Source organism: Chryseobacterium panacisoli (genome assembly GCF_008274625.1).
Lineage (GTDB): Bacteria > Bacteroidota > Bacteroidia > Flavobacteriales > Weeksellaceae > Chryseobacterium > Chryseobacterium panacisoli.
Window position 1 is genome coordinate 57,672 of record NZ_VTRU01000004.1, and the last position, 230,686, is coordinate 288,357.

Sequence of the window (230,686 nt, forward strand, 5' to 3'; positions counted from 1 at the left end):
GAGCAAGTCTTAAAAACAGCTGCGGAAATTGATTTTTGGTATCTGTCATTGCATTGGCTTTTAATAACATGACAAATTTCCGATTTCTGATCCGTAAAAATCTTAAACTGGTTTAAGATCGTAACTTTGCCCTGATTTCACTTAAATATTCCGGGGTAAAACCTAAAAAGGAAGCAATGAGATATTGTGGAATTCTCTGTATAAACCAAGGGTACAACGTACTGAAATGCACATAATATTCTTCTTTCGTCATCTCATAAATATAACGGATTCTTTTTTCGGCAGCGGCATAAGCCGTTTGGTAAACCATTCTGAAATAACGTTCCATAACGGGATGCTTTTCCAGTAAAAGTTCCTGAGACTGAAAATCAATGGCTAAAATCCTGGAGTTTTCTACAGCCTGAATATTAAAATCTGATTTCATCTGTTTTTCAAAAGCAAAAGTATCAGACATCCACCAGTTTTCTATGGCAAATTCTGTGGTTTGCTCCACTCCTTTTTCGTTCACAAAAAACTTTCTCAGACATCCCTCTAATACGAAATATTTAAATTTACAGACATCACCTTCAAGCATCAGATTTTCTTTCTTTTTCACTTTTAAAACCTGAAAAAAAGAAATGACAGAAGCAAATTCTTCTTCGTTTATTGTAATGAATTTATCTAAATGCGCCTTGAAAGTTTCCATTGTAATATTTAGTAATCAAACTTAACTTTATTTTTTTAGTTTTACAATTCCAAAAAACAATAAATCATGGACATCGTTGCAAAAATTTTGATCGCCTTAGTCGCAATAGAACATATCTACATTCTTTGGATGGAGATGTTTGCCTGGGAAACAAAAGGTAAAGAAGTATTCAAGGCTGCTTTACCCGCTGAAATGTTTAAGCCTACCAAAGGACTTGCTGCCAATCAGGGACTTTACAATGGTTTTCTGGCTGCCGGGCTGATCTGGTCGTTCCTGATCAAAGATCCGCAATGGCAGACCAATGTAGCACTATTCTTTTTAGGTTGTGTAGCCGTGGCCGGAATTTACGGGGCAATCTCTGCCACAAAAAAAATATTCTTTGTACAGGCACTTCCTGCAATATTGGCCATTATTGCTGTTTTACTGAAGTAATTTCCATCGCTCATATTCTATACCATATCCATACACTCTTATCTTTAATGACAAGGGAAAATCACCTGTATCTCTTTTCCACAAAGAAGCTTAAAACCAGCTTCTTACGTTCAAAAAAATCCATTTAATATAAAATTCGTAAATTTGCATCGTCATAAAAAATTGATATACAGGTTTTTTATGCTGATCTGCATTTTGATGAAATGTAGAAATTCAAGTTGTTCAGTACACATATCTGTAATTACCTCATCCGTAATTTAATTGTAGAATCTATGTAAAAGAGTAACCTCTTTTTACATGCTACACTCTTTTTCTAGAGTATAATCTAATTGAAATATTTAAAAATAAACATAAGGCCAAATGGTCGGTATGCTCTTATTTTTTTGTTAAAAGCTTTTATCACTATAAGCTATGCAAATTATTTTGCACTATCGTCATCAGCAGAACAACAAAGATTAAACGCATATAACAAACTGGTGTACAGTTTTTTATATCATTTATTAATTCAAAAAATTCTGAATATGGAAAAAAATGAAAACAGTAGAAAAGTAAAACTTAAAGTTGAAGATCTGACTATTATTTTTGGTAAAAACAAAGAAAAAGCACAGGAACTTTTAGACAAAGGCTTTTCCAAAAAAGAAATTCTTGAAAAAACAGGCTGTACCATAGGAATCAACAAAGCAAGTTTTGAAATCTATGAAGGTGAATTCTTTGTCATCATGGGATTGTCAGGAAGTGGAAAATCTACGCTCCTGCGCTGTCTTAACAGGCTGAATGAGCCCACTTCAGGAAAAGTATACATCAATAATGATGATATTACCGGCAAAAACAATAAAGAGCTTCTAGAAGTAAGAAGAACGGAAATGAGCATGGTTTTTCAGAAATTCGGTTTACTGCCTCATCATACTATTTTAGATAATGCAGGCTTCGGATTGGAAATCAGAGGAGAAAGCAAAGCTTCCCGTGATGAAAAAGCACAGAAAGCGCTGGATATTGTAGGATTGAATGGTTTTGAAAATCAGTATCCTTCCCAGCTTTCAGGAGGAATGCAGCAGAGAGTAGGATTAGCAAGAGCTTTGGCGAACGATCCTGAGGTATTGCTTATGGATGAAGCTTTCTCAGCGCTCGATCCTTTAATAAAATCTGAAATGCAGGATCAGATGCTTGAACTGCAGAATACACTGCAAAAAACTATTGTTTTCATTACCCATGATTTGGATGAAGCTATTAAAATCGGAGACCGTATCGTCATAATGAAAGACGGCGTCATAGAACAGATAGGGACTGCTGAAGATATTTTAACGAATCCCGCCAGCGACTATGTAAAAGCATTTGTGGAAAAAGTAGACCGTAAAACAATTATCACTGCCAGATCTCTGATGTTCGACAAAGCTACGGTAGTGCGTTTCAGAAAAGATGGTCCTGAAGGAGCTTTAAGAAAAATGAGAGCTACAGGGCTGGAAAACTTACCTGTGGTAGATGTTCAGAACAAATTTCTGGGTTTTGTAACTCTTAATGATGTAGTCCGAATTGCCAGAAAGAAAGAACCCACGGTAGAGTCAATTATCAACAGTAATGTCCCTTCGGTTTATCCTGAAGTAACTGTAGAAGAAATGCTTCCGTTGATTTCCGGAAGTAAATCAGCCATCGCGGTAATTGATGAAGACAATAAATTCTTAGGACTTGTCACCCAGTTATCTCTTGTCATAGAAGCGACCAAGTTTAACGAAGAAGAAATCATTGAATTAAAAGAAATCGCAAACAATCAATAAGATGAATAAAACTATAGATATAGGTCAATATGTAGAAACTGCAATCAATTGGCTCACAGAAAATGGAAAACCTGTATTTGATATTATAAAACATATTGGAAACTCCTCTATCATGGGGATTGAATGGATTTTAATAAACACTCCTTTTTATGTAATCATTCTCTTCTTCACACTGCTGGCGCTATGGAAAGCAGGAAAAGGTATTGCTGTGGTGACTGCAGCAGGACTGAGTTTAATATTTTTAATGGGATTATGGAAAGAAACCATGGAAACCCTCGCGCTTATATTTGTTTCCACCATTACAGCCCTTATCCTTTCTATCCCTCTGGGAATCTTGGCAGCGAAAAGCAAAATAGCAGACAAAATTATCCGTCCTTTGCTGGATTTGATGCAAACAATGCCGGCATTTGTGTATCTGATTCCTGCTGTACTGTTTTTCAGTATCGGTAAAGTGCCCGGTGCTTTTGCAACCATCATTTTTGCCATGCCGCCTGCTGTAAGACTGACAACGCTGGGAATTGAAGCTGTTCCGAAAGATATTGTAGAAGCGGCCAGAGCTTTTGGAGCAACCAATCGTCAGATTTTGTTTAAAGTAGAACTTCCTTTAGCAATGAAAACAATTTTAACGGGGATTAATCAAACCATATTGCTATCCTTATCCATGGTTGTGATTGCAGGAATGATTGCAGCAGGTGGTTTAGGAGAAAAAGTACTGGAAGGAATTAATAATCTGGATATCGGATTAGGATTTGAAAGTGGGTTATCCGTTGTGATTTTAGCCATTATCCTCGACCGTATTACCCAGGGATTTGTAAAGAAAAAGCAATAAGATGAAACAATTAAAATATCTGTTTTTTCCCGTTTTAATGCTAGTATTTGCTGCATTATATTCGTGTGAAAATATAAAAAACTCAAAATATATCACCATAGGAATGGTAGACGGCTGGGCGGAAGATGTTGCCATGACCCATGTTGCCAAAGCCATTCTGGATAAACAGGGTTATCATGTCATTATTCAAAAAGCTTCTACAGATATGATTCTGGCTTCAATGAACAATGAAGATACAGACCTTTTCATGGGAGTATGGCTTCCTTACACACATGCTAAAAAACTGGCTAAATTCCCAGGACTGACTCATCTCGGGACCAATTACAACAACGGCCGGATAGGACTGGTCGTTCCGGAATATGTCCCTGTTAATTCTATTGAAGAACTCAACCAGCACCAGGATCAATTCAACAACAGAATCATTGGAATTGAAAAAGGAGCAGGATTAACAACCGGAACTGATAAAGCAATTATTGATTATCAACTGAATTATCAGCAGATTAACTCCTCTACAATTGCCATGATCACAGAATTACAGAATGCTATACAGCGTAAGCAGTGGATTGTGGTAACGGGATGGCAGCCTCACTGGATGTTTGGTAAAATGAAGCTTAAGTTTCTTGATGATCCCAAAAAGATATTCGGTGAAGCAGAACAGATTAAGACTTACTCCAGAAAAAGCTTTGGAAAAGATCATCCTGAGCTGTCCAGATTCTTTTCCAGACTCCATTTTGATGATGAAAATATGTCTGATCTTCTGATGAAAATGGAACAGAGCAAAAATAAAGAAGCCACTGCCAAAGAATGGGTGCAAGATCACTCTGAACTGGTACAGTCATGGCTAGATAAAGATTAATAAATAATTTGGTGCTATTTAAAATCCTCAACCCTATTATGGGCTGGGGATTATTTATTGAGATCTATAGTTCAGATGTATTCATAAATTCTTAATCTTTTCTCTGTGAAGCAATATTTGTTAGTAATCACAAAGGCGCAAAGAAATGTAATAATATACTGCTTTAAGGCGCAGGAAAAACAACCATTTTCAGCAAGCTTGTTCAGTTAAGGTTCAAGAGAATTAAATTTTATCAAAGATAAAATCCTTGCGCCTTAAGACATGTTTAAAGGAAAATTATTGCGTCTTTACGTTTTCAAACATCTCATAACTACCCCATAGATTCTTTAATCTTTTCCCGATGAAGAATCCCCCAGTTCACCAATGTTTCCGTCACCGGAAAAACAGACTTTCCGTATTCGGTCACAGCATAGGTTACCGTGATAGGTTTCGTATCCTGAATCGTTCTTGTGATCAGAAGGTTCGTTTCTAGTTCCTTTAATTCCTTGCTGAGCATTTTTGCAGAGATTCCTTCAATACTGCGTTCCAGCTTTTTAAAATGAATCATCTGATCAGGTCTGTTCGTAAGATATCGTAAGATCATAAGTTTCCATTTTCCTCCCAATACATCCAGACTGTCCCGCATAGCGAACAGCTCTTCGGTGCAGCTTGCCTCTCTTTCTATGCCGTTTTCAATGATTTTTGCCATAATAGTTTCATGTAGGTAACTAGTTACCATTAGTTAACTAGTAGCAAATATAAACTATTCCTTCTTTACATTTGTGTATCAAATTTTAGAATATGAAAGCAGTTATTTTGAATAAAAACGGCAATCTGGAAGATGGTCTTAGCGAGCAGCCCCGACCTAAAGACCATGAAGTTTTGATCAGGATTAAAGCCAGTGGTTTCAATCCTATTGATTACCAAATGCTGGAAAACGAGCTGGAGCGAAAACTGATCAGTTCCCCGATATTAGGAAGAGAATTATCCGGAATCGTAGTCGATAAGGGTTCACAGGTTACAGAATTCAATATTGGCGATGAGGTGTATTGCGGAAGCGGCTCCATGGGAAGCAACGGTACTTATGCTGAATACATTTCCGTTCCGGAAGCTATTGTTTCATTGAAACCTGAAAATATTTCATTTGAACAGGCAGCTTCTATTCCTTCCGCAGGACTTACCTCTCTGCAGATCTTTAACCGTCTGAAATTAAATCCGGAGAATACAATCCTTGTCACTGGTGCTGCCGGAGGCGTTGGCTCATTTTTGATCAAACTTTTGTTAGCACGCAATATCCGACAGGTCATCGCAACCGTTGGCAGTGAAGAAAACAGGCAGATGCTTCTCAATTTAGGATTAAAAAACCATCAGATCGTTAATTACAGAGAGGAAAATCTTATTGAAACCATTTTAAAAGCCAATAATGATCATCCCTTTGAGTTTGGAATTGATCTGGTTGGAAACTACATGTCAGAAGTAACCGCAGAAGTTTTAAAAATTAATGGAACTTATGTGGATGTAACCGCCTTAGTCACTAAAGATGCTCATGAAACATTGTTCAACAAAGGAACTTTGATTATGAATATTTCCAATTATACATATGGAATGGTTAAAAAGTATGAGTATTATAAAAACAGTCTACTTACAATAAAAGAGCTCATCGAGGCCGAAACAATTCTTCCACCACAGCATAAAGTGATAGGAGACCTTTCTCTGGAAACTGTTCTGCAGGCACACTCTATGTTAAAAAACAATCAGACCCAAGGTCATAAACTTATCATGAAACATTAATTTATGAACGCAATACCAAGACGAATCGTAACAGGAATAAAAGATGGAAAATCTGTGATTATAGAAGATCAGCGGGTACAAAACGCAGTGGAACATTTTCCGGGACTGATCATTTCTGATGTATGGAATACCCAGAAAACACCGGCAAGCTTAGACATTGAAACCAGAATTCCCAATACTGGATTTCCCCAGACTCCCAAAAATGGTACGTACTTTCGATATGTAGTCGTTCCTCCTGACAAAGATTTAGGGGTTGAATGGAAAGAGAATGAACCTCATCCGCTGATGCACCAAACTCCGACACTTGATTATATCATCATCCTTTCCGGTGAGCTCTACCTCATCATGGAAGAAGGTGAAACACTTTTAAAACCTGGAGATATCGTCATTCAAAGAGGCACCAATCACGCATGGAGCAACCGGTCTGATGAACCGTGTATTCAGCTGGCGGTGTTGATAGATGCAGATGATCAGGGGTAAAATAATTGAAAAATTTAATCATTTAAAAATTTAAAAATTGGGATAATGCTCACAAATTTTAAAAGTTCAACAAGCTAAAAATTCTGTGTGATCCGTGAGAATCAAAAAGAAGGCCTTTTAAGGTTGGATAAACGCAAAGGCGCTAAGATATTTTTCTTTTAAATTGTTTTTATTTTATCTTCAATAAAATTGTATATTTCAAATACTATTTAGATTAATTTTTGCTGAAAATCTTTGATTTTCCTGCGCCTTAAAAACAGTATGATTATTATTTTTCTTTACACCTTTGCGTTTGCCCAACAAACATTTTACAAAGCAGAAATCTCCTTCAGTTTCTCCTTCATTTTTTCAGGTGTCATCTGCCCTTCCTGATAATACACCAGATTCTGATGTTTATCCAGGAACACCCATAAAGGATAAACCGGCTGATTTTTATTCTTAGACAAAGCCAGCGCCAGCTCATGAATACCGGAGTTTCCATTCTGCAGATACTCAAACTCCTGGTTCTGGAAATAAATTCTCTCTTTCGTCTTCTCTGCCTCGAAATTGACAAAATAAAAATGATCATTGATTATATTCACCAGATCTTTATCTTTACTCAAACGGTAAGATTCAATTTTGCAAACCGCACACCATTCCGTATAAAGGTGAATGACAACCGGCTTCGGATTTTCTTTCTGCTGAGCCTCAAGATCAGAAAAAGTGCCTGTCTTCATCTGAGACAGATAAAAACAGGGCACTAACATTAAAAATAAAGTTATTTTTTTCATTTTAAAGTATATTTTACTCCCAGGAAACCTCTGACGCGCTGCATTGGGGCATAACCATACGCTGTATCAAAAGTATAATGATTAGGATTGTTGATAGGATCATCAACATGTTTATCAAATGGGTCAAACGGTCTCATTAAAGGATCTTTAGGGGTAAAGTTGAATAAATTTTTAATTCCGCAATACACTTCAAACCCTGATTTGAAACTCTTGGATACCTGAATATTGGCCAAAGAATAGAATGGTGAATATTCAGGCCGGTAATCATTCTGCAGAACAGGAAGCCTCATTGGCCCGTAAAACTGTCCTGTAAAATCTATGGTCAGGTTACTTGGAAATTTATACGTCAGGTTATACGTTCCGCTCCACTTCGGGGCATGGAGCTGTTGTGTTTTTTGATTCTCATTATCAAATTTCTGGTAGACATCCAGATAGGTCACTCCAAGATTAACACTCAAGGGAAATTGAAAACTAAAATCCACATTCAAAGAAGCTCCTCTTGAAATTCCGTATCCGTGAAGATTATCATAAATAATTTTATTAGGATCTGAATCAAAATCACCTACGATTTTATTGCTGAAATAAGTGTAAAATGCAGATGCATCCAGATTCACCATTCGGTTTCCTACCGGAATTTTCCATATATAATTCAGGTTTCCGTTCACTGATCTTTCCGGCTTAAGATCAGATTTCACCACCACTTCCCTTGATCCTGTGAGTGCGGCATGATCTTCAGTAAATAAATTCACAACCCTGAAGCCCGTTCCAAAATTGAAACGCAGGGTGTGGTACGGATTGGGGGAAAACTTCCATGCTAATCGCGGAGAATGTACAGAATGATGTACTTTATCATAATCATATCGGTATCCAAGCAACAAAGTATTTTTATCATTTATCTCCCACTGATCCTGAATAAAAGCTCCCCAGATCGGTGATTTCATCGGTGCATTGGTGATTCCGTCTGATGCTAATGTTCCCGGAGTGTTGTCATCATAAAAAGTTCTTTTAAAAGTAAGCCCGGCCGTGATATCATGCTTTCCGAAGCTTCTGTCCCAATAGGTCTGCACAAAAGCTACTTTTTGTGTGGCATTGAAAGGATTTGATCCGTAAAATGAATTCTGGTCATGATAATTATAGGAAAACTGAGTCACAATATGTTCCTTCATGGGCCATTCATACAACCCAAAAACCTCCGCTCTGTTGGTATAAATACTTTCTCCATAAACCTGATCACTTCCGCGGTAAGATTTGTTCCACTGCATTTCTCCTCCGAAACGGTCTTCATAGAGATATCTCATCGCAAAGCTCGCCTGCCTGTTTTCCTTTCTCTGAAAATTCCATTTGTTGAAAACTGAAATTCTGCTTTGTAAAGTAGCATCTGTAAAATTATCTTTATTCTGGTCTATTCTTTCCTGAAAACTGAAATAATTCAAACTTAATAATGAAGCAGCCTTTTTTCCTACATTGAACTTCGTTGAAAGGTCCAGATTATTCTCACTCCAGGTACTCGTCATCATATCTACACTTAGCTTAGGAGCGGTCAAAGCATTTTTGGTGATAATATTAATGACTCCTCCCATCGCTTCAGAACCGTAAATGGATGATGCAGGACCTTTCACCACCTCTATTCTATCCACCAGACTGTTCGGAATTCCACTCAATCCATATACCGTGGAAAGTGAACTTACAATGGGCATTCCGTCTATCAGAATCATGGTATAAGGCCCTTCCAGTCCGTTGATATGGATATCTCCTGTATTACACACAGAACAATTCAGCTGAGGTTTTACTCCGTTCACCATAGCAATGGCTTCAAAAATACTGGGAGTGGGATTTTTCTGAAAAAATTTCTGACTGTAGATCTCAACTGCCACAGGACTTTTGGATCTGCTCATCGGTTTTATGGTACCGGTAACCACTACATCTTCAATGTTACTTGTCCTGATTTCCCTCTTCATAACTTTTGCAGAATCCAGATTTTTATGGGGTGCCAAACTTAAGCTGTCTGTCTCCTGCGCAAAACAGTATGATGATAAAAAAGTGATAGAAAATAATATTCGCTTCATGAAATTCTAATTGTTAGACAAATCTAACAATTATTTTTTGAATACAAAACTTTACTAAAAAAATATAGAGTAAGCCAATTCATGAAAAATGATTAAATTTGAGAAACTACATAAGAAAGTAAAATGAGATATCATCTAGCGGGAAATATCCCACCAAAAAGACATACGATCTTTAAGTCTCCGGAAGATAAATTTTACTATGAGCAGCTCTTTGGTACAGAAGGCTTCCATGGTATTTCTTCTCTGTTGTATCATATCCACCGCCCTACACAGATCAAATCTATCGGTGAGCCGAAAGATGTCACTCCAAAAATAGCTGTGGAAAAAAACATCACTCCCAGAATGTTTAAGGGGATGAATGTTACTCCTGAAGACGATTTTATGGACAGTCGAAAAATCCTTTTGATGAATAATGATCTGAAGATGGGATTGGCTAAGCCTAGAAAATCGATGGATTATTTCTACAAAAATGCGGAATGTGATGAACTTTTATACGTACATCAGGGAACCGGAATTTTAAAAACTTTTGTAGGAGATCTTGAATTCGTTACCGGAGATTATCTTATTATTCCGAGAGGAACAATCTATCAGGTAGAGCTTAAATCCGATGATACTGTATTTTTTGTATTGGAAAGCCACTCTCCCATTTATACTCCGAAAAGATACAGAAATGAATTCGGACAGCTTTTGGAACACTCTCCTTTCTGCGAGAGAGATATGATTGCTCCTGTTTTCAAGGAACCTGTTGACGAAAAAGGTGAATTCCTGATTAAAGTAAAAAAAGAAAACCAGATTACAGATTTCATCTACGCCACCCATCCGTTTGATGTAGTGGGCTGGGACGGATATTTTTATCCTTATAAATTCAATATTAAAAACTTCGAGCCGATTACAGGAAGAATTCACCAGCCGCCACCGGTACACCAGAATTTTGAAGGCCACAATTTCGTAGTGTGTTCATTCTGTGCAAGAATGTATGATTACCATCCACAGGCTATTCCTGCACCTTACAATCACTCCAATATTGATTCTGATGAGGTACTGTTCTATACAGAAGGTGATTTCATGAGCCGTAATCATATTGACCTGATGGACTTTACCCTTCACCCGGGAGGAATTGTACACGGACCTCACCCGGGAGCAATGGAAAGAAGTATCGGTAAAAAATTTACGGAAGAATATGCTGTAATGGTAGACCCTTTCCGTCCTTTAAAAATTACCGAAGAAGCTTTAAAAGTAGAAGATCCTTCTTATAAAACTTCATGGTTAGAATAAATCAAAAGCAATACTTCTTTTAATTTAAAAAAGTATTACTGAATACATACAAAAGACGCTTTAAATCCTTTATTTAAAGCGTCTTTTTTCGTAAATTTGTAAGGTATGGTTAACATATTAGCCATCATTATTTTTCATGACGCATCCTAAGTAATGGTGGTTTAAAACAAAATCAATATTACATGTTAGAAAGAATCAGATTAGAAAGTTTACACCAAAAAGTTACCACAGCAGAAAATGCTGTAAAAATTATTAAAGACGGCATGACCATTGGGTCCAGCGGCTTTACAAAAGCAGGTGACAGCAAAGCAATTTTGCCGGCACTGGCAGAAAGAGGAAAAACAGAAGATATTAAAGTCACTTTGATGACCGGAGCTTCACTCGGGCACGGTACAGACGGAAAACTGGCAGAAGCCAATGTGCTTAAGAAGAGAATGCCATTTCAGGTAGATCCTATCTTAAGAAACAAAATCAACAACGGGGAAATCCTCTTCATCGATCAGCATTTAAGCGAAAGCGCCGAGCTTCTCCACACCAAAAATCTTCAGAGCATTGACGTAGCCATTATCGAAGCTGCTTATATAGAAAGAGACGGAAGCATTGTTCCTACCACTTCTGTGGGCAATTCCGTGACTTTTGCTGCTTTGGCTAAAAAAGTGATTATCGAAATCAATACGGAAGTTCCTGAAGAAGTTTATGGAATTCATGACATCTACCAGGCTGAAGATTATCCTTACAGAAACGTTATTCCTATCGTTGCTCCATGGAACAAAATCGGGAGAAAGAGTATTCCGGTAGATCCTGAAAAAATTGAAGCCATAGTTTTTACCAACCGCAAAGACAGTCCGGCAGATATTGCAGAACCGGACGAAAAGACAACAGCGATAGCCAGACATCTTCTTGCTTTCTTTGAAAATGAAGTTCTTTTGGGACGCCTTACAGACAGATTACTTCCTCTGCAGGCAGGTATCGGTAAAGTAGCCAATGCCGTTCTTACAGGATTCAAGGACAGTAATTTTTATGACCTTACGATGTTTTCCGAAGTGCTTCAGGACAGTACATTTGATCTGATAGATTCCGGAAAGCTAAGCTTTGCTTCTGCATCATCCATTACCGTTTCTCAGGAATGCTATGAAAGGGTCCTAGGAAATCTTTCAAAATATAAAGAAAAGTTCGTTTTAAGACCTCAGAATATTTCCAATACTCCGGGATTGATCAGAAGACTAGGAGTCATAGCTATCAACACTGCTATTGAATTTGATATTTACGGAAACGTAAACTCTACCCATATCGGAGGAACAAAAATAATGAACGGAATTGGAGGTTCCGGAGATTTTGCCAGAAATGCCTACTTAAGTATTTTTGTGACTCAGGCTGCTTCAAAAGGCAATAATATTTCTCACGTTCTTCCGATGGTATCCCATACTGATCATACAGAACATGATGTAGATATTCTGGTAACAGATATGGGATTGGCTGACTTAAGAGGATTGGCACCAAGAGAAAGAGCACAGAAAATCATAGACAATTGTGTCCATCCGGATTATAAAGAAGAATTACAATCTTATTTCGACAGAGCATGTGAAAAAGGAGGACATACTCCTCACTTACTGCAGGAAGCATTCAGCTGGCATCTGCGATTTGCCGAGACAGGAAGTATGAAGCAGAAAACGGCTGTTGAAACTGCCAATTAAGATTTTATCAAAATAAAAAATAGAATAAAAGGACTGAATGCCAATGCATTTAGTCCTTTTTATTTTAAATTGCATCTGGCTCATTTATATGACAAAAGTCTGTACAATATCCTTAAAATATTTATATGAATATAAAATTATAAAGATTATCTTTGAAAGAATAGAAGTATTTTATGTAATAAAAAATGCTCTCAACACCCTTTGAAAAAAGACAAAATATGAATAATTACATCAGCGCAGAAGAAGCAATATATACGATAAAAAGCGGAAACCGAGTATTCTTTCACGGCAGTGCCTGTACTCCCAATTACCTGATTGATGAACTGGCAAGACAGTCTCACCGATTGCAAAATGTGGAAATGGTTTCCATTACCCAACAAGGCAATGTGGAAATTGCAAAACCGGAATACAAAGACAGCTTTTTCGTCAACTCTTTATTTGTTTCCACTCCTGTGCGTGATGCCGTGAATTCTGACAGAGGAGACTTTGTACCGGTATTTCTGAGTGAAATTCCTATTTTATTCAGAAAAAACATTCTGCCTCTGGATGTAGCGATCGTTACGGTTTCTCCTCCGGACAGACACGGTTTCTGTACATTGGGAACTTCAGTAGATATTGCAAGAGCAGCGGTGGATACTGCAAAAATCATTGTTGCTATTGTCAATCCAAGGATGCCAAGAACCCATGGAGACGGGATGATCCACATCAGCAGAATCCATAAGCTGGTCTGGCATGAAGAAGAACTTCCCACTGTAGATTATGGTTCAAAAGTAGGACATGAAGAAATGCTTGTCGGAAAAAATGTGGCTGAACTTATTGAAGACAGATCTACCCTTCAGATGGGTATCGGAACCATTCCTGATGCGGTTTTGAAATGCCTTACCAACCATAAAGATCTGGGAATTCATACTGAAATGCTGAGCGATGGTGTTATTGACCTCATTCAGGATGATGTCATCAACAACAAATACAAAGGGTACAACGATAATAAAACCATTACCAGTTTCTGCTTCGGAACCAGAAAACTATATGATTATGTGGACGACAATACTGTATTTGCTTTCAGAGATGTAAGTGAAGTCAATTTTCCTATCAACATCATGAGAAACAAAAAAATGGTTGCCATTAATTCTGCCATTGAAATAGATCTTACGGGACAGGTATGTGCTGATTCTATCGGAACTATGCAATATAGCGGAATCGGGGGACAAATGGACTTTATGCGTGGTGCCGCATTAAGTGACGACGGAAAACCCATCATCGCCATTACTGCAAGAACAAAAAAAGGAATTTCCAGAATCGTTCCTTTTCTTAAACAGGGAGCCGGTGTGGTAACTACAAGAGGACATATTCATTACGTAGTTACTGAATACGGAACAGCTTACCTCTATGGGAAAAACCTTCGGCAAAGAGCGCAGGAACTCATCAGCATTGCCCATCCGGACGACAGAGAAATGCTGGAGAGAGCCGCCTTTGAGAGATTTAAACACTGATAATCAAATGATAAGGATTCCAAATTATTTTTTATTTAAAATCTCAAAACATATTTTGAATCCACATCTGCAGAATCATAAAAAAGCGTTAATCTTTTGGCAGTATTTTTGATAAAACTCATTCAAAAACAAGGAAATTGAAAACTATATATAATTCGATACGAGAAGAAGTTGTAAAGCATTCTAAAGTAAGGAATTCTGTTTTGGGGAATGTGAATGAATGGAAGAGAAGCCATTATATTATTCTTTCCGAAATTATTAAAGATGAGCTCTCTGGAGCCGAAGAACTGAAAGGAGGAAAAAAGTTTGAAATCGGAAATACCATTTCACATGTTACCCTGCAGCGCTTTTTTGAAAATGACTATCAGGATAAAACTCATAATGATCTCAGGTTTCTTAAAACATTAGATAAGATCTGTATTTTCTTAGGCTACAAAGACCTTAATGACTATATTCTATCTGTAAGACATAAGAAACAAAACAATGAGGAATCTGATAATCAGTCACATCTTACACAGATGGTTTATGATTACTGTGCAGCAGCTTTTGAATTTTACAAGCTGTTTCCCACTCACAATACTGAACTGTTAAAAGATCTGGTATTCGATGATTCCCCGTTTCTGGAACGAGCGTCACAATTCAGCAAAGAGCTGTGTGATAAAGATTTTCATCTGGTTACTAAAAACAACCGGTCCAATTATGAAGTTTTTGATATTCATATCGTTACGGATGAACCGGACAAAAAAATACTGGAGTCTCAGGAATTCTGGAATCTTCTGTTCAAGGTAGGAGAAACGGGAGAAGAACACTTCGTCAACCAGCTGAGTACTCAGATCTATTTTATCCGGAAAATAAATAATACCTGGAAGATATGGGATAATTATAATCCCGATGCAGGGCTGTTAAACAGAAAGATTGAAACAATATAAAAAGAAAGCCGTAGAAAATTTCTACGGCTTCCATGTTTCGAAATATTTTTTTCACTTGTCTTTTGTATTACAAATGTAAGTAGCCGATTTCAAACGTAAGAAACTTAAATATACTTAAGTAAACTCTTCTTTAACGTTATGTTAAATATATTCAATGAATCCAAGGGAATATTTTCGCAATGTCTAAGTTTTTTGTAATTTGCATACCAATAAAATAAAAGTAAAAGAGAAAATATGTCAACACTTACATTTGCCGAGAAAATAGCTCAAGCAGAAAATTTCTTACCGATCAACGGTACAGATTATATTGAGTTTTATGTAGGAAATGCAAAACAGGCTGCCCATTATTACAAAACCGCTTTCGGTTTTCAGTCTGTAGCTTATGCGGGTCCTGAAACAGGAGTAAGAGACCGTGCATCTTATGTGCTTCAACAGGGAAAAATCAGATTGGTATTAACAACAGGATTGAAATCTGACTCTGCTATCAGTGAGCATGTAAAAAAACATGGTGACGGAGTAAAAATTTTGGCACTTTGGGTAGATGACGCTTATGCAGCTTTCGAAGAAACAATTAAAAGAGGTGGAAAGCCTTATTTAGAGCCTGTAACGTTAACTGATGAGCATGGAGAGGTAAGAATGTCCGGAATCTACACTTATGGAGAAACCGTTCACATGTTTGTAGAAAGAAAAAATTACAACGGAGCTTTCATGCCTGGATATGAAAAGTGGGAAAGTGACTATAAGCCTGAAGAAGCAGGTTTATTGTACGTAGACCACTGTGTTGGAAATGTTGACTGGAACAGAATGATCCCAACTGTAGAATGGTATGAAAAGGTAATGGGATTTGTAAACATCCTTTCTTTTGACGACAAGCAGATCAATACAGAATATTCTGCATTGATGTCTAAAGTAATGTCCAACGGAAACGGATTTGCAAAATTCCCTATCAACGAACCTGCAGAAGGAAAGAAGAAATCTCAGGTGGAAGAATATCTTGATTTCTACGAAGGAGAAGGTGTACAGCACATCGCTGTTGCTACAAAAGACATCATCCATACTGTAACTGAATTGAAAAAACGTGGAGTTGAATTCCTTTCTGCTCCGCCGGAAGCTTATTACGATATGGTTCCTGAAAGAGTAGGCCATATTGATGAAGATCTTAAAAAACTTCAGGATTTAGGTATACTTATTGATCATGATGAAGAAGGGTACTTATTACAGATCTTTACCAAGCCTGTAGAAGACCGTCCTACTCTATTCTTCGAAATTATTGAAAGACATGGTGCACAGAGTTTTGGTGCCGGAAACTTCAAAGCTTTATTCGAAGCATTAGAAAGAGAGCAGGAAAGAAGAGGTAATCTTTAATTTTACATTAAAATATAAGTTTTGTCAGAATACCGTATTCTGGCAAAACTTTTTTATAAAACACAGTATATGAGAAAACTTTTTATCGGGATTTCCCTTTTAGGAACTTTAGGGCTTAAAGCTCAATATGGTTCTTTGAATGAAATTCTTAACCGACTTGAACAAAGAAAAGGGATCAATCAGCATCTTGAAAATGTAAATATTGATAACAAAAAATTCATTTTCATCAAAGATGAAGCTGATCATACGGAACGGGACTTTATTATTATCAAAGAAAATAATGCCACTTATGTAGAGGTTTTCGATGATAAAGCGACAGGAGAAAGCAGTTCTAATGTTTTCACCGGTGATATTGTCAGGAAAAAAAATATTATTTCTTTAAGAGCAGATATGCTTGAAAATAAAAAAATCCCAATGCCTGTTACGAAAACGTTATTGTTGACCCAGCAGGATAATATTCTATATCTCATCGATGTCAATACCAGAGACAGATGGATAGATGAAGCATCTTATTCAAAAAAGGCAAAATAAATATTCTGTGGAAATACTCAGCAATATTTTAATCTAACTAAAATCTAAACTTATGAAATCATTTGTAGACTATTCCTCAAACTCGGATTTTTCTATACACAATATTCCTTTCGGAGTCGCAGTTTTTAACAAAGAATATATCGGATGCTGTACAAGAATCGGAGATCAGGTAATTGATCTTGCGACTTTGTACGATCTTGGTTATTTTGAAGATATTGAAGGATTAGACGACAATGTTTTTGAAGCTTATACCATCAACGAATTTATCGAACTGGGCAAACCGATTACCAATGCTGTTCGTACTAAAATTCAGACATTATTACAGGAAGGATCTACTTTATCAAAAGATCAGAAAACAATAGAAGAAGCTTTCTATGACCTGGACAAGGTAAAAATGATGATGCCTGTACACATTCCGAACTACACGGATTTTTACAGCAGCATCGAACATGCTACCAACGTAGGAAAAATGTTCCGTGATCCTGCAAACGCTTTATTACCTAACTGGAAACATTTACCTGTAGGTTATCACGGAAGAGCATCCTCTATCGTAGTTTCTGGTACAGATATCAACCGTCCAAAAGGTCAGATGAAGCCTGCAGAAGCAGACAAGCCTGTTTTCGGACCATGTAAACAACTGGATTTTGAATTGGAAATGGCTTTCATCATCAATAAAAATACAGAGATGGGAGAAAGTATTTCTACTAAAGAAGCAGAAGATGCCATCTTCGGAATGGTAGTTTTCAACGACTGGTCTGCAAGAGATATTCAATCTTGGGAATATGTTCCGCTAGGGCCATTCCTTGCGAAAAACTTTGGTTCTTCCATTTCTCCATGGGTTGTAACTCTGGAAGCATTAGAGCCATTCAGAACAGCTTCACCAGTACAGGATCCTGGAGTTTTAGAGTATTTAAAATTTGAAGGGGATCAAAACTATGATATCAACCTTGAAGTCTATATTCAGCCAGAAAACGGGGAACAAAACCTAATCTCTGAAAGCAACTATAAACACATGTACTGGAATATGACCCAGCAGCTGGCACACCACACCGTAAACGGATGTAACGTGGAAGTGGGAGATTTATACGCCAGCGGCACCATTTCAGGAAGCGATCCAAAATCTTTCGGATCTATGCTTGAGCTGACATGGAGAGGACAAAATCCTTTATCATTAAGCAACGGTGAAGAAAGAAAATTCATTGAAGATAATGATACCGTTACTATGAAAGCTTGGGCTGAAAAAGACGGTGTAAGAGTAGGTTTCGGTGAAGTTTCGGGTAAAATTATCCCGACAGTTTAATTTTTTTTAAATTTTAACTCTGCACAATACAACTATTAAACCTTATAGGTTTTGAAAACCTATAAGGTTTGGTGGATGATTGCTAAAAATATCCTGCTAAACAGTTAGTATTAGAAATGTCATGCTGAGCATGAACTATAAGTTTACGAAAGCAGTTCACTAAGCATCTTATTAAATATCATTTGAATACTTAAGTAAAATTAAGTGTTAAAAGCAAAAACATGAAAACAGTAATCCCCTCCGAGATAACCTCCGTACAGCTGCAGACCATTATGCAGACAGCCATTTCACCGCGCCCTATTGCATTGGCATCTACGGTAGATAAAGACGGTAATAACAACTTATCTCCATTCAGTTTTTTTAATATGTTCAGTACGGTTCCTCCTATTTTGATCTTTTCACCGTCAAGAAGAGTTCGGGACAATACCACAAAACATACGCTGGAAAATGTTCTTGAAGTACCGGAAGTAGTCATTGGAACAGTGAATTTTCCCATTGTACAGCAGATCTCATTAGCTTCTACAGAATATGAAACCGGAGTCAATGAGTTTATTAAATCCGGACTTACCATGAAAGAAGCTGATCTAGTAAAACCTAAACTTATTGAAGAATGCCCTGTCAACTTTGAATGCAAAGTTTTAGAGGTAAAATCATTAGGAGATCAGGGCGGTGCGGGGAATCTTGTGATCTGTGAAGTTCAGAAAATTCATATCAGAGAAGAATACCTGAATGAAGCCGGAAACCTGGATCAGAAAAAGCTGGATATGGTAGCCCGTTTAGGCAGTAACTGGTATTCCAGAAGTAATGAAAACAGCCTTTTTGAGGTTCCAAAACCTTTGGTAACAAAAGGAATCGGCTTTGATCTGCTGCCTGATGCTATTAAATATAGTAAAGTATTTACAGGAAATGACCTCGGAATGCTTGCCAATACGGAAATATTGCCAGCAGGTGACTTCCATGCGGATGACACTATTCACCTTAATGCCCAGAAACTGCTTTTGGAAAGTAAAATTGAAGAAGCATGGACCATTTTGACCATTAAATAAAAGAAAAAGCCTGAAAATTCAGGCTTTTTTATTTAAGGAGGAAAGTTAGAAGCCGGAGGCTGGAAGTTCATAAAGATCATGAATAATAACCTCTTGGAAAATAGTTCTATTTTGATTTCAATAGATATCGAATACCGTTAACAACTCCCAGCTTCTATCTTCCCGCTTCCTTTCTTACATGCTATTTTGCTTTCAAAGTTTCTGAAACTGTTATTTTCCCTTTTTCAGCAAAGTCTGTTACTTTTCCATTTTTATCAATGGAAATATTCAGATTATCATTTTTAGCATCGTAAAAAATACTTGTAGCATATCCCGGGCAGTCGTGCTGCTTACATCCAGTCAGTTTATAAATTCCGTTTTCTGATGTTATAGGACTTTCTACATTGAAGTTCTTTACCATCTCATCATATTGAGCTCCCGCAAGCTTCTTTAATCTTTCCGTAATGTTTTTATCTTCAAACAATTTAATATCGTGTGGATATTTACCCACATTTTTAGTGATAATATTGTCCGGAGCCGGAGCAGAAGGAGGTGGTGATGCTACAGAATCATTTTTTGTAATTACAGAATCTTTTGGCATTACTGTAGCCAAAGTATCTGTGCTTGCTGAAGATTCTGCTTTTGCTTCTTTTTTACACGAAATAACACATAATGAGAGCGCGAATGCGCCTGCAATAATTTTTTTCATAATTATACTGATATGGTGGTTGACTTATAATAACGTAGTTTTAACCGTTTTATTTCAATTTTTCTTTGATAAAATCAATACATTTTTCGGTTACAGCATTCAGATCTTCGGGTAAATCTGTCTCTGTCCAGGGCTCTTTTGCTCCGAAAGTATGATTTGCATTTTCAATCAGGAAAAGTTCAGAATTCGGGTGAAGAATATGAAGATGTTCTGCCTGCTTTACCTCTACTGCTTCATCTTCTGTCCCGTGGATAATCAACATATGAGCTTTTGCCATTTCCGTTGCCCGTTCTACATCAAAACGGTGTACATTCTGCTCATAATCTTCATAAAACTGATAATAGTGAGGCATTTCCTGTTGGGTACGTCCGTTCACAGCATAATAAACTCCGTTCTTTTTCCAGTTTTCAAAAGCTTCTCCTTTGGGAAAACGGTCTAAAGTATCCACACTGGCCAAAGTAATCAGACCGTTGATTCTTTCATCTTCAAAGGTTTTGATGATAGAAATCCCTCCTCCCCTGCTATGGCCAATCAAAATAATTTTTTCAGCATCTGCACGCGGATCTTTACTAAAGTGATCCATCACCACTCCGAGATCGGAAAGTTCTTTGGAGTAATTATTATGTCCAAAAGCTTCAAGGTCTCCAAAGTTGTGCGGGTCATCCGCTGTAGTCCCGTTATGGGAAAAATTAAACTTTACGAAGAAAAATCCTGCTTCAGCAAACTTTTCCGCCATCAGATTCCATGCTCCCCAATCTTTATAACCTTTATATCCGTGAACAAAAAGTACCAGCGGAAGTTTCCCTCCAATGTCTTTATAAAAAGCATCAGCAAGAAAACCTTTTGTTTCTTTATTTTCTAAATATATATTCTTTTCACTAATCAAATTCATAAAATAAATGAGCTTTACTTAATATTATTTATATTTATACAATCAATTCAAATTGAAATTTATGAAAAAAACTCTACTTCTTTTATTTTTAATTACTTTTTCTTTTATACTCAGTCAGACGACCAAAAGGGTATTCTTTATCGGGAACAGCTATACTTACGTTAATGATTTGCCTAACCTCATTCAAAGTATTGCTGCTTCTAACGGCGATGTACTGGAGCATCACAGCCATACACCTGGCGGATCCACGCTGCAGGATCATTCCGGCAATCCTGATGTAATTTCAACCATCAATCAGGGCAATTGGGATTATGTCGTATTACAGGAACAGAGCCAGCTTCCTTCATTTCCGGATTCTCAGGTTCAAAATCAGGTATATCCTTATGCTCTTCAACTTTCCAATCTGATTAAAACATCCAATCCCTGTGGAAATGTAATCTTCTATATGACCTGGGGCCGCAAAAACGGAGATGCTTCAAATTGTCCGGGACTTCCGGCTGTATGTACCTATCAGGGAATGGATACTCAGATTTATAACCGCTATATGGAAATGGCAACAACCAATGAAGGTATTGTTTCCCCTGTAGGTAAAGTCTGGAGAACGATCAGGGAGCAAAACCCGGCTATCGAATTGTATGATCAGGATGAATCACATCCGAGTTATATTGGATCTATGGCCGCTGCGTATACATTTTACACTATTTTATTTAAGAAAGATCCTACACAGATCCCTTTTAACGGAAATCTAAGTCCGGCACAGGCTCAGCTGATCAAGGATATTGTTAAAACAGAAGTTTACAATCAGCCTGCTCAATGGTTTGTAACGAATAATGATGTTCACAGCAAATTCACCTATCAGATTACCGGAGCGGGAACAGTTCAGTTAACCAATACAACACAGAATGCAGCCGCATATTTATGGGATTTTGGTGACGGTACGACCTCAACTCTGGAAAATCCGTCACATACCTACCCTACAGGAGGAACTTATACTGTAAAGCTGACAACGGCTGCCTGTGGAGCCACTACTACCAAAACAAAACTGGTTGTGGTAAGCACATTAAATACCACAGAAGCTGCTATTCAGAACCCGGTTCAGATTTATCCTAATCCTGCTCAACATCTTATTACCATCACTTCTAAAGAGAGAATTGAAGTACTTTCACTTACCGATGCTTCCGGAAGATTCTTTCATTATCATTTAAATAAAACAGATACAGGATATATTCTGCCACTTCAACATTTAAACAGCGGAGTTTATTTTTTACAATATAAAGCAGGTGAAAAGGAATTCACTAAAAAGATTATAAAAAAATAACCTTATTTTTGCTTCATGCAGAATTTAAGAACGGTAACCGTGATGCGTTACATTCTGCCATTGAGAGAAGGAGGGTCTCTTCCTGCTCTGGCAGAAGCTGATGATGATTTCAAATATGTATTAAAATTCCGTGGTGCAGGCCATGGAGTAAAAATGCTTATCTCTGAACTTTTGGGTGGAAAGATTACCGAAGCGTTAGGACTAAAAATTCCTGAACTTGTTTTTATCAATGTTGATGCCGATTTCGGAAGAACGGAAGCTGATGAGGAAATACAGGATCTTCTGAAGTTTTCTGAAGGTCTGAACCTTGGCCTGCATTATCTATCCGGTTCTATCACTTATGATCCGGGAGTAAGTGTTGACCCCCTTCTGGCTTCAAAAATCGTTTGGCTGGATGCTTTCATTACCAATATTGACCGTACTTTTAGGAATACCAATATGCTGATGTGGAATAAAGAGCTTTGGATCATCGATAATGGTGCTTCGTTCTATTTCCACCATTCATGGCAGAATTTTGATACAGCGGCAAAAACACCTTTCAAATATGTGAAAGACCACGTCCTTCTTCCCAAAGCAAAAATGCTTGACGAAGCGGATCAGTTTGCCCATGAAGTACTGAATGATGCACTTTTCAGGGAGATTGTCAATACAATTCCTGAAGACTGGCTACACTGGAATGATGCCGATGAAACGCCTGATGAAATACGTGAGATCTATTTTCAGTTTCTGAAAACCAGATTAGAAAATTCTCAAATCTTTATAAACGAAGCTAAAAATGCAAGAGGATAAAATATATGAATATGCGGTAATACGCTTGGTGCCTAAAGTTGAAAGAGAAGAATTTTTCAATATCGGACTGGTGATGTTTTCCAAAAGAGAAAAATTCATCAGGGTGGAATTCTATTTGTGTCCTGATAAATTCAACCTGATGCACAGTAAGCTGGACTACGAAGATATTATCCAGAATCTTGAAAGTTTTCAGAAAATTGCCAATGGTGATAAAGACGGCGGGCCTATTGCCCTGCTTGATATTCCTGAGCGTTTCCGCTGGCTGACAGCTGTAAGAAGTGCTGTAGTTCAGACTTCAAGACCTCATCCTGGAAAATCCAAAGATTTAAACAGTACTTTTGGTAAACTTTTTGAGGAGTTAGTAAAATAACACACCCTCTAAAAATTTATTATGAAATCATGCATATACAACATATCAATCTACAGGTTTTTCACAAACCTGTTTTTTGTTTTATTTCTAAATGTTTTCACTTTAGGTTTTTCACAGAACTTTTCACAAGTAAAGGTTAAGACTCCGCCTGTAAAAAGTATATTACTTCCGGAAATAGCCAATCTGTCTGAGGATATTATATATAAAACCAGTAGAAAAGGAGATCCCATCAGGCTGGATGTTTTTACGCCCAAAAATACCACTGCAGGTCAGTTGCTTCCTGTCCTGATCTACGTTCACGGAGGTGGATGGATAGAAGGTGATAAAGTGATTCATGCAGACAATTATGTTGAAACGACCATTGGAAAGCTGATGGCAAAGCAATACGCTGTAATCAGTATTAATTATACCCTTTTGAATGATGACACTCATTTTCCATTACCTTTGGAAGACACCAAAGATGCGGTAAGATGGGTAAGGAAAAATGCGGAGAAATATCGTTTTGACACCAGCAATATTGGATTATTCGGGGCTTCAGCCGGCGCTCATCTTTCTTTGATGGCAGCTTATACTCCAGACAATACTTATCAGGGCAGTCCAGAGCTTTCGTCTTATTCGGCTAAAGTAAATTATGTTATTGATCATTATGGTCCTACAGACCTTAATAAACTTTTCCACACAAGACTGGGAACAATTCCGGTGGGAATGATCGGATTAATGTCAAAAAAAATTGTCGGCTTACAGGAAAATCTTGTAAAAGGAATTTCAGGATATGATATCAGAAAAGATCAGGATACAGCTATTGATTATCTTACAACTATATCTCCCGTTAATTTTGTTTCAGAAGGCGTGCCTACTTTAATTGTTCAGGGTAATAATGACAAAGTTGTTCCTATAAGCCAGTCGAAAAAGCTTCACAGAAAATTGAACAGAGCCAGAATTCAGAATTCCTTGATTATTGTGGACGGCGGAGTCCATGGATTTGGTACAACTGATAAGAGCTATCTGAATCAACTTACTGATGAGATGGTGAATTTCATTCTTTCACAAAAGAAATAATATACATCCAACTATTTAAATACAATCCAACACACTAAAAATCAACATAATAAATACAATACTAACAATAAATTTGCTAGATTGATATACATATTAATATTTTTTAATTGAAAATTAATTACCTTGGCCATTGTTCAAATTATTTTCAACAAAACAACTAATAAATTAATCATTCACTAAAAAAAATACGCAATATGGATTCTTTGAATAATATCAATGCGCTTACACTCATATTTGCATCTGTGCTTATTTTTGCGATAGCTTACCGTTTTTATGGTATTTTTATTGCTAATAAAGTTCTCAGGCTTAACGACCAAAATATGACTCCTGCAGTAGAATTTGCAGATGGTAAAGATTATGTTGCTACGAATAAAAATGTACTTTTCGGACATCATTTTGCTGCAATTGCTGCCGCCGGACCGCTAGTTGGACCTGTTCTTGCTGCACAATTCGGATATCTTCCCGGTGCACTATGGATTCTGATTGGCTGTGTATTGGGAGGCGGAGTTCATGATATGGTTGTACTCTTTGCTTCCGTGAGACACAAAGGTCAAAGTCTCGCGACCATCGCTTCTAAAGAAATCGGGAAAGCCACCGGAACTGTAGCAGGTTTTGCGATCCTTTTTATCCTGATTCTTACGCTGGCCGGTTTATCACTGGCTTGTATCAACGCAATGCATGAGGCCTCATGGTCTCTTTTTACGGTAGTTATTACCATGCCTATTGCCATTATCATGGGACTGATTATGCGTTATAAAAAGAACAGTGTTTTGTTTGCAAGTATATTAGGCGGTATTCTTTTGATTGCCGGAATTATCGGAGGCCATACTCTGATGCAGAATCCTACCATGAATAATTTATTCTCCTGGGATATTAAAACAATTTCTATTGCGATTCCTTTATATGGTTTTATTGCTTCTGTATTACCGGTATGGCTGCTTTTGGTTCCAAGGGATTATCTTTCCACTTATTTAAAGATCGGAACTATTATTATGCTGGCTATCGGAGTAATTGTCATTCATCCTACTATACAAATGCCTGCTATCACAGCTTTTGTCAATGGTGGTGGACCTATTATCGGCGGGCCTGTACTTCCTTTTATTTTTATTGTGATTGCCTGTGGGGCAATTTCAGGTTTCCATGCTGTGATTGCTACGGGAACAACTCCGAAAATGCTTAATAAGGAAAGAGAGATTCTTTTTGTAGGCTATGGAGCAATGCTTGTAGAAGGTTTTGTGGCATTGATGGCACTTATTGCAGCTTGTACACTGATGCCTGGTGATTATTTTGCGATCAACACACCTAAGGAAGCTTATGATTCGTTTCTTGCAACACATCCTTCCCTGCATGGTGTAGACATAGATTATTATTCACAGAAAATAGGAATTGATCTTTATGGAAGAACCGGAGGTGCAGTCTCCCTGGCTGTAGGAATGGCCCATATCTTCAACAAAATCCCTTATATGGATCAGCTGACGGCATATTGGTATAACTTCGCCATTATGTTTGAAGCGGTATTTATTCTTACTGCTATTGATGCAGGAACAAGAGTGGGACGCTTCTTTTTACAGGAAATGCTGGGCTCTGTCGTTCCAAAATTCAATGATAAAAACTGGATTCCGGGAATTATCATCAGCAGCCTTCTTTTCACTTTTGCCTGGGGTTATCTGGTGTATACCGGAAATGTAAACAGTATCTGGCCGTTATTCGGAATCAGTAATCAGCTGCTGGCTGCCTGTGGACTTATCGTCTGTACTACGATGCTGATAAGGATGAACAGGGGAAAATATGCTTTATGCTCAGCTGTTCCCGGAGTTTTCATGGCCGGAATCACCTTCTGGGCCGGATATATCCAGGTGACCGCTATCTATATTCCAAAAGGACAGTACCTACTGGCTGCATTAGCGGCAACAGCAATGATTCTGATGCTTATTGTATTTATAGGGGCTTTCAGGAAATGGTATCAATTACTACAGATCAATAAAACGGAGATTGATCATTATGGAGAACCGGTAAAAGAACTGGTAGAAAGATAAAGCTAAGATTACAATAAAAAACAGTTCAGAAATTCTGAACTGTTTTTTTATAAGCATTATCGGTAATTTTTATTTAAAAATTGAAATTAAGTCTCGCGAAAACATACCTTCCATTCTGTCCGAACTGTGAAGTGGAACGTGAATAGATAAACTGGTCGTTATTTGTAGAAGCAGTAAGGTTTTTCGTTGGATAAATATCAAACAAATTATTCACTCCTAAAGTCAATCCTACATTTTTAGTGAATTGGTAAGCAGCAGATATATCGGTAATGATCTTATTTCCGATCGGCTGGTGTTCATTAAAATCTATGATTCCGTCTCCGTTCACATCAATAATATCGGCACCTGTTACTTTTCCGAAATAGGTATTTCTCAGATAGAAAGTAGCATCCTTCCATGAAAGGGTGTGCGAAAGACTGGCTTTCACTCTAGGTACCGCTTCTTCCAGATACACTCGTGATTTTTCAGAGAAGTAGACTTTTTCAAGCTGTGGTGACTGTAAAAGTCCTGCAGAATGGATATCACCTACCTGCTTGGTTTTATTAAGATTTATTGCAAAGCTATTATCTAATTTAAATCCTGAGAACCTTGTATTATGTGAAATTACCACATCCAATCCTTTTGTTTCTGTATCAATCGCGTTAGTAAAGAATTGTGCTGCATTGATTCCCAATTGATCATAAGCTTCCTGTGCCTTCTGAGGAACATTTGCTCTTAAAAACTGGTCCGTAAGAATGATACGGTTATCAATTCTTGTGAAATATCCGTCTGCTGTAAAGCTAAGTCCAACTGAAGGAATTCTGTAGGTAAATCCTACACTTGCAGATTTGGAAGTTTCCTGCTTCAGTTTTGGCATATCCAGCAGTCCTGCCAGCTGAGAATCATTACTGAAAGTTCCTACTTCCAGCAGTTGATTATTGGTGAACAATGTAGACGTTACATTGTAATAGATCTGGTGGATAGATGGTGCTCGGAATCCTGTAGAACCTGCCAGTCTCACATTGAAATTAGGTGCTACTTTGATTCTTGATGCTAATTTATAATTGAATGTAGATCCGAAATCAGAATAATTTTCATATCTCGCCGCAGCATCTACCAATAACCAGTTCGTAAAGTTAAATTCCACATCTGCATAGGCTGCCACCGACTGCCTGTTTTTATCCACCGCATTCTCAGGCTTAAATCCGTTGAATACCTGTGATCCTCCCGGAAGCGCTGCTCCAAAGAAATCAGTAGGTCTCACAGAATTTCCGTTCCATACATTTCCGGAGGCATCATAGGTTGCATAAGAAGCTTCTTCTCCCTGAGTAATTTTAAAATTCTCGTACCGGTGCTCAGCTCCAAACGCTACGTTGATTCCTTCCCATACATCATATTTTTTAGAGAAATCTAGATTGATGGTATTTTGGGAAAATCTTAATCCTCCTGCGTTAAACTCTCTTGGTGAAACAAAACGCAAAGAAGTATTTCCTGTATTCTGAATATTATAGGTAAATGAATTCTGTCCGTAAGTATTACTGAAATCAATATTCCAGCCGTCCCATTTTCCTTTGATTCCTGCAGCTAATGAGATATCCTGAATATCGGTCCCGATCTGAGGAAGATAACCGCTAGGATATAATCCTGTGAAAGTTCTGCTTTCACTCGGTCTTCTGTAAAATCCTCCGGAAGTTCCGTGTCTTAAACTATACCCTCCGAAAGTGTAGACCTTCCAATTGTCACTTACAGGAATTTCAGCATTTACAAAAAGCTGGTGATTATTAAGTTTAGACTGTCCTACCTGCATATTGAAATCCTTTCTTGTCTGCCCTCTGTACACCAGCTCCTGATCGGTGAAGTAATTAAGCTGATCTCTGGTAAAACTTGCAGATTTTAAAACATTTTGTAGTGCCGAAATGCTATTGGCCCCCTGAATTGAATTTTGCAGTTCCTGAGAGAAATAGCTTACATTTTGGGCATACTGATGTACATAATTTACAATCTGCTGTGAATTGGGTGTATTACCAATATTAGTAAAGAGAGAAGAAAGATTTACACCGTCATTTAATGCACGTTGTTCAATGGCATTATAAGCATTGTATATAGGACCGCTTTCTGTTCCTGCTCTATAAGTAGGATTTCTGAACTGTGAAGACCAGGTGATATTGAAAAAACCTCCTTTGGTTCCTATTTTATTACCATAATTCAGGTCCAGCTGAATATTCTGTCCGTCAAAATCTCCGGTATGGTCATTAGCTGTGGGTGTTAAATTTCCTCCATAGCTGATCTGTCCTGCCAGTTTTCCTGTATCTCTTTTCAGATCAAGATTGATTACTCCGGCAATGGCATCAGATCCATATTGTGCCGCGGCTCCGTCTCTTAAGACTTCTATTCTGTTTAATGCAAAAGACGGAATGGCATTTAAATCTGTTCCTACGGTTCCTCTTCCGGGTGTTCCGTTTACATTAACCAATGCTGAAGTATGTCTTCTTTTTCCATTCACCAAAACCAATACCTGGTCCGGTCCCAAACCTCTCAGCTGAGCAGGATCCAAATGGTCCGTTCCATCTGAATTGGTCTGAATGGTAGAAGTAAATGAAGGTGCCACCGCATTCAGAATTTGTCCAATATTTGTTTGCGGGAGAATGATTGAAGATTCTTTCACATTGAAAACATCTACAGGAACCGGACTGTCTGTTTTTGATCTGGCTCCGGCCCTTGACCCCAGCACTACTACTTCTTCTACATTATTGGTTTTTATACTGTCTTTATTTATTTTGATGCTGTCTTTTTCCTGTCCGTAAGTATATACTCCAAGAAAAAATAAAGCAGAGACCGAAAGAATAGTTTTTTTATTTCTCATATAGTTTAATTTGATTGAACATTTATGTTTTTACAGGGTGCAAATGTAAAATATATTTATTAGTCCACAAAATCAATAGACTTTGTTTTATAAAAAATGGTTATCGTTTCTTTCTATCCCTATTTAAAGTTATGATAAATTAAGAACATTTCAATAAAATAAGATACTAAAGAATATAAGATCAAACAAATAAAGATTGGAAACGCTATGATCGCAAAGGAATTTTGCAGCTTATTATTCTGGCGTTCGCAAAGGCACTTCGTTCAGCAAAGCACATTTCCTTCGTTGAGTAGAACGCCATTGTGATCGAAAAATAAAAAACGGATCCAAATTTTGAATCCGTTTACTTTATATTGTATTATTTTGAAACTAAATCTTAGTCAGTTTTGCATATTTAAGAATCAGGTTTTTCTCTCCTTCATGAATGAAAATAACTTTTGCTTTGATATTCTGAGGATCCGTTCCATCCAGGAAACTCACTTCTCCGATTCCGAAACGGTCGTGTCTCACTTTATCTCCCACTTCAATATCCTGTGAAGAAGCTCCGCTTGGATTGATGATTTTAGCCGTACTTACAGGTTTCAGTTTTCTTACTTCCTGAGCAGGTTTTGACGCATCACCTCTGTCGAGAGTCTTCTTTTCAACCTTTTTGAAAGATTTCATTTCAGAAGGATGTTCATCAAAAATATTGGATCTTACCCCTGAATTATTAATAAACCTTTTTTCAAGAGCCGGATTAAGGAATTCAATATATTCATCATCAATTTCACTTAAGAATCTTGAAGGTTCTGCATCCGTAATTTTTCCCCATTGAAAACGGGAAACAGCATATGAGAAAAAGACCTGTTTTTCAGCCCTTGTCAATGCTACATAAAATAGTCTTCTCTCTTCCTCCAGATCTTCTCTGGTGGCAGAACTCATAAAGCTTGGGAACAGATTTTCTTCAAGTCCTACTAAGTGAACTACCGGAAACTCAAGTCCTTTTGAAAGGTGAATGGTCATCAATGAAACCATATCATCTTCCAGGTTCTTATCCTGAGTATCTGCTGAAAGGGCAATATTTTCAAGGAAATTGGAAAGACTGGGATCTCCGTCTTCCAGCTGCATCTGTTCTTCAATAAACCCCTGCATAGAGTTCATCAGTTCCTGTACGTTTTCTACTCTGGAAATTCCCTCAGGAGTCTGGTCATCTTTTAAAAACTTAATCAACCCGCTTCGTTTTGCCACTTCCATAGCAACACTGTAAGCCGTTTCTGTTTTCAGCAATACCTGAAAAGCTTTTATCATAGACCAGAAGTCGTTCAGTTTATTCAAAACTCCGTTGTTCAGACCTAATTGTGGTGCATACATCGGAAGATTTTCCAGTACTTTTGAGACCGCAATATTGTGAGCATCTGCAAAAACGATCAGTTTATTCTGGGTAGTTTCTCCAATTCCTCTTGCAGGATAATTGATAATCCTCATCAATGCTTCTGAGTCATTTTCATTGATCAGAAGTCGAAGATAGCCAATAAGATCTTTTACTTCTTTTCTTTGGTAGAAGGAAAGTCCCCCATATACTTTATAGGGAATATTTTTACGTCTCAGTGCATCTTCAAAAGCACGCGTCTGAGAGTTTGTTCTGTATAAAATGGCAAAATCACTATATTTTCTCTGGTCACGGTTACGAAGTTCCCAGATATTTCCCGCAACGAAATTGGCTTCATCAGCATCGGAAAGAGACCTGTATATTTTGATCTTATCCCCTTCTTCATTATCACTGAATACATTTTTTTTAAACTGCTGTAAGTTTTTTGCAATAACCACGTTAGCTGCATTTACAATATTCTGTGTAGAACGGTAATTCTGTTCCAGAGATACTGTTTTAGCATCTGTATAATCTTTTTTAAAGTTTAAGATATTGTAGATGTTAGCCCCACGGAAAGAGTAAATAGATTGTGCATCATCCCCTACCACACAGATATTCTCAAATTTTGAAGCTAAAGCTTTTACGATTAGATACTGAGAATGGTTGGTATCCTGGTACTCATCCACCATGATATATCTGAACCTGTCCTGATATTTTGCAAGCACTTCAGGAAAACGGGTCAATAATTCATTGGTTTTCAACAACAGATCATCAAAATCCATGGAACCGTTTCTGAAACACTGGTCTACATATTTCTGATAAATCTGCCCGATGAATTTCATATTCGCTTTTTCATCCGCTTCCATCAGTTCCGGGTTGTTGAAGTAAGCTTTTACCGTAATCAGATTATTCTTATAGGTTGAAATTCTTGCCTGAACTTTTTTAGGTTTATAAAGATCCGCATCAATATTCATATCCTTCAGTACTTTTTTGATCACATTCAGGGCATCCTGCTGATCATAAATGGTAAAATTGGAAGGATATCCCAGATAATGAGCTTCAATTCTTAAAATTCTGGCAAAAACAGAGTGGAAAGTTCCCATCCAAAGGCTTCTTGAATTGCTGTCTCCCACTACTTTTGCAATACGGTCTTTCATTTCACGAGCTGCCTTATTGGTAAAGGTAAGTGCCAGGATATTGAAAGGGTCTATTCCATTATGTATTAAATGAGCAATACGCATGGTAAGTACACGCGTTTTTCCGGAACCCGCTCCGGCAAGTACCATCAAAGGTCCTTGTAAAGAGGTAACGGCTTCATATTGTGATTCATTAAGTCCTTTCAAATAGTCCATACAGCAAAAAAATTTTGGGAACACAAAATTAATGTATTCGGAGGAGAATTCAAACTTTCATAGAGAAGTTAGGAATTTTGAGTACTCAGGATTGAATTTTGGGGGGATTTGTCAATAGTCAATTTTGCTTTGCAAGTGAATCGTGAATGATTAACCAACGATTAGAAAATTTCTCTACAATAATTATTCATAATCTCAAATCTCGAAACCCGAATCACGTAACAAATTCACAAGCGAAGCGAACTCACCATTCATTACTCACATTTACATATATATTTCTACAAACTCTGTAACATTTAATTCACTTTTCGTACTAATTGGTAAACAATTTCTAAATTTTATGAAAAAGCGACTTCTTTCTGCTGCTGCCGTAGCTTTCTTCGGGCTAATGCTGAATGCACAGCAAATCAAATTCGAAGAGTATGACCTTCCCAATGGTCTTCACGTAATTCTTCATCAGGATAATTCGGCACCAGTTGTAACAACAGGTGTAATGTACCATGTAGGTGCAAAAGATGAAGTAAAAGGCAGAACAGGTTTTGCTCACTTCTTTGAACACCTTTTATTTGAGGGAACTCCTAATATCAAAAGAGGAGACTGGTTCAAGATCGTTTCTTCAAACGGAGGACAGAACAACGCCAACACAACTAATGACAGAACTTATTACTATGAAACATTCCCTTCCAACAACGAACAGCTTGGACTTTGGATGGAGGCTGAAAGAATGCGTCATGCTGTCATCAACCAGATTGGTGTAGATACACAGAGAGAAGTTGTAAAAGAAGAGAAAAGATTGAGAATGGATAACCAGCCTTATGGAAACCTTTTCACAACAATTCAGAAAAATTTATTTACCAACCACCCATATAACTGGCCTACAATTGGTTCTATGGAAGACCTGAACTCTGCTAAGCTGGAAGAGTTCCAGGCGTTCTACAAGAAGTTTTACGTTCCGAATAATGCTACTTTGGTTGTTGCAGGAGATATCAAACCTGAGCAAACTAAAAAATGGATTGAAACGTACTATGGAGGAATTCCAAAAGGAACATTATATCCAAAAGATTTCCCTAAAGATGCTCCTATTACTCAGGAAAAAGAAGTTACTGCTACAGACCCGAACATTCAGCTTCCGGCGTATGTTTTCGCTTACAGAACTCCGGCTAACAAAGAGAAAGATGCTTATGTTTTAGATATGCTTTCTTCTTACTTAAGCAGTGGAAAATCTTCTGTTTTATATAAAAAATTAGTAGATCAGGATAAAAAAGCGCTTCAGGTAGCTGCTTTCAACCAAGGGCTTGAAGATTACAGTATTTTCGCATTCTTTGCGATCCCGATGGGACAGACTACCAAACAGGCTTTACAGACTGACATTGATGCTGAAATCAAAAAGCTTCAGACTACGCTAATCTCTGAAGACGATTATCAGAAACTTCAAAACCAGTATGAAAACCAGTTTGTAAATGCCAACTCAAGCATTCAGGGAATTGCTGCTTCATTGGCAACCAACCACGTATTGATGGGTGACACGAATTTGATCAACAAAGAAATTGACATTTACAGATCTATCACAAGACAGGATCTTCAAAATGCGGCTAAAAAGTATCTTAATTCTAACCAAAGAATAATCATTAACTACGTACCTGAGAAAAAGTAATCATTTCAACTTTTAAGTTACCATATGATTATTAAAAATTAAATTTTTACAAATGAAAAAGCAATTAACATATATAGCTGCAGCGTTTTTCTTTACAGGAATGGTTTCAGCACAAAAAATAGATCTTAATGCAATGCCAAAGCCGGGACCTACTCCTGCGATAAACATTGCCAAGCCAAAAACATTCCAGCTAAGCAACGGCCTTACGGTAATGGTGGTTGAGAACAACAAACTGCCAAGAGTAAGTGCAAGCCTTTCTATGGACAGACCTCCTTACAACGAAGGTGCCGTAACCGGAGTAAGTGAAATTATGGCTGAACAGTTTGAAAACGGAACTACGAATATCTCTAAAGATGATTTCAATAAAAAAGTGGACTATCTTGGAGCCAATCTTAATTTCTCTTCAGGAGGCGCTTCTGCCAATTCACTTTCAAAATATTTCCCTGAAGTGCTAGGCTTAATGGCTGATGCAATCATTAATCCTAAGTTCTCTGCTGAAGAAATTCAAAATTCTAAAGAAAGAGCGATTGAAGGATTAAAATCTGAGGAAAAAAACGCTTCTTCCATTGCAGAAAGAGTTTCTAATGCTTTGATGTATGGGAAAAATACTTCAAGAGGCGAATTTGAAACCGTTGAATCTATTAACAAAATTCAGCTAGCTGATGTACAAAATACCTACAAAAAATACTACGCTCCGGACAATGCTTACTTAGTAATTGTTGGAGACGTAAAATTTGATCAGGTAAAGCCTTTGATCGAGAAAGCTTTCAATGGCTGGAAAAAAGCAAACACTCCTATTGCACAGTTAGAACCTGCTTCTAATGTTGCTAAAACAGAGATCAACGTAGTGGATGTTCCTTCTGCTGTACAGTCTGTTGTTTCCCTAAACAACCTGAACACCTTGAAAATGAAAGATGCCAGCTACTTCCCTGCAACAATTGCCAACTACATCCTTGGAGGTGGTGGTGAAGCAAGACTTTTCATGAATCTTAGAGAGAAAAACGGATTTACTTACGGTGCTTATTCAAGTATGGTAGCAAGCAAATATTCCCCACAGTTCTCTGCAAGCGCGAGTGTAAGAAATGAGGTTACAGACAAAGCGGTTAAGGAATTCATGAATGAACTTAACGCGATTTCTACGGTAAAACCAGAAGAATTAGCAAATGCAAAAGCAAAACTGAAAGGGGCTTTCATCATGTCTTTAGAGCAGCCTGCGACTATTGCAAGATTTGCATTAAACCAAAAAGTTCAGGATTTACCCGCTGACTTCTACACCAATTACCTGAAATCAATTGATAAAGTAACTGCTGCAGATGTTGCCAATGCTGTTAAAACTACCATTTTACCTAACCAAAGCAGAATTTTCATCGCAGGTAAAGCATCTGATATTTCTGAAGGACTGGAAAAACTAGGTTACCCTGTAAAATATTTTGATAAGGACGCCAACCCTGTTGCAAAACCAACGGTACAAAAAGTGGATGCAAGTGTAACGGTTGCCTCTATCGCAGATAAATACATCAATGCCATCGGAGGAAAAGCCAATCTGGCTAAAATTACTTCGTATACCACGAATGCTTCCATGTCTATGCAAGGACAAAACATCGATTTTAAAATCGTTAAAGCACAAGGCGGAAAGGAACTGACAACCGTAACAGCAATGAGACAGGTTGTTCAGAAGCAGGTATTTGACGGAAAGACCGGCTATTCTATGCAAATGGGACAAAAAATTGACATCACACCGGAAGAAATTGCTGAAAAGCAAAAGAACCCAGAGCTTTTTGAAGAATTAGGTTTTGCAAAATCTGCTGATTATAAATTAGGCGGAATTGAGAAAATCGGAGGTGAAGATTCTTATGCCATTAAAGGAGGAGATACAACCTATTACTACAGTGTTGCAACGGGATTAAAAACCGGAGAAACCAAAAAAGTAAAAGCTAAAGGCCAGGAAGTGACAATTCCAACAACATTTTCTAATTACAAAGATGTAGAAGGCGTAAAAATGCCCTACACAATCTCTGTAAGCCAGATGGGAATGGATATGACCATGAATGTAAAGTCTTATGAAATAAATAAGGCTACTGATGCTGATTTTAAATAACAACATCAATTTTTATAGAAAAAACGGCAACAATTGTTGCCGTTTTTATTTTTATCAACATTTGGCGATATCTTTTTTTGTCATTCAGTAAAAAAAGATTAAATTTGCCCATTCAAAAAGATATCAGAATTAATGGATACTATATTTACACTATTGATGGTTCTTGTTATGGTTGCCAGCGTTTTATTGGTAATTATCGTTATGGCACAAAATCCAAAAGGAGGAGGCCTTTCCAGTACATTCGGAGGTGCATCATCTGCACAGTTTGGAGTACAGAGAACCAATGATTTCATGGAAAAAGCAACATGGACTCTAGGCGGAACTATCATTGTTCTTATCCTTTTAAGCGTTGTTATTACAGGAAAGCCGTCTCAGACAGCTCCTACGCAGAAACAACCAGTGAAGAAAGAAGCTCCTGCAAAACAGTCAGCTCCTGCTGCTTCTACAACAACTCCGGTACAAGCTCCTGCAGCACCGGCAAAATAAGAAGAATACCATCTTATATAAAACAAAAGCAACTCAAATTGAGTTGCTTTTTTATTTTAATTTGATTCTTTCAATCTGATGCCGGAGTTTCAAACCAGCCTTTAAAAATGAATATTGTACAGGCTTCGATTCTTTATAGTACTTATCAATAAAGATCTGCATGGCTCCGTAAAATCTGTTAAGATATACTTCATTCTTAATCGTACTTTCTCCTTTATGATGAAGAATAGAAACTTTACCGTAATAGAAGTTTTTGTACCCGTTTCTTAAGAAGGTATAGCAAAGATCAATATCTTCCCCATACATAAAATAAGCTTCATCCAGCCCTCCTATTTTTTCGTAAACGTCTTTTTTAGCCAATAAAAATGCACCTGTCATAACTTCTACTTCAGCAACCGCATGTTCTTCAATATCATTTCTGTAATAAGACTTGGAACTATTCTTTTTAAAATTGGTAAACAGCTTTTCAAAAGAATTAAACATATCCGGAACAGAACGCTTACTTTCAGGAAGAAAATTACCTTCTGCATCATGCATCCTTACTCCCAGACATCCGAATGAAGGCTGAGCGTCTGCAAAATCCAGAAGCTCCTTCATATAAAACCCTTCAAACTCCGTATCAGGATTCAAAAGCAATATGTATTCCCCTCTTGCTGTTTGAACCGCCCGATTATTTGCTTTTGAAAAACCGCCATTGATTTCAGAAGATATAAAATGTACGTTCGGAAACTCAGGAATAAGATTTTCCCAAGAATGGTCTGTAGAAGCATTATCAATAACAATCACTTCATACTCTATCTCCTGTATATATTTCTGAAGCGACAGGAGACAGCTTCTGAGCAATTGGGTAACATTATAATTAACAATAATAACAGACAGCTTCATATTAATCCTTTTCGTTATATGGCAGCCTGTTGATAATGGATCTTCCTAATGAAATTTCATCAGCATATTCCAGTTCATCTCCTACTGAAATTCCTCTTGCAATGCTGGAGAAATTCACATTGAAACTTTTAAATTTCTTGTAAATGTAATAAGCCGTTGTATCTCCTTCCATCGTAGCACTCAATGCAAAAATAAACTCCTTCACCTTTCCCTCATTCAGCTTCTTTTCAATGCTTGGAATATTCAATTGACCGGGGCCTACTCCTTCCATTGGAGAAATTTTCCCTCCAAGGATCAGATACTTGCCCGTATATTTTCCGGTATTTTCAATAGCAATCACATCCCTCACATCTTCAACGATACAGATCAGCTCACCGTTTCTCTTTTCATTGCTGCATATTTCACAGATGTCAAAATCTGAAAAATTATGACATTCTTTACAGTATTTTATTTCGTTGACAAGGTTAATCAGGGAATTCCCAAGACTTACCGCTCTGGAATTGGGTTGCTTCAACAAATGCAGTGCTAATCTCAAAGCAGTTTTTCTTCCAATCCCAGGCAATCCTGAAATCTCGTCTACCGCCTTTGCCAATACTTTACTTGGATAATCCATAGCTACAAAAATAAGGATTAAAGTTGATAATTAAGTGTGAATGGCGAATCGTCAGTTCGCTTCGCTTGTGAATTTATATAAAGTGATTATTGACGATTGACTTTGCGCAGCAAAAATTGACAATTGACAACGAATTCAATGTCCCAAAATGATATTTTAAAATTCTCCCATACCTGAGAACTCTAAAAAAACCTCTATATTTGCGGCTTAAATTAAATATGAAAAAAATTAACTAACATGGTACTTAACAATCTAAATTATCCTCTGGATTTCAAATTCAAAATCACTACTTTAGCAAGTGACTTCAATATTACTGACAGAAATGGAAATTATGTAGCGTATGTGCGTCAGAAAATGTTCAAACTGAAAGAAGATGTTATCGTTTTCAATGATGAGAGCAAGTCTAAGGAACTTTTCAGAATCAGAGCTAATAAATGGATTGATTTCAACGCTTCGTATTCTTTGAATGACCTTATTGACAATAAAAACTTCGGTAGACTGGCAAGAAAAGGGATGCGTTCTATCTGGAAAGCAAGTTATGATGTTTTGGATGCTCAGGATCAACCTAAGTTTAAAGTTCAGGAAGACAGCGCATGGGTAAGGTTCTGGGATAGCTTTGTAGGAGAACTTCCTATCATCGGAATGTTCACAGGATATTTCCTTAATCCATCTTATACGGTAACCGGTATTGACGGGAAAGCTTATTTTAAACTGAAAAAAATGCCTTCATTCTTCGGAAGAAGATTCCAGCTGGACAGACTGATCGATATTGATGATGAGGAAGAAAGCTTAGTAATTTTATCTTTATTAATGATGACACTTCTTGAAAGAGCAAGAGGATAAAACAAGTAATAAAACCACAAACACATGAAATATTTAATCATTTTATTTTCCGCATTTTTATTGGTAGCCTGCAAAAAGGAGAAAGAAACAGTTTCTGGTTCTAATTCTGCAGATTCTTTACATATTACCAAAGACTCAGCTTCAGTAAAACCTTCGTCAGGAAATATTCTGGTGGGAACCATTCCGTTTCCTAAAGAAATCAAAGAATGCTCCTGCTATTTTGCGGTAAGCAAAGCTGATTTTGAAAATGAAAGATACATCTACGCAGATGATGCCGGAAAAACAGCTTATATGATGCTGGACGGTAAAAGACTGGCTCTGAATCTTATCTCTTCAAGTGACATGGAGGTAGATGAATTGCTTACCAAAGAAATAGAAAATGATGATTACAAAATTTCTGTAAAAGGTAAAAAAATAAAAGGCGAAGAAGCTTTACTGTTTGAAGGGACTCTGACTATAGAGAAACCAGACGGTACTACATTTACAACTCCGATCTATGGAGAGTGTGGATGCTAATAAAAGCGAAATCATACAACAAAAATGCTTCTGTATCTCACGGAAGCATTTTTTATTTTGTAAATTTGAGAAAAATAAAATTCAATGGAATTATCTAATATAGAACCGCAGATTATCTGGAAAAACTTCTCCAAATTAAATGCTGTTCCAAGACCTTCAAAAAAGGAGGAAAAAGTAATAGCTTTTATCAAAGGATTTGGCGAAAATTTAGGCCTGGAAACTACGGTGGATGAAGTAGGAAACGTTATTATTAAAAAGCCTGCTACTGCCGGCATGGAAAACCGTAAATCTATCGTGCTTCAATCGCACCTTGATATGGTTTGCCAGAAAAACAATGATGTTAACTTTGATTTTGAAACTGAAGGAATCAAAATGGAGATTGACGGTGACTGGGTAAAGGCTAAAGGAACTACTTTAGGAGCTGATAATGGTTTAGGAGTAGCAACCATTATGTCTATTCTTGAAAGCTCAGATATTCCGCATCCTGCACTGGAGGCTCTTTTCACCATTGATGAAGAGACAGGAATGACAGGTGCTTTAGGATTAAAACCGGGACAACTGACAGGACAAATTCTATTGAACCTTGACACTGAAGAAGACGATGAGATTGATATCGGCTGCGCAGGAGGTGTTGACGTAACAATCACTCAAAATTATACTGCTGAAGCTCCAAAAGGACAAATTGTAAGAATTGAAGTAAAAGGTCTTCAGGGAGGACACTCCGGAATGGATATTCATAAAGGCTTCGGAAATGCCAATATTATTTTGGGAAGACTTCTTTACAGCGGTTTAGAAAACCAGAATATTGAATTGGTTTCTATCGACAGCGGAGGTCTGAGAAATGCAATTCCAAGAGAAGGTGTTGCTCTGATTTCCGTAAGAAATGCTCAGGAATTTATAGAAAACGTAACTGTTCTTAAGAAAGATATTTTAGAAGAATTTGCGACGGTAGAGCCGGGAATTCAGATCAATATTGAAAACTCTACATCTTCTGACAAAGCAATTACAGAAGGAGATTCTAAAAAAGTAATCCTTACTCTAAAAGCTCTTCACAACGGAGTATACAGAATGAGCCCGGACGTAGCTGATCTTGTAGAAGCTTCCAATAATGTAGCAAGAGTAGAATTAAAAGGTGGAGAACTTAAGATTTTAAACCTTACAAGATCTTCTGTAGATTCTTCCAAATATTCAGTGGCAGAACAATTAAAATCTGTAGCAGAATTGGCTGGAATGAATGTTGAATTCAGCGGTTCATATCCGGGATGGAAACCAAAACCAGGCTCGGAGATTGTACAATTAATGGAGAAACTTTACACAGAGAAATTCAGTGAGAAGCCTCATGTAGTAGCTTGCCACGCAGGTCTTGAGTGTGGGATCATCGGTGCCAATTATCCGGAAATGGAAATGGTAAGCTTTGGACCAACGATCAGAGGGGCTCACTCTCCTGATGAAAAAGCGAACATTCCTTCTACTCAGAAATTCTGGAGTTTCCTGAAAGATATTTTAGCGAATATTCCTCAGAATTAGAACATTAAAATTACTATATTCAATATCCAAAGTCTTATGATTTTGGATATTTTTAATTTAAACTTCAAAGATTAAGGACTAAAAACACATAAAACAATGAAAAGCATTACAGTATTCTGCGGCTCAAGTTTTGGCACAGATAAAATTTATGAAGAACAGGCATTTCTGCTTGGGCAAACTTTAGCAAAACAAAATATACAATTGGTTTATGGAGGTTCGGAAACCGGCTTAATGGGGACAGTAGCTAATGGAGCCTTAAGTGAAAAAGGTAAGGTAGTCGGAGTGCTGCCTCAGTTTTTACAAACCAAAGAAATTGCCCACAAAAATCTGACAGAACTCATCATTGTGGAAACGATGCATGAAAGAAAGACCAAAATGAATGAACTCTGCGATGGAGTTATCGTTCTGCCAGGTGGCTATGGAACACTGGAAGAACTCTTCGAGATGATCACGTGGGCACAGCTCGGGCTTCATAAAAAACCGATCGGAATTTTGAATATAGATGGTTTTTATGATGATCTGATTAAACTGGTTCAGACTATGGTGGATAAAGGGTTCTTAAAGCAAGTCAACAGAGATATGCTTCTGATCAGTGATACCATTGATGATTTACTTGAAAAGATGAGAAATTATCAGGCTCCTACTGTTGGAAAGTGGATTTCTAAGGAGGAAGTTTAAAACGTTATATTTCTTTAAATGAATAACTACAACGTTAATAAAGAAATGCTTGGCGTTGCTACAGTATTTGTAACTATATTCGTTATTGTCCCTGCTATTTCTTCTTATTCTAAGGAAGATTGTAAGACTGCGATGGAAAGAGTCAGGAAGCAAAAATGTAAAATTAGAGTCGAAAGTATTGAAGGTGTAAGATCTCTTAAGCTAAAAGGAACTATTCCTGAAAGCATTCAACCTTGTGAATGTTCTGAAGATGGCAAATGGTGGGTTTCCTATAAAAATGAAATAGACCCTGGCGATTACTTTATAAAGAATGAAGGGGAAAGTCATTTCGAAATTATCAAAGAAGACACTCTAATCAGACATGAGTATATATGTTCTCCGAAATAAATATAAAAACAAAACCCGTCCGAAAAACTCGAGCGGGTTTTTTATTAAGATTAAAAAATATTTTCTAAGGATAAGGAGCAATTTCCACTTCGAGCCCTTCCATGGCATCGGCAATATGTAACTGGCATCCCAATCTGCTGTTATCTTTCACGTGGAAAGCTTCACCCAACATAGCGTCTTCTTCATCTCCCATTGGTTCCAGACCAGGATCATTGATTACATATACCTGGCATGAAGCACACATCGCCATTCCTCCGCATACTCCAATTGTACCTTCTTCTGCCAATTCATAGGAACGGATAATTTCCATAAGGTTCATGGACATATCCGTAGGAGCTACAACATCGTGGGTTACCCCTTCTCTGTCGGTGATTTTAATATTAACGTCTGACATAATTCTGCAAAATTAGTCAATTTTTTTCACAACTGCCTTCTCTGCTTCTTTACGGCTTCCGTCAAATCCGTCAACACCACTTACCGTTGTATATTTTAAAACGAATTTTTTCCCTGGATTCAATCTGTTGTAAACACTCTGACACATCAAAGTAGCCTCGTGGAAACCACAAAGAATTAATTTCAGTTTTCCAGGATAGGTGTTGATATCTCCGATGGCATAGATTCCGTCAATGTTTGTCTGATAATCTAAAGCATTGTTTACAACGATTGCATTCTTCTCGATATTCAATCCCCAGTTTCCGATCTCTCCAAGTTTTGGAGTCAATCCGAATAATGGAATAAAGTAATCTGTTTCAATATCATAAGCTTCCTCACCGTCAACCTGTACTGTAATCGCTTCTACTTTTCCGTCACCTTTAATCGCTGTAACTTCAGCTGGAGTAATCAATTTGATCTTTCCTTGATTCTTCAGATCCTGAACTTTTTCTACAGAATCCAAGGCGCCTCTGAACTCGTTTCTTCTGTGAATCAATGTCACTTCACTGGCAACATTTGACAGGAAAACACTCCAGTCAAGAGCAGAATCACCACCTCCGGCAATCACTACTTTTTTATTTCTGAAATGCTCAGGCTCTTTTACAAAGTATTCAAGACCTTTTTCTTCATAATCCGCAATATTATCCATCGTAGGCTTTCTTGGTTCAAAAGTACCCAAACCACCGGCAATGGCAATTGCTTTACATCTGTGAACAGTTCCTTTATTGGTAATTACTTCAAACCATTCATCATCTACTTTAGTATAAGAAACAGCGGTTTCTCCCAAAGTGAATCCAGGCTGAAACTGCTTGATCTGCTCCATCAAATTATCCACCAGTTCTCCAGCATTTACTGAAGGATAACCTGGAATATCAAAGATAGGTTTTTTAGGATACAGTTCTGCCAACTGCCCTCCTGGCTGTGGAAGCGCATCAATAATATGGCACTTCATTTTTAATAAACCAGCTTCAAAAACTGCAAAAAGTCCTGTAGGTCCCGCACCTATGATCAATATATCAGTGGTTATCATAATATTTAAGATAATTTAATTATACATGTAACTGCAAATTTACTAATTTTAATGCGAAGCATATTTAATTGATTCTAAATAAAAACCTGAGATTTGTCAAATATCTATCATTTAAGATTTTAAATTTGGCAATGTTTTTGTAAATGTCTTGTTATGAAGAAAATTTTAAACCTTTTTGCAGTATTTATATTCTTTTTAGGCTCGGCCCAGATTGATAACATCGCGGACGGCGAATCTATCACTCTCAGAATACACTACGGCTTCCTTAATGCAGGAACAGCAAACCTTACTACAAAACAGACCAATTACAAGGGAATACCCCATCTGTATGTAAAAGGAACAGGACAGACTACCGGCGCCGTAAAAGCATTCTTCAAAGTGGAAGATTTATATGAAAGTTTCATCAATACCCAAACAGGATTACCAAGTTTCTATGTGAGAAATGTACGTGAAGGAAGCTATCGCCAGCATTTTGAAACCGTTTTTAATCACGATAACAACACATTGATTTTAACAGATAAAAAGACTCCTGCCAATGGTTCTAAGGTTTTAAAATCAGTAAAAGGAGTTCAGGATATGCTTTCATGTTTTTATTATTTAAGAAGTAAGAGCCCGGATGAACTGAAGGTGGGAACCATCATCAATATGAATGTATGGATTGATGATGAGATGTTTCCGTTTCAGTTAAAAGTAACAGGAACAGAAAATTTAAAGACAAAATTTGGCACCATCAATTGTTTAAAGATTATTCCATCTGTAAAAAGCGGAAGAGTGTTTAAAGAAAAAGAAGGTGTAACCATGTGGGTTTCCAATGATGCCAATCATATCCCGATGCTGTTGAAAGCTGAACTGGCAGTAGGTTCACTGAAAGCCAGTATTGATGATTACAAAAATGTAAAATATCCTTTAAAGTTCAGCAAATAACAATTCTAAGTTTTTAAAGATACAGCCTGTAAATTTTACAGGCTTTTTTTATTGCTGATGTAATATATCCTCAACACAGATTGTCTTAATAATAGAGGCAGATCAAGAGCTGCAGCATGTCAATACTTTCAGTGAGGTACCAAACGGATCCGAACCGAAGTATAGATATAAGAAACAGACACGTGTAAATTTTTCAATAAGATCAGTTTTTAATTACGTTTTGTTTCTTAGGTCAGTAATTAAAAACAAAAAACCTCCGGAGCTCCGGAGGTTTGATTTTTTATAGTGTTTTGAACTGTTCCAGTGTTCTGATATCATTTTCAAAGAACATTCTGATGTCACTCATCTGGTAAAGAAGCATGGTGATTCTTTCAATTCCCATTCCGAATGCATATCCTGAATATTTCTCAGAATCGATATTCACATTTTTCAGTACGGCAGGGTCTACCATTCCGCATCCCATAATCTCCAGCCATCCTGTTCCTTTCGTAATTCTGTAATCTGTTTCAGAGTTTAATCCCCAGTACACATCAATTTCAGCACTTGGCTCTGTAAACGGGAAGAAAGAAGGTCTCATTCTGATCTTAGATTTTCCGAAAAGCTCAGTAGTAAAGAACTGGATTGTCTGCTTTAAATCTGCAAAACTTACATTCTCATCAATATATAATCCTTCAATCTGGTGGAAGATGCAGTGAGAACGTGAAGAGATCGCTTCATTTCTGAACACTCTTCCCGGAGATAAAATTCTGATTGGCGGCTGGTTTTCTTCCATAAAACGAGTCTGTACAGAAGATGTGTGTGTTCTCAAAAGAATATCCGGATTCTGTTCAATAAAGAACGTATCCTGCATATCTCTTGCCGGGTGGTATTCCGGAAGATTAAGTGCCGTAAAGTTATGCCAGTCATCTTCAATCTCTGGTCCGTCTGCTACGGCGAAACCAATAGATTTGAAGATTTCAATAATTCTGTTTTTCACCAGATTAATTGGGTGTCTTGACCCCAATTCCAATGGAAATGCAGGTCTTGTAAGATCTTCTTTTTCTACGACAATAGAAGATTCAGAAGAATTTTTCAAATCTTCCAATTTTACAGCAACTGCCTGCTTTAAAGTATTGATCTTCTGTCCGAATTCTTTTTTCTGGTCATTAGGAACTTCTTTAAATTTTTCAAAAAAATCATTCAGAACCCCTTTTTTACCGTTGTACTTGATTCGGAAGTTTTCGATATCTTCCTTAGAGGTAGCATTGAAGCCGTTTACTTCGACCAGTAGTTCTTCTATCTTTTCTATCATTATTTTACCCTTTCAAAATGTTTTGCAAAAATACGATTTTAAGTTGAATAATAAGTCCGTCAAAAAAAAATCTGCCTCTTTTTCGGGAGGCAGACTTCAATCACTTATTTCACTTAAATAAAAAAATTATTTCTTTTCTAAAGCTTTAACGCTGATCTGAAGAGTCACCTCATCTTTTATCACACCGTTTTCAGCAGGAGCCTGGAACTTTACTCCAAACTCTTCTCTTTTGATATCTTTTGGTTCAGTAGCTACACTTACCACTCCGTCTTTTACAGAAACATTAGCTTTAAACTGAACGGGTTTTGTAATTCCTTTAATCGTTAAATTACCATCCAAAAGAGTATTGTAATCACCTTCTGTAGCGGGAGTAACCTTTGTAATCTCATAAGAAGCTGTTGGAAATTTTTCAACTTCAAAGAAATCACCGCTCTTCAGGTGGCCGTTTAATTTCCCCATATCTTCCGGGCTGTCTTTCAAATCCACAGAAGTTAAGGAGTTCATATCAGCAACGAATTTTCCGCTTTCCAGTTTTCCGTCTTTCACTGTTACATCTCCGCTTTCAAACCTGATTGTTCCAAAATGACTTGTATTTTCAGATTTAAAAACTTTATATCCCTTCCATTCAACCTTACTGTTTAGCGTATCCAAAGTAAACTGGCTACCTTCTTTGGTAGTCGTCACCTCATTACTCTCACTGGCAAGCGGTTTATCTTTTTTACAAGAAACCATTACAGCAGCAACGAATAAAGCAGGAATCGCTATCGAAAACAGTTTTTTTCTCATTTTTGATTTATTTTTATTAGTTCCGCTAATATAATAAAAAAAATTATGTTTTCATAAAAACCTTACATTTGTAATATGCTATTAGAAATAAACAATTTATTTTTCTCTCACAACAAAGAAAATCCCCTGTTTCAGAACCTTAATCTAAGGTTTGAAGAAAACAGAATTATAGCTCTTGCCGGGGAAAGCGGATGCGGAAAATCCACTCTTCTCAACCTTATTTATGGTCTTCTTGATTGGGAAGGCGGAGAAATTATTTTTAACGGAATAAAGCTTTTGGGACCGAAAGGAAATCTTGTTCCCGGAGAGCCGGAAATGAAATTTGTAGCACAGAATTTTGATCTTATGCCTTATGCTACAGTGGCAGAAAATGTGGGAAAGTTTATTTCTAATATTAATTTAAAACAAAAAAAAGAAACCGTTACAGAACTTCTGGAAGTGGTAGGCCTTCAGGAATTTGCCCATGTACTTCCCAAATATTTAAGTGGCGGACAGCAGCAGAGAGTGGCTATTGCCAGAGCCTTGTCTGTGCTTCCAAAGCTCCTGATTCTAGACGAACCATTCAGCAATCTGGATTTTCCGAGAAAAATTGAGCTTAGAGAAAGACTTTTCAGATATGTAAAGCAGCATGGGGTTTCTTTAATCATCTCTACACACGAACTTCAGGATATTATGCCATGGCTGGATCAGATTATTATTCTTCAGGACGGAAGATTGATTCAGAATGACAGTCCGGAAGAAACCTACAGACACCCTTACAACTCTTATGTTGCAAAATTATTCGGAGAAGTGAATATTTTCAGTGAAAGCGAAGCCGAAAATTTTCAGCTTCCCAAATTCTCTTATTACCCCAAAGAAATCAAAATTACAGAAACCGGTTTTGAAGCCCAAGTTCTGGAAAGCAGATTTGCAGGAAACTATTATTGGAATAAGCTGAGAACAAAGGAAAAAGTACTTGTAGTATATACAGATGAGAGCATATCAGGATCTGTAAATATTTCATTTATTTAAAGGCAAAAAAGCAAGGCGGCTATTATAAATGGAACCTTTTTCTTTTTCTCTATGTTTTGCATAACTTCTACATTTACTTACACTTATCTATAAAAAACACAAACATAAGAATGGGTTATTCAAACTTTTTCTTACATTTGTATTTCTAAAGCTTAAGGAAATTTTTGGTTATTTCTCTTTCTGCCTTCCGGGACGGACATTAGCAATCTTGCAATTAAGTCTTATGAAAGATTACACTGTCCAATTTTTTCCTTTTCTTATTTTTAGGACATAAGAAAACAGCATTTTCTTACGCTTTCTTTACAAACTCTGATTTAAGAGCCATTGCCCCGAAACCATCAATTTTGCAGTCAATATTGTGATCACTACCCGGTCTTAAACGGATATTTTTCACTTTGGTTCCAGCTTTTACCGGTTTTGGTGCTCCTTTTACGGGAAGATCTTTTACCACGACTACAGAATCTCCATCCTGCAGTTCATTTCCGTTTGAATCCAATATTTTTCCTTCGTTAGCTGCTTCAGAAGCCGCTTCTGCAGGATCCCACTCGTAGAAACACTGGGAACACACCATCATGTTATCACTTGGGTAAGTAAACTCCGAGCTGCATTTTGGACAAAGTACCGTATCACTCATATTTTTAATTTTTGCAAAGGTAGAGCTTTTTGGAGGTTGAAGTCAAGAGGGAATCGTGGAACGGTTAATAGTCAATTTTTGCTGCGCAAAGTGAATGGTGAATCCCCAAGTTCAATCTCAAACCAAAGCCCCCAAACCCGAATCTCGAATCTCATATCCCAAACAAAAAAAATTCACAAGCAAAGCGAATTGACTATTCACCATTCACAAACCTCATTCATCAACTCTCAATTAAAAGTCGTATTTTTGCAGATTCAAACAGCGAAGCAAACTTATGGAACTTATTCACAGAAACTTGGCCATCGGAATTCACGATGCCTTACAGGAGACATTTTTTGAGAAAAACAAATATGCAGATAAAGTTATTGAAAGACTTTTGAAAGCAAACAGAAAATGGGGAAGCCAGGACAGAGCTGTTGTTTCTGAGATTTTCTACAATATCATCCGTTGGAAAAAACGTCTTGAATATTATATGGGGGAAGGTGTAAAGCCCAACAATATTTACAAGCTTATCATCGCCTATTTACTTTGGAGTAAGACCAATTATAAAAAGTTTGAAGAATTTGACGGAATCAAAATTGCCGACATTCTTACCAAACTTAAAAAGAATACAGTTCCTACAAAAGCAATAGAACATTCTATTCCTGAATGGCTTGCTGAAACTCTTGAAAAAGAACTTGGAGCTAAATGGGAAAGAGAAATGATTGCTTTGAATGAGCAGGCACCCACTGTTTTAAGAGCGAATTCTTTAAGAACAACAACCAAAGAACTTATTTCTGACCTTTCTGATGAAGGTGTTGTTTCTTTTCCTATTAAAAATTATCCTGATGCTGTTCAGCTAGAAGAGAAGAAAAACGTTTTTCTTACCACAGCTTTTAAGGAAGGATTATTTGAAGTTCAGGATGCTTCTTCTCAAAAGATCGGTTATTTCCTTGATGTACAGGAAGGACAGAGAGTGGTAGATGCATGCGCCGGTGCGGGAGGAAAAACACTTCACTTAGCAGCATTAATGAAAAACAAAGGCCAGATTGTTGCCCTGGATATTTTCGAGTGGAAACTTGCCGAATTGAAGCGTCGTGCCAAAAGAGCTGGCGCCCACAATATTGAAACCCGTATGATTGCCGATAATAAAGTAATCAAGCGTCTTCATGAAAAGGCTGACAGACTTCTGATTGATGCCCCATGTTCCGGTCTTGGAGTTCTAAAAAGAAACCCGGACAGTAAATGGAAAATTGACCAGGACTTTATTGACAGAATTAAAAAAGAACAGCAGCAAATCCTTCAGGACTATTCTAAAATGCTTAAAAAAGGAGGGAAAATGGTATATGCAACATGTTCTATCCTTCCTTCTGAGAACAATCTTCAGGTAGATGAATTCATCAAAAACAATCCTGGATTTAAAATGATTAAGGATGAAAAAGTAATGCCTAGTGAAGGTTATGACGGATTCTATATGGCTTTGATTGAGAGAATTTCTTAATCCAAACCAATAACAATATATAAAACTACTCTATTTTCTGGAGTAGTTTTTTTTATTTAAAAATCTTTCTAAAAAAAATGTAACATTTTTTGTAACATTTAAAGCCCATTGTCTACTAACTGTATAGATTAAGCCGTTTTGATGCTGTGGAAACTTTAGAATAACTTTGCATCAAACTCATTTTTTTATGCATACAAGAATTGTTTTCAATTTTCTAGCCATCTTCTTATACTGTCTGTTTTCTGCACAGACCTATGAAATTCAGTATACCAGCTCATATAACGGAAAAACGAATACTGACCATCCCTCCACTATCGTTTGGGTTAATGAGAAAGAAAATTTCATCCTCAACAGTACCATCAAAGAACAAAAAAGCAGCTTCCCTTATGAAATCACGAAGGTAGAAAAGCCATCAAACACTATTGTTTCATATGCTTTTTTAAAACCGGGATCTATTATTTCAACATCAGATGCTGAGTCTGTAGGAAAACAGGATTTTGAACTGACCAATGAAACTAAAAAGATTTTAGGGTACACATGTAAAAAAGCGGTTACTAAAGTTAATTCAAATACCATTGAAGTCTGGTACACTAATGACTTGAAGCTAAAAGGTGGGCCTTCTGTTTTAGGACAGAATTTAGGTCTGGTTCTGGAAGTGGAGAGAAATAAAAACTCCTTAATTACGGCGAGTTCGATCAAAAAAATAAAAAATACCGGAATTGAAAATATTATAAAAGGAAACATACAGACAACAGATCAGTTAGGATATAAAGATCTACTCTGGAAAAGCAGATTTACTACGCTGAATGTTTTTGAAAATGAAACCATCAATTTCTCCGATGCCTCAAAATCTGATGACCAGATAAAAAGATATGCCAACGGAACCATCATTCTTAAAAAAGTAAAATTCCCTGCGATTACAGAAGGAGAAAATATTTTTGTAGAACTGAAGCAGCAATCAAATGGAGATGCTTATGACAGAACCGGAACAGTATTTTTCATTCCTCAGGATAAAGAAAAATCTTTTTTTGATGGATTGGAAAAAGGGGCAAAAACACTTCCTGTCTACGAAAATGGCAACGGAAAGCAATATTACGGAATAACAACTACGGACAGCTATAGTCCCGTCATGGAAATGATGAGATTCTTTACCGCTTTTGGAATTCAGAAATTCAATCATATTCAGCTTAAAGGAAAAGACTGGCAGACTATCAGCCCTTACCGCCAGGATATTACAGAGCTAAAACCTGCATTATCCGGAAAAGAACTTTGGGTAGGTACATTTATTGGTAACTATGACAAAGGCGGTCATAAAGTGAGCCTTGATATCACCATTCACAAAAGTGATCAGACGGTTAATAAAAACAATACAGCGATCCCATTATTCAATACTTTAAATATTATGGAAATGGCCGGACAGGACTACTCTACCATGTTCAGTCAGGATAAAGGACTCCTTGTCAATTTCACTTTAGATAAAGATTTGAAAAACGCACAGCTAAGATATACGACTACCGGACATGGAGGCTGGGAAAACGGAGATGAATTTGTTCCTAAAGCCAATTCTATTTTTGTTGATGGAAATCCGGTATTTTCATTCGTCCCATGGAGAACAGACTGCGGTTCGTACCGCTTGTACAATCCGGCATCAGGAAATTTTCAGGACGGTCTTTCTTCATCAGACCTCAGCAGATCAAACTGGTGCCCGGGAACGGTTACCAATCCTAACTTCATTCCTCTTGGGGATCTGAAAGCTGGAAAGCATACAATTCAGATAAAAATTCCTCAGGGAGCTTCCGAAGGAACAAGTTTCAGTTCATGGAATGTTTCGGGAACGTTACTAGGGGTACAATAAAAACAAAACCTTCTTGCATGAGAATTGCAAGAAGGTAAAAACACAAATGATGAAAAAAAATTATTTCGAGCCACAAAGTAAGGGTTAAAATTCATATAATTAATTACCATAGATTAATAAATATGTCATTTTTATTTTGTATGAGAAAATCATCAATTCCGCCTCAACGAAAAAAATTAATCAAAAACACGTTAATCTCCACAAATAGTTAATATTTTAAACTTAAATAAATTAATTAATTAAAAATTTTCACTTTTAAATATTTTTTATTGTTATTTATAAACATCCCTTCTACTTTTGTTCCATAAATAATAAAAATCATGTGTGGAATTGTATGTTTATTTGATGCCCAACAGAAAACTGAAGTATTAAGACCTCAGGTTTTGGAAATGTCAAAAAAAATCCGTCACAGAGGACCGGATTGGAGCGGAGTTTTTCAGGATGAAAAAGTAATTTTCTCTCACGAAAGACTTGCTATTGTAGATCCTACTTCTGGAAAACAACCTTTATTTACAAAAGACGGAAAAGTAGTATTAGCCGTAAACGGTGAAATCTACAACCATAGAGAATTAAAAGAAGAATTTCCTGATTATGAGTTTCAGACTCAATCTGACTGCGAGGTAATCCTTGCCCTTTACAGAAAATACGGAAAAGATTTCGTTGAAAAACTGAACGGGATTTTTGCCTTCGCACTATATGACACTGAAAATGACATCTACCTTATTGCCCGTGATCATATGGGAATATGCCCTCTTTATCAAGGCTGGGACAAAAACGGAAACTATTATGTAGCTTCCGAATTGAAAGCACTGGAAGGAGTATGTAAAAAAATCGAAACATTCTTACCGGGCCATTTCGTTTACAGTCCGGACGGTGCTGAGCTTCAGCAATGGTATAGAAGAGACTGGGACAGCTTTGATCATGTGAAAGAAAACGAAACAGATATCGCAAAATTGAGAAAAGGCCTTGAAGATGCTGTTCACAGACAACTGATGAGTGATGTTCCTTATGGAGTGCTTCTTTCCGGAGGTTTGGATTCATCAGTGATTTCAGCGATCACTGCAAAATTTGCCCGCCAGAGAATCGAAAGCGGAGATACACAGGAAGCATGGTATCCAAGACTTCATAGCTTTGCTGTAGGACTTGTAGGTTCTCCGGATCTGGCGGCTGCACAAACCGCTGCAAAACACATCGGATCTGTTCACCATGAAGTTAATTTTACTGTTCAGGAAGGACTGGATGCTGTACGTGATGTCATTTACCATCTGGAAACCTATGATGTTACAACAATCAGGGCATCCACCCCGATGTATCTTCTGGCAAGAGTCATCAAGTCTATGGGAATAAAAATGGTGCTTTCAGGAGAAGGCTCAGATGAATTATTCGGTGGCTACTTATACTTCCACAAAGCTCCGAACGCAAAAGAATTCCATGATGAAACCGTAAGGAAATTGGGTAAACTTCACCTGTACGACTGCTTAAGAGCCAACAAAGCGCTAATGAGCTGGGGAATTGAAGGCAGAGTCCCTTTTCTTGATAAAGAATTTATGGATATTGCCATGACTCTTAACCCAAAAGATAAAATGATCAATACAGCGGAAGGAAAAATCGAAAAATGGGTATTGAGAAAAGCATTTGAAGACATGCTTCCTGATTCTATTGTCTGGAGACAGAAAGAACAGTTCTCGGATGGTGTAGGCTATTCGTGGATCGATACTTTAAAGGAGGTTGCTGAAAAAGAGGTAACGGATGAAATGATGGCAAACGTAAGATTCAGATTTCCACTAAACACTCCTCAAAACAAAGAAGAATACAGATACAGAACTATTTTTGAAGAACATTTCCCAAGTGAAACAGCAGCTGCTACCGTACCTTCTGTTCCATCAGTGGCATGCTCCACTCCAATCGCTTTAGAATGGGATGAAGCATTCAAAAAAATGAATGACCCAAGCGGAAGAGCGGTGAAGGTACATGAGACATCATACTAGCGTTGATTAGTGAATCGTCAATGGTCAATTCGCTGCGCTTGTTAATTATGTGGGGCGGGTTTCGAGATTCGAGATTAAGAACCATCAATACGGAAGTGTTTTCTGTTTGTGGTAAATCATTCACCATTCACTTTGCGAAGCAAAATTCACCATTGATATTTATTTTCATCGCATCAAACCCCTAACTTCCTCAGTTATAATTTATCAATCCTGTAGCAATACAGGATTTTCTTTTGAATTAACAATAACAATATAGCATAATTTAACTGACAATCCAAAATAATATCTAATAAATAATTATATTTGGAAAACGAAAATATCAATTATAAAAAAATGAGAAGAAACCTTACTGTTTTATTTGCCTTATTAGCCATAAGTTTTGCTTTTGGACAAGGAAAATATGGCAAATATCTGAATTCAAAGAAGCTTGCTTTGGCTTATAAGAGTGTGAAAGATCAAGATAAAGATGATTACTATCAACAATTCTACTGGCTTGTAAAAGCAGAGCAGCTAAAAACGTATCCTCACCTTAAAGATATAAAACCTGTTGTTTTATATGAATTTGTAAAATATGTAAACCCTCAGAATCCAACAAAAAAATTGGATGACAGAGGCAAAGAGCTTAGAGCAACTGCAGAATTATCTTTAAATCAGTATTTTAAAAATAAGAAATTTGAAAACAATTCTGTTTTGATGTACAATCTTGAAACCTATGTAGATCCTTCAAAAGGTCAGTACTACACAAAGGTTGATCCTGAGAAAATCAAGGAACTTGTACCGAAAGAATTATTTGCTTTCAACTCTTTCAACAGAAATATGGGAGAGGAAAAGACGTATTATCTTTGGATTGATAAGAAAAAAGATGATTTGAATATCGTAGATATTATTCCTAGCGAAAAAGAAGATAAAGCTTTCTACACAAGACTGAAACAATATCTTCCAAGCTATAAGTTTTCAAAATATGTTCCCAGTGTGAAAAAAGGAAACAAATCTGATAAAACAGATATCGAATATTATTATATCATGCCATTTGAGCAGAATACCGATAACATCGAATACAAAACAAAGGATTTCAAAACTTTTACTTTAAGCCAGTATAGAAAAGCCGGTGATGAATGGAAAGGAGTAGAAAAACCTAGAAAATAAATCAAAAAGTCCTGTGAAATCTCACAGGACTTTTTTAATTTTATATGGATTTCTTTATCTAAAGATCGACCTGCTTAAAGCAAGCAGATTCTTCAAATAAAATAAGTCTGGACGTTTTTTAACGGTTCAGCCTATACAAAATGACAGAAACAAGTACACCACAGACATCCATAAAGAAAATACTCCCTTTAATTCTGGCTACCGCTATTTTTATGCAGATGCTGGACTCAACCATTCTGAATACATCACTGCCTTCTATTGCAAAAGATCTGCATGAGTCCCCGCTTAATATGCAGAACGCAATTATCAGCTATGTTCTTACATTAGCTGTTTTCATGCCGGCCAGTGGATTTTTGGCAGACCGGTTCGGGACCAAAAAAGTATTTATTTTCTCGCTGGTATTGTTCAGTTTAGGTTCCTTGTTTTGTTCCCTGTCTCAGAATCTTACCCATCTCGTTATTTCAAGAGTTATTCAGGGAGTCGGAGGAAGCTTAATGACTCCCGTCGGAAAGCTGGCACTGATCAAAACTTTTGATAAAAGCGAACTGCTCAAAGCAATGAACTTTGCCATTATTCCAGCACTTATTGGCCCTGTACTCGGACCGTTAGTTGGTGGTTATATGGTAGATTATCTTTCATGGCACTGGATATTTCTGATCAATATCCCGATTGGTATTTTAGGAATTCTTTTAGGATTAAAATTCATGCCCAATTATAAGTCGGATGATGTTGATTTTGATTTAAAAGGCTTTTTAATTTTTGCAGCGGCTTCCCTCCTGCTTTCCGTTTCACTGGAACTTTTTGGGGATATGCAAAATATCACCCCTGTCCTGCTTGTATTTATTATGGGATTCCTGTTCCTGTATTATTATTACAAACATGCAAAAAGAGGAGGAAATCCTATCTTCCCGCTAAACCTTTTCCAGGTAAGAACTTTCCGGGTAGGTATTGTGGGAAACCTGGCTACCAGATTAGGAATCAGTTCTGTTCCGTTATTGCTTCCCCTGATGATTCAGATTGCGTACAAACAGTCAGCAGTAACTTCAGGCTGGATCATTGCACCCATGGCTTTAACAGCGATCTTCGGAAAATCATCTGTGATTAAAATTCTGGATAAATATGGCTATCGTCAGACTTTAATGATCAATACATTCATCATCGGAACGCTGATCTGTCTGCTTGCTATACCTGATATCCACACTTCCTTGTATTGGTTTATTCCAATTATTGCAATCTTGGGGTTTTTCAACTCTATACAGTTCACCTCTATGAACACCATTTCTATTGCTGATCTGAGGAATTTCCAGACAAGCAGCGGAAACTCTTTAATTTCTGTAAATCAGCAGCTGGCTATCGGTTTCGGAATTGCATTCGGACTGATTGTTTTAAAGCTGTTTGAAAATACAGATCTTATTAACGGTGAAATCCACAATGCCTTTCGACTTACATTTCTCACGGTAGGAATATTAACGATTTTATCAGGATTTGTTTTCAGAAGACTGCACATTTCGGATGGGAAGAACATGAAATCGAAGGAAGATTAAATACAAAAAGATGAAACTTCAAAGCATAAATATGCAGTTTCATTATTTCATTATACTTCGTCTTTTCATCCTTCTACGAACTTAACACAGATCAATGCTTTTCGCATATAAGTATGGTAATTTTGTTAACATAATCAACAATGTGATGGCAACTAAAAAAATAGAAATCGTAGTATCTCCAAGACCTGCACACTTTGTAGGCGATGGATTCAGGGTTCACAATTTTATTCCAGGAGTACCTGGATTGGATATGAAAAGGATGGACCCGTTTATTATGCTTGATTACAATTCAAAATTTCATTTCAATGGTTCAGACAGACCAAGAGGCGTGGGAGTACACCCGCACAGAGGTTTTGAAACAGTAACGATAGCGTATAGCGGAAAAGTAGAACACCATGACAGCGCTGGCGGCGGCGGTGTTATAGGAGAAGGCGACGTTCAATGGATGACCGCAGCAAAAGGAGTTCTTCATAAAGAATACCATGAAACAGCATGGGCAAAAGAAGGAGGAATCTTTCAGATGGTTCAGCTATGGGTAAATCTTCCTGCAAAAGATAAGATGAGCTGCCCGAAATACCAGGCTATTGAAAACTCCACGATGGAAAGAGCAGATTTAGGTGAAAATGGTTTTATAGAAATAATTGCCGGCGAATATAACGGTCATAAAGGTCCTGCAAGTACTTTCACACCGGTTCATATGATGAATGCCAAGCTTAAAGCAGGCGGAAAAGCTGATTTTAATTTTCCTGCCCATTTCAATACCGCAGCTTTGGTTATTGAAGGAAGCATTATCGTCAACGGTGAAGAGACAGTGAAGGCTGATCACTTTGCCTTGTTTAAAAATGAAGGTGAAACATTCACTATTGAAGCAAAAGAAGATGCTGTTGTTTTGATCATCAGCGGTGAGCCTATCAATGAACCGATCTATCCTCACGGCCCTTTTGTAATGAATTCCCGAGAGGAAATCATGCAGGCTTTTGAGGATTTCAACACCGGAAAGTTCGGATATCTTGAAGATTAAAAGAATTAAATTTATCTTAATCTTAGATAATTCCTTTTTTTATTAACTTTATATAATGGCAAACCTTATAGGTTTTGAAAACCTGTAAGGTGTAGCTATTGCAATCAATAAGCTTTGCTTTATTACAGAAAGCAGACAATCCTTAATTCAAAAATTATGAAACCGGAATTTGAAAATATACCTCTTGTAAAAGCGGAAAAAAGATTTGAAATAGAATTTAACGGGCATTATGCATTCATTGATTATCGTGAGACAACACACCAGATTGCTTTGGTACACACTGAAGCAGACCCTGAGCTGGCAGGCACAGGTGCAGCAGCGGCTGTAGTTGAGAAAACCCTCAATTATATTGAAGAAAGCGGAAAAAAGCTTCTTCCCTTCTGTCCTTATGTTTTTGCTTTTATCAAGAAACATCCTGAATGGAAACGTATCGTGGATGAGAAATTTGAAGGATATGACAAACTTTAAATTTCCTGTAAAGCCAATCAATTTATTTAAATAACATTTTAAAAGTATCACATCATCATGTCAAATATTGGACTTATCATTGAAGAAAAAGCAGCAGATATCGGAAATTTTCTGGTAGGAAGACTTCTCCCTTTCCGTGAGAAAAGAGCAGTTGGGCCTTTTGTTTTTATCGATCACATGGGACCTTCAGAATTAAAGGATTATCAGAACCTTGATGTTCCACCGCATCCCCATATCGGATTATCTACATTAACGTATTTGCTGGAAGGTTCTATTTTCCACAGAGACAGTATCGGAAGTGCTCTTGAAATAAAACCAGGAGCCGTTAACTGGATGACTGCCGGAAAAGGCGTTGTACATTCGGAAAGAACCCCTGAATATTTAAGACACACCGATAAGAGACTTCATGGATTCCAGATCTGGGTAGGACTTCCGAAGCATCTTGAACAGTCTGAGCCAACTTTTCATCATATTGAAGCTGATGAGATTCCGGTTTGGGAGGAAGATGGCATTCAGTATAAACTAATTGCCGGTGAAGCATTTGGCAGAACATCTCCGGTTCCTGTACACAGCAAGTTATTTTTTATCGAAATAAAAACAAAAGGTGCCAAGAAAATAAGCATCGGAAAAGATCTTTACGGAGAAGCAGCAATGTATGTTCTGGATGGAACCGTTACCACAGAAGGAAATTCCTATGGTTCAAAACAGCTGATGATCGCTAAAGATACTAAGCTTTGCGAGTTTGATATGAGCGAAAACGGAACAGTTTATCTTTTCGGAGGCGAGCCATTTGATGAAGAACGTTTTATCTTCTGGAATTTTGTTAACTCTGATAAAGAATTACTTGATCAGGCAAAAGTAAACTGGAACGACCAGAATCACGATGCCTTCCCTTTGGTTCCGGGAGATGAAAATGAATATGTTCCGCTTCCTAAGGCTATTTTAAACAGAAAATAATCTCAGTTCAGACAATCAAACATGAAAATATTAGCATTTGCCGGAAGTACATCTTCCACTTCCATCAACAGGGAACTGGTAAAGTTTGTTCTGAAAGATTTTCAGGACGAGGAAATCAATCTGATTGACCTCAACGATTTCACTATGCCTGTATTCTCTGTAGACCTTGAAAAGAAAGGGTTTCCGGATGAAGCTCATCATTTTTTAAAAGCTATTGAAGAATGTGATGTGATCATCTGCTCTCTTGCTGAGCACAACCGTTCTTACAGCTCGGCTTTTAAAAATGTTTTTGACTGGTCCTCAAGGATCAATGTAAAAGTATTCCAGAATAAACCGATGCTTTTGATGAGCACCTCTCCAGGAGGCTATGGCGGAGGAAATGTAATGAATACGGCAAAAACATTTTTCCCACAGTTTGCAGCAGATATCAAGGATACTTTTTCATTGCCTAAGTTTTATGAAAATTTTGATATGGAAAGCGGAGTCATCAATCCGGATATGCTGAATGATCTGAAAGGTAAAATACAGAACTTTAAAAATCAGGTCAAAGCAAATGACTAAAGGAAGACTAGAGGCGTTCAGTGATGGTGTTCTTGCTATTATTATCACCATTATGGTACTTGAACTGAAAGTACCGGAAGGAAATAGCTGGGCCAGTCTTAAACCTCTTCTTCCTAAGTTTCTGGCTTATATTTTCAGTTTTATTTATGTAGGAATCTACTGGAACAATCATCATCATTTGTTTCAGACGGTAAAAAAAGTAAATGGAAGCATTCTTTGGGCCAATCTCCACCTTCTGTTCTGGCTTTCTCTGATGCCTGTGGCTACGGAGTGGATCGGAACAACCGGTTTTGCTAAAAATCCTGTTGCTGTATATGGGATCGGGCTCATTATGGCGGCAATTGCCTATACCATTATGGAACATGTCATTATCCGGTGCGAGGGGGAAGATTCAAAGCTGAAAGAGGCCATTCATTCTAAATATAAGGAATATATCTCTATTGTATTTTATGTCCTGGGAATCGCTACTTCATTTTTTTATCCTTATATTGCCATAGGTTTTTATTATATCGTGGCTCTCATATGGCTGATTCCGGACAGAAGAATCGAAAAATCATTAAAAGAAAATTAATATGGAAACACACGAATATCCCAACGGTAACATCACCGTCATCTGGCAGCCTCAAAAGTGTATCCACTCGGCTGTATGCGTAAAATTGCTTCCAAAAGTCTACAATCCTAAAGAAAGACCTTGGATAAAAGCAGAGAATGCAAGTCCGGAAGAACTTAGAACACAGATAGACCAATGCCCTTCTGGTGCATTAAGTTATAAATTCAATACAGAAAAATAATGGCGGTAACGGTAAAAGCAAGTTTAGGAAAAACAAAATATTATACAGAAGTAACAGCCGGCGAAAATAAGATCATTACAGATGAACCTATTGATAAAGGCGGGCAGAACAAAGGTCTTAACCCAATGGAAATTCTGGCTACATCACTGGCAAGCTGTACAGCAGCTACGTTGAGAATGTATATTGAAAGAAAGGAATGGGATATAGAAAACATCAATGTAGAAGTAGAGCTTGAAAATTTCCCACTAACAAAAAGAGCAGTTTTCAAAAGAGACATCAGCTTTGAAGGTATTCTTGATGATGAGCAGCTGAAAAGACTGCACACCATTGCTGATGCATGCCCAGTTCATAAAATATTAACCAACGATATAGAAATACTAACTAAATTCTCATAATATGATCGAAGTAAAACAAAACAACGACGAGAAACACGGAAGTTTTGAAGCTTTCATAGATGGAAGTCGCGCAGGAATGATGACGTATACCTGGGCGGGAGAAGAAAGATTTATTATAGACCACACCGAGGTGGAAGAAGCCTACAACGGAAAAGGTGTAGGCAAGGAAATGCTTCTGGCTGCAGTGGATTTTGCCAGAAAAAACGGGAAAAAGATTATTCCCCTCTGCCCTTTCGCTAAGGCAAGTTTCCAGAAAAGTGAGGAACTTCAGGATGTTTTGGTGAATTAAGCACTGTTTTCCACCCCTTATCATACAAACCTTTCAGAGTATTTCTGGAAGGTTTTTTTATGCAGTTATTTTATTTTCAATACCAGATGCTCTCTTAACACAAAGTTTATTTTGAATTATATCAAATTTTAAGCAGGCAAAGATGAATCAATTTTTAATCGATTTGATGAAGCAAACTGTTATTATTAACTCAGAAAGACAGAAGAGCAAAGTTACTTTCAGTGATATACCCGTTGTCACTATAAAAAGATGAAAATATAGAGAATAATTGCTTTTATGAAGTTCATAACTTCCTACTTCCTGCGCCAAGCTTCAAACCTTTCTGAAAATACAGGTTTTATCCTGAGCTTAGATCACTTTCAAAAAAGTAATTGTATAAAAATTGTGTCTGAACTAAATTCATGATTCACGACTGATCTTTTTTATATATTTGCTAAAATTTAAAAATCAAGCATGAATTCAGGAACTATCCTTTTGCTATTTGTTTTCATCTATTTTATCGGCCTTTTGGTGATTTCTTATTTCACCAGCCGGAATTCTGATAACCAGTCATTTTTTATCGGTAACAAAAAGAGTAAATGGTGGCTCGTTGCATTCGGAATGATAGGAACCAGCTTAAGCGGGGTTACTTTTATTTCTGTTCCGGGAACTGTAGGAAAAATGACCGGCTCCGAATATATCTACGGAGGTTTTGAGTATTATATGATGGTCATCGGGTTTTTCATCGGATATTTTATCGTTGCAGCAATACTGCTCCCACTTTACTATAAGATGAACCTTACCTCTATTTATACCTATCTGGGGAAAAGATTCAATGTGGAAGCCCATAAAATAGGTTCTATCTTCTTCATTATTTCAAGGGCAATTGGTGCTACGGCAAGATTATATCTGGTGGTAAACGTTTTACAGATATTTTTGCTTGAGGGGCTGGGTGTTCCATTTTGGGTAACGTCTCTTGTTCTTTTGCTGATGGTACTTCTGTACACTTTTGAAGGAGGGGTAAAGACGATTGTCATTACAGATACGCTGCAGACTTCTTTTATGATTATCAGTCTTGTAGCGTGTATCGTTTATATTTTATCGAATCTGAATTTATCATTTGGAGAAGCCTATACTATTCTGGAACAGAAAAACTATACTCATTTCATCAATTTTGACCCTAATTCCAAAACCTTTTTCCTGAAAACAATTCTGGGCGGAATTTTTATTACGATTGCAATGACGGGACTGGATCAGGAAATGATGCAGAAAAATATCTCTGTAGACAATCTTAAGAATTCAAAGAAAAATATGCTGACCTTTGCAGGAACACTTCTTATTGTGAATCTTGCCTTCTTATTCCTGGGAGGATTGCTTTATCTTTTTGCATTACAGCACGGAGCAGAATATGGAACTCTGAATTCTGAAACAGTGACGAATATTTTCGGATTTAAGGATAATGCAGGAAACATCAAAAATATAATGGGAGACGACCTTTTCCCGGCTTTATCACTTCAAGGGTATTTTCCAATGATGATTTCCGTTATTTTCATTATCGGATTGATCTCAGCGTTATTCCCTTCTGCAGATGGTGCTTTAACGGCTGTAACAAGTTCGTATTGTGTAGATTTATTAAACCTTAATGAAGATAAAACCAGAACTGAAAAAGAGAAGAAACGTCTTCGTATGAAAGTACATTTGATCTTCACGGTAGTTTTCTTTATTTTAATCATGGTTTTCAAATCATTGAATGACAAATCTATTGTTTACCTGATCATGGAAATTGCAGGATATACTTACGGACCGCTTTTAGGGCTTTTCGCTTTTGGAATTTTCACAAAGTTTCAGATCTCCAGAAAATACTCCATCCTCGCAGTGACTATCTTAGCACCTGTTCTTACCTATTTGATCAACCTTGCTGTTACCACTTATACCGATTACAAAATTGGTGTGGAACTTATTGTTCTTAACGGACTTCTGACCTTTATTGGTCTGTGGCTGGTAAAAAACAAAAACTATTTAAAAGTCGTTTAATCTTTATAAAAAAATAAAAAGGCTGTCCTCAATTGAAGACAGCCTTTTTTATTTCAGTGAAGGGATTCTTTATTCTTTAATCCACTTGATTGTTTTCTCTATATTCTTAGATTTAACTTTAATCAGATAATCACCTGTAACCAATTGAGACAAATCAAAAGTACCTACTTTATCATGGTTCAATTTATTATTAGCCTGAGTGAATACTAATTTTCCGCTTACATCATATACTGTCATATCATACACTTCATTTGAATTGGTAAATCTAATATTCAGAAGTCCTTTACTCGGATTAGGATAGACTACGAATACATCTTTATTTGTAGCTGTTTCATTCACACCCAGTGTTTGAGTGATGGTAAAGTTAATAGGGTTAATATTATAAAATACATTCGTTTCTGCAGCCACCATAATTCTGGCCTGCGTGGTGGTTACATTAGGAATCGTAACCGTCTCGGAGCCATCATTTGCAGTAGAGCCTAAGATAAGTGTAGGATACGTAAGGCCTCCGTCTGTGGAAAGGAAAATATTTACAGTAGCACAATTCACTGGGAAAGCAGTTGTATTTGCTACATCCCATGTTATGGTCTGAGTAGAATTACCCGCCCAGTTTACCGCTGTAGTAGGTGCAGTTACATTGAACGGTCCTGAATTTCCATCAACGGTAATAATAGCATCATCATTGGTAACTCCTGCGCAACCTGCATTATTATCTCTTACAGTCAGTCTGAACTCTAAGGTTCTGGCATAGGCTGGTCTCACTTCTCCTTTGGATACGGTTCCGTTGATCACATCTGTAAGTTTCGGGAAATATCTGTAAGGAACGGTTACAGGTACGTATGATCTGAATATAGCAGCATTACCTGTTGGGGCATTCCAGTCGCCTGCCGGTCCCACATCGTTCTGTTCCCAGCTGTAAGTAAGCGGATTGTTATCTATGTCTGAAGCAGATCCTTCTAATCTGAACGGAGTACTCTTAGGGATGGTATAATCACCTCCTGCATTTACAGTAGGAGCGAAATTATTGGTCGGAAGTGTAACCTGACATGAAGTTGACTGAACTTTCGCTGTAATAGACTGGAATGATTTGGTATGGAAAGTAGGGATACTGTTAGCAGCTAAGTTATTGGTACTTCCACAAATTCCTGCATATGCCATAATGGTAATTCCACTTCCGGGTTCTACAGCATTGGCAGCACTACGGTTACCATTACAGCTGCCTGTAATTGCGTTAAAAGTATGAGGACCTCCAAACTGATGTCCTACTTCATGCGCTACATAATCAATATCGTAAGGGTCACCCACAGGGTTAGGAGAACCGGTAATCCCTCTTCCTTTATTCGTTGCATTGCATATTACTCCTAATCCGGCCAATCCGCCACCACCTGTACTGAAAGTATGGCCAATGTCATAATTAGCATTTCCTATCAGTAAATCAATCTGAGTCTGGCTTTCATTAATTAATGTCCCAGCAGCATTATTCCCGTTAAATGGATCAGTAGTAGCATTTGTAAAAACAACATTGGCTTCATTATCCACCAATACTAATCTAGAAGCCACTTCCTGCTCATAAACTCCATTTACTCTGTTTACTGATGTTACAATTGCCGAAAGGGTTTGTGCAACAGTAGGAGTAGCTGAACCAGTTGCTGCTACAGCATATTCTCCTGTGCAAGCCACTGCAAATCTGAAAACTCTAATTTGAGTTCCTACGCTTGGACTTACGGTTTTTTGAGCGTTTTTTTTTCCTAATGGAGACTCGTCCTCATCTTTTACTCCGCAGGATCTTGGATTCTTATCAATTAAGTCACTTTTTTTATAAATGATATAATTGTTAATATCCTGTTTTGCATAAGGATCAATATAAGTATCACCTGCTACTACAGATTTGATCTGCGCATGAAAACCAAGCTCAGTAAAATCAAGTTTTATAGTAGCGTATTTATCATCAATTCCCTGTCCTGTAAAAGTAATAATCTGAGGAAATTGGCTGGCTAATCCCGGAGCCATTACCGAAGATTTCCAGATTTTGAATTTTGCTTTCGTACCGTCTGGCATAGGCAACACAATAATGGGAGCATTATCTTTACGATCATTGTCTTTCAGCTCCGGAACGGAATTAAAATAACTTTTCATTCCAGCTACATCTAATGTGTAGGTTAATGACTTTTCCGGTTGTACGGTTCTGTTTTTAGGATCTGCTTTGATGGACCTCTCACTGATCACGGTAAAAAAGTCCTGTGCTTTCCCTGAGGAAATAGATATTACAAATATCCCCAGATAAAATAATTGTTTAATTTTCATATATAATGGTTTGTAATTTTTATTAATTCAAACAACAAGACCAAAAACCAACAAATAATCAGTTAAAGGTTCATAAATCAAATAATATTGAATTATAAAATTAGTTAAATTTATTCAAATTTATATATGAAAATTTAAAAAAGACACGTTTTTTTTGTACCAACAGCAACAATCAGGCTACCACAAAGCTTTCAGCTCAATACCTAAATTTTCTGTATTTAAATAACTAATTTTATAGACTTTTTCATTTTAATTATCTTTGAACCGAATGATATAAATCCATTCAAAAATTCAACAAAATAAAAAGAAACAAAAATCAAAAAAACCATGAAAAAAATTATCTCAATTCTCATGTTTACGTTAACATTCGGATACATGAGTGCTCAGGAAAATTTTGAAGTATCAACATTAAGAATCGGACCGTTTAAAGTTTTTATGCCCAAGGCTGAAGCCGAAAAAATTGCTGGAACAAAACTTACAAACTCTGATGGTGAGAAAAAAAACAGGGTAAAGTATAATGGAGAGACCATCCAGATTGATCTTTTCGACAATTATATCAACGAAGCCAATCCCAGTGTTCCTTCTATTACTTATATGACAACAACGAGTAAAAAATTTAAGACCAAAAGCGGAATTGGAGTTGGAAGCACCAGAGATGACCTGATCAATGCTTACCGAAATTACCCCAACTTCAGTGTACGTCCGGACTGGGATGACAACAGCAAGCCTATCAAAGATTCCGGTTATTTTAATATTGAAGACAGTCAGGCAGGAACACTATTAAGCTTTAAATTTATTAATAATATAGTCACTGAAATCTCTGTTTACCTCAATGAAGGCTGTTAAAAGCAGAAAAATATTCAAATCAGTTAAAATCCGGATTTTCAGATCCGGATTTTTGCATTTCCATAAGCCGGTAAAAAATTGTAAATTCGCGTGCAAATAAATCAGACATAATGAGTAAAAGTATTGAAGAGCTAAAATCTCTTACTACGCAGATCAGAAGAGACATTTTAAGAATGGTTCATGCTGTAAATTCAGGACACCCGGGCGGAAGTTTAGGTTGTACAGAGTACTTCACAGCCCTTTATGGAAAGGTAATGAACTATAAACTTCCTTTCACAATGGAAGGCAAAAATGAAGATCATTTTTATCTATCAAACGGGCACATTTCTCCGGTATTCTACTCTACTTTAGCAAGATTCGGTTTCTTTCCTGTTGAAGAACTGAGCACTTTCAGAAAATTAGATTCAAGATTACAGGGGCACCCGACTACTCATGAGGGACTTCCGGGAATCAGAATTGCTTCCGGTTCTCTTGGACAAGGACTTTCTGTAGCTCTTGGTGTAGCTCAAGGTAAAAAATTAGACGGTGATCAATCTCTTGTTTACTCTCTTCACGGGGATGGTGAGCTTCAGGAAGGTCAGGTTTGGGAAGCATTCATGTATGCTTCTGCGAAAAAAGTAGATAATATTATTTCTACGATTGATTACAACGGACGTCAGATTGACGGAGATACAGATGATGTATTAAGCTTAGGAAATCTTCATGCTAAACTTGAAGCTTTCGGATGGATTGTTCTGGAAGAAAAGAACGGTAATGATCTTGAAGCTGTAATTGCAATCCTTGAGAAAGCAAAAACAGAAACAGGAAAAGGAAAGCCGGTAGCTATCCTTCTTCATACAGAAATGGGTTATGGGGTTGATTATATGATGGGTTCTCATGCTTGGCACGGTAAAGCTCCTAATGACGAGCAGTTAGACACAGCATTCAAGCAATTATATCTAGAAGCCCCAGCTGATTACTAATATCTTAACATCTCGATTAATACAATAAAAATGAAATATACATATACAGAAAAAAAGGACACTCGTTCAGGATTCGGAGCAGGATTAGCAGAACTAGCGGACAAAAATCCTAATGTAGTAGCACTTTGCGCAGACCTTATCGGTTCTTTGAAAATGGAGAAATTCATTGAGAAGGCTCCGGAAAGATTCTTTCAGATAGGGATTGCAGAAGCTAACATGATGGGGATTGCTGCAGGTCTTAGCATTACAGGGAAAATTCCTTTTACAGGAACTTTTGCTAACTTCTCTACTTCAAGAGTATATGATCAGATTCGTCAGTCTATCGCTTATTCTAACAAAAACGTAAAAATCTGTGCCTCTCACGCAGGTCTTACTTTAGGAGAAGATGGAGCTACTCACCAGGTTCTTGAAGACATCGGTATGATGAAGATGCTTCCCGGAATGACAGTTATCAATACTTGTGACTACAACCAGACTAAAGCTGCTACCTTGGCGATTGCAGATTTTGAGGGCCCTGTATATTTAAGATTCGGAAGACCGGTAGTTCCTGTTTTCATTCCTGAAGATATGCCTTTCGAGATCGGAAAAGGAATTATGCTTCAGGAAGGTACTGATGTAACAATTGTTGCAACAGGACACCTTGTATGGGAGTCTCTTGTAGCTGCAGATGAGCTTGAGAAAGAAGGTATTTCTTGTGAGGTAATTAACATTCACACGATCAAACCTCTTGATGAAGAGATCATTCTAAAGTCTGTTGAAAAAACAGGTAAAATTGTAACGGCTGAAGAGCACAACTACCTTGGTGGTTTAGGAGAGTCTGTTGCAGGTATGCTTGCAAGAAAAAGACCTACAAAACAGGAATTTGTAGCAGTAAATGATACTTTCGGAGAATCTGCAACCCCTGCAGAATTGATGAAAAAGTATAAAATTGATGCTGCTGCAGTGAAAGAAGCTGTAAAGAGAATTTTAGCTTAAGATAAGCTGTTATATATAGACAAACTCCGGCGGTTTCTTCGAAACCGCCGGAGTTTTTTGTTATTGTGTAGAGACCACCCCGTCAAAAGTTCTTTGAATTTTCGACACCCCTCCGGAGGAGGGGAATGGCTATACAACCATTTTTCATTGTATTAGTTTTTATCCCTCTTATTATTGTTCCGGTTGATTCAAAGGGATTCCTACAGCCATCAGAACCGGGCATAATATTTCCCTGACATATTCATCTTCTCTTCTTTCTGAAGCTTTTGAACCTGAAAAATAATTACTGATCCTATAGTTTTTCACAAACTGATTTCTCTTTTTCCCGATTGAATAATAATATCCACCTCTTTCATCATTCACAAAATAGGTCATTTCATCAAAGTTCATAAGCTTTTTGGACAGTAAAAGTTTCCTGTAAATACACTTCTCTGATTTGTCAAAAATATATTTCACCGGAATCCTGAAAAACAAGTCAGACAGGAAGTAGATCATATAAATACTCCATAATCCGATTGCAATTTTAAACTGATCTCCGGACATTTTACCCATAAAATAGTATATGATCGCAGGAAGAGCAATAACACCCAAAGCCAGCCACCAGACCAAAGTACGCAGGAAATTATAATTGGGCATAAAGCTTATCTCACTTCCGTTTTCTTCAAACTTATAACGGTCTCGGATATCCATTCTCCGGATTATTAATATTCATGATATCTTCTGTTTCATTCACCATCTTCTGTATTCCTCTTTGTGTAAGAGCCTGGCCTATGGTAAGCTGCTTCTCTTTACCATTCACTTCAAAATAAACAGACAGCATCACATTGGTAGTAATAAAGCCCATGTATTTTGTTGCCAGCACATGAAAGTTTCTGAAATTCTCTATAGGATAGGTTCTGGCCGGGACAAAAATGGTATGCTTCCCTGTAATCGTCATGCGATCCATATCAATGATAAATTTCTTGGTGAAAAAATTAACCAGAATAAGTGCTACTACAGCAATGATAACGTAGCTAAGAATCCTTACGCTGTTAAAGAGTAACCCTGCTACAATCAGGAAGATAATGCAAAGTACCGTTACAAACACCGGCTGGTTTTTAAAAATATACTGGTTTCCTTCCTGTTTATAAAATTTGTAATTGTTCATAATTAATGTAATTGTTTTTTTACTTTGGTTTCTGATATGATGTTATAAGATGGCTTGCAGAGATGGTGATTTATAAGAGGCATCTGAGACAATTATTTTATCGGGCTCCATATGTATATATTTAAAGTGTTTTTTTAATTCGTCATGCTTTTAATTGCCCCAGGTAGCCATCCAGTCTATATATTCGTTTTTGTATTCATTATCATTAAGTCTGATGATAAGATTTTTCAGTTCTTCCATTTCAAACTCATAATCTGAGACCGTGAAAATCAGGAAAATATCTTTCCCCGTGATCTTTGTGAAAAAGTTCTCATTTTTAAGTTTTTCCAGCACTTCAATACAAATGGAATACAACTTAGCCTGAAAACCTTCAAACCATTGATCATCGTCATCATGTTTGTTCAGTTCTGTTCTCAGCTGAGTACAGATATCATCAAATTCTTCATCGGCCCCTTCCATTTCATAGGTCCATTCTGCCGGTTCATATTTATAATAAAGAGCATCATCTTCATCGGCCATTTCCATAGCTTTTATTGTGTTGGCAGCAGGGCATACCGTCATTGCGCCTTCATCACTGTACAGTGCAAAACTGTAAACTCCCTCTGCTCCATGCTTTTCATATACTTCTAAAAAAGCTTTCTTAGCAGCGTCTTCAATCTGCCGTTTCAAAATTTCAAAATCCATACTTCTTTTCTTTTTTAAAATGGGCGGTAAAATTACCTTTATCCTGTCAAATCAGCACATTATATTCTATAAAAGGCTGTTCAATTTCACGATTATAGCTATCTGTTTTTATTATACATGATCAATCCGGGGATCAAAATAGCCACCCCCATAAGCATAGGAGCCAATTCTCCATATTTAAAAAGCCAGGAAGTTTCTTTGGATGGTCCTATTTTAATAATCACTACCAGGCAGAAACCTATTATAATCAGAATAATTCCTGTTATTTTTTTCATAATATTAAATTTAATTATTAGTAAATCAGTCTAAAAAATGGTTATCACGGTCAAAGATATCGCGTGCTTCCCTTTTAAGATCATTAAGATCTATGTTCAGTTTCAGATTATTTTGATTCAGACTTTGCTGTACAATTCTCATTTTACCCAGAAAATCATTTACTGAATTGTTGAATGCCCGGAAATATCTTCCAGTTCATTTGTGATCTCCTGCAGTATTCTTTTGCTAAAAGACTGTGATATTACAGGACGTTTAAAGCGTGATATATTTTTAAAATCAGCATACAGATAACATCCTAAAGGAATAAATGCCAACCGAAACGTCTGCAGTTCAAACCCTTCAAAATCCTCAAGTCTATAAATAATTTCCTTTCGGTTCAAGCCTCTGTTTGTAACAATAAGAAGTTGATTTTCCGGATCAAAATTTATCTTTGGCGGAATAAAAGAAACAATGGAGAGCAATAAGGAAAAGATCAGCAAAATAATTCCTGTTTTCAGATAGCTGGTATTGGTGATGAGCAATATCGCAATACATACCCACGCAATCCCTATAATATGCTGAAGTGCCATATATTGCTTCACCTGATATCCCGGACCTTCTTTCTTTAAATGTTTAAAATCTCCCATTTCCAGATTTCAGATATTATCCGATAAAAGAAAATTTGTCTTCAAACATTTTACCAATCAAAGGCAAGGGTTTTTCAACATTATTGGCTGCATTAATAATTCCGATAATCATCAGTACCAATGGAATAAAACCGAATATTCCCAGAATCCCGATTTTAGTAACCATCAGTATAATATTGAGAATAATGGATAATGCAATAGAAAAAAGAATCAGCCCCAAAGATTGTTTCAGATGATATCTTAAAAGGCTGTCAGATTTTTCCTTTCCGATAACGAAGGAAACCAACCATCCGAGAAGAGTAATGTAAGATACAATTGATAATGTTTTGTTATCCATAACCATAAAATTTTTAATTAATATTCTTTGATTTTTTCTGATCCAAAATTGCAGCAGAAAAACATCACCGCATTATTTTTCATGACTACAAAACACCTTCAACTCAGATTACAGACGACTACAAAGTGTCTACAAAAACAAATAAACAACTAATTAACAACAACTTACAAACATTATTTGTTTGTAGTTTTTCAGGCATGAAATTGACAGATGTCTACAATTTTTGTACTTTCACCCTATGAAACTGAAGTACGCACTCTTGTATGGTATACTTTTTATCTGCACCTTATATCCTGCACAGAATACATTTATTGATGGTCTTAAAAAACAGTTGAATGAGAATCATATTTCTTCAGCAGAAAAATTCAAAATTTATAATGAGCTTACCGAATATTACAGAGTAAGTGATCAATATTCTACAGCTGAAAAATATGTTCAGCAGCAGCTTGAACTTGCTAAAAAGGAAAAGGATTATGCTGAAGAAGTAAAAGCACTTACTCAAAAAGGCATCATTAAGCTTAATCAGTCTGAGTACGATAAGATTCCACCTATTCTGGATGCATCCCATGCAATTGTTCAGAAAAGTAATAATAAAACGGCAGAACTGTATGCCAGCTATCTGAATATCTACTACAGAAATACTCTTGGTGAGCCTGAAAATACAATCAAACTGATACAGAAAGTACTCCCACTCGTTGAGAAACAGCCTTCTGAAATCATGTTAAATGCAAAGCTTAACTATCTTCTCTACGGAATCTATACAGAATGGAATGATGCTGAAAATGCCACCAAATATGCAAAAAAATCTATTGAGCTTGCGGAAAAAACAGGGAACAAAAATTTACTCAGTTCTGCCTATTCTGCTCTTGCTGTCTGTTACTCCTTTCAATATGAAAAAAGCGGAAACTTAAAAGATCTGAAACCTGTCATTGAAATGTGTAAGAGAGCTGTTGGCCTGTACCATCAATTTCCCGGTCATGTTTCAGCTCATGTACATGCAATGGCATTGCTGAATCTTATTAATTATTATTTAAATTTTCCCGTTATAACTCCGGAAATTCGTTCCGAAATACAAAATAATGCCAACGAAATTCTGACTCTTACACAGCATACCACTCTTAACCAGGGAATTCAGGCAGGTGCGCTTGGCATTTTGAGCAATCTGGCTTCACGGGATCAGAATGATGCTTTATCAGAGAAATATCTTTTAAAATCAGAACAGATTCTTCTTACACAGCAGCCGGTTTATTACCATGTGATGATTAATGTGGTAAAAGATCTTGCCCGGCTCTATGCCAAACAAAAGAAATATCAGAAAGCTTATGAATATGAATCCAAAGTAACGGAATACAGCAATCTTCTCTTCGATGAAGGACAGGCTGAAACGGCAAAAAGACTCGAAGCTCAATATCAATCTCAGAAAAAAGAATCCGAACTGAAATCCCTCACTGAAAAAACCTCCAGCCTGAAAAAAGAAAAACTTCTATATATCGGCCTGGGAATTATCGGACTGATAGGAGCCTTTTTTATGTTCCGTTCTTATCATTTCAAATTGCGGTATTCTATAGAAAGAGAAAATAAACTTGATACGGAAAAGCATGAGGCAGAAATGCAGATCAAACTTCAGAAAGAGGAACAGGCAAGGTTAAGGGCAGAACAGGAACTTCTTACACTCCAACAGCAAAAACTTCAAAGTGAGGTATTGGCCAGTCAACTGCATATTCAGCATAAAAATGAAGTTCTCCAGCAGCTTCAGACCCAGCTTTCAGATACGGATATTAATATTCATCAGGTGGTAAAGGGAGAAAACCGTGTTGATAATGATTTTGAAAAGATCAGATTCACCATTCAGGAACTGCATCCGGATTTCTTTAAAAACATCAATGAAAGGGCCAAACAAAAGCTTACTGCTCTGGATCTGAAATACTGTGCCTACATTTATCTTGGAATGGATACCAAACAAATTGCCAACCTTCTCAATGTAGAACCTAAAAGCGTAAGGATGACCAAATACCGTTTGAAAAAGAAGTTCGGACTGGATGAAAATACGGCTTTAGAATCTTTTTTTCAGAGCGTATTTTCTGAGTAATCTCAGTATATCTTGCCCTCATATTATAAGCTTTTCAGCATGGTGTTGAAAAGCTTCATTTTTATGACTCAATATTATCTATCCGAATTAATTTATCTGAAGCCAGTGCTTTTTGTGAAAAATTCACAAGGTAATCACATCGTTTTTGGGCAGAAAATCAGTACTTTTTTACTAAAAGCATCCTTTGGAACATACAAATTTCTTTCAAAATGAAAGAACTATCGTGTAATTTCTATTGTTAAATTCATTCATTTTACCCATTTGTACAATAGAATATATTACTCTACAATATCCTGTTATATTTCTAAGCTTTCTTTACATCATCAGACTTCAATTTATACTTTTCAATATTTGAAATATTTCACCAAACCCTCTGATATATGCACAATTTGCATTTGCATATATGTACACAAAATAAACAACCCACTTACACATTTTATCCCACTGTAGTGAACTGAATATTTATAGATTTGAAAACATCAACGTTGACAGAATACATTCTACATCTTGCATTGTATGTGTACAGTACATGAAAATATGTGAATTGTTCAATCCCAATGTCAGGGTTTATATGACACAAATGATTTACACAACACAACAAAAAATTATCAACATGAAAAAGTTAATCGGTATGAAGAGTAACTTCTCTTCTTTGGAAAACAAAAAAATGAAAAATCTACAATCTATCAATGGCGGCGGCGGAACTGCTATCAACTATGTTTCTACAAACAAAGGAGAAGTGTATGACAAAGAAACCTGGGTAGACCACAAGCTTTCTTCAACTTTAGAGGTCGGATAAAATTCAGCCTCTAACTATCATACATTGTAAGGGAGGAATTATTTCCTCCTTTTACAAATAAAAGCAAATTAACTGACTCTATAAAAACAGATGATATAATGAAACGAAATTTGATTTTGAAACATATGGGCCTATTGTTCATCATTAGTTTTATATTCTTTTCCTGTAAAAGCCAACACAAAAATTATATTGTATATTACAACAGAGTAAATGAAATTGACAGCATCTATAGAGTTGCCAATCAACCAGAAGAGACTATAAAACAGTACCGGAAATTATTCCGAAAATATAATCCCAAAAATCAGGATCGTATTAAAGAATATGAGACGTACATTAAACTGGCTGATCAATATCAAAAAAATTTCGGAGGAAAGAAAAGTCTTTACAAGCTTATCCCTTTAATTGCTCCTTATGAAGGGTCGGAAAAAAGTTACTTCGGTCTGTTCCAAAAATACGGTATAGACAGCAGTGAAGTGAAACAGAAAATTGCAGACTGGAAAAAAGGTTTAAATAAAAGGTTGGTAGATTCCTTCAGTATTGCTTTTACCCGTGATCAAGCAGAAGGAAGGAGAAACTTTCAGCTCATGGAAAAAAATGACAGAATAAATGCAGAACTGATAAAATGGACTTTTGAAAACTATGGTTATCCTTCCATACAGAAAATAGGACTTATTGGAAATGACGGGGTATTTATGCCGATGCATCCTTTGTTCAGTCATATGACAGAATCAAAAGAATATAATTATTTCAAAACGAAAATGCTGGAATATATAAAATCCGGAGATTGTACTCCAAAAGATTATGCCAATATGGTAGACAGACATGATCTTCAAATCAGTAAACAAGAGATGCCCTATGGTTCTTATCCAAGTTATTCATCTGTGATTGATACTTTAAAAGTAAACCGAAACAGGAAAAATATAGGATTACCACCTTTAAGACGTTCATCTAAAATCAAAAACAGGTTGTGAAATGATCCTTATTATTTCCAACAACAATGAAAGGACCACTATGATGATCATAAAATGGCTCCTTGCTATGAAAAAGAAATTTATCCGTATCCATGAGGATGAAGTTTTTGAAATAAAGACGGAAAACAAAAAGATCTTTTTAGAAAGTGACAGAAATTCTTTTTTTCTGGATGAAATTACCAGTGTATGGTACAGAAGAGGCCGATTAAAGATCAAACGTCTGCGGTATGATAATGCTTCTGTGAATGCCCATATGAACGAAGTACAGCACTGGCTGGAAGATTATGTAAGAACCAAACTGGAGTCCAGGAAACATATCAATAAAGAAAGTAACAGCGATATAAACAAGTTATTGGTATTGGAAGAGGCTATAAAAGCAGGGTTGGAAGTTCCGGAATATTTTTTGGCCGATAATACGGATCAGGTTCCATTGAATACAACCATTATAAAAACGATTGGAGGAAACCCGATATTAGATGATATTGATAAGGATTTAAATGGTATTATGTATACCTCAACCGTACACAAGCGGGAAAAAATGAAGTTCTTTACAACATTCTTTCAGCGTAAAATTGATAAAGAATTTGAAGTCAGAACATTTTACCTTAATGGGAAGTGTTACTCAATGGCTATTTTTTCTCAAAATGATGAGCAGACCAAAACAGATTTCAGAAAATATAATTTAGAAAAACCCAACAGAAATATACCTTACAAGCTTAGCACTGACATTGAGAAAAAAATTCAACTTTTGATGCAGGCATTAGATCTCAATTGCGGATCACTGGATTTTATCAAAGGAAAAGATGGAAGATTCTATTTTTTAGAAGTCAATACAATTGGACAGTTTCTTGGACTGTCTTATACCTGTAACTATTCGCTGGACAAAGAAATTGCTGATTATCTATGAAAATTAAAGTTAAAGAAAAAAACAAGCTTCCTCTTACTTTTAAACATATTGAAACCTTCAATGATCAGAAGCTTAAAAAAAACAATGATATTATATATGTTTTAGATTGCGAAAAATACCAGACCAATTTCTATATAAGAGAAAGGCCTATCAAATCACTGAACCGGTTATTATGAATTATTTTAAACTAAAAACAGAAAATCCAGGTAATAATTTCCATTTTCAGTATATAATTTATCTTTTTACTTGCCTATACCTTTGTTCCTGCAAAAATCGAAATTATATTACTTATTATAATAAAGTAAATGAAATTGATAGTATCTACAGAATGAAGAATGATACTCTTATTGCTATAAAAAAATTTAAAAGAGTATTCCGAAATTTTGAGCCACGAAATGATGAAAGGATGGAAGAATACGAAAACTACATTAAGTTTTCAGATAAATACAATAAAAATTTTGGAGGAAAGAAAAGCTTATATAAACTTATACCTTTAGTTGCTCCATATTGGAAGTTCAAACGAGAAGATACAGATTTTTTTAAACTATATAAAAAATATGGTATTGATAGTATTACAGTAGAGCGGAAGGTAGTGGAATGGAAAAATTCGTTAAACAAGCAACTTATTGATTCTTTTAAGATCGCATTTATCAGAGATCAGGCGAAGGATTCAATAACTGGTCAACAATCATTAAAGAATTTTAGGAAAAATGCTGCATTGCTAAAGTGGACATTAACAAACTATGGCTACCCATCAATGCAAAAAATAGGACTTGAAACAGATGATGGTGTTTTTATGCCAATGTTGATTTATTTAAATCATATGGCACAAATAGAAGACTATGAGTATTTCAAAACTAAACTATTGAACTATGTAAAATCCGGTGATCTACCACCAAGGGATTATGTAGAAATGGTAGAAAGACATGTTCAGGTTAATCATTTAAAACCTGTATATGGTGTAAAAAGTACTGATGAAGAAATTATAAAAGATTCTGTGAATATTAATTACAATAGAAAACTTATCGGACTACAAAGTCTCAAAGTTAGGAGAAAAATAACAAAAGAATTTTTAAAGAATAATTCAAAGAAAAAATGATATTAATAATTTCTGACACATTATATTGATTTTGATATCAGGCAAATGAATAAAGATGATCAAGAAAATATAAGAAAAAACAATAATCCTATTAAACTCAATCATAGAATTGAATATAAGTAATCTATTAATTCATGAACTATTTCAACCTATTCAGCAATATTTATATCACAAAGGGCGCCAGCAGAATTCTGATTTCGGATCTTCAAAGGAATGTTTCAGAACTGTACCCGTTAGAATTGTATGTCCTCATAGAAGATATGAAAAACCAATCTATTGAGGATATACTGAAAGATTATGATGAAGAATCCAAAGCAATTATCCATGAATATATCAGTCTCCTGTTGGAAAAAGAATATGGATTTATCACAGAGAATGACTGGGACAGGAACTTTCCTCCTCTTTCTTATGAATATGATGACCCCAGTGCTATAACAAATCTCTTTATTGAAATGGAAGATATTGAGATCGTAAAAAAAATAAAATCTTCTGTAGAAAACCTTGGTATTAAACATTTGGTTATTTACAGTTTAAAACCACTAACAATAAATGAATTTATAGAAATTGATGATGTATTTAAAACCTCCGTGTTGGCGGGAATAGAAATATTCTCTCCGTTTCATAAGGAAACCAATCTATCTTTTATACAGGCTCTTCAAAAAAATACAGTCAGAATATACAGTCTCATTTTTTACAATTGTTCGAAACCTCCTTTCAAAGCTAAAGATGAATACAGATTTTCGCTAAATTTTCTGAAAGATGACCTGAAACTCTCTGCCTGTGGAAAAGTGGAACTGAAATACTTCAATACCAACCTTCCAAAAGTACTGGAAGCAATGAACCATAATTCCTGCCTGTATAAAAAGATAGGTATTGACCGAAACGGCAGCATTAAAAACTGTCCGCTGATGATTGAAAGCTTTGGAAACATCCGTAATAACAGCCTTGAAGAAGCCATAACCCATCCTGATTTCAAAAAATACTGGAATCTTACCAAAGACAATATAGAAACCTGTAAGGACTGTGAGTTCCGCTATGTCTGCACAGACTGCAGGGCATATACCGAAAATGCAGAAAAAAGCAAAGAAGGCCTGAATGTATCAAAACCTTTAAAATGCGGCTATAATCCCTATACAGGAGACTGGGAAGACTGGACAAAAAATCCTTTGAAGCAAAAAATTTCTCATTCGTTAGAACTCAAATAGTATTTCTCATCCTCCTTATATTCAAAAACGGCTTTTAAATGAAATTTAAAAGCCGTTTGTTTTTATTGTAAAGTGATTATATTCCTATCTGAAAAACTTCCATTTCGGGATAATGGCAAGCATTCCGAATCCTGTAAACAGAAAAAGATTGGTAACATCTGTATAGAGGAATGTAGAAAGGTAATAATTGTGCATAAAGAAATGCATTACCAGTAAAGCCGGGAACATGAAGATTCCTATTTTTCTGTAGAAGAACATCAGTACCAGCCCAATCATCATCAACACATCAATTGAAAAAATAACATAGAAATACCACCTTGGGATTTCCAGATATTCATGCTGCAGATATTCATCCACATCTATTCCAAGCCCCATTATAGTAAACAACATTAAGGCTGCAAATGCCAGTACAAATCCCCATCCTTTCTTTGGATCTTCGTCAAAATAGCTGTATTCTTCCATACCTACAAAAATAAAGAACTTATGAGAGATTTCATAAGTTCTTTTATAATTATTCGTTTAAAATTTGACTTATACAGAGATAGCGTTGATCAGTCTGTTTTTGTCACTTAAGAATTCTTCCATAGAAATCATACTTTCAGTTCTCATTACGTCCTGAATGTCGTCTATCTGATAGATAATTCTTTTAGCATCATCGGTATTCTTAGCTCTTACTTTGCAGAAAATATTATATTTTCCTGAAATAACGCTAGCTTCAATGACGTTAGGTAAAGTTGACAATTCTTTTAATACTTCTTGAGTACGGTTTGATTTTGTCAAAAGGATCCCTATGAAAGCTGTAAAGTGATAATCCAGCTTACCATAATCGATATTAAGAGATGATCCCAAAATAATACCTGCATCTTCCATCTTTTTCACTCTTACGTGAATTGTTCCAGCAGAAACATCCATCTGCTTTGCAATTTCAGTAAAAGGCATTCTTGTGTTTTCTACTAAGAAATCAAGAATTTTCTTGTCTATTTCGTCCAGTTGATAGTTCATATTAGTTAAATTACAATTTCTTTAAAAAATCTATGTATTTTTTGCAAATTTACGAAAAATAATTTAACTAAAAAATATATATCAAATATTAACAATAATTAACACAGATGATAAAAATCATTAAAATATTCTAATTATTTACCATTCGATTTTATAGAATCTGTTTTTATTTCACCTTTTGCATCTGAAGTTTTTTTGTCTTTTTTCTTCTTTTTAAACAAAGAATTGAAGCTTTTACTCCACACAACTCCTCCTCCATAGGCTTGATTTGCAGAACCGTTTGTACTCACCATCCCGATGTTCGTAGGCTTGGAATATGCACGTATAACCAACGTACCGTCATTCTTTTTAGATAAATCATACTCTACAGAACCTTCTGTAGACAAATAGTTGTTCTGGGCTCCATCTGTTTTGGATAACGGAATACCCAAACCTGTTTTTATATTGACTCTTGGGGAAAGGGCTACACTCAATCCTGCATTGGCTCTGTCTCCAAAGTTGGAGTTCTGGTCTCCTTTTACATAATTAAGGTCAATCTGGAATTCATTACTCATTGTATTAAGAACAGATCCCAATTGTTTCAGAAGCATATTATATCCGGAAGACTCCGCAACATTTCCTACATTCACATCTACCCCGCCGGAGTTTGAAACGTTGAAAGTACTCAACAGCAGGACAGATCCGAACTGAAGAACCTTCTCCCCTTCCTGACTCATTTTGGCAGCAAGCGTTTCCCTTACCTGACTGGAAACATCCATAGCAGTTACGTTAAGATCAATATTAGGGTCTACCAACGACTGGGTAATATGAGCCTGCAGCAAAATACTGATAGGCTGAAGTTTCCCCATGCTAAGGTATTCTCCGGCATTAGATACCATTCTTACGTAGTTGGCATTAATGTCTAATGCAGGCTTCATGGCATCACCATCCCATCTGATACTACTGTTTCTTTCTATCTGGAAAGTCTTATTCAGAATTGCCTTAGAAACAAATGTTCCGTTATCTACTTTATAAGTACCGCTCATGGCGATATTCCCCTGTCTGTTCATATGAAACCTCAACGGATCTGCAGAACCTTTTACGGTAATATTTCCTACATCATCTCCTACCAGTACATTGACAGTAGTTCCTTTATCTACAGCCAGATTGAAATCAATATTCATATTGGCTCCTGTTTTCTTCTTTTCTTCCAGAGTAATCAGACCGTCTTTTCCTTCTTTCAGGAATCTCAGCATTTTAAATTCTTCAACATTGGATGTAGAACTGGAATTAAAAGTAAAGGTACTTCCGTTAAGCGCCTTCATATTAGGAGTAGTAATACTTAATCCTGAAACAGGTCCGTCTACATAAAGATCTCCCTGTCCGTAAACCCTTCCCCAGAAAAGGTCAAAGTCTTTTTGAGTAGTATTAAGCATCAGCAGATTGTCTGCCCTCATTACGAGAGATACCCCCATTGAAGAAAGAGTTTCAAACTGTATCGCCCCGGAAATATTCCCTTTAGAATTGGTTCTTCCATCGTGTACCTCAATATTGTTGAGGATAGCCAGCCCTTTGGTCAGCTGAATCACAGTATCATCAAACGCATAATCTACCCCGGTAAACAGAAGTTTCAGTCCGAAATCTTTTAAAGCAATATCCCCATTATAATCCAAGTTTTTGAGCTTTCCGTTAATTTTAAGATCCCCGGTTGCTTTTCCACGAAGGTTTCCGAAAACGGTCTGTACAAACTGCTGTGTAAATGAAAGATCAAAGTCACGCATTTCAGCCGTAAGATCAATAATTGGAGAAGAGGTATTATTGTTGACCGTTCCTGTTAAATTAAGACTGTTATTTCCAAGGACTCCTGCAGAGTGAACCTTCACATCAATATCATAAACGTTCAGTGAAAAACCATTGGTAGCAGAAATAGAGATATCTCCCATATCGTTGCCATTCATCTTAATATCATCAATAGTAAGATCTACCAGCGGTTGAAGGGTGCTTTTATCCATTTTGATCTTAACGCTACCGTTGGCAAGACCTTTGATATCCATTGTATTTCCTCCGGATTGCATTTCCAGGAGCTTTTCCACAGAAAAATCATTAATATCAGCATCTACATAAAAATCTTTTGCCGATTTAAACTGTGCTTCTTTAATGAACAAAGCACTTTTATCGGAATAAACCCTCAGATTTCTGATATCAAAGTCTCCGGTACTCCTTCTATAGGTAATGGAGTGATTCAGTTCCGGGCTTGTATCTATAGCCCAGGTCACTTCATTGAATTTCACTTCTGTAGGCTCAAATCTGAAGACATAATCACCAGCCGCATCCGTAGACTGATCGACATTAATAGCGTATTCTTTAAGCTTTTCATTAATTTCATCATCAGGACTTCCATGCTTAAATACGGTAGCTAAATGAAGGGTATTTCCATTCTCATTATTCCCTTTAAGTTCAAAATCTTTGATTACGTTTTTATTGTAAACTACTCTATTGATTTTTGCATACAATTGCTGGTTAAGGTCAGCCGTGTTAATTCTCACTTTAACACTATCCACCATTGCACTGTCTCTGTTTAGATTCTTTCTGTCGTGAACCTTATAATCTGGACTTGAAGATGCCAGAGCTTTATCAGCATCGGTAATTTCCTCCTCTTTTGTCATAATATATTTCAAAGAAGCGGCATCCAGATTCAGAATCAAATTGTTTGAATTTCCATCATACTCTCCTTCCACTAAAGCTCCCTGAGGCAGTTTAAGTTCCGGTAAAAAGTAATTGACCAATCCCTGCTGAACATCAAATTTCAGTGCAAAATTCTGTCCGCGGTATAATTTTCTCGGCGGTGGCCCCACCAATATTTTTCCGACTCCGTTTTCTACCATTCCCGCAAGATCTGCCAGGCTGTATCTTCCTGAGATCTTCCCTGTAGCAGCTCCCGGGGCATCTACATCAATCACACGGCCTCCTGCTTCTACAAAAGTTTTTAGTTTAGCATTCGGAATATTGTATTTTTGAGTTGCTGTAGCAAAGTACAAGTTATTGGCATTAACATCCAGCGTAAGGTCATTAATGGAAGACATGGCCATCTTTCCTTCAACCTGACCGCTTACCACCTGGCTGCCAGGTTTATTGGTAAAATAGTTCATGTTCAGGTAGGTGACATCTGCGTTGACATCCATAGCCACTCTTGAAGTACTGAAATCTATTAACCCTTTGATTGTAGCTTTTGCCTGCTCATCATTAACCGTAATGAGTCCGTTGTATTTTTTATGATCCAATAATCCGTCCAGATATAGATTATTGATCGTTTTGTCCATAATTTCAATGCTTGCAATCTGAGATTTAGTCGTCAGACGCATGGTATTTACATCAAAGCTTTGACCATTAAGATCAAATTTACCGGAAATTAAGCCTACTGTTTTATTTTTTGTAATAACAGATGTATTAAGGTCTTTCACATCAAGGTAACCGGAATATTTAGGCATGGCAGTGCTGTAACCGGACAGGGTAAGCTTGGATATTTTAGCCTGTCCTATTCCTGTCATTAAATTTCCGTTCTCTACATAGATCTGATCCGGATTTACTTTTGCTGTTCCGTTATACTTTAATTTCCCGAAATCATCAGCAAAATTCTTCATCTTTTTAGAGATAAAGGAAGGCATCATGGCTTTTAAATCCTTATAAGTAAAATCTGCGGAAAGATCTTTTGTTTCAATAGCGAAATGTCCTTTCAGCAGATTATCAACCTTCATTGTTTTGGTTGCAATATTGACATCAGGGTTTCTGATCAGGAAATTCTCCAGATGAAATTTATTTAAAGGCCCCGTCATCGTCCCTGAAAGATTGAACGGCTTTATATTATCCCAGTTCGTCACAAAATAGCTGATGTCATAACCACTTACCTGACTTCCCTGCTGAATGTTCATATCCCATCGTACCCTGTCAGCAAAATCTGACCAGGATCCGTCATGAAGATTAAATTTAATATCTCCCTGAAGTAAGGTATGATCGGTATTCAGCGTAAGATCTTTTAATGACAAAAACTGTTTCGTTAAAGACAGTTCTGTTGAAAAGGTATCCACAATATGAGATTTCCCCCATCTTGAGGTTACAAAGGACATATTATTGATTAAAGCTGAAACATTCGGTCCGTTGACTTTTACATTAGGTGCTTTTAAGTTGAATTTTGTTGCCGTAAGCCATTTCCCCTGTTCTCCGGGTGAATTATTATTAACGATAGAAACTTTGGAATCAATAATCTGAACTCTGGAATTCAGCTGAAAAGGAGGTTTTTTAGGGTCTCTTTTCTTACCGTTATCAAATAGTTCCGTAAATCTCACAAAGTTTGAGATGCTGTCTCCTTTGTAAGTAATTACTTTTATATCAGCATTGACTAGCGTCAAAGAATTAAAGCTCAGAGAATTACTATTTCCTGAAATAGCATTTACCGCGAGAGAAATCCAGTCAGAATCTGCACGGAATTCACGGGCTGTAATAAAATCAAACCCTTTATAATCTTTTACTTTTAAGCCTTTTATTGTGACATCGCCAAAGTAATTGACATCTACACTTTCTGTAGAAAACCCAGATTTAAAGTCCTGATTTACAATTTGAAGAGCCTGATCTGCCGCCCATTGTTTTGTTACCGGAAGATTGATAATCACCAATACACTTCCTACCAGAAATAAGCCAATCCAAAAGAGAATCAAAAGAAGTTTCGCCCACCAGGTATAGCTGGTAACATCCTTCACCGCCTGCTTTCCGAACTCTTCAGCCGTTTCCACAGGATGATGTATGGCATCTGAAGCCAGCTCAGATGCTTCTTTTACTGTCTCCCGAACTTTTTCTTCTACATTTTCGACAGTTTTCTGTACCTGATCCCCTAGGTTTTCAGCTACCGATTTTTTATTCTCATTCTCGTTATTATTCTCTAACTTTGCCATTATTATGAGCGACTCTATAATTTTAGGTATTGAATCGTCCTGCGACGACACCTCAGCAGCTATCATCAAGGGAAATTCTATTCTTTCAAACATTGCCGCAAACCAGGCCATCCATAAAGAATATGGTGGTGTTGTCCCTGAATTGGCTTCACGGGCCCATCAGCAAAATATTATCCCCGTTGTTGAAAAATCTTTTTCTAAAGCAAATATACAACAAAATGCTATCTCTGCTATAGGATTTACTCGCGGACCGGGACTTTTAGGATCTCTTCTTGTAGGAACATCATTTGCTAAGTCTTTGGCTATGAGCCTGAATGTACCCTTAATAGAAGTAAATCACCTTCAAGCCCACATTCTGGCCCATTTCATCGAAGATGCAAATCCTGTGCCGCCTACTTTTCCGTTCTTGTGTCTTACGGTAAGTGGCGGACATACCATGATTGTACTGGTAAAAGACTATTTCGATATGGAAATTATCGGAAAAACCATTGATGATGCCGCAGGAGAAGCTTTTGATAAAATCGGAAAGATTTTTGACCTTGACTACCCTGCCGGACCTATCATTGACAGATTAGCCAAGGAAGGGAACCCCGATGCATTTAAATTCAACAAGCCTAAGCTGGAAAATTATGATTATTCTTTCAGCGGCATTAAAACTTCGGTACTGTATTTTATTCAGAAAGAAGTCAGAAAAAATCCGGATTTCATCAAGGAAAACCTGAATGATCTTTGTGCATCTGTGCAAAAATCTATCATTGAAATCCTGATGAATAAGCTTGAAAAAGCAGCCCAGGATCTCAACGTCAATAAAGTTGCTATTGCCGGTGGCGTATCTGCCAATTCTGCACTGAGAAAAGCAATGGAAAACAACAAAGAAAAGCTGGGCTGGAGTATTTTTATTCCCAAGTTTGAATATACCACAGATAATGCTGCGATGATTGCCATGGTAGCGAAACTGAAGTTTGAGAGAGGTGAATTTACAGATTTGAGAACTTCGGCAACAGCAAAATACGATTTATGAAAATACTCTTAGAAGAAAAAGTACTGGGAACGCATTCTAAAAAGAACTCAAAATATTATTGGGTATTAGAAACGGTTACAGGAAAAAATGAAGATGCAGAAAATGCCTTAGATTACTTTCCAGCAAGTTCTGAGACAGGATATATTCAGGATATAAAAGAGGAAATTATAAAAAAAATAAACTCTGAGCATCTTTTCAGTTTTCCTTATACACCAAAAGAAGGAGATTATTTATCGATCAAAAATAATTTGAGAAAACAGGAATATTTAAATCTGATTTTCATTAACAATATCTGGATTGAAGAAATATACATGTGTTCTTACCGTGAGTGTGATACAGATATCTACACAACTATAAAAACAGGAGTTGCATTCTTAACTCAGGATATATGAAACTATTTTACGGCGAAATAACGGATCACCAGGTCATCATCAATGACGAAGAACAGCAGCATATTGTGAAAGTACTTCGTATGAGAGATGGTGAAGAGATTCATGTGACGGATGGAAAAGGAAAGCTGGCTTCAGGAAAACTGATTATAGAAGGGAAAAAAGCGGGTATTCAAGTTTCTGAAATCAAAAAAAATCTTCCGGAATTCAATCCCAGGCTTCATATTGCCATTGCTCCTACCAAAAATATCGACAGAATTGAATTCTTTGTGGAAAAGGCTGTAGAAATGGGTATTTCTGAGATCAGTATTATTATAACGGAGAAAACCGAACGTAAAAATATCAATATTGATAAAATCAGAAAACAGGCTATTGCTGCATCAAAACAGAGCCTTAGATTTCATTTTCCAACCATCAATGACGCTGTAAAACTGACGGACTTCCTGAAAAACACTGATCCGGAACAAACCTTTGTTGCCCACTGCCATGAGAATTTAGAAAGAATTGATCTTAAAAATATTCCTCCATTGGAGCAGCTTACATTTTTAATAGGTCCTGAAGGTGATTTTTCTGAAAAGGAAATTGTATTTCTGGCAGAAAATAAAGTAAGAGCCGTTTCCTTAGGAAATCAAAGGCTCAGAACAGAAACCGCAGGTGTTCTTGTCGCAGCATGGAATTATTACAATATGATATAGATCACAAAAAAGAGAAGGCTTATAAACCCTCTCTTTTTTATTTCTAATGACTTATTTCCAGTCAATATTATTTTCTCTCAGATATTTTTCAAAGATCTGTTGTCCGCTTCTTATTGAATTTACCGTCCAAAGGATTTTCATCCTTAAAAGTTTTTCTTCGTTTAATTTATAATCAATATCAGATTTGATCAGCTTCTGTTTCAATTCATACATACAGATTGAAGCTGCTACGGAAACATTGAAGCTCCTTGTAAAACCATACATCGGGATGGCCAGCGTTTCATCTGCAAAGTCTAAAATCTCCTGGGAAACTCCTTCCATTTCAGTTCCGAAGACCAAAGCAATCGGTTCTGTAATTTCATATTCAGGCAGCATTTTAGCATTATTTTCTAATGAAACCACCACAATTTTATATCCTCTGTCTTTAATACTCTGAAAAGATTCCATATTTCGGGGAAGCTTTTCTACCTCAACCCAGGTATCTGCGCCTTTTGTTACCCGAAGATTGGGTTCAAAACTATACTCTTCCTGTAAAGCGACTACTTTATGAAAGCCGCAAGCCTCTACAGAGCGTACAATGGCTGCTGCATTTCTAAACTGATAGACATCTTCTACAACCGGAAGCACAAAGTCTGAACTATCCTGCGAAAAATGTTCAATTTTTGCCAGTCTTTCTTCGGTTAAAAACTGTTTTAAATATTCATAAGTCTGCGATAAATCACTCATCTGCATTTAGTTATTTTTTTTCCAATAGCCCAATGTAACGCCTACGATTGCCATCTTATTTTTATAAAATTTTGATCTAAGCGTTTCATTCATTTTCAAATCTTTGCAAATTAACGTAATTTTGACCTATGAACCCTAATCGGTCTCCAATTCTTAATTAAAAATAGTACATGAAGCGAAAAGTCCTGCTTATCTATACCGGTGGAACCATCGGAATGGAAAAAGATTATGAAACCGGAAGTCTCCGTGCCTTTGATTTTGGTAATATATTTGAAAAGATGCCCGAAATGAGGCTCATGGAATGCGAAGTCTTCGTTCATCCTTTCGCCAAACCACTGGACTCATCGGATATGGGACCCGAAGAATGGAGAGTGATTGCTAATTATATTCACAAAAATTATAACGACTACGATGGTTTCCTGATTCTTCATGGAACAGATACTATGTCTTATACAGCATCTGCATTAAGTTTCATGCTAAAAGGGTTAAGAAAACCTGTAATTATGACCGGTTCACAGCTTCCTATTGGTGATCTGAGGACAGATGCCAAGGAAAATCTTCTGACCAGTCTTTATTATGCCAGCCTTTACGAGAACGATGAAGCGGTTATTCAGGAGGTTGCCATTTATTTTGAGTACAAATTATTAAGAGGAAACAGAACGTTGAAATATTCTGCTGAATATTTTGATGCCTATGCAAGTCCGAATTACCCTATTCTGGGACAATCCGGAGTTCACCTGAATATTATTAAAGACAATTTATTCCGTTGTGACCCGAAAGTAGAATTTCATGTGAATGAACATATTTCCGAAGATATTTTATTCTGGAGAATTTTTCCGGGAATGCACCTGAGTCATTTCAGAGAAATCCCTAAAATGAAGGTTCTTATTCTTCAGGTTTTCGGTTCAGGAACCATTTTCAGCAGTGTAAAAACTCAGGAAACGCTTCAGGAAATCAGAAATAACGGAACGGAAATCGTAGTGGTAAGCCAGTGTATTTCAGGAGGTATCTCATTCGGAAAGTATGAGAACAGCAATATTTTCTCAAGAATCGGAGCAATCAGCGGAAGAGATATGACCGCGGAAACAGCAATTACGAAAGCAATGCATCTTATTGACAACCCAAGCTACTCTGGAAGCTTTGCTGATAATTTCACCAGAAGCCTTTGTGGAGAAATTACGGATTAATTGCAGGAATAATTTGGATATTAAAGAAATTACACTATTTTTGCAATCTCAAAAAGAGAGGTGTCCGAGTGGTTGAAGGAGCTACCCTGGAAAGGTAGTATACGGGTAACTGTATCGAGGGTTCGAATCCCTTCCTCTCTGCAAGAAAATTAAAGCCTGTGCTTCATTAGCACAGGCTTATTTTTTGGTCAAAATTCTTGGTTCATATTCCATTCTCTACTCCATAAGTATTTATACCTAAGACCATAATTGGTAATTTACACTATAGAACATCTGTCTGGTTCTTCGTTACTTTGAATTACAATCTAATCAACTAAAAACCAAATCAATATGACATCAACAAGTGTAAATGCAAATTCTTCCGGCCAGGTAGTACTTGGAAACGGAGCACAGTTTTGGGTATATCTTTCCCCTCAAAACGACACTGCCAGAATGATATCTACATGGCGGGTAACATTTTCGCAAGGAAATTGGAGCGATACCATTTCCAGTGAAAATCCGACCAAGCAAATTCAGACTCCCAATCTTTCAGGGATCTTTGAGATTAAGGTAGAATTACTAAGCGGATCTACCGGTACATGGCGTCAGATTCCACCTCAAAACGGAAGCCATAATGAGATAGGCTGCAATTCCAACTGTGCTTCCATGGTAGGTATTGTTGCTGACAGCACAAATCCCCCTATCGGAGCAATCAATGCTCATTTCTGGACGACATGGGATGCCATGTGTAAGGCAGGATAGAATCATAACAGATAAGTTCCATACATTTTAAATCGCCGCAATCTTGAATATTGCGGCGATTTTTATATGGGCTATAGATTTTCTCCACAAGTTATCAACATTTTATCCACAACCAATTTTATGCAAAAAAAAATTTGAAGGTTTTATTCCCAATTCTATCCTAAATCAGGTGTTTATTTTGTCATGTTTTTAAACAGTATTAAAAGATTTTGAATAAACATTCTATGAACAAAGCTTATAATTTTGCGATCACGAAGTATTCTCTCTGCGTTTCAACGGTATTCTTTTTCATCTCATGGTTTCGCAGTCATTTAAAATTAACAGTAAAGCAGCTATCCATCATGTTGAGCACAAAGAAAATTTTTGCAGGATTATTTTTATTAGGATGTCTAGGAGCATCTGTCAAAGCACAGATCAGCCCGCCGGGATTAGGTGATGCCAATAATGCATTCTGGGGTGCCTTTGGAGTGAAACGACAGCTGGATTCTCTGGGAAAGAAACAAGCGTTGAGCTACATTGCCATCGGAAGAAAAAGCAGTCCGGATCATCATAACTTATTTTCAAAACAGGCGATCATTGTTTTAAATCATGAAGTATACCATTCTTTTGCTCCCCATCAGCAGTACAGTTATGCAATCAGCTACCGCCGCCAGCCCCAGTACGAAAGCACCGCTCCTTATGATAAAGAAAATACGGAACAGGAATTCAGAATCTACGGAAGGTATGCTTACACTTTTGACCTTGGAAGGAAATGGAAACTAAAAAATACGGTGCGGCAGGAATTCAGGAAGTTTTTTGATTCAGACTTTCATAAAGTAGAGGAAGATTTTCAGTTCAGAACCCGTATCAAGAGCCAATTAACCTATAATTTATCTTCTAAAAACAATCAAAAGCTGGCATTGAGTGCAGAAGCCTTGTTTTCCATCAGCCATTTCAATGAACCTGATGCGCAATGGGGTTCGTTCGGGTATCGTGAAATGCGGATTGCAGCATACTATATGTTTACAATCCCTAATTCGCCTTTTACAGTAGATATAGGATATATGGATGACCTGATCAGAGACAGCAGAAGCATTCATCATGGAGGGGTTCATTATCTGGCAGCGGACCTGATCTGGAATATTCCTTACAGAAAGAGACAATAAAAGAATAATTTTATAACAACACATACAAAATCCCAGTCATTGCTGACCGGGATTTTTGTTTGAAACATAAGTTTCTCTGCAATATAATTAAGTATGAATGTTTGGTGTAAAATCTAGTTGCACAACGTCAGGAACTGGCGGCTCAATTGTACATTGAATTTGGCTTCAGCTCTTGAGCGGGCATAAATAGTTTGTTTAAAAGCATGTACTGTCTTCAGTTTCTGATCTATGAATTCTGCAATCTGCACAACAGAGAAAAGAAAGTCCCTGTATACTGCCATATTAACGGTCTGACCATAATAAGGAAGGTACGCTTTTAAAAAAGGAATTGCTTTCTGATGACGGTTATAGCTGATACAATACCCTACTCCTTCCATTGAAGTAATAATGGTGTAGTTATTAATATAGTCCTGAATATTTTTACCTCCGTCCAGAGTTTGAGCATTTTTTGAACAGAACTTGTTAATCTTATCCAGAATATGCTGGGCATACTCCATCATGGAAATATTTTTAAATTCAAAAACCTGATTCATCCCATTGGCTGGTGAAGCTCCGTTTTCACAATCGATACAGAAAGAGATTCCGATTTTTTCATGATAAGGAAAAAAACAGTCTTTCACTTCAATGGAAGCATCCGGCTTTAACCTATCATCTCCAAAATTATAATAGACATACGGACCATAAAGCTCCGCAAGGGCATTCAGATAGTCTGTTTCGCTGGTATTATGATATTCTTCAAACCATTTTTCAAGGTTATCGTAATAATTACGTTCAAAGTCGTTAAAGTTTAAGTAAAATGGCAATTCCATAGCTCTGTAATTTTGATATGACAAAGCTATACCCGTAATGCGACAAAACTTGACGCAATATATTTTTTGTGAAAAAGATTTGAAAGATTATTAAGTCAATAGTCAATTTTTGCTTCGCAAAGTCAATGGTGAATCATTATTAATGCTAAGGTTCGCAAGGTTTGTTAGGTAACGTTTTATATTTTGTTCGTAAAGACACTTCGTTCAGCTAGGATAGCTGCTTTATCATTGCTGAGTGAAACGCCTTTGCGGTTGTTTTTAAACATTAAAATATCTTAGCAAACTTTGTGTTAAAATTGATTTACACGAATTAAAATTCACAAGCGCAGCGAATTGACCATTCACCATTGATATCTACTTATCATAATTCTTCATCACAAACTCAAAGTAATGAATCATTTTCAGGTAGTTTTCGATACTCAAGTATTCATTAGTGCTATGGATACTCTGCTGTTCTGCACTGTTGATCTTGATCGGCATAAATCTGTAAACGTTTTTGCTCACTATCTCATATTTTCCGGCATCTGTTCCTGCCATGGTAAGGTATGGAGTGACAATCGCTCCGGGATGAATTTCTTTTACACCCGCTTCTATCATTTTAAAAGCTTTCGTATTGGTTGGGGAAATTGCAGAGGCTTCTCTTGTATTGTCAATTTCTTCCACCTCAACATCGAAACCTTCAGTTGCTTTAGCAATATGATCCCGTACATCCTTCACTGAATTTCCGGGAAGTAATCTGAAATTCACTACAAATTCGACTTCAGGAGAAAGTACATTGGTACCGTCACTACCTTTCATCATTGTCAAGGCTGTGGTTGTTCTTACCAATGCGTTGGTTGTATTATTTTTGGTGAGCTGTGAAATCAAAACAGGTTTCAAAAGCCATTGATTGGCCAGTGCCATTCTTGTTGTAAAAGGCATTTCACCTCCTATATTATTAAAAAATTCTTTGATTAATGGGGTGATCACAGGCTTCATCTGGTCATCTTCCAAACGCTGCATAATAACAGCTGCTTTCCCGATAGCACTTTCCATTGGAGGCATAGAAGAGTGTCCACCCAATCCTTTTACCTTAATTTTTGCAGAAAGAAAGCCTTTCTCTGCACATCCAACAACCGCAACATCAGTATCTATTCCTGCGACGTTTCCTTTTCTCATAATCAATCCGCCTTCGTCATAAACGGCATCGAACTTCAATCCTTTTTTCTTAAAATAATCAGCAATCTGAATCGCTCCTTTCTGTCCGCCAACTTCTTCATCAAAACCAAAAGCAAGATAGATATCGCGTTGTGGAATCTGCTTATTTTTAATCATAGAATTCATGGATTCCATTAAGGAAAATAGCATTCCTTTCATGTCTATTGCTCCTCTTCCATAGATTCTTCCGTTGGCTACGGCTCCGGAAAAAGGGGCAAAATCCCAGTCTTCGGCTACTTTTGCAACAGGTTCTGCCGGTTTATCATCCGGACGGAATATATTTTCTTCATTATTCTTTATATCGGCATCTCCCGGCGGAACAACATCCATGTGGGAAAGAAATAAAATGGGTTCCAAGGCCGGATTGCTTCCTTTGAGTCTGAATACCAATCCATATTGGTTTACTTCAACATTTTCCGTGTTCTGATAGACTAATGGATAAGATGTTTTTAAATAAGTTTTGAACTGATCAAATGGTGCATAGTCAAATTCACCTAAACTTCCTGTAGAAACGGTCGGAACTTTAATTCCTCCTGAAAGTCTCATCACTGCAGAGTCATTTTTTACAGGTTTCCATCCCTCACCTGCTCCGATATCATTTTTCTTAAACGGATAGATGTAAGTTTTAATCAACACTACAGCGGCCAGAATGACAACGATTCCCAAAAGGATTAAAAGAACTTTTTTCATAGCAGATCAGTTTTGTGGTGTGGTTTGATCCTATAAATATAACAAAGTATTTATTGTTTAACAATTTAAAACCGGGCTTTTTCAATCGCTGACTCTCCTGAATACTGCTTTTTACAATTTTAAACTGATAAAAAGCACATGCATCTGTCCCCATTGTGAACATCAGATCGTCATAAGAACAAAAAATAAAGTATGAAGAATATTCTGCACATTATCTCCAGCGCGAGAGGAGATTTATCTTATAGCAACAGATTGAGTTCCCTCATTCTGGAAAAGCTTTTACAACAGCATACTATCAATAAAGTCGTTGTACGGAATTTGATTAAAGATGTACCACCATATGCTGATGAAGTGTCTATTCATGAGTTTTATAAACATCCTGCATTATATGATGAACAAAGCAAAAAGCTTCTTTCCTATGCCAATGCGACTGTGGATGAAGTGCGTCAAGCAGATATTATTGTCATTGGAACTCCTATGTTTAATCTGGGAGTTTCCACTCCTTTGAAGGCATGGCTGGATCAGCTGATCCGGGCGGGAGTGACTTATGTTTTTGATGAACAATGGAATCGTGTGGGACAGTTTAAAAGTAAAAAAGTGTATCTGGCTATTGCTTCCGGCGGAAGAAATACTGAGGGAGCTCCGGATTATATTTCTGATTATCTCAAAGATGTTTTCAGAAGTTATACGGGAATTACAGATGTGGAAACGTATCGTATTGAAGGGACTATGGAGAGTGGTTTTATAGCAGATTATGAAAGTATTCTGAAAGATTTTTATGCTGTAAATGATCTTTCCTAAGAGAGATTTATGGTAAACACAAAGTTTTCAACTATTTACACTGAATTTAAGGGAACAAAAAAGGAATCAACACGTTGATTGGATGAAGCTTTGGGATTTAATAATACTTATTGTTGGGTTTTAACGCAAGGGCGCTAAGTTTTTTACTAATGATGTATATTTTAAGGCGCAAGAAAATCAAAGATTTTCAGCAACGAAATTATGATAAAATCTTGCGCTTAAAAATAATTATGATCGTTCTTATTGTTGCGGTTTCTTTTAATTCAGGATTTCGTTCATTTCGGTTAAAATGATAGGTTTTCCATCGGTGATAACAATTGTATGTTCGTGCTGAGCCATATAGCCACCTTTATTTCCTACCATAGTCCATCCGTCTTTTAATTCTACTGCAAGATTGGAATCAGTGGAAATAAAAGTTTCAATAGCCACCACGGAGTTTTTCTTAAACCGTCTGGTGTCATAGCGATTTTTGTAGTTCAGCAGTTCATCAGGCTGTTCATGTAAACTTCTGCCTACTCCGTGGCCGCCGAGGTTCTTAATGACTTTAAGACCTCTTTTCTTTGCTTCTGTCTCCATTAAATACCCTATGTCTGCGATTTTTACTCCGCCTTTTATATTATCAATGGCTTTTTTCAAAATATCTTTAGATGCTTCCACCAGCTTTTGATGTCCGTTAATATCTTTACCGATCACAAAAGAGCCTCCGTTATCAGCCCAATACCCGTCCAGTTCGGCAGAAACATCAATATTAATCAGATCGCCTTCTTTCAAAATCCTCTGATCAGTCGGAATACCGTGGCAGAATTCATTATCCACGCTGATGCACGTCCAGCCTGGAAATCCATAGGTCAGATAAGGTGCTGACTTTGCCCCGAAACCTTCCAGTATTTTAGCTCCATATTCATCAAGATCTTTTGTGGTCATGCCTGGTTCAGCATACTCTATCATCTTTTTCAAAGTATAGGCAACAGCTTCACTTACTTTTTGCATTCCGATCATCTGATCTTCGTTCGTGATTGACATAGTTTTGTTTGTTATTGAGAACTACAAAGTTAGGAAATTAAATATTCTGATATGATTTGTTTTAATTCCTCAAACCCCTGTATTGGAAAATGAGATTATCAAGTACTTTAATATCCTTCTACCCCCTTGAGTAAGGGGGTACACTCTGTTATATAAGGGGCTAGAGGGTGTTCAATAACGGTCTCCAGCCACTTTGATAAGTGGGTAAAGAGACTTCATTAACGGTCTTCAGACCGTTAATGAAGTAGTTGGAGACTGTTCCGAAAGGGCTCCAACCACTTGATGAATAGGCTGGAGAGAATTACTATAGTGGTTAGAGGTACTTTCTAAGTGTCTGGAGGTTGTTTATAAAGTGGTTCACAGTATTTTAATAAGGATGTACAAGGACTTTTTTAAAACAAAACCACTGCAAAAGCAGTGGTTTTGTTTTTATTTGTTGACACGAGCGAGACGCTCGCTTCAATGGGAACCTCATAAAATATAGACCTGCAATTTAAATTATCCTTATGGAAGTGTAAAGGTTTTTATAATAAAAGAATAAAGCCACCACTATTGAACGGCGGCTTTGTTATTATTACTTCACCACACGATGCAATCGTGCGGCAACGAGGGGACAAAATTTACACTTTCGAGTCTAATATTCAAAAATTATAAATTTTAGCAAAATCTATTCGGATAAAAAATTAAAAATACATAGAAATCCCTCTTGATTAATTTCAAGAGGGATTTTATAAATTGCTTAAAACTTTAGCTGTAGATAATTTTCATTTATTGGCGTCATTCTGCAAGATGTTCAAAAACAAGAACCTCTTCTTACTCCAATGTATTATTAAATTTCAATAATCAATTCATTTTACGAAAGGTATTTTAGCATCGATACTATCATCTAATAAACGATAGCCTTTTCTCTCTAATTCATTAATATACTGCTTACAGCCTAGCAGCATACCATTTTTACCATTATGTCTCGATTCGATAATTCTAGTATATCTCCCTGTTTTAGAAAAATCATAAATAGCTCTTTCCATAAAATTTAAGCTTAAAGTCGTATCCATTTTCTGTTTAGGATTTAGTATAATCAAATCATTTCTGCAATCTATGTCTTCACGAGAACGATATCCTCTAGAAAAATTTATAGGATTTAATTTTTCATTATTTAGCATCCAATACGAATTACCAACAAAACCATATGGATCGATAACATACGTAGAATTAGAATTGTTCTTTATAGTAAACATTACTGGTTCGTCTGTTATTAATTTTACAGGTGTTTTGATAAGTATATCAATATCTTTACTTTTATTTATTTTCATCTGTGTTGAGCAAGAGATAAAAATAAAGCATGTTATTATTACTATGGATTTTTTCATTTTGGTATATTAATAATATTCAACATATAATTTCCTATCGATTTAAAATAATCATATATCACTGGATTTGGCGTTCCTGTCCATTCTTCTTCAAACTTATAAGCAGAAACTTCATTCAAGTCTTGAATCAATGGATGATTACCTTGAAGTATGCCATTCTTCCAATTACTAAAATGGTTTATTTCATGTACAATTACCGAACCTAATCCATAATTAGTTCTTTTTCCATTTAAAAGACCGGGCGCTAATATTATTTTACCAGTAAAAGGATTTGTAATACCTCTTATCTTTATATTAGGGTCTGCAGGATCTATAAAAAGACCGTCTTTATCTGTCTTGAAACTGATATACTCTTTTGACCATTCCTTCATTGTATGCTGATTTGCTACAGCGATCCAAGCATCTCGGGGAACAAGAACAGAAGCCATAACACTAAAAGAATACATGCTTGCCGGAGCACTAGGACTTATACCTAAAAGACTTAATACAGTACTTAAAGGATCGGTACCACCGCCACTTAGTCCAAAGTTTTCGTCATCATAATCATTAGAGATCATATAATGTTTATATCCACTATTAACCCCATCTGTAGAAGTTATTTTATTACCAGATAAATTACTCGTATATGATAACCCGCCAACAGCACCACCCAAGAAATTTCCTCCAGAAAATGCAGAGTTTAACCCTCCTGAGACAATACTTGGCAGTACAAATTTAATTGCTCCGGGGTTGCTTGTTATTGTTCCCAGTGTTCCTGAAATGGCCATACCTCCAATAGCACCGCCTAATACAGCACTCCATGATTTTTGCCAGTCCCATTTTCCGGGATTCCAGTTCCCGTTATTGGCAGCTACTCCATTTAAATACCCTCCTACAAATGCACCGATTATCCATTGTAAAAATTCCCCGCTTGGGTCATTGTACATAAGGGGATTATTCATCACATACCCATACTTATTATAGTTTTGGGTATTTGCAGGGTCCTGGATATTTTCATCCGCATTTAAGAACCTTCTGAGCAGTGGATCATACAATCTTCCGTTCATGTGGATGATACCCACGCCCATAAAGTGCTCATGCCCTGTGTAACCACGGTCAATAACCAACGATGTACCTGCAATAAGTAATTTATCTGTAGTAACTGGTGAAGTACCAATTTTAAGATGAGTAAGATTACCCCATGCATCATAGTGTCTCTGTTCCACTTTGTTCCCGGCCTGGTCAGATACGGCAAGGATGCTGCCTATATAATCTTTGTGCAAAAATTTATAAGAACCGCTGCTCTCTTCAAAGTTTTTCAAATATACAATATTAGATTCATACGGATTTCCACCGATGTATAAAATATGTTTCTCTTGTGCTGTATGCAGGTTCTTTACCACTTCAAAGCTTCCATCCTCACTGTAAAATTTAGTGAAAGTATCATTCCATGCAGGTTCGTTTGTGCCCTGTGTCAAGGAAGAGATATCTACTCGCTGTCTCATACTTCCTAAACCGTATTCAAAATTGATGCGGGATTTTTCCCCATTGATCTGTACGGGATCGTTATTTTCATTATAAATAACAGTCTGGATAAGGTCCCCGTTATAATTCTGTACTCCATTATTATTAAGGCTCATCCCGGTAGGCTGATAGATTTTTGATGAATTATCAAATTTTATCTCCCCTACCTGATCATTTTGCCTGATCCTCCCTTTTTCATCATAGGTATTATCTGAAAGCTGTCCTGTTGCAGGGTTAGTCCATTTAAGAAGCCTGTTATTGTTATCATAGTCGAATGATTCAATGATATTAAAGTCTCCTAAAGTTTTTCTGGATTTCAGTTCATTTCTGATAGCATTGAAGCCATACTGTATATTCAACACGGTCTGTGCGGGAGAAAGATGCTTGATTTCCGAAAGCATTCCCGTAGCAGTATTATATGTGTTGATGATATTAGCAGCACCCAATCTGCTTTCAAGAACCTGCCCCTTTGCATTGGTCTCCAGTAGCTGCCAAAGAACCTTTTCTGACTGCTTGTCTTTGATCTGATAAAGCTCTCCATTCCACTCATTATAGACATTTTCTATCTGCACCTCAGTAAGCATGCCCGAAGAAGACAGCTGTTTTATATAGGAAATCTCTCGTCCTTTATCATCATATGTAATACCCTTATTGGCGAAACTTCTTCCGTTGTGATTCTCTATAGCAGATGTTATTCTTCCCTGAGGATCATAACCGAATTCTGTACTGAATGCCTTACTGTTTGCCGTACCAGACTTTTTGGTAAGCATACCTTTAGTGTTATACGTGAAAATGATGTCCTTATTCGTGGCCGCCCCTCCGTCATTAGTAGAAAGCTCTTTCTGCGAAACCAATTGCCCCAAATTATTGTAGGTGTATTCTTTAGTTCCTTTCGGGCTGATCGTTTTCTTAGGTTGACCAAATCCGTCATACTCATATTTATACAATCCGTTGGAAGGGTCATTAAATTCAGATTTTCTACCCCACACATCATATGTTGTAGTAACCGCATTTTCGGCATACTGAGCTTTTACCTGCTCTCCGGCTGCATTGTAAGAAAGCTTTATAGTTCCTCCTTTATCGGTAGATGATATAACATTTCCTAAAGCATCAGAAGTTTTGGAGGTGGTTCTTCCATAATCTGCAGTGCCCATTTCCTTTACCGTAGTGGTCAATCCTGAAACTGAAGTAAGGGTCTGCTTCCCCATAAAGGCAGTAGCTGTGATATTAGCTGGATATACCGACTCATCGTACGATATGGTATTCCACTGGCTGGCGCTTTCTCCGTCAAAATAAGGTTCGGATTCCTTGATTTTTCTCCCCAAAACATCATATTGCGTTTCTTTGGAGACATATTGTCCGTCTCCAAAAGCCTTAGTAGTTGCCTTATACACCTGTCCCAGCTTGTTGGTGAGTGTTTTTGAGATATTACCATCCGGATCATTCCTTGTGACAGTCACATTATCATTGGTATCCCTTTCGTAGATATAACTGGTTTTTCCCTGAAGGCTATTTTCAGTAAACACGAGTTTCCCCCAGTTATCATAAGTGCTTGTAAGGATATTTCCTAGTGGGTCGGTCTGGCTAGTCACCTGCCCCCAGTTATTATACAAAAACTCCGTTTCTAATCCTAAGTGGTCTGTTTTCTTAATGATAAATCTTCCGGTAGGATCGTACTGTGACTTGGATGTACGCTCCTGTGAATCTACACTGTTAGAAAGTATTTTTCCAGTGATGTTTCCAAAACCGTCATAGCTGTAAGTTTCAAGAATATTACCCGTATTATTCCTGTTCCATTTTTTCAGGGTTTTAATCCTGTTATTCTCATAGGTAAATTCTTCCTTACCGGATTGACTATCTCCATAGGCCTGTTGGGTTTCTGTCTTAGATTTCAGGCGTCCGATATAATATCCTGCTGCAGTCCCGGAAGGGTTATGCTGATACTCAAATACAGAAGTCGTAACCCCATAGGTGTCATTAATCTTGGAAACAATTTTCAGTGGAAGATAGTACTGTTCGTAAATAATGTTGTCTTCTTTAACAGTTCCCGTCAAGAAATCTTTCACCCTGATTCTTGCCGGTAAAATGACTGTCACCACCTTTGCCTTATCCGCATCAGTAACAGAAGTTACCTGCTGTCCGTTTAAGAGCTTAATGGTCTGATAGATTGTAGATTTTAAGCTTAGAAGCTGTGTATTGTTTTCAGAGAGATCATCAGGAAAAACCTCTGTATCGCTGCTGGTATATTTTAACGACCATTCTTTTAATGGAATGCCTTCATTCTCAGTATCAATTTCTATTCCTGACCATATGACAGTACTTGCAAGCCTCGAATTATACCAGGAAGTTCTTGCCATTTTTTTAAAACCTACCATTCCTTTCCCTAAGATATTGGCTGTAAGACCCCTATACCTGAACAAACGTCTCAACTTCACCTTTTCAGGATCAGAGAGGTACTGATCGGGTCTTAATGGGGTTTGTGTCATTTCCGAAACCACATGCATTCCATAAGACTGATCAATTTCAACAAAAGGATAGTTTTCGGTTTTGAACGGCTTATACAATATCTGATCGTTTTCCAACAGTTTGTAAGTGATTTCTGTGGTTATTCCTCCCTGCTGAATCGTTTTAATTCGGGTCTCTCTCGCCAGGTCTAAATAATAGCTGGAGGCAACCTCCTGCTCATTTGCAAAGCCGTAGTTTTCTCCATTCATAGACACCATCCTAACACTCTTGAGCATTCCTCCCGTCCATTGATCGACAGAAAGTCCTACAACATCCCTGCGGTTTGGAGCCAGTTCATTGGCTGTATTATACTCGCCGTTAAGATATACCACTTCATCACAAACACAATAAGCATTCATCATAGGAGGCAGTTCCCCCGCAGTGGTAGAAAGTATATAAGCCTTCGCTGTGTAATTTCTGGTATATTTATATCCAGGTTGAGCGCCATCCTGGGTAACATAAACATAGCCTCGGCCACCTTCCAACATAACCAACTCGGTTTTTCCGTCATTGTTAACATCATACCCCACAAAAGTCCTTGGATTAGCTACAAAGATATTCTTAGTTTGAGGGTCAGTTGTAATCCTTCGAGTGGGTTCAGGACGGTAGAACACTTTGGTTTCTTCCTTAAAACCGTTACCTTTTGATGTATAGAGGTACCAAATGGCCGAAGTTGCAGTGCCCGGCATCATCAGGTCACTAAGGCCATCCCCATTATAGTCACCTACTACGGTATTTTGCCAGTACCCCTTAATCGTTTCATCATTGGCAGGATTAAAGGGAGCGATAGAAGATTCATACTGGCCAAGAGTGTTTTTCTGGAAAGTAATCAGGACAGGCTTTAAGTCCTGGCTGAGCTTCATGAGGTCAAATACCCCATCGCCGTTGAAGTCTCCTGACCAATATTGCTTTAATACATCCTGGCTTAGCTTATCGTAGTCAGGATAAAGTTCAAGCGGATAATACCACGCATTGCCTTGGATAGATTCATCTGGATCTACTACAAAATATCTCATTGTGGAAGTACAATCCGGTGGTAGCTTGAATTCAGGATCAATACTTACCGGATGACATTCTCTATCACTTAACGAGATAACCAGTTCATTCAGGCCATCGCCATTAAAATCAACACTTCTCATGGCGGTAACGGTAGTTCTTACCCCATTACTGATAGTTCCCGTTGAAAAATCATAATCGCCACCAGGAATAGTCTTCGTATAATCCAGAACAAGCTGGTTAGTTTCAGAAAGGCCATAGAACGAGAGTATAAGATCTGTTTTAGAAGTAGAACTATTAAACACCTCTTTTTTAAGTACAAATCCTTGGCGGTTACGGATAAGACTTCCCTTTCTAAGATTGACAACAGCAGCATTGGTAACGCTCGTTACCATATTGCCTACAAAAACAACTGGAGCAACATCATACTGCCACGGATTCTTTAAATAATTACTGTAAAGGTATAGTCCTATCTGTGGAATTTTATCTGAGGTTTGAGAATGATATCTTAATACATCAAGATATCCATCACCATTAAAATCTCCTGTTATATCATTCGCATTAGGTCTTATTGTATAGGTACTGCTCCATTTTCCATTTTTGAAATATGGTTCCTCGTACGTAAATGTCACTGGATTTGCTTCTTCATTATTACCATTTAAAATGGTAATCTTCTCCAGATACTTATACGGATTATCCGTAAGATACTTATAAGCAATATTGTATTTCTTGTACTGCTTACTATTGGAGGAAACTACAATAGACTGTAGAACTTTGGATTGGGAAAAAAGATTCCCTTTGATATAGGCAGTCTCGGCGTATGGCCTTGCTATAAAATTAAAATTGATTTTATTGAGGGCATTTGTCCCTGTGGTTTCATTCCCTCCCCACTCAATACTGCTGATTAATGAAACATTATCTGCTAAAGTGTAATTATAAGTGACATAATTTCCATCAGTATCTTTTGTTTTGACAATATTATAGTCAATTGGTGTTCTGGCTTGGCTGTTACCAGGGGCCGTAGCCCCGTACCATGCTATAGAGCCGTCCGGAGATGTCACTTCCCAATACTCTGGTCCCTGCCAGTTTTGCCCGGTAATATTACCAACAGATTTGATTTTTATATTAGAATACTTTTCTGTAACATACTCAGCGCCGTCTTTACCATATTCCCCGGACTTTAAAATTAACCTATGCCCGTTAAAGCTGTAATAATCAACATAATCCAGCTGTACCCCTTTGGTGATACCATCTTTTTCAAGGTTTTTGCCAACTCTGGAAATAGAAGACAGCCCCGTAATATTCCAGCCATAGCCAGCTAGGCCATTGGTGGCACCACTTACATAGACCAGACTGATCCCAGGAGCAATATTTTTAACCCCTGGAGGAAGATCAATAGGAAGTGTATACTGAAGCTGTCCTGCTCCTGTAACATCTATATTGCCCTTAGTATCATGAAATTTAGGAGTGGGGGTCTGTGCAATGCAGAATATAGATATAAAAGATAATATAAGCGACGAAATTATTTGTATTTTCTTATGATTGTACTTTTTCATAGCGATTACCTTTTAGTGATGTTTTTACTGAAAATTCTGCCGTCTTTCAGGGTAAAGCGCAGTACGTATACGCCCCAATTGTAACCTGTCATGTTAATTTTCAGCTGCCTGTTAAGCTCAGGTAAGTTCTGCTGCTGGAATTTCCAGTGGACTGTACTGTGTTGATAAAGTGAGACCGATTCAATAAGACTATCTACTTCCTCGGTCCAGTCAATAGTCAGAAAATCATTTACTGGAACAGGATAAAGTCGTATCTGCTTCCAGAATGTTTTTTCATCAATAGCAGAATTCGATGCAATAGAAGCTGTTTTAGAAATTGCATTTGACAGCAGTGAAGCTTTATCTTTAGGATCTTCTTCTGGTCCTCTGTAGCGCTGATTTCCAGCTTCGTCATATTTAAAATATACCTCGGTTTGGGAATACCCCCAAATTCCGATCAGTAGAAAGAACAAAGGAAAAAGTTTCCTTTGTAATAATATTTTCCGGGCCGACATATCCCCCGGAGTGGTACACTTAGATTGTGTAGCCAAATAAAGTTTTTTCATTGTGTTTAAATTGTAAGTAAAGGTTAGTTTTGGTGTCCCAGAAGGGTACTACCGTTAATTTTTGCGACAGGATATAGCTTATCCTGAAAAATAGAAGGCTTTCATATAGCTTAATTTTGAAAATGGTTATTAGCCTGATTTAAGAATCAGGACTTATGCAGTTAGTCTTGAACGACTCTGAAGACCCTAAAGCCCTACACAAATAAAATAAGGGAATTCCCTTATACTGTGCATACAAGAAATTAAGTTTGGGAACATAATTCTTTCCATACCTAATAATACACTATACTTACGGGATTCTGGTAATTTATCGCTCTGAATCAAGTTTCCCGTAATAAGATACTGCTGATCAATGGTTGTAGTAACCTGGCTTAGAAAATCCTGGGTAGAGGATTTGATATCTTTCTGCCATACTACTTCCTGGGCAGAGATTCCCAAGACCGTGCATAAGGTGAATGCACCAATATAGATTTTTTTCATTCCAATGTTGTTTTCTGAGTTAGTAATTAGTTTCTTAAAACTTCGCAAATTTAACACTTTTTAAGATATGAAAATCACTTTCATGTGGTATCCTATAAATCATACTATTTATTGTTAAATTATCTTTAAAACATATTAAAACTTATCTTATTCTGATGTAAAATTACCTTAGCGTTACGACAAAACTTGTCGTATTAAAAACAAAAAAGGGCCAACTCAAAAGAATTGACCTTTCCAAAAAACATTAACTGTTTATTGATAGAATTATGATGTTTTATTTCCAGCCTCCACCTAAACTTTTATAGATGTCAACCACTGTACTGAGCTGTTTTTGTTTTGCCTCAATAAGTTCCATTTTAGCATCCAGCGCATCCCTTTGGTTCAGAAGAACTTCAAGATAATCAGCTCTGGAGTTACGGAATAACTGATTGGCAATATCAATAGACTGATCCAGCGCTTTGGTTTCCTGAGATTTCAATTGATAATACTGATCTATATTTTTAACCTTCGACATCAGATTGGCAACATCCAGATAAGCGTTCAGAATGGTTTTGTCATATTCGTACAATGCCTGAACCTGTTTTGCATCTGCTGTCTGAAAATTAGCTTTTATCGCACTTTTATTAATCAGTGGTCCTGCTAATTCACCTGCCAGATTGTAAGCAATGGATTCAGGTAATTTAACAAGATAGGAAGGTTTGAAAGCCTCTAATCCTAATGTCGCAGAAATTTCCAGAGAAGGATAAAACTCTTTTCTTGCTGCTTCTACATCCAGCTTTGATGCTTTCAATTCCAGTTCTGCCTGCTTGATATCAGGACGGTTTGCCAGCAATTGTGACGGAATTCCCGTATAAACCGTTGGAGGAATCGTAGACATAAAGTTTTCTTTTGTTCTCACGATCGGCTGTGGATATCTTCCCAGCAAAGCATTGATTTGATTTTCCTTCTCAGTGATCTGCTGACGGATTGTATATTCTGCTGCTTTGGATTTCGCCAATTCCGCTTCAAATTTCTTCACTGCCAGTTCCGTTGCAGCCGCAGCTTCTTTCTGAATTTTAGAAATTTCCAACGCTCTTTGCTGAAGCTTGATGTACTGCTGTATAATATCCAACTGATTATCAAGAGCCAGCAATTCATAGTAATTATCAGCAACTTCTTCAATAAGATTAGACAGGACAAAGTTTTTGCCTTCCACCGTAGAAAGATAGTGGGCCACTGCAGATTCTTTTTCGGTTCTGAGTTTTTTCCAGATATCAATCTCCCAGCTTGCATTTAATCCCGCTTCAAAATTTCCAAGCGGATCCGGCATTTCTTTCCCAGGTTCAATTTCTGTAGTAGCATCACCTGCTCCTTCACTGGTATAACGGCCGGCTTTTTTCAGTCCGGCACCTATTCCTGCTGAAACAGTTGGGGTAAGTCTTCCTTTTTTAGCTAAAACACCACTTTTAGCAATTTCAATTTCCTGAAGAGTGATTAACAACTCCTGATTATTCTTTAAAGCTGTTTCAATCAGGGTTACCAGGTTTGGATCCGTAAAGAACTGTCTCCATGGAGTCGTTCCACTATTGTTATTCGCATCCTGCTGTTCTTCCTGATTAAAGTTCTGAGGAATATTTTCTTTTACCTCGTCTTTTATGACAGTCGCCATGGGTGCCTTACAACTTGCAAGTACAAGTGATAAGGCGATGGCTGTGATTATATTTTTAGTCTTCGAATTTTCCATCATGTTCATAAGGTTCAGTTTGTTCTGTTAAAGGATTCTCTTCTTCATATTTTGCCAGTCTGGACTTCTCTGCAATGGTTCCGAAGATGTAATATAACCCTGGAATAATCATCAATCCGAAAATAGTTCCGATTAACATTCCTCCTGCTGCTGCAGTACCAATGGTTCTGTTACCAATTGCTCCCGGACCTGTTGCAATCACCAATGGAATCAATCCGGCAACGAATGCAAATGATGTCATCAGAATCGGACGGAAACGAATTGCGGCTCCCTCAATAGCTGCTTTTGCTACAGGAATTCCCTCTTCTGCCTTTTTCTGTACAGCAAACTCTACAATCAACACGGCGTTTTTACCCAGAAGCCCGATCAACATGACCATGGCCACCTGTGCATAAATGTTATTTTCCAATCCTAAAAGTTTCAAGCATAAAAATGCTCCGAAAATACCTACCGGAAGAGATAAAATTACCGGAAGCGGAAGGATGAAACTCTCATATTGAGCAGAAAGGATTAGGTAAACAAATCCTAAACACACAAGGAAAATAAATACCGCTTCATTTCCACGGCTTACTTCATCTTTGGAAATACCCGCCCAGTCGATACCAAAACCTCTCGGAAGCGTTTTATCTGCCACTTCCTGAATAGCCTTAATCGCCTGTCCGCTACTGTATCCAGGTGCCGGAGTTCCACTCACCTCTGCAGAGTTATACATATTATGTCGTGTAATCTCAGACAGTCCGTATACTTTTTCCAATCTCATGAAGTCTGAATAGGGAACCATCTGATCTTTATCATTTTTAACATAAAGCTTCAACAGATCCGTTGGTAAAGCACGGTATTGAGGTCCTGCCTGAACAATTACCTTATAAGGTCTGTCGAAACGGATGAAACTCGTCTCATAATTGGACCCGATCAATGTAGATAAGTTATCCATCGCCTTTTCAATGGTCACCCCTTTTTGTTCTGCAAGATCATTATCAATCTTAAGCATATATTGTGGGAAACTCGCGGAATAGAATGTAAATGCCGATCCAAGTTCCGGACGCTTCTTAAGCTCCTTCACAAAGTCATTACTCACCTGCTCCATTTTATGATAATCACCACTTCCTGCTTTATCCAGCAGACGAAGTTCAAAACCTCCGGCAGCTCCATATCCCGGAACGGAAGGCGGCTGGAAGAATTCTATATTGGCACCTGGAATATTCTTCGCTTTTTCCTCAAGTTTTTCTATGATTTCAGCGGCGGATTCTTTACGTTCCTCCCAACTTTTAAGGTTGATCAGACAGGTTCCTGAGTTAGATCCGGTACCTTCGGTCAAAATCTCATATCCTGCTAAGGATGAAACAGACTGTACACCGTCAATGTCTTCAGATTCTCTTAAAAGTTCTTTAGCAATCTGATTGGTTCTTTCTAATGTAGATCCCGGAGGAGTCTGAATAATAGCATAGATCATCCCTTGATCTTCAGCCGGAATAAATCCTGAAGGTAAAGAGTTACTCAGGAAGAATGTACAGGCACAGAATGCTAATAGTAACGGCAATGTGATTGTTTTCTTCGTCACTGTTTTATTCAGCATCTTCTCATATCTTCCCGCTCCTTTTGTAAATACATTATTGAACTTATCAAGGAAAATAGTAACCGGAGTTTTCTTTTTAGGTTTTCCGTGGTTATTTCTTAAGATCAACGCACACAAAGCCGGCGTCAAAGTAAGTGCCACCACCCCTGATAAGATAATGGATGAAGCCATTGTAATAGAGAACTGACGGTAGAATACTCCAACCGGTCCGGACATAAATGCAATCGGAATAAATACAGATGCCATTACCAATGTAATTGCGATAATTGCTCCACTGATCTCATGCATTGCTTCTTCTGTCGCCTTCAATGGAGAAAGATGTTTTTCTTCCATCTTGGCGTGAACGGCTTCAATTACTACAATCGCGTCATCTACTACAACCCCGATCGCCATTACAAGAGCAAAGAGGGAAATCATATTCAGGGTAATTCCAAAGGCTGACATTACAGCAAACGTTCCTACTAATGAAACCGGAACGGCTAGTGCCGGAATCAAGGTTGAACGCCAGTCTCCAAGGAATAAGAATACTACAATAGCAACCAAAATAAAGGCTTCAAACAAGGTATGAATTACTTTTTCCATGGAGGCATCCAGGAATCTGGAAACGTCATAACTGATGTCGTAATGCATTCCTTTAGGGAAATTATTTTTTTCAAGATCCTTCATCAATGCTTTAACGTTTTTGATAACGTCGCTTGCATTAGATCCATAGGATTGTTTTACCGTAATTGCCGCGGATGGTTTTCCGTTCAATGTGGAATAAATATCATACATGGAACTTCCGAATTCTATATCAGCAACATCCTTCAGTCTTACAGATTCACCATCCGGTTTTGCTTTTAGAATAATGTTTCCATAATCTTTTTCGTTGTTGAAACGACCCGGATATTTTAATACATATTCAAATGACTGAGAGCGTTTCCCGGAACTTTCCCCGGTTTTACCCGGAGATGCTTCCAAACTCTGCTCATTCAGAGATTCCATGACTTCATCAGCTGAAATATTATAGGCCGTTAATCGATCAGGTTTAAGCCAGATACGCATTGCATATTCACGGGTTCCCAGGATATCGGCAAAACCAACACCGCTTACCCTTCTCAATTCAGACATTACATTGATATCTGCATAGTTGAAAAGGAATTTCTGGTCAGCTTTGGGATCATCACTGTACAGGTTAATATACATCAACATGTTAGGTTCCTCACGAGTGATTTTTACCCCTTCACGTACTACAAGAGGTGGCAGCTTATTCACTACTGAAGATACACGGTTCTGAACGTTTACTGCAGCTACGTTGGGATCTGTTCCAAGGTCAAATACAATCTGAATGGAAGCTTCCCCGTCATTTCCGGCATCCGAGGTCATATATTTCATACCCGGAACTCCGTTTAGCCCCCTTTCCAATGGGATAACTACAGATTTAATCAACAATTCATTGTTAGCTCCGGGATATTCTGCTGTAATATTTACTTTAGGCGGAGAAATAGATGGGAACTGTGTCACAGGAAGTTTTACCAATGACAATATTCCCATAAATACAATAATCAATGAGATTACTATAGACAGAACTGGTCTGCGAATGAATTTCTTAAACATACTACTTCATTTTAGAGACCACTACTCTGCTTTTAATTTCAATGATTGAAGAACTTTCTTAGGATCCTGGAATTTGGTTTTCACCTTTTGGTCATCCTTCACTTTCTGAACTCCTTCCAAAAGAATCTGATCTCCTTTTGAGATACCTGAACCTACTACATAAAGATCCGGAAGTTCATAAGCGATTTTGATGTTTCGGGATTTTGCCACTCCGTTTTTATCAATAACAAATACATATTTCTGGTCCTGGATCTCATAAGTAGCTTTCTGTGGAATAATTAATGCATTATGAACAGGCATTGACATCTGAATTTTTCCTGTTTCTCCATTTCTCAAAAGCTTATCAGGATTGGGGAACTTGGCACGGAAAGCAATATTACCTGTTTCATTGTCAAATTCTCCTTCAATAGTCTGGATCTCCCCTTTCTGCGAATAGGTTTCTCCGTTCGCTGTGATCAGGGATACCTGATTGCTGCCTCTGTCTGCAGCGTGAGTCTGATAACTTAAATATTCCGGCTCAGAAACATTAAAATAAGTATAGATACTTGTGTTATCTGATAATGAAGTCAACAAATCACCTTCATCTACAAGACTTCCCAGTTTTAAAGGAATTCTGTTGATAACACCAGAGAACGGCGCTTTGATATCGGTAAATGAAAGATGGATCTGAGCCAGTTTCATTTCTGCATTGGCAGCATCCAGCTTGGCTTTTGCCATGGCTTTTTCATTTTTAGAAACAATGTTGTTTCCTGCTAATGTACTTGCATTTTTCAGTTCGATAGAAGCCTGTTCTACCTCTGCTTTTGCTTTTAATAATTCTGCCTGGTACAATTTAGGCATAATTCGGAACAAGGTCTGCCCCGCCTGCACGTACTGTCCTTCATCTACAAAGATTTTTTCCAGGAAACCTTTTTCCTGAGCTCTTACTTCAATATTTTTTACGGATTGAATCTGGGCTACGTATTCTTTGTTGATTACAGTATCCATTACTACAGGGGACGTCACCGGATATACGGTAACTTCTTCTTTTTCTTCTTTTTTCTTATTGCAGCCAACTGCCAACAGAAGGGCACTCAGCGCAATTCCCGAAGCAACTCTCTTTATCATAATTCTAGAGTTTATATAAATCGTTAATGTTTTGATAGAAATAAAACGGTAATAAAAGAGGTACGATGTGATGATTACCGGCATACACAACGCAAAGTATTTCTACCCGGAATCAGGCAGAAATAGGAATAGATCGAGAAAATTTTAAATTCTAATAGAACGGATCAGAATGAATCTTTTGGCTGTAAGGCCAAAAACAAAGCCATGAATATCGGATCTAAACCGCTTATAGCTTTTTAATCCAAAAATGTAAACCAGACTGAAAACTCCGGCGAAAACAACAATAGCCTGCCATACGTCAGACAGCTGGAAATCATTTTCAGCAAGTTCTAAATTGGAATTGTCTACGGTATCGGCCATCTGCTGAACAGATAGTTTTTCAAAAGTCTGATTAAGACGGTTGACTCTTTTCGGCATATGATGAGAAACATGACCGGAATAGTCATTTCGAAGCGTTTTAACGTTGAGCCTGCTTTCCACTACAAAGAGCAGAAAAAGACCAGTTAAAAAGTATACTATAAAGTTTCTCATTTTTGAAGTTGCAAATGTACACCCAGATTATGATATTATCATAACAGATTAACAAAATTTAACTATCCTTTAAAATAGCTGAATAAAAAAATCCTGAAAAACAGCAAATATTTCCTTTATTCAACAGTTATTCAGGCAATTCTGACGTCTTATCTGTGTAAGTTTCAATTTTCAAAAATTAAGCCACTTTTTTTGAATTAAGGAAATTTTAATTTTAAAGTTGTTGCTTTTTTGAACATTTTAATGCCCTGGCCTTCTATTTTGAAAATCTCCATAATCAAACCTAAACTTTATCATAAATTAGAATTATTAACATTAACTTATTGTTACTCTCTTCTTTTTGAATTATTTTTGCCGAAAATTTACACAACAAATGAAAAATGAAAAAAAAGTACTCTATTCTATTAAAAACAAACTCGTTACAATCCCTGATTCAACAACGGTAATCCCTATTTTTCTACAATAACTATTACTGCCTGTTTCGTGAATAATGTTTCAATAAACAGTGAGTTAAATTATATGAAATCTTAACTTTCTGTTAGTTTATGAAAAATTAACACATATTTATTAAAAATATTTGTAAATTTATAAGGCATTAACATCATAATTCATGAAACACTTTAAAATCACTTATCACTATGAAAAAATTATTAACACCAATCCTTCTGGGATTGACCATTCTTTCCCTAACAGCGTGTAAACATCCCGGAAAAGAAGCTGAAACCATTACCGCTGCTGCATCCGAAAACACAGACGAAATTTTCAAAGATGTGTATGTTGACAGCTATGGAGAAAAGATAGAAGTAACGATCAACAACACCAAAAATACCGCTACAATACATTTAAACGGTAAAACTTTTGACCTTAAAAAAAGTGATGCTTTACCTGAATATACAGCCTCCAATGAAGAGTATCAATATTCTGATATTAAGGGAAATATAACTTTCCTTAAAAAGAATGTAGACATGGTACTGTTCCATCTTAAACAGGCAAAGAAAGAGTCTGGACCGGCAAAAATGGCATCGTATTAGCATAAGGAATAGCATTCATTAAAAAAATAAGCATTATGAAAAGTTTATATTATTATTTATCGGCACTTGTTATTGCAACATTTCTGGTTGTTTCATGTAAAACACAAAACGCACAAAAAGCGACTACTGATATTACTGGAAAAACATGGAAGTTGACAGAGCTTAACGGGAAACCGATTGAACTTAAAAACCCCAAAAACAATCCTCATTTCAAACTTAATATGGATGGAATGAGATATGAAGGCCACGCCGGATGTAACGGATTTGGAGGAACTTTTGAGATCAAACCTGAAATCATGAGAATAAAATTCAATCAGGGAATGTCTACCATGATGGCTTGTGAAGATCTGGATATTGAAAACCAGTTTACAAAAGCAGTCCTTGCTGCGGATAACTACTCTGTAAATGGAAATACACTTACTTTAAACAAGGCAAGAATGGCTCCTTTAGCTAAATTTGTTCTTCAGTAATTGAATTTATTACAATAAAAAATAAAAGACACCTTATAAACAAGGTGTCTTTTTATTTGTATAGCCTACTCTTTTTTATTGTACATTATATAGCAAATCAGAAGACTTATATTCACCAGAACAGCAAACGAATTTGATAAAATAATAGGCAGTTCGTCTTTTGCAAAACCATACCATACCCACAGTGACAGCCCTGAAATAAGGACCAGAAGCATGAGCAAAGAAATATCTTCTACATTCTTTTCTCTGATCACCTTTACAAGCTGCGGAATCATCGAAACAGAAGTAAGAAAACCGGCAATGATACCTAATATATTTTCATCCATATATTCTACAGTTTTGAATCTCTACACTAAGATATGCTATTGAAACCTCTTTGAAGAAACTTCTTCATGCAAAGGAATATCATTTTCAATAAAATTGAACAAGTCGCGTGAAAAATAGCATCCATTCAGAATACCACGAGCACCCATTCCATTAAAAACATACAGGTTATTCAAGGTTTCGTGTCTTCCGATAATTGGCCTTCTGTCTTTTACAGTAGGACGGAAGCCAAAATGTACTTCTTTCACTTCAAAATCATAGGGATAAAATTCAGAAAGTCCATTGATCAATTGAGTGACCGCTGAGTCATCAATATGATGATGAAGCTGATCTCTATCGTAAGTTCCACCATAAAAATAAAGTCCGTTTCCGGTTGGAAATAAGAAATGTTTCTTTTTAATGGTAATGTCTTCCGGAATCGGCTGGGAAAGTTTTACTTTTATATGATGCCCTTTGTTGGGAATCACTGCTGTTTCTGAAAAGTATGGGTTATCTTTCACTCCCATTCCTTCACAGAAAATAATATTTTTGAAAGAAAAATCTTTATAAACCGATTCAGAAGGGTTCAATTTGGTATAATCGAATCTTTCTTTTACTAAATGATCATTTTTTTCCAAATAATTGAATAAACCACTGAAAAAACCATTAACGTTGAGTCTGGCAGACTGATTCACCTTTCCCGTCTGAAAATCGTTTTTTACCCCATTTAAACGATCAAATTTTTTATCAAGAAAAGCTGATAATTCTTCATTCCCTGATTTTTTCAACCAAAGATTCTGTTCATTCTCATCATGAAAAATTCTGTGAATGGGAGCATTGATCAGATAGTTTTCTCCGGTATAAGATTCTATTTCTTTCAGACTAGTTTTAAGGAAGTCTATTTGTTCCTGTGCTTTCCAGAATGTCGTAAACTTTTTAAGAACAACCGGATTAATAATCCCGGCTGAAATCTGTGAAGCACTTTTTCTTCCTTCAGAAAAGATCACAAAGGATTTATTGTTTTTAATTAGCTGATGAGCCAGAAAAAGCCCCGCATATCCGTCTCCTACAACAATATAATCTACATTTTTCATATGAGAAATTTCATTTATTTAAAGGTTATATATATTCGTCAACATTGATTATTGATTAGTAATAAACAAAGGGTGACTTCAATAAAAAAAACCTGAGTAAAAATACTCAGGTTTTCTATAAATATCAAGTGAAATCTAGTAATTCCACATATCATTTTCCATGTCAAGAATCTGCGATTTGATTCTATCGCTTTCTTCCAGCTGTTCATCAGCATTTTTAGGAATATAGTCTTTGATGGTACCATCTCCTAAGCCGCTTGAAGACTTATAGATAATAGAAGAGAATCTTCTTGCATTGATGATATCATCAAAAGATAGGTCTGCAGAAGAATTTTTTCTATTGAAAACATAATTGTTGGCTAAAATATCACGAGCACTTGGATAATAGATCCAGAATAGGTCGATCAATTCATCAGCACCAGCCAAAGGCTGACCGTCTGGACCAATTCTTCCGACGGATGTAGGATCTGGTCCCATAGCAGCGATACCAAGAGGTCTGTATTTCATTTGACCATCTCTTTTATCGATAAACCACATACCCATCACTTTAAGAACTTTTACTTTATCAGTAGTTGTTCTGATGATATCTGTTAATCTTTTTTTCTCGTCTTCTGTAAGTGTTCTTCCAGAGTTAAGAATATCGATCGCTTCTTCGTCAAGTCTTATACTTTCCAATCTTTTCTGAATAGCTTCAGGTGAAAGTCTTGTCACAAAGTTTTCGTCGTCATAAACTTCCTTAATGTCTCCTTTAAGAGCCCCATCAAGTAATAATTGATATAAAGATCTTGTAGAGCTTGCAAGAAGACCATCCGGATTGTCATAATAGAATGGCTGGTTGATCTTATCATTCATATCAATGATTTCCCAAACAAACATACTTTTGTAAATATCTTTGTCATCAACGAAACCATATTCAAGAGGCTTTACTTTATTGCTGATAACAGTATCCCCTGCTTTTCTCATAGATTCAGATCTCATTTGTCTAAATTCTTCGGGAGAAGCAGCATTCAGAATAGTCTGGGAAAATGCGAATCCCGAAACTAAAACTAAAAGGGTGCTAATATATTTTTTCATAATATGATTTTACAAATTAACCTTATTGTACATTAATAATTACAGGTGAAATTTCCTTAAGTCTCTGGTTACCCAATCCTGTAGCCGTAGCCTGAATATCATAGATCTGAACTACATCACCAGGTCTAAGGTTTCTAAGCATTCCTTCTGCTCCTGATAGTGAACTACCTTGAATCAGAGTACCTGCTTTTCCTGGAAGCTTGATAATGAAGCTATTTACAGTGAATGAAACAGGGAAGTCAAAGTCAGGTAAAGTTGCTGATACAATCTGGTTAGGTATAGAACCTGCCGGCATGAAGTTTACAGCCTTACCTCTGATCTGACCCTGAGGTCTAGGAATATTCTTAATTCTGTACTCAAATACCTGAGAAACTGTCTTACCATATGGATCTGTTCCTGATAATGTTAACTTAACTACATTTCCTGTAGTAGGAGTTACATCCCATTTACCAGGACCTTTACCTTTCACAGTAGCTCCTGCAGCAGATAATGAAAGTTTAGAATTGTCAGCACCTAAGATTGATCCTGAAACAGGGTTCTCAAGTCCTCTATACATTACATTCATTTTATCAGCAGAAAGTAATAATCCTTTTTCAAGTTTTACTTCTCTAGGTCCTGCGATTACATTATAAGTATGCGTCCATGGGAAACTTTGTGGCTTACCTGAAGCATCTGTCAATGTAATAGTACCACCTAATTTATGCTCACCAATTCCAGAACCTGAAATCTGTGTAATACCTTTACCATTTTCTACTCTGCTTACACCAGAGATGCTGATCTTATTGCTGTTAGAATAAGTACCTAACATTACTTTTACTTCAGCCTGTTTTCCTGCCTGGATATCAACCGGACCTGAAACAATAGGCTCATAGCTTGAGAATTTAATATTCGCATCTACTTTTTCCTGAAGTAATAGTGCCAATGCATCAGACTGAACGTTTCTGGCATCATTTTGGATAATTTCCAAATTAGATATTGCAGCGATTAGCGGCTGATGATAAAATTTATTCTGGAACCAAGTCTTTTCATTTGGAGATGTACCTTTCGGGTATTCCGCAATAAGAGACTTGTTAGCTCTTGCCACTAAATCCTGTAACTGGGCATTGCTTCCAAAAGTAGAATTGATATAGTTTCTCACATCATCAATTTTAGCTTTAAGATCTAACGCATTCTTTGATGGAGTATTTTCATCTCCTTCTTTGAAGAAATATTCAGTAGTTGCTTCGTTGTTGTTAAGTGCAGCAAAGTTTTCACTTACGTCAATATCTTTTCCGTCCTTATCTTTATCGTGAAACTCAGATTGTTTTTTCAACAAATCTTTAACATCCTGAGCAGATTTCACCAACGCATCAATTTTGGTTTTCAATACTTTGTACTGAGCCCAAGGCTGTGCATAGGTATCCGGAACTTGCTGAGCCTTAGCTTCCAACGTTCTTTCAAAGATCTTCTCGTTCTTTTTTTCTGTTAAAGTTCTGGTTTCATTCAATGCTCTTGTAGAGTCATAGTATGATCTGATGATTTCTGCATCAATATTTAGGGCCATCATCGCGATGAACACCAAATACATCAGGTTGATCATCTTCTGACGAGGGGTCTGTTTTCCTTGTGCCATTCTCTTTTCTTTGTTTTTTTGATTAAGTAGTTAAATTTAGAAATGGTTAGGAATTAAGACTTCATAGCAGTTAACATACCACCATAAACTCTATTTAAGTTATTAAGATTAGAAGTTAAACCTTGTAGCTCTTGATTGAATTTCTCAGATTGCTCTGCAGATTTCTGCATATCTGCTACATATTTGTTAGCAAATTCTGATTGTTTTTTACCGCTTTCAAGTTGCATTGCATAAAGAGCATTCATGCTTTCCATATGCTGAGCAGCTTTATTTAATTGGTCATTATATTTATGAGTAGAAGCAGATACGTCAACAGTTTGGTTGATCTGATCAACAGAGTTTGAAAATTTATCAATTCCTGTTCTTAATCTTTCAAATAATTGAACATCTAATCTAGCATCCTCAAGCATTTTGTCCAATTTGGTAGAAAGAGAATTTTCTAATTCAGCAAATTGAGCTGCAGCATTGTTATTTCTAGAAGATACATTAGAATGTAATGGATTTGGGTTAGCATGCTTATCTAATAATTCAGGATAAACATTTTCCCAAGCATAAGACTCTTCAGATTTCGGAGGGTCAAATGCAAAAATGATAAAGATAATCGCCTCAGTAATAAGTCCCACGGTAAGAGCGATGTTACCGTTAATTGGTCCCAAGGTAATGTGAGTAATTTTAAGCCAAGCTCCAAGAATTACAATTGCAGCACCGAATGAATAAAAGAAATTCATCCAAGCATCTTTAGTCTTAAACATATTGAGTTAGTTTTTTTAATGTTAAATAAAATTGTTATTGAAAAATTGTCTGATTAATTTCTGTTAACTCTTCTTGGCTTAACAGCTGCTTCAGGAATATCCTGTACAGTTCTAAATCCGATATAGCTTCTTGCGGAATCTTTTCTTTCCCAATCTCTAGCACCTGTCATTAGTGCATATCCTATATCTTTCCAAGATCCACCTCTTACAGATTTCTTCGTATCCTTTTTATCTTTAGTAGAAGGATTTAATGTAGAAGTGAATCCAGCTGATGAATTGTTAAACGAAGATAATGTCCATTCAGAAACGTTTCCAGCCATATCAAATAACCCAAACCCATTTTTCTTAAATTTCTTAACTGGAGCTGTATATGTATAAGTACCTTTTTTCTCATCTTCCATGTAGTTACCTCTCTTCGGTTTGAAGTTGGCAAGGTAACAGCCTCTGTCATCCATTAAATATGGACCTCCCCAAGGGTAAGTAGCGTTTTGCATTCCACCTCTTGCAGCATATTCCCATTCTGTCTCTGTTGGAAGACGGAACACTAATGGTTTTTGTTTTTTTCTTTTTAAACTTTCGTTGTAATCAGATTTCAATTTAGATCTGAAGTTACAATAAGCCCTTGCCTGATCCCAGGTAACCCCAACAACAGGATAGTCTTTGTAAGCCTTGTGCCAGAAGTACTGTTCAAACAATGGCTCATTGTAAGCAAAGTGGAAATCTTTTACCCAAACTGTAGTATCAGGATAGATCGCGATACTTTCGCTTTTCAGGTAATTAGCTCCTCTTTCGTTATCTGCAACAGCAGCATCCATATCTCCCCAACGGTAAGTATACTTAAGCTTGCTTACATCTAAAATTCTTTCGTTTCCAATTCTGGAAGAAGAAGGCAGATACAGAGATTCTAGAACTTCTGCGTATTCTACATCCGGATATTTTGTTGTGCTCCAGTGCAAAGGGATTTTCCAATCTAATCTTTTGCTGGCATCATAACTTCCGTCTTCCCGGCCACCCTGGCCCTCCATATATTCTTGATAAGGTGTTAAATTTTCTTCTTTTTTAGCAAGATATGCGTAATCTCCTATTGCAGCTCCTTTACGTCCGCCTTCATCACCACCTTCTCCGGCAGCTTCAGCAAGTAAAGTTCTCGCAATAGAGTCTCTTACATAGTTGATAAATACTCTGTACTCCGAGTTGGTAGTTTCTGCTTCATCCATGAAGAAAGAAGAAACAGTAACTGTCTTCAATGCTGCTTTTTCAGGAGTATTTGTTGGATCCTGGTCTGCTAAACCAGCAACAAATGAACCTGCAGGAATTGCGACCATTCCGTATGGTCTTTCCGCAACAAATGATTTAGTTTTTTCTCTTGGTATCAATTCTCCTTTTGTTCCTGGCTTCCCTACAGAAGAGCTGCCACCACCTGAACAAGATACCGATGCTACCGACGCAGACAATAATAAAAGAAATATCCTTTTCATGTTAATTTTTATAATTAAGCCGTAAATATATAATTTTTTTAAGAAACTTTTAAGATTTTTTTTGAAATAACGGAAGAAATCTAAATTTATTTTATTTACAACAACTTTTTATTCCACGGTAACAGATTTTGCAAGGTTTCTCGGTTGATCTACGTTTGCCCCTCTATATACTGCAATGTAATAAGCAAGCAGTTGCAGAGGTACGGAAGCAACGATTGGTGAGAAACATTCTGAAGTTTCAGGGATTTCAATAACATAATCTGCCATTTCACTCACCTGACGGTCTCCTTTATTCACTACAGCGATAATTTTACCTTTTCTCGCTTTAATCTCCTGAACATTACTTACAATTTTATCATAGTGTCCTTTTTTAGGTGCTATAATTACAATTGGCATGTTTTCATCGATCAGGGCAATGGGACCGTGCTTCATTTCTGCAGCCGGGTATCCTTCTGCATGGATGTAAGAAATTTCTTTTAATTTTAATGCTCCCTCAAGGGCAGCCGGATAATTGTATCCTCTTCCTAAATAAAGGAAATTGGTAGCTTTCACAAAGTCTTTTGCAATATTTTGCGTCAGCTCGTGGGTCGTATTCAGCACTTCTTCAATTTTCTTAGGAATGGCATCAAGCTCAGCAATTAAGCTCATAAATTCAGCGTTTCCTAAGTTTCCGTTGTGTTTTCCTAATTTAAATGCAATTAAAGTAAGAATAGTAAGCTGCGCTGTAAATGCTTTCGTAGAAGCAACCCCAATTTCAGGACCGGCATGTGTATACGAACCGGCATCTGTAATTCTTGCAATTGAAGAATCTACAACATTACATATACCATATATAAATGCTCCTTTTTCTTTTGCCAGTTTTAAAGCAGCCATCGTATCGGCTGTCTCTCCGGACTGAGAAATTGCGATCACCACATCTTTATCAGTAATGATTGGATTTCTATATCTGAATTCTGATGCATATTCTACTTCAACAGGAATTCTTGCATATTCTTCTATCAGATATTCTCCGATAAGACCTGCATGCCATGACGTTCCACAAGCAATAATGATAATTCTGTTGGCATTTTTGAATCTCTCCACATGATCCCAGATACCAGCCATTTTGATCACTCCTTCATCTAAAAGAAGTCTTCCTCTCATGGTATCGTGTACAGATTTAGGCTGTTCAAAGATTTCTTTAAGCATGAAATGCTCATATCCACCTTTCTCAATCTGCTCCAGGCTTAATTTAAGCTCCTGAATTTCCGGCTCAATTTTAGAGTTTTCATTGATGGTTCTGATATCTACTCCATTTTCAAGAGAGATTGTTGCCATATGTCCTTCTTCAAGGTAAATAGCTTCCTTTGTAAATTCTACGAAAGGAGAAGCATCAGATGCAATAAAATATTCTTTGTCTCCGATTCCGATTGCCAGAGGAGAACCTAATCTTCCTACTACCAATACTCCCGGATAATCTTCATGAAGTACAGTGATTGCATACGCTCCATATACTTCATTCAACGCATATCTTACTGCAGTCGGGAAATCAGTCTCAGGATTAATATCCATAAAATACTGGAAAAGGTTTACCAATACTTCCGTATCAGTTTCTGATTTGAAAGTAAAGCCTTTTTCCGTAAGCATTTTTTTTATGGTATCATAGTTTTCAATAATACCATTATGTACAACTGCTATTTTTCCGTTGTTTGACAAGTGCGGATGGGAGTTTCTGTCGCTTGGAACTCCGTGGGTTGCCCAACGGGTATGCCCCATTCCAATTTTAGACTTCCCTTTTAATTCTTTCGAAATATTCACCAAATCCTCAACTTTACCTTTTGTTTTTTCTACTTCCAGTTTGTTGTCTGGACTTTCTAAAACAATTCCGGCACTGTCATACCCTCTATATTCTAATCTTCTAAGACCATTAATTACAATTTCGTAAGCGTCTTGAAAACCTGTATATCCTACTATTCCGCACATATTATATTTTGTCTAGTGTATTTTGTATTTATTGTATCTATTTTTTTGTACCATAAGTCACCATCAGCTGGATTCTCTTAGGATTGGCATTCGTTTTATCTATACCTGTCAGAATAATTCTGTTCATATCAAATGCTCTTGTTGTATTACGAACTCCTAAAAGGGTTCCTGTAGCATTTGTTGCAAATGTTCCTGCACTGATTAATAATGGTAAATTTTTGATTAAATTCCCATCACTGTCTTTTGCTTCTTCAACAAGATCCTTGATTGTTTTTGTTACTATAATATCATAGTAATCCTTATCCTTATTATAATTATATAAACCAAGTCCTGTTGATAAATCTGATGTATAAGCTAACTTTGAGAAATCAATAGTACCATTAGTATTTAAAGTATTGTTTAAAAGTGTAAACTTGCGATCTTCTGTTGAGTTGGTATTCTTCCAGCTTAAAGGATCTACATATACTCTTATCTTAGCACTTAAAATACCTGCTTTCTTTTCAACATAGATCTTCCTAAGGTCTGCAATTGTCTCATCCTTAATTTTCATTACTACAGAAGGACCACCCATTCCCTGAATATAAAGTTTTTCATCACCTTCGTTAGAGTTGCTTGCCGCTAAAGCATTAGCGACAGGAGTTCCGGCGTTGTTGTATTCATATAGTCCGATATGAGCATTAGAACCTCCTAAGTTGAAAACAAGATTTGTTTGTGGTCTTGTTGTTGTTCCGTTATCTGTTTTGTCATATTTGTAATACATGATAAGCTGCAGATCATTAGGAGAGAACTGATAAAGATATTTATCAGTTTCATCAACAGAAATTTTTATTCCTTTAAAATATCTGATAAAGTTAGAAGCATCCTGAAGTTCAGGTTTTCCTTTTTTGTCAAGGATATGAGTCTGGAAAAAGTTTGTATTGCTCAATTTCATTCTGAAACCAAGATTTCCTGTAAATACAACTGAATTATCAGATTTTTTAGTAATAGATATAGAATTAATGTTACCGTCAAACACTCCTGATCCTAACAATTCGCCAGTGCTTATTGATTTATTGGAACGTTTAAAAGTATCATCATTTGAATCTAAGAACGTAGTAACTTCATGTACATTGATCTTCATTGATTTTGAAACTCCTCCCCCAATTTTACCGTATTTACGAACAGGATAAGTTTTCTTCTCAATTGAAACGGCTGTAGCCACTCCATCTACTGGAAAATCACTTTTCTCAAATGTATTTGTTTTTAATGAATCGCTTTCAAAGAAATAGGTATTCGCTGTAGTATTCGCAGGTGGTCTTACTACAAGAACAACAGAGTCTACTTTTGGATTAGCTCCGTTAAAATCATAATTATCTACCGGCATTCTCAGCTGAGTAACGTAAGATGCTCTCTGCATTCCAAACTGACTTTCAGTAAAAGCTCCAAGAACACCAACATATGAAGCTGTACCGGATTCATTCACCCCGCTGATTAATCTGGCAGCATCACTTCTGATTGAATCGTTATTGTTGTAATTGTATGCGATAACTGGATATGAAATTTCATTACCTTGTGCTGCATCATCATTGAACAACTGCTCCCCAAGAGAATCCGGATCCGGTTCACAGTTATAAAGGATTGTACTTCCGAAAATCGCCAATAAAAGCATGGCGAAGGTCCTTTTAAGATTATGAGTCATTAAAAATGTGTTTTTAATAAAGTTGATTTATAGAATCTATGTCAAGATATTCCGACTTCTCAGTAGCGGTTTCATTGAAAGCCTTATCCAGGTCTTCATCCAGAAACTCGTCGCCTTTCACAACAGCATTTACATAGTTCATACTTTCGATAACAAAACTTTTAATTGTTGGGTTATCTAACGCTTTTAATCCCGAAATATTATCAAACTGTAGTTTTTCGTCGATCTTTTTATCCAGATCCGCATCTTTCTCATTATACAGAGAAAGTACGATTTTTGCGTCTTTGAAATAAGTATCTGATTCGTAGTAAGTTTTAAGATAAATTGGAACAAAAGAAGCCATCCATCCATTCAAATGGATTACATCCGGTACCCAATTTAACTTTTTAATGGTTTCAATCACTCCTCTGGCAAAGAAAATAGCTCTTTCGTCATTGTCTTCGAAAGGATTTCCTTCATCGTCAAAATAATATTGTTTTCTTTTGAAATATTCTTCGTTGTCAATAAAGTAAACCTGAAGTCTTTCCCCCGGAAGAGACGCTACTTTAATGATCAGAGGCTGGTCCAGGTCATTGATAATAATATTCATTCCTGAAAGACGGATCACCTCATGAAGCTGGAATTTCCTCTCACTTATTTGTCCAAATCTTGGCATAAAAACTCTTACATCATTGCCTTCTTGGTGCATCTTAAGTGCCATTTTGTTTACCACTGCAGCCATATTGGTATCTTCCTGATATGGATACATCTCTGTAGTAATGTACAGTATTTTTTGATTCGGCATAAACTTTCTATCTAATTTTTGTAAAAATGCTTTAATGTGCAAAATTACAAAAAAACATCCAACATTATTTTAATTAACATTTTTTTACGAAAATTCCCTTTTCCAAATTATTAAAAGTGCATATTATTATACGATATTTTTAGTATTTTTGAAATAGCATTAAAATAAACTATGGAAGTTATAAAAAACAGGAAAGTCCTTCAGGATTTTATTGAAAGACAGAAAGAAATGGGGAAAAGAATTGGCTTTGCACCTACTATGGGCGCTTTACATAAAGGCCATCTTTCTCTGTATGAAGAGGCAAGAAAAGAAAATGACCTTGTTATTTCTTCAATTTTTGTAAATCCAACCCAGTTCAATAATTCTGAAGATCTTGAAAAATACCCAAGGGATGTTAACAGAGACATTCTTATTCTTCAAACTTCAGGTCTTGTAGATGCCGTTTACATTCCTGAGGTAGCAGATATCTACCCTGAAAAAACTGAAAGCCAGCGCTATGATTTTGATGGATTGGAAAATGAGATGGAAGGAAAATCCAGACCGGGACATTTTGATGGTGTAGGAACTGTTGTAGAAGAGCTTTTCAGACAGATACAGCCTGACAATGCTTATTTTGGAGAAAAGGACTTCCAGCAGCTTGCTATTATTAAAAAGATGGTAGATAAAAAACATCTTCCCGTTAAAATATCAGGAGTTCCAATCTATAGAGCAGAAAACGGATTGGCATTAAGCTCAAGAAACCAGAGACTTCATGAAGACCGAAAAGAAGCTTCTAAAGTCATTTATGAGACCTTAAATAAAGTAAATGACTGGTTCAGAACCGTTACAATACCGGAAATAAAGGAAAGGGTAACAGATATTTTCGACAACCAGCAGGGGATGAAGCTGGAATACTTCCTGATTGCTGATGAAAACACTCTGCAGGAAACAGATTTCTTCTATAAGGACAGAAAATTCAGGGCCTTTATTGTAGTAGTGGTAGATGGTGTAAGACTAATTGACAATATGCACTTAGATTAATACTAAAAGAACATATATTTTTATAAAATATAGACTCTGATGGCAACGTCAGAGTTTTTATGTAATAAAAACCAATCAGTCCAATCATATGCTGTTATTGTCAGACTGAATGCAAAAATCAAAGGCCTCCTGAAGGAAGCCTTTGAAACACCAAATCACAAAATATTAATATGAAAAAAATTTACTTTTCAGTAAACTTGTGACCCGGCTGGGATTCGAACCCAGGACCCATACATTAAAAGTGTATTGCTCTACCAGCTGAGCTACCGAGTCGGCCACAATTAAAATGAAATAAATTTCAATATTAATTATAAATTTTTCTTTGCAGTGCCTGCGACTGGACTCGAACCAGCACATCCTTAGGAAACCACCCCCTCAAGATGGCGTGTCTACCAATTTCACCACGCAGGCAATAAAATTACGAAATCCAGTAATTTTTATTGCTTGTGACCCGGCTGGGATTCGAACCCAGGACCCATACATTAAAAGTGTATTGCTCTACCAGCTGAGCTACCGAGTCGGTCACTTACTTATCAAGTTTTCATTTAAGTAATGTCCCTTGTTTTAAGTGGTGCAAAGATATGACTTTTTTCTTTATCTCAAAACTTTTTCGCAAATTTGTTTAAAAAAAATTCATGGTAATTTCATTGATCGGATACATGGGGAGTGGCAAATCTCACATTTCCAAAATATTAAGCGAAAAAATCGATTTTAAATTGATTGATCTCGATAAAGAGATTTCCAGAAGAAATAAATTAACCATTCCGGAAATTTTTGAGAAGAAGGGCGAAATTTACTTTAGAAAGCTGGAAAGAGAGGCCCTGGAAGAGATATTGGCTTCGGAAGAAAATGTAGTTTTAAGTCTTGGCGGAGGAACTCCTGTTTATTACAATAATATGGAGATCATTAATCATAATTCCAAAAGTGTCTTTTTAAGAAGTTCTGTAGGAACATTGGTTGAAAGACTTTCAAAACAGAAAGAAAAAAGACCTCTGATTGCCAATATATCTGATGAAGACCTCCCGGAATTCATCGCTAAACATTTATTTGAAAGAAATCAGTTTTACAGTAAAGCACAATTCACTGTAGGTACAGATTCCAGAGAACCGGAAGACATTGTCAACGAAATAATAGAAAAGCTCTATCTCTAGAGCTTTTACTTTTATATTAATCTGCGTTTTCCTCTTCATTATCTGTCTCCCCAAAGAAATCATCCCAGTCTGTGAAGTCTGAAGCAATGTCATTACCTACATAATCGTCCATTTCCCTTCTGTCTTTCTTTGTAGGTCTTCCCTCTCCTTTGTTTCTGTAATAGTCTTGTGACATCTTGCGAAGTTTCAACAGTTCATATTGTTCTTTATCGGTCACATCCTGGATATGGAGGGGCACCAATTTAGCACCTATTCTGCTTTTAGGAATCTGAATTACCTTTATTTTATAATCAATCTGATTCTTACGGATTTTAATAGTATCCCCTTCTTTTACCTCTTTAGATGACTTTACGGCAGACGTTCCTATAGAAACTCTATTCTTTTTAATCTCCTCTGTTGCAATACTTCTCGTCTTATAAAAACGAATGCTCCATAAAAATTTATCTATTCTCATAATTTTTTATACTTTTGCCGTTATATTATTTGTAAAGTAATTAAAGTTTTTTGAAATGAAAAAAATATTTTTATATATCCTTGCAGGATCTTTGTGTTTTTCTGCTTGTAAGAAAGATGATGAAACGTCACCCTATGTAGAACCGGAAGATATTGCTACGCAAAACACGTATGATGATCAAGCCATTAAGAAGTTCATGGATGAAAACTATCTTGATACACAAGGGAATATAAAAGCATTCAGCACTACAGATACTATAGATGATAACGAAAAGAAACTATCTGAGCTATCCCCAATAACCCTTCCTTCCGGAACAATTTATATCATGAGAAGCGGAGCCCAGCCTTCACCGGCTGCTGGAAAAACCATTGAAAGTACAGATATCATCAAAATTATGGGAAGAGTTTACTCTTATCTGGCCGTTAATTCTGACGGAAATACTTCATTTCAGGCAAAAGCTGCATTTTTAAATACCATTGATGGAACGGGTATACCTGTTATTGATCCCATGTTTTATTACACAAAGAAATCAATACTAGAGTCCGGTACAACTGATGCGGCAAAAAAGGCAAGTTATTATCAAATCCCTGGTTTCAGAGAAGCTTTACAGAAGTTCAAAGCATTTGATAATCTTTCCAATGAAGCACCTTATAATTTACAGGGAGTAATTATTGTTCCTTCCAGAGCTGCTTTTGCAAGAAACCCTCATTATCCGTACTTAAATACTTCTTACAGAAATAAATCTTTTGTATTCAACTTTCAGATTTATGGAAGAGAGGACAGACCAAATGGTGAGAAACAAGATTAAGAAATAATAAAATTAATAATAAACAGCCCTCCAATAATTATTGAAGGGCTGTTTATTTATCAGTATTATGATCTTGCCTTCTGTTTTACATTTCCCAAAATATCCGGGAAATAAAGGTCGGCCAGGTGGTCAAATTCATCTCCTCTCATAAACATGGTAGCATCTACTTCTTCATAAGAACTTCTTCCAGCAGCAGCAATCAGTTCATTGCAGGTATGAAGGGTGTTTTTATGGAAATGATATACTCTTTCTGCCTTATCCGTTACATCAAGTCCTTTGATAAGCATTTTATCTTGTGTAGCAACTCCCGTAGGACAGTTGTTTGTGTTACATCTTAGTGCCTGAATACATCCCAGAGAGAACATAAATCCTCTTGCATTGTTACACATATCAGCCCCCATCGAAATAGCTCTAAGAATATCTAAACTCGTAAGAACCTTACCACTTGCTATCACTCTTAATTTGTTTCTTAAGTTATAATTATTAAGCGTTCTGTTCACAAATATCAAGGCCGGTTCTAATGGCATCCCCACTCCATCTGAGAATTCCGGTGGTGCAGCTCCTGTTCCTCCTTCAGCTCCGTCTATGGTAATAAAGTCCGGATAAATTTTCAGAACATTCATTTGAACGCAGATATCTTCAAATTCTTTGGTATCTCCTATACAAAGCTTAAATCCAATGGGTTTTCCGCCTGAAAGCTCTCTTAGTTGCTGTACAAACCTCAACAGTCCTGCTGCATCAGAGAATGATGTATGTGATGGTGGCGAAATAACGGTCATTCCCGGTGTTACGTGACGGATCGCTGCAATTTCCGGAGTATTTTTTACGCCTGGAAGGACTCCTCCATGTCCTGGTTTTGCCCCTTGTGATAATTTAATCTCTACCATTTTCACATTAGGGAGTGTAGCATATTTTTCAAAAAGCTCCGGATTGAACTTTCCTTCTTCATCACGGCATCCAAAGTATCCTGTTCCGATCTGCCAGCATAAGTCACCTCCTTCCATATGGTGAGGTGAAATTCCTCCTTCTCCTGTATTGTGATAAAAGTTTCCTTTTTTGGCCCCTCTGTTCAGGGAAATCTGAGCCCTGTCACTCAATGCTCCAAAACTCATGGCTGAGATATTAAATAACGAGGCGTGGTAAGGCTGTGTACATTGCTCTCCTCCTACCCATACTCTCGGAAGTTCTTCTGATGGTGATTTTGCATAAATAGAATGCTTGATCCCTTCATATTTTCTGTGATTAACTTCCAGCTGTGTACCGAAAGCCACGGTATCACTTAAATTTTTCGCACGTCTATATACTGCAGAACGCTGATTTCTTGGAAACGGTTTCCCGTCTGTCTCCCTCTCAATAAAGTATTGCTGCATTTCTGGTGAAATACTCTCAAAAAAATACCTGAAGTACCCCAATACAGGAAAGTTCCTCAAAATAGCATGCTTTGACTGGTAAGCATTGTATACACCTAATGCATAAATTGCGGATAACAGTGTTGGTATCCAATAATGCGCTCTGATCAGCAGTGCTATAATCCATATAGCAACTACTAATACAATTCCCCAAGATAAAAACTTATCTCTCATGAATGTAGTATTTAAAGTTTAAAAATAAATTTAGTGGAAATTTTGCAAAGAGCCTATGCTTTTGCTAAAAAATTTTGGTAGGAAGATTGCACTGAAACCGTGCCATCTGACAGGATTTTTTCTAAATTCAGAAATTCGATTTTGTTTACTGATGCGGGGTCAAAGTCTTTCTGAACCCTCACATAGTTTTCTGTAAAGCCAAACATTTTCCCGTCTTTATTTTCGTGCTCCCAAAGAACAGGAAGCGATTTTCCAAGTTGTGTCTGATAAAATGCCATTTTCTTCTTTTCAGATAAAATTCTAAGCATTTTATTACGTTTTTTTCTTTCAGCTACCGGAACAACACCTTCCATTGCAGCGGCTTCCGTATTTTCTCTTTCAGAATAGGTAAATACATGAAGATAAGTAATAGGAAGTTCATTAAGGAAATTATAGGTTTCCATAAATTTCTCCTCTGTTTCTCCCGGAAATCCTACAATAACATCTACACCAATAGCCGCATCTGGCATTACCTCGCGGATCTTGTTGACTCTGTCATTGTATAGTTTTGTCAGGTAACGGCGCTTCATCTTTTTCAGGAGATCATCGCTTCCGGACTGTAACGGGATATGAAAATGCGGAACAAAACTTTTACTTTTAGAAACCAGTTCAATGCTTTCATCTTTCAAAAGATTGGGCTCAATAGAAGATATACGGATTCTTTCAATCCCTTCTACTTTATCCAGTTCTGAAATAAGATCAAGGAAAGTATGCTCGTGTCTTTTATTTCCGAATTCTCCTTTACCATAATCACCAATATTCACCCCTGTCAGAACAATTTCTTTGATGTCTTTTGCCGCAATTTCTGTGGCATTTCTGAGAACATTTTCAATAGTATCGGAACGTGAAATTCCTCTGGCTAACGGAATCGTACAGTATGTACATTTATAGTCACAGCCATCCTGCACTTTCAGGAAAGCTCTGGTTCTGTCTCCAATGGAATAACTTCCGATAAAGAAGTCTGTTTCTTCAATTTCACATGAGTGAACGACTCCTTCACTTTCAGATTTCTCTAAATCATCAAGGTAGCTCAGAATATTGAATTTTTCTTTTGCTCCTAAAACAAGGTCTACCCCTTCAATTTGTGAAATTTCTTCAGGTTTCAACTGTGCATAGCATCCAACAATAACCACCAGTCCTTCCGGATTGGCTTTCATTGCTCTTTTAACGTGCATTTTGCACTCACGGTCAGCATTTTCTGTCACAGAACATGTATTGATAACATACACATTCGCTTTATCATCAAAACTTACCTTATCATAACCTGCATCTGTTAATTGACGGGCAATAGTAGATGTTTCTGCAAAGTTTAATTTGCAGCCAAGTGTATGAAACGCGGCAGTTCTATGAAAAGTAGACATTTGTTACTCCTGAATTTTATGGGTGCAAAGATAGTAATTTTAATAAGAATCCAAGATTGATTCAATCTATTGTTTATATTCATCCCTTACTTCAGGGCTGTTTTGAAAGCAGACGGGTGATGAATTGGCAGCCGGTTCATTGTTTAAAAACTTAGTTTTCATTTCTGCATTAAATTCCTGAGAACGGTTTCTGGCGATAGACAGTGTATTCCAATCTTCATTTTTTATCATTTTAGCGATATAAACAATCTGGCCGATATGATAAGGATAGTGAGCCAGCTGGCGGAGAACAGCATCAATGACAGGATGAGCTTCCCCTCTTATATAAGTTGTTGAATACATATTACCATCATTTATCTTTTCAAGGGCATCAAAAAAACATTCCCAGCCTTTTTCCCAAAAGTCCAGCACCTGTTCTTTAGTAGTAAATGTATTGACAAATTCTCCATCACGGTTACGCCATGATTTTTCTCCATCTTCTGTCAGAAAATTAGTCCATCTGGAAAGCATATTCCCTGCAATATGTTTCACAATGACGGCAATAGAATTGCTCTCATCATTATACTGCCAAAACATCTGCTCATCAGTAAGCTGGCCAAATGTTTTATCTCCCAGGGATTTATAATATTCAAAACGTTTTACAAACAGGTCTTTCATACTTTCTATTTTGATAACTAATTTAAAAACTTTTAAAAACAAAAACCACTTCAACGAAGTGGTTTTTTCTATGTATTATATTTTTCTGTTATTCCCTGTTTTTCACCAATACCCAACCTGTAAATTTGATTGCGGTATTATTTTTATCATTTTCATTCCATGTAATAGAATACCAATAAGTTCCGGTAGGTACTCTTCTTCCGCCCTGTGTACCATCCCATTTATAGCCATTTGATTTATCTGCCTGGAAGATTTTGTTTCCATAGCGGTCAAAAATATTCATGATCAGGTTTTGTTTGCTGCCTAATGCTGAATAATCAATCACATCATTCACACCATCAGCATTCGGGGTAATTACGTTAACCAAATTTGGGACAACCACTCCTATTTCTATCGGATCGCAATCGTAAGCATCTTTTACATATACTTTATGATCTCCTCTCAAAAGATTATTAAAAACATTGGAATCCTGCCAAGTGATATTGTCTATTGAATATTTATATGCCGGATTTCCTCCTGTTACAGATACGGTAATGGTATTATTAGAAATATCAATTCCGGAAACAACCGGCTGTTCGGAAGGAAGTACTTTTACTGTCTGCATAGCAATACATTCTCCGGTTTTAAGTTTTACCCAATATACTCCGATTCCTGCTTTGATCGTTTGGGTAGTGGCTCCTGTACTCCATTCGTAGCTTTTGAATCCTGCGCCCGCGTCCAGTGTGGCCTGATCTTCTGCACAAATGGTTACATCTTTAAGCGTAGCAGAATATACCGGCTCAATAACCACTAAGGTAATTCTGGCCACAGCATAACATCCCTGACCGTTGGAAACTCTTACATATACAAATCCATTAGGAGCAATATAATTAGTAGCATTCAGAATCTCATTAGTCTGATTGACAGCATCCGTCATTGAAGGATAGTATTTTTTTGTAGGGTTCGTCTGCCCCGTTACCGAAGCATTGACAAGATTGAAAGATGCCGTGGATGGATTGCCCTCTATGAAACATGATCTTAATGTCACTTCATTCACAACCACTACCGGATAAAACTTCAGTGTGATCTGCGCGACTGCAGTACAGCCAAATTCAGAGATGACTTTTACATAAACAACCCCTTCTGCAGATACAAATGCCATAGGAGTAGTAATCTCATTCATACCGGCATTGAGATCCGCCATCGTATGATAGTACTTTTTAGTGACATTCGGATTTCCAATAACATCTGCTGTGGTTAAATCAAATAAAGCTGTACCTGCATTATTATTGTTACATTCGGTTAATGTTACATTTTTAACTGTAATAGAACCGTCTTTGAATTTAAATGTTCCAACCTGTTTACATTTATTAAGCGGATTAGAGGCATTGGTTGGATCGGTATAATTGATACTGTAATAGTAAACAGTAGTTGTATTTACTGTGATTGGAGCAGTAATAGGGTTATTCCCTGTTAAAGCATCATTCTGACTCAGATGATAACTTACATTAAAGTTTTGATTTCCATTAAGAATTCCTGCAGATAATGTAGAAAAATCAAACAAAGCTGTACTTGAGCATATAACCACTTCTCTTGGATCGGCAGGATTGGCTGCCGGAATTCCAGGAGGATTAAACGGCTGCGTCTGGATATTAGGATCTGTAAAAGGTGAAGCCAGTGTGGCGGTTCCACCCCATGTCAAAGAAAACGGAGCGGTTGTAGAACTGGTGCTGCTTACCCAGTTGTCAATAAACAAATAATAGGTTTGCCCTGGTAAAACATCCATGTATCTGCAATAAGGAGTCAGGGAACCTCCGGCAGCACTTAAAAGAGTGCTTGTCATATTTAATCCTGTAGCCGGACCGGGCCCGATAACAGTTGCAGCATTACAACGTATTGGAGATCCCAAGCTTCCACAGTTCACATTAGGACCAAAAATGGCCCAGTCATAATCGGCATCCGGATTATTCGGAACCAGATCAAAAGTAAGGGTACCTCCGGTAGCAATCGTAATTTTATACCAAATGGAATTGTGCTCTCCGGTAAAATCTATACAGCTTCCCGAGTTGACCAATTCTTTTATATTACCATATCCTGTAGGACTGTAAGTAATATTTGAGTTTCCGCAGACGGACAATGCGGTAGCACAATCTGCCTGAGAATAATAAGTATGAGAGATGCACAGAAGTATGAAAAGTAAAAGTTTTCTCATAGATTACATGTTTTTATGGTTCATTAGTTATACATCGTACTGATATTCAACGTACACCAAATATACCCATATTTTAATTACAAACAATAAAATCCAGATAATTTTAAACTATTTTAAATTAAAGCACCAAATAATTTAAAATAGTTCATACAATTCCAAATTAAAGCATGAAATAACCAATACATAAAATAAACGAAATTTTATTTTATGCTGGTGATATTCCCACACAGATTTTCAAGATGAAATATTTTATGGAAAGGGCTCTTCACTTCCGTCAAATGTTCTTTATCCTGAATAAAGGTATATCTTGAAGCAATAGAATTCATATCTGAAACAATTACCAGCCAGCATTCATCCACTGAAGTATCGTAATAAGGAAATTTTTCATTTTTCTTTTCTATAAGTTCCAGAATTTTTTCCGAGCAGAGTTCATCAAAAAGGTTCATGTTATATTCATGGGTGATAAAGACATTTCTCCGGTGAAAAGATTTTCTTATGCTTTTTACACAACCCACGGCTTTATTTTTTTTGATGCTTTTATAGATATTAATGATATTTTCCTGCTGTGCTTCAAGATGATCAAATTTAGTTTCCGGGTGGAATTCTAAAAAATAAACACCACGATATTTCGTAGTGTCTTCCTGTTCTAATAATATTTCTGCCTGACGAAACATTTTATTCAAAGTACTTTCCACTTTTTTCATTTCCAGATGATTGATCACTTCAGTCAGTTCTATTCCAATTTTTTTGTCGTTTAACTTTGCGATAAAGTCTGGGCTCTCGCAGGTAAGGTTTTCAAATTTCACTTCGGGGAAGTGATGCATAAAAGAATTGAGAAGCAGAATCTCGGATTTCTTTCTGTATTTTTCACGGTCATGAAGCGGAGATTCGTCTATGGTACGGTGATACTTCTCTATGGGCTTTTTTTTCAAATGCCTGTTCAGATAATATAAACTCAGATTCTTTATCAGATCTTCCTCAGAAAACGTCTTTTTCATGTGTGATTTTTTTATTTAATTAAGAACACATGCAGCCATGGGCTTTCATCGTTAAAAGTTTTTGATAATCAAAATTTTACACACTTAAAGGTAAGTAAAAAAACAATTCAACACTTCGTTTTAAAATTAATTTATCTGTTAATTAATGTAAAGTTTATTTTCATAATTAATACCTTTGCTTTTTTCTAACACAAACGCACATTTATGGATTTTAGGAATTTCAGAATACCCTACAATATCAATCCTCAATATTCAAAAAGAACAGCCTATTTCTCGATGGAATTTGCTCTTGAGCAAGTACTTAAAATATATTCGGGAGGACTTGGCTTTCTGGCAGGATCTCATATGAGAAGTGCCTATAATCTTAAGCAGGACCTTATAGGAATCGGTATTCTATGGAAGTTTGGTTATTATGATCAGGCAAGAAATCATGATCAGACTTTACAGCCTGTATGGACGAGAAAAATGTACAGCTTTCTGGAAGATACGGGAATAAAATTTCAAATCGAAATCCACAGTGCTCCGGTTTGGGTAAAAGTATGGTACCTTGATCCTGAAACTTTCAATACGGCACCTATGTTTTTTCTGTCAACAGATGTTCCGGAAAATGACCATGTTTCCAAAACGATCTGTCACAAATTATATGATGCCAATGAATCTACCAAACTTGCTCAATATATTTTATTAGGAAAAGGAGGAGCAAAGCTATTGGATGAATTGAATATTGAAAGAGATGTTTACCACCTTAACGAGGCCCATGGACTTCCGGCAGCCTTTTACCTGTTGAAAAAATATAACGGAGACCTCAATAAAGTTAAGGAAAAACTGGTGTTCACCACACATACCCCTGAAGAAGCAGGAAATGAAAAACATAGTTTCAGATTATGTTATGATATGTCCTATTTCTCCGGCTACAGCATGGAAGAAGTAAAAAAGATTGAAGGTTCTGATGATGACCGTTTCAATCATTCCCTTTGTGCATTGAGGATGGCCAGAATCGCCAACGGAGTTTCCCAGCTTCATGGAGTGGTTTCCAGAGCCATGTGGAATAAATATTCTGACATCTGTGAAATTACGTCTATCACTAATGCACAGGAATTCAAATACTGGTCTGATAAACCTTTGTACAATGCCAAAGACGAAAATGATGCAACCGTTTTTGACTACCGTAAAAAGTATTTAAAGAAAAAGCTGTTCAGTATCGTTGCAGATCAAACGGGAAATTTATTTAATCCTAATATCTTTACAATTGTCTGGGCAAGAAGATTTGCAGGCTACAAAAGAGCAGAACTTCTTTTACATGATAAAGAAAGATTCTACAGGCTTCTGAACAATCCAAAATATCCGGTACAAATCATTTGGGCAGGAAAACCTTATCCCATGGACTATTCCGCCATTTCCACATTCAATACTCTGGTTGAGGAAAGTAAAAATCATAAAAGTATAGCTGTTCTTACGGGATATGAACTTTCTTTAAGCAAATCTTTAAAACAAGGTTCGGATCTATGGCTTAATAATCCCAGAGTTCCAAGGGAAGCTTCAGGTACATCTGGTATGACTGCGGCTATGAACGGCTCAGTGAATTTATCCACTGATGATGGCTGGATCCCGGAATTTGCCAGACACAGAGAAAACTCTTTCGTTGTTCCGAAAGCAGATTATCTGAATATGAGCATCTATGAGCAGGACAATTATGATTTAAACAAATTATATGAAATCCTTGAAAATGAAATTCTCCCAACCTATTATGATCGTCCTGATGAATGGAGAAAAATACAGCACAATGCAATGAATGATGTGAAAGATCACTTCAACAGCGACAGGATGGCAGATGAATATTACAGAGTGCTTTATAATGAAACGAAATAGAGAAAATACGAATTCACAGTTTTACATCTCATAAAAAAGCCCGGAAAATTTCCGGGCTTTTCTTTTATACGTTTATTTACTCTTTTTCTTAGCAGGCACTTTAAGTCCCTTTTCTTTGGCTTCCGAAATGCCAATGGCGACGGCTTGCTTTCTGCTGGTCACTTTTTTTCCGGAAGAAGATTTCAGTTTTCCCTCCTTGAACTCGTGCATTACTTTTCCTACTTTGTCCTGAGCTTTTTCTGAATATTTAGTCTTGCTCATGATCAGATTTTTTTAAGATTTTGGCAGGGATACCCCTAATTCATAAACACAGGCATGTTTCAAATACTTTGAACGCTCTCTCGATGTTACCGATTCAAAATGATCATTCTTGATCACAATGATCGGGTCTTCCGCATTTTCAATTTCAAAATTGGCAAAATATCTTTCATCAGGCGGAGATTGCTGCTCTCTTGCTTTAATTTTTTGCAGTTCATCCGCATATTTTCTGAATCCCGGATCTGAGGAATGAATAAATTTGTATTCATCGCCTGCATACACATGGTAATGAAGCTTTTTTTCTATTAAACCCGCTTCGTCAGTGATTTCGGGATTATCATTTCCGTCTCTAAACACTACTTCCACCAATATTCCTCCTTTTTTATGAGCACATTCTTCAGCGTCATTAAAACTGGAAAAACCTGTATAAACAATCTGGTCGTTTAATACATAACGGTTCAGTTTCTGGTTGTATGCATTCGTTTCCATAATTATTATTTGATTTGATTATAAGTAATGATATTCAATTTTTTTGCCAAAAAGCTTATTTGAAAAGCTTTTTTACACATTTTAATAAAATTATTATCTTTGAAATCCATTAATGTTAGAAATGAAAAAACTACTCTTAACTCTTACTGTAGCTGCAGTATTTCAAAATGTATCAGCACAGGAAATCACATTAGATAAAATATATTCAGGATATTACCGTGGAAAGGGGATTGCAGGAATCACCTCCATGAAAAACGGTGAAAATTATCTTGTCATTGAACCATCAGGAATTGCAAAATATTCTTATAAAACTTCACAGAAAGAAGGGAATCTTGTGGACGGAAAGTTTGAAAGCTATATTTTTTCCGATGATGAGTCTAAAATCCTTTTACAGACAGGAAGCCAGCCAATTTACAGACATTCTTTCCTGGGAAAATTTGAAGTAAAAGATTTAAAATCCGGAAAAGTAATCAGTCTGAATGAAGGTAAAACCGTTCAGGAGCCAACATTTTCCCCGGATGCGACAAAAGTGGCCTTTATTTCTGATAACAATTTATTTTATCAGGACCTTGCTTCAGGAAAAATCACTCAGATCACTACTGACGGTAAAAAGAATTCAATATTGAATGGCCTGGCAGATTGGGTGTATGAAGAAGAATTCGGGCATGCAAGACAGTACGAATGGACCAAAAATTCTGATGCTATCGTATTTGTAAAGTCTGACGAAAGCCAGGTTCCGGAAATCTACATTCCAATCTATGGAAAGAGTCTTTACCCCGCTGAAATGCGTTATAAATATCCAAAAGCCGGCGAAAAAAATTCTATAGTTTCCGCACAGTTATACCGTCTTGATAACGGAAAAACAATGCCGCTGAATTTAGGTTCTTTCAAGAACTATTACATCCCGAATGTATTCCAGACTGCAAAACCGGATGAAATTGTTTTAATTACTTCTGAGAGAATTCAGAATGCTTCGGATATTTTAAAAGTAAATACCAAAACAGGGGCAGTACAGAAATTATTTACTGAAACGGATGATAAATGGATCGATACAGACAGTCCTACACTGGAATTCCTTGAAGATGATTCTTTCCTTTGGGCTTCTGAAAGAGATGGAAACCGCCACCTTTACTGGTATGACAAAGATGGTAAGCTTAAAAAGCAGATCACAAAAGGAAACTGGGAGGTAACAGATTATTATGGATTCAATCCAAAGTCGAAAGAAATTTACGTTCAGACTACCGAGAAAGGAAGTATCAATAAAGTGGTTTCCAAAGTAAATATTGAAAACGGAAAATCTCAGCTGATCTCTAATGCAGAAGGAAACAATGCTGCCAATTTCAGCAAGAACTATAATTATTTCATTGAAACCTCTTCTACAGCAGCAAAACCTTACACTTATATTTTAAAAGACGGGAACGGAAAAGCAGTAAAAGAACTTCAAAACAACAATGATCAGTTACAGAAATTAAAAACGGATAATTTTGTTGAAAAAGAATTCATCACCATTCCAAATGCTGTTGGTGATCAGATGAATGCATGGATCATGAAGCCTAAGAACTTTGATCCGAATAAAAAGTATCCTTTATTTATGTTCCAGTATTCCGGACCGGGATCTCAGCAGGTTGCCAATTCATGGGATAACGGAAATGCAATGTGGTTCAACCATCTTGTACAAAAAGGATATATCGTAGCCTGTGTAGACGGACGCGGAACTGGCTACAAGGGAGCTAAATACAAGAAAGTAACCTACATGAACTTAGGAAAATATGAGATTGAAGATCAAATCACAGCAGCAAAGTGGCTTGGAAACCAGTCTTATATTGACAAAAGCAGAATCGGAATGTTCGGATGGAGCTTTGGTGGTTATATGACCAGCTTAGCAATGACCAAAGGAGCTGATGTTTTCAAAATGGGAATTGCTGTAGCTCCGGTAACCAACTGGAGATATTACGATTCTGTATACACAGAAAGATTTATGAGAACACCTCAGGAAAACCCTGATGGATATGATAAAAACTCCCCTACAGAATATGCAAACCTGTTGAAAGGTAAATTCCTTCTGATTCACGGAACTGCCGATGACAACGTTCATTTCCAGAACTCTATGGAATTCTCTGAAGCATTGATTCAAAACAAGAAACAATTTGACTTCATGGCTTACCCGGATAAAAACCATGGAATTTATGGTGGACAGACAAGACCTCAGTTATATCAGAAAATGACTGACTTCATCTTGAATAATTTATAAAATTATATCTCCAAAAATCAAAAAAGAACCCTTTCTGAATCTGAAAAGGTTCTTTTTTGATTTATACATATCCGTTCACTAAGGATATTTTATCGCTTTATCTAATTCAATAGGATTATTAAAAGATTTTATTTTTTTTCGTTCTCTGCCCTCAGCAGGTTTTAATTCTTCTTTTGAGAGAACAGTTCCGTCATCCAGCAATAGTTTTTTTCCTTCGGGTAAAGCAAGCCTTCCATTCATTATATATTTAAAAGGACTATCATATAATTCTAGTTTCAGTTTATCCAGCTTGGCCTGATTAACAGGAATTGCTCTGGAAATAGAATTTTCTAACGAAACCCGCTTATATTCCTCTGTGATTTTTTCGCTTTTTATGACCTTGAAATGATAGTTTTTCTTTGTGTCATACAACTCTACAATGAGTCCTGGTAATCCATTAAATTTATATGGTCCATAAGGAATGGGGATATCTTTAGAAAACCATGCTACCCAGCTTCTTCCGCCAAATTGTGTCGTTGCTTGTTGAACCTTATAGCCTCCAAATGTTTTTGTGCTATCTGAAATTTTCCAGTTCTGATCTGCCTTCTCATTAATTTTATAAAAATTCACATCTCCTATATATTCATAGTTCTGATATTCATTGCTGTTATTTTTTTTAATCAGAAATGAAGTCAGCTTATAGCCTTTATATCCGTATTGGTTTTTAGTTGCAAATATTGAATCATTGATATAGTATATTCTATTATAATATTTCATTTCATCTTTAGAAATATCCAAATTAAAATTTTCTTTAATAAGATTTTTTGACGTGGAATCTTTCTTAGATACAACATCATACACAAATCTGTTGCTTTGAGCAAAACAGGTGAATGCTCCCAACAATAAAAATAATAGCTTTTTCATAGTTTAATTCTGTCAATTTATAAAAAATCATTGTTCCAACCAAAATGGTTTTATATTTATTTCATTAATCATTTAAGCAAGTATTATTTATTTTATCAATTAAAATTAAAAAGCTATTTTTGGGAAATTTGAAAATTGAATATATGAAGACTAAACATCCTAAAGGCCTGCCCTTCCTCTTTTTTACAGAGATGTGGGAACGTTTCGGGTATTACCTGATTCTTGGAATCTTTGTGCTGTATGTTATTGAGCCTACGGGCATGAAAGGAGGACTTGGACTACCTGACAAAACTGCTGATGATATTTTCGGAACTTACATTGCCTTAACTTATCTGACTCCTTTCATTGGTGGATTTCTGGCAGACAGAGTTTTAGGATATATTAAATCTATTTATCTGGGAGGTTTTTTAATGGCTGCCGGATATATCGGTATGGGGGTGTTTAAAGATTTACCTCTGTTTTATGCTTCACTGGCATTAATTATTATTGGGAATGGTTTCTTTAAACCTACAATCTCAACATTACTGGGAAACCTTTATTCTGAGGAACCTTATAAAGCTAATAAAGACTCCGGATATAATATTTTCTACATGGGAATCAATATCGGAGCATTTATCTGTAACATTATTGCAGCATTTATGCGTAATAAATTTGGCTGGGGTGAGGCATTCATCACTGCCGGAGTAGGAATGCTTATTGGTATGGTGATTTTTACCATCGGAAGGAAGCATTATATCCATGCTGCACAAATGAAACCTGTACAGGAAGGAGATACCAAGCTTTCGGAAATTATGCTTAAAGTATTTGTTCCTGCCATTATTGCCGGAGCAATAGGTTGGTTTGTTCCTAACAATATTTTTGGAAGTGACAGTACAGATGCCTTTATTTTTGCGTGTGTACCTGTAATCTACTTCTACGCATCCCTTTACTTTAAAGCTAAACCAGACGAAAAAGCCTCAATCGGAGCCCTACTTTCTGTATTCCTGATCAGTATGTTCTTCTGGGCTGTTTTCAAACAGAATGGTACAGCTTTAACGAGGTGGGCGAATTATTACACGGACAGAAGTGTTCCTGCTGCTCTTGAAAAGCCATTGGAAGGTATTTATATGGTGGAAGGTAAGAGCTATGAAAACAAAGAAACTCCGGTGTATGACAATCAGTTCAGATCTCAAAAAGATGACAATGGAGAAACTAAAAAGGAAATGGGGAAAGATGTTTATTTTAAAAACATATCTCCTGAACAGCGTGCTGCCCTTGAGAAAAACCCTGAAAACAAAGTATATTTATACAATACAGAATTATTCCAGTCTATCAATCCGTTCTGGGTTATTGCTTTGACTCCAGTGATCGTTGGATTTTGGGCATTGTTGAGAAGAAAAGGAAAAGAACCATTGACTCCAACCAAGATTGTTTTAGGACTATTTATTTCCGGACTTTCCTGTCTGGTAATGGTTTTAGCAGTCATGGCCGGAGATAATGGTGCTGTAAAAGTATCTCCACTATGGCTTGTTGCCAGCTATGGAGTAATTACCATCGGGGAATTATGTTTGTCTCCAATGGGACTTTCCTTTGTATCCAAGCTCTCTCCTGCAAGAATCACCGCATTGATGATGGGAGGATTCTTCCTTGCGAACTCTGTGGGAAATAAGCTTTCCGGAATCCTGGCAAGTACATGGTATAACTACGAAAACAAAACGAATTATTTCCTTGTTAATTTTGCTTTGTTAATATTTGCTACACTTTTAGGTCTTTCTATGTTAAAAAGGCTGAATAAAATTATGACAGAAAAAGGACATTAAAATCCTTAATATTATAAAGATAAGTAAGCTGCGGAATAGTTCCGCAGCTTTTTTATTTAAAAATAAAATTAAAACCTTGCCAAAAACCCAAAATAAACTATATTTGTCAGTCTTAACAAAAATTAACAATAGAAATGGATAATATTGAAGCATTGAGTCCGAAACCGGATGAATTTGTAGAGAATAAGAATTCCAGGCATCCTAAAGGATTATGGGTTCTTTTCGGAACAGAAATGTGGGAGCGTTTCAACTTTTATGGGATGAGAGCACTTTTGACGCTCTTCATGGTAAATTCCTTATTAATAAAAGAAGCTGATGCGGCGATCATCTATGGTGGATTTCTAGCTTTATGTTATTTAACACCTCTTTTAGGAGGGTTTATTGCTGATAAGTATATTGGAAACAGATTTGCGATCATCATTGGAGGATCATTAATGGCTATTGGCCAGTTCTTATTATTTATCAGTGCTTCAACTTTCTCAGCAGACATTGGAAGTGCTAAACTGATCATGTGGCTGGCATTATTCGTTATTATTTTTGGTAACGGATTCTTCAAACCTAATATTTCCTCAATGGTAGGAAGTCTTTATCCAAAGCAGGAAAAATCTAAACTGGATTCAGCCTTCACCATTTTCTATATGGGGATCAACATCGGAGCATTCCTTGGTCAGTTTATCTGTCCATACGTAGGAGACGTAAAAGATGCTGCAACAGGAGTAAGAGATATCTTTGCTTTCAAATGGGGATTCTTAGCAGCTTCTATTGCAATGGTAATCGGAACTGTAACATTCTTTATCCTTAAAAACAAATATGTAGTAACTCCGGAAGGAAGACCTATCGGAGGATTACCAAAAAATAATACAAGTGCTGACTTTGAAGAAGGAGAAACACAAACTGCTAAATTCTCAGGTCAGGCTTTAGGAATTACAGGAGGAATATTTGTTGTTTTATTCTTCGTTTTCAGATACCTTCTTGTAGGTGAATTTGGATTCAATTCCGTTGAAATGGGACAACTGATCAAAGGAATCATCTATCCATTTATCTATTCAGCGGGTATTGCTCTTGCTTTCTTAATTATGTCTTCTGCAGAAAATAAGATAGAAAGACAAAGAATCTGGGTAATCTATATTGTATCATTCTTTATTATTTTCTTCTGGGCTGCATTTGAACAGGCAGGATCTTCATTAACATTTATTGCGGATAACCAAACAGACAGAAACATTTTCGGATGGAATATGCCTCCTTCAATGGTTCAGATCTTTAACGGAATTTTCGTAGTTCTTTTGGCTGTTCCTTTCAGTTTGTGCTGGGATAAACTAAGAGCAAAAGGAAAAGAGCCGGTATCTCCGTTCAAACAAGCAATGGGACTGGCATTGATCGCTCTTTCTTATTTCATTATTGCACACAATGTAAAAGATCTTGGAAACTCAGGATTATTAGCAATCAAATGGTTAATGTTATTATATTTCATCCAGACTTGTGGTGAGCTTTGTCTTTCTCCAATTGGTTTATCATTGGTTGGTAAGCTTGCTCCAAAAAGATTTGCTTCATTATTATATGGTGTTTTCTTCATTTCTAACGCTGCTGGTTATGCATTAGCTGGTTCATTAGGAGCACTTATCCCTGCAACAGGTGATAAATTCAAGAAAGCAGAAGAAATAGGAGTAAATCTTCAGGATGTATTAGATAAAAAAGTAACCTTAACTGCAGATCAGGTAGCTGCTTTTGATAAAGCTCAGCTTCCGTTACACAACCCTACTTTTGTAGGATTTGAAATTCACAACCTATTTGAATTCTTCATGGTATTCGTAGTACTTTGTGGTATTGCTTCTGTAATCTTAGGTTTAATTTCACCTATCTTAAAGAAAATGATGCACGGTGTAAACTAATTGTATCAACAAAATATAATAAAACCTCTGCTAAGTCAGAGGTTTTTTTTATTTTCGTATGATGGAAATTTCCGAAGATTTTTTATTCCAATCCGTAAAGGAGATCATTAAGCAGTCGCGCGAAAAAGTTTTTCGGATAGCGAATTCTACTTTACTGCTCACCTACTGGCAAATCGGAAAACTTATTGTGGAAGATGAGCAACAAGGAAAAGAACGTGCAGAATACGGAAAATATACGCTCAAAAAGCTTTCTCAAAAGCTTACTTTAGAATTTGGAAAAGGGTTTGATGAAAGTAACTTAAGAAATATGCGCTCTTTTTATCATGCATTTCCAATATGTGACGCACTGCGTCACGAATTGAGCTGGACCCACTATAGACTATTGATAAGGTTGGACAATAGTGATAAGATGAATTATTATATCAATGAATCTGTTCAAAATAACTGGAACTACAGAGATCTAAAAAGACAAATCAATTCTCTTGCCTATGAACGGGTTTTAGAACATAAAAAGTCTTCCACAGACAGCATCCACAGTGTTTTAAAAGATCCTTATATTTTTGAATTCCTGGGTTTAAAAGCTGATGAACAATTTTCTGAAAAAGAAATTGAAACAGCCATTATTGATCATATTCAAAAATTCTTACTGGAATTTGGAAAGGGATTCGCTTTTGTAGCAAGACAGCAACATATTTCAACTGATACGTCGGACTTCTATATTGATCTTGTCTTTTATAACTACATATTAAAGTGTTTTGTTATCATCGATCTAAAAACCGAAGAACTTTCCCATCAGGATATTGGACAGATTGATATGTATGTAAGAATGTATGATGATTTGAAACGTGGTGAAGGTGATAACCCCACCATCGGAATTCTACTATGCTCAGAAAAGGATGAGACCATTGTAAAATACTCCGTCCTAAATGATAAAAACAATTTATTTGCCAGCAAATACCTGCTGTACCTCCCAAAAGAAGAAGAATTAAAACAAATTATTGACCAGGACAGAATCCGTTTTGAACTGGATCAGAAAGATAAAAACCCTTAATTAGAACTTAATCATATATCATTATGAGCTTAACTTTAGATGAAATACAAAATTTCAAAGGAAAATATCCCAGACAGATCTGGAGCCTTTTTTTCTCTGAAATGTGGGAACGTTTCTGTTTCTACGGAATGCGTGGAATGCTTACTTTTTTTATAGTAAATGTTCTATTTGAAAATTCTCACTTAAAAATTGCAGAAAAAAATGAAATTGCCAATCTCCAATATGCAGCAATTCAAGCATTTGTTTATGCATTTACTTTTTTAGGAGGAATATTTGCAGATAAAATTCTCGGTTTTAGGAAGTCTCTATTTTGGGGAGGCATTTTAATGATTGCTGGGAGTATTATCTTATCAATTAATCCACATGAATATTTCTTCCTTGGAATATCTTTTACTGTAGTAGGAACTGGTTTTTTTAAACCAAACATTTCAACAATGGTTGGCTATTTATACAAACCAAATGATGAAAGAAGAGACGCCGGTTTTTCATTATTTTATGCTGGGATCAATTTGGGAGCACTTATTGGAGGTTATGTATGTATTACAATTGGTAAAGGAGAAATGCTTTCGAATTATATTCCAGAACACTTAAGATGGAATATTGCGTTCAGTCTCGCGGCCTTTGTAATGGTAATTAGTTTAATTAATTTTGTATTTACACAACGTAGACTTGGAACAATAGGATTACAACCAGGCCACCCAATGTCCGACAATCCAGAAGCTAAGATTAGCAAATGGAAAGAGTATGCTGTTTATATCGGAACTTTTGCTTTGATTCCAATTATTCAAATAATGGTTCATAAAACAGAATATACAGATTACTTCATGTATATCATTGGGCCTCTTACCTTAGTTTATCTATTCTATGAAATGACGAAGGTAACACCGTCTGAACGAAAAAAACTTCTGGCAGCTTTAATTTTTATACTTTTTTCAATTTTATTTTGGGGAATTTATGAACAAAGTGGTGGATCTTTAAGTATTTTCGCAGCAAATAATCTTAATAAAGATTTATTCGGACTAGATTCAAATGGTGTTAATAATTCAGGAGGTGCTTTTTTCATCATATTTCTTGCTCCAATATTTGGTTTATTATGGCTTTGGCTTGGAAAGAAAAAAATTGAACCTAATACAATAATCAAATTTGGGCTTGGCTTTCTATTCTTAGGATTAGGTTACTATGTCCTTTTTGCTACAAAATTTTTCGCAAATCTACAAGGAATTACTTCGCTAAATATATTTACTATTGCACTTCTTGTTATTACATTTGGAGAACTTTGCTTATCCCCAATTGGTCTTTCAATCATGACCAAACTTTCTACAAAAAACCTACAAGGAATGATGATGGGAATGTGGTTCTTAGCTTCAGCATATGGACAATATGTCGCAGGACAAATAGGAGCCGGAATGGCTAAAGTAAAAGACGGCTCAACAAACTATGATGCTTTAGTCACTTATACTGATGGATATAAACAATTGGGTTTATACGCGGTAATTGCCGGAGTGGTATTAATTTTGATATCTCCGTACGTGAAAAAATTAATGCAAGATGTAAAATAAAAAATAAGTAATTATGCTTATTTTTACCCAAATATCACAATATGAAGAAAATTTTAAGCATAATACTCTTCCTTTTATTAAATTTCAGTTTTGCCCAGGTAAAGTGGATGACCATTGATGAAGCCTTAAAAGCACAAAAGGAAAATCCTAAAAAAATACTGATTGATTTTTATGCAGACTGGTGCGGCCCATGCAAAATCATGGATAAAAAAACCTACGGACATCCTGTGATTGCGCAGAACCTGAACGAGAATTATTATCCTGTAAAGTTTAATGCGGAAGAAAAAAAGAGTATTGAGATCTTTGGAAGAACATTTTCAAATCCTGATACCGAGCATAGAAAAGGAAAAAATTCACTGCATGAGTTTACTCAGTATATGAATGTAGGTGCTGTCCCAAGTACCGTTTTTCTGGATGAGCATGGAGATCCTATCACCATTCTTCAGGGAGAATTATCTGCCAAAGAGCTGGAACCCTATCTGGAACTGATCTCAAAAGATTTGTTCAAAAAGATCAAAACCAGAGAACAATGGGAAGATTACCAGAAAAAGTTCAAATCTAAAATTAAAGATTAATCCAGACATCCCGATTTTCGGATTTAATTCTAAAAATTCACCATACAGACTTCCGATTTTTTGGAAGTCTTTTTAATTTTACCGAAATTCGGGTCTTTATTTCTTTTGTCAAAAAATAAGGATCAAAAAATTCAAAAACCCGCATCCTGAAATCTGAAAATGAATCTCGAAACCTCTATAGAATACGTAAAAGGAATAGGTCCGGAAAGAGCAAAACTCATTAAAAGTGTATTGGGCCTGACTACTGTTGAAGATATGCTGAACTTCTATCCTATCCGCTATCTGGATAAAAGTAAAATTTATACCGTTTCTCAGCTTCAGGAAGAAAGCAGCCAGGAAATACAATTGAGAGGAAGAATTACTCATGTTCAGGAAATCCAGACCGGGAAGACTAAAAGATTATCTGCGAAATTCAATGATGAAACAGGCAGTATGGATCTGGTATGGTTCCAGTATTCAAAATGGCTGAAAGAGCAGCTTCCTATTAACAGGGAGGTTTATATTTTTGGAAAGATTAATGTTTTCAACCGCCAGTTTTCTATGCCGCATCCGGAAATAGAAGCTGAGGAAAATAAAGAAGGAGATACAAGACTCAAACCTATTTATCCGAGTTCAGAAAAACTGACTAAAAGAGGATTAAGCCAAAAGTTTTTCCAGAATGCACTGAGAAATATCTGCAAAGAAATTCCGAATCTTATTGAAGAGAATTTTCCGGAATATCTGATGAAAACCTTTAAATTCATGTCCAGACAGCACGCTTTTCTGAATGTTCATTTTCCAAAAGATAAAGAGCATTTTGATAAGGCGGATTACAGGTTGAAATTTGAAGAGTCATTCTTTTTTCAGTTAGGATATGGCCTAAAAAAGCTTCACCATAAAACTCAGGCTTATGGTAACCCTTTCCCTGTTATTGGGGATCATTTTAATGATTTCTACGAAAACCACCTTCCTTTTGAACTTACGAATGCTCAGAAAAGAGTACTCAAGGAAATCCGTATTGATATGAAAAGGCCGATTCAGATGAACAGGCTTTTACAGGGTGATGTAGGATCAGGGAAAACGATGGTGGCCCTGTTAACCATGCTTATTGCTATGGACAACGGTTTTCAGAGCTGTCTGATGGCTCCCACGGAAATTCTTGCCCAGCAGCATTATAACGGGATCAAAGAACTGCTAGAAAAAACCGGAATCAATATCCGCATTCTTACCGGCTCCAGCAAAGCAGCAGAAAGGAGAATTATCCATGAAGAACTGGAAAATGGTACGCTTTCAATTTTGGTGGGGACTCATGCCGTTTTAGAGGATAAGGTTAAATTTAAAAATCTCGGCTTGGCAATTATTGATGAGCAGCATAGATTCGGAGTGGCCCAGCGTGCTAAACTTTGGGCCAAAAATAAAATCCCGCCTCATATTCTGGTGATGACCGCTACTCCTATTCCAAGGACTCTGGCAATGAGTTTTTATTCAGATCTGGATGTTTCCGTAATTGATGAAATGCCTGTGGGAAGAAAGCCTATCATTACTGCTCACAGACGTGAAAAAGACAGACTGTATGTTTATAATTTCTGTAAAGATGAAATTAAGAAAGGCCGGCAGGTCTATTTTGTATATCCACTTATTGAGGAATCTGAAACTTTAGATTACAAAAATCTGGTGGAAGGTTTGGAACATGTTATGGATTATTTCTCAGAATACAATGTGACCATGCTTCATGGGAAGATGAAACCTGATGAAAAAGACGCGGCAATGGCTTATTTCGCTTCGGGGAAAGCTGAAATTATGGTGGCAACTACAGTCATTGAAGTGGGAGTAAATGTCCCCAATGCTTCTGTAATGGTCATTGAAAGCTCAGAGAGATTCGGGCTTTCACAGCTTCATCAGCTGAGAGGGCGCGTAGGAAGAGGTGCTGAACAGAGTTACTGCATCCTGATGACTTCAGATAAATTGTCTAAGGAAAGCAGAACACGTATTAGGACAATGACCGAAACCAATGACGGCTTTAAAATTTCTGAAGTGGATATGCAGCTTCGCGGTCCGGGAGATATTCTGGGTACCCAGCAAAGTGGTGTGGTAGATTTTAAGAGATTGGACCTGATTAATGATTCGGTGATTATTAAAACAACAAAAAATACGGTAGAAAAAATTCTGGAAGCCGATCCAATGCTGTCCAGACCTGATAATCTGATTATTAAAAACTATTATATCAGATACTACAAAGGAAAAAATAAATGGAGTAAAATTTCATAAAAAAACCGCAGAAAATACTTCCTGCGGCCCCCTTATAAAACTGTTATTTAGAAGAAATTACTTTTTGGTATATCCAAAAAATTCATTTTAATAGTTAAGGCTTAATATTTTGTGATGTGGTGTGAAAATATCTATATAACAATATTATTTGATAAGCTAAAACCTTAACTATTAAAACAAATTATGAAAAACAAAATGAATTATTTTTTTCCAACTTGCTTATTATAAAAACTAACTGAGTTTCGGTGGAGATGAGGGAATGAAACGAATAAAAATATCTCCAACTACTTTTGAGTTTTCATGATTGTACCGTTTTGTTTAAAGATCTTCTGTGCTTTAAAATTGGAAAAATTAATATAATTCATTTTGTTAACTAACATCGTGATTTATATAATTTTGTTTTTTAGAAACAATTACTTCTCATTCATCCGTATCTTCTACTATATAATGAAATTTGTGTCTCAGATTACTTTTACAAATGTCAGTATATTAATTCAGATCCTTTTTATATTATTTTAAGTATTAGTTATAAAATTTTCACTTATTTGTGAATAGTATGCATCAAATACGATTAATATTTTCTTAATATGAAATTAACAAATCCTTTATTCATCAAACTTTCAGAATAAAATGATCTTTATTCAATCCTGAAGTATGATACTGCCAATTAATTGTTATAATATCTGTAAGCACCTTTTTCAGACGCTCAAAAGACTCAGGTTTTTTCATGAAAATATTGGCTCCTTTTACAAAAATATCTTCAATTTCATTTTCCGGAATGGGTTCCGAAAAAATGGCGGTTACCATATTATTGAATTTTGGATTTGCTTCAATCTCTTCCAGGCATTCCATACTGTCTTTTCCAGGGATAGTATATTTTATGAAAACAATTTCCGGAACTACGGCATCATCATTATTCAGATATAGCATCATATCTTTTCCGTTACTGAAGCATTGAACTTTTATAGAGATTTTCAACTCTTTCAAAATATTTTTAAAGAAAATCAAGGTATTTTCATCGTTATCTGCTACTATTACGTTCAGAAATTCTTTATTCATACTGCATTTTAGGGTTTATTGCCGTGCTTTGAGCTCTTCTCCTTTTTCCAATGATCTTTTGAAACTGGGAAGGAGTGATTCCTGTCGTATTTTTAAACTGGGTACTCAAATGCGCCACACTGGAGTAATTCAGCTTATGGGCTATTTCTGTAAGGCTTTGTTTGTTTCTTATGATCAGGGCTTTCGCATGTTCTATCTTTTGCAGAATAATAAAATTCTCAATAGATGTATAAGCAACTTCGGAAAATAGGTTGGAAAGATATCCATAGCTGTGATTTAGCTTCTCAGAAATATAGATGGATGCTTTTACCGGTATGATCTCATCAGAAAAGACCAGTTCTACGATAGCATCTTTTATTTTCTGTACCAACGCAGTCTTCTGACTTTATATGATTTCTATACCATAATCTTCAAGGTTTTGCTTAAAAAGACTGTGCTGTTCTTGGGTAAGAGGCTCATAAAATTCCACTTCACCGAAGTTCAGCAACCTGTACTTCAGCCCGTGTTCTTTAAGTTTTTCGTCCAATACCTTCTTGCAAAGGGCATTGAAATCAAATTTAACATACATTTTCATCCTAGTATATATAAGCCTGTTTTATTTAGTAAATATAACAATTTATTTCATTTAAAAGTGAAATAGGTGTAAATTTTTAATATTTGCCATATAGACGCAAAAACTCCTGTATTTGAGAATACAGGAATTTAAACACTAAGGATGAAAAAAATATACTGATAAAAAGCTGTGTCAGCTCAAAACCAAGCATATGAATGTATTGTTATAAGTGATTTGGTTCTGAAGCAAAGATCATTCAAAATAAGAAATCACTTGTTATAGAATTACAGGTTAAAGTTACAAAATTTTAAGTCAATTAGAAGTGAATTAGAAATTCCATCATGTAATCATCCATCACAAATCCGTTCCCGATATCGAAAACACCTTCCCCATAAACCCTGTATCCTTGGGACTCATAGAAATTTCGGGCAGAATTATTTTTATTCACATTCAAAATAATTCTTTCATTTCCGTTCTCAGAAACTTTTTCGTGCAGAAACTGAAGCGCTTTTTTTCCGAACCCCTTTCCTTTACTCTCAGGAACCAGATAAATACGGTGCAACTTAGTAGTTTTGTCTTCATAATGATGCTCATATCCTATAAAACCTTCGTAAGAATCATTATTTTCATCCTGAATGAGGTAATAGTGGTAATGAGGATTCTGAAGATGCTTCAGAATTTCTGTTTCTGAGTACATTTCGGAAAGCATAAATTCCATCTGTTCTTTTGAAAGAATGTCTGCATAGGCATTTCCCCATGATCTTCGTGCCAGATCCTGAATTAAAGAGATATCTACAGCTACTGCCTGTCTTAATTTCATGATTTATTATATTATGATGGTTAAAAAAAGTGAAAAGCCTAAACTTTTCACCCTTTATATTTTTCAATAATGAACCGCCAAATTTTAAGTAATCTTAAAATTCAATTCATTATTAAATGGTTGCCATTTCAGCTTTAATTTTTGCATGAAGACCTTCTGATGCTTTTACCAAAGGAAGTCTCAGATAGTTTTTAATGATTCCTTTTTCTGCAAGAATTACTTTAATACCGCAAGGGTTTCCTTCAGCAAAAATCAAACGGGTAATATCTACCAGCCTATTGTGAATTGCGTAAGCTTCTTTTACTTTCCCTTCAAAAGCTAGCTGTACCATGGTAGAGAATTCTTTAGGATATGCCTGCCCAATAACGGAAATCACACCATCTCCTCCTGCTAATGTTACAGGCAATGTATATTCATCATCTCCGGAAACCAATGAAAAGCCTTCAGGTTTCTTTCTCAGAATATCAAAATACTGTAAAATATTGGGTGCAGCTTCCTTAATCAGGAATAAATTTGGAAATTCTTTTGCAAGACGAAGGGTAGTCTCTGCTTCTACATTCTGCCCTGTTCTTGAAGGAACATTATAAATAATAATATTCTTCCCTGTGGAAGCTAAAGCTTTATAGTGCTGATAAAGACCTTCCTGGTTCGGTTTATTGTAATAAGGAGATACTGAAAGTACTGCTTCAAATGCAGAAAGATCTGCTTCTTCAATCTGTTTCTTAACGTCAAGAGTATCGTTGCCGCCAATTCCCAAAACTAAAGGAAGACGTTTATTATTCACCTTAATGATATGCTCAATTACCTGTTTCTTCTCCTCTGCAGAAAGCGTTGCGGCCTCTGCCGTAGTTCCCAATACTACTAAATAATTGGTTCCGTTTTCGATATTGTATTCAACAAGTTTTGTTAAACTGTCGAAGTCAACGGATAAATCTTCATTAAAGGGTGTTACCAATGCAACACCTACTCCTTTTAAAATGCTCATCTGTTAGAATTATTTTTGCCAAATTTAATCATTTACAGTAAGAATTTGTAATAAATAATAATGTTTTATTATACATATAGTTATATTTGCATATACTAAAAGATATTATGAAAAATAAATTCTTGTTAATAGGAATTGCCCTGGCAGCCCTTACAGCATGCAAAACAGCTTCTACGCTGCAACTTGCAGATGTAAAGAGCCAGAAAAATATTTCTGTTAATAATGAGCTAAAAAATGATGAGGAGTTTGTAAAGTTTATTGAGCCTTATAAGCAAAAACTGGATAAAGAAATGAACCAGAAGATCTCTCACACGAATGAGGATCTTACAAAGCAGGGCGATAACAGCAATCTGGGCAATCTTTTAGCTGACTACACGTTTGAAGGAGGTAATGAATGGATAAAAACTCACCTTAAGCAAAATGTAGATGCTGCATTGATCAATATCGGAGGAATCCGCACCACGATCGGAAAGGGGGATATTTTACTGAAAAATGTATTTGAAGTAATGCCTTTTGAAAATGAAGTGGTGATTGTAAAAATGAAAGGAGCAGATTTACAGGGCCTTTTTGAGTATTATGCAAAAACGCAGGTCAACAATCCTGTTTCTCATTTATATATTGAGACCAATAACGGACAGGTAATCAAATCCCTGATCAACGGGAAAACAGTAGATCCGGCTAAAGATTATTATATTGCCACTTCAGACTATCTTGCACTGGGTGGAGACAATATGAAATTCTTTGCCAAAGGAGAATCTATCTCAACAGGAATTAAAATGAGAGATCTGTTTATCGATTATTTTAAGAAAGCTCCTGAAGTTGTGGTAAATTCAGATGTTCGTTTAAATTTTATCGGGAAGAAGTAATGGATAGAAAAAGTTTTTTAAAAGCAATAGGAGGCGGATCTTTGGCAATGGCTTTAGCTCCCAATATGATGATGGCGGAAGAATTGAAAATTCTTGACTTAAAATCCGCAAATAAACTGACGATCCTTCATACCAATGACCAGCATAGCAGAATAGAACCTTTCGATGCAAGCTATACAAGAAATCCTAACCAGGGAGGTTTTGCAAGAAGAGCGAGCTTAATTCAGCAGATCAGAAATCAGGAAAGCAATGTACTGCTTCTGGATTCGGGAGATATTTTCCAGGGAACTCCTTATTTCAACTTCTTCGGAGGAGAACTGGAGTTTAAATTAATGTCCATGATGAAATATGATGCCTCTACCATGGGAAATCATGATTTTGATAATGGTCTTGATGGATTTTTAAAAGTACTTCCCAATGCGAAGTTTCCTTTTATCTGTTCCAATTATGATTTTAAAAATACGATTCTTGACGGGAAAACTTCTCCGTATAAGATCTTCAACAAGAATGGAATCAAAGTAGGAATTTTCGGAGTGGGAATTCAACTGGATGGCCTTGTAGGTAAAAAACAGTATGGGGAAACCGTTTATTCCAATCCGATTGATGTAGCACAGCATTATTCTAATTACCTGAAAAAAGAGCAGAAATGTGATCTGGTGATTTGTCTTTCACACATCGGTTACGATTATAAAGATGAACCCAATAAAATAAGTGACAAAATTTTAGCGGCCAATACAGAGAATATTGATATTATCCTGGGAGGCCATACTCACACCTTTTTACCGGAACCTCAATCTTATACCAACAGACAGGGCAAAAACGTCCTTGTTAATCAGGTAGGATGGGCAGGTCTTCTTTTGGGTAGAATAGATTTTTATTTTGATACAAACAAAAACGTACAGCATATTTCCTGGAACAATCAGGCAATAGACAGCAGCATAGCATAACCGCATAATATGAAAAAACTCTCTATAATTTCTCTTGGTATTTTAGCATCCCTGCAGTTTACAAAAGCGCAGGTCATTTCATCAAAAAAATGGGCAGATTTATTTTCCTATAACAAAGTCTTGGCTATGAAGGAAGACAATGGGAAAATCATTGCAGCCACAGAAAACGGAATTTTCTATTATACAATATCAACAGGAGAAATTACGAAGTTGTCCAAGGCCAACGGTCTGCATAATATCGGAATCACAGCTTTCGATTATAACCCACAGACTAAAACAGGACTTATTGGGTATGAAAACGGTTCTATGGATGTTATCACTCCACAGGAAATCAAATATATTGTTGATATTCCTATTGCTACCGGCTATAACGGAAATAAAAAAATCAATCATATTTCTATCACCGGAAATCAGGCTGTCATTTCTGTAGGCTATGGACTTTCCATATTTAATCTGAATAATAAAGAATTCGGAGATTCAGCGTTTTTCCTGACTGGCGGAGTTTATGAAGCAAGTAATGAAGCGACCATATTCGGGAATAAAGTATATTCGGTAACCAATACAGGATTAAAGAGCCATCAGATGAATACTACCTTCCCGGTATATTCTACATGGACAACGGAAGCTCCCGGAGCATTCAAACATATAGATTCAGAATCTGAACTGGTATATTCATCAGCTACAGCGGCCTATTTTTATAACAATGGTACTCCTACCCAGCTTCCTACGAACTTTGATAATATCCATGATATTGTTGTTACCTCTAATAATATTATAGTTACTGACAACAGAGTGTATACCTACGGCATAAATGGTGTATCACAAAATGCGGTAAGTCTTGGAGAGGAATGCAACACTGCTATAACAGCTGCGGGAAAAATCTTTGGAGGGACCTTATTATCTGGGATCAAGGACGAAAGTAACAATACTTTTAAACCATCGGGCCCTTACTACAATTTTGCCTATAATATTAATCTTTTCGATAATAATCAACTCCTGGTTTCCTCTGGTGCCAGAGCAAATAATTACAACCACCCGTCTATTATTCCGCAAGAACCAGGGTTTTATTATTTCAACGGTACGGACTGGATTTATCCTTCTTTTTTCAACAAAAGTAATCCAAATCGTCCGGTCTTTGTCAACGTATTGGATGCTATTATAAGCCCTTATAACAGTAATGAAGTTCTCTTTACTAATTATACAATGTTGTCTCACGGAGTATATAGAATGAAATATAATGCCACAAGCAAAGATTTTGAGCTGGTAAAGTATTATAATCTCGGTGCACAGCCTTACTACAGACGCCCGGTAGGATTGACTACAGATACTCAGAACAATCTTTTTGTTTCTTTCGGATTTAATGACGGAAACCCTTCCATGGGAATCTATGATAAAGCCGCTGATGATTTTATCATCAAGAAAATTGTTCTTGCCAGTGATGGTATACAAAAGGCCGTTTTCCATGAAAATATGCTATGGACTCCACTGCCGAGATCTAATAACTTTTGGGTATATGACTATAAAAATGCGACCAATCTTTCCGATGATACAGATTATATCCTGGGTTCTGCCAATGGATTTAACAGTTCAGGAGGAATCTTATCTGTAGCTTTTGATAAGTCCGGAGATGCATGGATCGGTACAGATGCAGGTTTAAGGATTATGCCTAACGCTGCGTCTGAAATAAAAAATCCACAGCCGGAAGTAGAACCAATAGTCATAGAACAAAATGGGTTGGGTGAAGAGCTTTTCAGAGAATCAGCAATTCTTCAGATTGCAGTAGACGAAGGAAATTATAAGTGGGTATCCATTGATGGTGGTGGTGTATATTACCTTTCTGCTGACGGCCAGAAAACAATAAAACATTTTACTAAAGAAAATTCACCTCTTCCTACAAACAGCGTTACAGATATAAAGGTTGATAAGAAAACCGGAAAAGTATATTTTGTAACGTATAATGGTATTGTAACCTACCAGGGTGATGTTGCTGATGTAACTTCCAATTTCGGTGATGTTGTGGTATATCCTAACCCTGTTGTATATTCTAATTTTAAAGGAAAAGTCACCCTAAAAGGTCTTGCAGAAAAAACGAATATAAGAATTGTAGATGCAGCAGGAAATGTTGTACACTCTGCAGTGGCAAGAGGAGGTTATTATGAATGGGATCTTAATAATCAGAAAGGAGTAAGAGTAGCATCAGGAATGTATTTTGTTCTGATGACCAATGAAGATGGGTCTGATAAAGCTACAGCCAAAATAGGAGTAGTCAATTAATTAATGAATTCACAAAACGGTTTTTTACTTTCGTTTATAAAATATGGGGAAAATGATGCTGTATTGCATTGTTTTACTGAAGAAGAGGGTTTCCAAAGCTATTTTCTAAAAGGAATTTATGCTAAAAAGAACAAAAAGAAGGCCCTGCTGCAGCCACTGAGCCAGCTGAATTTTTCAATACTTCCGCTCCGTGGCAATGGCATACCAACTGTTTCAAAGTTTGAACTGGTAAAAAATAATGACATTTATACAGATATAAAAGTCAATACCGTTATTTTCTTTATTTCAGATTTTCTGAGCCACATCCTTAAGTATGAGGATAAAAATATTCCTATTTATGTCAGTATAAATCATTTTATCAATGAACTGACAAAAAGAAATTATCAGGCACACCTGCTCTTTTTACTGGCTGTTTTAAAAATTCAGGGGGTGGCTCCGCTGTTGGGTGACGGTAAGTTTTTAGATCCGGAAACCGGAACTTTTTCCCAGGGAATCTGTCATCAGCAATTCAATGAAGAAATTTCTACATTATGGAAAGAAGCACTTTGTGCTGAAAATCTGTATGCTACAAAAATCCATTCCTCATTAAGAAAAGACTTTCTGGACAGCCTTCTGATATATTATCATTATCATATCACAGACTTCAAAACGCCTGCTTCATTGGAAATCATCCAGCAGATATTTGAGTAGTCCGGTTTCTGATGGGTAGAACTGTTTTATGATTCTTTTGTTTTTTCAATATCTTCAGGCATTTCAGTTTCAGATTCTGCAATTTCTTTTTTGGAGAATCTTGGCTGCAGGATCTTGGCAATAAGTCCCGTCCAGCCTGTCTGATGGGAAGCTCCTACTCCACGGCCGTTGTCCCCATGAAAATATTCGTAGAACAGGATATAATCTTTAAAGTCCGGATCGGTCTGAAATCTTTCATACTGCCCGTGGACAGGTCTTTTTCCATTTTCATCCTTTAAAAAAATCTTTGCAAGCCTCTTGTTTAAAGCATCTGCTATCTGATCAAGGTTTAAATAGTTTCCGCTTCCTGTAGGGTATTCCACCAAGAAATCGGGGCTGTAGTAAAAGAAAAAGCGCTGAAGGATATCGATAATCAGAAAATTAATAGGAAACCACACCGGACCGCGCCAGTTGCTGTTCCCACCGAACAGTCCGCTGTCACTTTCTGCGGGAGTATATTTCACACTATAATCCGTTTCATTCAGCGTTAAAGTATAGGGATTATTTTCATATTCTTTTGATAGCGCTCTTACTCCATAATCACTTAAAAATTCATCCGGATTCAACATTCTGTTTAATAATCTTTTCAGACGGTGTCCGCGGAGCAAAGACAAAAGGTGTTTGGAATCCTGGCCTTTCACTTCCCATCTTGAAACCAGAGAAGCCAGTTCCGGTTTATTATCCAGTACCCATTTCATTCTCTTCTTAAAATTGGGAAGATTTTCAATCATTTCATCATCTATAACCTCAACGGCAAACATCGGGATCAATCCTACAATGGTCCTTAATCTTAAATACATATGCGTTCCGTCATTAGAAGCTATGGCATCATAGAAAAACTCATCTTTTTCGTCCCATAAACTGAATTCTTCATCGCCCATATTATCCAGTGAATTCGCAATCGCAAGGAAGTGTTCAAAAAACTTCATCGCCATTTCTTCATACACATTATTGTAAAGTGCCAGCTCCAGAGCAATTCTCATCATATTCAGGGCAAACATGGCCATCCAGCTCGTCCCGTCCGACTGTTCCAGCTGTTCTCCGTTTGGTAAAACAGCATTCCGGTCAAAAACACCGATATTATCAAGTCCTAGGAAACCTCCCTCAAAGATGTTGTTTCCATTGGTATCTTTTTTATTCACCCACCACGTAAAGTTCATCAGCAGTTTCTGGAAAGCACTTTCTAAAAATTCCAGATCGGGTTTGTCATTTAAATATTCATCAATTTTAAATACTCTGAAAACTGCCCAGGCATGTACCGGCGGATTCACATCACTAAGGTTCCATTCGTAGGCAGGAAGCTGTCCGTTGGGATGCATATACCATTCAAACAGGAAAAGTTTCAGCTGATGTTTTGCAAAATCAGGATCTATTAATGAAAAGCTGATGGTATGAAATGCCAGATCCCATGTGGCATACCAAGGGTATTCCCATTTATCCGGCATGGAAATAATATGTTCGTTATTTAGATGCTTCCATTCGTAATTTCTTATTTTTTCCCGCGACTTTGGAGGAGGCATTTCAGCCGGATCACCTTTCAGCCATTTTTCAACGTTGTAGTGGTAAAACATTTTGTTCCACAGCATCCCTGCAAAAGCCTGTCTTTGTACCAGTTTTTCATCCTCCGAAGCAATTCCTTTCTGGATTTCAGTATAAAATTCGTTTGCTTCCTTCTGTCTTTGATTAAAAAGAGCCTCAAAATCACCGAACGGTTCTCGTAAGTCCTTATCCGATATTCTGAATTCAAATACTCTGGACTCCCCGGCTTTGAAATCTTCATCAATAAAAAAAGAAGCTTTGGTTCCAATATTCTTTGGATTCACAGACTGAGAATTGCCCGTCATTACAAAATTATTGATCCCGTCTTTGCAGAATTTTGATTCATTCTGTGACTTGTAAAGTCTTTCATTATTGGTTTCATTGTTACAAAACAGCGTTTTTAAAGATTGCTTTGCATATACATTTTTGATGTCAATATCCTGATGATTTACTTTAATGCGGTCTGCATCTTCAGCATATAATTTAGGTTGATAGTCATCATATCCCCAATTCCAGGTATTCCTGAACCAAACCGTAGGCAATATTACGAGAGAGGCTTCTTTTTCAGATTTGTTGACAATCGTTAATCTGACCAGAATGTCATCCTGACTTTCCTTTGCGTATTCAATAAAAATGTCAAAATATTCATTGTGATCAAAAATTCCGGTATCGATCAGTTCATATTCTGTTTCATCCTTACCTCTTGCCGCATTGGTTTTTACGAGATCTTCATAGGGAAAAGTATTTTGAGGATATTTATACAGCATTTTCATATAAGAATGGGTAGGTGTAGAATCCAGATAATAAAAGTATTCCTTTACATCTTCACCATGATTTCCCTGCCCATTGGTCAATCCAAAGAACCGTTCTTTCACCATTTTATCCTTTTTATTCCAGAATCCGACAGAGAATACAAGCTTCTGAAGATCATCGCAGATTCCGCATATGCCTTCCTCACCCCATCGGTATGTTTTGGCTTCTGCAGTATCATGACTGGTATAATTCCAGGCATCTCCGTTTTCACTGTAATCTTCACGAACGAGCCCCCATTCCCGGTTACTTACATAAGGACCCCATTTTTTCCATGAAACATCTGAAATTCTCTGTTTTTCTGACATAAGCGATAATTATGAGTAATGAATAATAAGCAATGAGTCATATTTGATCTCGTTTAAAACTATGAGAACAACCTCAAAACTATAAACTATAAACTATAAACCTTGAACTTTTTAACCTCCCGTAGAAAAACTCTCAAACGTAGTCATTCCACCATCAACGAAAATGCTGGTTCCTGTAATATAATCAGCGAGATCACTGGCCAGGAAAGCGGCTAAATTTCCGATATCCTGCGGCTGTCCGATTCTGTTATAAGGAATAAGGGTAAGAAGAGAATTGAGTGCTTCAGGAGTATTCCATGCATTCTGATTAATAGGCGTCTGAATCGCTCCCGGACAAATAGAATTGACCCTGATTTTGGCTGCACCATATTCCTGAGCAAGGGTTTGCATCAGCATTCTTATCCCCCCTTTACTGGATGCATAGTTAGCATGCCCAGCCCATGGAATAATTTCGTGTACGGAACTGATATGAATAATCTTTCCGCAAGCAACGGAACGTGAAGGATCTATTCCCCGTCTTAGAAACTCTTTAATGGCTTCCCGGGCACAGAGAAACTGTCCGGTAAGATTAACACCTATGACAGCATTCCATTGGTCTATTGTCATTTCGGTGAATTTTGCATCTTTTTGAATACCTGCATTATTCACCAGAATATCTACGGTTTGAAATTCAGAAACCACATCCTGAAACATTTTGACCACCTGATCTTCTTTGGAGACATCACATGCATAGGTTATTCCTTTTCCTCCAGCATCAGTAATTTCTTTCAAAACAGCTTTAGCTTCTTCTGCAGATCTTTCCGAAGAATGGTTAACGACGACTGTCGCTCCTGCTGCTGCTAATGATTTTGCAATTCCTGAACCTATTCCGCTGGAGGCACCTGTAACCACAGCTACCTGATTTTGAAGTGATATTTCCATGTTTTGTAATTTGATGTTACTCAAAGTTATGGAAAGATATCAGCAGATAAAAAATTATGATTTTAAAATTTTATTAAAGTTTTTTGTACATCAGATATTGAGGGCCGCTTCTTCCTATTCTGGTTTTACCGTCAAAAATATATCCTGACTGAAGATAAATATGATAAGCGGAATCATTTTTCTGGTTTACTGCCAGTACAATTTCTTTACAATCTCCGAAATGAGTTTTTACAAAATTCCCTACTTCCAGCATTGCTATTTTTCCTATTCCTTTCCCCTGCATCTGAGGATTTACAGATAAAGAACGCAGTAAAACTGATGTTTCATCGTCGGTAAGCTCAAATTTATCTTTCCCGAAATCAAGTACAAAAAAACCTGCAACCTGATCATTTTCAAATATAGTCACCGGAAATGCGTCATCATCATCCCGTTCGCTGATACGTTGCAAAGCCTGTGGAGCTGTCGCAGTAAACTGCATCTGGTTTTCATCCAAAGCGTAGCTGACTCCGGAAAGATCTTCTGGTTTAAAGAATTCTAAATGTATCATAGTCTTAATGATGGTAAATATCTTCATACATTACTCCTGCACGGATTTCTACGGGAAGTTTATTCTCCTCAGGAACGATAGGACAGTTGTAATCATAAGCATTATAAGCACAGAAAGGATGATAAGATTGATTAAAATCAAGCACAATGGTATTTCCTTTCGGAATCTTCAGATCCATATATTTCCCTCCTCCATAGGTTTCTTTTTCATTCGTAGCATCACGGAACGGAAGAAATAGATAGTCTTTGTATTTATCCTGTTGGATTAAGGCCAGACTTTGGTATAAAGTGACTGTATAGGGTTTATCATCCAGCATAAATGTGGCTTTTCCATACTCCTGATACGTTTTTGTCTTTCCTGAAGAAGTAGGAAGCTCAAAGGGTTGTGTATCTTTTGATTTAACAAATTTTGCGGTTACTCTGTATTTGGCGTCAAAAGGAAAGAAAGGGTGTCTTTTAAAATTCTTAAAATTATCTCCTCTTAACGGAGTCTCTTTCGGGTTGAGATATTCAGCGTTGAGTTCTTTCTGAAATTTCTGAACCTCTTTCTCTTCCTTTGAAACTGTTTTCTGGGAAAAAGCCCATAATGGAAGGAGTAAAAAGAGTACTATATATTTTTTCATGTATGTAAAATTATAAGTAAAACTATGAATTTCCGGAACAACAAAAGTTAAAATTCTGATAAAAAAACATAATCTCTTTTAAATACAACATGCACCTTCTGATCTAGCATACTTTTTGGAAAATAAAGCCCATGGACAGAAAAAATTTCATCAGGACCAGTGCATTGGCGATATCAGGTTTCTATTTTCTTCAATCTGAATTATTCCGGGCTGCGGAAAGAAAAAACAGCCGGATAACGGAAAATACAGATGTTCCTATTGTGATCATCGGCAGCGGGTACGGAGGAGCTGTGTCTGCATTACGCCTTTGTGAAGCCGGGAAAAAAGTAGTGATGCTTGAAATGGGTCTTAACTGGGAAAAGGCAGGAATTCCGTTTTCCAATCTACTGAAACCGGGGAAAAGTTCGGCATGGCTGAAAAAGAAAAGCATTGCCCCTTTCATGAATATTTTTTCTTTGACTCCCTTTACCGGGATATTGGACCGTCTGGATTTTGAACATATCAATATCTGGGTAGGAAGAGGCGTTGGCGGAGGTTCTCTGGTGAATGGCGGGATGGCTGTTACTCCTAAAGAAAGTTATTTCAAAGAAATTTTCCCTGATCTTGATGCAGACAAGTTCTACAGTCATTACTTTCCTCTGGTACGGGAAGAGCTCAAAGTAAATGTGATTGACGAGCAGTTTCTGAAAGACTGTCCTTATTATAAATTCACACGCGTAGGTGAAGAAGAAGCTCATAAAGCTGGTTTTAAAACCATGAGAGTTCCGAACGTATATGATTTTAAGTATATGGAAAAAGAGTTCCGGAATGAAGTTCCCCGTTCTGCCCTTAATACCGAGGTAATCTATGGGAACAATTATGGGAAAAACAGTCTGGATAAAACCTATCTCCGAAAAGCACTGGAAACCGGAAATTTAGAAATTCTTGATCTTCACCGTGTCCAGACGATACAGCTTAATGATGATAAAAGCTATACATTAAATGTTCAGCAGATTGATACTTCGGGAATCCTGGTTGCTGACAAAGTTTTCAACTGTAAAAAACTGATTCTTTCCGCAGGAACAATGGGAACTTTACAGCTTCTGCTACAATCTCATGCAGAAAACAATTTCCCTGTTCATGAAAAGATCGGAAAAAAATGGGGAAATAACGGAAATTTTATGACCGGAAGAAACTGGGTAAAACCGTTGTCTGGCGGTACAGGAGCCAAGCAGTCTACTATTCCGGTAGGCGGCATTGACAACTGGGAAGATCCGGAACATCCTTTTTTCACAGAAATTGCCCCTTTACCAATGGGAATGGATGTTGCTACTGCCTTATATCTGCTGATCAACAGAGTTGATAAAAAAGGAGAAGTCACTTACAATAAAACGAGCCAGTCCCTGACTTTGAACTGGGACAAAAGCAATACCGTCAAAATGAAAGAAAATGCCCAATATTTTATCCGGAAAATGAATAAAGCCAATGGCGGAACGAGAAGCCATCTGCTTTTCAATAATGGTTTCGGAGCTGATATCTGTTATCATCCGCTTGGAGGATGTGTTCTGGGTGAAGCTACCAACGAATTTGGAAAATTAAAAAATCATGAAAATCTATATGTTCTGGATGGCTCATTAATTCCCGGAACCATTGGTGTCAATCCTTTTGTGACCATTACTGCCATTGCGGAATACTGTATTGAAAACCTCATCAAGCAGAATGAATTTGTCTGAAATCAAGGCATAGATTGTATTTCTGCAAGATAGTGGCGAACATCATTTTCCAGTTTTACCGGATAGATAAAATGAAGTCTTCCGGCCAAGGAAGTTCCCAGTTCATGTACCAGATCAGCAAAAGCGAACAGCGCTTTCCAGTTTTCTTCAATATCCTTTCCCGAGAAAGTAGCCTCCACTTTATTCCATAATTCGGATGAAAGATATTTTTTGAAAAGTCTTCCGTGCTTATTGGCTGTAATATTATTCCAATCATGATCTGCTCCAATATACCATTCGATCAAAGGAACGATATAATCTGTACGAAGAACATTTTCAGACATAAATTTGGCATAAAAAATATCACCCCGCTTAAGGCATTTTGCTACATAGGTTGTATCCCACCAGAAATCATTGAAAAGCTGTTTAAATTCTTTTTCTGTGGGCTTATGAATCATGACAGACTGATACGTTGGAGGTTTAAGATTTTTTGTCAGATGATCTTTATCTATTAAAACCTGATATCCTACATCCCAATCTTCGGGAAGGGCTTCTTCATTGATTTCTTTAATAAATTCTGACACCTGGTACAGCTTAAAGTCAACTTTTACATGATCTTTGTACAAAACCATTTTCATGGCATGTTTTCCCTCAAAAAGACGGTCATCTTCTTCAATCATGGAAATAGGATCACCAAAAAGCCTGATCCATTCATTTCCTGCTTCATAAGAGGTTCTGTTTTCAAAAACAAGTTCTACATCCAGATCACTTAAATCATCTACGGGAGCATAAGGGTTTACCAATGAACTGGTCAGAAGAACAGCCCGGATATCTGGATTGTTTTCAGCCCAATGAATAATCTGTTTCAGTTTTTCTTCCCGTGCTTTCATCTTATTAGGATTCTGAGATTTTCACCCGATACACATCAGAAGAATTTCTTTTGATTGATTCTACAAAAAAGCCGCCTTCTTCAGGAATTACTTCTTTTAAATCGAAACTTTTACAGCCTTTCGGAAGTCCGGAAAATATCAGGGTAAACCAAAAGTCTTTCATAAAAGGAACCGCTGTCCAATAGGGAGAAATTGAAATATTCTCGGCATGAATCAGTTTGCTTCTATGCTCAGATTGATTATCAAAAAGATAGGTCGAATGCCAGATCCTGATCAGGTTTCCTAAAAATGGGGACGCCGGAAAACAACAGTGTACGATCACCTGTTTCTCCTCTTCCGTTTTCGCCTTAAGAGATTCCAGGATTTCCTTTGCAATAACAGGTTTTACAATTACTTCTTCCACCTTTTAATAAGTACTGAATAATGAGCAATGAATAATACTGCTACTCATTGCTCATTATTAATGTTAATATTCTAATTCTAATTTTTCTTTTGTATAATTCCTCACCTCATTGGTCAGTTCAGGATTTTCAGCCAGTTTTTGTCCGTAGGAAGGAACCATTTCAAGCAATTTCCCTTTCCATTCGCCATGAAGTTTTTCCGGGAAACATTTTTCCAGCACATTCAGCATGGCATATACTGCTGTAGATGCCCCTGGTGAAGCTCCCAGCAGAGAAGCGATAGTCCCGCTCTTGTTCACTACCACTTCGGTTCCGAATTCCAGTTTACCTCCTTCTTTTTCATCTTTTTTGATGACCTGAACTCTCTGGCCGGCTACTTTCAATTCCCAGTCATCTTCTTTGGCGTCTTTAACGAATTCTCTTAAATGCTGCATTCTTTGAGATTTCGTCATAGCAACCTGCTGGATCAGGTATTTCGTCAGAGGAATATTATGCCACCATGCTCCAAAAAGTGATTTCAGGTTTTTGGTATTTACACTTTCAGGAAGGTCAAGATAGCTACCTTCTCTCAGGAATTTGGTGGAGAACCCTGCAAAAGGTCCGAAAAGAAGTGCTTTTTTACCATCAATAATTCTAAGATCAAGGTGTGGAACAGACATTGGCGGTGCATCTACCGTAGCCTGCGTATATACTTTAGCCTGATGTTTTTCCACCAATTCCTGGTTATGGCTTACCAGCCACTGTCCGGAAACCGGAAAACCTCCGTAGCCTTCACTTTCTTTAATATCCGAACTGTCTAATAACGGAAGTGCATATCCTCCGGCACCAATGAAAACAAAGTCTGCTACCACTTCCTGTTTGTGGCTGTTGATTCTGTCTTTCACCTTCATTTCCCACTTCCCATCTTCTCTTGCATCAATATCCTTTACTTCGTGGTATAAGAAAACCTCAACATTGGAATCTTCCAGAAGGTGTCTTCCCATTTTTCTTGTCAGCGTTCCGAAGTTTACATCCGTCCCCATATCCATCTTCGTTGCTGCCATTACTTCAGACTGATTTCTTTTGCTCATTACCAAAGGAATCCATTCTCTCAGCTTCTCATGGTCTGTAGAAAATTCCATTCCTGAGAACAGAACAGATCCAGCCATTTTATCGTGGCGTTTTTTAAGATATTCAGCATCTTTTTCCCCAAATACCAGACTCATATGCGGGCAGGAATTGATAAATTCTTTGGGCTCATGAATATAACCTTTAGTCAACAGGTAGGCCCAGAATTGCTTTGAAATTTCAAACTGTTCTGCAATGCTTTCTGCTTTGGAGATATCAATAGACCCATCTGCTTTTTCCGGGGTATAATTTAGCTCACAAAATGCGGAGTGCCCTGTTCCGGCGTTGTTCCATGCTGCTGTGCTTTCTTTGGCAAATCTTCCGAGTCTTTCAAAGATTGCAATTTCAAGATTTGGATCAAATTCATGAAGCAGCGTTGCTAAAGTGGCGCTCATGATTCCGCCGCCTATCAGTACAACGTCATATTTAGGTTTCGGTGTTCTGCTTGTAAGCGATTGTGACATAATTTTAAATTTTACTTCAAATTTCGGGAAAAGTTTTAAAAACAGGAACGCGTTTAACGATTTTAACACGTTATTTTTTACAGCAAAAATACTTCTTTAGTACACAACAAAAAGCCATGGAAAATTTCAATAAAACATCATTGAAATGATTGATAATATCAGAGCATTATGACCTCCCGGATTATCAGAATGAGCATAAAAAAACTTAAGCATTTAAGTGCTTAAGTTTCTTTTATTTTTATCTTACAAACAAGATTTCAGCAATAAAGCCTTGTTTTTAGTTCAATTTTGCCGTCAGTTTTTTAAACTGTTTTTCAGCATTTTTACCTTCATAAAGGATGGCGTATACCGTATCGATTATCGGAAGCTTAAGATTTTTCTGTTTCGCAGTCCTGTAAATGGAATCCGCTGCATAGTATCCTTCTGCCACCATGTTCATAGACTGAATTGCAGATTTCACTGTATATCCTTTTCCTATAAGGTTTCCAAGGTTTCTGTTTCTGGAAAAAAGTGAATATGCCGTTACTAAAAGGTCTCCCAGATAAGCACTTTCATTCACATCTCTTGGTGCTTCATAGATTGCCTCCAGGAAAGCTTCCATTTCACGGATTGCATTGGAAACAAAAACAGCGGTAAAGTTGTCTCCATACCCTAATCCACTTGCGATTCCAGCTCCTATCGCAAAAATATTTTTAAGAATGGCACTGTATTCATTTCCTAAGATATCTTTACTTGTATGTACCTTAATAAAGTCTGAACTGAAGATTCCTTCAAGTTTTTCAGCCGTTTCATCTTCTACTGCTGCGATGGTAAGGTAAGAAAGTCTTTCCATTGCTACTTCTTCTGCATGGCAGGGCCCTGCAATAACTGCCTGATTTCTAAACCCGATTTTAAATTCATCACGCAGATAATGGGCTACCACATCATTTACTTTAGGTATAATCCCTTTAATTGCAGAGATGAAGATCTTATCTGAATAATCACATGTCATCTTATCCAGTGTATCAGACAGGTAGATAGACGGGGTTGCCAGAACAATAACATCACAAGCAGAAACCAATTCATTGATATCTGTTGTTAATTTTAAGCTTTTCAGATTAAAGTGAGCCGCTGTAAGATAAGTCGGATTGTGCCCACGAAGCTCGATAGCTCCTTTTACAAATTCATTTCTTACGCACCAGTGTACAACTTTACAGTTTTCAACAAGCATTTTTACGATAGCGGTTGCAAAACTTCCGCTCCCTACAACTCCTACAGAAATATCCTTTTTATTCTTTTTTGGATTCGAAGATTCTGAAATAATTTTCTTTTTAGCCATAATTGGAATGTGAACTGCAAAGATATTAAAACAAAGACGTAACGAAGGCTTTGAAACTATGATAAACGCCATTTTCTGAAAAAATTAACACTTCAACACAATTAAACAGCTAATTAACCGTTAAATACAGAAAAAACTGAATTTTAATTAAAAATAACCCACAAAGCTTATTTTTAATTAAATTTGCAGCTTCAAAACCGTTTTAAATTTACTAAGAGAAGAAATATGAAAAAATTTCTAAGCAGCAAGAAGAACGTAAACATTCTCCTGGGAGGACTTTTACTAGTAGTTTTTGCACAAGGTGTCTTCATTGCGAAGCTCTTTTCTGAAAGAGACGATAAAACCTACGAAGTCAATCTTGTAAAAATAAACACTGAAAAAGACAGTGTAGATTATCTAAAAATGAAAACTGATCTTACGCTCGTAGATCAGACAGTGGCCCAACTCAACTCTTTCCTGAAGTCCAAAGACATTACCAACGAAAAACTGATGATGCTCAGCCAGGACAGTATTTCAAATTCTATTTATCTTTCCAAACAGGCAAACCGATACAGCCAATATCTGATGGATCTTCAGAAAAAACTGATGCAGGTTCCATTAGGAATGCCTACAGACGGATATATTTCTTCTAATTTTGGAGTGAGAAAAAATCCGATTCCATTCAAAACTGTTTTCGCTTCGGTAAAAACAAGTGTGGCAGCTGAAGCAAAACCGGCAGTGGCTGCAGCTCCAAAGCCTGAAGTAAAAGCTGAGCCTGTTGAGAAGATTATAGAACTTACAGACAGCTATGGAAATAAAAGAGAAGTGAAAGTAATGGTTACTCCAAAGGCGGCTCCTGTGGCTGCAACCTCTGCTCCTGCCAGTACAAAAGCTGCTACCGGAACTACAATAACCAAAACCGCTGCTGCTGAAAAAAACAATCCACCTGCTGAAGCTGATCAGATGCAGTTCCACAAGGGACTGGACATTGCCGTTGCCTATGGTTCGGATGTTAGAGCCGCAGCTGCCGGAACAATTATTTTTTCCGGACAGAAAGGAGGATATGGAAACTGTGTAATTGTTTCCCACGGAAACGGGCTGGCTACACTGTACGGACACTTGTCTCAACTTATATCTAAGGTAAATGACAAAGTAAAAGTAGGCCAGGTAATTGCAAAATCCGGAAATTCCGGACGTTCTACCGGTCCTCATCTTCACTATGAAGTACACAAAAACAATACTCCGATTAATCCGAAATTGTTTATGAATCTATAAAAAGAAAGGCTGCTCAGTATGAACAGCCTTTTTTATTTTGATATTACCCAGCTTCCGGATACGTTATGCGTATTTTATTCTTTATGGAAATTCAATGTTCAGCATTTTTTTAGTCTTTCTGTCAAATGCTACATTGATAAACGGGAAAACCTTATCTCTTTTGCTTACTTCTCTTATTAAGATCATCTGTCCCAGATTGGGATTATCCAGAAATTCAAATCCCTGAAACTGTATTTCTGTAATCGGTCCTAATTGAGAATCCATTCTTGAAATTGTTTCTTTGACTAATTCTTTTTTAGGCTTAAATTTTGGCTCAAACATTTCAAGAATTCCGTTGTCATCTTTATTAATCAACAATGAGTTGATCTTATTAATTTCCGGGTACAGATCCTTTACTTCCTGCAGTTCTTTTTGAGTGAATGATTTTGTAAAACTTGCCCCGTCAGCTAGAAGTAACTTTGTTTTAATAACATCATATGCTCCGGGTTTTTGATTCTGAAAAACGATAAATGCAATATTGGCAGCATTGGATACTGCTCTTTGAGGCTGATTATTGATGAGCTTACTGTCTTTAATCTGTACTTCAAAAAAATCACCGGATTTTCCATTCAGTGTCTGCACTCCTTTCATCGTTTCAACATAGCCTCCGTAAAACTTAAGAACTTCGTCAACAGATTTTTTATCATCGGATGTTGTCGCCAGTTTACCACAGCTGAACATAGACAACAGTAATAATAAAGGCAAAAATTTAATTGATTTCATTTGGTTATTAATTGATTCTAAAAATTTCATTCATCGATTTTAATCTTTGCTAAACATAGATTTTCAGAAAGATTTTACTCCATAAAGGTATCACCAAATATAATAAAAAAGTACATGTAAAATTTACATGTACTTTTGATTCTTATCATTATTTCAAAATCTTAATAGCTCCTTTCGGATGGGTAAATGTACCATCAGGACCTGCAATATTTGAATACACTATATTTTTATTATAATTCTGAATATGGGTTACGTTGAAGCCCAGATGTGGTTCATGCCAATACACCATAAAAACATTCTTCGCTACTTCTACAGCCGTATATTCTACAGTATCGGTACTGTTTTTTGAATTTCCGGCTGTTCCTGTAAACGTCATTGTTTTGTTATCTTTAAAATCAAGAAGGAATTTCACCGCTCCAAAATCAACTTCCACTTTATTCCCGATTGCCGGATAAGCTGATTTCAGATCCCAGGCCATTTCGCCAAAGAAAACTTTCGCTCCCATTCCCAGCTCATCTTTTCCATGAAGATCAGGATATTTTTTAACCATAAAATCTACAACAGAAGAAGACGTTTTGTTTTCAGTGACTGCCTGTTTATAGTTTTCCAAATAGCTTTTCACAAAATCAAGAGATTTTGGAGTGGTAGAAAGTTCTGCAAAATGAGAAGGAATCACCTGTTCCGGCTTCAATGCTTTCATTGCATCAATCTGTCCTATCCACTGATCAATTGCTTTCACGTTCTGTGTATCTGCCATCCAAAGGTGTGAGCCTACGGAAACCGAAATACCACCCGCAATGGTTTTAATGGAAGGAATCCAAAGAAAACTGTGTGCCGGATCTTCCGGATTTTGTCTGATTTCAATTTTGTTTCCTTCAAGATCAGGAATTGAAACAACTGCTTCAGGAACGATAATTTCTGATGGAGCATCTGCTTTCAACTGTGGTTTCCATACTCCCATTTTATCATCTTTGGAAGCTGATATCAGATAAGCTGTCTGTGCTGTGGAAATAATCTTTGCATTAGGAAAGGCTTTTCTGATGACATCCAGTCCAAAATAAAAATCAGGGTCGCTGTGAGAAATAAAAACTGTTTTCAGGTTTTTTCCTGTGGCTTTTATTTCTTTCACAAGCTGCTCTGCATATTGTTTCTGAAATTGGGCATCCACAAGTATGGCATCTTTATCACCATAAATAATGGTGGAAGTAATAGGGAAAATAGCTTTGGTTCCCGGATTATATACTTTCACTTTGAGGTTTCCGGCAAATATGCTGATACATCCCAGCAACGTCAATAACGACAATAATTTCTTTTGTATCATTTTGTACTTTTATCGATTAATAAGCTGCTGTAAAACGTTCTCTGATATGATTATTCTGCTCCAGCTCATCTACCAAAACTACGGCTACATCTTCTACAGACAGACGGCTTCTTCCGTTTTCATCAAATACGGGAGTTTCTAATGATGTTCTGTATTTTCCGGTTCTTTCTCCTACATTGGCCTGATTCATTTCTATAGCAGGGCTGAAGAATGTCCAATCTAAGGTATTATTCTCTTTGATTTTGTTTAAATAATCTCTCGCTGCTGTTGCACCCGGCTTATAAGCTTCAGGGAAATCGGGAGTATCTACGATTTGTACATTATCCGGAGTGTAAAGGCTTCCTGCTCCTCCTACTACGATCAGTCTTTTTACTCCTGATTGCTCTACTGCTTTCTGGATATTCTCAGAACCATTCAAAAAATCGTTGTAAAGATTAGGATTCGTCCATCCTGCGTTGAAGGTACTGATTACAGCATCGCTTCCTTTCAATGCTTCAGCCAGCTCATTTACGTTGTTTACATCAATGCTTTTTGCAGTTACATTTTCCTGTGTCTTTACTTTAGATGCGTCTCTTACCAATGCTTCTACGGCATATCCTCTGTCTGCTAATTCTGTTACTACGTGTGCGCCTACAAATCCTGTTGCACCGATTACTGCTACTTTTTTCATAATGTCTTATTTTTATTTAATTGTAATAAATTTTGTTACATTTAAGGTTAAAAAATTTTTACTCGAACTGATCGGCAAACTCCTGTAATGATCTGTCTCCTAAAAACTTTACCACCAAATGATCTGTTTCTTCAAATAATGTATTTAAATGAACGTTAATTTCCTTTCCGACACTGCAGGCCGGATTGGGATTCTGATTTTTCTTACCTAATACTTCTGTATTTTTTACTGCTTTATAGATCTCCGAAATGGTGATCAGTTCCGCATTTTTGCCAAGCTGACTTCCTCCTTCTTTTCCCTGTCTGCTAATAATCAGACCTGCTTCTCTCAATACGCTGATCTCCTTTCGGATAATCACCGGATTCACATTGATACTGCCGGCTATCCACTCGGAAGTAAGCCACTCCTGAGGGCTCTTCGCCAATAAGGTCATGATATGTATTGCCGTAGCAAATCTTGTATTGTTCATTGTAATTACTCTGCAAAGATACACATTTTTTAAATGTAACAAAATTTATTACAGTTAATTTTTTCTTAAAGTATCAATTTATCCAGATCAAGCAGCAAATAATTGATATTCTGATTGATAGTACGGGTTGCTGACTGCATCTGATTGAGCATAGCAGCACGGTTATTGAGATCATCAGCTCTGTAAAACCCTCCGTCACTGAAGATTACAGACTTATCCGCAGCTTCTTTTACGTCATCAAACTGATAATGAAGCCATCGCAGTTTCATATTTCCTATGATAGAATATTCTTCTTTGTTGGAAAATTTTTTCTCGGTATACATATACCAGATGAAAGGCGGAAAATTTGGGGATTCCAGTTTTTCTTTCCAGATATCTCTCAAAAGATTTCTCTGATGGATAAATTCTACTTTTTTTCCTTTAGGATTAAGGGTTGCCAGACCAAATCCTGCTCCTAAAATACCCCCTCCGATACCAATTGCATTATCCCAGCCGTCACTTTTCACAATTCCTCCGGCAATGGATGAGGCTGCTCCGGCAATGATAGAATATAAAATCAGTTTATTATTTCTGGAGGCATTCAGGTTATCCACATAGCTTCCGATCTGAGCTACCCGCTCTCCTTCACAGTCAAATTCTGCCGCTACAGCATCCAGCTCCGTTAAAGCAATGGTAATCCTGCTGTTGATTTTGGTTTTAAGCTGCAATATTTTCACCTGTGAAGTGAGGGAAGAATCTTTTTTCAATTCGATGATTTTGTGTACATCATCAAGATTACCCAATGCATTTAAAATTAAAACACTCTGATCAGTAAACATTCCGCGGAGCTCTTTATTGGCTGTTAAAATAGAATCTGAATTATAAGACGGAAGTTTGTTACTGTAATTGTATTTAAAGGGAGCTTTGCAGTAGCTGTCCTTAAGGGTAAGAATATTCTGCTGGATCGCCTGGTTCTTTTTGGAAACACAGGATACCAGTAAGCTGATCGCAGCAAGAAGGAAGAAGAGTTTTTTCATTCAGTCATATTATTGTGTTGCCGATGTATGATAAAATAAATTTCTTCATTTTCACAATTCATCTATACGAATATAGCACAAATAAAAAAATTTACCTGAAATCAGGTAAATTTTTAATCTATTTTTAAGAAGGATTATTTGATATCCAGCAGTTCAACTTCAAAAACAAGCGTACTGTTTGGTCCGATTTCTTTGCTGATTTCCTGATCTCCATATGCTAAATGCGGTGGAATGATCAATCTCCATTTGCTTCCAACCGGCATCAGCTGAAGTGCTTCTGTCCAACCTGAAATTACTCTGTTTAAAGGGAAAGATGCGGGTGTACCTCTTTTTACAGAGCTGTCGAATACTTTACCGGAAATGGTAGTTCCGTGATAGTGGCATTTTACAGTAGATTTAGGACCTGGCTTAGGACCGTCACCTTCTGTGATAATTTCATACTGCAAGCCGCTTGGTAACTGCACAACGCTTTCTCTCTTACCATATTCTTCCATATATTCTTTACCATCTTTCAGGTTCTTTTCTGCCAATTCTTTTTTACGTTTAAATAACATATCTGCTACTCCCATATTATAATTTTTTACAAAGATAAAACTTTTTAAGGTTGGAAGATGGAAGCATGAGGAGGGAAGATTAAAAAACTTGGTTATGTATATATCAGGCAATATGTTTTTAATTTATTCTTATTTAAAACAATTTTACACTAAAAATCAATAAGTTAAACAGTATATCGATCAAAATTAAGCAATCATATTGCCTTACATTTCTTTATTTAAAAGCATCTTTTCAACAAAATTCAAATAATTGTAATACTTACTTAACACAGATTTCGAAACTTGGCGTTATAATTGAATTTTAAAAACTAAATGCCAAATCCATTAAAATATAATAAGAAGTTTGATGAACTGAATGAGGAGGAAAAACAACTTCTGGAAATCAATAAAAAAACAATAGCGGATTTTGTTGAACAATCCTCTTCCGTCAGTGACGTCAATTATGCTACCAGAAATGCCCATGCTAAAACGTATGCGGCAGCAAAGGGAATATTCTGGACAGAGCCTGATATCCCGGAATCACTGCAACCCTTTTTTGACAAGGAAAAATTTGATCTGACCATACGATTTTCCAATGCTCAATTGAAAATTAAGAATTCAAAAAAAGATATTCCTGCTTATGGGTTTGCTGTACAGATTAAGGATGAGAACGGCGGATTACTTGCCAATTATCCATTGGTGAATTTTCCTTTGTTTCCTATCAATTCTGTTTCTACTTTTCTGAAATTATTTACAGCCATTAATCGGGTTTATATGAAGCAATGGAGCAGTTTATTTTCTATGTTTGTTCAGATGATCAAAACGCTGCCTTCTTTATTGACAGGTGATATGCTTCGTAATATGCTTATGCTTATTGGGAAAAGAAATGATTTTATCCTGTCCTTTGATTATTATTCTGTAGGTGCCTACCGACTGGGAGATCAGGTCATTAAAATAAAGTTAAGTCCTCAATCTGTTGATAAAAATACAGGCAGAAAACAAAAGATCAAGGATTCTTTGACAAACTATCTTCAAACTCATGATTTCACGGCAGATGTTATGATACAAATTTGTTATGATTTAAAAGATCAACCGATCAACAAACTGAATGTTGAATGGAAGAATTCTCCTTTCATTAAAATCGGTGAGGTAAAAATAACTAAAGATTCATTGCTGGACTCTCGTGATTGTACCAATGAGCTGCTTTCATTCAATCCTTTTGAAAGTAAGATCTTTTTTCAGCCTGTAGGAAAAATACAGAAACTGCGCGATGAAGCTTATAAAGTGTCTGTACAAACGAGGAGAAAGATTAATAAACTGCTGCATGGGAAAAGCAGTTAGATGTTTAATATAACTCACTAAAAAATAAAAAAGGGACACTATAAATACTGTCCCTTTTTACTTTTATATTAAATGAAATATTATTTTTCTTCGGTCTTTATCAATTTTCTTATGACTGTATTCCCTTTCAAATCTTCTATTTTAACCCAATAAATGCCTTGCTGCAAGGATTCTATGTTAATAATGTTTGTATTTATATAAGAACCGGTCAATTTTCCTTCTTCATTATAAACTTTTACCATTTTAATTCCTGAAAGATTTTTAATCATAAATGAAGTCTTTGCAGGATTTGGATACAGTACAATCCCTTCATTTTTTATAACATTTTCGTTTACTTGCAAAGTTAAACTTGTAGGACATGAAATAGCTGTAGGTATGATTTTTTCAACATTGGTACCATCGCCAAGCTGGCCTGATCCATTATCACCCCAGCTCCACAGTGAACCATCCGTTTTTAAGGCTAATGTATGATTATATCCTCCTACTGCAGTTTTCCAATTGTTTTGGGCACCAATTTGAGTAGGCACCAATTTATTAAGATAAGTCCCATCCCCTAATTGCCCTGTGCTGTTATCTCCCCAGGCCCAAAGTGTTCCGTTATCTTTTATTGCCAGCGAATGATTAACTCCAGCTGCAATACTCTTCCAATCTGAAGTAGTACCTATTTGAGTAGGAACAAATTTATCTATGGTAGTTCCATCACCTACTTTCCCATTGACGTTGTACCCCCATGCCCAAAGTGTACCATCCGTTTTTAATGCCAAGTTATAATTGGGCCCAGCGGATATACTTTTCCAATTGGTATCTATTCCTATCTGAACCGGGCTCGTTTTATATACATTAGTACCATCTCCCAATTGTCCCGTACTATTGAAGCCCCAAGCCCAGAGTGTTCCATCTGTTTTCAGAGCAATGGAGTGAAATACTCCTACTCCAACGGTCTTCCAATTGGTTCCGGTTCCTATTTGAATATAATTAAAGTTCTGATCTGTGATTGTTCCGTCTCCTAATTGTCCAAAAGTATTATCTCCTCTTGCCCATAATGTTCCATCTGTCCTTACCGTTAATATATGCTCTCCGGGAGACATAATCTTTATATTAGCAGCACTTCCGATCTCTACGGGACTGGTTTTATTCTCATTGATAGGGCCTCCCATCAATCCATGAAAATTACTTCCCCATCCCCAGAGTGAATCATCAGATTTTATAGCCAGGACATAGTCTTCTGCCGGAGTTGTTATGATACTTTTCCAGTTAGCATTTCCTATCTGAACCGGGCTCGTTTTATAAACAGTTGTACCATCACCTAGCTGCCCATACCAGTTATTTCCCCAGGTCCAGAGAGTTCCGTCATTTTTAACCCCTACAGAGTTCCATCTTCCTGTAGAGATTTCTTTCCAACATTGGGAATAAGCCAGAAACGGCATAAGTAAAAAAAGTAAGAATACTTTTCCGATTGATCGATTTTTTCTCATTTGTATTTAAGTTTTGTATCCGAATTATTTTCAGATGAGTATATAATTCAGATTGGTTATTAGTTTATAATATCGAATAATTTTCAACAAATATAAAACAAGAAAATGAATTTTCTGCATAAAAAAAGACTGTCATTACAACAGTCTTTTTGTCAAAGTTTTCGATATTCTTCGTTGATAGCCAAATCATTGATGCTTGCATATCTTTTCGCCATCAGTCCGTTTTCATCAAACTCCCAGTTCTCGTTTCCATACGCTCTGAACCAGCTGCCCTCTTTGGTCTGATATTCATATTCAAAACGAACGGCAATGCGATTATCCGTGTGTGCCCAATATTCTTTTTTAAGTTTATAATGGAGTTCTTTTTCCCATTTCTTTTGAAGGAATGCCACGATTTCTTCCCTTCCATTCACGAAGGTATTCCTATTTCTCCATTCACTGTTGATGGTATAGGCTTTGGAAACCTTTTCAGGATCCTGACTGTTCCATGCATTTTCTGCAAGCTGAATTTTTTCCAACGCCGTTTCAAGGGTGAAAGGCGGAAGCGGATGTTTTTGTTCCATAATTTACTGTATTAAATTGGTGACTATTTTTTTTGACTTTTCAATTAATTCATTGGATTTGAAAAGCTGGCTTTCTATGATACTGCTCTCAAAAAGCATATAAATATGATCAGAAAGGCTATCATCATTCAGTAACTCTAAAAAAAAGTTTCTAAGATCGGCTTTATGAGATTGAATTACACTCAGAATTTTAGTATTATCCATGGGTATTTCTGATAAAATATTCAGGAAACTGCATCCCCTAAAGTTTTCTTTTTCATTCATATAAACTAAAAAATCAAAAGCTTTGAGGATTTTAGATTTTGAATCTTTTTCCTTTGCTAAAAAATTATTGAGTTCATTGAACCAATATTCATGTCTTACCTTCAGAAATTCTACACACAGGTCTTCTTTGGATTTAAAATACTGATAAAAACTTGCTTTCGCTACTTCTGCTTCTGAAATAATCTGATTGATTCCGGTAGAATTATAGCCTTGTCTTGCGAACAATTGAAAGGTGGTTTCTATGATTCTTTCTCTTGGAGATTTCATATTGCTTTTCTTTTCTGGAACAAATGTATGAAAAATAAAAACAGACAGACCGGTCTGTCTGTTTTTATTTTTAAAATATTTTTATTGGGAGTAAGATTGGAAAACGCAAAGACGCTAAATTTTTATAAATATCACATATATTAAAGGCGCGAAGATTTTATCTTCGATAAAATTGAATACCGCTAATAATATGCTTTGAATAATGCGAATAATTAATATAAGTAATTATCCTTGCTGAAAATCTTTGATTTTCTTGCACCTTAAAAACAGTATTCATATTAATACATTACGCCTTTGCGTCTTTGCGTTTTCCAACAAAAACATCAAACAAAAAAGCCTCCAGAATTATAATCCGGAGGTCTTTGACATATTTAAACTAAAATATTTTATTTTTCTTCCAATTCTTCTTTCTTCGCTTCTTCTTTTTCAGGGAAGATGATAGATAAAAGAACAGAGATCACCAATACACCTCCTACGATTCCCAATGAAACCGGAGACGTAATATGAATCCATGGTGCAATAAGCATTTTAACTCCAATGAATGACAGAATAATTGCCAATCCGTATGGGAGTTTGCTGAACATGTGGATAAAGTTCGCTAACAGGAAGTATAATGATCTTAATCCTAAAATAGCAAAGATATTTGATGTATAAAGGATGAACGGGTCATTTGAAATCGCAAAAATAGCCGGAATGGAATCTACAGCAAAAAGAACGTCTGTAAACTCGATAACCCCTACTACCACTAAAAGAGGCGTTGCCATTTTGATTCCGTTCTGAATGGTGAAGAATTTATCTCCGTCATAATTGTCAGAAACTTTCCAGAAACTTTTGATTAATCTTGCTCCTGCTGTATTGCTGTAATCTTCATCATCGTCATCGTCACCATCACCCCAGGATTTGATGCCGGCATATACCAGAAACAATCCAAACAGAGCCATAACGATATTGATCTGTACAGCTTTACCAAAAATGTTCATTTCAGGAAGATAGGTCAGATTGATCAATCCTACTCCTGCAAAGATAAAGATAGCCCTGAAGATCAATGCACCAATGATTCCCCAGAAAAGAACCTTGTGATGAAGGTATTTCGGAACTTTAAAGAACCCGAAAACAAGGATAAATACAAATAAATTATCTACAGACAGGGCTTTTTCAATCCAATAAGCAGCCTGATACTGTGTAAATTTCTCTATTGCCAAAGCATGGCTTTCCGGGCTTCCATCAGTATTGAATACCCAATAAACCACTCCTGAAAATACCATTGAAAGTGAGATCCATACGATAGACCAGATGGTAGCTTCTTTGGAAGATACTTCATGACTTTTTTTGTTAAATACCCCTAAGTCCAGGAGCAGCATGATAACGACTGTTACTGCAAATCCCCACACCAGACCTGGGTGCAGTTCTAAAATACTTTGATGTTCCACTTGAGTTATGTTATTATATGATAAAAGCAATAGATGTACAGAGTACAAATATTGCTATTTTATTTATCTTTTGATTTACAATTGATTATAGGTAATTCATCTGAACGGTCTGAACCGTCTGCTCCAGCTTTTTGTCTGAAGTAGGATCTCCGATAGCATTGAATTTCCATTCTCCGTTTCTCTTATAGAAAACGCCCATTACCATGGCAACATGTCCGCTGAAAGAAGCATCATTTGCAATATCATATTTTGCAAAAACTTCTCTCACATTGGTAGGTGAACCTTCGTAAATACGGATAGAAGCAAATGGAATTGTTCCGAAATCCTGACCTCTGTAGCTGTTCAAAACCATTGCCACATGCTCTACATTGGGCTCCAGCTGGCTGAAATCTACAGTGATTACTTCATTATCCAACCCGTCATCTCCGTTTACGTCACCCGTAAGGTCATCTCCGCTGTGTCTTACAGATCCGTTTCTGGATTTAAGGTTTCCGAAATAGATTACTTCAGTAACATTTTTATTTGAATCATATAAAATACAGCTTCCGTCTAAGTCTACTGCTTCTTTTTTAGTTCCAAAAAATCCTTTCTTTTCAATTGCTCCCCAGTTGATTCCTACACAAGCTTGGGAAAGCTCAGCTCCATTTTCTTTTTTAAGGTTAATTCTCTGACCTTTTTGTAAGTTGATAGCCATCTTTTTATGTTTAGTTGTTATTTACATTTGCAAAAAAGTGAATCTTCTTTGCTCTTTCAAATTTCGTCTTAGTTATTATTCAAGTTCAAATTAAGCATTGCCCGCAGAATATTTGTTTCTTCGTCAAAATCAAATATTTTGCTCATAATATCCATATTTTCAAGGTTTTTAATATAATCTTTCAAAACACCTTCCACTTCAGCCGGTAAAGCACGTTTTCTTTCGTTCATACTGTTTTCCAGCTGTTCATTTTTACTTCTCAGTTGATCAATAATGGAACTCTGATTAGATTGATTTTCAGAAATATCCAGCTTGTCCAGTTCTTTGTCTAAAAGATACAATTTCTTTTCGTCTACACTGAAAATAAAATAATCATCAGACTGAAATATTTTGAAAAGCTCATAATCATGGGTTCCTATAAGATATCCACATACAAAACGGACTTTAAATCCTTGTATATTAAGTCTTCCCAAAAGTTTCCTTTCAATAGAATAATCTTTATACTGATATGCGGGAAATGAATCTGATTTCAGCAGTGTTTCATCTGCTTCCGCTCTGTAAAATTCCTGAGCATATTTTTTATGAAAGTATAATACATTATCCCAATTGGCGGTAAAACTATCTTCCGTAAGATCTTTATACAAGGTTTTCAGATGTTGGGAAAATACACCACTGTACATTTTCCTGTCAGTCTCAAAACTGTCTACCCTTCTTTCTTCAAAACCTGAAATATATTTACTGTTGATGTTAATTTCATTGATGACCGCCAGCATATCATTTTCCTTCTGCTTTTTAATTTTAGTCAGAAGCTCTATGAGACTGTCTGTATACTGCAGGTGGAAAAGTTCCAGTTTATTGTAATCTAAAGCTGCATTTTCCTGAAACAGATTGTGGATAATATCTGTTTTGATATAAATTGATATGATATCAATATGTTCAAAAAAATTAGCGAGAAGCTTAAGCTTTGTTAATCTTCTTTTGCTTTGCGACAATATGGTTGCTGCATCATCCCCCACCTTAGTATTCTATAAATTAACCTCTGACATTCGCTTTAAGCTCATGCTCTAATGTCTGAAGATCCTGATCCAGTTTTCTTCTGTTGTCTGCTCCCTGTTTCTGGATTTGTTTCACTTCATTCAATGTATTGATAAGCATTGATGTTGTTTCTTTCAATGTTTCCACAGATACAATGGTCTGCTCATTAGCTCTTGCAACATTTATTGAGTTCTGGCCAAGACGCTCTGCATTCTTTCTTAAAATTTCTTCTGTAGTAGAAGATACTTTCTGCTGAATCTCAATATTCTGCTGTTGCCTGTACATTGCCACAGCAAGTGAAAGCTGGTTTTTCCAGACAGGAAGTGTAGTAGTAAGAATGGTCTGTGCTTTTTCGGCAATAGAAACGTTGTTATTCTGTACCAATCTGATTTGTGGAAGCGACTGCATCATAATCACACGCACCACTTTAAGATCAGCCATCCTTCTGTCTAACCTCGCAATGAAATCTCTCTTATCAGCAATCTGATAATCCTGATAATCCTGAGGATTCGTTTCCATCTGAGCAAGTTCTACAGCAGCTCTTTCCATTCTTATATTTCCTGCAATCACAAGACCTTCAATCTGTTTGATAGAATTTACATTACTTTCAAAGATAGTCTGAAGTACAGCATTATCTTTTGTAGAAGTAATGATTCCTGCATTTACTTTATAAGAAATCTGTTCGATATTGTTGATGATCTTATCGTATTTTGCAAACAAGTTTTCTACCTGAGTCATTACCTTTTTCATGAATGGTAATTTGCTCAGAAAACTTTTCACTTTATTTCCGTTAAGTTCCTCTACATCTACATAGTTAAGCTCTACCAAAAGATCATTGATAAGGCCTCCTACTTCTCCGGAGTTGGATCTTCTTACATTTCCTAAGAAGCTGTCACTCTGATTGGTTAATGTTTTCTGAAGTTCTGCCCCGAAATTAACGATGGAGCCTGGATTGGCTTCATCAATAGAGTTCGCAAGAACTTCATATTTCTCACGTTCTTCTGACTGCAGCTGAGTCAGATTTACATTTCCCTCTCTATCCACAAGAACTGCCGGTGCTGCATTTTGAACAGGCTGAGCCGGAGTTGGAGGAACCATTGGTGTAGGTTCAAAGGTTTTAAGAGGTTCTATTGATCCTAGTGGATCTATGGGTTGATTTTCCTGATTGTCCATGATTACTTCTGATAAATTGATACAAATTTGTCAAGGCCGTCTCTTTGTCCTGCACCCACAGCCTCAAATTTCCATTCTCCGTTTCTGTTGTAGATTCTTCCGAATTCTACAGCGGTTTCGATTGAGAAATCTTCGTCCAGTTCATATTTCAAGATCTCTTCATTCGTATCCGTATTGAAAATTCTGATGAAAGAATTTCTTACCTGTCCAAAATTTTGTTTTCTTGATTCTGCTTCGTGAATGGTTACTACTACTGTAATTTCTTTGATCGCATCATCAATTTTCGTAAGATCAATTTTGATCTGCTCATCGTCACCTGATCCTTCTCCCGTAAGGTTATCTCCTGTATGGATTACAGATTTGTCCGGAGACTCAAGGTTGTTATAGAAAATAAAGTGGTTATCTGAAACTAATTTTTTGTCGTCCCCAAGTAAAAACAAAGAGGCATCAAGGTCAAATCCTGTTCCTGTAGAAGTATTATTGATATCCCATCCTAAACCTACAGTGAATTTAGGTGCGTTAATATTTTCTCTTTGTCCTTTTTGTAAGTTAATAGCCATAATATAATTCCGTTTGTGTTAAAGTATTGATGTTATTTTTGTATTCTTTTATTAAATGATAATTGTTGCTGATAGCCAGCTCTAAAAGCAGATCCATCTGTTCTTTTTTTACTTTAGACGTAAGATAATCAAAATTACTTGATTCCAGGCCTAAAATATATTTTACAATCCTTGTATTGAACTGAAAACTTTCTTTGTTCATCACTTCTGCAACATGTTTTACATTTTTCACTGCATAGTAATTGAAAAAGTTTTCAATTTTAGGATCAAGGTCAAAATTCATCAGTTCAGCGTAATACATGAACATAAAGTCTGCTTCCACACTATATTCATTCAGAATTCTGTTAACTGTATATTCATGACTTCCTGTGATTTTTATATCGTCTATAAAAATACAAAGTTTTCCTCTCAAAAAATCCTTATCAATATAATAAGTATCATTTGCGATCAGATTTTTACGATCTTCAAAATTCAGATTCCCATAATCTGTGATATACGTATGGTTACGATTGATCTTAGACAAAATACTTGACTTTTTTCCTTTCTGAAACAGATAAAAATCCAGATGCTTCTTAAAATAAAAGCATAAAAAGTTGGATGCTGTAGGAATAGCCATGTAAGGGCTTGGCAGCACTACAATCTCTTTATCGGTATTTAAAAGCGCTTCATTTTCGGAAATAAATCCGTCGAATAATTCTTTTGCAAATTTTTCAGCATACGACTTATCGCCATACTTGAAATAGCTGTATTCCGCAGGTGAGAAAGTAAACTCATCCGCAGAATGAATGTGGTGTAAGCTGTATCTTTTATTCATGTTTATTTTTAGTGTTTAAGTAAATGTGCACTGAATCCAAAATTTTTAGCCCCTTCATAATCAGCAAACGGATTGTCTCCGATATGCAAAACTTGGTGCAGAGGCAAATCCTGATCTTTGATTTTATTCTTCACTTCCTGAAAAATAAGCGGATTCGGTTTGGAGCAGTTAATCTCATCAGAATAGATATGAAAATCTATGTACTGATCCAGATTTTCATGGATCAAAAATTTCCTCATGGTTGTTCCTTTGATAAATCCTGTATTGCTCAAAATATTAATAGTCTTTCCTCGGCTTTTAATATCCTCAAAAAAACCATGAATATTTTCAAAAATCACCACTGGCCTATATTCCAGAAACAAATCTTCGCTTTTAGCGTAAAACTCATTAAGCTTTTCTTTATTCAACTGTTTTATATCTACATCCAAAGCACCAAGAATCATCAAATAGATCTCAAAAGTATCTATATTGCCTCCTGTAACTTCATTGATGGTATTACAAAGATCATCATAATATTTTACGGTTTTCGCAACCTCCTCTATGGGTTTATCCACGTTGAAAAATGAGGAGAACAGCTCAACTCTTTTTGTTTTAAATTCAGGATGAGATTTGATTAAAGTGAGCCACAAGTCAAAGGAAAAATGACAGTGGTTATGGATGTCGATATCTGTTTTCAATAGGTTTTAAGTTAAAAGTTTTTATTAGCTTCTTGAAAAAGATTTAATTTTTTTTAATCATCAACAAGTGTTCAAAATACTATTCTTCCCAAAGATAAAATATTTATCATAAAAGCATTACGTTCGATATCTGTTTTAAGATATTTTTATGAAATTTCACGATTTTGACAGATTCACAGAATATGATTTACGAACGGTTTAATATCAATCCGCAAAAAATATTTTTAAAAATTCTTTGGAAATCAAAAAAAAATTATAATTTCGCAACCGATTAACAATCAACAATGTCAACAAAAATGATAAATATTATAACGTTAAGCAATCCTGTCAGAGCTGTGTTCTTTGGCAGCACTGAATATTTATCTGAATAGTTCTATAGATCTTTTATACCCAAAAATATATTGAAGACCTGTCTATTCGGATAGGTCTTTTTTGCTGCCCTATTTTCAGACTTTAACAATTCAAAGAATTTCTGTTGTTTGTTAAGATCTCTGAAAATTTTCCTTTGATACGGAACACAAAAAATATTTTCCCGGCTTCATAAGACCGGAGTATATTTTGTGCTCACTTTTCTCAGACTCTTTTATCAACACAGATCTAAAAATCAACAATTTAAATCAAACAAAATGAAATACAACACACGAAATATAGGGATCATAGCACACGTAGATGCAGGAAAAACAACTTTATCGGAACGAATTCTTTATTACACAGGACTCATTCATAAAATCGGCAATGTAGATGATGGAAATACCACCATGGATAAGGACATTCAGGAAAGAAACAGAGGGATTACGATTTCTTCCGCAGCCATTTCCACTCAATGGAAAAAAGATAATAAGGTCTATAACATCAACATTATTGACACTCCGGGACACATTGATTTTGCAGTGGAAGTGGAGCGCTCTTTAAGGGTTCTTGATAGTGTTGTCGCCGTTTTCTGTGCTGCTTCCGGGGTTCAGCCGCAGACTGAGAATGTTTGGTTCCAGGCTGAAAAACACGGAACATCCAAAATCTGTTTCATCAATAAAATGGACAGAATTGGCGCAGACTTCTTTGCCGTTCTTAATGATATAAAAATAAAGCTGAATGCTGTTCCTCTTGCCCTTCAGATTCCGATTGGAGCTGAAATACATTTTGAAGGAGTCATTGATCTTGTCAACATGAAAGCATTATACTGGACAGATGAAAACGGAGAAACCATCGTAGAAAAGGAAATTCCTGATTATCATATTGCTGAAGCAGATGAGTACAGAATGAAGTTGATGGAAACTCTCGCAGAATATGACGAAGATTTCTTTGATATTTTCATGGATAATGAACAAAACATTACCGTTGAAATGATTTCAAAAGCTATACAAAGAGTCTGCAGATCGGGATCAGCTGTTCCTGTTCTGTGTGGTTCTGCCTTTAAAAACAAAGGAATTCAGCCTCTTCTTGATGCGGTTGTAACCTATCTTCCGGCTCCTGATCAGCTTGCTGACCTGCAGGGAAGAGATCCTCATACGGAAGAAACTGTAACATTGGAAAGAAATGAAGCTGCTGTTTTTTCAGGACTCGTTTTCAAAGTCATGATTGATAAACATATGGGAAGACTGGCTATGCTTCGTGTATATTCCGGGACGATACAATCCGGAGATACCCTACTGAATGTAAGGACAGGTGAAAGTTTCAGGATTTCAAGAATTTTACAGATGCAGTCGGATAAAACATTATCATTGGAAGAAGCTAAAGCAGGAGATATTGTTGCTTTAACCGGGATAAAGGATGCCAAAACAGGAGATTCTTTATCTTCTCTAGAGAAGCCAATATTACTGGAAGCAATTACAATTCCAACTCCTGTTATAAGAGTAGCTATCGAACCGAAAACCAATGGTGATGAGAAATCCTTTGGCTTGGTGCTGGCAAAAATTCAGGAAGAAGATCCTTCTTTGGTGGTTGAAAGAGACGCCCAAACCGGAGAAACTTTATTAAGCGGATTAGGAGAGCTTCATCTTGAGGTCACTTTGGAAAAGATCCGTCTGAATCATGGTATTGAAATTAACCAGGGAAAACCTAAAGTTTCTTACCGTGAAATTTTAACAGCGAGCAAAGTTCATAGGGAAAAACTTTCCAAACAAAACGGAGGGAGTGGCCAGTTCGCTGATATTAGTTTTGAGATTGGACCCGGAAACGACAATGAACATGGATTGGAATTTATCAACATGATCAAAGGAGGAGTTATTCCCGCTGAATTCATTCCTTCTGTTGAAAAAGGGTTCAGAGAAGCCATGGAACACGGCCCGCTGAAAGGATATCCTCTGGAAAATATGAAGATTACTCTTCTGGACGGTTCTTTCCATGCTCAGGATTCTGCAGCACTGGATTTTGAGATTGCTGCAAGAGAAGGGTTCAAAGCGGCAGCAAAAGGATGCAGTCCTAAGCTTATGGAACCTGTCATGCAGATAGAAATCCAAAGTATTGAGGAATACACCGGTGCTGTCACTGCGGACATCAACAGAAGAAGAGGGATCATCACTTCTATTGATGAGAAATCAGGAAGGAAGATCTTTGCAGCGGAAGTTCCGTTAGCTTCAACTTTCGGATATATTTCTGATCTGAGAACATTGACGAGTGGAAGAGCTTCCATCAGCATGAAATTATCGCACTATGCTTTAGTGCCTGATTTTATTGCGAATACATTAATTACCTAAACAAGCAAGGACTGTAGATTTTTTCTTACAGTCCTTGTCTGGTTTATTGGGTGATTTTGTTGTGAAAAGTGAATCGTCAATCCGCTGCGCTTGTTAATTTTTTCTACTCTACAACAGTTCACTATTCACTTGCGAAGCAAAATTCACTATTGACTGTGAAATTGTGAATGGTCAATTGTCAATCCGCTGCGCTTGTCAATTTTTCTGCACTACAACAATTCACTATTCACTTGCGAAGCAAAATTCACTATTGACTGTGAAATTGTGAATGGCGAATCGTCAATCCGCTGCGCTTGGCAATTTTTTCTGCTCTACAACAGTTCACTATTCACTTGCGAAGCAAAATTCACTATTGACTGTGAAATTGTGAATGGTCAATTGTCAATCCGCTGCGCTTGTCAATTTTTCTGCACTACAACAATTCACTATTCACTTGCGAAGCAAAATTCACTATTGACTGTGAAATTGTGAATGGCGAATCGTCAATCCGCTGCGCTTGGCAATTTTTTCTGCTCTACAACAGTTCACTATTCACTTGCGAAGCAAAATTCACTATTGACTGTGAAATTGTGAATGGTCAATTGTCAATCCGCTGCGCTTGTCAATTTTACATACTACAAACAATTCACTATTCACTTGCGAAGCAAAATTCACTTATTGACTTCTCCCCTATTTTTCAGGCATCACCTTATAAGTCGGATCTTCCTGGATATTCACTTCTACAATAGCTTCTGCATTTTTAAGTATTTTTCGGCAGTCTTCGCTGAGATGACGTAAGTGTAATGTCTTATGTTGTTCTTTATAACGTTTAGATAACTTGCCCAAGGCTTCTATTGCACTCATATCCACAATACGGCTTTCCTTAAAATCGACAACGACTTGCTCCGGATCATTCATTGGATCAAATTTATCTGTAAATGCTGTTACAGAGCCAAAAAACAATGGTCCGTATATTTCATAATATTTCACCCCGTTTTCATCCACATGCTTTCTCGCCCTGATTCTTTTGGCATTATCCCAGGCAAAAACCAATGCTGAAATGATAACACCAATTAAAACCGCTAAAGCCAGGTTGTGTAAAATCACGGTAATCAACGCTACAGTAACTCCTACAAAAATATCAGACTTAGGCATTTTATTAACAATCCTGATAGATACCCACTGAAAAGTACTGATGGCTACCATCATCATCACTCCTACTAAAGCAGCCATGGGAATTTTTTCAATGACAGGTGCTCCACACAAAATGATTATTAAAATAAGAAGTGATGCTATTATTCCGGACAGTCTTGCTCTCGAACCTGCATTAAGATTCACCAAAGTCTGCGCTACCATCGCACAGCCGCCCATTCCGCCAAAGAAACCGTTGGTAATATTGGCTAATCCCTGCGCTACAGATTCTTTATTGGCACCTCCCTTAGTATTTGTAATTTCATCCACCATGGATAATGTCAGAAGAGATTCGATAAGACCTACTCCGGCCATAATTAAAGCATATGGAAAAATAATTTGCAGGGTTTCCAAAGAAAAAGGAATCTGCGGAATGTGAAAACTTGGAAGATTTCCACTGATATGAGCAATATCCGCTACTGTTTTGGTTGGAATATTAAACCCAAGAACTACAGCAAAGACAATAATAATTGCCACGAGAGATGCAGGAACTGCTTTCGTTATCTTTGGAAAAAAGTAGACTACAGCAATTGTCAGGGCAGTTAAGCCAGCCATTGTGTATAAAGATACTCCTTGCAGCCAGCTTACGGCTCCGTTACTATCTGTAATCTTGAACTGTTCCACCTGTGCCATAAAGATAATAATGGCCAGTCCGTTCAGGAATCCGTACATAACCGGTTGTGGAATCAATCTCACAAATTTCCCCAGTTTAAAGATACCTACCAGCATCTGAAGTATTCCGGCAAGCGCTACGGTGGCAAAAAGATATTCTACCCCGTGAGAGTGTATAAGAGCAATCAACACCACGATGGTCGCTCCTGCTCCTCCGGAAACCATTCCCGGACGTCCTCCCAAAACGGCTGTTACCAGTCCCATCATAAAAGCAGCATAAAGCCCAGTAAGCGGAGACAGGCCGGCAAGGATAGCAAATGAAAGAGATTCAGGAATCATCGTCATCGCTACCGTAAAACCGGCCAGCAGTTCATTTTTATAATTTATTTTCTTCGAAAAGTCGAATAAGCTTATAGTATTTTTCATTGATTTGCAAAGGTATGGACTGTCCCCATGGTATACAATTTTTCTTTTTATCATTTTTCTATGGTGAAGCGTCTCACTTGTAAGCAATTCACACATTAATCCTTATAATATGTTAATTTTAATTAAAATATGTAGATAAAGTATGATTTTTACATTTCTTTCTCTTTTTACTTCTTATTTTTGTTTACATTTGAAACCGAATAAGCAATTATTTGGTACTAATTAAAAAATTCAACGCGTAAAAAGCTGTATACCAATCTGTCTACAGCTTCAACTCATAGAATTGTATAAAACCTTAATAGGTCATATATTATTTACACAAATGGCAGGAAGAGAAGTTTGAAGGAGAAGAAGAGAAAACCCATTGAAAATAAAGAATATATCCCAAGTACATTAAGGTGACTCCTACCCACCTGTTTTAAGATATTTGGTAAGTTACAGATCCGTTTTTTAAGATTCATCATCTTATTAAACGTAATTTAACATTCTTACATCATAATTTCTATTTCTTAACAATTTCAAACTGAAGTGAATCATTTCCCAATATATAAGATAATATATACGACCTATTCTCGTTTTTTTGATACATAAGTTTAAACAAAAGAATAATATTCAATAAAAATGTTATATAAAGAAATCCATATTGGAAAGTTTATTAAGGAAAGGGTAGATGAAAATGAAATAACAACAGAAAGGATATGCAAATTTTTAGGCAAAGATGAAGGAGCAATCGAGGTAATGTATGACAGCAAATCGATGGATACGGATCTTCTTCTAAGATGGAGCAAATTATTGGAATATGATTTTTTCAGACTTTACAGCTCACATTTGATTTTATATGCACCTCCTTCTGCCATCAACAAAAACCAGCAGAAATCCGAAAAAACGCCTTATTTCAGGAAAAATATTTACACTCAGGAAATCAAAGATTTTATTATGAAAAGAATTATGTCCGGTGAAATGACCCAAAATGAAGTCATTAAAGAATATTCTATTCCTAAAAGCACCCTCCACAGATGGCTTCAGAAGAGCGATAATGTAAACGGATAAACAGATAAGACATGCGCCCCAATTACAAGAAAATTTATCATGATATGCTCAGGATGGAGTATCCTGAAAAGCTGAAAGACCCGAAAATCAAAGAACTTCTTGAAAAACTGAATACCAGTGAAGATGTTCTGAAGTTCAATGAAAAGCTGTTCAAGCAGTCCAGAGAAAATCAAAAACTCAAAACCTATGACCGACAGACTATGCTGAAACTGCTTCAGTATCAGAAAAAGCATGGTCATTCAACAAGCTATATGTCGAGAAAATATAAAATAAGCAGAACTACTCTTTCAAAATGGAAACTCATGTTTGAAGAAGAGCTTGAAGATACAATGAAAAGTGCCGGTAAATAATTTACCGGCACTTTTTAAAGATAACAATAAGGAAAAAAACGGGCTGCACGTTTGCCGGAGTCGAACCGGATAATCTTGCCGGAGTGACCGGCTTCACTATTCCTCCCTTAATTGTGTTACGATGAATTTTTTCCTAACGACACTTCATAATAATACTATAAAGAAGCTGGAAGTGGGGAGAAGAAAGAGGGTAAAGTCTGAAAATCGATCTGACTTTATAGAAAATTATAATACAAAGATCTCTTTCAACGTCCCACTTCCAGCTTCTTATTTTATAAATACAAGGCAACAGCCGAATAATGCAGTCGTGCTCTAACCAACTGAGCTACTCTTCCTATTATACACGTGTTTTTTTGTTGTGGAAGAGGCGGGACTCGAACCCGCGACCCCGTCGTGATGAGCGAAGTAACATTTTTCTACGGCACTTGTTTGTTTTTTAATAAAAGAGGCAAGATTCGAAAAGACTTGTACAAGATCACTTTCATGACCTTCTGGAGTCGAACCAAATTAAACCGAAGTAGGCCTTTTCTACGGCACTCTTTTAAATCAAGGTAATATTTTTCAGAATCTTCCGTGCATTTGCTCTACCTGCTGAGCTACCTCTCCTTTTCGAGGGAAAAGGCAGGATTCGAACCTGCGACCCAATGTTTATTCAATCTCGAAGTATGATTCTAAGACGACACTTGATTATTATTTTAGTAAGGTAATTAAATCAAACAGAGAATTATACGGCGTGTTACCATTTCTACTATCTGCGATTGCAGAACAGGATTCGAACCTGTATTACCGTCCCTAAAGAAGTAACTCTGTTTTACGACACTTACTTTCTATGTTTATTCATAGTTATTAGTTTTCTTTTTATAAAATTATATTATCACTGCGCATTCTATTTACGCACTTATTTTTATTAAAAACCAAGCAATAAATAATAAGAGTAATTGATGTTCAATTGAAAGTTGACGATGAAACTCTTATCAACGGCATTGGTCAGCTACCGGGCAATCTCGTGAAAGACTCTATCAGTTTTGGAATCGAAGTATGTCTTTCTAACGGCACCGATAGTATTAACACTGCAAAATTATATTGCATGTACGCAATCTTTTTACGTAGTTTATTTTTTATTTAAATTCTGTTCGTTTTGCCTTGATGCAAAAGAACGAAAAATTCAAGACCTGGAAACTCCGGCTAAAAATAATCTCTACTCTCTAAAAATTCTAAACTTGCGCGAATTTACCATTAGTTCTTCGTTTCCTTTACTGTGTCGCGCTTCAAACAATAGAATTTTCTTAACGTTCGCAGAGTTTATTTTTTTAACGCCTCCGTTTCCTATGTCACCTTTCCATAGCTGTCATCACTGGAAATTTCGTCCTTTTTATTATTATTTTTTCATGTGTGTGATTTAAATAAAAGAAGCCAGGTTCAAAAAGACTGATACAAGATCATTTGCATTCTGGAGTCGAACCAATATTATACCGAAGTAAGCCTTCTCTGCGGCACTCTTTTATATTATCAGGACAAAAATGGCATAACCTTTTCCTTTCCTTCTGCTCTATCTTTTGAGCTACATTCTGTTTACAACAAGAAAGACAGGAATTGAACCTGCATCTGAAGGCGTAAATCGAAGTATGATTCCAAAACGGCACCTGATTTTAATTTTTCCATTGAGTTTTTCTATACTTCTTCCAGTTTCTCTGGAATTTTGTATACTTTGCATTCACCACTTCATAACCGTGTGGGAAACAGTATGAACAACCCATATCATCTCCGTGCATAATTCTTGAAATCTGTACACCGGAAATTTTCTTCGGAAAGTTAATCAATCCATATTCATTGACTCCGAATTTCTGTCTTAACGTTTTAATTTTTTTCATAAGTATTGAGTATTAACCTCAATACAATGCTCCTTTCAGATTTGGTTTATGGTCATTCATGATTATTCGTTTTATCTTTTGCAAATTTATATGGCTGATGTGCATTCTTTTTACACAGTTATTTTTATTAAAAACCAAGCAATAAATAATAAGAGTAATTGATGTTCAATTGAAAGTTGACGATGAAACTCTTATCAACGGCATTGGTCAGCTACCGGGCAATCTCGTGAAAGACTCTATCAGTTTTGGAATCGAAGTATGTCTTTCTAACGGCACCGATAGTATTAACATTGCAAAATTATATTGCATGTACGCAATCTTTTTACGTAGTTTTATTTTTATTGAAAAAATACTGATTTTATTAATTCAAACATTTTATATATTCCAAGAATAGGAATTAAAATAATTAATCCTATGAACAAGAAGATTCTTATTTTACCTAAAAAAACTGTTTGAGTTTCCGGATAATTCCCTTTTTCTCTTGTTTTAGCTTTAAAAGCAGGAATGTGTTTTGTGACTTTAAAACTGTTCTGCTCAAGTTCATCCATTATTTTCATGGCATACTCATCAAGAAAATCTTTGTCACCTCTGAAAATAATGTCCTTTAAAATGGCATTTCCTGAATTGCTTAAAGACTTTCTGTAAATCTCCACAGCATTTTTCATTTCATTATTCTCTGGAGCAGACAGAATCCAAAATTTACCTGCTTCATCAAGAAATCCTGCTTCAAAATAAATCTGTCCTAACTTTTTTCTCAGAGATAAATCATTGGGATACTGATTGATCATATTTCTTAGCCTGTCGCATGCTTTTTTCTTTCGGCCTTCTTTAAGATCCTGTTCAATTCTGTAAAATAAATTTCCCATAATTTTTAAGCAACTTTATTTAAATATTTGTTCGTTTTGCCTTGAAGCAAAAGAACCAAAAGTTCAAGACCTGGAAACGCCGGCTAAAAACAATCTCTACTCTCTAAAAATTCTAAACTCGTACGGATTTACAACTGATTTATTATGTTATTTTTAAAAGCAGTGCCAGCTACAGCACTACTTTTTGAATCATTTTCACTGCAGATTTCTTGTCTTCCAAAGCATTCAGTACATCGAAAATTTTGTCTGACCAACCTGCAATAAGGTATACATCATTCTTTCTGACATCAAGTGGCTGTTGACCATAACCTGCCAGGTCAAAAATATACAGTTTTGCATGAGGAGCGATGGCTTTATATCTATTCCAAAGGTCTTCAAAAGAGTTTCTGCTTCCAGTGCTGTTCCACATCTGAGTATCGGTAAAAAGCATTACTTTATCTACCTGTTCTTTTCTTTTGATCAGATCTTCGATAACCAGATAACCATTGGTAGAATAGCCCACTTCACCTTCTCGTTTATAAAATGCGTCTACATTTCTTAAAATACCGTTTTTAGGCATTGGAACTCTTAACCAACGGTCACCAAAGATACCTGTTACCACGTTTTTACATTGTGACTGCAAAATCATAGACATCAGCAAACCGATATCATACAGCAAAATTTTACTTTTATTGGAAACTGCTTTCTGCATAGAACCGGATACATCCGCAGCGATCACTACCGAAGTATCAAAACCAAAGCCTTTGATATTTTTAGCACTTACCACCACAGCATCTTCCAATGCCTCCAATACTGAAGCCAAATAAGGAGAATCTATAGTCTTTAATTCTCGGTAAGCCGCCAGAAATCTGAATGGGAGCTGCTTTGAATTGGATACTGCTCTTTCATCAGAAAGATATCTGCAGACTTTATTCATGGCATCACATGATACTCCGGCTTCCAGGATATTCCTCAGGTTTCTCATGGTTGCCATATAGCCCAATTTGTTGCTGAAGATCAGTTCTTCCCATTTGTTTTTGAAAGCCAGTTTTCTTTCTGTATCATCTGCAAATTTCGTCTGACCCAAAACAGAAAGTTCAACTTCCCATGTATAAGGGGTTTCCAGTGTATTATTGGCAATTTTATTGAAAACAGATTGTTGATTTTCATCTTTAGCTTTCGGATGAACCAGAAAGAGTGCGTCTTTCAGAGTTACTTCTGCTTTCCTGTTGTATTTTGCAAACTGATATTCATCGAATTTATTAAATGATTTCACCAAACCTTTCTGAATCTGCTTTGACAGTCTGTTCAGTTTTTTGGTATCTGTTCTTTTATTTGCAAGCTGATAGTAAGCCAGTAATTCTGTAATTTCATCGGCTCTCTGTACTACTTTATCTACTGTTTTACTTACCAGATCCGTACCGGAAGCCTGCTTCGCCAGTTCGGTAGTCAATACCAATGGAATGGAACGCAGATACATATCTTTTCTTGCATACACCGCCAGTTTAGCTACAAATTCGGGATCATTTTTTTTGATCAGAGACTGGATTCTTTTCAATCTGTCATTTCCTTTTTCATAGTTGGTATCTGAAAGTCCTGTTGTAACAACAGCACTATACAATTCTTCGGCAGGTGTCATCGCATACGCTTTTGCACCTTCGTAGTTCAGTACTACTTTAGTTTCTCTTTTTAAAAAATTAAATTTCATGGTTACTGTTTTTTGGTTAAACATTGGAAGAATCGATACTTCCTCTCTGATTTCTGATGCAAAGTAAAAACAGTATTACGCAGTCTTTTTGCGTAGAAAATTTTTCTTTGATTTTTTTTGTTTTTTGAGTAATTCTTACTGATTTAGATGTTTGCGCAGATTTTAAATTTCGGCTAAAGCCTGATTAATAAAAATTTTATAAGGCGGGCTAAAGCCCGCCCCTACTGAATTGATATGGAAAAACAGATATTGATATTTACGAACAACCTAATCTCTAATTATAAAATCCTTCTATCATTCATTTTCAATAAAGAAATCATCTCTGATCTGTTTTTCAGAAAGGGTTTTCTAGTTTTGTTATTAATAAAATCAGGTTATGATTAAAGGAATATATGAGACTCATGTTCAGGTGAGCAATCTGGAAAATGCGATACAATTTTATACAGAAGTATTAGGATTGAAACTGGCTCACAGAGATGAAACCAGACCGATTGCTTTTTTATGGGTTGGAGAAGGGAAAGAATTTATGCTGGGTTTGTGGGAACAGAAGGAGAACCTTCAGACGAGGCACTTTGCCTTTTCCAGCGGCAAGGAAGATATTTTAAACTATTCAGTAGAGTTTTTAGAAAATAAAGATTTAAAGCCCTACAATTTCTTAAAAAATGGAAGTGTTGAACCAATGGTATTTGCATGGATGCCGGCACTGGCTATTTATTTCAATGATCCGGATGGAAACCAGCTTGAATTTATCTCTATTCTTGAAGGAGAAAGTAAACCGGAATTGGGGGTACTTAGCTATGAGGAATGGATGAACCAGGTAAAAAATTAATATAAATATTCTGTTAGATGCTGATATAATGCAGAGGCGTAAGAAATCAAAAATCTAAGGGAATCAGAATTGAATCCTTATTTAACAAATTTTTTGCGTCCCTGCCACTGTCCAAAATAATAAAATCAGACAGGAATAGATTTTAACCGTTTACCAGTTTCTTTACTGCCAACATGTGTTTACAGGGACCTCTTTCTCCCTGATATTTACTAAACCATTCGCAGGTACAGCGTTCTTTTTCTTCTTCAATGATTACCGTATGATGTACACCTGTTCCTTCTACTCTGGCTTCTGTTCTTTCTTTGTTGCCATTTAAAATTTCTACTTTTCCACCTTCTATCAGCTTTTCGGCATTTTTTATACGGGGATTGAGGCCGATAATACGACTCAGTTTAAAAGGAAGCCGGCGGTAGAAAAATTCATGATCATCAAGATCATAGCCAAGTAATCCCATTGCAGCAAGTCTTCCGGTAATATTTTCAGCTCTGTCAAAACTGATATTCTCTTCCAAAGCAAATCTATCCGGATTAAAAGATTGATTGGCATAAGCATACTTATCCAAAGCATCAATCCACTCATCAGAAACCTCAGAAATCAGGCTTTCCAGAACAGCTCCTTCTCCTGAGAAACCTCTCCAGCTTTCTCTTGACAAAGAAAAACTGAATCTGATAAGTCCCATATAAAGCTGCCAGGTTGTAGACTGCATATCAGCATGTGAAAAAACCTGCAGAGAATCAATATAAGGAAGCAGAGGTTCTAAAAGACGAAGCCTGTGAAGCCCGCCTATACAAACCGCATCCGCAGATTTTACCGGAGAAAAAATAGGTTTATTTCCTCTCACAATCAGATAATAATCGGACTTTACAACTCCTTTCGGCATCCCGCGGAACAATTGCTGGGTCTGAATTTTATTGAAAGTATAACGTTTTTCGGATTCCGACAAATATATCTGAACCGTTCCCAATCCTTTGATCCATTTTACCGGCAAAGGGACTTTTCTTTCTATTACTTTTTCTTCTTCTTTATACAGACCCACTTCTTTATCACCTACAGAAAGCATAATTTTTTCATTCGGACGGATACTTCCCAGGGCAGTTATCATAGACTGGTTAAAATCGACATTCGTAGTTCCATTTTCCAGGAATTCTCCTTCCAAACCATCAGGCAGTATGTCAACTCTTGCGTAGACTCCTGCACAGTGAGAAAAACCTTCAAAGCGTAATCTTTGATTTCCGGCTGTTACTATCGGATCTTTGAGAAGCGCCATCTGAAACGGAGACAGGTTAAAGCTGGATTTCACAATATTAGAAAGTGTAATCAGGCAGCGTGCTAAAATAAAAGGCTGCCCGACATTTCCCCAGAAAAAACATGGTACATCGGTATTTTTATGTACCTCGCTGTATTTAGCGAGAAAAAGTTCTTCAAGCGCATCTTTCCTTACTAAAGAGGATACTCCCGAATAGTTGTAAATAAGTGTACCCTCCATAATCTATCTTTTCAAAAGAAGACTGCAGATTTTTTTCAGACTCGAGTTTTCTTTCCAGCTATCCAGTTTCCCGATTATCTCTCTATTGGCTTCTGAATGATTTAAGGCCAATACTTCATGGTAGATCTCCAGAATCTTTTTCAGATTGGTAACGGGTGTTTCCATTTGAAGCAATACATTGGAAATCAATTCTTCCAGGGCAATATTATGATTCTTACTTACATTCAGCATGTGATGCTGCATAAGGTCTGTCAATCTTTTAACAGGTGCCCATTCCAATTTTTCATGCAGACCGATTACTCTTCCTAACCATGCATTATCCATCGTTTGGGAAGAAACGTGTTCCAGCCAAATTTCAGCTGCTGTACCACGAATGGTTTTATCACTGTCCAGGAAAATAGTTCCTAAGAACAGATATCCGATTTCGTCCAAAGGTTTTTTGATCTGATAAAGCGCATTTGCTGTATTCAAAACCAGGCTTCTTTCATAAACTTCGGCAATTCCTGAAAAGAAAAGGCAGTGCTTGATTACTTTTGCCAAAGCATTTGCCGGAGTATTTGGAAAGCACAGCATCAAAGCAGGTATTTCGGTAAGTTCTTTCTGTTCGGCAATGAAATATTCCATGAATAAAGGGTCTTTCCTTTTTACAAGATGATATTTGGGAAGAACAATCTTCAGCTCTACAGGATAATATGAGTTTTTCTTATTATCGATGGTTTTCCATTTGTAGACCCCTGAAAAGAATTCTACAGGAATATCATCATATCCAAAACTGCTGAATTCTTCAAACACAGTTTCCGGTGAACGGGTAATCCCCGCAGTCATCCACCATGAAGGGTGTTCAAATTTTCCTTCCGGCTTGGCATTTTTGCCAAAAAAGAAAAGTAACAATTCTTTATATTCTCCTTTTAATCTTTTTTCAGCTTCTATGATAGCTTCCGAAGTATTGTCTAAGGCACAACGCTGCAATGCCAGCTGAATATCCAGATGATGGGGTACAATATTGTTATTCTGATAGCTCTCCAACCTTTCCACCAGTACAACAGGGGAAATCCAGCATGGAGCATGAGTAACCGGGAATAATAACGGGAGCTTATCTCCTGATTTTATTTTTTCATAAGCATAAATAGCAAGCTCTTTAAACGCGATTCTGGCAGGACAATCTGCTCCCACATTTTCAATCGGTCCCAATTTTTTCTGATAATTGGAATAAGATTCTCTTGCCGCCTCCTCTTCTTGAGTCTTATGGTAAATCTTTTCCAGGTTTTTAAGCTGAATCGGATATTTCTCCAGTAAATCCAAGCCATAATTGATAATAGCATTGCACAGTAAAACATTCAGATAAGGAACTTCCCATTTCGCAATTGTTTTACAGGCTTTCAAAAATACCGGTTCTATTAATTTCACAGACTCAGCATTTACATCGCCGGCAAAACGGATAAATCCGGCCAAAGCAATATCACAATGCTGGCTGTATGGATCATCTATGGCCAGAGGAAGATAAAACATCAGATCTTCAAAGTTCTGAAGTACTGTCACAGCATTTTCCTCTGTGGTCAGGGATAGTTTTTTCGAAGCTATTGTCTCAAGCTCCGGTTGTGTTTCTTCAATATATTTTATCAGAAGAGGGCGTACATTAGTCAGTATATTATCTGAATAATGTGAAAGAGCTTCTATGATATTTTCTGAAGCCGGAATATATTTAAGGATGATTTTCGCCGCTTTTGACTGTACGCCATCATCTTTGCTTACAAATGCTGTACTTAAAGCCATTCCCAACATTTCAGGATCAATTTTCTTTCTCTGGAATATTTTTTCGGTCAGCACCAGACTGGAAACAACCACTGTTTTTACTTCCGAACTCAATAGATTCGGAAGGTAATGGGAAAATTCATCATTTTTAAAATCGGGAACTCCAACAATTTTTTTCAAATGTGATAATATGGTATTCACAGCTTTTGACTGTGAGGAAGCCAGCCCTGCAAGCAATTCATCCTGCAGCTCAGAAAGTTCTTCTTCAGTTGGTTTTAAGGATGTAAATGCATCCATAAACCAGCCTGTAACATTTTTATTAAAATTTCTGTTGGAAGCCAGAAGACATTCTTTCAAAAATCTTTTTCTTTCAATCTTTTTTTCTGTGATCAGCTTCTGAACAATAGGGAACCATTCTTTACGGAAGGGTAAAGATTTGGAAGGATATTCACATAAATACCAAAAGTGTGTATTAAGGGTTTCGGGATGACGGTCTAGTTCAGCCGGATAATTGCTCAGATGATGTCCCAGCAATTCCGGTTTGGGCTGTACATAGCCTTTTTCTGTCCATCCTAAAATATCTTTATAGTTAAACGCCGTAAATTCAGCTTCTACAGATTCATTGATAAAGTCTGAAAACCATTCCGGGCAGCCCCACTCCAGAATCTGCTCGGTCTGTTCTGCGTTACGGAAAAGACTCCAGTAGTTTTTACCGAAATTCTTTTTGTCCATGCAGACAAATGAAGCAATATCAATAATGGAATGTTGGCTTACAGATCCTGCCGTGTGGTAGGAGTTTTTAGTCATTACAATTTTACTGATTTCCCTGTCCATTTTCTTTATAGAGGGCACCAGCGTTTTCCTTTCTTCAATACTAAGCTCTTTTAGAAAGGGGATAATCTCATGTATTTTTTCCTCATTAAGGATCTCATAAAGTCTTTCTTTCATGCGCTTCTAATTTGATGTATAAATTTGTTTCAGGTTATTCATTTTTTCCATTCTTCTGGCAGTCCGATCATTGTCTTGGCCTGGTTCTGCTATATCAGCCATAACAAAGCTCAGGGGGCTTTTTAACATTAAAAACTGATTTTTCAACAGCTGAAAGAATGGGGATCAGCAGTTTTCTGAAAGCGATATTGCAATTGTTAATCAGGTTGATAAGTTTTAAAAACCTTTCTGTAAATCTCTTTACTTTTGTCCATTCAAAACTGACCTTTTTACCGATTGATATTTCTAATCTCTGTTTCTTAAAATCATCCGAAACCATCTTGTTTAATAAGGCTTCAAAAGCCGTACCAGAGAGTGTTTCGTATTTATTAAACAGCTCCAAAAAGAGGAATAAATAAGGCTCCTGCAGCGAAGATAAATCCAGCTTCATCCAAACATCAGGAAGTGAAATTTCTTCCTCGGTATTATATTGATATACAGCACCTGATAAAATTTCATTGCTTTTCATTGAAAAAAAAGAATCTGAAAAACAAACTTTCTCATATAAAATTTTGATCAGGCCATTATGATAAACACTATGATAAGAATTGAATAGATTGTTCAAAAAAGAAGTATTTTCAGGAAGGTGATTTTCAAAGAATTCGTCGACAAAATAAGCCGGTATTATAACATATCCGGATTTGTCTTTGTACTCATTTCCCGCTTTGCAGCAAAACAAAGAAGCCCATACAGAAATTGTATTGTGGCTCAGTTTTTTATTATTATATTTTTTTAAAAGAGCAACAACTTCTTTTTTATCTTTTGGTGTAAGCTTTTTAAGAAAAGGAATCATTTCCTCTATTTTATAGTTTAAATTTTTCACCTCAAAAACACCATCAACAAGCATAAATTCATTCTTATCAGCTAAAATAAAAAAATTTGACTGACAGACAGTAAATTATCCCATTAAAGTGAATTTTTTAACAAAATATTAAGTTAATAAAAGAACTGGCACCATCATTTAGACAGCATAAAAACAATTCCCTGTTTAAAGATATATTAGTAAAAAAGTAGCTAAATACTCTCTACTTTGACATTTACACATTATTTAGTGTCTTAATTTTAGAATTTGTGATCCCTTATGTTAAAACCATTCTATTATATAGATACGTTAATTTTATTTAAAATATAAAAATCCGGATTGTAATTCATTAAATTTTATATCCTTACAAAATAAAAAAGACCGTCTCAAAGTATGAGACAGTCTTCATTTTTAAATTGATCTGTTATAACTTCAGATTTTATTTAATAATTCTTAAGGCACCAATGCAGAATCTTTGCAATGTTTTTGGCATCATCCACTCCTCTGTGGTGGGTGCCTTCCAGTGTAAGTCCCAATTCTCCCAAAGCCCTGTTCATCCCAACGCTTTTTCTGATGGTAGGGTGAGTTTGTCCGAATAATGTTTTCACATTGATATGGTCATCACTCATAGGATAATCTGTGTAGAACCTTCTTGCCTGGTTCTGCAGCATATTCAGATCATAGTTTCCATAGCTGGCCCACGTCAGGTCTTCTGAATCATATTCTGCTCTCAGGATATCGAATGCATCATCCAGCATGATTCCTTCATTATCCAGCATATTTTGGGTAAGAGTAGTAAGCTCTGTACAGAACGGACTTACTTTTGAGTATTGGGGTTTTATTAAAATCCCCTCATTTTTGGAGATCTTCCCGGTCTTTGCGTTCATAATGCATACCCCGATTTCAATGATCTCGCTTTCCTGACCTCTTGGCGGGTGGCTTTCCCAACATGTTGCTTCGAGGTCTACTATTAATACATTTTCTGTTGTTTTCACTTGTTTAAAATTTAATTGTTAAAGGATGGAAGATGAATGTGGGAAGTTTTACGGCATGCAATTTACTTCCAGCCCCCAGCTTCAGTCTTCCATCTTAATTATTTACAGAATCTTACTTAAAATTCTGGCTGTATTGTAAGCATCATCTGCTCCACTGTGATGAGTGCCTTCAAAGTCCATATTCAGGTAGCTCAAGGCTCTTTTAAGCCCTAATTGTTTGTGCAGCCTGAAATGTCTTTTGAATTCATGCATCACATTCATATAGTTTTCTGAAAAAGGATTTTTTATTCCAAGCCATTCACACTGTTCTATGATCTGCTCTCCGTCGAAGTTTCCATATCCGGCCCAAGTAAGAGGTGTAGAACGGTATTCGTTCCTGATCATTTCGCAGGCTTCTTCAAAATAAATTCCTTTTTCTTCTATCAGTTGAGGAGTAATTCCGGTCAGTTTTGTGCAGAATCTGTTGATTTCTGATCTTTCAGGAATTACATAAATGCTTTGTTTTTGGGAAATTGCTTTTGATGTTAAGTCCAATTTGCAAATTCCTATTTCTATAATATCGACTTTCTGCCCTATGGGAATTCTGTCGTTTTCCCAGCATGTAGCTTCCAGATCAATAATTATGATCTCATTGGTTGTTTTCATGTTATTGTAAAATATGCGATGTAAAAAGTAAAATGTATGATGAAGTCTGTTCAATGCACAATGAAATATTATTTTCATTTTTCCTTCCATCAAATCATTACTTATTACTTGTAATTAATTTCTTGGAGCAAATGGAGGTGTCCATTTTTTCCTTTTCATCAATTCTTTGACTTCCTCGTAGGAAACCGGGTAAAAATCGTGGCAGTCTACTCCTACGTCAAAGCTGAGCGCCATCTCATCATCCGGCAATGTCCCGTGTGAATGACCGTATAACTGCCAGACACCGCGGTGCGAGCCGTTCCATGTACGCATGGCGTAGTGGAAAAGGATAATTTTCTGTTTTCCGTTGCTGTTATCTGCCTCATCAATTTTCAGTTCGTGATAATCTCTGATGGAAGCAAACCGCTTGGGATATGTGAGAGCAGCGCCTTCGTGATTGCCTTTGATAAGATGGATATTACCATTTAACCTGTCTAAAATCTCTTTTGTAAAATCCGGTTTCCCAAGGCTCATATCTCCTAAATGGTAGACCGTATCACCAGGTTCAATTTTCTCATTCCATCTTTTGATGAGTTCTTCATTCATATGGTCCAGCGATTCAAAAGGTCTTTCTGAAAATTTTATAATATTTTCATGACCAAAATGATGATCCGCTGTAAAAAATATATTGGGTTTCATTTTTTTAATTGTTTTTAACTACAAAATTTCCACTTTCATTCTGAATACAGACTGAAAGTCTGCGGACAAATGAATAATCTATATTCATTTTGAAAGAGATTCTTCCTTCGTCAGAATGACAACTACACATATAAATAATTGTGGATTTTATAGCTTTTGTTTAATAAATATTTTTAATTAGTTCTTACGAAATGCTTTATAAAAAGCAGTTTCTATTTCTTCCTGGTCACTCTCCGTATATCTTCTTGAAAAGTGAATCGGGACTGCTTCTTTCACCTGGCATTCATTCATTATTTTTCCTGATGCAGAAGCAAAACTGTGGTAATTGATCTTTGCAAATTCCTGATCTGTATCTTTATAAAAGCTTTCAATATACACAAGATCTGCACCTCCAAATATGGTTCTTATTTTTTCGTAATTATTTTCTTCTGCTGCATGATCCATAATGACACCCAGTTTGTAACCTGCATTACGGGTCAAGAGATGAAACAGATCTCCTGCTTTGTAAACAGTTTCTTCAATTTCGAGTTCCTTATCCGCAGTATTGTTTTCAAAAGCGGTCTTCAATTCACTGATCCACTTTCCTTTTCTAAAACCGGAAATATTTTCGTTAAAGCTTACCGAATCTTTTTCTTTAAACAGATAAGCGATGGACTCTGTTTTGTGATCAAGAATAGCAAAATCAACGTTTACATATTCGTCTTCAAAAAGGAAATTTTGAGTATTGATTAGTTCCAGGTTCCAATATGGCGGACGAAGAGTGTAGATATTAATTTCTTCTTTTGAAACAATCTCACGGATTTCATAAGCAATTGCCTTTTCATCAATTAGATTCCAGGTGTAAGATTTCAACCTTGCTTCAACCTGCTGATGAATATTTTTAGGTCCACAAATCACTACTTTTTCTCCGCTTCCGATCTGATGTCTGAAAATCCCGTCAAAATTTGAAAAGTGATCAATATGAGTATGACTGATGAATACAGCTGATGTTGACTGTACTTCTTTCACCGTCAATAAACTTGCTTCACCACAATCAAACAAATAATGCTTTCCTGAGTTAGGGACTTTGATCAATATGCTGATGTCTTCTTTTAAAAGACTTTTTATTTCTGCCTGTAACATAGTTTTTTCTTTTTTTGAACCATAAAAAATATTCATAACACCTGTCATTATGAAAGAATCTAAACTCTATTTTCATTTTTATCCTATCGGAATGACAAACTAGCTGCTTAATGAAAATAAAAGTTTTTTAATACTTATCTGATTTTTACGGTTAAGTTTATACATAAAAAAGTTTCGGTAAAAAATACCGAAACTACACTTTAAGAGTCATGAACTCTTCTTTTATAAAATCAATTACTAAAGAATTCAACTTTTTGTTGATCCTTTTGTGCTCTTCTTTTTCAATACTTATAAAAGCTGCCGGGAAGTCTTTCTGGAAATCCTCTAAAATATCCTGTGAAAAAAGACCAATCACCTTACCTATCATTTTAGGCTCAAATTCGCCAATTTTGCTGACAACATTATTCAATCTGTTGACTGTAGCATATTTTTGGATTTCTTCCCAGATCTCCTGAGCTTTTTCACTGAAATGAATCTCTTTCTTAATCGTTTTACCTTCTTTTCTTACCATTTTGGATTTTTCGACCCATTTTTCATTCTTATTTTTCAGAATGATTCTTGCACCGTTTCCAAAGTATTTGGTTTTCAAAGTTTTTACGATAGTACCTTCACACATATTGTTCTCCAATTCTGGTAATCCCAGCCAAGCCGGAATTTTTGAATTGAAAACATTGGGGAATTTCAAAGCATCTTCCAGAGTTCCCTGAAACAAAATTTTAGCATAGAAAAATCCTGTCTTCTCAAAAATCTGATTGACAACGTCTGTATCCAAATAGGTAATTCCATTCAGTTTAATATCGAAAGCGTAAAATTCGTTATGAGGGGCATATTCAATACCTTTTTGTACCATCACAGCGTGTTTTACAGGCTTCACTTCATTATGTTTGTAGCCACCACCGAACAATTCACCGTAGATCACTACAGTTTCTACATCCGGGTAAATAGTTTTCACTTTTTGAAACACTTCTATTACATTTTTTCTGTAGCATTCCAAAATCTGATGGGCATTGAAAAATTTCTCATCTTTTTCGATGAAAGCAGTTCTCTTCGCAATTTTAATTTCCTTTCCTTCGGTAAAGAAAGAGAAATTAGCTCCGTGAACTTTTTCCTGTACAATGAAAACCTCATCCCCAAAACCCTGCATCCTGATCTGTTCGATCACGCGGGCCTGGTAAGCATTTTCTATAGAGTTATATGTTTTGAAAATCATTTTGTTTTAGTTTTAATCGTTCTTAAAATTTTTTAAAAGGCTAAGAATATTTTCCTTTCCTACAGGGTTCATAGAATGACAATAGAATTTCGGAAGATCCAAATAATTGTCCATACAATATTCTATCAGCCATTTGGCACAGTCATATCCTGTTTTTTCAACAAATTCCTGAGAATCCTGATCCAAATAGTGTTCATCTGCCAGATCATGGTCAAAAGAAATCATTTCCGGAAGTCCTTTCTCCAAAATCCTGTTGACAAACTGTTCGTAATTCCGAACGATATGCCAGTCATTTCTGAGGAAAATATCCTGTTTTGTATAATGATACGCCTCAATAGGATATCTTATATCATCCAGAAATAATAATCTTTTTGTCATTTCCTTTGTTTTATTTTTTAATTTGAAAAATAAATATTCAAAGCTTTTATAACACTTTTTACATTGGTGTTTGGATAAAATCCTGAACTGTTGATACAATTTATTTCAACTATTTTCCAGCCTTCATCCGTTAAGCAGATATCCATAACAAAAGCTTCTTCAAGATTAAAAAGCCCAATCATATCATCAGCGAAAGTGAGCCCATCTTCTGAGACTTTTTCTTCAAAAGGAGCATTATCATTAAATTTATAATAGCCTCCATCGATAATCTGTCCGCCAACAATCCAAAGTCTTGCTTCTTTTATCGTCCGCTTTGCCTCGGAAACCTGTATCAAAGAATCTGCTGTAATTCTATTAGTTTGACTTTCCAGTGCTTCAAATACAAAATCTTTCCATTCTGTTTCTGAGAATACTTTCCCTGTAAAAATCTTCGCTTCATTGTAAGGTTTAATGAATTTCATCTCATTTTTTTTCCAATTCAGCTGCTCATAAATTTTATGAACAGTAACATTATAATTAAGGAGATTTTCACCATAATATTTGGAATACACCTCATATAGGTGATTACCTCCATAAAAAGAACCGGGAAACCAGTCTGTATTTTGTTTCGCCAATCTTGCAATAGTTACCGAACCGTATACAAAAACATCTTTTCTCTCTGTATCAAAGTCTATTTTCTTTGCAGTTGGCGTGATATTAATTACATCATACTCAATATTCAACTCTTCCAGTGCATCAAAAATTCTATAATGATCCGGATCTAAATACACATTAGCCTGAATTAAAAAATACATGATTTCTAATTTTTTAAGGTTCTTTTATTTATTTTTTTGGATAAAAGTTGGAAGCCAGATGCGGAAAGTTAATATTCATACTATTAAACTTCCTGCTACAATCATCCTGCTTCCAGCTTTATTACACCATCATATCAGCACAATTGGAACTTGCGAAGGCAAAAGGTTTTGCTTTAAACACATATCCCATTCCCAGAATATATCCCATGGCATCTTTCAATGCGACATTGGATTTAAAATCGGGATCTGTATTAATGTCTGCGTGTACCTCCATTTCCACACCATAAGTATCCAACACAGAGCAGATAGCGTATGCAATTTCTACGGATTTGTTGACCTCATTCAGCATTCGCTCTTTGATACTGATACTCTGTATTTCTCTTTCTTTTCTGATAAAGGTAAACGCTCCTTTTCCTTCACGAATAAATACTACTGCCGTAGCATAACTGATGGCATCTCCGTATACATGAGAGTCTGATCCCACACATACTTTCAGACGGTGTCCGTTTGCCTGTTCGCGAATGATGGCTTCTTCTACCAGCTGTGTGATAGAGTTGTGGAAAAATTTTCCGTTCATATTCTGCCATGTTTGTTGTTGCGTTTCCATTTTTTCTACATGTTTTAAATTTTGTTTTAAATTAATTTGTGAATTGTGAATCATCAATTCATTTTACTGTCAATTTTTTTAAATTCATTTGCAAAGCAAAATTCACTATTGACTATTCATTTGTTGCACTCCGAACTGGACTCGAACCAATACCATCAGTTTTGGAGACTGAGATGCTGCCATTACACTATCAGAGTAAGTATTGTTAATTCATTAGGACTCGAACCTAAACTCCAAGAATCAAAATCTTGTGTGCTGCCTATTACACTATGAATCAGGATTTAAATCAATGAGTAATAAGTAATTGGTAATGAGTAATACCAGAAACTAGTCAGGTATCAATGATTACTCATTGCTCATTACTTATCATTCATGTTTTTGCGGAACAGACAGGAATTGAACCTGTACCTTTAGTTTTTCAGACTAACGTGCAGACCTTCTACACCACTCTTCCGGATACAATAAGCAATGAGTGATTGGTAATCAGTAATTTTCACCCTATATCATTACTTATTGCTCATTGCTTATCATTTATGCTTTGGTACGGGAAGAGGGATTCGAACCCTCAAAAGCTTGATCCTAAATCAAGAGTGTCTGCCATTCCACCATTCCCGCAGGTTTTATTACTAATGAATAATTGGTGATAAGTACTGTACAGCGTATTACTTATTGCTCATTATTCATTACTTATCATATTGTGTTTAGGTTTGAGAAAGCTCTGTCTGTTTATAAATTATGCCTGCTAGTATTTGTAAAGATCTTCTACGCTTGACAAACCTTTCTCATTTCCTAATGTATTTTGTTTTTAAAAAAGTAAAAGGCTGTCTATTTTTATTGACGAAAGATCTTCTGCTCTTGACAGACCTTTTCTCTTTTCTTCATTTTTTGTGTGAATGATAACTGGCCAATTTTTTTTAAAATCTGAACTTTCATGGTATTATCAATTCAATATTGACCAGCTATTCACATCCAGTACTCTATAAGGGAATCGAACCCTTGTTTTCTGCTCGAAAGGCAGGCGTCCTCACCGTTAGACGAATAGAGCTTTAACCCACTGACCAGGAATCGAACCTAAACAACAAGAGTACATTTCCTGCATGCTGCCATTACATTATCAGTGGTTGGGTGGAAGTAGTAGGATTCGAACCTACTCAGCAATGAAGCAACAGATTTACAGTCTGCCCCGACTCTCCAACTTCGGCGTACTTCCGGATTTTTATGAGCAATTAGTAATGAATAATAAGTAATTCCTCATTTTTTCTTTTCAAAAAAAGAAAAGGTCTGTCTTTATATTGAATGTTTGATTAAAGATCTTCTGCGCTCGACAGCCTTTTTCTTTTATTAATAAAGGATATTTCATAAGAGGAATAATATTTCATCTGCATTCTCACTTCTACTATTTTTCTCTTTTTTGAGATGGTTATGGGATTCAAACCCACTCAGTTTACACAACGGTTTTGCAGACCGCCCCGACTCTTCCACTTCGGCGAACCATCAGATTAAAAAATAAAGCCTGTCTTAATGTGTTTGATATAAGAACTTCTGCGCTTGACAAACTTTATTTTTACCTAAAAATTTATAAATGATATCTTTTAATTCTAATTAATCCGGAGAGAAGAAAAGCCTGTCTGTATTTTTTGTGTTTGGCGTAAAGATCTTCTGCTCTCGACAAACTTTACTTTTTCTCCTGAAACAATTAATAATTAGTTACCTGCGATTCCGGAAAGACTCGAACTTTCAACTTCCGGTTTAACAAACCGGTGCTCTGCCATTGAGCTACAAAATCATTGTAATTTCGGAAGGGCTCGAACCTTCAACCTTCGGTGTATCAGACCGATACTCTAACCACTTGAGCTACGAAATCATTGGTATTCCATAAGGGGATCGAACCCTTGTCGTTCGGTAGAAAGCCGAATGCACTTACCACTATGCTAATGGAACAAATTGTCTGGAAAGCAAGATTCGAACTTGCGACCTCCCGCGTCCAAGACGGGTAAACAACCACCGTTATCTTTCCAGCTTTGGGGTTCACTTCTGTTTCTTTTCCGGGAGACAGCCGGATTGGAAATTTTCCATGAACCTTTTGGTGATTCCGAGAGGATTCGAACCTCTAACCCTGGGTTTAGAAAACCCATGCTCTATCCGGTTGAGCTACGGAACCGTTATAGTAATCCCAGAAAGATTTGAACTTTCAACCCCCGGTTTAAAAGACCGGTGCTCTAACCATTTGAGCTATGAGATTGTTTTAATTTTGTGAATCGTCAATAATCAATTCGCTTCGATTGTCAATTTTTAATTTCACAATTCACATTTTTGTAATCCCAGAAGGAATCGAACCTTCAACCTTCGACGTATCAGGTCGATGCTCTAACCAATTGAGCCATGGGATTTTATACTTTGGGTATCTCCGGGGATCGAACCCTGTTCTCCGGTTCCACAGACCGGCGCTTTACCAAATAAGCTAAAGAAACCATAAAAAAAGCGCCTCTTTTTGGGAGGCGCTTCATATATTTTAACGTAAGAGATCATTAGCTGACCCACGTATATAAACACCTTTTATCCACAATTTCACTATCAAAAATACACGCAACACCTGTCGGTTCCTGTCCGAATAGTCTTGAATATTGATTGAATATGTTGTGTAACTGTTTCATTTTATTTTTGTTTGTTTCTAAATTATTTTTAATTGAATCCTGAAAACCTGTTGCTTTCAATTTTCGGTTGCAAAGTAAATATGAATTTTTGGAATCTGCAAATAAATTCTTGAATTAAAATACTGATAATCAATTAATTAAGTTGTATTTTTAGAATAGAGAATTTCTGTCCGCAATATTTTGCAGATATCTTAATTACCTAAATGACTGTCTCTCACCGGGTTGCTTATCACTCTATTTTATCGTATTAAAGTTTCATTGTTTATTAAAAAATTTTCATGTTTATGGTTATTTTTTTTCATTCTAAATAATTTCTGACCTAAAAAACAAAAAACGCCTCGGTTTTCCGAGGCGTTTTTGTTGTATTTTGATTAATTTTTTACAAGTTTACAGTAAATAATTTCCAAAGTCAGCACATTTCGCCTCATTCCATATCATCTCATCATACCCGAATAATCCTTTATTAGAAGGACTTCCGAATAGTTCTGCATTGATATATGCTCTTTGTATTGTCATAATTTTCTGGTGCAAATATAAATCTTTTTTGTATTATTTTATAAGATTCACAATCTCTGGAAGGTTTTGGATACGCAAAGGCGCAAAATAATATTAAAAAAATCTACTTTAAGGCGCGAGGATTTTATCTCCGATAAAATTTAATACCGATAAAAATATTGTTTCGAATTATTCAAATAATTAATAAGCTACCTTGCTGAAAATTTTCAATTTTCTTGCGTCTTAAAAATCATACATAAAATTTATAAAACCTTGCGTCTTTGCGATTTTCCAACAAAATAGAATTACTATGTTATGAGTTTCTTATTTTTAGGGAACCAGGAGGCATTAATTACAATTGATTTGATGAAGCAGATGATATTCCTTCTCTTCAAAGAAAAGCTTTTCTTTAATTTTTAAATTCTTAAATCTTTAATTCCTGAACATTTTATTCCTTCCTGTCTTGAATCTCGAAATATCTTTCAGAATCACCTCATCATTAGGATTAAAATATTTCAGCTCATTGACAATTTCTGAACGTGTGGCTACTTTTTCAGCAATAATTTCATAGGCTATATTTCTGGTTGCCGTATGTAATTTCGGATCTTTTTTGAATTCATATTTCAGAGCATCCAGATAAGTGATCTTTTTGTGAGCCGGGGTTTTCTGATATAAATGCTGTATTTCTGATTCCAGTATTTTAACATCAGAGATATTGGCAAAGTAGTTATTCAGGCAGTTGAAAGCATCTCTGTCTTCTTCCCAGCCTTTCAGCAGTACTTTTTGTGCTTCTTCCGTTTTCTCCATTTTTTTACGGTATACCAAAGAAGCTTTCACCATCTGGTTATTGATTGTATAGTCATCTGCAACTATTTGATAGTAATGGTGGGCATTTTTAAGATCGTTGATATCTTTATAGAGATCCCCTACTTTTTCTTTCTGCTCCATCTCTTTATAGAGTTCAATGGCCTTTTTGTATTGTTTTGCTTTTTCATAGCAGGTTGCTGCATCAGATTTATTGTTCAGCTTTTTAAGATAAACTACGGCTGCTTCACTGTAGAACCCACCATTTTCAAGTGTTTTTGCACCTCTGTAGTTATCCTGCAGCAGATTCATATAGACTCTGGCTGCTTTTTTATAATCGTTTTCAGCAATATATTTTTCTGCCAGCTCTTCGTATTTGCTTCGTATTCTGTCAAAAAGTGAATTTTCCAGATAGAAACTGCTGCTTCCACCACCTTTTCTTCCTGCTGAATTTCTGTTGTTTTGTTCTTTATCTTTTAAGGAAGTGATCACAATAAGGATAATAAACGCTACAATTAAGAAAATGGCCAATGTTCCCACCACACTCCAGAAACTTTCATGAAATAACTGGGCAACGATTCCGATGACCTTAAACATGGCCAGCAGTACAAATGCCGCCATAAACTTGTCTATAAATTTCTGCTTATTCATCATCATCGGATTTTAAAATGGTTTTATCTTCTCTGAACAAACGATAAAGGAGCAGCATCACACAGATCACCAGAACCCATACAAACCAGTTGTAACCAAACATTTTTACCAACGGATAAAATAAGTATACCAGCATCGCCACAAGGATTGCTATTAAAATAAATTTCACCCATACAGGCACATTATCACCACCCAGGTTTAATGATTTATTTTTAAACAGGAACAAATACAGTCCTACTCCTGCAATCATCAGGATAACCATATACATAATATCTGAAACCGGGGCTTTTCTTTCCAATGGAGTTCCTTCCGTTCCCACTGCTTTCACTTTGGATTTGTCAATGGAAGCAGAAGAAAGGTCTACGATATCCAATGTACCGTAAAGTTTTCCCAGGGAATCAGCCATCAAAGCTTTTCTCTTTTTCAGCAGGAATTTTACGACTTCTCCGTTTACAGGTTTTCCCTTGGTGTACTGCTTCAGAGAATCTGAAATTTTACGTTTCAGCTTTTCGGTGTTTTGTTCAAGGTGTTTTGTGATTTTTTGGGTATAAATAGTTTTAAGAGAGTCTCTGCTTTGTTTTTCTTTATTCACAAGTTTTCCAATGTCTCTTCCTATTTCACTTACATCTCTTCCACCCGCTTTTTTATAATTTTCTTTGTCTTCTTTTGTTTTGGATTCTATGATCCCGGCATGAATAAGCTCTTTGGACAATTCCTTTCTCTCCTGATGATAGAGAGAGTCTATCTTGAGATCAATTTCCGATGTTCCGGACTGGAAAGCAATCATATCAGAAGGTGCTTTTACAGTATTGTTTTCAATTTTTCCGGAAGAAGCTGTATTTTCTTCCTGGTCGGAATTATTTTTATCCGAAGGCAATGCTATCTTTAAGACAATAGCCACAATAATAACCGCCCAGAATATTCTGCGGAAGTTTCTTGTTCCTGCGCTTTTTGTTTTACTTCCTGAACCTCCGCCAAATAATTCTTCCAGCCAGGTAAATTTGCCAAAGCCATCTCCTCTGGAAGTTCCCATAACATCCAGAGAAACGCCCAGTTCTACAGCTCTTTCAGGATATTTTTCAATATATTGTAAATACTTTTCTATTTCCTTTTTATTTCCGGCCATCACTTTTTTAAGGTCAAACGGCAGGTTATTCATCCATTCTTCTTCGGTTTGCTTTGGCTGTAATGCTTCCAGCACTTTTTCGTCATCTATTTCAACGGTATAGCTTTCAATTTTTTGAGGAATTGAAACTCCATTCAGAGGTTTTCTGATGCTTTCATTTATAATACCAGACTGCTGAATTAATGAAATCCAATCGATCTCTACGGATAATTTTACCAGTCCGAATTCGGGATGCATCACCAGAAAGCGGGCATCGAGCTGTACCCAGTCTTCCTGATTTATTTTGGGATAAAAGGTTGTGTTTTCAGGGATAAAAAGCCTGTTATCCACACATTGAAAATAAGCATTCCTACCTATTTCCTGCGGGGCATCATCATTAAAAACAAGGAAACAACCGTACAGCACATTGGGAATATTTGCCGGAATTGCATAAGATCTTACCTGGCTTAAATGAATTCCAAGCGTTTCCATTTCCTGAAGCCATACCACGGGTGAAGAGCCTCTGATCAAAAGCCCCCTTTTGGGATAGTTGTTTTTCGGGAAAGGTTTTATTCTAAGCTCCATAATCCAAAATCTGTTCTATAAAAGGTTTTAAAAACCTGTCGCACATATCATCCATTGTTCTCACTTTCAGCAGGGCATGCTCCGGAAGATAATATTCTGATCCGCCAAATTCAGTATAGGTTGCCAAAGAGAGGAATCCATGAGCTGTGGAAGGAATGAAAAATTCTTCAATACTCTTGTTGCTGCTCCGGAAAGTCAGCATTCCCCGTGAATCTGTAATAATTTCGCTTCCATCGGGGAATGTAAATTTATTTTTATTCTGCTCGGCAAAAATTTTAATATCATACTTATTTTTAGAAAAATCCAGCGTGTTTTCCGAAGAACTATACAATTCATGTCCGGAAATGACTAGATTTTCATATTGATTGATTCCTATTTTATTGAAATTATTGATAATCTTCAATCCGCTTCCCTTCAGCTTGGCAACTTCCGCTTCGGCTTTTATATTATTTTTTTCAAATTCTTTATCTTTTCCGGTAATAGGTTCTACAGAAATATTTCCGTCCCTGTTTATTTTATAATGGGTAACATTATCCGGATGATGGAGATAAAAACTGCGCCCAAAATAAATAAGTTTGTAGGATTCCGGAATATTCATCCCTATAAGATTCTGCTCAGAGTATTCTCTTGTATTAAGATTAAGCTTTGATATTAATTTTTTATCAGACTGATACTGGCACAGAATAAAATGCTGTTGTTTGTTTTTTGCCAGGGCAAACTGTCCTTTCGGTTTTATGGAAATATTGTCAAATAAAACTTCACAGCCATGGTGCGTTTTATAGTAATCATAAGAATGCTTGTCATAATAGTTATCAGAAAGATAAGTCTTCAATAACTGCTTTTTTGAACTTAGAATAAAAAATTCTCCTTCATATAAAAACTTAGCGATCTTATTAACCGGAGTTGGGAATAAGACCGGATAGTTTTGTGGAAGATCGGTTTTCTTTCCATTGAAGTTATGAACGGATGGTTTTTGCTGCGGCGGATTGGCCCACAGCTCCTGCAATGGAAGTTTAATTTTCTGAATATGTTTTCTGGCTCCTTTGTGATGTTTATAAAAATTAATTTCACCATCTGATGTTGTAGTCACCAAAAACTTTAGTCTGTCTCTATTCTGAAGAACCACCCGCTGAACTTTTTCATCTTCCATATTCTCCTCATGGGTAATGAAGAAAATCTCAATATCCTTTTCTGAGTGGTGTTCATTAAAAAACTTTTCCAAGGCTTCTGACACTTCCAAAACCGGACTTACCTGATTAAGGTTTTCCACCACTTCTTCCACTTTGTTAAGTGCAATCGGAATACCCGCCTGTCCTAAAGCAAAAACTTTACATTCAGAATGGGCTTTCGGATGTTTGATGACTGCAATTGCAGAGGCAAAAGCCAACACTTTTGGAGTTCCCCAATTTCTGAGGGAAGTATCAATCAGAATAATTCTTTCAAAAATATTTTCTTCAGGCGGAATCTCTCTCTGAATGTAAAGTGCTTCGTTGTTGGCTACCCGATTCATGAATACGTCATCTTCATTGGCAAACTCCGAAAGAAGCATCCTGTGAAAATCACCTTTGTTGGTCATATCAGAAATTCCTCCGATAGGCTGTTCTCCGGGTGAAAGGTAGCGCATGGGAATTTTCAGACCGCTCCATATCCTTTTGATGAGGCTTCCTACCTGAAATGTCTTGGGTTCTTCAATTAATTCTTTGATAAAATCTTTATCAGTATCCGCCGTTGTTTCTTCTTCTATCACCTCATCATCAAGCTCAGGCTCGTCAACCAGCCCTTTCATAGCATCAATGATAGACTGTACTGTAGGAAACTTTTCATTGAGATTCAAAGCACTCAGATCTTTATTTAAAACCGATGTACCGGCATGTTGCTTTTCTGCACTGGAAGCCAGCTCCTGTGGCCGCTTATAATAGATTCTTATATTCGCTTCAGCATTCAATGAAGATATTCTGTTGTGACCATTGCTGAATAAGGTCTGCAGCAATACAATTCTGTTTTGCTTCTGCTTATACACATGGGGAAGTGATTGTATTTTTTCGAGAAATTCAATTTCTTTTTCTGCATTGAAATCAAAGTTTCCAATGCTGTAAAATTCAGCGGTATGTCTCAATGGGCCGGCAAAATCAATATACCCGTCCTGCATCGCGTACAACACCATAAGCAATGCCCCAAAGGGTGGCCATCCCTGTGGCTGAAGTTCTTTGAGAATCTCCATTACATAAGGCCTGTACGCTATCGCTCCCACTCCCGGCACCGAGAGGAGATTATTGTCATGATACCCGGAATCACCGGGAACATCTTCATCAGTTTTCCATTCCCAGAAGTAATTTTCATAGGACTGGAAATAGGCCTTTAATTCCATTCTCTTGATTTTTCTGTAAGACGGAACGAGCTTAAGGACAATGGGCGGAAATCGGTTTCTTTTATTAAAAGATAATTTCCATTTTCATCCCAAAGCAACCATCCTTCCGGCTCTTTATTATATTTCTGCTGTAACAGCGTACTTAGATTTTTAAATTCAAAATCCAGACCGGCGGGCAATAGATGTCTGTCTTTGGTCCAATAGGTTTTTCCAGGAAAACTTAATAATGGAATACCCATAAACAGGGCTTTATCTCCCAAAATAATCCATTTTATTTTTTCCAGTTTAAACTTAGGTAATGCTGCAATACTTTCCTTAATATCAGCAATATTGCTTAATAAAGCGATTACCGGCTGTTCTTCATTGCTTTCTTTTACGCTTACCTGCACCTTTTCCTGAATTCCAAAATAGTTTTGGTTGGAAGGAGGAAAAGTAAGCTGTAATGCCTTGTCTATAGGTATCCAAAGCAGTGCTGTCCTCATTTTTTTACTTGGAACCAGAGCTTCTTTTCTGAATAAAAGACCCTCCCGAAGCTCATACAGGATAAAGTCCGGTAATTGTTGTGTTTCCGGAGCTTCCGCCTGTTCATCGGTAAAGCCTTTCAGCCAGATTGTATCTTCATCCACTGCGATCTGAACATTTTTCCAGTCTCTGATGGAGCCCAGAAAGTCTTCATCAGCACGGGGAATTTCTGCCCAGAATTCTTTTAAACGCTTTGAAGGATTTTCTGCCATAAGCTTTCAATTTCTTGCTGGATATACTGCTTCTGTTCGGGATTTCTGATCCAGTCGCAACGGGTTTGCAGGTATCTCAGTTTATCTTTTATTACATTCTGTTCTTCAAAGCTCAGCATTCCGCCATTCCATTTTTCCACGAGAATTGTCACATCTTTCATGACTTCTTCAGGATTGGGTGTTTTGTTGTGCATAGCCTGTGGATGAGAATCCGGGTGGTCGTCTTTCTCGATCGTTCTGTTGATAATACCTTCCAGAATTTCAATCTGTTCTTCTGTATCCCAGATATGTTTCAGTACCCAAAGGTCAGAAAGCACCGCTTCTTTTCTTCCGCAGATCAGCGCACTTGCAGCAATCAGATTCTGAAGTTTCACAGCTCTGCGGTCTGAAATGGCAATTCCCGTATTCCGAAGACTCATAATGGTGTTCAGATAAACTTCATAGATGGGTTTAAGGTCTATTGTTCTGCACAGATTCTGAAGCTGCCTGATATCATCAGCATGAATTTCCGGAATTTCCGCTTCTTCTTCGTTTTCCAGTTTTCTTCCGGCTAAAAGCACCTGCTGTAAGAGTTCAGGCTTTACATAATCCACATTGATTCTCACCAGAAAACGGTCAAACAATGCGTTCAATGCTTCATCTTCCGGAAGAACGTTACTGGCTCCTACAAACATAAGCGCAGGTAAATGTTTCGTCTCTTTTCCTCTTTTAAAAATCTTCTCGTTGAGAGCCATCAAAAGAGAATTCAAAATAGCAGAATTGGCATTGAAGATCTCATCCAGGAAAACCATGGAAGCTTCCGGCATCATTCCCTCTGTATTAGTTAGAAGTTCACCTTCTTTCAGTTTTCTGATATCAAAAGGTCCGAAAATTTCGTTCGGTTCTGTAAAGCGGGTTAATAAATATTCAAAGTTTTTCCCGTCTTTTACTGTTTTTGCCAGGGTTCTGACAATAGCTGATTTTGCCGTACCCGGAGGACCATATAGAAATGCGTTTTCTCTTGCTAAAAGGCATATTCCCAAAAGATCTACGACATCATTTTTGCCTACAAAAGTTTCTTTTACGTAGGTAAGGACTGTATTGAGTTGAGTTATATTCTGGTTCATTGATTCAAAAAATTAAAATTTCCACCATTATTTCTTGTGAAGTGTCTCTTCATCTTTACTTTCTGCCCGCTCATTTCTTTTGCTGAATGAAAAAGCCAATTCTCTGATAAGGATCTTTGATGTCAAAGTACAACTGCCTTCCATCATCGAGTGTAAGCGCATCCATGATCTTATCTCCATCCCTGACCAGATTTTGTGATACATCCTGTTTATTGAGATGATGTCTTATCAGATCTCTTTCATCGGAAATTCTTGTAATAATATAGGGAGAATCTTTAGTTCCGTCACCTGTTTTTTCAAGACATTCAAAAATAATCTGAGCAATTGTCATTTCAATATTTCTTCCTTTTTCATCGCCCAGTTCCTTGTACGCAAAATATTTACAGATATGTGCCCTCGGACTTAACAGAATATTGATATTTACATATTGTATAACCTCTTCAAACTTTCCTTCATTGAGTAAGTTCTGAATGTTTTCAATATCTTCGGAATAAGGGTCATATTCAGGATCATTGATCACCAGTTCACGACACTTCAGGAAAGTTTCTTTTGTGGGGTCCGTTAAAAATTCAAATACTTTCTCATACGTTTTCATTGTGGTCTTCGGTTATCGTTTTTAGTTCTCGCCAGAATGCGTCTTTATGTATTCCGAATTCGGCTGTTATTAGTTTATTGATGAACGGAATTTCCGCCAGTTTATAATCTTTTTTTTCGACAATTCTTTCCAGATATAATTTTCTGTAGGTTTTGTCCTTCAATTCTTCCTGCCAATTTACATTTTTCAGGCCAAGATCATACCCAATTCCGGAATAGTGAAACTGTACGAGAATACTTTCCAGCAAGGGGATTAAAGGGTCTTCAGGATCTATAGAGTTTAAAGCAACAATCACTTGCGGTAAAAACCTAAGCGATAAATCTGCGGATAAGATAGAAGACACGTCCCGGATTCCTTTAAACCCAGGAATAAGATTTTCAATATTTTTCTCTGTATTTTCTCTAATAAGATAAAGCTGTGCGCTATGATAGAGAATTTTTGCTGCCCATACGGCAGTTTCCTTATTACAAGTCAGTTGATCGGATAGAAACTCCAGTCTTTCTTTTTCAAATTCTGTTTCAAAATACGCTTCAGCTTCCGCCTCTTCCTGAGGGGAGATTTGCTGTAAGTTTGAGAAAAGAGTAATACATTCTTCCTTACGAAGCAAAAAGATCGTGTCTAAAAACGGTGACTTGGTTTCCATGATCTAACAAAAATAAAATTATTTCGCTGAGAATAAAATTTTTGTGAAGAAGATTCGTGTTAAATGTGGAATTAAAGTGTTGGAAAACGCAAAGGCGCTAAGATGATATGCATTATAATGTTTTTAAGGCGCTAGAAAATCTAAGATTTTCAGCAATACCGAAACCTTTATCAGGAGCTTTTTGCGCCTGTGCGTTTTCCAACCTATATGAGATTGCTTCGTCGCTAAAGCTTCTCGCAATGACGGTTTAGGCTACGATTTCAATGATATTATTTTCAGGATCAAGGATGACACTTTCATAATATCCGTCTCCGGTGGTACGAGGTTCTCCTGCAATAGTATATCCGTCTTTTCTCAGCATCTCCGTAAGTTCATCTACTTTTTGCTTACTGTCCACAGAAAATGCGAGGTGAATGATTCCGTACTGTTGGGATTCATAAGAGTTTTCGCTTTCTTTAATATCCGGTCTGGTCATGATTTCAAGACGGCAGCTACTATCAAAACTTAAAAAATAAGATTGGAAATTTTTGACAGGATTATGGTATTTTTCATTGGAAACCGCTCCGAAATATTTCTGGTAAAATGCTTTGGATTTTTCAAGGTCTTTCACCCAAATGGCAATATGCTCGATTTTCATTTTTTAAAATTTTATTTGTTTTATTTCTACAAAACTAGGCTGACTGATTTCACCATACCTGCTCCGCATTATGCTTTTATTGTTCTGTATTGGCCAGATTACGTCTTGAATTATATAAAAGACTCCATATATAATATTATTTAAGACATATATTGATAATATCTTATATATTCTGTTGATATGAGATGGCTTCATTGTTTCCATTATCGTAATCACGGAGACAATCTAAAAGTTATTATCTTTGTCCTTTCAAAAAAACATTATGAGTATTCACATCAGTGCAAAAAAAGGAGAAATTGCTAAAGTAGTATTGCAGCCGGGGGATCCGCTTCGTGCACAGTATATTGCTGAAAATTATTTAGAAAACGCCAAACTGGTAAGCAAAACCAGAGGAATTTTTTATTATACAGGTCTTTATAAGGGTAAAGAAATCACTGTAGGAGCAAGTGGAATGGGATTCCCAAGTATCGGGATCTATTCTTTTGAGTTGTTTACAGAATATGAAGTAGATACCATTATCAGAATCGGGACTTGTGGTGCTTACAACACAGATCTTAAACTTTTTGATATTTTAAATATTGATAAAGCGGCCAGCGAAAGTACTTATGCCAAATATGCATGGGGAATTGAAGATGAAATCCTTCCTCACCAAGGGAATATCTTTAGCACCATCAATGAAACGGCTAAAGATCTATCTTTAAATGCTAAAGCAATCAACATCCACAGTAGTGATATTTTCTACAGAAAAGATCCTAACACTCCGGAAATTGCTACAAAATACAATTGTCCTGCAGTAGAAATGGAAGCCTTCGGTTTATTTGCCAATGCTCAGCATTTAGGAAAAAATGCAGCGACCATTCTTACGGTAACGGATATTATCCCTACACACGAAAAAATCTCTGCTGACGAAAGAGAAAAAGCTTTAAATCCAATGATGGAACTGGCTTTGGAATCAGCAATAAAGAGTTTGTAAGAAAAGACAATTCTGCTTATAAAAAAAGAGCTTTACTTTATCAGTAGAGCTCTTTTTTATAGTCTGAAAAAAATTCTGGCCGTTTCTGTGGTCTCGTCTGCGACTTCGGAAATGCTGATTTTCTTCAGGTGGGCAATTGTTTGTGCTACATAAGGCAGGAATGAAGGTTCATTTCGTCTGTTCTGCATTCTGGACATATTTTTCGGTAACATAAAAGGGGCATCTGTTTCAATCATCATTCGATCAAGAGGTACATATTTTATAACGTCTTCGAGATGTTTAAATCTTTTCTCATCACTGATGGCTCCTGTAAATCCTAAATAAAATCCTTTGTCCAGATAAATCTTCGCTTCATCCAATGTTCCGGTAAAGCAATGGACAACAGCTTCAGGTAATTGGGAAAGATATTCATCTGTGATCTCATTAAATCTTTTAAACGCTGATCTTTCATGAAGAAAAAGGGGTTTATTCACTTCTATGGCAAGTTCCAGCTGAGCTTTGTAGCATTTTTCCTGAATGGGTCTAGGAGAGAAATCCCTGTCAAAATCCAGTCCGCACTCACCTACTGAAATCACATGATCATATTTCAATAATTTCCTGAGTTCATTGATACTTTCGTCATTAAATGATTTGGCATCATGAGGGTGAATTCCTGCTGTAGAAAATAAAATTTCCGGATATTCTTCTGCAATCTCAGCAGATTCTTTGCTTCCTCTTACGCTGGTTCCGGTGAGAATCATATGTTCTACACCCTGATCCAAAGCGCGGTTGATAATTTCTTCGTGTTCATTATAGAACTGTTTATTGGTCAGATTAATGCCAATATCAATGTATGTGTTCATTTTTTTTAACTTTTATTATATGTTATTTTGAATATAAAATAGAAGTTGTGAAAATTTTTGATCTGATTTTTCACAGCTTCTGTTTTATACCTGCAAAACTAAAAAAATGATACGCAATGTTTTTACGTAGAAAAAGTGTAAGAAAATCTGCTTAATCTGCAAATTCTGTAAGAGTATTTATTTTCACCACAGATTTCGCAGATGACACAGATGTTTATGTTGTATTTATTCGTTGATAAATTTTTCCAGAAAGCCTATTAATTTTGTTCCTCCATGGCTCCAACGGATGCCATGGCCTTCTTTTTCCCTGACTTCAAAAACCAGTTCATGTTTGTAATGAAAAAAAACATTCCACCAGGTTTTATTTTCAAGAATATCATGGATTTTCGCCATTACTTTCTCCTGTTTCTGCTGATTGTTTCCTTTGATTTCTCCCCAGAAATCGTCATCCATTCTTCCGGTGTGTTTTTCCCAGGCCCTTTGTGCAATGGTAATTTCACTATTGAAAAACTCCTGACAGGCATTGATCAGGGTTATTTTCAAAGGAGGGATCGCACTTTCATTACGGATGCTTGCGGAGGTTAATCTTTGTCCTAAAATATTCAGCCAATGTTCAACAGGAACTGCCTCCAAAAGCTTTGTTTTCACCTCATTTGAACCGTTATTATCCAGAATATTAATGAATTTTTCAAAGCTTTCCTGTCTGTTAATGATTATTTCTTCATTAAAATAAGGCAGGTGAAGTTCTAAAGTATTTTCCTTAAACCTATGAATATTTTTCTCCAGAGTTTGCAGATGTTCTTCTGCTAAAACAGCTTTATACTTGCTTTTCCATGTTTCTGAAAACAGAGAAATATAAGGTTGAAACAGATTCATATTTACTTCGTTTTGATGAGATTAACAGAAAGGCTTTCTTCTGTGATCAAATATCCAATCAGATTAAACCATTCTTTGCAGTGATCGAGAATCCAGGCATCTGAGGAAATAACGATTTCCGAACTTTCCGCCAGAAATTTATCTGGATTAAACTGCAGATCTGCTTCCCAGTTGAGTTGATTTTGTTCTGCAAATTCAAGAATAATCTGTTTAATTCGTCCACTGTTGGAAACAGGTTTATCAAAGATCCATACCAGTTTCTGAATATGATTTTTCCGGTGAAAAGAAGCCACCAACCCCACTGCTCTTAACGTCTGATTTACTCTTTTATACGTTCCATGAACACCGGAAAGATCACGGATACAGTCATCCAGTCCTTCAAAAATATAAGCTTCGGAAAGCAGGCTTTCCAACAGGATCAGGACATTAAAACCGTCAAGGTAAACCGTTTTCCCTTTTAAATTTAATGTTTCTATATGTTTCAACCGTCTGTTGTAAAGTTGTGAATCTGATGCTGACGCTCCCCGTAAAACCTGTATCTGACGGGTTTTCAATCTATATCTGTTTCCAACCAATTCCGAAGCTGCTTTTTCCGGATACTCTCTGGTGAGAAGATACCGCATATCCTCAACAGCCAGTTTCAGTTTACTGATCTGTTTCTCTGAACCGAACAGTGTATCGTCACCCGTATTTTTTCCACGGTTTCTGTTATTCATACTCAAAAATAGAATTTTTGGTGATTTTTATGGTAGAAATTGATATTTAAAATGCAAAGTTTTAGTGTTTACCTTTATTTTCTCAGGGAACAAAGAATGAAATCAATTTCATTGATTTTTTCTAAGCTTGTGTAATATTTAAACATGTACTATAACTTACTGCCATTTCTTTCATGCCAGCCCATGATCTGTTATGTTTTCTACAACAAAAGAGATGTTTTGTACAAAGTTTTGATATTTATTAGGAATAAGTTTGCAAAGACTAAAAAAATACCCTTATGAATACACTGAAAAAATTATGCTATCTGTCTGCAGCTGTGCTGTTATCAGCATCTTTCGTTGCCTGTTCAAGTGATGACAATGAGATCATTATTGAACAACAGACTCCCTCACAGGTACTATCATCTACTCCGTGGGAAACTACCGGAGCTAAGGATAAAAGTGGAAATAGTGTAGCCCTTACAGATGCCAGTGTGGCAGGATATGTAGGTTTTGCTTATTTCAAAACAGACGGAAAGTTTGCTATTTACAATCTTACGGATGTGCTGAGATCAATGGGAACATGGTCTGTAGATGCACAGGGAAAAACAAGAACGATTGCAGCATTGAACCCGGATGGGACGACTATTTTCACCCGTGATGTTGAAATTCTTGTTTTAAACAAAAATGAATTTACATACAGAATCCGCCCAAACTCCAGCGATCCGTCTATATATTATGACATCATCCATACGAGGACTTCTCATGCAGAACCAACTAATGGACAGCTTACACTTGCTTCCACGCCATGGGAAACGACTGGCGCGAAGGATAAAAGCGGAAATAATGTAGCATTAAATGATGCCAGTGTTGCCGGATATGTAGGATATTCTTACTTCAAAGCTAACGGAACTTTTAAAATTTTCGGATTAAATGATGTATTGAGATCTGAAGGGACATGGTCTATTTCTCCGGACGGGAAGAAGAGAACGCTTACCACGCCTACTTTTACACGTGTTGTGGATATTTTGCTACTGAACGAAACAACGTTCACATACAGAATTACTCCAGATGCGACAAACCCAGCCGTATTTTACGACATTATTCATACAAAGGTAAACCATAAGGAGCCTTTGTAGTGATTATTTTTTGATAAGAAGGAAGAAACCTGCTCAGTAATGGGCAGGTTTTTATTTTTAAATTAAAAGGAATGTATTGTTTGTAATTCGTTACGTATCATTACATATATTCCTCCCACCATTTTTTCCAGTTTATGGTTCCCAACTGATCCAGGTCTACTTTTTCACCGATCATAGGAAGCGTAATCGAAATATTGCTTTCTTCTGCATGTTTTGAGGCCAGCTCCAAAGGTTCATACCATGCATGCTGTGCCAGCTTGAATTTGGAATTGTGTACGGGAATGAAGTTTTTAGCTTTCAATTCTTTAATTTCTGTGATAAGCTGATCCGGCAAAGTGTGAATGTATGGCCACTTTTCGTTATACTGTCCGTTTTCCATGATGGCCAGATCAAACGGTCCGTATTGGTCTCCAATTTCTGTAAAATGATTCCCATAACCGCTGTCGCCACCCAAAAACAGTTTTTTCGTGGGGGTTTTTAAAACAAAAGAAGTCCAGAGTGAGATATTACGATTCAGTAATCTTCCTGAAAAGTGTCTCGCAGGAGTAAGTGTGATTCTGAAACCTTCTGCGATGTCTATGCTTTCCCACCAGTTTTTTTCGATGATTTTGTCAAAGCTCCAGCCCCAGTATTCAAAATGCTGGCCCGTACCCAAACCACAGATAACTTTTCCTACTTTATCTTTTAAATCCTGAACAGTTTTATAATCGAGATGATCCCAATGGTCATGTGAGATAAGCAGAAAGTCTATCTCCGGCATATGTTCCGGTTTGTAGTAATCGGCTCCCTGAAAAGCTTTTATGGAACCTGGCATTGGGGAAGCATTTCCGCTGAAAACCGGATCTATCAGAAATTTTTTGCCATCTAGCTGTATGAAATAGGAACTGTGCCCAAACCATATCAAAACATTTTCTTCGGGTTGAAGGTTCTTTAAATCCGTTACTACAAATGGAAGTGCAGTTTTGGGTGAAGTATTTTCTACTTTACATAAAGTGTGGAAAAGTACTTTGGTCATACTTTCTCCTTCTAATAAAGGAGGTGTTGTCAATATATTCTGAAATCTCCCATTAAGATAATTGGGAAGTGTATTGAAATATTCTTTTCTTTTTTCATCGGGAAACTGCCCGAGCTGCTTTTTTAAATTTTTCATTCCCTTTATTTTTTACATTCTGAGCCTTTCTTCTTCAAGGTCCAGTCTTGTTAGATAATGTCTTATATATTCTTCGTCAATATTCGGATTGCGTCTGTTTTCTTCCCGAAGCCAGATTCTTTGCTGTTCCAGGGTTTCAAAATAGATTGCTTTCGCTTCTTCAGACAGCTTATGAATAGAGTCTTCTTTATCTTCCTGTTCCCATCGGTCCATCAGTTTGCTAAAATATTCATTTTCGCTTCTTCTTTCTTTATAATTTTCATCCAGATATCTGAAAGCCACCTTGCGCATTTCCCTTCTTAAGAAATGTTCAGATTCTTCCTCAGACAAATATCCTCCTCCGGTATCAGACAAATTAAGTTTTTTGATCAGAGCAGGTAATGTAAGTCCCTGGATAATCAAAGTGGCAAGAATTACAATGAAAGTTATGAAGAGAATGAGATCACGGTGTGGAAAGGGCTGCCCGTTTTCCATCACAACGGGAATAGATAACGCTGCTGCAAGAGATACTACCCCGCGCATTCCCGTCCAGCCCATCAGTATTGGAGCCTTCATTCCGGGGTTTCTGTCGGCTACATTAATAAAATTCCTCATGATCAATGTTACAAAAACGGCACCGAAAGAAGAAAGCAAGCGAACAATGATCAGTACAGCCGTAATGAGTAGTCCATAGCCAACAGCATCTGACAGGCCGATACCTTCTTTATTTAAACCTACCATAATTTCCGGCAGATCTAATCCAATGAGCAAAAATACTATTCCATTGATCAGAAATACAAAGCTTTCCCAGACATTGGAACCTCTTAACCTGGATTGTGAAGTTCTGAAAATTTCATGTCTTCTTACGGAAAGAAATAATCCGCCACTTACGACTGCCAGTACTCCCGAAGAATGAACTTCTTCCGCGGCAATATACATCACATAGGGAGCAACGAGGCTTAGTATAGCATCCATATTGACATCTGTAGGGAATATTTTTTCAATTTCAAGGAATACAAAAGCCAATACAACTCCTATTCCTAACCCTCCGAAAACCATCCATCCAAAACTAGTGGCTGCATCCTGCCATATAAACTGCCCTGTAGCCACCGCCACCATTGCAAACCTGAAGATGATCAGCGAAGAAGCATCATTGAACAAACTTTCACCCTCGAGAACAGTAGACAGATTTTTAGGAACTTTTACAAATTTTAAAATGGCTCCGGCACTCACCGCATCCGGCGGTGATACAATTCCACCTAATACAAAGCCTAATGCCAGTGAAAAACCGGGAATATATGAGTTCGCTACGAAAGCGACAGTGATTGCTGTAAGGAAAACCACAATGAACGCAAAACTGGTAATGATCCGCCTCATTTTCCATATTTCCTTCCAGGATACTGCAAAAGCTGCTTCGTATAAAAGCGGGGGCAGGAAAATAATAAAAATCAGTTCAGGGTCTATTTTTAACACCGGCAATCCAGGGATAAAACTAATAAGAAGTCCGGCAATAACCAGTATGATAGGATATGCTACTTTCAATCGATTGGCCAGCATAATGGCCCCGATAATGACTAGGACCAGTCCTAAATAATAAATAAAATTTTCCACCATTGCTTTTTCTATTAATTTTAAACTAAGTCTCTGTTTTGAAAACAAAATTTAAAAGAAAAATAAATATAAGCATAAGATTTTGAGATGTGAAAATAAATTTGATTGTGGATAAAATTTTCATCCAATGATTCTTAGTGGAAATAAATCTGATCTTTAGAAAGCCATTTAACCAGTCCCAGCATAATACATCCTAATACAGAGCCTAACAGGATCAATACAGCTAAAGTCTTCGCGAACGCTGTCCAATACTTTTTTTTATCGAATGTAAAATCTACCGGATTGATATTATATGTAGTATAAATGCAAGGATTGATACGCAAATCCGGTCTGAAGTAAACAATTCCCTGAATATATTTTCTCCGTAAAGCTCTGAGATTTACAATATAGGAACTATAACCCGCATCCACTCCATCAAAATCTACATTTATTACAGAGTCATTGTGTTTTACCTGCAATACATAGATTTTATTTCTGGGGCTAAGGTTTACGTCATATTCATCTGCAAGGTGATATTTTTCAAGATCCTGGTAAAGAATTCTGTCTATCGTTCCATTTTTTCTTTCGTAATGAACTCCCTTATCATCCACGACAATCTTTTTAACTTCTCTTTTTCTGACCGTCTTCTGGTAAAGAATAAAACGGTATAAACCAAAACCTAAGGCCGGATAGTACACTATTGATACTACAACAAGCACCATAATATTTTTACAAATAATAACAGGCAATATTAATAACACTAAAAACATCACCAATAATAAAAGTACGGCCAATGTTCTGGTTAACCAGGTCATAAACCACCATGGCTTAGAGACTAACGGCAAAAAATCTTTTCTTACATCCTCTTGCATATGTTCAAGATACAAAAAAGTTAACAATATAAAAGAGCCACAGTGGCACACCGTGACTCTTTCTACCAAATTGAAAATAAGATATAATTAAATTGAAACTATGAAATTGTATGTGTTTTTTCTGTTGTTGTATTGTACGTATCGGAGATGACATTGTCTACAAATCTCCATTCTGCAACGGAACTTCCTGCTGTAAATTTCACATGCAGATACCCTCTTTTATAGAGATTGGCATACTCAAGGTCATCAATCAGTAATGAAAATGCCTGAGCCAGTTCTATTGCTTTTGCAGGATCAGATGTGATTCCCAGATAGCCTTCTAATCCCGGAGAAGAAACGGAGCTGCAGGCCAGTTCGGTTCCGATAAATTTCCCCTGAGCATCGGTTAATTTCCCTAACCATGCATTATGGGTATCTCCTGCCAATACCACTACATTTTTTCCTGCAAGAACGGAATACAGCTGTTCTCTTTCCATGAAATATCCATCCCATGCATCTAAATTATAAGGTAAAGTAGCTGTGATTCTGGCAATTTCCTGGGGAGTCAGTGTCGGATCCTGCTGTTGGTATCTTGTCTTAAGAATAATTAATTGTGTGATCGTATTCTGAAGTGCCTGCATGGTAGCCGGCTGTGCGCTTCCGTGTTGTGCTATTTCTGCCAGAATCTGATTCAGTAACATCAGAAGTTCTGCAGGAACCATCATTTTAGTCATTAAAATTTGCTGTCCAAGTACTTTCCATTTTGCAGTATCCCCATTGATCTGAGAACCCAGCCATGACATCTGTTCACTTCCGATCAGTTTTCTGCTGGTACTCAGGAAGTCTGTTTGAAACTGTACCTGATTAAAATTCCCCGTACTATCAAGATAATCGGAATATTCCATCTGTTTATCTCTTGCGATCACCCTTGTATCCATCATATAAAGGGAAACGATATTTCCGAAGGTGAAGCTTCTGTAAATTCTCATATCTTTCCCCGTTTTAAGAGGAATATATTCACTGTAAGCCTGGAAAGCTGCCATTTTTCTTGCCTGAAAATCTCCTTCATTAGGCTGATGGTTTTCTGCTCCGGTTTTATAGGTATCATTGGCAAACTCATGGTCATCCCAAACGCAGATGAATGGTTTCTTCTGATGAAGAAGCTGAAGATTTTTATCACCTCTATACTGCCTGTATCGTTCTCTGTAATCGCTGAGGTTAAGAATTTCCTTAGCCGGCTGATGAGCTCTTCCTAATTGATTGGTATAGGGATTTGTTCCATATTGCCCCGGAGCATATTCATAAATATAATCTCCAAGGTGTACCACTACATCAGCCTCGGATTTTGCAATCGCTCCATAGACATTGAAAAGTCCTGCAGGAAAGTTGGAACATGACACCACTGCCATCTTCACTTCATTGACAGTATCTGATTTTGAAGGTAAAGTAAGGGTTTCCCCTGTCACACTCACCTCTTTGGTTTTGTTATTATAGAATCTGTAGTAATATTTGGTATTGGAAGAAATATTTTGTACATCCACTGCTACTGTAAAATCATTCACTCCTGTAGCATTGGCCTGGCCTCTTCTTACCACTTCTGAAAAATTGCTGTTTTTACTGATCTCCCATGTAATTTCCGCATCAGTTCCTTTAGAATATCTTGTCCAGATGATGATTCCGGTAGCACTTGGATCAAAGCTCGCTACTCCGGATTCAAAACCTCCGTTTTTAAGATCACCAGGAGCATTTCCATTTTCAGTAAAATCATCGCTGCAGCTTTCAATTAAGGGAGCAATAAAAATTCCTCCGGCTGCTAATAATGAATTTTTAAGAAATTTTCTTCTGTTGAATTGGTTGTTGTTTTCCATCATTACTTTTTTTGCAAAGCAACGGTATCTGTAGAAGAAGGCTGTTAACTGAATTTTAACTATGTTTTATGGTTTTTTAAACAAATGTTTAATGTTGCGCATAGTAGATTTAAAAGGGTAAAATATATCTTTCCAGAAAATAAAAATAGAATTTGTTCAAATATTTTTAAAAGCTATTCTGCTTTTTTATTACATTCACAACACTAATAATCATGATAAAATTGCATGACAAAAAAAATTTTTCTTTCACTATTTATTCTAGTCGTAGGATATTTTTTCTATAACCCAATGATAATATCCTTAGCAGCTATAAAAGATCCAGAATCTATTAATTTTAAACCCGATCAAATATTTAAATTAAAGGATATTCCTGAATTAAAAAATTCTCAAAATGTAGTTGTATATATTGTCTTAGCCCATGAAGACAGAATATATATATATTCCACAATCCCGAAATGGAGAGTTTTACAATCTAGTAATTCATCATTAATAGAAAATCTGCTTAATTGTGAATTCAAATATAACAGTGCGGATGTTTCAACAATACAAAGTAAGATGTATGTCTACTCAAACAACACATTAGTTTTTGAAAGTGAAATTTCCCTGGATAAAAACCCAGGACTTCAAAATAAAGCCACAGGCTGGGCAACTCCTGTTGATCATAATAAATTTCTAAATATTATAAGTCAATTTGACAGGTATAATCTCCCGGTTTTGATTATTAAATAAACATTTTAAGAATAAAAAAACCGCTCACATGACGTAAGCGGTTGATTTTCTGTGGTCCCACCTGGGCTCGAACCAGGGACCACCTGATTATGAGTCAGGTGCTCTAACCAACTGAGCTATAGGACCTCAAAACTTGGTTAAATTTTGTGTTTGCAAAAATAGTAAAATTTCTTTCACTACAAAATTTTTTATTGCTTTTCTTGGCAAAGTTCTACCAGCACGCCGTTCGTAGACTTTGGGTGTAGGAAGACAACTAATTTATTATCAGCACCTTCTTTAGGTTCCTCAGAGATAAACTGAAATCCTTCTTTTTTCAGTCTTTTCACTTCTTCCAGAATATTTTCAACCCCGAATGCCAGATGATGGATGCCTTCACCCTTTTTATCAATAAATTTTGAGATTGGACTTTCAGGGTTACTGGCTTCCAACAGCTCAATTTTACTTTCTCCTGTTTCATAGAAAGAAGTTACAACCCCTTCTCTTTCTACGGATTCTTTTTTATAGGATTCTTTTCCCAATAATTTGGCAAAAAGCTCATCAGAAACCCCTAAAGACTTTACGGCAATACCAATATGTTCTAGCTTCATAAATACTAATAAATATAATTAAATCGTAAATTTGATACTCCAGCTGAATTTCAAAGTATCAATTCAAACAAAAGTACTAAATTTGCAGAAATTATGGAAAGTAACAGACAAAGAAAAGTAGCACAGATTATTCAGGAAGACTTCGCAGAGCTTTTCCGCAAACAGGCTGCAGAAAGCAAACAGAGTATTTTAGTATCTGTTTCAGATGTAAAAGTAACTGCTGACTTAGGAATTGCTAAGATTTATTTAAGCATTTTCCCACAGGAATTCCGTACCGCTGTGATGAAGGAGATTGAAGAAAACAAACCTCAATACAGAAACTTCATTGGACAGAAAATGTCAAAACAGGTACGTATCATTCCACAGCTTAACTTCTACCTTGACACTGCTCTGGATGATGTTGAAAAACTGGAAAGAGAATTAAGAGGCGAAGGCGACAATCCTGTTTTATAAATCTTGAAGAATATTGCATTTTACATAGCATCCAGATACCTTTTGGCTAAAAAAGGCAGCACTGCTGTTACGTTTATTACGTGGCTGTCTGTGGGTGCCATGACGGTTGCTGTAACTGCAATGTTCGTCATTATTTCTGTTTTTTCAGGTCTTGAGGACCTGAATAAAGACCTTATTTCTAATCTTCATGCAGATCTTACTTTAAAAAGCTTTTCCGGAAAAACCATTAAAAATCTGGATACGGTTAATAAAGTATTGGGCACTCATAAAGAGGTCAGCAGCTTCTCCCGTATTATTGAAGAAAAAGTATACATCAGCTTCAACGGAAAAGGAGATATTGCCTATTTAAGAGGTGTTGATTCTGCCTACATCAAGGTAAATCCTATCAATAAGGATGTTTTCTACGGAACTTATCCAAGTTTCAAGTACTCCAATGAAGTATTGATGGAAAACAGTCTGGATAACAGGCTTTCAATTCCTGTGGATTCTTCCAATCATTATGCAACGGTCTTTATGCCCAAACCGGGAACAGGGATTATCAATAAAGAAGAAGACATCTATAATAAAAGAGATATTTCGGTAACCGGTGTTTTCCCCGGAAAAGATCAGCTGGACAATTATATCATCTCTCCTATTGAGCTTGCGGAAGAATTACTTAATCTTCCCAAAAAGTCGGCGTACCAGATTGTTATTAAGCTAAAAAATCCGGAAAATGCAGATGCTGTAAAACAAAGTCTGCTTTCTTCTCTTGGCAAAAATATTGAGATCAAAACCAAGGAAGAAGAAAATGCGGCTTTCTGGAAAATGATCAACACTGAAAAACTTTTCATCTACCTGATTTTTGCCCTGGTTATCTTCATTACCACCTTTAATCTTGCCGGAGCTATCATTATTCTCCAGCTTGATAAAAAAGAACAAGCAAAATCATTAATCTCACTAGGCTTTCCTTTAAGCCATTTAAGACTGACCTATTTCTACACCGGCCTTCTGATTGTAGTTTCCGGAGTGATTACCGGATTGATTCTTGGAACTGCACTTTGCTATTTCCAGCTTTACACAGAATTCTTCAGAGCGAATGAGGCCCTTCCATTCCCGGTAAAAATTGTAGGAAAAAATTACCTTATCGTAGCTCTTACAGCTTCTCTGTTTGGAATCACTATTTCATGGTTCTTCTCAAAAATCAGCAAAGAATATCTTACTAAAAAGTAGTTTCCTAAGTTTATATATTACATTAAGTTAATATACTTCGGTTTCATTTTTTCGTACCTTTACGCCCCAATTTTAAAGAAATGAAACGAATTTTATCTTTTTTTCTATTAAGCGTAACATTTATCAGCGCTTTGGCACAAGCTCCGGCAGGATACTACACTGCTGCTAACGGGTTAACAGGTGCGGCTCTTAAAACAGCTCTTAAGACCATTATCACCAATGGGCATGTAGATCATGGCTATGGTGGCCTATGGACAGGTTATGCTACCACTGACCGTGATTATTTTTATGAAAACGACGGAACTATTCTGGATATTTATTCTGAAAATCCAAATGGACCGGATCAATACAATTTCACCTTGGGGACCAACCAATGTGGATCTAATGGCTACGCTAATGAAGGTGACTGCTACAACAGGGAGCACGTAATTCCTCAGAGTCTA

At 36.6% G+C, this 230,686-nt stretch carries 204 protein-coding genes, 19 tRNA genes and 1 pseudogene (2 of these 224 only partly in view); 90 read left to right on the top strand and 134 right to left on the bottom strand.

Annotated elements, in window-relative coordinates; genetic code table 11:
- Positions 1 to 49, bottom strand: the 5' end (the start) of a protein-coding gene (locus tag FW781_RS15895; RefSeq protein ID WP_228720216.1) for a DoxX family protein. 383 nt of this gene lie to the left of the window's left edge; 49 of the gene's 432 nt are visible here — the first part of the coding sequence; its start codon is at positions 47 to 49; its stop codon lies off the left edge, out of view.
- Positions 50 to 112: 63 nt separating this feature from the next.
- On the bottom strand, positions 113 to 685 hold the full coding sequence (locus FW781_RS15900; protein WP_149388339.1) for a Crp/Fnr family transcriptional regulator: 573 nt from the start codon (positions 683 to 685) through the stop codon (positions 113 to 115).
- Positions 686 to 751: 66 nt separating this feature from the next.
- Between FW781_RS15900 and FW781_RS15905 the strand changes: the two genes are divergently transcribed.
- The 4 genes from FW781_RS15905 (at position 752) to FW781_RS15920 (ending at position 4,574) form a co-directional block, all read left to right on the top strand.
- Positions 752 to 1,117 carry a DUF1304 domain-containing protein gene (locus FW781_RS15905; RefSeq protein WP_047382705.1) on the top strand — a complete coding sequence of 122 codons (366 nt, stop codon included), beginning with the start codon at positions 752 to 754 and terminating at the stop codon, positions 1,115 to 1,117.
- Positions 1,118 to 1,638: 521 nt separating this feature from the next.
- Positions 1,639 to 2,889 carry a quaternary amine ABC transporter ATP-binding protein gene (locus FW781_RS15910; protein ID WP_149388340.1) on the top strand — a complete coding sequence of 417 codons (1,251 nt, stop codon included), beginning with the start codon at positions 1,639 to 1,641 and terminating at the stop codon, positions 2,887 to 2,889.
- A 1-nt stretch (position 2,890) separates the two neighbouring features.
- On the top strand, positions 2,891 to 3,718 hold the full coding sequence (locus FW781_RS15915; protein WP_149388341.1) for an ABC transporter permease: 828 nt from the start codon (positions 2,891 to 2,893) through the stop codon (positions 3,716 to 3,718).
- A 1-nt stretch (position 3,719) separates the two neighbouring features.
- Complete coding sequence (locus FW781_RS15920; protein WP_149388342.1) at positions 3,720 to 4,574, top strand: glycine betaine ABC transporter substrate-binding protein; 855 nt, start codon at positions 3,720 to 3,722, stop codon at positions 4,572 to 4,574.
- Positions 4,575 to 4,884: 310 nt separating this feature from the next.
- Here the strand turns inward: FW781_RS15920 and FW781_RS15925 are convergent, their stop codons facing one another.
- Complete coding sequence (locus FW781_RS15925; RefSeq protein ID WP_105684557.1) at positions 4,885 to 5,262, bottom strand: winged helix-turn-helix transcriptional regulator; 378 nt, start codon at positions 5,260 to 5,262, stop codon at positions 4,885 to 4,887.
- Positions 5,263 to 5,354: 92 nt separating this feature from the next.
- On the opposite strand from FW781_RS15925, the gene FW781_RS15930 reads away from it, so the two are divergent.
- Complete coding sequence (locus FW781_RS15930) at positions 5,355 to 6,344, top strand: NADP-dependent oxidoreductase (RefSeq protein WP_149388343.1); 990 nt, start codon at positions 5,355 to 5,357, stop codon at positions 6,342 to 6,344.
- Positions 6,345 to 6,347: 3 nt separating this feature from the next.
- Positions 6,348 to 6,824, top strand: a complete 477-nt coding sequence (locus FW781_RS15935; protein ID WP_149388344.1) for a cupin domain-containing protein — start codon at positions 6,348 to 6,350, stop codon at positions 6,822 to 6,824.
- A 308-nt stretch (positions 6,825 to 7,132) separates the two neighbouring features.
- On the opposite strand, the gene FW781_RS15940 is transcribed toward FW781_RS15935, so the two are convergent.
- Positions 7,133 to 7,594, bottom strand: a complete 462-nt coding sequence (locus FW781_RS15940) for a thioredoxin family protein (RefSeq protein ID WP_149388345.1) — start codon at positions 7,592 to 7,594, stop codon at positions 7,133 to 7,135.
- Positions 7,591 to 9,660, bottom strand: a complete 2,070-nt coding sequence (locus FW781_RS15945) for a TonB-dependent receptor plug domain-containing protein (protein WP_149388346.1) — start codon at positions 9,658 to 9,660, stop codon at positions 7,591 to 7,593. Before FW781_RS15945 ends, FW781_RS15940 begins: the two co-directional genes overlap by 4 nt.
- Positions 9,661 to 9,783: 123 nt before the next feature.
- On the opposite strand from FW781_RS15945, the gene FW781_RS15950 reads away from it, so the two are divergent.
- The 8 genes from FW781_RS15950 (at position 9,784) to FW781_RS15985 (ending at position 19,293) form a co-directional block, all read left to right on the top strand.
- Positions 9,784 to 10,935 carry a homogentisate 1,2-dioxygenase gene (locus tag FW781_RS15950; protein ID WP_149388347.1) on the top strand — a complete coding sequence of 384 codons (1,152 nt, stop codon included), beginning with the start codon at positions 9,784 to 9,786 and terminating at the stop codon, positions 10,933 to 10,935.
- A gap of 182 nt (positions 10,936 to 11,117) precedes the next feature.
- On the top strand, positions 11,118 to 12,629 hold the full coding sequence (locus tag FW781_RS15955) for a succinate CoA transferase (protein WP_149388348.1): 1,512 nt from the start codon (positions 11,118 to 11,120) through the stop codon (positions 12,627 to 12,629).
- A gap of 218 nt (positions 12,630 to 12,847) precedes the next feature.
- The gene (locus FW781_RS15960; protein ID WP_149388349.1) at positions 12,848 to 14,122 is read left to right on the top strand and encodes an acetyl-CoA hydrolase/transferase family protein; all 1,275 of its coding nucleotides are present in this window, start codon (positions 12,848 to 12,850) and stop codon (positions 14,120 to 14,122) included.
- 137 nt (positions 14,123 to 14,259) lie between these two features.
- The gene (locus FW781_RS15965) at positions 14,260 to 15,051 is read left to right on the top strand and encodes a hypothetical protein (RefSeq protein ID WP_149388350.1); all 792 of its coding nucleotides are present in this window, start codon (positions 14,260 to 14,262) and stop codon (positions 15,049 to 15,051) included.
- Positions 15,052 to 15,285: 234 nt separating this feature from the next.
- Positions 15,286 to 16,416, top strand: coding sequence for a 4-hydroxyphenylpyruvate dioxygenase (gene hppD, locus FW781_RS15970; RefSeq protein WP_149388351.1), 1,131 nt, complete (start codon positions 15,286 to 15,288; stop codon positions 16,414 to 16,416).
- A gap of 69 nt (positions 16,417 to 16,485) precedes the next feature.
- Positions 16,486 to 16,947: a hypothetical protein gene (locus FW781_RS15975; RefSeq protein ID WP_149388352.1), complete on the top strand. Its 462-nt coding sequence runs from the start codon at positions 16,486 to 16,488 to the stop codon at positions 16,945 to 16,947.
- A gap of 52 nt (positions 16,948 to 16,999) precedes the next feature.
- Positions 17,000 to 18,247, top strand: a complete 1,248-nt coding sequence (gene fahA, locus FW781_RS15980) for a fumarylacetoacetase (RefSeq protein WP_149388353.1) — start codon at positions 17,000 to 17,002, stop codon at positions 18,245 to 18,247.
- Between the two features lie 221 nt (positions 18,248 to 18,468).
- Complete coding sequence (locus FW781_RS15985) at positions 18,469 to 19,293, top strand: flavin reductase family protein (protein WP_149388354.1); 825 nt, start codon at positions 18,469 to 18,471, stop codon at positions 19,291 to 19,293.
- Between the two features lie 181 nt (positions 19,294 to 19,474).
- Here FW781_RS15985 and FW781_RS15990 read toward each other — a convergent pair whose 3' ends face one another.
- Entirely contained in the window at positions 19,475 to 19,981 is a 507-nt protein-coding gene (locus FW781_RS15990) for a hypothetical protein (RefSeq protein WP_149388355.1), read from the bottom strand.
- 49 nt (positions 19,982 to 20,030) lie between these two features.
- Positions 20,031 to 20,873, bottom strand: a complete 843-nt coding sequence (locus FW781_RS15995; protein ID WP_149388356.1) for an alpha/beta hydrolase family protein — start codon at positions 20,871 to 20,873, stop codon at positions 20,031 to 20,033.
- Between the two features lie 61 nt (positions 20,874 to 20,934).
- On the opposite strand from FW781_RS15995, the gene FW781_RS22785 reads away from it, so the two are divergent.
- The 5 genes from FW781_RS22785 (at position 20,935) to FW781_RS16020 (ending at position 26,445) form a co-directional block, all read left to right on the top strand.
- The gene (locus tag FW781_RS22785) at positions 20,935 to 22,191 is read left to right on the top strand and encodes a T9SS type A sorting domain-containing protein (protein WP_149388357.1); all 1,257 of its coding nucleotides are present in this window, start codon (positions 20,935 to 20,937) and stop codon (positions 22,189 to 22,191) included.
- 15 nt (positions 22,192 to 22,206) lie between these two features.
- Entirely contained in the window at positions 22,207 to 22,980 is a 774-nt protein-coding gene (locus FW781_RS16005) for a HipA family kinase (protein ID WP_149388358.1), read from the top strand.
- Positions 22,967 to 23,350: a DUF3037 domain-containing protein gene (locus FW781_RS16010; protein WP_047382659.1), complete on the top strand. Its 384-nt coding sequence runs from the start codon at positions 22,967 to 22,969 to the stop codon at positions 23,348 to 23,350. Before FW781_RS16005 ends, FW781_RS16010 begins: the two co-directional genes overlap by 14 nt.
- 21 nt (positions 23,351 to 23,371) lie before the next feature.
- Positions 23,372 to 24,409 (top strand): alpha/beta hydrolase, encoded by a 1,038-nt coding sequence (locus FW781_RS16015; RefSeq protein WP_149388359.1) that lies wholly within the window; start codon positions 23,372 to 23,374, stop codon positions 24,407 to 24,409.
- A gap of 194 nt (positions 24,410 to 24,603) precedes the next feature.
- Entirely contained in the window at positions 24,604 to 26,445 is a 1,842-nt protein-coding gene (locus FW781_RS16020; protein ID WP_172625743.1) for a carbon starvation CstA family protein, read from the top strand.
- Between the two features lie 73 nt (positions 26,446 to 26,518).
- Here the strand turns inward: FW781_RS16020 and FW781_RS16025 are convergent, their stop codons facing one another.
- Together FW781_RS16025 and FW781_RS16030 are read right to left on the bottom strand one after the other, a co-directional pair.
- Positions 26,519 to 29,287: a TonB-dependent receptor plug domain-containing protein gene (locus tag FW781_RS16025; protein ID WP_149388360.1), complete on the bottom strand. Its 2,769-nt coding sequence runs from the start codon at positions 29,285 to 29,287 to the stop codon at positions 26,519 to 26,521.
- Between the two features lie 369 nt (positions 29,288 to 29,656).
- A complete protein-coding gene (locus tag FW781_RS16030) occupies positions 29,657 to 31,987 on the bottom strand; it encodes an ATP-dependent helicase (protein ID WP_149388361.1) in 2,331 nt (776 codons plus the stop codon).
- 340 nt (positions 31,988 to 32,327) lie between these two features.
- Between FW781_RS16030 and FW781_RS16035 the strand changes: the two genes are divergently transcribed.
- The 3 genes from FW781_RS16035 to secG all read left to right on the top strand — a co-directional run bounded on the left by FW781_RS16035 (position 32,328) and on the right by secG (position 36,225).
- Positions 32,328 to 33,641: a M16 family metallopeptidase gene (locus FW781_RS16035; protein ID WP_149388362.1), complete on the top strand. Its 1,314-nt coding sequence runs from the start codon at positions 32,328 to 32,330 to the stop codon at positions 33,639 to 33,641.
- A 52-nt stretch (positions 33,642 to 33,693) separates the two neighbouring features.
- A complete protein-coding gene (locus FW781_RS16040; RefSeq protein ID WP_149388363.1) occupies positions 33,694 to 35,739 on the top strand; it encodes a M16 family metallopeptidase in 2,046 nt (681 codons plus the stop codon).
- A gap of 132 nt (positions 35,740 to 35,871) precedes the next feature.
- The gene (gene secG, locus FW781_RS16045) at positions 35,872 to 36,225 is read left to right on the top strand and encodes a preprotein translocase subunit SecG (RefSeq protein ID WP_149388364.1); all 354 of its coding nucleotides are present in this window, start codon (positions 35,872 to 35,874) and stop codon (positions 36,223 to 36,225) included.
- Positions 36,226 to 36,276: 51 nt separating this feature from the next.
- Here secG and FW781_RS16050 read toward each other — a convergent pair whose 3' ends face one another.
- Together FW781_RS16050 and recR are read right to left on the bottom strand one after the other, a co-directional pair.
- Positions 36,277 to 37,116 carry a glycosyltransferase family 2 protein gene (locus tag FW781_RS16050; RefSeq protein WP_149388365.1) on the bottom strand — a complete coding sequence of 280 codons (840 nt, stop codon included), beginning with the start codon at positions 37,114 to 37,116 and terminating at the stop codon, positions 36,277 to 36,279.
- The gene (gene recR, locus FW781_RS16055) at positions 37,112 to 37,723 is read right to left on the bottom strand and encodes a recombination mediator RecR (RefSeq protein ID WP_105702592.1); all 612 of its coding nucleotides are present in this window, start codon (positions 37,721 to 37,723) and stop codon (positions 37,112 to 37,114) included. The genes FW781_RS16050 and recR overlap by 5 nt, the downstream gene beginning before the upstream one ends.
- A gap of 237 nt (positions 37,724 to 37,960) precedes the next feature.
- On the opposite strand from recR, the gene FW781_RS16060 reads away from it, so the two are divergent.
- The 5 genes from FW781_RS16060 (at position 37,961) to FW781_RS16080 (ending at position 41,674) form a co-directional block, all read left to right on the top strand.
- Positions 37,961 to 38,566 carry an LURP-one-related/scramblase family protein gene (locus tag FW781_RS16060; RefSeq protein WP_149388366.1) on the top strand — a complete coding sequence of 202 codons (606 nt, stop codon included), beginning with the start codon at positions 37,961 to 37,963 and terminating at the stop codon, positions 38,564 to 38,566.
- A 24-nt stretch (positions 38,567 to 38,590) separates the two neighbouring features.
- Complete coding sequence (locus tag FW781_RS16065; protein ID WP_149388367.1) at positions 38,591 to 39,082, top strand: hypothetical protein; 492 nt, start codon at positions 38,591 to 38,593, stop codon at positions 39,080 to 39,082.
- Positions 39,083 to 39,166: 84 nt separating this feature from the next.
- A complete protein-coding gene (locus FW781_RS16070; RefSeq protein WP_149388368.1) occupies positions 39,167 to 40,609 on the top strand; it encodes an aminoacyl-histidine dipeptidase in 1,443 nt (480 codons plus the stop codon).
- 96 nt (positions 40,610 to 40,705) lie between these two features.
- Positions 40,706 to 41,287 carry an LOG family protein gene (locus FW781_RS16075; protein ID WP_149388369.1) on the top strand — a complete coding sequence of 194 codons (582 nt, stop codon included), beginning with the start codon at positions 40,706 to 40,708 and terminating at the stop codon, positions 41,285 to 41,287.
- Positions 41,288 to 41,305: 18 nt separating this feature from the next.
- Positions 41,306 to 41,674, top strand: a complete 369-nt coding sequence (locus FW781_RS16080; protein WP_149388370.1) for a hypothetical protein — start codon at positions 41,306 to 41,308, stop codon at positions 41,672 to 41,674.
- A 64-nt stretch (positions 41,675 to 41,738) separates the two neighbouring features.
- Here the strand turns inward: FW781_RS16080 and FW781_RS16085 are convergent, their stop codons facing one another.
- Both FW781_RS16085 and FW781_RS16090 read right to left on the bottom strand, forming a co-directional pair.
- Complete coding sequence (locus FW781_RS16085) at positions 41,739 to 42,068, bottom strand: 2Fe-2S iron-sulfur cluster-binding family protein (protein WP_047373678.1); 330 nt, start codon at positions 42,066 to 42,068, stop codon at positions 41,739 to 41,741.
- A 12-nt stretch (positions 42,069 to 42,080) separates the two neighbouring features.
- Positions 42,081 to 43,136 (bottom strand): NAD(P)/FAD-dependent oxidoreductase, encoded by a 1,056-nt coding sequence (locus FW781_RS16090; RefSeq protein ID WP_047373677.1) that lies wholly within the window; start codon positions 43,134 to 43,136, stop codon positions 42,081 to 42,083.
- A gap of 153 nt (positions 43,137 to 43,289) precedes the next feature.
- Here FW781_RS16090 and FW781_RS16095 point away from each other — a divergent pair, with 153 nt between their 5' ends.
- Positions 43,290 to 44,060, top strand: a complete 771-nt coding sequence (locus FW781_RS16095) for a DUF3108 domain-containing protein (RefSeq protein ID WP_077414057.1) — start codon at positions 43,290 to 43,292, stop codon at positions 44,058 to 44,060.
- A 280-nt stretch (positions 44,061 to 44,340) separates the two neighbouring features.
- Here the strand turns inward: FW781_RS16095 and pheS are convergent, their stop codons facing one another.
- Positions 44,341 to 45,351: a phenylalanine--tRNA ligase subunit alpha gene (gene pheS, locus FW781_RS16100; protein WP_047373674.1), complete on the bottom strand. Its 1,011-nt coding sequence runs from the start codon at positions 45,349 to 45,351 to the stop codon at positions 44,341 to 44,343.
- A 126-nt stretch (positions 45,352 to 45,477) separates the two neighbouring features.
- A complete protein-coding gene (locus FW781_RS16105) occupies positions 45,478 to 46,137 on the bottom strand; it encodes a YceI family protein (RefSeq protein WP_149388371.1) in 660 nt (219 codons plus the stop codon).
- 75 nt (positions 46,138 to 46,212) lie between these two features.
- Here FW781_RS16105 and FW781_RS16110 point away from each other — a divergent pair, with 75 nt between their 5' ends.
- Positions 46,213 to 47,148 carry a sulfate/molybdate ABC transporter ATP-binding protein gene (locus FW781_RS16110; RefSeq protein WP_149388372.1) on the top strand — a complete coding sequence of 312 codons (936 nt, stop codon included), beginning with the start codon at positions 46,213 to 46,215 and terminating at the stop codon, positions 47,146 to 47,148.
- A 289-nt stretch (positions 47,149 to 47,437) separates the two neighbouring features.
- Here FW781_RS16110 and FW781_RS16115 read toward each other — a convergent pair whose 3' ends face one another.
- Positions 47,438 to 47,782 carry a zinc ribbon domain-containing protein YjdM gene (locus FW781_RS16115; RefSeq protein ID WP_047373671.1) on the bottom strand — a complete coding sequence of 115 codons (345 nt, stop codon included), beginning with the start codon at positions 47,780 to 47,782 and terminating at the stop codon, positions 47,438 to 47,440.
- 274 nt (positions 47,783 to 48,056) lie between these two features.
- Here FW781_RS16115 and FW781_RS16120 point away from each other — a divergent pair, with 274 nt between their 5' ends.
- From FW781_RS16120 to FW781_RS16185, 14 genes are all read left to right on the top strand, one after another.
- A complete protein-coding gene (locus tag FW781_RS16120; RefSeq protein WP_149388373.1) occupies positions 48,057 to 49,262 on the top strand; it encodes an RsmB/NOP family class I SAM-dependent RNA methyltransferase in 1,206 nt (401 codons plus the stop codon).
- A 187-nt stretch (positions 49,263 to 49,449) separates the two neighbouring features.
- Positions 49,450 to 51,117 (top strand): GLPGLI family protein, encoded by a 1,668-nt coding sequence (locus tag FW781_RS16125; RefSeq protein WP_149388374.1) that lies wholly within the window; start codon positions 49,450 to 49,452, stop codon positions 51,115 to 51,117.
- Between the two features lie 320 nt (positions 51,118 to 51,437).
- Positions 51,438 to 53,105 (top strand): asparagine synthase B, encoded by a 1,668-nt coding sequence (asnB, locus tag FW781_RS16130; RefSeq protein ID WP_149388375.1) that lies wholly within the window; start codon positions 51,438 to 51,440, stop codon positions 53,103 to 53,105.
- A 303-nt stretch (positions 53,106 to 53,408) separates the two neighbouring features.
- Positions 53,409 to 54,251 (top strand): hypothetical protein, encoded by an 843-nt coding sequence (locus FW781_RS16135; protein ID WP_228720217.1) that lies wholly within the window; start codon positions 53,409 to 53,411, stop codon positions 54,249 to 54,251.
- A 140-nt stretch (positions 54,252 to 54,391) separates the two neighbouring features.
- A complete protein-coding gene (locus tag FW781_RS16140; protein WP_149388376.1) occupies positions 54,392 to 55,795 on the top strand; it encodes an MFS transporter in 1,404 nt (467 codons plus the stop codon).
- A 145-nt stretch (positions 55,796 to 55,940) separates the two neighbouring features.
- Positions 55,941 to 56,816, top strand: coding sequence for a pirin family protein (locus tag FW781_RS16145; RefSeq protein ID WP_149388377.1), 876 nt, complete (start codon positions 55,941 to 55,943; stop codon positions 56,814 to 56,816).
- Between the two features lie 156 nt (positions 56,817 to 56,972).
- Positions 56,973 to 57,284 carry a GNAT family N-acetyltransferase gene (locus FW781_RS16150; RefSeq protein WP_149388378.1) on the top strand — a complete coding sequence of 104 codons (312 nt, stop codon included), beginning with the start codon at positions 56,973 to 56,975 and terminating at the stop codon, positions 57,282 to 57,284.
- 57 nt (positions 57,285 to 57,341) lie between these two features.
- Positions 57,342 to 58,241, top strand: coding sequence for a pirin family protein (locus FW781_RS16155; RefSeq protein WP_149388379.1), 900 nt, complete (start codon positions 57,342 to 57,344; stop codon positions 58,239 to 58,241).
- Between the two features lie 21 nt (positions 58,242 to 58,262).
- Positions 58,263 to 58,802 carry an NADPH-dependent FMN reductase gene (locus FW781_RS16160; RefSeq protein ID WP_149388380.1) on the top strand — a complete coding sequence of 180 codons (540 nt, stop codon included), beginning with the start codon at positions 58,263 to 58,265 and terminating at the stop codon, positions 58,800 to 58,802.
- On the top strand, positions 58,795 to 59,373 hold the full coding sequence (locus FW781_RS16165; RefSeq protein WP_149388381.1) for a TMEM175 family protein: 579 nt from the start codon (positions 58,795 to 58,797) through the stop codon (positions 59,371 to 59,373). The genes FW781_RS16160 and FW781_RS16165 overlap by 8 nt, the downstream gene beginning before the upstream one ends.
- A gap of 1 nt (position 59,374) precedes the next feature.
- Entirely contained in the window at positions 59,375 to 59,593 is a 219-nt protein-coding gene (locus FW781_RS16170) for a (4Fe-4S)-binding protein (protein ID WP_047373661.1), read from the top strand.
- On the top strand, positions 59,593 to 59,988 hold the full coding sequence (locus FW781_RS16175; protein WP_149388382.1) for an OsmC family protein: 396 nt from the start codon (positions 59,593 to 59,595) through the stop codon (positions 59,986 to 59,988). The genes FW781_RS16170 and FW781_RS16175 overlap by 1 nt, the downstream gene beginning before the upstream one ends.
- Before the next feature lies 1 nt (position 59,989).
- On the top strand, positions 59,990 to 60,277 hold the full coding sequence (locus FW781_RS16180; protein WP_172625744.1) for a GNAT family N-acetyltransferase: 288 nt from the start codon (positions 59,990 to 59,992) through the stop codon (positions 60,275 to 60,277).
- A gap of 453 nt (positions 60,278 to 60,730) precedes the next feature.
- Positions 60,731 to 62,290 carry a sodium:solute symporter gene (locus FW781_RS16185; RefSeq protein WP_149388383.1) on the top strand — a complete coding sequence of 520 codons (1,560 nt, stop codon included), beginning with the start codon at positions 60,731 to 60,733 and terminating at the stop codon, positions 62,288 to 62,290.
- 69 nt (positions 62,291 to 62,359) lie between these two features.
- Here FW781_RS16185 and FW781_RS16190 read toward each other — a convergent pair whose 3' ends face one another.
- On the bottom strand, positions 62,360 to 64,594 hold the full coding sequence (locus tag FW781_RS16190) for a reprolysin-like metallopeptidase (protein WP_149388384.1): 2,235 nt from the start codon (positions 64,592 to 64,594) through the stop codon (positions 62,360 to 62,362).
- A gap of 327 nt (positions 64,595 to 64,921) precedes the next feature.
- Between FW781_RS16190 and FW781_RS16195 the strand changes: the two genes are divergently transcribed.
- From FW781_RS16195 to FW781_RS16205, 3 genes are all read left to right on the top strand, one after another.
- A complete protein-coding gene (locus FW781_RS16195) occupies positions 64,922 to 65,440 on the top strand; it encodes a hypothetical protein (protein WP_149388385.1) in 519 nt (172 codons plus the stop codon).
- 107 nt (positions 65,441 to 65,547) lie between these two features.
- Positions 65,548 to 66,402: a transketolase gene (locus FW781_RS16200; RefSeq protein WP_262884123.1), complete on the top strand. Its 855-nt coding sequence runs from the start codon at positions 65,548 to 65,550 to the stop codon at positions 66,400 to 66,402.
- 30 nt (positions 66,403 to 66,432) lie between these two features.
- Complete coding sequence (locus tag FW781_RS16205) at positions 66,433 to 67,377, top strand: transketolase family protein (RefSeq protein WP_047382572.1); 945 nt, start codon at positions 66,433 to 66,435, stop codon at positions 67,375 to 67,377.
- Between the two features lie 171 nt (positions 67,378 to 67,548).
- Here the strand turns inward: FW781_RS16205 and FW781_RS16210 are convergent, their stop codons facing one another.
- The 6 genes from FW781_RS16210 to FW781_RS16230 all read right to left on the bottom strand — a co-directional run bounded on the left by FW781_RS16210 (position 67,549) and on the right by FW781_RS16230 (position 70,447).
- The gene (locus FW781_RS16210; protein WP_228720218.1) at positions 67,549 to 68,067 is read right to left on the bottom strand and encodes a hypothetical protein; all 519 of its coding nucleotides are present in this window, start codon (positions 68,065 to 68,067) and stop codon (positions 67,549 to 67,551) included.
- A complete protein-coding gene (locus FW781_RS16215; protein ID WP_149388386.1) occupies positions 68,045 to 68,524 on the bottom strand; it encodes a hypothetical protein in 480 nt (159 codons plus the stop codon). The genes FW781_RS16210 and FW781_RS16215 overlap by 23 nt, the downstream gene beginning before the upstream one ends.
- A 150-nt stretch (positions 68,525 to 68,674) precedes the next feature.
- Positions 68,675 to 69,208: a DUF4303 domain-containing protein gene (locus tag FW781_RS16220; protein ID WP_149388387.1), complete on the bottom strand. Its 534-nt coding sequence runs from the start codon at positions 69,206 to 69,208 to the stop codon at positions 68,675 to 68,677.
- 98 nt (positions 69,209 to 69,306) lie between these two features.
- Entirely contained in the window at positions 69,307 to 69,483 is a 177-nt protein-coding gene (locus FW781_RS22505; protein WP_172625745.1) for a DUF6903 family protein, read from the bottom strand.
- Positions 69,484 to 69,642: 159 nt separating this feature from the next.
- A complete protein-coding gene (locus FW781_RS16225) occupies positions 69,643 to 70,110 on the bottom strand; it encodes a hypothetical protein (RefSeq protein WP_047424275.1) in 468 nt (155 codons plus the stop codon).
- A 16-nt stretch (positions 70,111 to 70,126) separates the two neighbouring features.
- Positions 70,127 to 70,447, bottom strand: coding sequence for an import component protein (locus FW781_RS16230; RefSeq protein WP_047424272.1), 321 nt, complete (start codon positions 70,445 to 70,447; stop codon positions 70,127 to 70,129).
- Between the two features lie 238 nt (positions 70,448 to 70,685).
- Here FW781_RS16230 and FW781_RS16235 point away from each other — a divergent pair, with 238 nt between their 5' ends.
- From FW781_RS16235 to gwsS, 6 genes are all read left to right on the top strand, one after another.
- Positions 70,686 to 72,536 (top strand): helix-turn-helix transcriptional regulator, encoded by a 1,851-nt coding sequence (locus tag FW781_RS16235; protein ID WP_149388388.1) that lies wholly within the window; start codon positions 70,686 to 70,688, stop codon positions 72,534 to 72,536.
- 613 nt (positions 72,537 to 73,149) lie between these two features.
- Complete coding sequence (locus tag FW781_RS16240; RefSeq protein WP_172625746.1) at positions 73,150 to 73,335, top strand: grasp-with-spasm system A modified peptide; 186 nt, start codon at positions 73,150 to 73,152, stop codon at positions 73,333 to 73,335.
- Between the two features lie 98 nt (positions 73,336 to 73,433).
- Positions 73,434 to 74,306, top strand: coding sequence for a hypothetical protein (locus FW781_RS16245; RefSeq protein ID WP_149388390.1), 873 nt, complete (start codon positions 73,434 to 73,436; stop codon positions 74,304 to 74,306).
- Between the two features lies 1 nt (position 74,307).
- Positions 74,308 to 75,213 (top strand): grasp-with-spasm system ATP-grasp peptide maturase, encoded by a 906-nt coding sequence (gene gwsG, locus FW781_RS16250; protein WP_149388391.1) that lies wholly within the window; start codon positions 74,308 to 74,310, stop codon positions 75,211 to 75,213.
- 406 nt (positions 75,214 to 75,619) lie between these two features.
- The gene (locus FW781_RS16255) at positions 75,620 to 76,312 is read left to right on the top strand and encodes a hypothetical protein (protein WP_228720219.1); all 693 of its coding nucleotides are present in this window, start codon (positions 75,620 to 75,622) and stop codon (positions 76,310 to 76,312) included.
- A 134-nt stretch (positions 76,313 to 76,446) separates the two neighbouring features.
- Positions 76,447 to 77,517, top strand: coding sequence for a grasp-with-spasm system SPASM domain peptide maturase (gene gwsS, locus FW781_RS16260; protein WP_149388392.1), 1,071 nt, complete (start codon positions 76,447 to 76,449; stop codon positions 77,515 to 77,517).
- Between the two features lie 84 nt (positions 77,518 to 77,601).
- Here gwsS and FW781_RS16265 read toward each other — a convergent pair whose 3' ends face one another.
- The 3 genes from FW781_RS16265 to FW781_RS16275 all read right to left on the bottom strand — a co-directional run bounded on the left by FW781_RS16265 (position 77,602) and on the right by FW781_RS16275 (position 83,444).
- Positions 77,602 to 77,979 carry a hypothetical protein gene (locus tag FW781_RS16265; protein ID WP_142719247.1) on the bottom strand — a complete coding sequence of 126 codons (378 nt, stop codon included), beginning with the start codon at positions 77,977 to 77,979 and terminating at the stop codon, positions 77,602 to 77,604.
- Positions 77,980 to 78,048: 69 nt separating this feature from the next.
- Positions 78,049 to 78,519, bottom strand: a complete 471-nt coding sequence (locus FW781_RS16270) for an Lrp/AsnC family transcriptional regulator (RefSeq protein ID WP_034696982.1) — start codon at positions 78,517 to 78,519, stop codon at positions 78,049 to 78,051.
- Between the two features lie 134 nt (positions 78,520 to 78,653).
- Positions 78,654 to 83,444, bottom strand: a complete 4,791-nt coding sequence (locus FW781_RS16275) for a translocation/assembly module TamB domain-containing protein (RefSeq protein WP_149388393.1) — start codon at positions 83,442 to 83,444, stop codon at positions 78,654 to 78,656.
- 4 nt (positions 83,445 to 83,448) lie between these two features.
- Here FW781_RS16275 and tsaD point away from each other — a divergent pair, with 4 nt between their 5' ends.
- Genes tsaD through FW781_RS16290 form a run of 3 tightly spaced genes read left to right on the top strand, consistent with a single transcriptional unit; the run spans position 83,449 to position 85,549 of the window.
- The gene (tsaD, locus tag FW781_RS16280; protein WP_149388394.1) at positions 83,449 to 84,465 is read left to right on the top strand and encodes a tRNA (adenosine(37)-N6)-threonylcarbamoyltransferase complex transferase subunit TsaD; all 1,017 of its coding nucleotides are present in this window, start codon (positions 83,449 to 83,451) and stop codon (positions 84,463 to 84,465) included.
- Positions 84,462 to 84,857 carry a hypothetical protein gene (locus tag FW781_RS16285; RefSeq protein ID WP_149388395.1) on the top strand — a complete coding sequence of 132 codons (396 nt, stop codon included), beginning with the start codon at positions 84,462 to 84,464 and terminating at the stop codon, positions 84,855 to 84,857. The genes tsaD and FW781_RS16285 overlap by 4 nt, the downstream gene beginning before the upstream one ends.
- A complete protein-coding gene (locus FW781_RS16290) occupies positions 84,854 to 85,549 on the top strand; it encodes an RsmE family RNA methyltransferase (protein WP_149388396.1) in 696 nt (231 codons plus the stop codon). Before FW781_RS16285 ends, FW781_RS16290 begins: the two co-directional genes overlap by 4 nt.
- Positions 85,550 to 85,600: 51 nt before the next feature.
- Here the strand turns inward: FW781_RS16290 and FW781_RS16295 are convergent, their stop codons facing one another.
- Positions 85,601 to 86,281, bottom strand: a complete 681-nt coding sequence (locus FW781_RS16295; protein ID WP_149388397.1) for a TrmH family RNA methyltransferase — start codon at positions 86,279 to 86,281, stop codon at positions 85,601 to 85,603.
- Positions 86,282 to 86,445: 164 nt separating this feature from the next.
- On the opposite strand from FW781_RS16295, the gene FW781_RS16300 reads away from it, so the two are divergent.
- The 4 genes from FW781_RS16300 (at position 86,446) to FW781_RS16315 (ending at position 89,348) form a co-directional block, all read left to right on the top strand.
- On the top strand, positions 86,446 to 87,462 hold the full coding sequence (locus FW781_RS16300; protein WP_149388398.1) for an asparaginase: 1,017 nt from the start codon (positions 86,446 to 86,448) through the stop codon (positions 87,460 to 87,462).
- A 54-nt stretch (positions 87,463 to 87,516) separates the two neighbouring features.
- Positions 87,517 to 87,603, top strand: a tRNA-Ser gene (locus FW781_RS16305).
- Between the two features lie 189 nt (positions 87,604 to 87,792).
- Positions 87,793 to 88,203 (top strand): hypothetical protein, encoded by a 411-nt coding sequence (locus tag FW781_RS16310; protein WP_149388399.1) that lies wholly within the window; start codon positions 87,793 to 87,795, stop codon positions 88,201 to 88,203.
- Positions 88,204 to 88,427: 224 nt separating this feature from the next.
- Entirely contained in the window at positions 88,428 to 89,348 is a 921-nt protein-coding gene (locus FW781_RS16315) for a DUF2490 domain-containing protein (protein WP_149388400.1), read from the top strand.
- A gap of 113 nt (positions 89,349 to 89,461) precedes the next feature.
- On the opposite strand, the gene FW781_RS16320 is transcribed toward FW781_RS16315, so the two are convergent.
- Together FW781_RS16320 and FW781_RS16325 are read right to left on the bottom strand one after the other, a co-directional pair.
- Positions 89,462 to 90,157: a hypothetical protein gene (locus tag FW781_RS16320; RefSeq protein WP_149388401.1), complete on the bottom strand. Its 696-nt coding sequence runs from the start codon at positions 90,155 to 90,157 to the stop codon at positions 89,462 to 89,464.
- A gap of 354 nt (positions 90,158 to 90,511) precedes the next feature.
- Positions 90,512 to 92,044, bottom strand: a complete 1,533-nt coding sequence (locus FW781_RS16325) for a M20/M25/M40 family metallo-hydrolase (RefSeq protein WP_149388402.1) — start codon at positions 92,042 to 92,044, stop codon at positions 90,512 to 90,514.
- 192 nt (positions 92,045 to 92,236) lie between these two features.
- Between FW781_RS16325 and FW781_RS16330 the strand changes: the two genes are divergently transcribed.
- Positions 92,237 to 92,845, top strand: a complete 609-nt coding sequence (locus tag FW781_RS16330) for an FMN-dependent NADH-azoreductase (protein ID WP_149388403.1) — start codon at positions 92,237 to 92,239, stop codon at positions 92,843 to 92,845.
- Between the two features lie 258 nt (positions 92,846 to 93,103).
- Here FW781_RS16330 and map read toward each other — a convergent pair whose 3' ends face one another.
- The 9 genes from map to FW781_RS16375 all read right to left on the bottom strand — a co-directional run bounded on the left by map (position 93,104) and on the right by FW781_RS16375 (position 109,356).
- On the bottom strand, positions 93,104 to 93,868 hold the full coding sequence (gene map / locus FW781_RS16335; protein ID WP_149388404.1) for a type I methionyl aminopeptidase: 765 nt from the start codon (positions 93,866 to 93,868) through the stop codon (positions 93,104 to 93,106).
- Positions 93,869 to 94,716: 848 nt separating this feature from the next.
- On the bottom strand, positions 94,717 to 95,238 hold the full coding sequence (locus FW781_RS16340; RefSeq protein WP_149388405.1) for a hypothetical protein: 522 nt from the start codon (positions 95,236 to 95,238) through the stop codon (positions 94,717 to 94,719).
- On the bottom strand, positions 95,235 to 101,798 hold the full coding sequence (locus FW781_RS16345) for an RHS repeat-associated core domain-containing protein (RefSeq protein WP_149388406.1): 6,564 nt from the start codon (positions 101,796 to 101,798) through the stop codon (positions 95,235 to 95,237). Before FW781_RS16345 ends, FW781_RS16340 begins: the two co-directional genes overlap by 4 nt.
- Positions 101,799 to 101,803: 5 nt before the next feature.
- On the bottom strand, positions 101,804 to 102,343 hold the full coding sequence (locus tag FW781_RS16350; RefSeq protein ID WP_228720221.1) for a T9SS type A sorting domain-containing protein: 540 nt from the start codon (positions 102,341 to 102,343) through the stop codon (positions 101,804 to 101,806).
- A gap of 186 nt (positions 102,344 to 102,529) precedes the next feature.
- Positions 102,530 to 102,823: a hypothetical protein gene (locus FW781_RS22670; RefSeq protein ID WP_228720222.1), complete on the bottom strand. Its 294-nt coding sequence runs from the start codon at positions 102,821 to 102,823 to the stop codon at positions 102,530 to 102,532.
- Positions 102,824 to 103,097: 274 nt separating this feature from the next.
- Positions 103,098 to 104,555 carry a TolC family protein gene (locus tag FW781_RS16360; RefSeq protein WP_149388407.1) on the bottom strand — a complete coding sequence of 486 codons (1,458 nt, stop codon included), beginning with the start codon at positions 104,553 to 104,555 and terminating at the stop codon, positions 103,098 to 103,100.
- Complete coding sequence (locus tag FW781_RS16365; protein ID WP_149388408.1) at positions 104,527 to 107,718, bottom strand: efflux RND transporter permease subunit; 3,192 nt, start codon at positions 107,716 to 107,718, stop codon at positions 104,527 to 104,529. Before FW781_RS16365 ends, FW781_RS16360 begins: the two co-directional genes overlap by 29 nt.
- A gap of 21 nt (positions 107,719 to 107,739) precedes the next feature.
- The gene (locus FW781_RS16370) at positions 107,740 to 108,822 is read right to left on the bottom strand and encodes an efflux RND transporter periplasmic adaptor subunit (protein ID WP_149388580.1); all 1,083 of its coding nucleotides are present in this window, start codon (positions 108,820 to 108,822) and stop codon (positions 107,740 to 107,742) included.
- A 147-nt stretch (positions 108,823 to 108,969) separates the two neighbouring features.
- Positions 108,970 to 109,356, bottom strand: a complete 387-nt coding sequence (locus tag FW781_RS16375) for a hypothetical protein (RefSeq protein WP_149388409.1) — start codon at positions 109,354 to 109,356, stop codon at positions 108,970 to 108,972.
- Between the two features lie 638 nt (positions 109,357 to 109,994).
- Between FW781_RS16375 and FW781_RS16380 the strand changes: the two genes are divergently transcribed.
- Together FW781_RS16380 and FW781_RS16385 are read left to right on the top strand one after the other, a co-directional pair.
- Positions 109,995 to 110,387, top strand: a complete 393-nt coding sequence (locus FW781_RS16380) for a multicopper oxidase domain-containing protein (protein WP_149388410.1) — start codon at positions 109,995 to 109,997, stop codon at positions 110,385 to 110,387.
- 35 nt (positions 110,388 to 110,422) lie between these two features.
- Positions 110,423 to 110,857 (top strand): META domain-containing protein, encoded by a 435-nt coding sequence (locus FW781_RS16385; protein ID WP_047377863.1) that lies wholly within the window; start codon positions 110,423 to 110,425, stop codon positions 110,855 to 110,857.
- 65 nt (positions 110,858 to 110,922) lie between these two features.
- On the opposite strand, the gene FW781_RS16390 is transcribed toward FW781_RS16385, so the two are convergent.
- The 9 genes from FW781_RS16390 to FW781_RS16430 form a co-directional block, all read right to left on the bottom strand.
- On the bottom strand, positions 110,923 to 111,183 hold the full coding sequence (locus FW781_RS16390) for a SemiSWEET transporter (RefSeq protein ID WP_149388411.1): 261 nt from the start codon (positions 111,181 to 111,183) through the stop codon (positions 110,923 to 110,925).
- 36 nt (positions 111,184 to 111,219) lie between these two features.
- On the bottom strand, positions 111,220 to 112,254 hold the full coding sequence (locus FW781_RS16395) for an NAD(P)/FAD-dependent oxidoreductase (protein WP_149388412.1): 1,035 nt from the start codon (positions 112,252 to 112,254) through the stop codon (positions 111,220 to 111,222).
- Positions 112,255 to 112,389: 135 nt separating this feature from the next.
- The gene (gene porN, locus FW781_RS16400) at positions 112,390 to 113,328 is read right to left on the bottom strand and encodes a type IX secretion system ring subunit PorN/GldN (RefSeq protein WP_149388413.1); all 939 of its coding nucleotides are present in this window, start codon (positions 113,326 to 113,328) and stop codon (positions 112,390 to 112,392) included.
- Between the two features lie 22 nt (positions 113,329 to 113,350).
- On the bottom strand, positions 113,351 to 114,940 hold the full coding sequence (porM, locus tag FW781_RS16405; protein ID WP_149388414.1) for a type IX secretion system motor protein PorM/GldM: 1,590 nt from the start codon (positions 114,938 to 114,940) through the stop codon (positions 113,351 to 113,353).
- Between the two features lie 53 nt (positions 114,941 to 114,993).
- Entirely contained in the window at positions 114,994 to 115,692 is a 699-nt protein-coding gene (gene porL, locus FW781_RS16410) for a type IX secretion system motor protein PorL/GldL (protein ID WP_047377858.1), read from the bottom strand.
- A gap of 53 nt (positions 115,693 to 115,745) precedes the next feature.
- On the bottom strand, positions 115,746 to 117,170 hold the full coding sequence (gene porK / locus FW781_RS16415; RefSeq protein WP_047382406.1) for a T9SS ring complex lipoprotein PorK/GldK: 1,425 nt from the start codon (positions 117,168 to 117,170) through the stop codon (positions 115,746 to 115,748).
- Positions 117,171 to 117,278: 108 nt separating this feature from the next.
- Entirely contained in the window at positions 117,279 to 119,132 is a 1,854-nt protein-coding gene (gene glmS / locus FW781_RS16420) for a glutamine--fructose-6-phosphate transaminase (isomerizing) (RefSeq protein ID WP_149388415.1), read from the bottom strand.
- A gap of 37 nt (positions 119,133 to 119,169) precedes the next feature.
- Entirely contained in the window at positions 119,170 to 120,810 is a 1,641-nt protein-coding gene (locus FW781_RS16425) for a DUF4270 family protein (protein ID WP_149388416.1), read from the bottom strand.
- 13 nt (positions 120,811 to 120,823) lie between these two features.
- Positions 120,824 to 121,594, bottom strand: coding sequence for a glycogen/starch synthase (locus tag FW781_RS16430; RefSeq protein WP_149388417.1), 771 nt, complete (start codon positions 121,592 to 121,594; stop codon positions 120,824 to 120,826).
- Positions 121,595 to 121,765: 171 nt separating this feature from the next.
- Here FW781_RS16430 and panC point away from each other — a divergent pair, with 171 nt between their 5' ends.
- Entirely contained in the window at positions 121,766 to 122,614 is an 849-nt protein-coding gene (panC, locus tag FW781_RS16435; protein WP_047382399.1) for a pantoate--beta-alanine ligase, read from the top strand.
- Between the two features lie 200 nt (positions 122,615 to 122,814).
- On the opposite strand, the gene FW781_RS16440 is transcribed toward panC, so the two are convergent.
- The 3 genes from FW781_RS16440 to FW781_RS16450 all read right to left on the bottom strand — a co-directional run bounded on the left by FW781_RS16440 (position 122,815) and on the right by FW781_RS16450 (position 123,134).
- Positions 122,815 to 122,887, bottom strand: a tRNA-Lys gene (locus tag FW781_RS16440).
- Positions 122,888 to 122,942: 55 nt separating this feature from the next.
- Positions 122,943 to 123,025 (bottom strand) — tRNA-Leu (locus FW781_RS16445).
- A 36-nt stretch (positions 123,026 to 123,061) separates the two neighbouring features.
- Positions 123,062 to 123,134: transfer RNA gene (locus FW781_RS16450), tRNA-Lys, on the bottom strand.
- Between the two features lie 115 nt (positions 123,135 to 123,249).
- Between FW781_RS16450 and FW781_RS16455 the strand changes: the two genes are divergently transcribed.
- A complete protein-coding gene (locus FW781_RS16455; protein ID WP_047377852.1) occupies positions 123,250 to 123,765 on the top strand; it encodes a shikimate kinase in 516 nt (171 codons plus the stop codon).
- Between the two features lie 16 nt (positions 123,766 to 123,781).
- Here the strand turns inward: FW781_RS16455 and FW781_RS16460 are convergent, their stop codons facing one another.
- Positions 123,782 to 124,219, bottom strand: a complete 438-nt coding sequence (locus FW781_RS16460; RefSeq protein ID WP_149388418.1) for an RNA-binding S4 domain-containing protein — start codon at positions 124,217 to 124,219, stop codon at positions 123,782 to 123,784.
- A gap of 55 nt (positions 124,220 to 124,274) precedes the next feature.
- On the opposite strand from FW781_RS16460, the gene FW781_RS16465 reads away from it, so the two are divergent.
- Complete coding sequence (locus tag FW781_RS16465; RefSeq protein ID WP_149388419.1) at positions 124,275 to 125,027, top strand: hypothetical protein; 753 nt, start codon at positions 124,275 to 124,277, stop codon at positions 125,025 to 125,027.
- A gap of 65 nt (positions 125,028 to 125,092) precedes the next feature.
- Here the strand turns inward: FW781_RS16465 and FW781_RS16470 are convergent, their stop codons facing one another.
- From FW781_RS16470 to FW781_RS16490, 5 genes are all read right to left on the bottom strand, one after another.
- Positions 125,093 to 126,610, bottom strand: coding sequence for an FMN-binding glutamate synthase family protein (locus FW781_RS16470; protein WP_149388420.1), 1,518 nt, complete (start codon positions 126,608 to 126,610; stop codon positions 125,093 to 125,095).
- Positions 126,611 to 126,663: 53 nt separating this feature from the next.
- Positions 126,664 to 128,010 (bottom strand): tRNA (N(6)-L-threonylcarbamoyladenosine(37)-C(2))-methylthiotransferase MtaB, encoded by a 1,347-nt coding sequence (gene mtaB / locus FW781_RS16475; RefSeq protein ID WP_149388421.1) that lies wholly within the window; start codon positions 128,008 to 128,010, stop codon positions 126,664 to 126,666.
- A gap of 66 nt (positions 128,011 to 128,076) precedes the next feature.
- Positions 128,077 to 128,667, bottom strand: a complete 591-nt coding sequence (locus tag FW781_RS16480; protein WP_149388422.1) for a DUF1572 family protein — start codon at positions 128,665 to 128,667, stop codon at positions 128,077 to 128,079.
- Between the two features lie 88 nt (positions 128,668 to 128,755).
- Positions 128,756 to 130,858 (bottom strand): T9SS type B sorting domain-containing protein, encoded by a 2,103-nt coding sequence (locus FW781_RS16485; protein WP_149388423.1) that lies wholly within the window; start codon positions 130,856 to 130,858, stop codon positions 128,756 to 128,758.
- Between the two features lie 200 nt (positions 130,859 to 131,058).
- A complete protein-coding gene (locus FW781_RS16490) occupies positions 131,059 to 131,856 on the bottom strand; it encodes a hypothetical protein (protein ID WP_047382384.1) in 798 nt (265 codons plus the stop codon).
- A gap of 204 nt (positions 131,857 to 132,060) precedes the next feature.
- On the opposite strand from FW781_RS16490, the gene glgP reads away from it, so the two are divergent.
- Positions 132,061 to 133,725, top strand: coding sequence for an alpha-glucan family phosphorylase (gene glgP, locus FW781_RS16495; protein ID WP_149388424.1), 1,665 nt, complete (start codon positions 132,061 to 132,063; stop codon positions 133,723 to 133,725).
- A 72-nt stretch (positions 133,726 to 133,797) separates the two neighbouring features.
- On the opposite strand, the gene FW781_RS16500 is transcribed toward glgP, so the two are convergent.
- Together FW781_RS16500 and FW781_RS16505 are read right to left on the bottom strand one after the other, a co-directional pair.
- The gene (locus FW781_RS16500; protein ID WP_047382380.1) at positions 133,798 to 133,986 is read right to left on the bottom strand and encodes a DUF6496 domain-containing protein; all 189 of its coding nucleotides are present in this window, start codon (positions 133,984 to 133,986) and stop codon (positions 133,798 to 133,800) included.
- A 12-nt stretch (positions 133,987 to 133,998) separates the two neighbouring features.
- Positions 133,999 to 134,472: a hypothetical protein gene (locus FW781_RS16505; RefSeq protein ID WP_149388425.1), complete on the bottom strand. Its 474-nt coding sequence runs from the start codon at positions 134,470 to 134,472 to the stop codon at positions 133,999 to 134,001.
- Positions 134,473 to 134,593: 121 nt separating this feature from the next.
- On the opposite strand from FW781_RS16505, the gene FW781_RS16510 reads away from it, so the two are divergent.
- The gene (locus tag FW781_RS16510; RefSeq protein WP_149388426.1) at positions 134,594 to 136,723 is read left to right on the top strand and encodes a S9 family peptidase; all 2,130 of its coding nucleotides are present in this window, start codon (positions 134,594 to 134,596) and stop codon (positions 136,721 to 136,723) included.
- A 78-nt stretch (positions 136,724 to 136,801) separates the two neighbouring features.
- On the opposite strand, the gene FW781_RS16515 is transcribed toward FW781_RS16510, so the two are convergent.
- Positions 136,802 to 137,626, bottom strand: coding sequence for a GLPGLI family protein (locus FW781_RS16515; protein ID WP_149388427.1), 825 nt, complete (start codon positions 137,624 to 137,626; stop codon positions 136,802 to 136,804).
- Positions 137,627 to 137,769: 143 nt separating this feature from the next.
- Between FW781_RS16515 and FW781_RS16520 the strand changes: the two genes are divergently transcribed.
- From FW781_RS16520 to recG, 6 genes are all read left to right on the top strand, one after another.
- Positions 137,770 to 139,425, top strand: a complete 1,656-nt coding sequence (locus FW781_RS16520; protein ID WP_149388428.1) for a peptide MFS transporter — start codon at positions 137,770 to 137,772, stop codon at positions 139,423 to 139,425.
- 134 nt (positions 139,426 to 139,559) lie between these two features.
- On the top strand, positions 139,560 to 141,314 hold the full coding sequence (locus tag FW781_RS16525; protein WP_149388429.1) for a peptide MFS transporter: 1,755 nt from the start codon (positions 139,560 to 139,562) through the stop codon (positions 141,312 to 141,314).
- A gap of 58 nt (positions 141,315 to 141,372) precedes the next feature.
- Positions 141,373 to 142,365 (top strand): PDDEXK nuclease domain-containing protein, encoded by a 993-nt coding sequence (locus tag FW781_RS16530; RefSeq protein ID WP_149388430.1) that lies wholly within the window; start codon positions 141,373 to 141,375, stop codon positions 142,363 to 142,365.
- 23 nt (positions 142,366 to 142,388) lie between these two features.
- On the top strand, positions 142,389 to 143,924 hold the full coding sequence (locus tag FW781_RS16535; protein ID WP_149388431.1) for a peptide MFS transporter: 1,536 nt from the start codon (positions 142,389 to 142,391) through the stop codon (positions 143,922 to 143,924).
- 41 nt (positions 143,925 to 143,965) lie between these two features.
- Positions 143,966 to 144,499 carry a thioredoxin family protein gene (locus FW781_RS16540; protein WP_149388432.1) on the top strand — a complete coding sequence of 178 codons (534 nt, stop codon included), beginning with the start codon at positions 143,966 to 143,968 and terminating at the stop codon, positions 144,497 to 144,499.
- 159 nt (positions 144,500 to 144,658) lie between these two features.
- Positions 144,659 to 146,746 carry an ATP-dependent DNA helicase RecG gene (gene recG / locus FW781_RS16545; protein WP_149388433.1) on the top strand — a complete coding sequence of 696 codons (2,088 nt, stop codon included), beginning with the start codon at positions 144,659 to 144,661 and terminating at the stop codon, positions 146,744 to 146,746.
- Between the two features lie 612 nt (positions 146,747 to 147,358).
- Here the strand turns inward: recG and FW781_RS16550 are convergent.
- The 4 genes and pseudogenes from FW781_RS16550 to dapA all read right to left on the bottom strand — a co-directional run bounded on the left by FW781_RS16550 (position 147,359) and on the right by dapA (position 150,163).
- Positions 147,359 to 147,805 carry a response regulator gene (locus tag FW781_RS16550; RefSeq protein WP_149388434.1) on the bottom strand — a complete coding sequence of 149 codons (447 nt, stop codon included), beginning with the start codon at positions 147,803 to 147,805 and terminating at the stop codon, positions 147,359 to 147,361.
- Positions 147,798 to 148,379, bottom strand: a pseudogene (locus FW781_RS16555) (helix-turn-helix domain-containing protein). Before FW781_RS16555 ends, FW781_RS16550 begins: the two are co-directional and overlap by 8 nt.
- 295 nt (positions 148,380 to 148,674) lie before the next feature.
- Positions 148,675 to 149,178, bottom strand: a complete 504-nt coding sequence (locus FW781_RS16560) for a GNAT family N-acetyltransferase (RefSeq protein WP_149388435.1) — start codon at positions 149,176 to 149,178, stop codon at positions 148,675 to 148,677.
- A 112-nt stretch (positions 149,179 to 149,290) separates the two neighbouring features.
- A complete protein-coding gene (gene dapA / locus FW781_RS16565; RefSeq protein WP_149388436.1) occupies positions 149,291 to 150,163 on the bottom strand; it encodes a 4-hydroxy-tetrahydrodipicolinate synthase in 873 nt (290 codons plus the stop codon).
- Positions 150,164 to 150,270: 107 nt separating this feature from the next.
- Between dapA and FW781_RS16570 the strand changes: the two genes are divergently transcribed.
- Genes FW781_RS16570 through recO form a run of 4 tightly spaced genes read left to right on the top strand, consistent with a single transcriptional unit; the run spans position 150,271 to position 154,940 of the window.
- Positions 150,271 to 151,029 (top strand): 5'-nucleotidase C-terminal domain-containing protein, encoded by a 759-nt coding sequence (locus tag FW781_RS16570; RefSeq protein WP_172625747.1) that lies wholly within the window; start codon positions 150,271 to 150,273, stop codon positions 151,027 to 151,029.
- A complete protein-coding gene (locus FW781_RS16575) occupies positions 151,029 to 151,976 on the top strand; it encodes a bifunctional metallophosphatase/5'-nucleotidase (protein ID WP_149388438.1) in 948 nt (315 codons plus the stop codon). The genes FW781_RS16570 and FW781_RS16575 overlap by 1 nt, the downstream gene beginning before the upstream one ends.
- 9 nt (positions 151,977 to 151,985) lie before the next feature.
- A complete protein-coding gene (gene porZ, locus FW781_RS16580; protein WP_149388439.1) occupies positions 151,986 to 154,250 on the top strand; it encodes a type IX secretion system anionic LPS delivery protein PorZ in 2,265 nt (754 codons plus the stop codon).
- A gap of 3 nt (positions 154,251 to 154,253) precedes the next feature.
- On the top strand, positions 154,254 to 154,940 hold the full coding sequence (gene recO / locus FW781_RS16585) for a DNA repair protein RecO (protein ID WP_149388440.1): 687 nt from the start codon (positions 154,254 to 154,256) through the stop codon (positions 154,938 to 154,940).
- A gap of 26 nt (positions 154,941 to 154,966) precedes the next feature.
- Here the strand turns inward: recO and FW781_RS16590 are convergent, their stop codons facing one another.
- The 4 genes from FW781_RS16590 to FW781_RS16605 all read right to left on the bottom strand — a co-directional run bounded on the left by FW781_RS16590 (position 154,967) and on the right by FW781_RS16605 (position 159,726).
- Entirely contained in the window at positions 154,967 to 157,636 is a 2,670-nt protein-coding gene (locus FW781_RS16590) for an MGH1-like glycoside hydrolase domain-containing protein (protein WP_149388441.1), read from the bottom strand.
- A gap of 111 nt (positions 157,637 to 157,747) precedes the next feature.
- Entirely contained in the window at positions 157,748 to 158,557 is an 810-nt protein-coding gene (locus FW781_RS16595) for a glucose 1-dehydrogenase (protein ID WP_149388442.1), read from the bottom strand.
- Between the two features lie 73 nt (positions 158,558 to 158,630).
- Positions 158,631 to 159,104 (bottom strand): GNAT family N-acetyltransferase, encoded by a 474-nt coding sequence (locus FW781_RS16600; protein ID WP_228720223.1) that lies wholly within the window; start codon positions 159,102 to 159,104, stop codon positions 158,631 to 158,633.
- Positions 159,105 to 159,108: 4 nt separating this feature from the next.
- The gene (locus FW781_RS16605) at positions 159,109 to 159,726 is read right to left on the bottom strand and encodes a DUF1684 domain-containing protein (RefSeq protein WP_149388444.1); all 618 of its coding nucleotides are present in this window, start codon (positions 159,724 to 159,726) and stop codon (positions 159,109 to 159,111) included.
- Positions 159,727 to 159,857: 131 nt separating this feature from the next.
- Between FW781_RS16605 and FW781_RS16610 the strand changes: the two genes are divergently transcribed.
- Positions 159,858 to 161,438: a GMC family oxidoreductase N-terminal domain-containing protein gene (locus FW781_RS16610; RefSeq protein WP_149388445.1), complete on the top strand. Its 1,581-nt coding sequence runs from the start codon at positions 159,858 to 159,860 to the stop codon at positions 161,436 to 161,438.
- 2 nt (positions 161,439 to 161,440) lie between these two features.
- Here the strand turns inward: FW781_RS16610 and FW781_RS16615 are convergent, their stop codons facing one another.
- The 4 genes from FW781_RS16615 to FW781_RS16630 all read right to left on the bottom strand — a co-directional run bounded on the left by FW781_RS16615 (position 161,441) and on the right by FW781_RS16630 (position 165,597).
- Positions 161,441 to 162,307 (bottom strand): AadS family aminoglycoside 6-adenylyltransferase, encoded by an 867-nt coding sequence (locus FW781_RS16615; protein WP_149388446.1) that lies wholly within the window; start codon positions 162,305 to 162,307, stop codon positions 161,441 to 161,443.
- Positions 162,308 to 162,311: 4 nt separating this feature from the next.
- Complete coding sequence (locus FW781_RS16620) at positions 162,312 to 162,710, bottom strand: hypothetical protein (RefSeq protein ID WP_149388447.1); 399 nt, start codon at positions 162,708 to 162,710, stop codon at positions 162,312 to 162,314.
- 63 nt (positions 162,711 to 162,773) lie between these two features.
- The gene (gene mqo / locus FW781_RS16625; protein ID WP_149388448.1) at positions 162,774 to 164,279 is read right to left on the bottom strand and encodes a malate dehydrogenase (quinone); all 1,506 of its coding nucleotides are present in this window, start codon (positions 164,277 to 164,279) and stop codon (positions 162,774 to 162,776) included.
- A gap of 277 nt (positions 164,280 to 164,556) precedes the next feature.
- Positions 164,557 to 165,597 carry an NAD(P)H-dependent glycerol-3-phosphate dehydrogenase gene (locus tag FW781_RS16630; RefSeq protein ID WP_149388449.1) on the bottom strand — a complete coding sequence of 347 codons (1,041 nt, stop codon included), beginning with the start codon at positions 165,595 to 165,597 and terminating at the stop codon, positions 164,557 to 164,559.
- Between the two features lie 225 nt (positions 165,598 to 165,822).
- Here FW781_RS16630 and FW781_RS16635 point away from each other — a divergent pair, with 225 nt between their 5' ends.
- Positions 165,823 to 166,851 (top strand): M23 family metallopeptidase, encoded by a 1,029-nt coding sequence (locus FW781_RS16635; protein ID WP_149388450.1) that lies wholly within the window; start codon positions 165,823 to 165,825, stop codon positions 166,849 to 166,851.
- An 81-nt stretch (positions 166,852 to 166,932) separates the two neighbouring features.
- Here the strand turns inward: FW781_RS16635 and FW781_RS16640 are convergent, their stop codons facing one another.
- The 6 genes from FW781_RS16640 to FW781_RS16665 form a co-directional block, all read right to left on the bottom strand.
- Complete coding sequence (locus tag FW781_RS16640) at positions 166,933 to 167,613, bottom strand: hypothetical protein (RefSeq protein ID WP_149388451.1); 681 nt, start codon at positions 167,611 to 167,613, stop codon at positions 166,933 to 166,935.
- A 148-nt stretch (positions 167,614 to 167,761) separates the two neighbouring features.
- A complete protein-coding gene (locus tag FW781_RS16645; protein ID WP_149388452.1) occupies positions 167,762 to 168,934 on the bottom strand; it encodes an MBL fold metallo-hydrolase in 1,173 nt (390 codons plus the stop codon).
- Between the two features lie 16 nt (positions 168,935 to 168,950).
- Positions 168,951 to 169,604, bottom strand: coding sequence for an NAD(P)-dependent oxidoreductase (locus FW781_RS16650; protein WP_149388453.1), 654 nt, complete (start codon positions 169,602 to 169,604; stop codon positions 168,951 to 168,953).
- A gap of 58 nt (positions 169,605 to 169,662) precedes the next feature.
- Positions 169,663 to 170,073, bottom strand: coding sequence for an Rrf2 family transcriptional regulator (locus tag FW781_RS16655; RefSeq protein ID WP_149388454.1), 411 nt, complete (start codon positions 170,071 to 170,073; stop codon positions 169,663 to 169,665).
- Positions 170,074 to 170,138: 65 nt separating this feature from the next.
- Positions 170,139 to 171,089 (bottom strand): hypothetical protein, encoded by a 951-nt coding sequence (locus FW781_RS16660; protein WP_149388455.1) that lies wholly within the window; start codon positions 171,087 to 171,089, stop codon positions 170,139 to 170,141.
- Between the two features lie 134 nt (positions 171,090 to 171,223).
- Complete coding sequence (locus FW781_RS16665) at positions 171,224 to 171,658, bottom strand: FKBP-type peptidyl-prolyl cis-trans isomerase (protein WP_052198510.1); 435 nt, start codon at positions 171,656 to 171,658, stop codon at positions 171,224 to 171,226.
- 297 nt (positions 171,659 to 171,955) lie between these two features.
- Here FW781_RS16665 and FW781_RS16670 point away from each other — a divergent pair, with 297 nt between their 5' ends.
- The gene (locus FW781_RS16670; protein ID WP_149388456.1) at positions 171,956 to 172,963 is read left to right on the top strand and encodes a catalase family protein; all 1,008 of its coding nucleotides are present in this window, start codon (positions 171,956 to 171,958) and stop codon (positions 172,961 to 172,963) included.
- 80 nt (positions 172,964 to 173,043) lie between these two features.
- Here the strand turns inward: FW781_RS16670 and FW781_RS16675 are convergent, their stop codons facing one another.
- The 10 genes from FW781_RS16675 to FW781_RS16720 form a co-directional block, all read right to left on the bottom strand.
- Positions 173,044 to 174,438, bottom strand: a complete 1,395-nt coding sequence (locus FW781_RS16675; protein ID WP_149388457.1) for an RCC1 domain-containing protein — start codon at positions 174,436 to 174,438, stop codon at positions 173,044 to 173,046.
- 152 nt (positions 174,439 to 174,590) lie between these two features.
- Complete coding sequence (locus FW781_RS16680; protein WP_149388458.1) at positions 174,591 to 175,001, bottom strand: nuclear transport factor 2 family protein; 411 nt, start codon at positions 174,999 to 175,001, stop codon at positions 174,591 to 174,593.
- A gap of 3 nt (positions 175,002 to 175,004) precedes the next feature.
- The gene (locus FW781_RS16685; RefSeq protein WP_149388459.1) at positions 175,005 to 175,532 is read right to left on the bottom strand and encodes a TetR/AcrR family transcriptional regulator; all 528 of its coding nucleotides are present in this window, start codon (positions 175,530 to 175,532) and stop codon (positions 175,005 to 175,007) included.
- Between the two features lie 386 nt (positions 175,533 to 175,918).
- Complete coding sequence (locus FW781_RS16690) at positions 175,919 to 176,962, bottom strand: TerC/Alx family metal homeostasis membrane protein (protein WP_149388460.1); 1,044 nt, start codon at positions 176,960 to 176,962, stop codon at positions 175,919 to 175,921.
- Between the two features lie 85 nt (positions 176,963 to 177,047).
- Positions 177,048 to 177,656, bottom strand: a complete 609-nt coding sequence (locus FW781_RS16695; RefSeq protein ID WP_149388461.1) for a TerD family protein — start codon at positions 177,654 to 177,656, stop codon at positions 177,048 to 177,050.
- A 68-nt stretch (positions 177,657 to 177,724) separates the two neighbouring features.
- On the bottom strand, positions 177,725 to 178,672 hold the full coding sequence (locus FW781_RS16700) for a hypothetical protein (RefSeq protein ID WP_149388462.1): 948 nt from the start codon (positions 178,670 to 178,672) through the stop codon (positions 177,725 to 177,727).
- 16 nt (positions 178,673 to 178,688) lie between these two features.
- A complete protein-coding gene (locus tag FW781_RS16705) occupies positions 178,689 to 179,864 on the bottom strand; it encodes a toxic anion resistance protein (protein WP_172625748.1) in 1,176 nt (391 codons plus the stop codon).
- Between the two features lie 2 nt (positions 179,865 to 179,866).
- On the bottom strand, positions 179,867 to 180,424 hold the full coding sequence (locus tag FW781_RS16710) for a TerD family protein (RefSeq protein WP_047382292.1): 558 nt from the start codon (positions 180,422 to 180,424) through the stop codon (positions 179,867 to 179,869).
- Positions 180,414 to 181,238: a phosphoribosyltransferase family protein gene (locus tag FW781_RS16715; RefSeq protein WP_149388463.1), complete on the bottom strand. Its 825-nt coding sequence runs from the start codon at positions 181,236 to 181,238 to the stop codon at positions 180,414 to 180,416. Before FW781_RS16715 ends, FW781_RS16710 begins: the two co-directional genes overlap by 11 nt.
- A gap of 8 nt (positions 181,239 to 181,246) precedes the next feature.
- Positions 181,247 to 181,915 (bottom strand): HAD family hydrolase, encoded by a 669-nt coding sequence (locus tag FW781_RS16720; RefSeq protein ID WP_149388464.1) that lies wholly within the window; start codon positions 181,913 to 181,915, stop codon positions 181,247 to 181,249.
- 626 nt (positions 181,916 to 182,541) lie between these two features.
- On the opposite strand from FW781_RS16720, the gene fusA reads away from it, so the two are divergent.
- Positions 182,542 to 184,608: an elongation factor G gene (gene fusA / locus FW781_RS16725; protein ID WP_149388465.1), complete on the top strand. Its 2,067-nt coding sequence runs from the start codon at positions 182,542 to 182,544 to the stop codon at positions 184,606 to 184,608.
- Positions 184,609 to 185,277: 669 nt separating this feature from the next.
- On the opposite strand, the gene FW781_RS16730 is transcribed toward fusA, so the two are convergent.
- On the bottom strand, positions 185,278 to 186,816 hold the full coding sequence (locus tag FW781_RS16730) for a SulP family inorganic anion transporter (protein WP_149388466.1): 1,539 nt from the start codon (positions 186,814 to 186,816) through the stop codon (positions 185,278 to 185,280).
- A 621-nt stretch (positions 186,817 to 187,437) separates the two neighbouring features.
- On the opposite strand from FW781_RS16730, the gene FW781_RS16735 reads away from it, so the two are divergent.
- Both FW781_RS16735 and FW781_RS16740 read left to right on the top strand, forming a co-directional pair.
- Complete coding sequence (locus tag FW781_RS16735) at positions 187,438 to 187,866, top strand: helix-turn-helix domain-containing protein (protein ID WP_149388467.1); 429 nt, start codon at positions 187,438 to 187,440, stop codon at positions 187,864 to 187,866.
- An 11-nt stretch (positions 187,867 to 187,877) separates the two neighbouring features.
- Positions 187,878 to 188,216: a helix-turn-helix domain-containing protein gene (locus tag FW781_RS16740; RefSeq protein WP_149388468.1), complete on the top strand. Its 339-nt coding sequence runs from the start codon at positions 187,878 to 187,880 to the stop codon at positions 188,214 to 188,216.
- Positions 188,217 to 189,865: 1,649 nt separating this feature from the next.
- Here the strand turns inward: FW781_RS16740 and FW781_RS16745 are convergent.
- The 3 genes from FW781_RS16745 to FW781_RS16755 all read right to left on the bottom strand — a co-directional run bounded on the left by FW781_RS16745 (position 189,866) and on the right by FW781_RS16755 (position 192,640).
- Positions 189,866 to 190,087, bottom strand: coding sequence for a phosphate ABC transporter substrate-binding protein (locus FW781_RS16745; protein ID WP_149388469.1), 222 nt, complete (start codon positions 190,085 to 190,087; stop codon positions 189,866 to 189,868).
- Positions 190,088 to 190,425: 338 nt separating this feature from the next.
- The gene (locus FW781_RS16750) at positions 190,426 to 190,953 is read right to left on the bottom strand and encodes a DUF6584 family protein (protein ID WP_149388470.1); all 528 of its coding nucleotides are present in this window, start codon (positions 190,951 to 190,953) and stop codon (positions 190,426 to 190,428) included.
- A gap of 169 nt (positions 190,954 to 191,122) precedes the next feature.
- Positions 191,123 to 192,640: a TROVE domain-containing protein gene (locus FW781_RS16755; RefSeq protein ID WP_149388471.1), complete on the bottom strand. Its 1,518-nt coding sequence runs from the start codon at positions 192,638 to 192,640 to the stop codon at positions 191,123 to 191,125.
- Between the two features lie 376 nt (positions 192,641 to 193,016).
- Between FW781_RS16755 and FW781_RS16760 the strand changes: the two genes are divergently transcribed.
- The gene (locus FW781_RS16760) at positions 193,017 to 193,469 is read left to right on the top strand and encodes a VOC family protein (protein WP_149388472.1); all 453 of its coding nucleotides are present in this window, start codon (positions 193,017 to 193,019) and stop codon (positions 193,467 to 193,469) included.
- 142 nt (positions 193,470 to 193,611) lie between these two features.
- On the opposite strand, the gene FW781_RS16765 is transcribed toward FW781_RS16760, so the two are convergent.
- From FW781_RS16765 to FW781_RS16930, 34 genes are all read right to left on the bottom strand, one after another.
- Positions 193,612 to 194,955, bottom strand: a complete 1,344-nt coding sequence (locus tag FW781_RS16765) for an SWIM zinc finger family protein (protein WP_149388473.1) — start codon at positions 194,953 to 194,955, stop codon at positions 193,612 to 193,614.
- A 3-nt stretch (positions 194,956 to 194,958) separates the two neighbouring features.
- A complete protein-coding gene (locus FW781_RS16770) occupies positions 194,959 to 197,655 on the bottom strand; it encodes a DUF6493 family protein (RefSeq protein ID WP_149388474.1) in 2,697 nt (898 codons plus the stop codon).
- A 94-nt stretch (positions 197,656 to 197,749) separates the two neighbouring features.
- On the bottom strand, positions 197,750 to 198,487 hold the full coding sequence (locus tag FW781_RS16775; protein WP_149388475.1) for a hypothetical protein: 738 nt from the start codon (positions 198,485 to 198,487) through the stop codon (positions 197,750 to 197,752).
- A gap of 452 nt (positions 198,488 to 198,939) precedes the next feature.
- The gene (locus FW781_RS16780) at positions 198,940 to 199,491 is read right to left on the bottom strand and encodes a 3'-5' exonuclease (protein WP_149388476.1); all 552 of its coding nucleotides are present in this window, start codon (positions 199,489 to 199,491) and stop codon (positions 198,940 to 198,942) included.
- A 102-nt stretch (positions 199,492 to 199,593) separates the two neighbouring features.
- The gene (locus FW781_RS16785) at positions 199,594 to 200,136 is read right to left on the bottom strand and encodes a 3'-5' exonuclease (protein WP_172625749.1); all 543 of its coding nucleotides are present in this window, start codon (positions 200,134 to 200,136) and stop codon (positions 199,594 to 199,596) included.
- A 114-nt stretch (positions 200,137 to 200,250) separates the two neighbouring features.
- On the bottom strand, positions 200,251 to 200,814 hold the full coding sequence (locus tag FW781_RS16790; protein ID WP_149388478.1) for a metallophosphoesterase family protein: 564 nt from the start codon (positions 200,812 to 200,814) through the stop codon (positions 200,251 to 200,253).
- 177 nt (positions 200,815 to 200,991) lie between these two features.
- The gene (locus tag FW781_RS16795; protein ID WP_149388479.1) at positions 200,992 to 201,936 is read right to left on the bottom strand and encodes an MBL fold metallo-hydrolase; all 945 of its coding nucleotides are present in this window, start codon (positions 201,934 to 201,936) and stop codon (positions 200,992 to 200,994) included.
- 193 nt (positions 201,937 to 202,129) lie between these two features.
- Positions 202,130 to 203,146 carry an RNA ligase, Rnl2 family gene (locus FW781_RS16800; protein WP_149388480.1) on the bottom strand — a complete coding sequence of 339 codons (1,017 nt, stop codon included), beginning with the start codon at positions 203,144 to 203,146 and terminating at the stop codon, positions 202,130 to 202,132.
- Between the two features lie 12 nt (positions 203,147 to 203,158).
- Positions 203,159 to 203,524, bottom strand: coding sequence for a cyclic-phosphate processing receiver domain-containing protein (locus tag FW781_RS16805; RefSeq protein ID WP_149388481.1), 366 nt, complete (start codon positions 203,522 to 203,524; stop codon positions 203,159 to 203,161).
- 17 nt (positions 203,525 to 203,541) lie between these two features.
- Positions 203,542 to 204,318, bottom strand: coding sequence for an ATP-grasp domain-containing protein (locus FW781_RS16810; RefSeq protein ID WP_149388482.1), 777 nt, complete (start codon positions 204,316 to 204,318; stop codon positions 203,542 to 203,544).
- Positions 204,319 to 204,439: 121 nt separating this feature from the next.
- The gene (locus tag FW781_RS16815) at positions 204,440 to 204,925 is read right to left on the bottom strand and encodes a ribonuclease H-like YkuK family protein (RefSeq protein WP_149388483.1); all 486 of its coding nucleotides are present in this window, start codon (positions 204,923 to 204,925) and stop codon (positions 204,440 to 204,442) included.
- A gap of 126 nt (positions 204,926 to 205,051) precedes the next feature.
- Positions 205,052 to 205,122 (bottom strand) — tRNA-Trp (locus tag FW781_RS16820).
- A 184-nt stretch (positions 205,123 to 205,306) separates the two neighbouring features.
- Positions 205,307 to 205,379: transfer RNA gene (locus FW781_RS16825), tRNA-Phe, on the bottom strand.
- 85 nt (positions 205,380 to 205,464) lie between these two features.
- Positions 205,465 to 205,540 (bottom strand) — tRNA-Leu (locus FW781_RS16830).
- Positions 205,541 to 205,898: 358 nt separating this feature from the next.
- Positions 205,899 to 205,970 (bottom strand) — tRNA-Glu (locus FW781_RS16835).
- Between the two features lie 81 nt (positions 205,971 to 206,051).
- Positions 206,052 to 206,135, bottom strand: a tRNA-Tyr gene (locus FW781_RS16840).
- 204 nt (positions 206,136 to 206,339) lie between these two features.
- Positions 206,340 to 206,421 (bottom strand) — tRNA-Cys (locus FW781_RS16845).
- A 218-nt stretch (positions 206,422 to 206,639) separates the two neighbouring features.
- Positions 206,640 to 206,711, bottom strand: a tRNA-Asn gene (locus tag FW781_RS16850).
- A 4-nt stretch (positions 206,712 to 206,715) separates the two neighbouring features.
- A tRNA-Ile gene (locus FW781_RS16855) sits at positions 206,716 to 206,789 on the bottom strand.
- Positions 206,790 to 206,791: 2 nt separating this feature from the next.
- A tRNA-Glu gene (locus FW781_RS16860) sits at positions 206,792 to 206,866 on the bottom strand.
- Between the two features lie 6 nt (positions 206,867 to 206,872).
- A tRNA-Pro gene (locus FW781_RS16865) sits at positions 206,873 to 206,944 on the bottom strand.
- 65 nt (positions 206,945 to 207,009) lie between these two features.
- Positions 207,010 to 207,086 (bottom strand) — tRNA-Arg (locus FW781_RS16870).
- Between the two features lie 7 nt (positions 207,087 to 207,093).
- Positions 207,094 to 207,167: transfer RNA gene (locus tag FW781_RS16875), tRNA-Lys, on the bottom strand.
- A gap of 74 nt (positions 207,168 to 207,241) precedes the next feature.
- A tRNA-Ile gene (locus FW781_RS16880) sits at positions 207,242 to 207,315 on the bottom strand.
- Between the two features lie 8 nt (positions 207,316 to 207,323).
- Positions 207,324 to 207,391, bottom strand: a tRNA-His gene (locus tag FW781_RS16885).
- 575 nt (positions 207,392 to 207,966) lie between these two features.
- Positions 207,967 to 208,095 (bottom strand): penicillin-binding protein, encoded by a 129-nt coding sequence (locus tag FW781_RS16890; protein WP_172625750.1) that lies wholly within the window; start codon positions 208,093 to 208,095, stop codon positions 207,967 to 207,969.
- A gap of 411 nt (positions 208,096 to 208,506) precedes the next feature.
- Positions 208,507 to 209,529 carry a hypothetical protein gene (locus FW781_RS16895; protein ID WP_149388485.1) on the bottom strand — a complete coding sequence of 341 codons (1,023 nt, stop codon included), beginning with the start codon at positions 209,527 to 209,529 and terminating at the stop codon, positions 208,507 to 208,509.
- On the bottom strand, positions 209,522 to 211,219 hold the full coding sequence (locus FW781_RS16900; RefSeq protein ID WP_149388486.1) for a nicotinamide mononucleotide transporter: 1,698 nt from the start codon (positions 211,217 to 211,219) through the stop codon (positions 209,522 to 209,524). The genes FW781_RS16895 and FW781_RS16900 overlap by 8 nt, the downstream gene beginning before the upstream one ends.
- Positions 211,209 to 213,587: a hypothetical protein gene (locus tag FW781_RS16905; protein ID WP_149388487.1), complete on the bottom strand. Its 2,379-nt coding sequence runs from the start codon at positions 213,585 to 213,587 to the stop codon at positions 211,209 to 211,211. The genes FW781_RS16900 and FW781_RS16905 overlap by 11 nt, the downstream gene beginning before the upstream one ends.
- On the bottom strand, positions 213,578 to 214,321 hold the full coding sequence (locus FW781_RS16910; protein WP_149388488.1) for a hypothetical protein: 744 nt from the start codon (positions 214,319 to 214,321) through the stop codon (positions 213,578 to 213,580). The genes FW781_RS16905 and FW781_RS16910 overlap by 10 nt, the downstream gene beginning before the upstream one ends.
- Positions 214,294 to 215,427, bottom strand: coding sequence for an AAA family ATPase (locus FW781_RS16915; RefSeq protein ID WP_149388489.1), 1,134 nt, complete (start codon positions 215,425 to 215,427; stop codon positions 214,294 to 214,296). The genes FW781_RS16910 and FW781_RS16915 overlap by 28 nt, the downstream gene beginning before the upstream one ends.
- A 70-nt stretch (positions 215,428 to 215,497) precedes the next feature.
- Entirely contained in the window at positions 215,498 to 216,022 is a 525-nt protein-coding gene (locus FW781_RS16920) for a DUF4919 domain-containing protein (protein ID WP_149388490.1), read from the bottom strand.
- Positions 216,009 to 216,665 (bottom strand): hypothetical protein, encoded by a 657-nt coding sequence (locus FW781_RS16925; protein ID WP_172625751.1) that lies wholly within the window; start codon positions 216,663 to 216,665, stop codon positions 216,009 to 216,011. The genes FW781_RS16920 and FW781_RS16925 overlap by 14 nt, the downstream gene beginning before the upstream one ends.
- A 247-nt stretch (positions 216,666 to 216,912) precedes the next feature.
- Entirely contained in the window at positions 216,913 to 217,302 is a 390-nt protein-coding gene (locus tag FW781_RS16930; protein ID WP_149388491.1) for a VOC family protein, read from the bottom strand.
- A gap of 262 nt (positions 217,303 to 217,564) precedes the next feature.
- Here FW781_RS16930 and deoD point away from each other — a divergent pair, with 262 nt between their 5' ends.
- Positions 217,565 to 218,275, top strand: a complete 711-nt coding sequence (gene deoD / locus FW781_RS16935) for a purine-nucleoside phosphorylase (RefSeq protein WP_149388492.1) — start codon at positions 217,565 to 217,567, stop codon at positions 218,273 to 218,275.
- A 56-nt stretch (positions 218,276 to 218,331) separates the two neighbouring features.
- Here deoD and FW781_RS16940 read toward each other — a convergent pair whose 3' ends face one another.
- From FW781_RS16940 to FW781_RS16950, 3 genes are all read right to left on the bottom strand, one after another.
- On the bottom strand, positions 218,332 to 219,117 hold the full coding sequence (locus FW781_RS16940; protein WP_149388493.1) for a TatD family hydrolase: 786 nt from the start codon (positions 219,115 to 219,117) through the stop codon (positions 218,332 to 218,334).
- Positions 219,118 to 219,342: 225 nt separating this feature from the next.
- Positions 219,343 to 219,993 carry a hypothetical protein gene (locus FW781_RS16945; RefSeq protein WP_149388494.1) on the bottom strand — a complete coding sequence of 217 codons (651 nt, stop codon included), beginning with the start codon at positions 219,991 to 219,993 and terminating at the stop codon, positions 219,343 to 219,345.
- A gap of 2 nt (positions 219,994 to 219,995) precedes the next feature.
- Positions 219,996 to 220,709 carry a DUF434 domain-containing protein gene (locus FW781_RS16950; RefSeq protein WP_172625752.1) on the bottom strand — a complete coding sequence of 238 codons (714 nt, stop codon included), beginning with the start codon at positions 220,707 to 220,709 and terminating at the stop codon, positions 219,996 to 219,998.
- 278 nt (positions 220,710 to 220,987) lie between these two features.
- Between FW781_RS16950 and FW781_RS22590 the strand changes: the two genes are divergently transcribed.
- A complete protein-coding gene (locus tag FW781_RS22590; protein WP_198425308.1) occupies positions 220,988 to 221,827 on the top strand; it encodes a DUF4822 domain-containing protein in 840 nt (279 codons plus the stop codon).
- Between the two features lie 100 nt (positions 221,828 to 221,927).
- Here the strand turns inward: FW781_RS22590 and FW781_RS16960 are convergent, their stop codons facing one another.
- The 4 genes from FW781_RS16960 to FW781_RS16975 all read right to left on the bottom strand — a co-directional run bounded on the left by FW781_RS16960 (position 221,928) and on the right by FW781_RS16975 (position 227,268).
- On the bottom strand, positions 221,928 to 222,977 hold the full coding sequence (locus FW781_RS16960) for an MBL fold metallo-hydrolase (RefSeq protein ID WP_149388496.1): 1,050 nt from the start codon (positions 222,975 to 222,977) through the stop codon (positions 221,928 to 221,930).
- 12 nt (positions 222,978 to 222,989) lie between these two features.
- Positions 222,990 to 224,570, bottom strand: coding sequence for a Na+/H+ antiporter (locus FW781_RS16965; protein ID WP_149388497.1), 1,581 nt, complete (start codon positions 224,568 to 224,570; stop codon positions 222,990 to 222,992).
- A 131-nt stretch (positions 224,571 to 224,701) separates the two neighbouring features.
- Positions 224,702 to 225,418, bottom strand: a complete 717-nt coding sequence (locus FW781_RS16970; RefSeq protein WP_149388498.1) for a hypothetical protein — start codon at positions 225,416 to 225,418, stop codon at positions 224,702 to 224,704.
- Positions 225,419 to 225,516: 98 nt separating this feature from the next.
- Positions 225,517 to 227,268, bottom strand: a complete 1,752-nt coding sequence (locus FW781_RS16975; protein WP_149388499.1) for an alkaline phosphatase D family protein — start codon at positions 227,266 to 227,268, stop codon at positions 225,517 to 225,519.
- A 222-nt stretch (positions 227,269 to 227,490) separates the two neighbouring features.
- Between FW781_RS16975 and FW781_RS16980 the strand changes: the two genes are divergently transcribed.
- On the top strand, positions 227,491 to 227,994 hold the full coding sequence (locus tag FW781_RS16980; RefSeq protein ID WP_149388500.1) for a hypothetical protein: 504 nt from the start codon (positions 227,491 to 227,493) through the stop codon (positions 227,992 to 227,994).
- Positions 227,995 to 228,046: 52 nt separating this feature from the next.
- On the opposite strand, the gene FW781_RS16985 is transcribed toward FW781_RS16980, so the two are convergent.
- Together FW781_RS16985 and mce are read right to left on the bottom strand one after the other, a co-directional pair.
- Positions 228,047 to 228,120, bottom strand: a tRNA-Ile gene (locus FW781_RS16985).
- A 62-nt stretch (positions 228,121 to 228,182) separates the two neighbouring features.
- A complete protein-coding gene (gene mce, locus FW781_RS16990) occupies positions 228,183 to 228,581 on the bottom strand; it encodes a methylmalonyl-CoA epimerase (protein WP_126653567.1) in 399 nt (132 codons plus the stop codon).
- A 93-nt stretch (positions 228,582 to 228,674) separates the two neighbouring features.
- Between mce and rbfA the strand changes: the two genes are divergently transcribed.
- The 3 genes from rbfA to FW781_RS17005 form a co-directional block, all read left to right on the top strand.
- On the top strand, positions 228,675 to 229,034 hold the full coding sequence (gene rbfA, locus FW781_RS16995) for a 30S ribosome-binding factor RbfA (RefSeq protein WP_047377769.1): 360 nt from the start codon (positions 228,675 to 228,677) through the stop codon (positions 229,032 to 229,034).
- Between the two features lie 3 nt (positions 229,035 to 229,037).
- Positions 229,038 to 230,243 carry an ABC transporter permease gene (locus tag FW781_RS17000; RefSeq protein ID WP_149388501.1) on the top strand — a complete coding sequence of 402 codons (1,206 nt, stop codon included), beginning with the start codon at positions 229,038 to 229,040 and terminating at the stop codon, positions 230,241 to 230,243.
- 80 nt (positions 230,244 to 230,323) lie between these two features.
- Positions 230,324 to 230,686: the 5' portion of an endonuclease gene (locus tag FW781_RS17005; protein ID WP_149388502.1), read on the top strand. Its footprint extends 1,428 nt past the window's final position; the window shows 363 of its 1,791 coding nt (coding positions 1-363); its start codon is at positions 230,324 to 230,326; its stop codon lies off the right edge, out of view.

Coding starts and splice junctions, on each gene's coding strand:
- FW781_RS15900 (WP_149388339.1), bottom strand. CDS start 685: ATGGAAACTTTCAAGGCGCATTTAGATAAATTCATTACAATAAACGAA.
- FW781_RS15905 (WP_047382705.1), top strand. CDS start 752: ATGGACATCGTTGCAAAAATTTTGATCGCCTTAGTCGCAATAGAACAT.
- FW781_RS15910 (WP_149388340.1), top strand. CDS start 1,639: ATGGAAAAAAATGAAAACAGTAGAAAAGTAAAACTTAAAGTTGAAGAT.
- FW781_RS15915 (WP_149388341.1), top strand. CDS start 2,891: ATGAATAAAACTATAGATATAGGTCAATATGTAGAAACTGCAATCAAT.
- FW781_RS15920 (WP_149388342.1), top strand. CDS start 3,720: ATGAAACAATTAAAATATCTGTTTTTTCCCGTTTTAATGCTAGTATTT.
- FW781_RS15925 (WP_105684557.1), bottom strand. CDS start 5,262: ATGGCAAAAATCATTGAAAACGGCATAGAAAGAGAGGCAAGCTGCACC.
- FW781_RS15930 (WP_149388343.1), top strand. CDS start 5,355: ATGAAAGCAGTTATTTTGAATAAAAACGGCAATCTGGAAGATGGTCTT.
- FW781_RS15935 (WP_149388344.1), top strand. CDS start 6,348: ATGAACGCAATACCAAGACGAATCGTAACAGGAATAAAAGATGGAAAA.
- FW781_RS15940 (WP_149388345.1), bottom strand. CDS start 7,594: ATGAAAAAAATAACTTTATTTTTAATGTTAGTGCCCTGTTTTTATCTG.
- FW781_RS15945 (WP_149388346.1), bottom strand. CDS start 9,660: ATGAAGCGAATATTATTTTCTATCACTTTTTTATCATCATACTGTTTT.
- FW781_RS15950 (WP_149388347.1), top strand. CDS start 9,784: ATGAGATATCATCTAGCGGGAAATATCCCACCAAAAAGACATACGATC.
- FW781_RS15955 (WP_149388348.1), top strand. CDS start 11,118: ATGTTAGAAAGAATCAGATTAGAAAGTTTACACCAAAAAGTTACCACA.
- FW781_RS15960 (WP_149388349.1), top strand. CDS start 12,848: ATGAATAATTACATCAGCGCAGAAGAAGCAATATATACGATAAAAAGC.
- hppD (WP_149388351.1), top strand. CDS start 15,286: ATGTCAACACTTACATTTGCCGAGAAAATAGCTCAAGCAGAAAATTTC.
- FW781_RS15975 (WP_149388352.1), top strand. CDS start 16,486: ATGAGAAAACTTTTTATCGGGATTTCCCTTTTAGGAACTTTAGGGCTT.
- fahA (WP_149388353.1), top strand. CDS start 17,000: ATGAAATCATTTGTAGACTATTCCTCAAACTCGGATTTTTCTATACAC.
- FW781_RS15985 (WP_149388354.1), top strand. CDS start 18,469: ATGAAAACAGTAATCCCCTCCGAGATAACCTCCGTACAGCTGCAGACC.
- FW781_RS15990 (WP_149388355.1), bottom strand. CDS start 19,981: ATGAAAAAAATTATTGCAGGCGCATTCGCGCTCTCATTATGTGTTATT.
- FW781_RS15995 (WP_149388356.1), bottom strand. CDS start 20,873: ATGAATTTGATTAGTGAAAAGAATATATATTTAGAAAATAAAGAAACA.
- FW781_RS22785 (WP_149388357.1), top strand. CDS start 20,935: ATGAAAAAAACTCTACTTCTTTTATTTTTAATTACTTTTTCTTTTATA.
- FW781_RS16005 (WP_149388358.1), top strand. CDS start 22,207: ATGCAGAATTTAAGAACGGTAACCGTGATGCGTTACATTCTGCCATTG.
- FW781_RS16010 (WP_047382659.1), top strand. CDS start 22,967: ATGCAAGAGGATAAAATATATGAATATGCGGTAATACGCTTGGTGCCT.
- FW781_RS16015 (WP_149388359.1), top strand. CDS start 23,372: ATGAAATCATGCATATACAACATATCAATCTACAGGTTTTTCACAAAC.
- FW781_RS16020 (WP_172625743.1), top strand. CDS start 24,604: ATGGATTCTTTGAATAATATCAATGCGCTTACACTCATATTTGCATCT.
- FW781_RS16025 (WP_149388360.1), bottom strand. CDS start 29,287: ATGAGAAATAAAAAAACTATTCTTTCGGTCTCTGCTTTATTTTTTCTT.
- FW781_RS16030 (WP_149388361.1), bottom strand. CDS start 31,987: ATGGACTATTTGAAAGGACTTAATGAATCACAATATGAAGCCGTTACC.
- FW781_RS16035 (WP_149388362.1), top strand. CDS start 32,328: ATGAAAAAGCGACTTCTTTCTGCTGCTGCCGTAGCTTTCTTCGGGCTA.
- FW781_RS16040 (WP_149388363.1), top strand. CDS start 33,694: ATGAAAAAGCAATTAACATATATAGCTGCAGCGTTTTTCTTTACAGGA.
- secG (WP_149388364.1), top strand. CDS start 35,872: ATGGATACTATATTTACACTATTGATGGTTCTTGTTATGGTTGCCAGC.
- recR (WP_105702592.1), bottom strand. CDS start 37,723: ATGGATTATCCAAGTAAAGTATTGGCAAAGGCGGTAGACGAGATTTCA.
- FW781_RS16060 (WP_149388366.1), top strand. CDS start 37,961: ATGGTACTTAACAATCTAAATTATCCTCTGGATTTCAAATTCAAAATC.
- FW781_RS16065 (WP_149388367.1), top strand. CDS start 38,591: ATGAAATATTTAATCATTTTATTTTCCGCATTTTTATTGGTAGCCTGC.
- FW781_RS16070 (WP_149388368.1), top strand. CDS start 39,167: ATGGAATTATCTAATATAGAACCGCAGATTATCTGGAAAAACTTCTCC.
- FW781_RS16075 (WP_149388369.1), top strand. CDS start 40,706: ATGAAAAGCATTACAGTATTCTGCGGCTCAAGTTTTGGCACAGATAAA.
- FW781_RS16080 (WP_149388370.1), top strand. CDS start 41,306: ATGAATAACTACAACGTTAATAAAGAAATGCTTGGCGTTGCTACAGTA.
- FW781_RS16085 (WP_047373678.1), bottom strand. CDS start 42,068: ATGTCAGACGTTAATATTAAAATCACCGACAGAGAAGGGGTAACCCAC.
- FW781_RS16090 (WP_047373677.1), bottom strand. CDS start 43,136: ATGATAACCACTGATATATTGATCATAGGTGCGGGACCTACAGGACTT.
- FW781_RS16095 (WP_077414057.1), top strand. CDS start 43,290: ATGAAGAAAATTTTAAACCTTTTTGCAGTATTTATATTCTTTTTAGGC.
- pheS (WP_047373674.1), bottom strand. CDS start 45,351: ATGATAGAAAAGATAGAAGAACTACTGGTCGAAGTAAACGGCTTCAAT.
- FW781_RS16105 (WP_149388371.1), bottom strand. CDS start 46,137: ATGAGAAAAAAACTGTTTTCGATAGCGATTCCTGCTTTATTCGTTGCT.
- FW781_RS16110 (WP_149388372.1), top strand. CDS start 46,213: ATGCTATTAGAAATAAACAATTTATTTTTCTCTCACAACAAAGAAAAT.
- FW781_RS16115 (WP_047373671.1), bottom strand. CDS start 47,782: ATGAGTGATACGGTACTTTGTCCAAAATGCAGCTCGGAGTTTACTTAC.
- FW781_RS16120 (WP_149388373.1), top strand. CDS start 48,057: ATGGAACTTATTCACAGAAACTTGGCCATCGGAATTCACGATGCCTTA.
- FW781_RS16125 (WP_149388374.1), top strand. CDS start 49,450: ATGCATACAAGAATTGTTTTCAATTTTCTAGCCATCTTCTTATACTGT.
- asnB (WP_149388375.1), top strand. CDS start 51,438: ATGTGTGGAATTGTATGTTTATTTGATGCCCAACAGAAAACTGAAGTA.
- FW781_RS16140 (WP_149388376.1), top strand. CDS start 54,392: ATGACAGAAACAAGTACACCACAGACATCCATAAAGAAAATACTCCCT.
- FW781_RS16145 (WP_149388377.1), top strand. CDS start 55,941: ATGGCAACTAAAAAAATAGAAATCGTAGTATCTCCAAGACCTGCACAC.
- FW781_RS16150 (WP_149388378.1), top strand. CDS start 56,973: ATGAAACCGGAATTTGAAAATATACCTCTTGTAAAAGCGGAAAAAAGA.
- FW781_RS16155 (WP_149388379.1), top strand. CDS start 57,342: ATGTCAAATATTGGACTTATCATTGAAGAAAAAGCAGCAGATATCGGA.
- FW781_RS16160 (WP_149388380.1), top strand. CDS start 58,263: ATGAAAATATTAGCATTTGCCGGAAGTACATCTTCCACTTCCATCAAC.
- FW781_RS16165 (WP_149388381.1), top strand. CDS start 58,795: ATGACTAAAGGAAGACTAGAGGCGTTCAGTGATGGTGTTCTTGCTATT.
- FW781_RS16170 (WP_047373661.1), top strand. CDS start 59,375: ATGGAAACACACGAATATCCCAACGGTAACATCACCGTCATCTGGCAG.
- FW781_RS16175 (WP_149388382.1), top strand. CDS start 59,593: ATGGCGGTAACGGTAAAAGCAAGTTTAGGAAAAACAAAATATTATACA.
- FW781_RS16180 (WP_172625744.1), top strand. CDS start 59,990: ATGATCGAAGTAAAACAAAACAACGACGAGAAACACGGAAGTTTTGAA.
- FW781_RS16185 (WP_149388383.1), top strand. CDS start 60,731: ATGAATTCAGGAACTATCCTTTTGCTATTTGTTTTCATCTATTTTATC.
- FW781_RS16190 (WP_149388384.1), bottom strand. CDS start 64,594: ATGAAAATTAAACAATTATTTTATCTGGGGATATTTGTAATATCTATT.
- FW781_RS16195 (WP_149388385.1), top strand. CDS start 64,922: ATGAAAAAAATTATCTCAATTCTCATGTTTACGTTAACATTCGGATAC.
- FW781_RS16205 (WP_047382572.1), top strand. CDS start 66,433: ATGAAATATACATATACAGAAAAAAAGGACACTCGTTCAGGATTCGGA.
- FW781_RS16210 (WP_228720218.1), bottom strand. CDS start 68,067: ATGGATATCCGAGACCGTTATAAGTTTGAAGAAAACGGAAGTGAGATA.
- FW781_RS16215 (WP_149388386.1), bottom strand. CDS start 68,524: ATGAACAATTACAAATTTTATAAACAGGAAGGAAACCAGTATATTTTT.
- FW781_RS16220 (WP_149388387.1), bottom strand. CDS start 69,208: ATGGATTTTGAAATTTTGAAACGGCAGATTGAAGACGCTGCTAAGAAA.
- FW781_RS22505 (WP_172625745.1), bottom strand. CDS start 69,483: ATGAAAAAAATAACAGGAATTATTCTGATTATAATAGGTTTCTGCCTG.
- FW781_RS16225 (WP_047424275.1), bottom strand. CDS start 70,110: ATGGGAGATTTTAAACATTTAAAGAAAGAAGGTCCGGGATATCAGGTG.
- FW781_RS16230 (WP_047424272.1), bottom strand. CDS start 70,447: ATGGATAACAAAACATTATCAATTGTATCTTACATTACTCTTCTCGGA.
- FW781_RS16235 (WP_149388388.1), top strand. CDS start 70,686: ATGAAACTGAAGTACGCACTCTTGTATGGTATACTTTTTATCTGCACC.
- FW781_RS16240 (WP_172625746.1), top strand. CDS start 73,150: ATGAAAAAGTTAATCGGTATGAAGAGTAACTTCTCTTCTTTGGAAAAC.
- FW781_RS16245 (WP_149388390.1), top strand. CDS start 73,434: ATGAAACGAAATTTGATTTTGAAACATATGGGCCTATTGTTCATCATT.
- gwsG (WP_149388391.1), top strand. CDS start 74,308: ATGATCCTTATTATTTCCAACAACAATGAAAGGACCACTATGATGATC.
- FW781_RS16255 (WP_228720219.1), top strand. CDS start 75,620: ATGGAAGAATACGAAAACTACATTAAGTTTTCAGATAAATACAATAAA.
- gwsS (WP_149388392.1), top strand. CDS start 76,447: ATGAACTATTTCAACCTATTCAGCAATATTTATATCACAAAGGGCGCC.
- FW781_RS16265 (WP_142719247.1), bottom strand. CDS start 77,979: ATGGAAGAATACAGCTATTTTGACGAAGATCCAAAGAAAGGATGGGGA.
- FW781_RS16270 (WP_034696982.1), bottom strand. CDS start 78,519: ATGAACTATCAACTGGACGAAATAGACAAGAAAATTCTTGATTTCTTA.
- FW781_RS16275 (WP_149388393.1), bottom strand. CDS start 83,444: ATGGCAAAGTTAGAGAATAATAACGAGAATGAGAATAAAAAATCGGTA.
- tsaD (WP_149388394.1), top strand. CDS start 83,449: ATGAGCGACTCTATAATTTTAGGTATTGAATCGTCCTGCGACGACACC.
- FW781_RS16285 (WP_149388395.1), top strand. CDS start 84,462: ATGAAAATACTCTTAGAAGAAAAAGTACTGGGAACGCATTCTAAAAAG.
- FW781_RS16290 (WP_149388396.1), top strand. CDS start 84,854: ATGAAACTATTTTACGGCGAAATAACGGATCACCAGGTCATCATCAAT.
- FW781_RS16295 (WP_149388397.1), bottom strand. CDS start 86,281: ATGCAGATGAGTGATTTATCGCAGACTTATGAATATTTAAAACAGTTT.
- FW781_RS16300 (WP_149388398.1), top strand. CDS start 86,446: ATGAAGCGAAAAGTCCTGCTTATCTATACCGGTGGAACCATCGGAATG.
- FW781_RS16310 (WP_149388399.1), top strand. CDS start 87,793: ATGACATCAACAAGTGTAAATGCAAATTCTTCCGGCCAGGTAGTACTT.
- FW781_RS16315 (WP_149388400.1), top strand. CDS start 88,428: ATGAACAAAGCTTATAATTTTGCGATCACGAAGTATTCTCTCTGCGTT.
- FW781_RS16320 (WP_149388401.1), bottom strand. CDS start 90,157: ATGGAATTGCCATTTTACTTAAACTTTAACGACTTTGAACGTAATTAT.
- FW781_RS16325 (WP_149388402.1), bottom strand. CDS start 92,044: ATGAAAAAAGTTCTTTTAATCCTTTTGGGAATCGTTGTCATTCTGGCC.
- FW781_RS16330 (WP_149388403.1), top strand. CDS start 92,237: ATGAAGAATATTCTGCACATTATCTCCAGCGCGAGAGGAGATTTATCT.
- map (WP_149388404.1), bottom strand. CDS start 93,868: ATGTCAATCACGAACGAAGATCAGATGATCGGAATGCAAAAAGTAAGT.
- FW781_RS16340 (WP_149388405.1), bottom strand. CDS start 95,238: ATGAAAAAATCCATAGTAATAATAACATGCTTTATTTTTATCTCTTGC.
- FW781_RS16345 (WP_149388406.1), bottom strand. CDS start 101,798: ATGAAAAAGTACAATCATAAGAAAATACAAATAATTTCGTCGCTTATA.
- FW781_RS16350 (WP_228720221.1), bottom strand. CDS start 102,343: ATGAAAAAACTTTATTTGGCTACACAATCTAAGTGTACCACTCCGGGG.
- FW781_RS22670 (WP_228720222.1), bottom strand. CDS start 102,823: ATGAAAAAAATCTATATTGGTGCATTCACCTTATGCACGGTCTTGGGA.
- FW781_RS16360 (WP_149388407.1), bottom strand. CDS start 104,555: ATGAACATGATGGAAAATTCGAAGACTAAAAATATAATCACAGCCATC.
- FW781_RS16365 (WP_149388408.1), bottom strand. CDS start 107,718: ATGTTTAAGAAATTCATTCGCAGACCAGTTCTGTCTATAGTAATCTCA.
- FW781_RS16375 (WP_149388409.1), bottom strand. CDS start 109,356: ATGAGAAACTTTATAGTATACTTTTTAACTGGTCTTTTTCTGCTCTTT.
- FW781_RS16380 (WP_149388410.1), top strand. CDS start 109,995: ATGAAAAAATTATTAACACCAATCCTTCTGGGATTGACCATTCTTTCC.
- FW781_RS16385 (WP_047377863.1), top strand. CDS start 110,423: ATGAAAAGTTTATATTATTATTTATCGGCACTTGTTATTGCAACATTT.
- FW781_RS16390 (WP_149388411.1), bottom strand. CDS start 111,183: ATGGATGAAAATATATTAGGTATCATTGCCGGTTTTCTTACTTCTGTT.
- FW781_RS16395 (WP_149388412.1), bottom strand. CDS start 112,254: ATGAAAAATGTAGATTATATTGTTGTAGGAGACGGATATGCGGGGCTT.
- porN (WP_149388413.1), bottom strand. CDS start 113,328: ATGAAAAAATATATTAGCACCCTTTTAGTTTTAGTTTCGGGATTCGCA.
- porM (WP_149388414.1), bottom strand. CDS start 114,940: ATGGCACAAGGAAAACAGACCCCTCGTCAGAAGATGATCAACCTGATG.
- porL (WP_047377858.1), bottom strand. CDS start 115,692: ATGTTTAAGACTAAAGATGCTTGGATGAATTTCTTTTATTCATTCGGT.
- porK (WP_047382406.1), bottom strand. CDS start 117,170: ATGAAAAGGATATTTCTTTTATTATTGTCTGCGTCGGTAGCATCGGTA.
- glmS (WP_149388415.1), bottom strand. CDS start 119,132: ATGTGCGGAATAGTAGGATATACAGGTTTTCAAGACGCTTACGAAATT.
- FW781_RS16425 (WP_149388416.1), bottom strand. CDS start 120,810: ATGACTCATAATCTTAAAAGGACCTTCGCCATGCTTTTATTGGCGATT.
- FW781_RS16430 (WP_149388417.1), bottom strand. CDS start 121,594: ATGCCGAATCAAAAAATACTGTACATTACTACAGAGATGTATCCATAT.
- panC (WP_047382399.1), top strand. CDS start 121,766: ATGGAAGTTATAAAAAACAGGAAAGTCCTTCAGGATTTTATTGAAAGA.
- FW781_RS16455 (WP_047377852.1), top strand. CDS start 123,250: ATGGTAATTTCATTGATCGGATACATGGGGAGTGGCAAATCTCACATT.
- FW781_RS16460 (WP_149388418.1), bottom strand. CDS start 124,219: ATGAGAATAGATAAATTTTTATGGAGCATTCGTTTTTATAAGACGAGA.
- FW781_RS16465 (WP_149388419.1), top strand. CDS start 124,275: ATGAAAAAAATATTTTTATATATCCTTGCAGGATCTTTGTGTTTTTCT.
- FW781_RS16470 (WP_149388420.1), bottom strand. CDS start 126,610: ATGAGAGATAAGTTTTTATCTTGGGGAATTGTATTAGTAGTTGCTATA.
- mtaB (WP_149388421.1), bottom strand. CDS start 128,010: ATGTCTACTTTTCATAGAACTGCCGCGTTTCATACACTTGGCTGCAAA.
- FW781_RS16480 (WP_149388422.1), bottom strand. CDS start 128,667: ATGAAAGACCTGTTTGTAAAACGTTTTGAATATTATAAATCCCTGGGA.
- FW781_RS16485 (WP_149388423.1), bottom strand. CDS start 130,858: ATGAGAAAACTTTTACTTTTCATACTTCTGTGCATCTCTCATACTTAT.
- FW781_RS16490 (WP_047382384.1), bottom strand. CDS start 131,856: ATGAAAAAGACGTTTTCTGAGGAAGATCTGATAAAGAATCTGAGTTTA.
- glgP (WP_149388424.1), top strand. CDS start 132,061: ATGGATTTTAGGAATTTCAGAATACCCTACAATATCAATCCTCAATAT.
- FW781_RS16500 (WP_047382380.1), bottom strand. CDS start 133,986: ATGAGCAAGACTAAATATTCAGAAAAAGCTCAGGACAAAGTAGGAAAA.
- FW781_RS16505 (WP_149388425.1), bottom strand. CDS start 134,472: ATGGAAACGAATGCATACAACCAGAAACTGAACCGTTATGTATTAAAC.
- FW781_RS16510 (WP_149388426.1), top strand. CDS start 134,594: ATGAAAAAACTACTCTTAACTCTTACTGTAGCTGCAGTATTTCAAAAT.
- FW781_RS16515 (WP_149388427.1), bottom strand. CDS start 137,626: ATGAAAAAGCTATTATTTTTATTGTTGGGAGCATTCACCTGTTTTGCT.
- FW781_RS16520 (WP_149388428.1), top strand. CDS start 137,770: ATGAAGACTAAACATCCTAAAGGCCTGCCCTTCCTCTTTTTTACAGAG.
- FW781_RS16525 (WP_149388429.1), top strand. CDS start 139,560: ATGGATAATATTGAAGCATTGAGTCCGAAACCGGATGAATTTGTAGAG.
- FW781_RS16530 (WP_149388430.1), top strand. CDS start 141,373: ATGATGGAAATTTCCGAAGATTTTTTATTCCAATCCGTAAAGGAGATC.
- FW781_RS16535 (WP_149388431.1), top strand. CDS start 142,389: ATGAGCTTAACTTTAGATGAAATACAAAATTTCAAAGGAAAATATCCC.
- FW781_RS16540 (WP_149388432.1), top strand. CDS start 143,966: ATGAAGAAAATTTTAAGCATAATACTCTTCCTTTTATTAAATTTCAGT.
- recG (WP_149388433.1), top strand. CDS start 144,659: ATGAATCTCGAAACCTCTATAGAATACGTAAAAGGAATAGGTCCGGAA.
- FW781_RS16550 (WP_149388434.1), bottom strand. CDS start 147,805: ATGAATAAAGAATTTCTGAACGTAATAGTAGCAGATAACGATGAAAAT.
- FW781_RS16560 (WP_149388435.1), bottom strand. CDS start 149,178: ATGAAATTAAGACAGGCAGTAGCTGTAGATATCTCTTTAATTCAGGAT.
- dapA (WP_149388436.1), bottom strand. CDS start 150,163: ATGAGCATTTTAAAAGGAGTAGGTGTTGCATTGGTAACACCCTTTAAT.
- FW781_RS16570 (WP_172625747.1), top strand. CDS start 150,271: ATGAAAAATAAATTCTTGTTAATAGGAATTGCCCTGGCAGCCCTTACA.
- FW781_RS16575 (WP_149388438.1), top strand. CDS start 151,029: ATGGATAGAAAAAGTTTTTTAAAAGCAATAGGAGGCGGATCTTTGGCA.
- porZ (WP_149388439.1), top strand. CDS start 151,986: ATGAAAAAACTCTCTATAATTTCTCTTGGTATTTTAGCATCCCTGCAG.
- recO (WP_149388440.1), top strand. CDS start 154,254: ATGAATTCACAAAACGGTTTTTTACTTTCGTTTATAAAATATGGGGAA.
- FW781_RS16590 (WP_149388441.1), bottom strand. CDS start 157,636: ATGTCAGAAAAACAGAGAATTTCAGATGTTTCATGGAAAAAATGGGGT.
- FW781_RS16595 (WP_149388442.1), bottom strand. CDS start 158,557: ATGGAAATATCACTTCAAAATCAGGTAGCTGTGGTTACAGGTGCCTCC.
- FW781_RS16600 (WP_228720223.1), bottom strand. CDS start 159,104: ATGATACATTTAGAATTCTTTAAACCAGAAGATCTTTCCGGAGTCAGC.
- FW781_RS16605 (WP_149388444.1), bottom strand. CDS start 159,726: ATGAAAAAATATATAGTACTCTTTTTACTCCTTCCATTATGGGCTTTT.
- FW781_RS16610 (WP_149388445.1), top strand. CDS start 159,858: ATGGACAGAAAAAATTTCATCAGGACCAGTGCATTGGCGATATCAGGT.
- FW781_RS16615 (WP_149388446.1), bottom strand. CDS start 162,307: ATGAAAGCACGGGAAGAAAAACTGAAACAGATTATTCATTGGGCTGAA.
- mqo (WP_149388448.1), bottom strand. CDS start 164,279: ATGTCACAATCGCTTACAAGCAGAACACCGAAACCTAAATATGACGTT.
- FW781_RS16630 (WP_149388449.1), bottom strand. CDS start 165,597: ATGGCTAAAAAGAAAATTATTTCAGAATCTTCGAATCCAAAAAAGAAT.
- FW781_RS16635 (WP_149388450.1), top strand. CDS start 165,823: ATGAAAAAATTTCTAAGCAGCAAGAAGAACGTAAACATTCTCCTGGGA.
- FW781_RS16640 (WP_149388451.1), bottom strand. CDS start 167,613: ATGAAATCAATTAAATTTTTGCCTTTATTATTACTGTTGTCTATGTTC.
- FW781_RS16645 (WP_149388452.1), bottom strand. CDS start 168,934: ATGATACAAAAGAAATTATTGTCGTTATTGACGTTGCTGGGATGTATC.
- FW781_RS16650 (WP_149388453.1), bottom strand. CDS start 169,604: ATGAAAAAAGTAGCAGTAATCGGTGCAACAGGATTTGTAGGCGCACAC.
- FW781_RS16655 (WP_149388454.1), bottom strand. CDS start 170,073: ATGAACAATACAAGATTTGCTACGGCAATACATATCATGACCTTATTG.
- FW781_RS16660 (WP_149388455.1), bottom strand. CDS start 171,089: ATGAAAAAACTCTTCTTCCTTCTTGCTGCGATCAGCTTACTGGTATCC.
- FW781_RS16665 (WP_052198510.1), bottom strand. CDS start 171,658: ATGGGAGTAGCAGATATGTTATTTAAACGTAAAAAAGAATTGGCAGAA.
- FW781_RS16670 (WP_149388456.1), top strand. CDS start 171,956: ATGCCAAATCCATTAAAATATAATAAGAAGTTTGATGAACTGAATGAG.
- FW781_RS16675 (WP_149388457.1), bottom strand. CDS start 174,438: ATGAGAAAAAATCGATCAATCGGAAAAGTATTCTTACTTTTTTTACTT.
- FW781_RS16680 (WP_149388458.1), bottom strand. CDS start 175,001: ATGGAACAAAAACATCCGCTTCCGCCTTTCACCCTTGAAACGGCGTTG.
- FW781_RS16685 (WP_149388459.1), bottom strand. CDS start 175,532: ATGAAATCTCCAAGAGAAAGAATCATAGAAACCACCTTTCAATTGTTC.
- FW781_RS16695 (WP_149388461.1), bottom strand. CDS start 177,656: ATGGCTATCAACTTACAAAAAGGTCAGAGAATTAACCTTAAAAAAGAA.
- FW781_RS16705 (WP_172625748.1), bottom strand. CDS start 179,864: ATGGACAATCAGGAAAATCAACCCATAGATCCACTAGGATCAATAGAA.
- FW781_RS16710 (WP_047382292.1), bottom strand. CDS start 180,424: ATGGCTATTAACTTACAAAAAGGACAAAGAGAAAATATTAACGCACCT.
- FW781_RS16715 (WP_149388463.1), bottom strand. CDS start 181,238: ATGAATAAAAGATACAGCTTACACCACATTCATTCTGCGGATGAGTTT.
- fusA (WP_149388465.1), top strand. CDS start 182,542: ATGAAATACAACACACGAAATATAGGGATCATAGCACACGTAGATGCA.
- FW781_RS16730 (WP_149388466.1), bottom strand. CDS start 186,816: ATGAAAAATACTATAAGCTTATTCGACTTTTCGAAGAAAATAAATTAT.
- FW781_RS16735 (WP_149388467.1), top strand. CDS start 187,438: ATGTTATATAAAGAAATCCATATTGGAAAGTTTATTAAGGAAAGGGTA.
- FW781_RS16740 (WP_149388468.1), top strand. CDS start 187,878: ATGCGCCCCAATTACAAGAAAATTTATCATGATATGCTCAGGATGGAG.
- FW781_RS16745 (WP_149388469.1), bottom strand. CDS start 190,087: ATGAAAAAAATTAAAACGTTAAGACAGAAATTCGGAGTCAATGAATAT.
- FW781_RS16750 (WP_149388470.1), bottom strand. CDS start 190,953: ATGGGAAATTTATTTTACAGAATTGAACAGGATCTTAAAGAAGGCCGA.
- FW781_RS16755 (WP_149388471.1), bottom strand. CDS start 192,640: ATGAAATTTAATTTTTTAAAAAGAGAAACTAAAGTAGTACTGAACTAC.
- FW781_RS16760 (WP_149388472.1), top strand. CDS start 193,017: ATGATTAAAGGAATATATGAGACTCATGTTCAGGTGAGCAATCTGGAA.
- FW781_RS16765 (WP_149388473.1), bottom strand. CDS start 194,955: ATGGAGGGTACACTTATTTACAACTATTCGGGAGTATCCTCTTTAGTA.
- FW781_RS16770 (WP_149388474.1), bottom strand. CDS start 197,655: ATGAAAGAAAGACTTTATGAGATCCTTAATGAGGAAAAAATACATGAG.
- FW781_RS16775 (WP_149388475.1), bottom strand. CDS start 198,487: ATGATTCCTTTTCTTAAAAAGCTTACACCAAAAGATAAAAAAGAAGTT.
- FW781_RS16785 (WP_172625749.1), bottom strand. CDS start 200,136: ATGAAAACAACCAATGAGATCATAATTATTGATCTGGAAGCTACATGC.
- FW781_RS16790 (WP_149388478.1), bottom strand. CDS start 200,814: ATGAAACCCAATATATTTTTTACAGCGGATCATCATTTTGGTCATGAA.
- FW781_RS16795 (WP_149388479.1), bottom strand. CDS start 201,936: ATGTTACAGGCAGAAATAAAAAGTCTTTTAAAAGAAGACATCAGCATA.
- FW781_RS16800 (WP_149388480.1), bottom strand. CDS start 203,146: ATGATTTTCAAAACATATAACTCTATAGAAAATGCTTACCAGGCCCGC.
- FW781_RS16805 (WP_149388481.1), bottom strand. CDS start 203,524: ATGACAAAAAGATTATTATTTCTGGATGATATAAGATATCCTATTGAG.
- FW781_RS16810 (WP_149388482.1), bottom strand. CDS start 204,318: ATGTATTTTTTAATTCAGGCTAATGTGTATTTAGATCCGGATCATTAT.
- FW781_RS16815 (WP_149388483.1), bottom strand. CDS start 204,925: ATGGAAACGCAACAACAAACATGGCAGAATATGAACGGAAAATTTTTC.
- FW781_RS16890 (WP_172625750.1), bottom strand. CDS start 208,095: ATGACAATACAAAGAGCATATATCAATGCAGAACTATTCGGAAGTCCT.
- FW781_RS16895 (WP_149388485.1), bottom strand. CDS start 209,529: ATGAATAAGCAGAAATTTATAGACAAGTTTATGGCGGCATTTGTACTG.
- FW781_RS16900 (WP_149388486.1), bottom strand. CDS start 211,219: ATGGAGCTTAGAATAAAACCTTTCCCGAAAAACAACTATCCCAAAAGG.
- FW781_RS16905 (WP_149388487.1), bottom strand. CDS start 213,587: ATGGAATTAAAGGCCTATTTCCAGTCCTATGAAAATTACTTCTGGGAA.
- FW781_RS16910 (WP_149388488.1), bottom strand. CDS start 214,321: ATGGCAGAAAATCCTTCAAAGCGTTTAAAAGAATTCTGGGCAGAAATT.
- FW781_RS16915 (WP_149388489.1), bottom strand. CDS start 215,427: ATGAACCAGAATATAACTCAACTCAATACAGTCCTTACCTACGTAAAA.
- FW781_RS16920 (WP_149388490.1), bottom strand. CDS start 216,022: ATGAAAACGTATGAGAAAGTATTTGAATTTTTAACGGACCCCACAAAA.
- FW781_RS16925 (WP_172625751.1), bottom strand. CDS start 216,665: ATGGAAACCAAGTCACCGTTTTTAGACACGATCTTTTTGCTTCGTAAG.
- FW781_RS16930 (WP_149388491.1), bottom strand. CDS start 217,302: ATGAAAATCGAGCATATTGCCATTTGGGTGAAAGACCTTGAAAAATCC.
- deoD (WP_149388492.1), top strand. CDS start 217,565: ATGAGTATTCACATCAGTGCAAAAAAAGGAGAAATTGCTAAAGTAGTA.
- FW781_RS16940 (WP_149388493.1), bottom strand. CDS start 219,117: ATGAACACATACATTGATATTGGCATTAATCTGACCAATAAACAGTTC.
- FW781_RS16945 (WP_149388494.1), bottom strand. CDS start 219,993: ATGAATCTGTTTCAACCTTATATTTCTCTGTTTTCAGAAACATGGAAA.
- FW781_RS16950 (WP_172625752.1), bottom strand. CDS start 220,709: ATGAATAACAGAAACCGTGGAAAAAATACGGGTGACGATACACTGTTC.
- FW781_RS22590 (WP_198425308.1), top strand. CDS start 220,988: ATGAATACACTGAAAAAATTATGCTATCTGTCTGCAGCTGTGCTGTTA.
- FW781_RS16960 (WP_149388496.1), bottom strand. CDS start 222,977: ATGAAAAATTTAAAAAAGCAGCTCGGGCAGTTTCCCGATGAAAAAAGA.
- FW781_RS16965 (WP_149388497.1), bottom strand. CDS start 224,570: ATGGTGGAAAATTTTATTTATTATTTAGGACTGGTCCTAGTCATTATC.
- FW781_RS16970 (WP_149388498.1), bottom strand. CDS start 225,418: ATGCAAGAGGATGTAAGAAAAGATTTTTTGCCGTTAGTCTCTAAGCCA.
- FW781_RS16975 (WP_149388499.1), bottom strand. CDS start 227,268: ATGATGGAAAACAACAACCAATTCAACAGAAGAAAATTTCTTAAAAAT.
- FW781_RS16980 (WP_149388500.1), top strand. CDS start 227,491: ATGACAAAAAAAATTTTTCTTTCACTATTTATTCTAGTCGTAGGATAT.
- mce (WP_126653567.1), bottom strand. CDS start 228,581: ATGAAGCTAGAACATATTGGTATTGCCGTAAAGTCTTTAGGGGTTTCT.
- rbfA (WP_047377769.1), top strand. CDS start 228,675: ATGGAAAGTAACAGACAAAGAAAAGTAGCACAGATTATTCAGGAAGAC.